Annotated in this window: 222 protein-coding genes and 1 riboswitch (1 of these 223 cut by a window edge); of the genes, 71 read left to right on the forward strand and 151 right to left on the reverse strand. The window is 43.6% G+C overall.

The annotated features are described in order from the left end of the window. Nucleotides 1–119 precede the first annotated feature (119 nt). Nucleotides 120–1139, reverse strand: a complete 1020-nt coding sequence (locus tag AB1K89_RS08235) for a C40 family peptidase (RefSeq protein WP_413054290.1) — start codon at nt 1137–1139, stop codon at nt 120–122. A gap of 142 nt (nt 1140–1281) precedes the next feature. Between AB1K89_RS08235 and AB1K89_RS08240 the strand changes: the two genes are divergently transcribed. Then, nucleotides 1282–2334 (forward strand): YsnF/AvaK domain-containing protein, encoded by a 1053-nt coding sequence (locus AB1K89_RS08240; protein WP_413054291.1) that lies wholly within the window; start codon nt 1282–1284, stop codon nt 2332–2334. 128 nt (nt 2335–2462) lie between these two features. Here the strand turns inward: AB1K89_RS08240 and AB1K89_RS08245 are convergent, their stop codons facing one another. The 3 genes from AB1K89_RS08245 to AB1K89_RS08255 form a co-directional block, all read right to left on the reverse strand. Continuing rightward, nucleotides 2463–2657 (reverse strand): hypothetical protein, encoded by a 195-nt coding sequence (locus AB1K89_RS08245; RefSeq protein ID WP_413054292.1) that lies wholly within the window; start codon nt 2655–2657, stop codon nt 2463–2465. 68 nt (nt 2658–2725) lie between these two features. Then, nucleotides 2726–2977, reverse strand: coding sequence for a hypothetical protein (locus AB1K89_RS08250; protein WP_413054293.1), 252 nt, complete (start codon nt 2975–2977; stop codon nt 2726–2728). A 242-nt stretch (nt 2978–3219) separates the two neighbouring features. Further along, the gene (locus AB1K89_RS08255) at nt 3220–3957 is read right to left on the reverse strand and encodes a hypothetical protein (protein ID WP_413054294.1); all 738 of its coding nucleotides are present in this window, start codon (nt 3955–3957) and stop codon (nt 3220–3222) included. Between the two features lie 153 nt (nt 3958–4110). Here AB1K89_RS08255 and AB1K89_RS08260 point away from each other — a divergent pair, with 153 nt between their 5' ends. Beyond that, nucleotides 4111–4533, forward strand: coding sequence for a general stress protein (locus AB1K89_RS08260; protein ID WP_413054295.1), 423 nt, complete (start codon nt 4111–4113; stop codon nt 4531–4533). Between the two features lie 79 nt (nt 4534–4612). Here the strand turns inward: AB1K89_RS08260 and AB1K89_RS08265 are convergent, their stop codons facing one another. The 10 genes from AB1K89_RS08265 to AB1K89_RS08310 form a co-directional block, all read right to left on the reverse strand. Continuing rightward, nucleotides 4613–5410 carry an ABC transporter ATP-binding protein gene (locus tag AB1K89_RS08265; protein WP_413054296.1) on the reverse strand — a complete coding sequence of 266 codons (798 nt, stop codon included), beginning with the start codon at nt 5408–5410 and terminating at the stop codon, nt 4613–4615. Further along, nucleotides 5385–6437 (reverse strand): ABC transporter permease, encoded by a 1053-nt coding sequence (locus AB1K89_RS08270; protein ID WP_413054297.1) that lies wholly within the window; start codon nt 6435–6437, stop codon nt 5385–5387. Before AB1K89_RS08270 ends, AB1K89_RS08265 begins: the two co-directional genes overlap by 26 nt. 17 nt (nt 6438–6454) lie before the next feature. Then, nucleotides 6455–7438 carry an ABC transporter substrate-binding protein gene (locus tag AB1K89_RS08275; protein ID WP_413054298.1) on the reverse strand — a complete coding sequence of 328 codons (984 nt, stop codon included), beginning with the start codon at nt 7436–7438 and terminating at the stop codon, nt 6455–6457. A 149-nt stretch (nt 7439–7587) separates the two neighbouring features. After that, nucleotides 7588–9027 carry a dihydrolipoyl dehydrogenase gene (gene lpdA, locus AB1K89_RS08280; protein ID WP_413054299.1) on the reverse strand — a complete coding sequence of 480 codons (1440 nt, stop codon included), beginning with the start codon at nt 9025–9027 and terminating at the stop codon, nt 7588–7590. Nucleotide 9028: 1 nt separating this feature from the next. Next, nucleotides 9029–10243: a dihydrolipoamide acetyltransferase family protein gene (locus AB1K89_RS08285; protein ID WP_413054300.1), complete on the reverse strand. Its 1215-nt coding sequence runs from the start codon at nt 10241–10243 to the stop codon at nt 9029–9031. Nucleotides 10244–10254: 11 nt separating this feature from the next. After that, nucleotides 10255–11274, reverse strand: a complete 1020-nt coding sequence (locus tag AB1K89_RS08290; RefSeq protein ID WP_413054301.1) for an alpha-ketoacid dehydrogenase subunit beta — start codon at nt 11272–11274, stop codon at nt 10255–10257. A gap of 1 nt (nt 11275) precedes the next feature. Continuing rightward, the gene (pdhA, locus tag AB1K89_RS08295) at nt 11276–12331 is read right to left on the reverse strand and encodes a pyruvate dehydrogenase (acetyl-transferring) E1 component subunit alpha (protein ID WP_413054302.1); all 1056 of its coding nucleotides are present in this window, start codon (nt 12329–12331) and stop codon (nt 11276–11278) included. A 21-nt stretch (nt 12332–12352) separates the two neighbouring features. After that, nucleotides 12353–13495 carry a Leu/Phe/Val dehydrogenase gene (locus AB1K89_RS08300; RefSeq protein ID WP_413054303.1) on the reverse strand — a complete coding sequence of 381 codons (1143 nt, stop codon included), beginning with the start codon at nt 13493–13495 and terminating at the stop codon, nt 12353–12355. A gap of 44 nt (nt 13496–13539) precedes the next feature. Beyond that, a complete protein-coding gene (locus AB1K89_RS08305; protein WP_413054304.1) occupies nt 13540–13941 on the reverse strand; it encodes a thioesterase family protein in 402 nt (133 codons plus the stop codon). Nucleotides 13942–14285: 344 nt separating this feature from the next. Next, on the reverse strand, nt 14286–15260 hold the full coding sequence (locus tag AB1K89_RS08310) for an NAD(P)H-dependent flavin oxidoreductase (RefSeq protein WP_413054305.1): 975 nt from the start codon (nt 15258–15260) through the stop codon (nt 14286–14288). 83 nt (nt 15261–15343) lie between these two features. Between AB1K89_RS08310 and AB1K89_RS08315 the strand changes: the two genes are divergently transcribed. Further along, complete coding sequence (locus AB1K89_RS08315; protein ID WP_413054306.1) at nt 15344–15871, forward strand: gamma carbonic anhydrase family protein; 528 nt, start codon at nt 15344–15346, stop codon at nt 15869–15871. A 139-nt stretch (nt 15872–16010) separates the two neighbouring features. Here the strand turns inward: AB1K89_RS08315 and paaX are convergent, their stop codons facing one another. From paaX to AB1K89_RS08385, 14 genes are all read right to left on the reverse strand, one after another. Beyond that, nucleotides 16011–16871 (reverse strand): phenylacetic acid degradation operon negative regulatory protein PaaX, encoded by an 861-nt coding sequence (gene paaX / locus AB1K89_RS08320; protein WP_413054514.1) that lies wholly within the window; start codon nt 16869–16871, stop codon nt 16011–16013. Nucleotides 16872–16977: 106 nt separating this feature from the next. Then, nucleotides 16978–17754 carry an enoyl-CoA hydratase-related protein gene (locus AB1K89_RS08325; protein ID WP_413054307.1) on the reverse strand — a complete coding sequence of 259 codons (777 nt, stop codon included), beginning with the start codon at nt 17752–17754 and terminating at the stop codon, nt 16978–16980. Nucleotides 17755–18130: 376 nt separating this feature from the next. Then, nucleotides 18131–19336, reverse strand: a complete 1206-nt coding sequence (locus AB1K89_RS08330; RefSeq protein WP_413054308.1) for an acetyl-CoA C-acyltransferase — start codon at nt 19334–19336, stop codon at nt 18131–18133. Then, a complete protein-coding gene (locus AB1K89_RS08335) occupies nt 19333–20205 on the reverse strand; it encodes a 3-hydroxyacyl-CoA dehydrogenase (protein WP_413054309.1) in 873 nt (290 codons plus the stop codon). The genes AB1K89_RS08330 and AB1K89_RS08335 overlap by 4 nt, the downstream gene beginning before the upstream one ends. Nucleotides 20206–20643: 438 nt before the next feature. Then, nucleotides 20644–22161: an aldehyde dehydrogenase family protein gene (locus AB1K89_RS08340; protein ID WP_413054310.1), complete on the reverse strand. Its 1518-nt coding sequence runs from the start codon at nt 22159–22161 to the stop codon at nt 20644–20646. A 13-nt stretch (nt 22162–22174) separates the two neighbouring features. Next, nucleotides 22175–22948, reverse strand: coding sequence for an enoyl-CoA hydratase-related protein (locus AB1K89_RS08345; protein ID WP_413054311.1), 774 nt, complete (start codon nt 22946–22948; stop codon nt 22175–22177). A 12-nt stretch (nt 22949–22960) separates the two neighbouring features. Beyond that, nucleotides 22961–23740 (reverse strand): enoyl-CoA hydratase/isomerase family protein, encoded by a 780-nt coding sequence (locus AB1K89_RS08350; protein WP_413054312.1) that lies wholly within the window; start codon nt 23738–23740, stop codon nt 22961–22963. After that, entirely contained in the window at nt 23740–24042 is a 303-nt protein-coding gene (locus AB1K89_RS08355) for an EthD family reductase (RefSeq protein WP_413054313.1), read from the reverse strand. The genes AB1K89_RS08350 and AB1K89_RS08355 overlap by 1 nt, the downstream gene beginning before the upstream one ends. A gap of 17 nt (nt 24043–24059) precedes the next feature. Beyond that, the gene (gene paaD, locus AB1K89_RS08360) at nt 24060–24560 is read right to left on the reverse strand and encodes a 1,2-phenylacetyl-CoA epoxidase subunit PaaD (protein ID WP_413054314.1); all 501 of its coding nucleotides are present in this window, start codon (nt 24558–24560) and stop codon (nt 24060–24062) included. Nucleotides 24561–24585: 25 nt separating this feature from the next. Then, nucleotides 24586–25398 (reverse strand): 1,2-phenylacetyl-CoA epoxidase subunit PaaC, encoded by an 813-nt coding sequence (gene paaC / locus AB1K89_RS08365; protein ID WP_413054315.1) that lies wholly within the window; start codon nt 25396–25398, stop codon nt 24586–24588. Continuing rightward, entirely contained in the window at nt 25395–25742 is a 348-nt protein-coding gene (gene paaB, locus AB1K89_RS08370; protein ID WP_252502198.1) for a 1,2-phenylacetyl-CoA epoxidase subunit PaaB, read from the reverse strand. Before paaB ends, paaC begins: the two co-directional genes overlap by 4 nt. 18 nt (nt 25743–25760) lie before the next feature. Continuing rightward, entirely contained in the window at nt 25761–26714 is a 954-nt protein-coding gene (gene paaA / locus AB1K89_RS08375; protein ID WP_413054316.1) for a 1,2-phenylacetyl-CoA epoxidase subunit PaaA, read from the reverse strand. A 186-nt stretch (nt 26715–26900) separates the two neighbouring features. After that, complete coding sequence (locus tag AB1K89_RS08380) at nt 26901–27140, reverse strand: ferredoxin (protein WP_413054317.1); 240 nt, start codon at nt 27138–27140, stop codon at nt 26901–26903. A gap of 41 nt (nt 27141–27181) precedes the next feature. Further along, nucleotides 27182–28207: an NAD(P)/FAD-dependent oxidoreductase gene (locus AB1K89_RS08385; RefSeq protein ID WP_413054318.1), complete on the reverse strand. Its 1026-nt coding sequence runs from the start codon at nt 28205–28207 to the stop codon at nt 27182–27184. Between the two features lie 374 nt (nt 28208–28581). Here AB1K89_RS08385 and AB1K89_RS08390 point away from each other — a divergent pair, with 374 nt between their 5' ends. Then, entirely contained in the window at nt 28582–29031 is a 450-nt protein-coding gene (locus AB1K89_RS08390) for a hotdog fold thioesterase (RefSeq protein ID WP_413054319.1), read from the forward strand. 190 nt (nt 29032–29221) lie between these two features. Here the strand turns inward: AB1K89_RS08390 and AB1K89_RS08395 are convergent, their stop codons facing one another. From AB1K89_RS08395 to AB1K89_RS08430, 8 genes are all read right to left on the reverse strand, one after another. Then, complete coding sequence (locus AB1K89_RS08395; RefSeq protein ID WP_413054320.1) at nt 29222–30406, reverse strand: ABC transporter substrate-binding protein; 1185 nt, start codon at nt 30404–30406, stop codon at nt 29222–29224. Nucleotides 30407–30420: 14 nt separating this feature from the next. Next, complete coding sequence (locus AB1K89_RS08400; RefSeq protein WP_413054321.1) at nt 30421–31161, reverse strand: ABC transporter ATP-binding protein; 741 nt, start codon at nt 31159–31161, stop codon at nt 30421–30423. Next, nucleotides 31158–31943 carry an ABC transporter ATP-binding protein gene (locus AB1K89_RS08405; protein WP_413054322.1) on the reverse strand — a complete coding sequence of 262 codons (786 nt, stop codon included), beginning with the start codon at nt 31941–31943 and terminating at the stop codon, nt 31158–31160. The genes AB1K89_RS08400 and AB1K89_RS08405 overlap by 4 nt, the downstream gene beginning before the upstream one ends. Nucleotides 31944–31959: 16 nt before the next feature. Beyond that, nucleotides 31960–32991 (reverse strand): branched-chain amino acid ABC transporter permease, encoded by a 1032-nt coding sequence (locus tag AB1K89_RS08410; RefSeq protein ID WP_413054323.1) that lies wholly within the window; start codon nt 32989–32991, stop codon nt 31960–31962. After that, a complete protein-coding gene (locus AB1K89_RS08415; protein ID WP_413054324.1) occupies nt 32991–33869 on the reverse strand; it encodes a branched-chain amino acid ABC transporter permease in 879 nt (292 codons plus the stop codon). Before AB1K89_RS08415 ends, AB1K89_RS08410 begins: the two co-directional genes overlap by 1 nt. A gap of 28 nt (nt 33870–33897) precedes the next feature. Further along, complete coding sequence (locus AB1K89_RS08420; RefSeq protein WP_413054325.1) at nt 33898–35223, reverse strand: phenylacetate--CoA ligase family protein; 1326 nt, start codon at nt 35221–35223, stop codon at nt 33898–33900. A 377-nt stretch (nt 35224–35600) separates the two neighbouring features. Continuing rightward, complete coding sequence (locus AB1K89_RS08425; protein ID WP_413054326.1) at nt 35601–36344, reverse strand: hypothetical protein; 744 nt, start codon at nt 36342–36344, stop codon at nt 35601–35603. Beyond that, nucleotides 36345–40181, reverse strand: a complete 3837-nt coding sequence (locus AB1K89_RS08430; RefSeq protein WP_413054327.1) for an AAA domain-containing protein — start codon at nt 40179–40181, stop codon at nt 36345–36347. Nucleotides 40182–40562: 381 nt separating this feature from the next. Here AB1K89_RS08430 and AB1K89_RS08435 point away from each other — a divergent pair, with 381 nt between their 5' ends. Together AB1K89_RS08435 and AB1K89_RS08440 are read left to right on the forward strand one after the other, a co-directional pair. Beyond that, the gene (locus AB1K89_RS08435; protein WP_413054328.1) at nt 40563–41507 is read left to right on the forward strand and encodes a YflT domain-containing protein; all 945 of its coding nucleotides are present in this window, start codon (nt 40563–40565) and stop codon (nt 41505–41507) included. Between the two features lie 310 nt (nt 41508–41817). Continuing rightward, the gene (locus tag AB1K89_RS08440) at nt 41818–42810 is read left to right on the forward strand and encodes a thermonuclease family protein (RefSeq protein ID WP_413054329.1); all 993 of its coding nucleotides are present in this window, start codon (nt 41818–41820) and stop codon (nt 42808–42810) included. A gap of 93 nt (nt 42811–42903) precedes the next feature. On the opposite strand, the gene AB1K89_RS08445 is transcribed toward AB1K89_RS08440, so the two are convergent. Next, nucleotides 42904–43443 (reverse strand): helix-turn-helix domain-containing protein, encoded by a 540-nt coding sequence (locus tag AB1K89_RS08445; RefSeq protein ID WP_413054330.1) that lies wholly within the window; start codon nt 43441–43443, stop codon nt 42904–42906. A 161-nt stretch (nt 43444–43604) separates the two neighbouring features. Between AB1K89_RS08445 and AB1K89_RS08450 the strand changes: the two genes are divergently transcribed. The 3 genes from AB1K89_RS08450 (at nt 43605) to AB1K89_RS08460 (ending at nt 46211) form a co-directional block, all read left to right on the forward strand. Continuing rightward, the gene (locus AB1K89_RS08450; RefSeq protein WP_413054331.1) at nt 43605–44882 is read left to right on the forward strand and encodes an MFS transporter; all 1278 of its coding nucleotides are present in this window, start codon (nt 43605–43607) and stop codon (nt 44880–44882) included. A gap of 15 nt (nt 44883–44897) precedes the next feature. Further along, a complete protein-coding gene (locus tag AB1K89_RS08455) occupies nt 44898–45887 on the forward strand; it encodes an ornithine cyclodeaminase family protein (protein WP_413054332.1) in 990 nt (329 codons plus the stop codon). 81 nt (nt 45888–45968) lie between these two features. Then, nucleotides 45969–46211 (forward strand): hypothetical protein, encoded by a 243-nt coding sequence (locus AB1K89_RS08460; protein WP_413054333.1) that lies wholly within the window; start codon nt 45969–45971, stop codon nt 46209–46211. Nucleotides 46212–46302: 91 nt separating this feature from the next. Here AB1K89_RS08460 and AB1K89_RS08465 read toward each other — a convergent pair whose 3' ends face one another. From AB1K89_RS08465 to AB1K89_RS08485, 5 genes are all read right to left on the reverse strand, one after another. Further along, entirely contained in the window at nt 46303–47829 is a 1527-nt protein-coding gene (locus tag AB1K89_RS08465) for a tripartite tricarboxylate transporter permease (protein WP_413054334.1), read from the reverse strand. A 210-nt stretch (nt 47830–48039) separates the two neighbouring features. Then, nucleotides 48040–48486: a tripartite tricarboxylate transporter TctB family protein gene (locus tag AB1K89_RS08470; RefSeq protein WP_413054335.1), complete on the reverse strand. Its 447-nt coding sequence runs from the start codon at nt 48484–48486 to the stop codon at nt 48040–48042. Nucleotides 48487–48726: 240 nt separating this feature from the next. After that, a complete protein-coding gene (locus AB1K89_RS08475) occupies nt 48727–49740 on the reverse strand; it encodes a Bug family tripartite tricarboxylate transporter substrate binding protein (RefSeq protein WP_413054336.1) in 1014 nt (337 codons plus the stop codon). A gap of 139 nt (nt 49741–49879) precedes the next feature. Next, entirely contained in the window at nt 49880–50569 is a 690-nt protein-coding gene (locus tag AB1K89_RS08480) for a response regulator (protein WP_413054337.1), read from the reverse strand. Further along, complete coding sequence (locus tag AB1K89_RS08485; RefSeq protein WP_413054338.1) at nt 50556–52163, reverse strand: ATP-binding protein; 1608 nt, start codon at nt 52161–52163, stop codon at nt 50556–50558. Before AB1K89_RS08485 ends, AB1K89_RS08480 begins: the two co-directional genes overlap by 14 nt. A gap of 210 nt (nt 52164–52373) precedes the next feature. Here AB1K89_RS08485 and AB1K89_RS08490 point away from each other — a divergent pair, with 210 nt between their 5' ends. The 3 genes from AB1K89_RS08490 to AB1K89_RS08500 all read left to right on the forward strand — a co-directional run bounded on the left by AB1K89_RS08490 (nt 52374) and on the right by AB1K89_RS08500 (nt 53552). Then, complete coding sequence (locus tag AB1K89_RS08490; RefSeq protein ID WP_413054339.1) at nt 52374–52568, forward strand: hypothetical protein; 195 nt, start codon at nt 52374–52376, stop codon at nt 52566–52568. Nucleotides 52569–52593: 25 nt separating this feature from the next. After that, nucleotides 52594–52806: a hypothetical protein gene (locus tag AB1K89_RS08495; RefSeq protein ID WP_413054340.1), complete on the forward strand. Its 213-nt coding sequence runs from the start codon at nt 52594–52596 to the stop codon at nt 52804–52806. 239 nt (nt 52807–53045) lie between these two features. Further along, the gene (locus AB1K89_RS08500) at nt 53046–53552 is read left to right on the forward strand and encodes a hypothetical protein (protein WP_413054341.1); all 507 of its coding nucleotides are present in this window, start codon (nt 53046–53048) and stop codon (nt 53550–53552) included. A 48-nt stretch (nt 53553–53600) separates the two neighbouring features. Here the strand turns inward: AB1K89_RS08500 and AB1K89_RS08505 are convergent, their stop codons facing one another. The 3 genes from AB1K89_RS08505 to AB1K89_RS08515 form a co-directional block, all read right to left on the reverse strand. Continuing rightward, nucleotides 53601–54920 carry an acetamidase/formamidase family protein gene (locus AB1K89_RS08505; RefSeq protein ID WP_413054342.1) on the reverse strand — a complete coding sequence of 440 codons (1320 nt, stop codon included), beginning with the start codon at nt 54918–54920 and terminating at the stop codon, nt 53601–53603. Between the two features lie 100 nt (nt 54921–55020). After that, the gene (locus AB1K89_RS08510) at nt 55021–56430 is read right to left on the reverse strand and encodes a GGDEF domain-containing protein (RefSeq protein ID WP_413054343.1); all 1410 of its coding nucleotides are present in this window, start codon (nt 56428–56430) and stop codon (nt 55021–55023) included. A 159-nt stretch (nt 56431–56589) separates the two neighbouring features. Beyond that, nucleotides 56590–56820 (reverse strand): hypothetical protein, encoded by a 231-nt coding sequence (locus AB1K89_RS08515; protein WP_413054344.1) that lies wholly within the window; start codon nt 56818–56820, stop codon nt 56590–56592. 285 nt (nt 56821–57105) lie between these two features. Here AB1K89_RS08515 and AB1K89_RS08520 point away from each other — a divergent pair, with 285 nt between their 5' ends. Next, nucleotides 57106–57633 (forward strand): DUF4871 domain-containing protein, encoded by a 528-nt coding sequence (locus AB1K89_RS08520; protein ID WP_413054345.1) that lies wholly within the window; start codon nt 57106–57108, stop codon nt 57631–57633. 131 nt (nt 57634–57764) lie between these two features. On the opposite strand, the gene AB1K89_RS08525 is transcribed toward AB1K89_RS08520, so the two are convergent. From AB1K89_RS08525 to AB1K89_RS08535, 3 genes are read right to left on the reverse strand one after another with little or no spacing between them, the layout of a single operon-like run. After that, nucleotides 57765–59435 carry an acyl-CoA dehydrogenase family protein gene (locus AB1K89_RS08525; protein WP_413054346.1) on the reverse strand — a complete coding sequence of 557 codons (1671 nt, stop codon included), beginning with the start codon at nt 59433–59435 and terminating at the stop codon, nt 57765–57767. Further along, entirely contained in the window at nt 59404–60936 is a 1533-nt protein-coding gene (locus tag AB1K89_RS08530; protein WP_413054347.1) for a class I adenylate-forming enzyme family protein, read from the reverse strand. The genes AB1K89_RS08525 and AB1K89_RS08530 overlap by 32 nt, the downstream gene beginning before the upstream one ends. A 4-nt stretch (nt 60937–60940) precedes the next feature. Beyond that, a complete protein-coding gene (locus tag AB1K89_RS08535; RefSeq protein ID WP_413054515.1) occupies nt 60941–61318 on the reverse strand; it encodes a MerR family transcriptional regulator in 378 nt (125 codons plus the stop codon). 212 nt (nt 61319–61530) lie between these two features. On the opposite strand from AB1K89_RS08535, the gene AB1K89_RS08540 reads away from it, so the two are divergent. Beyond that, complete coding sequence (locus tag AB1K89_RS08540) at nt 61531–61956, forward strand: hypothetical protein (RefSeq protein WP_413054348.1); 426 nt, start codon at nt 61531–61533, stop codon at nt 61954–61956. A 373-nt stretch (nt 61957–62329) separates the two neighbouring features. Next, nucleotides 62330–62515, forward strand: a complete 186-nt coding sequence (locus AB1K89_RS08545; protein ID WP_413054349.1) for a hypothetical protein — start codon at nt 62330–62332, stop codon at nt 62513–62515. Nucleotides 62516–62722: 207 nt separating this feature from the next. On the opposite strand, the gene AB1K89_RS08550 is transcribed toward AB1K89_RS08545, so the two are convergent. Beyond that, complete coding sequence (locus AB1K89_RS08550) at nt 62723–62890, reverse strand: hypothetical protein (protein WP_413054350.1); 168 nt, start codon at nt 62888–62890, stop codon at nt 62723–62725. A 226-nt stretch (nt 62891–63116) separates the two neighbouring features. Here AB1K89_RS08550 and AB1K89_RS08555 point away from each other — a divergent pair, with 226 nt between their 5' ends. Together AB1K89_RS08555 and AB1K89_RS08560 are read left to right on the forward strand one after the other, a co-directional pair. Beyond that, nucleotides 63117–64412 (forward strand): tetratricopeptide repeat protein, encoded by a 1296-nt coding sequence (locus AB1K89_RS08555; protein WP_413054351.1) that lies wholly within the window; start codon nt 63117–63119, stop codon nt 64410–64412. After that, nucleotides 64412–64546, forward strand: coding sequence for a hypothetical protein (locus tag AB1K89_RS08560; protein WP_413054352.1), 135 nt, complete (start codon nt 64412–64414; stop codon nt 64544–64546). Before AB1K89_RS08555 ends, AB1K89_RS08560 begins: the two co-directional genes overlap by 1 nt. 241 nt (nt 64547–64787) lie before the next feature. On the opposite strand, the gene AB1K89_RS08565 is transcribed toward AB1K89_RS08560, so the two are convergent. The 3 genes from AB1K89_RS08565 to AB1K89_RS08575 all read right to left on the reverse strand — a co-directional run bounded on the left by AB1K89_RS08565 (nt 64788) and on the right by AB1K89_RS08575 (nt 67389). Continuing rightward, complete coding sequence (locus AB1K89_RS08565) at nt 64788–65567, reverse strand: DUF6574 domain-containing protein (RefSeq protein WP_413054353.1); 780 nt, start codon at nt 65565–65567, stop codon at nt 64788–64790. Between the two features lie 398 nt (nt 65568–65965). Continuing rightward, the gene (locus AB1K89_RS08570) at nt 65966–66106 is read right to left on the reverse strand and encodes a hypothetical protein (RefSeq protein ID WP_413054354.1); all 141 of its coding nucleotides are present in this window, start codon (nt 66104–66106) and stop codon (nt 65966–65968) included. Further along, complete coding sequence (locus AB1K89_RS08575; protein ID WP_413054355.1) at nt 66103–67389, reverse strand: helix-turn-helix domain-containing protein; 1287 nt, start codon at nt 67387–67389, stop codon at nt 66103–66105. Before AB1K89_RS08575 ends, AB1K89_RS08570 begins: the two co-directional genes overlap by 4 nt. 403 nt (nt 67390–67792) lie before the next feature. On the opposite strand from AB1K89_RS08575, the gene AB1K89_RS08580 reads away from it, so the two are divergent. Together AB1K89_RS08580 and AB1K89_RS08585 are read left to right on the forward strand one after the other, a co-directional pair. After that, nucleotides 67793–68521: a hypothetical protein gene (locus tag AB1K89_RS08580; protein WP_413054356.1), complete on the forward strand. Its 729-nt coding sequence runs from the start codon at nt 67793–67795 to the stop codon at nt 68519–68521. 80 nt (nt 68522–68601) lie between these two features. After that, nucleotides 68602–69774, forward strand: a complete 1173-nt coding sequence (locus AB1K89_RS08585) for a hypothetical protein (protein WP_413054357.1) — start codon at nt 68602–68604, stop codon at nt 69772–69774. Nucleotides 69775–70084: 310 nt separating this feature from the next. Here AB1K89_RS08585 and AB1K89_RS08590 read toward each other — a convergent pair whose 3' ends face one another. Further along, entirely contained in the window at nt 70085–71146 is a 1062-nt protein-coding gene (locus tag AB1K89_RS08590) for an alanine racemase (RefSeq protein WP_413054358.1), read from the reverse strand. A gap of 15 nt (nt 71147–71161) precedes the next feature. Continuing rightward, a complete protein-coding gene (locus tag AB1K89_RS08595) occupies nt 71162–72571 on the reverse strand; it encodes an alanine/glycine:cation symporter family protein (protein ID WP_413054359.1) in 1410 nt (469 codons plus the stop codon). A gap of 640 nt (nt 72572–73211) precedes the next feature. Here AB1K89_RS08595 and AB1K89_RS08600 point away from each other — a divergent pair. Then, nucleotides 73212–74267 carry an acyltransferase family protein gene (locus tag AB1K89_RS08600; protein WP_413054360.1) on the forward strand — a complete coding sequence of 352 codons (1056 nt, stop codon included), beginning with the start codon at nt 73212–73214 and terminating at the stop codon, nt 74265–74267. Between the two features lie 52 nt (nt 74268–74319). Here AB1K89_RS08600 and AB1K89_RS08605 read toward each other — a convergent pair whose 3' ends face one another. Next, nucleotides 74320–75027 (reverse strand): GDSL-type esterase/lipase family protein, encoded by a 708-nt coding sequence (locus AB1K89_RS08605; protein ID WP_413054361.1) that lies wholly within the window; start codon nt 75025–75027, stop codon nt 74320–74322. Nucleotides 75028–75374: 347 nt separating this feature from the next. On the opposite strand from AB1K89_RS08605, the gene AB1K89_RS08610 reads away from it, so the two are divergent. Beyond that, nucleotides 75375–77147: a methyl-accepting chemotaxis protein gene (locus tag AB1K89_RS08610; RefSeq protein WP_413054362.1), complete on the forward strand. Its 1773-nt coding sequence runs from the start codon at nt 75375–75377 to the stop codon at nt 77145–77147. A gap of 126 nt (nt 77148–77273) precedes the next feature. On the opposite strand, the gene AB1K89_RS08615 is transcribed toward AB1K89_RS08610, so the two are convergent. Genes AB1K89_RS08615 through nikC form a run of 4 tightly spaced genes read right to left on the reverse strand, consistent with a single transcriptional unit; the run spans nt 77274 to nt 81180 of the window. Then, the gene (locus AB1K89_RS08615) at nt 77274–78305 is read right to left on the reverse strand and encodes an ABC transporter ATP-binding protein (RefSeq protein WP_413054363.1); all 1032 of its coding nucleotides are present in this window, start codon (nt 78303–78305) and stop codon (nt 77274–77276) included. Next, nucleotides 78250–79302 (reverse strand): ABC transporter ATP-binding protein, encoded by a 1053-nt coding sequence (locus AB1K89_RS08620; protein ID WP_413054364.1) that lies wholly within the window; start codon nt 79300–79302, stop codon nt 78250–78252. Before AB1K89_RS08620 ends, AB1K89_RS08615 begins: the two co-directional genes overlap by 56 nt. A 26-nt stretch (nt 79303–79328) precedes the next feature. Next, nucleotides 79329–80270 carry an ABC transporter permease gene (locus tag AB1K89_RS08625; protein ID WP_413054365.1) on the reverse strand — a complete coding sequence of 314 codons (942 nt, stop codon included), beginning with the start codon at nt 80268–80270 and terminating at the stop codon, nt 79329–79331. Between the two features lie 16 nt (nt 80271–80286). Beyond that, the gene (gene nikC / locus AB1K89_RS08630) at nt 80287–81180 is read right to left on the reverse strand and encodes a nickel transporter permease (RefSeq protein WP_413054366.1); all 894 of its coding nucleotides are present in this window, start codon (nt 81178–81180) and stop codon (nt 80287–80289) included. A 349-nt stretch (nt 81181–81529) separates the two neighbouring features. Between nikC and AB1K89_RS08635 the strand changes: the two genes are divergently transcribed. Beyond that, complete coding sequence (locus tag AB1K89_RS08635; protein ID WP_413054367.1) at nt 81530–83152, forward strand: glutathione ABC transporter substrate-binding protein; 1623 nt, start codon at nt 81530–81532, stop codon at nt 83150–83152. Between the two features lie 195 nt (nt 83153–83347). Here AB1K89_RS08635 and AB1K89_RS08640 read toward each other — a convergent pair whose 3' ends face one another. Both AB1K89_RS08640 and AB1K89_RS08645 read right to left on the reverse strand, forming a co-directional pair. Continuing rightward, nucleotides 83348–83755, reverse strand: coding sequence for a DUF3139 domain-containing protein (locus AB1K89_RS08640; RefSeq protein ID WP_413054368.1), 408 nt, complete (start codon nt 83753–83755; stop codon nt 83348–83350). A gap of 521 nt (nt 83756–84276) precedes the next feature. Beyond that, nucleotides 84277–87033 carry a M14 family metallopeptidase gene (locus AB1K89_RS08645; RefSeq protein ID WP_413054369.1) on the reverse strand — a complete coding sequence of 919 codons (2757 nt, stop codon included), beginning with the start codon at nt 87031–87033 and terminating at the stop codon, nt 84277–84279. A 266-nt stretch (nt 87034–87299) separates the two neighbouring features. Here AB1K89_RS08645 and AB1K89_RS08650 point away from each other — a divergent pair, with 266 nt between their 5' ends. The 4 genes from AB1K89_RS08650 (at nt 87300) to AB1K89_RS08665 (ending at nt 91390) form a co-directional block, all read left to right on the forward strand. Next, nucleotides 87300–88685, forward strand: a complete 1386-nt coding sequence (locus tag AB1K89_RS08650) for a DUF6612 family protein (RefSeq protein ID WP_413054370.1) — start codon at nt 87300–87302, stop codon at nt 88683–88685. A 471-nt stretch (nt 88686–89156) separates the two neighbouring features. Further along, nucleotides 89157–89330, forward strand: coding sequence for a hypothetical protein (locus tag AB1K89_RS08655; RefSeq protein ID WP_413054371.1), 174 nt, complete (start codon nt 89157–89159; stop codon nt 89328–89330). 2 nt (nt 89331–89332) lie between these two features. Further along, nucleotides 89333–90007 (forward strand): transposase, encoded by a 675-nt coding sequence (locus tag AB1K89_RS08660; protein WP_413054372.1) that lies wholly within the window; start codon nt 89333–89335, stop codon nt 90005–90007. Nucleotides 90008–90208: 201 nt separating this feature from the next. Then, entirely contained in the window at nt 90209–91390 is a 1182-nt protein-coding gene (locus AB1K89_RS08665) for an amidohydrolase (RefSeq protein ID WP_413054373.1), read from the forward strand. 187 nt (nt 91391–91577) lie between these two features. On the opposite strand, the gene AB1K89_RS08670 is transcribed toward AB1K89_RS08665, so the two are convergent. The 6 genes from AB1K89_RS08670 to AB1K89_RS08695 all read right to left on the reverse strand — a co-directional run bounded on the left by AB1K89_RS08670 (nt 91578) and on the right by AB1K89_RS08695 (nt 97338). Then, entirely contained in the window at nt 91578–92348 is a 771-nt protein-coding gene (locus AB1K89_RS08670) for an ABC transporter ATP-binding protein (protein WP_413054374.1), read from the reverse strand. Continuing rightward, nucleotides 92338–93321, reverse strand: coding sequence for a FecCD family ABC transporter permease (locus AB1K89_RS08675; protein ID WP_413054516.1), 984 nt, complete (start codon nt 93319–93321; stop codon nt 92338–92340). Before AB1K89_RS08675 ends, AB1K89_RS08670 begins: the two co-directional genes overlap by 11 nt. Before the next feature lie 29 nt (nt 93322–93350). Then, the gene (isdE, locus tag AB1K89_RS08680) at nt 93351–94232 is read right to left on the reverse strand and encodes a heme ABC transporter substrate-binding protein IsdE (RefSeq protein WP_413054375.1); all 882 of its coding nucleotides are present in this window, start codon (nt 94230–94232) and stop codon (nt 93351–93353) included. A 15-nt stretch (nt 94233–94247) separates the two neighbouring features. Beyond that, nucleotides 94248–95195: an NEAT domain-containing protein gene (locus AB1K89_RS08685; protein WP_413054376.1), complete on the reverse strand. Its 948-nt coding sequence runs from the start codon at nt 95193–95195 to the stop codon at nt 94248–94250. A 69-nt stretch (nt 95196–95264) separates the two neighbouring features. Beyond that, entirely contained in the window at nt 95265–96746 is a 1482-nt protein-coding gene (locus AB1K89_RS08690; protein ID WP_413054377.1) for an NEAT domain-containing protein, read from the reverse strand. Nucleotides 96747–96762: 16 nt separating this feature from the next. Next, entirely contained in the window at nt 96763–97338 is a 576-nt protein-coding gene (locus tag AB1K89_RS08695; protein WP_413054378.1) for an NEAT domain-containing protein, read from the reverse strand. 559 nt (nt 97339–97897) lie between these two features. Here AB1K89_RS08695 and AB1K89_RS08700 point away from each other — a divergent pair. From AB1K89_RS08700 to AB1K89_RS08715, 4 genes are all read left to right on the forward strand, one after another. After that, nucleotides 97898–98986, forward strand: a complete 1089-nt coding sequence (locus tag AB1K89_RS08700) for an endospore germination permease (RefSeq protein ID WP_413054379.1) — start codon at nt 97898–97900, stop codon at nt 98984–98986. Between the two features lie 25 nt (nt 98987–99011). After that, entirely contained in the window at nt 99012–100472 is a 1461-nt protein-coding gene (locus AB1K89_RS08705; protein ID WP_413054380.1) for a spore germination protein, read from the forward strand. Next, nucleotides 100465–101619 (forward strand): Ger(x)C family spore germination protein, encoded by a 1155-nt coding sequence (locus AB1K89_RS08710; protein WP_413054381.1) that lies wholly within the window; start codon nt 100465–100467, stop codon nt 101617–101619. The genes AB1K89_RS08705 and AB1K89_RS08710 overlap by 8 nt, the downstream gene beginning before the upstream one ends. Nucleotides 101620–101989: 370 nt before the next feature. Further along, nucleotides 101990–102859 (forward strand): YitT family protein, encoded by an 870-nt coding sequence (locus tag AB1K89_RS08715; protein ID WP_413054382.1) that lies wholly within the window; start codon nt 101990–101992, stop codon nt 102857–102859. Between the two features lie 194 nt (nt 102860–103053). On the opposite strand, the gene AB1K89_RS08720 is transcribed toward AB1K89_RS08715, so the two are convergent. Then, nucleotides 103054–103668 carry a PH domain-containing protein gene (locus AB1K89_RS08720; RefSeq protein ID WP_413054383.1) on the reverse strand — a complete coding sequence of 205 codons (615 nt, stop codon included), beginning with the start codon at nt 103666–103668 and terminating at the stop codon, nt 103054–103056. A 329-nt stretch (nt 103669–103997) separates the two neighbouring features. Here AB1K89_RS08720 and AB1K89_RS08725 point away from each other — a divergent pair, with 329 nt between their 5' ends. Both AB1K89_RS08725 and AB1K89_RS08730 read left to right on the forward strand, forming a co-directional pair. Then, the gene (locus tag AB1K89_RS08725) at nt 103998–104789 is read left to right on the forward strand and encodes a hypothetical protein (protein ID WP_413054384.1); all 792 of its coding nucleotides are present in this window, start codon (nt 103998–104000) and stop codon (nt 104787–104789) included. A 94-nt stretch (nt 104790–104883) separates the two neighbouring features. Beyond that, a complete protein-coding gene (locus AB1K89_RS08730; RefSeq protein ID WP_413054385.1) occupies nt 104884–105600 on the forward strand; it encodes a 3-ketoacyl-ACP reductase in 717 nt (238 codons plus the stop codon). A 50-nt stretch (nt 105601–105650) separates the two neighbouring features. On the opposite strand, the gene AB1K89_RS08735 is transcribed toward AB1K89_RS08730, so the two are convergent. Both AB1K89_RS08735 and AB1K89_RS08740 read right to left on the reverse strand, forming a co-directional pair. Next, nucleotides 105651–106313, reverse strand: coding sequence for a peptide-methionine (S)-S-oxide reductase MsrA (locus AB1K89_RS08735; protein ID WP_413054386.1), 663 nt, complete (start codon nt 106311–106313; stop codon nt 105651–105653). A 225-nt stretch (nt 106314–106538) separates the two neighbouring features. Continuing rightward, on the reverse strand, nt 106539–108194 hold the full coding sequence (locus tag AB1K89_RS08740) for an SWIM zinc finger family protein (protein WP_413054387.1): 1656 nt from the start codon (nt 108192–108194) through the stop codon (nt 106539–106541). 326 nt (nt 108195–108520) lie between these two features. Between AB1K89_RS08740 and AB1K89_RS08745 the strand changes: the two genes are divergently transcribed. Continuing rightward, nucleotides 108521–109861: a S8 family peptidase gene (locus tag AB1K89_RS08745; protein ID WP_413054388.1), complete on the forward strand. Its 1341-nt coding sequence runs from the start codon at nt 108521–108523 to the stop codon at nt 109859–109861. A gap of 188 nt (nt 109862–110049) precedes the next feature. On the opposite strand, the gene AB1K89_RS08750 is transcribed toward AB1K89_RS08745, so the two are convergent. Beyond that, on the reverse strand, nt 110050–110256 hold the full coding sequence (locus AB1K89_RS08750) for an excalibur calcium-binding domain-containing protein (protein ID WP_413054517.1): 207 nt from the start codon (nt 110254–110256) through the stop codon (nt 110050–110052). 255 nt (nt 110257–110511) lie between these two features. On the opposite strand from AB1K89_RS08750, the gene AB1K89_RS08755 reads away from it, so the two are divergent. After that, entirely contained in the window at nt 110512–111153 is a 642-nt protein-coding gene (locus AB1K89_RS08755; RefSeq protein WP_413054389.1) for a metal-dependent hydrolase, read from the forward strand. A gap of 168 nt (nt 111154–111321) precedes the next feature. Here AB1K89_RS08755 and AB1K89_RS08760 read toward each other — a convergent pair whose 3' ends face one another. Further along, nucleotides 111322–112854 carry a class I adenylate-forming enzyme family protein gene (locus AB1K89_RS08760; RefSeq protein WP_413054518.1) on the reverse strand — a complete coding sequence of 511 codons (1533 nt, stop codon included), beginning with the start codon at nt 112852–112854 and terminating at the stop codon, nt 111322–111324. Between the two features lie 352 nt (nt 112855–113206). Between AB1K89_RS08760 and AB1K89_RS08765 the strand changes: the two genes are divergently transcribed. After that, nucleotides 113207–113455, forward strand: a complete 249-nt coding sequence (locus AB1K89_RS08765) for a hypothetical protein (RefSeq protein ID WP_413054390.1) — start codon at nt 113207–113209, stop codon at nt 113453–113455. Nucleotides 113456–113510: 55 nt separating this feature from the next. Beyond that, nucleotides 113511–113984, forward strand: a complete 474-nt coding sequence (locus AB1K89_RS08770) for a DUF4352 domain-containing protein (RefSeq protein WP_413054391.1) — start codon at nt 113511–113513, stop codon at nt 113982–113984. Nucleotides 113985–114083: 99 nt separating this feature from the next. On the opposite strand, the gene AB1K89_RS08775 is transcribed toward AB1K89_RS08770, so the two are convergent. The 19 genes from AB1K89_RS08775 to AB1K89_RS08865 form a co-directional block, all read right to left on the reverse strand. Further along, nucleotides 114084–114671: a class D sortase gene (locus AB1K89_RS08775; RefSeq protein WP_413054392.1), complete on the reverse strand. Its 588-nt coding sequence runs from the start codon at nt 114669–114671 to the stop codon at nt 114084–114086. Between the two features lie 16 nt (nt 114672–114687). Next, nucleotides 114688–115848, reverse strand: a complete 1161-nt coding sequence (locus AB1K89_RS08780; protein ID WP_413054393.1) for a hypothetical protein — start codon at nt 115846–115848, stop codon at nt 114688–114690. Nucleotides 115849–115885: 37 nt separating this feature from the next. Continuing rightward, nucleotides 115886–116359 (reverse strand): hypothetical protein, encoded by a 474-nt coding sequence (locus AB1K89_RS08785; protein ID WP_413054394.1) that lies wholly within the window; start codon nt 116357–116359, stop codon nt 115886–115888. 18 nt (nt 116360–116377) lie between these two features. Beyond that, nucleotides 116378–117463 carry a hypothetical protein gene (locus AB1K89_RS08790; protein WP_413054395.1) on the reverse strand — a complete coding sequence of 362 codons (1086 nt, stop codon included), beginning with the start codon at nt 117461–117463 and terminating at the stop codon, nt 116378–116380. 264 nt (nt 117464–117727) lie between these two features. After that, complete coding sequence (locus AB1K89_RS08795) at nt 117728–119095, reverse strand: IS1096 element passenger TnpR family protein (protein WP_413054396.1); 1368 nt, start codon at nt 119093–119095, stop codon at nt 117728–117730. A 380-nt stretch (nt 119096–119475) separates the two neighbouring features. Continuing rightward, nucleotides 119476–121002 (reverse strand): Na+/H+ antiporter NhaC family protein, encoded by a 1527-nt coding sequence (locus AB1K89_RS08800; RefSeq protein ID WP_413054397.1) that lies wholly within the window; start codon nt 121000–121002, stop codon nt 119476–119478. 430 nt (nt 121003–121432) lie between these two features. Next, on the reverse strand, nt 121433–122872 hold the full coding sequence (locus AB1K89_RS08805; RefSeq protein ID WP_413054398.1) for a zinc ribbon domain-containing protein: 1440 nt from the start codon (nt 122870–122872) through the stop codon (nt 121433–121435). 42 nt (nt 122873–122914) lie between these two features. Then, nucleotides 122915–124510: a hypothetical protein gene (locus AB1K89_RS08810; protein ID WP_413054399.1), complete on the reverse strand. Its 1596-nt coding sequence runs from the start codon at nt 124508–124510 to the stop codon at nt 122915–122917. A gap of 14 nt (nt 124511–124524) precedes the next feature. Beyond that, the gene (locus tag AB1K89_RS08815) at nt 124525–125016 is read right to left on the reverse strand and encodes a zinc ribbon domain-containing protein (RefSeq protein ID WP_413054400.1); all 492 of its coding nucleotides are present in this window, start codon (nt 125014–125016) and stop codon (nt 124525–124527) included. A 13-nt stretch (nt 125017–125029) separates the two neighbouring features. Continuing rightward, the gene (locus tag AB1K89_RS08820) at nt 125030–126502 is read right to left on the reverse strand and encodes a TcaA NTF2-like domain-containing protein (protein ID WP_413054401.1); all 1473 of its coding nucleotides are present in this window, start codon (nt 126500–126502) and stop codon (nt 125030–125032) included. A 397-nt stretch (nt 126503–126899) separates the two neighbouring features. Next, on the reverse strand, nt 126900–127826 hold the full coding sequence (locus AB1K89_RS08825; protein WP_413054402.1) for a type II secretion system F family protein: 927 nt from the start codon (nt 127824–127826) through the stop codon (nt 126900–126902). A 3-nt stretch (nt 127827–127829) separates the two neighbouring features. Continuing rightward, the gene (locus tag AB1K89_RS08830; RefSeq protein WP_413054403.1) at nt 127830–128783 is read right to left on the reverse strand and encodes a type II secretion system F family protein; all 954 of its coding nucleotides are present in this window, start codon (nt 128781–128783) and stop codon (nt 127830–127832) included. Beyond that, nucleotides 128780–130108 (reverse strand): TadA family conjugal transfer-associated ATPase, encoded by a 1329-nt coding sequence (locus AB1K89_RS08835; protein ID WP_413054404.1) that lies wholly within the window; start codon nt 130106–130108, stop codon nt 128780–128782. The genes AB1K89_RS08830 and AB1K89_RS08835 overlap by 4 nt, the downstream gene beginning before the upstream one ends. After that, complete coding sequence (locus AB1K89_RS08840) at nt 130108–131274, reverse strand: CpaE/TadZ family protein (protein WP_413054405.1); 1167 nt, start codon at nt 131272–131274, stop codon at nt 130108–130110. Before AB1K89_RS08840 ends, AB1K89_RS08835 begins: the two co-directional genes overlap by 1 nt. Then, nucleotides 131271–131858, reverse strand: a complete 588-nt coding sequence (gene cpaB, locus AB1K89_RS08845) for a Flp pilus assembly protein CpaB (protein ID WP_413054406.1) — start codon at nt 131856–131858, stop codon at nt 131271–131273. The genes AB1K89_RS08840 and cpaB overlap by 4 nt, the downstream gene beginning before the upstream one ends. 26 nt (nt 131859–131884) lie before the next feature. After that, complete coding sequence (locus AB1K89_RS08850; protein WP_413054407.1) at nt 131885–132817, reverse strand: pilus assembly protein TadG-related protein; 933 nt, start codon at nt 132815–132817, stop codon at nt 131885–131887. Beyond that, nucleotides 132818–133198 (reverse strand): TadE family protein, encoded by a 381-nt coding sequence (locus tag AB1K89_RS08855; protein WP_413054408.1) that lies wholly within the window; start codon nt 133196–133198, stop codon nt 132818–132820. Next, entirely contained in the window at nt 133195–133701 is a 507-nt protein-coding gene (locus tag AB1K89_RS08860) for an A24 family peptidase (RefSeq protein WP_413054409.1), read from the reverse strand. Before AB1K89_RS08860 ends, AB1K89_RS08855 begins: the two co-directional genes overlap by 4 nt. An 84-nt stretch (nt 133702–133785) precedes the next feature. After that, a complete protein-coding gene (locus tag AB1K89_RS08865) occupies nt 133786–133953 on the reverse strand; it encodes a Flp family type IVb pilin (RefSeq protein ID WP_413054410.1) in 168 nt (55 codons plus the stop codon). Between the two features lie 150 nt (nt 133954–134103). Between AB1K89_RS08865 and AB1K89_RS08870 the strand changes: the two genes are divergently transcribed. Next, on the forward strand, nt 134104–134448 hold the full coding sequence (locus tag AB1K89_RS08870) for a DUF192 domain-containing protein (RefSeq protein WP_413054411.1): 345 nt from the start codon (nt 134104–134106) through the stop codon (nt 134446–134448). A gap of 180 nt (nt 134449–134628) precedes the next feature. Here the strand turns inward: AB1K89_RS08870 and rihC are convergent, their stop codons facing one another. Continuing rightward, nucleotides 134629–135567 (reverse strand): ribonucleoside hydrolase RihC, encoded by a 939-nt coding sequence (gene rihC / locus AB1K89_RS08875; RefSeq protein ID WP_413054412.1) that lies wholly within the window; start codon nt 135565–135567, stop codon nt 134629–134631. Between the two features lie 359 nt (nt 135568–135926). On the opposite strand from rihC, the gene AB1K89_RS08880 reads away from it, so the two are divergent. From AB1K89_RS08880 to AB1K89_RS08890, 3 genes are read left to right on the forward strand one after another with little or no spacing between them, the layout of a single operon-like run. Next, nucleotides 135927–138389 carry an EAL domain-containing protein gene (locus AB1K89_RS08880; protein ID WP_413054413.1) on the forward strand — a complete coding sequence of 821 codons (2463 nt, stop codon included), beginning with the start codon at nt 135927–135929 and terminating at the stop codon, nt 138387–138389. Nucleotides 138390–138434: 45 nt separating this feature from the next. Continuing rightward, a complete protein-coding gene (locus AB1K89_RS08885; protein ID WP_413054414.1) occupies nt 138435–141689 on the forward strand; it encodes a response regulator in 3255 nt (1084 codons plus the stop codon). Continuing rightward, nucleotides 141686–142519, forward strand: coding sequence for a CheR family methyltransferase (locus AB1K89_RS08890; RefSeq protein WP_413054415.1), 834 nt, complete (start codon nt 141686–141688; stop codon nt 142517–142519). Before AB1K89_RS08885 ends, AB1K89_RS08890 begins: the two co-directional genes overlap by 4 nt. Nucleotides 142520–142619: 100 nt before the next feature. Here the strand turns inward: AB1K89_RS08890 and AB1K89_RS08895 are convergent, their stop codons facing one another. The 3 genes from AB1K89_RS08895 to AB1K89_RS08905 are packed head-to-tail and all read right to left on the reverse strand — an operon-like array spanning nt 142620 to nt 144308. Next, nucleotides 142620–143159: a PilZ domain-containing protein gene (locus tag AB1K89_RS08895; RefSeq protein WP_413054416.1), complete on the reverse strand. Its 540-nt coding sequence runs from the start codon at nt 143157–143159 to the stop codon at nt 142620–142622. Then, nucleotides 143156–143941, reverse strand: coding sequence for a putative bifunctional diguanylate cyclase/phosphodiesterase (locus tag AB1K89_RS08900; RefSeq protein ID WP_413054417.1), 786 nt, complete (start codon nt 143939–143941; stop codon nt 143156–143158). The genes AB1K89_RS08895 and AB1K89_RS08900 overlap by 4 nt, the downstream gene beginning before the upstream one ends. Further along, on the reverse strand, nt 143922–144308 hold the full coding sequence (locus tag AB1K89_RS08905) for a response regulator (RefSeq protein WP_413054418.1): 387 nt from the start codon (nt 144306–144308) through the stop codon (nt 143922–143924). The genes AB1K89_RS08900 and AB1K89_RS08905 overlap by 20 nt, the downstream gene beginning before the upstream one ends. 245 nt (nt 144309–144553) lie before the next feature. Between AB1K89_RS08905 and AB1K89_RS08910 the strand changes: the two genes are divergently transcribed. Both AB1K89_RS08910 and AB1K89_RS08915 read left to right on the forward strand, forming a co-directional pair. Further along, complete coding sequence (locus AB1K89_RS08910) at nt 144554–145261, forward strand: DNA alkylation repair protein (RefSeq protein ID WP_413054419.1); 708 nt, start codon at nt 144554–144556, stop codon at nt 145259–145261. Between the two features lie 296 nt (nt 145262–145557). After that, the gene (locus AB1K89_RS08915; protein WP_413054420.1) at nt 145558–145917 is read left to right on the forward strand and encodes a hypothetical protein; all 360 of its coding nucleotides are present in this window, start codon (nt 145558–145560) and stop codon (nt 145915–145917) included. Nucleotides 145918–145969: 52 nt separating this feature from the next. Here AB1K89_RS08915 and AB1K89_RS08920 read toward each other — a convergent pair whose 3' ends face one another. Genes AB1K89_RS08920 through AB1K89_RS08955 form a run of 8 tightly spaced genes read right to left on the reverse strand, consistent with a single transcriptional unit; the run spans nt 145970 to nt 153169 of the window. After that, nucleotides 145970–146608, reverse strand: coding sequence for a hypothetical protein (locus AB1K89_RS08920; RefSeq protein ID WP_413054421.1), 639 nt, complete (start codon nt 146606–146608; stop codon nt 145970–145972). 54 nt (nt 146609–146662) lie between these two features. Then, on the reverse strand, nt 146663–150304 hold the full coding sequence (locus AB1K89_RS08925) for a multicopper oxidase domain-containing protein (protein WP_413054422.1): 3642 nt from the start codon (nt 150302–150304) through the stop codon (nt 146663–146665). A gap of 17 nt (nt 150305–150321) precedes the next feature. Next, nucleotides 150322–150612 carry a hypothetical protein gene (locus AB1K89_RS08930; protein WP_413054423.1) on the reverse strand — a complete coding sequence of 97 codons (291 nt, stop codon included), beginning with the start codon at nt 150610–150612 and terminating at the stop codon, nt 150322–150324. A gap of 17 nt (nt 150613–150629) precedes the next feature. Continuing rightward, complete coding sequence (locus tag AB1K89_RS08935; protein ID WP_413054424.1) at nt 150630–150920, reverse strand: hypothetical protein; 291 nt, start codon at nt 150918–150920, stop codon at nt 150630–150632. A 3-nt stretch (nt 150921–150923) separates the two neighbouring features. Further along, nucleotides 150924–151679, reverse strand: coding sequence for a hypothetical protein (locus AB1K89_RS08940; protein WP_413054425.1), 756 nt, complete (start codon nt 151677–151679; stop codon nt 150924–150926). A gap of 18 nt (nt 151680–151697) precedes the next feature. Then, nucleotides 151698–152279, reverse strand: coding sequence for an SCO family protein (locus AB1K89_RS08945; protein WP_413054426.1), 582 nt, complete (start codon nt 152277–152279; stop codon nt 151698–151700). Between the two features lie 14 nt (nt 152280–152293). After that, complete coding sequence (locus tag AB1K89_RS08950; protein ID WP_413054427.1) at nt 152294–152749, reverse strand: hypothetical protein; 456 nt, start codon at nt 152747–152749, stop codon at nt 152294–152296. A gap of 9 nt (nt 152750–152758) precedes the next feature. After that, entirely contained in the window at nt 152759–153169 is a 411-nt protein-coding gene (locus AB1K89_RS08955) for a hypothetical protein (RefSeq protein ID WP_413054428.1), read from the reverse strand. A 215-nt stretch (nt 153170–153384) separates the two neighbouring features. Between AB1K89_RS08955 and AB1K89_RS08960 the strand changes: the two genes are divergently transcribed. The 4 genes from AB1K89_RS08960 to AB1K89_RS08975 all read left to right on the forward strand — a co-directional run bounded on the left by AB1K89_RS08960 (nt 153385) and on the right by AB1K89_RS08975 (nt 157685). After that, the gene (locus AB1K89_RS08960) at nt 153385–155181 is read left to right on the forward strand and encodes a PKD domain-containing protein (protein ID WP_413054429.1); all 1797 of its coding nucleotides are present in this window, start codon (nt 153385–153387) and stop codon (nt 155179–155181) included. 39 nt (nt 155182–155220) lie between these two features. Then, nucleotides 155221–155901 (forward strand): collagen-like domain-containing protein, encoded by a 681-nt coding sequence (locus AB1K89_RS08965; protein ID WP_413054430.1) that lies wholly within the window; start codon nt 155221–155223, stop codon nt 155899–155901. A gap of 165 nt (nt 155902–156066) precedes the next feature. Beyond that, entirely contained in the window at nt 156067–156462 is a 396-nt protein-coding gene (locus tag AB1K89_RS08970; RefSeq protein ID WP_413054431.1) for a VOC family protein, read from the forward strand. Between the two features lie 197 nt (nt 156463–156659). Further along, a complete protein-coding gene (locus AB1K89_RS08975) occupies nt 156660–157685 on the forward strand; it encodes an S-layer homology domain-containing protein (protein WP_413054432.1) in 1026 nt (341 codons plus the stop codon). 364 nt (nt 157686–158049) lie between these two features. Here AB1K89_RS08975 and aspA read toward each other — a convergent pair whose 3' ends face one another. The 12 genes from aspA to AB1K89_RS09035 form a co-directional block, all read right to left on the reverse strand. Further along, a complete protein-coding gene (gene aspA, locus AB1K89_RS08980; RefSeq protein WP_413054433.1) occupies nt 158050–159504 on the reverse strand; it encodes an aspartate ammonia-lyase in 1455 nt (484 codons plus the stop codon). Between the two features lie 29 nt (nt 159505–159533). Next, nucleotides 159534–160724 carry an NAD(P)-dependent malic enzyme gene (locus tag AB1K89_RS08985; RefSeq protein ID WP_413054434.1) on the reverse strand — a complete coding sequence of 397 codons (1191 nt, stop codon included), beginning with the start codon at nt 160722–160724 and terminating at the stop codon, nt 159534–159536. Beyond that, nucleotides 160717–162138 carry an allantoinase AllB gene (gene allB, locus AB1K89_RS08990; RefSeq protein ID WP_413054435.1) on the reverse strand — a complete coding sequence of 474 codons (1422 nt, stop codon included), beginning with the start codon at nt 162136–162138 and terminating at the stop codon, nt 160717–160719. The genes AB1K89_RS08985 and allB overlap by 8 nt, the downstream gene beginning before the upstream one ends. Before the next feature lie 11 nt (nt 162139–162149). Then, nucleotides 162150–163094 (reverse strand): dihydroorotate dehydrogenase, encoded by a 945-nt coding sequence (locus AB1K89_RS08995; RefSeq protein ID WP_413054436.1) that lies wholly within the window; start codon nt 163092–163094, stop codon nt 162150–162152. Continuing rightward, nucleotides 163091–163873 (reverse strand): dihydroorotate dehydrogenase electron transfer subunit, encoded by a 783-nt coding sequence (locus tag AB1K89_RS09000; RefSeq protein ID WP_413054437.1) that lies wholly within the window; start codon nt 163871–163873, stop codon nt 163091–163093. The genes AB1K89_RS08995 and AB1K89_RS09000 overlap by 4 nt, the downstream gene beginning before the upstream one ends. A 28-nt stretch (nt 163874–163901) precedes the next feature. Continuing rightward, a complete protein-coding gene (locus AB1K89_RS09005; RefSeq protein ID WP_413054438.1) occupies nt 163902–165173 on the reverse strand; it encodes a Zn-dependent hydrolase in 1272 nt (423 codons plus the stop codon). A 229-nt stretch (nt 165174–165402) separates the two neighbouring features. Further along, nucleotides 165403–166704 carry a CapA family protein gene (locus tag AB1K89_RS09010; RefSeq protein WP_413054439.1) on the reverse strand — a complete coding sequence of 434 codons (1302 nt, stop codon included), beginning with the start codon at nt 166702–166704 and terminating at the stop codon, nt 165403–165405. A gap of 34 nt (nt 166705–166738) precedes the next feature. After that, nucleotides 166739–168013 carry a TRAP transporter large permease gene (locus tag AB1K89_RS09015; protein WP_413054440.1) on the reverse strand — a complete coding sequence of 425 codons (1275 nt, stop codon included), beginning with the start codon at nt 168011–168013 and terminating at the stop codon, nt 166739–166741. Nucleotides 168014–168017: 4 nt separating this feature from the next. Next, nucleotides 168018–168497 (reverse strand): TRAP transporter small permease, encoded by a 480-nt coding sequence (locus AB1K89_RS09020; RefSeq protein WP_413054441.1) that lies wholly within the window; start codon nt 168495–168497, stop codon nt 168018–168020. A 79-nt stretch (nt 168498–168576) separates the two neighbouring features. Continuing rightward, nucleotides 168577–169623 (reverse strand): TRAP transporter substrate-binding protein, encoded by a 1047-nt coding sequence (locus tag AB1K89_RS09025; protein WP_413054442.1) that lies wholly within the window; start codon nt 169621–169623, stop codon nt 168577–168579. Nucleotides 169624–169773: 150 nt separating this feature from the next. Then, entirely contained in the window at nt 169774–171372 is a 1599-nt protein-coding gene (locus AB1K89_RS09030) for a PucR family transcriptional regulator (RefSeq protein ID WP_413054443.1), read from the reverse strand. 21 nt (nt 171373–171393) lie between these two features. After that, nucleotides 171394–171561 carry a hypothetical protein gene (locus AB1K89_RS09035; protein ID WP_413054444.1) on the reverse strand — a complete coding sequence of 56 codons (168 nt, stop codon included), beginning with the start codon at nt 171559–171561 and terminating at the stop codon, nt 171394–171396. A 967-nt stretch (nt 171562–172528) separates the two neighbouring features. On the opposite strand from AB1K89_RS09035, the gene AB1K89_RS09040 reads away from it, so the two are divergent. Further along, nucleotides 172529–172795: a hypothetical protein gene (locus AB1K89_RS09040; RefSeq protein WP_413054445.1), complete on the forward strand. Its 267-nt coding sequence runs from the start codon at nt 172529–172531 to the stop codon at nt 172793–172795. A 96-nt stretch (nt 172796–172891) separates the two neighbouring features. Here AB1K89_RS09040 and AB1K89_RS09045 read toward each other — a convergent pair whose 3' ends face one another. After that, nucleotides 172892–173521: a hypothetical protein gene (locus AB1K89_RS09045; protein WP_413054446.1), complete on the reverse strand. Its 630-nt coding sequence runs from the start codon at nt 173519–173521 to the stop codon at nt 172892–172894. A gap of 20 nt (nt 173522–173541) precedes the next feature. Beyond that, nucleotides 173542–174456, reverse strand: coding sequence for a Kiwa anti-phage protein KwaB-like domain-containing protein (locus tag AB1K89_RS09050; RefSeq protein ID WP_413054447.1), 915 nt, complete (start codon nt 174454–174456; stop codon nt 173542–173544). A 467-nt stretch (nt 174457–174923) separates the two neighbouring features. Between AB1K89_RS09050 and AB1K89_RS09055 the strand changes: the two genes are divergently transcribed. From AB1K89_RS09055 to AB1K89_RS09070, 4 genes are all read left to right on the forward strand, one after another. Then, the gene (locus AB1K89_RS09055) at nt 174924–175694 is read left to right on the forward strand and encodes a DeoR/GlpR family DNA-binding transcription regulator (protein WP_413054448.1); all 771 of its coding nucleotides are present in this window, start codon (nt 174924–174926) and stop codon (nt 175692–175694) included. Then, nucleotides 175691–176992 (forward strand): four-carbon acid sugar kinase family protein, encoded by a 1302-nt coding sequence (locus AB1K89_RS09060; RefSeq protein ID WP_413054449.1) that lies wholly within the window; start codon nt 175691–175693, stop codon nt 176990–176992. The genes AB1K89_RS09055 and AB1K89_RS09060 overlap by 4 nt, the downstream gene beginning before the upstream one ends. 2 nt (nt 176993–176994) lie before the next feature. Continuing rightward, the gene (gene pdxA, locus AB1K89_RS09065) at nt 176995–178008 is read left to right on the forward strand and encodes a 4-hydroxythreonine-4-phosphate dehydrogenase PdxA (RefSeq protein ID WP_413054450.1); all 1014 of its coding nucleotides are present in this window, start codon (nt 176995–176997) and stop codon (nt 178006–178008) included. Nucleotides 178009–178079: 71 nt separating this feature from the next. Further along, nucleotides 178080–179453, forward strand: a complete 1374-nt coding sequence (locus AB1K89_RS09070) for a GntP family permease (RefSeq protein ID WP_413054451.1) — start codon at nt 178080–178082, stop codon at nt 179451–179453. A 310-nt stretch (nt 179454–179763) separates the two neighbouring features. On the opposite strand, the gene AB1K89_RS09075 is transcribed toward AB1K89_RS09070, so the two are convergent. Continuing rightward, a complete protein-coding gene (locus AB1K89_RS09075) occupies nt 179764–180918 on the reverse strand; it encodes an NAD(P)-dependent malic enzyme (protein ID WP_413054519.1) in 1155 nt (384 codons plus the stop codon). A gap of 685 nt (nt 180919–181603) precedes the next feature. Here AB1K89_RS09075 and AB1K89_RS09080 point away from each other — a divergent pair. Both AB1K89_RS09080 and AB1K89_RS09085 read left to right on the forward strand, forming a co-directional pair. Beyond that, nucleotides 181604–182353 carry an FxLYD domain-containing protein gene (locus AB1K89_RS09080; protein WP_413054452.1) on the forward strand — a complete coding sequence of 250 codons (750 nt, stop codon included), beginning with the start codon at nt 181604–181606 and terminating at the stop codon, nt 182351–182353. 74 nt (nt 182354–182427) lie between these two features. Next, the gene (locus AB1K89_RS09085) at nt 182428–183291 is read left to right on the forward strand and encodes a hypothetical protein (protein WP_413054453.1); all 864 of its coding nucleotides are present in this window, start codon (nt 182428–182430) and stop codon (nt 183289–183291) included. A gap of 234 nt (nt 183292–183525) precedes the next feature. On the opposite strand, the gene AB1K89_RS09090 is transcribed toward AB1K89_RS09085, so the two are convergent. From AB1K89_RS09090 to AB1K89_RS09105, 4 genes are read right to left on the reverse strand one after another with little or no spacing between them, the layout of a single operon-like run. Further along, nucleotides 183526–185019, reverse strand: a complete 1494-nt coding sequence (locus AB1K89_RS09090; protein WP_413054454.1) for a tripartite tricarboxylate transporter permease — start codon at nt 185017–185019, stop codon at nt 183526–183528. 14 nt (nt 185020–185033) lie between these two features. Continuing rightward, the gene (locus AB1K89_RS09095; protein ID WP_413054455.1) at nt 185034–185507 is read right to left on the reverse strand and encodes a tripartite tricarboxylate transporter TctB family protein; all 474 of its coding nucleotides are present in this window, start codon (nt 185505–185507) and stop codon (nt 185034–185036) included. A 43-nt stretch (nt 185508–185550) separates the two neighbouring features. Beyond that, the gene (locus AB1K89_RS09100) at nt 185551–186525 is read right to left on the reverse strand and encodes a Bug family tripartite tricarboxylate transporter substrate binding protein (protein ID WP_413054456.1); all 975 of its coding nucleotides are present in this window, start codon (nt 186523–186525) and stop codon (nt 185551–185553) included. Nucleotides 186526–186547: 22 nt separating this feature from the next. After that, a complete protein-coding gene (locus AB1K89_RS09105; RefSeq protein ID WP_413054457.1) occupies nt 186548–187717 on the reverse strand; it encodes a 2-methylaconitate cis-trans isomerase PrpF family protein in 1170 nt (389 codons plus the stop codon). A 139-nt stretch (nt 187718–187856) separates the two neighbouring features. Between AB1K89_RS09105 and AB1K89_RS09110 the strand changes: the two genes are divergently transcribed. From AB1K89_RS09110 to AB1K89_RS09120, 3 genes are all read left to right on the forward strand, one after another. Next, nucleotides 187857–188717, forward strand: coding sequence for a LysR family transcriptional regulator (locus AB1K89_RS09110; protein ID WP_413054458.1), 861 nt, complete (start codon nt 187857–187859; stop codon nt 188715–188717). Nucleotides 188718–188824: 107 nt separating this feature from the next. After that, on the forward strand, nt 188825–189622 hold the full coding sequence (locus AB1K89_RS09115; RefSeq protein WP_413054459.1) for a hypothetical protein: 798 nt from the start codon (nt 188825–188827) through the stop codon (nt 189620–189622). A gap of 267 nt (nt 189623–189889) precedes the next feature. Then, on the forward strand, nt 189890–190321 hold the full coding sequence (locus AB1K89_RS09120; protein WP_413054460.1) for a hypothetical protein: 432 nt from the start codon (nt 189890–189892) through the stop codon (nt 190319–190321). Between the two features lie 48 nt (nt 190322–190369). Here AB1K89_RS09120 and AB1K89_RS09125 read toward each other — a convergent pair whose 3' ends face one another. Both AB1K89_RS09125 and AB1K89_RS09130 read right to left on the reverse strand, forming a co-directional pair. Further along, nucleotides 190370–191245, reverse strand: coding sequence for a S1C family serine protease (locus AB1K89_RS09125; protein WP_413054461.1), 876 nt, complete (start codon nt 191243–191245; stop codon nt 190370–190372). A gap of 32 nt (nt 191246–191277) precedes the next feature. After that, entirely contained in the window at nt 191278–191646 is a 369-nt protein-coding gene (locus AB1K89_RS09130) for a hypothetical protein (RefSeq protein ID WP_413054462.1), read from the reverse strand. 551 nt (nt 191647–192197) lie between these two features. Between AB1K89_RS09130 and AB1K89_RS09135 the strand changes: the two genes are divergently transcribed. Then, nucleotides 192198–193157: a threonine ammonia-lyase gene (locus AB1K89_RS09135; protein WP_413054463.1), complete on the forward strand. Its 960-nt coding sequence runs from the start codon at nt 192198–192200 to the stop codon at nt 193155–193157. 55 nt (nt 193158–193212) lie between these two features. Here AB1K89_RS09135 and AB1K89_RS09140 read toward each other — a convergent pair whose 3' ends face one another. Next, a complete protein-coding gene (locus tag AB1K89_RS09140) occupies nt 193213–193449 on the reverse strand; it encodes a hypothetical protein (RefSeq protein ID WP_413054464.1) in 237 nt (78 codons plus the stop codon). 183 nt (nt 193450–193632) lie between these two features. Between AB1K89_RS09140 and AB1K89_RS09145 the strand changes: the two genes are divergently transcribed. After that, a complete protein-coding gene (locus AB1K89_RS09145; protein ID WP_413054465.1) occupies nt 193633–194220 on the forward strand; it encodes a hypothetical protein in 588 nt (195 codons plus the stop codon). A 264-nt stretch (nt 194221–194484) separates the two neighbouring features. Here AB1K89_RS09145 and AB1K89_RS09150 read toward each other — a convergent pair whose 3' ends face one another. After that, on the reverse strand, nt 194485–194697 hold the full coding sequence (locus AB1K89_RS09150) for an RNA polymerase sigma factor (RefSeq protein ID WP_413054466.1): 213 nt from the start codon (nt 194695–194697) through the stop codon (nt 194485–194487). Continuing rightward, nucleotides 194663–194977, reverse strand: a complete 315-nt coding sequence (locus AB1K89_RS09155; protein ID WP_413054467.1) for a sigma factor — start codon at nt 194975–194977, stop codon at nt 194663–194665. The genes AB1K89_RS09150 and AB1K89_RS09155 overlap by 35 nt, the downstream gene beginning before the upstream one ends. A gap of 238 nt (nt 194978–195215) precedes the next feature. Between AB1K89_RS09155 and AB1K89_RS09160 the strand changes: the two genes are divergently transcribed. From AB1K89_RS09160 to AB1K89_RS09170, 3 genes are all read left to right on the forward strand, one after another. Next, on the forward strand, nt 195216–195725 hold the full coding sequence (locus tag AB1K89_RS09160; protein ID WP_413054468.1) for a competence protein ComK: 510 nt from the start codon (nt 195216–195218) through the stop codon (nt 195723–195725). 176 nt (nt 195726–195901) lie between these two features. Then, on the forward strand, nt 195902–196276 hold the full coding sequence (locus AB1K89_RS09165; RefSeq protein ID WP_413054469.1) for a hypothetical protein: 375 nt from the start codon (nt 195902–195904) through the stop codon (nt 196274–196276). After that, complete coding sequence (locus tag AB1K89_RS09170; protein WP_413054470.1) at nt 196273–196611, forward strand: hypothetical protein; 339 nt, start codon at nt 196273–196275, stop codon at nt 196609–196611. The genes AB1K89_RS09165 and AB1K89_RS09170 overlap by 4 nt, the downstream gene beginning before the upstream one ends. A 51-nt stretch (nt 196612–196662) precedes the next feature. Here the strand turns inward: AB1K89_RS09170 and AB1K89_RS09175 are convergent, their stop codons facing one another. Beyond that, nucleotides 196663–197010 (reverse strand): YhjD family protein, encoded by a 348-nt coding sequence (locus AB1K89_RS09175; protein WP_413054471.1) that lies wholly within the window; start codon nt 197008–197010, stop codon nt 196663–196665. 533 nt (nt 197011–197543) lie between these two features. On the opposite strand from AB1K89_RS09175, the gene AB1K89_RS09180 reads away from it, so the two are divergent. The 3 genes from AB1K89_RS09180 to AB1K89_RS09190 are packed head-to-tail and all read left to right on the forward strand — an operon-like array spanning nt 197544 to nt 198984. Next, entirely contained in the window at nt 197544–197912 is a 369-nt protein-coding gene (locus AB1K89_RS09180; protein WP_413054472.1) for a DUF6864 domain-containing function, read from the forward strand. After that, on the forward strand, nt 197909–198310 hold the full coding sequence (locus AB1K89_RS09185) for a hypothetical protein (protein ID WP_413054473.1): 402 nt from the start codon (nt 197909–197911) through the stop codon (nt 198308–198310). The genes AB1K89_RS09180 and AB1K89_RS09185 overlap by 4 nt, the downstream gene beginning before the upstream one ends. Before the next feature lie 38 nt (nt 198311–198348). Continuing rightward, the gene (locus AB1K89_RS09190) at nt 198349–198984 is read left to right on the forward strand and encodes a GntR family transcriptional regulator (protein WP_413054474.1); all 636 of its coding nucleotides are present in this window, start codon (nt 198349–198351) and stop codon (nt 198982–198984) included. Nucleotides 198985–199036: 52 nt separating this feature from the next. Here the strand turns inward: AB1K89_RS09190 and AB1K89_RS09195 are convergent, their stop codons facing one another. Next, nucleotides 199037–200482, reverse strand: a complete 1446-nt coding sequence (locus tag AB1K89_RS09195; protein WP_413054475.1) for a carbon starvation CstA family protein — start codon at nt 200480–200482, stop codon at nt 199037–199039. Between the two features lie 618 nt (nt 200483–201100). Between AB1K89_RS09195 and AB1K89_RS09200 the strand changes: the two genes are divergently transcribed. Beyond that, a complete protein-coding gene (locus AB1K89_RS09200) occupies nt 201101–201766 on the forward strand; it encodes a stalk domain-containing protein (protein WP_413054476.1) in 666 nt (221 codons plus the stop codon). Between the two features lie 479 nt (nt 201767–202245). On the opposite strand, the gene AB1K89_RS09205 is transcribed toward AB1K89_RS09200, so the two are convergent. Continuing rightward, complete coding sequence (locus AB1K89_RS09205) at nt 202246–203235, reverse strand: hypothetical protein (protein ID WP_413054477.1); 990 nt, start codon at nt 203233–203235, stop codon at nt 202246–202248. A gap of 266 nt (nt 203236–203501) precedes the next feature. Here AB1K89_RS09205 and AB1K89_RS09210 point away from each other — a divergent pair, with 266 nt between their 5' ends. From AB1K89_RS09210 to AB1K89_RS09220, 3 genes are all read left to right on the forward strand, one after another. After that, entirely contained in the window at nt 203502–203636 is a 135-nt protein-coding gene (locus AB1K89_RS09210) for a hypothetical protein (RefSeq protein ID WP_413054478.1), read from the forward strand. Next, nucleotides 203633–204331 carry a hypothetical protein gene (locus tag AB1K89_RS09215; RefSeq protein ID WP_413054479.1) on the forward strand — a complete coding sequence of 233 codons (699 nt, stop codon included), beginning with the start codon at nt 203633–203635 and terminating at the stop codon, nt 204329–204331. Before AB1K89_RS09210 ends, AB1K89_RS09215 begins: the two co-directional genes overlap by 4 nt. 205 nt (nt 204332–204536) lie before the next feature. Continuing rightward, nucleotides 204537–204890, forward strand: a complete 354-nt coding sequence (locus AB1K89_RS09220) for a hypothetical protein (RefSeq protein WP_413054480.1) — start codon at nt 204537–204539, stop codon at nt 204888–204890. Between the two features lie 141 nt (nt 204891–205031). On the opposite strand, the gene AB1K89_RS09225 is transcribed toward AB1K89_RS09220, so the two are convergent. Together AB1K89_RS09225 and AB1K89_RS09230 are read right to left on the reverse strand one after the other, a co-directional pair. Further along, nucleotides 205032–205652 (reverse strand): hypothetical protein, encoded by a 621-nt coding sequence (locus tag AB1K89_RS09225; RefSeq protein ID WP_413054481.1) that lies wholly within the window; start codon nt 205650–205652, stop codon nt 205032–205034. Between the two features lie 67 nt (nt 205653–205719). Then, complete coding sequence (locus AB1K89_RS09230; protein ID WP_413054482.1) at nt 205720–206055, reverse strand: hypothetical protein; 336 nt, start codon at nt 206053–206055, stop codon at nt 205720–205722. Between the two features lie 187 nt (nt 206056–206242). On the opposite strand from AB1K89_RS09230, the gene AB1K89_RS09235 reads away from it, so the two are divergent. Together AB1K89_RS09235 and AB1K89_RS09240 are read left to right on the forward strand one after the other, a co-directional pair. Then, a complete protein-coding gene (locus AB1K89_RS09235) occupies nt 206243–207883 on the forward strand; it encodes an S-layer homology domain-containing protein (RefSeq protein ID WP_413054483.1) in 1641 nt (546 codons plus the stop codon). Continuing rightward, the gene (locus tag AB1K89_RS09240; RefSeq protein WP_413054484.1) at nt 207880–208128 is read left to right on the forward strand and encodes a DUF3006 family protein; all 249 of its coding nucleotides are present in this window, start codon (nt 207880–207882) and stop codon (nt 208126–208128) included. The genes AB1K89_RS09235 and AB1K89_RS09240 overlap by 4 nt, the downstream gene beginning before the upstream one ends. 120 nt (nt 208129–208248) lie before the next feature. Here AB1K89_RS09240 and AB1K89_RS09245 read toward each other — a convergent pair whose 3' ends face one another. The 5 genes from AB1K89_RS09245 to AB1K89_RS09265 all read right to left on the reverse strand — a co-directional run bounded on the left by AB1K89_RS09245 (nt 208249) and on the right by AB1K89_RS09265 (nt 213413). Next, on the reverse strand, nt 208249–208890 hold the full coding sequence (locus tag AB1K89_RS09245) for a response regulator (RefSeq protein WP_413054485.1): 642 nt from the start codon (nt 208888–208890) through the stop codon (nt 208249–208251). Then, entirely contained in the window at nt 208887–210614 is a 1728-nt protein-coding gene (locus AB1K89_RS09250) for a sensor histidine kinase (RefSeq protein WP_413054486.1), read from the reverse strand. The genes AB1K89_RS09245 and AB1K89_RS09250 overlap by 4 nt, the downstream gene beginning before the upstream one ends. Next, nucleotides 210589–211686 (reverse strand): DUF5305 family protein, encoded by a 1098-nt coding sequence (locus AB1K89_RS09255; protein ID WP_413054487.1) that lies wholly within the window; start codon nt 211684–211686, stop codon nt 210589–210591. Before AB1K89_RS09255 ends, AB1K89_RS09250 begins: the two co-directional genes overlap by 26 nt. Before the next feature lie 23 nt (nt 211687–211709). After that, entirely contained in the window at nt 211710–212513 is an 804-nt protein-coding gene (locus AB1K89_RS09260; RefSeq protein WP_413054488.1) for a hypothetical protein, read from the reverse strand. A 56-nt stretch (nt 212514–212569) separates the two neighbouring features. Next, nucleotides 212570–212652: riboswitch (cyclic di-GMP riboswitch) on the reverse strand. A gap of 230 nt (nt 212653–212882) precedes the next feature. Then, nucleotides 212883–213413, reverse strand: a complete 531-nt coding sequence (locus tag AB1K89_RS09265; RefSeq protein ID WP_413054489.1) for a hypothetical protein — start codon at nt 213411–213413, stop codon at nt 212883–212885. Nucleotides 213414–213673: 260 nt separating this feature from the next. Here AB1K89_RS09265 and AB1K89_RS09270 point away from each other — a divergent pair, with 260 nt between their 5' ends. Next, nucleotides 213674–214783: a signal peptidase I gene (locus tag AB1K89_RS09270; protein ID WP_413054490.1), complete on the forward strand. Its 1110-nt coding sequence runs from the start codon at nt 213674–213676 to the stop codon at nt 214781–214783. A 318-nt stretch (nt 214784–215101) separates the two neighbouring features. Here AB1K89_RS09270 and AB1K89_RS09275 read toward each other — a convergent pair whose 3' ends face one another. The 14 genes from AB1K89_RS09275 to AB1K89_RS09340 all read right to left on the reverse strand — a co-directional run. Then, nucleotides 215102–216247 (reverse strand): aminotransferase class I/II-fold pyridoxal phosphate-dependent enzyme, encoded by a 1146-nt coding sequence (locus AB1K89_RS09275; RefSeq protein ID WP_413054491.1) that lies wholly within the window; start codon nt 216245–216247, stop codon nt 215102–215104. Nucleotides 216248–216266: 19 nt separating this feature from the next. Beyond that, nucleotides 216267–217694 carry an APC family permease gene (locus tag AB1K89_RS09280; RefSeq protein ID WP_413054492.1) on the reverse strand — a complete coding sequence of 476 codons (1428 nt, stop codon included), beginning with the start codon at nt 217692–217694 and terminating at the stop codon, nt 216267–216269. A 39-nt stretch (nt 217695–217733) separates the two neighbouring features. Further along, on the reverse strand, nt 217734–219038 hold the full coding sequence (locus tag AB1K89_RS09285; RefSeq protein ID WP_413054493.1) for a phenylacetate--CoA ligase family protein: 1305 nt from the start codon (nt 219036–219038) through the stop codon (nt 217734–217736). Nucleotides 219039–219050: 12 nt separating this feature from the next. After that, the gene (locus AB1K89_RS09290; RefSeq protein WP_413054494.1) at nt 219051–219695 is read right to left on the reverse strand and encodes a PglD-related sugar-binding protein; all 645 of its coding nucleotides are present in this window, start codon (nt 219693–219695) and stop codon (nt 219051–219053) included. 3 nt (nt 219696–219698) lie between these two features. Further along, nucleotides 219699–220295 carry a sugar transferase gene (locus AB1K89_RS09295; RefSeq protein WP_413054495.1) on the reverse strand — a complete coding sequence of 199 codons (597 nt, stop codon included), beginning with the start codon at nt 220293–220295 and terminating at the stop codon, nt 219699–219701. Next, nucleotides 220296–221579: a glycosyltransferase family 4 protein gene (locus tag AB1K89_RS09300; RefSeq protein WP_413054496.1), complete on the reverse strand. Its 1284-nt coding sequence runs from the start codon at nt 221577–221579 to the stop codon at nt 220296–220298. Between the two features lie 9 nt (nt 221580–221588). Next, nucleotides 221589–222299, reverse strand: a complete 711-nt coding sequence (locus AB1K89_RS09305; protein WP_413054497.1) for an acyltransferase — start codon at nt 222297–222299, stop codon at nt 221589–221591. A gap of 59 nt (nt 222300–222358) precedes the next feature. Further along, nucleotides 222359–223468: a DegT/DnrJ/EryC1/StrS family aminotransferase gene (locus AB1K89_RS09310; protein WP_413054498.1), complete on the reverse strand. Its 1110-nt coding sequence runs from the start codon at nt 223466–223468 to the stop codon at nt 222359–222361. Nucleotides 223469–223488: 20 nt separating this feature from the next. Further along, complete coding sequence (locus AB1K89_RS09315; protein ID WP_413054499.1) at nt 223489–224532, reverse strand: glycosyltransferase family 4 protein; 1044 nt, start codon at nt 224530–224532, stop codon at nt 223489–223491. Nucleotides 224533–224593: 61 nt separating this feature from the next. Continuing rightward, nucleotides 224594–225793, reverse strand: coding sequence for an O-antigen ligase family protein (locus tag AB1K89_RS09320; protein WP_413054500.1), 1200 nt, complete (start codon nt 225791–225793; stop codon nt 224594–224596). Continuing rightward, nucleotides 225794–227074 carry a lipopolysaccharide biosynthesis protein gene (locus AB1K89_RS09325; protein WP_413054501.1) on the reverse strand — a complete coding sequence of 427 codons (1281 nt, stop codon included), beginning with the start codon at nt 227072–227074 and terminating at the stop codon, nt 225794–225796. 11 nt (nt 227075–227085) lie between these two features. After that, the gene (locus tag AB1K89_RS09330) at nt 227086–228417 is read right to left on the reverse strand and encodes a nucleotide sugar dehydrogenase (protein WP_413054502.1); all 1332 of its coding nucleotides are present in this window, start codon (nt 228415–228417) and stop codon (nt 227086–227088) included. Then, entirely contained in the window at nt 228365–229444 is a 1080-nt protein-coding gene (locus tag AB1K89_RS09335) for a Gfo/Idh/MocA family protein (RefSeq protein ID WP_413054503.1), read from the reverse strand. Before AB1K89_RS09335 ends, AB1K89_RS09330 begins: the two co-directional genes overlap by 53 nt. Nucleotides 229445–229470: 26 nt before the next feature. After that, on the reverse strand, nt 229471–230686 hold the 3' portion of the coding sequence (locus AB1K89_RS09340) for a polysaccharide biosynthesis protein (RefSeq protein WP_413054504.1). 617 nt of this gene lie beyond the right edge of the window; 1216 of the gene's 1833 nt are visible here — the last part of the coding sequence; its start codon lies beyond the right edge, outside the window; its stop codon occupies nt 229471–229473.

Below are 230686 nucleotides of genomic sequence, written 5' to 3' on the forward strand. Positions count from 1 at the left end.
ATTGCTTTGGACGCGTAACCTATTGCTTTGGACGCGTAACCTATTGCTTTGGACGCGTAACCTATTGCTTTGGACGCAGAACGGCCCTTCCGCTAAAGGAAGGGCCGTTCTCAATCATTTCATTTCAAATATCTACGCGCACCAGCGTAATTTGTTTTATACACGCCATAGTTGATGCTCACGATTTCGACTTTCCGCGATGAGTTCGGGGCGTGGACCATTTTGCCGTCGCCGATATACATCGAGACGTGATACACTTTCCCTTTTCCTTTATTTTGTGCGAAAAACATCAGGTCTCCTGGCTGCAAATCCTTCCGCTTCACCGCCGTTCCGTGGGTCGCTTGGACGGAAGAGTCTCGCGGAATAAGGATGCCGTGGTTTTTATAGACCGAATACATCAGCCCGGAACAGTCAAATCCATACGCCGACACACCTGCCCACAAATACGGCAGGCCTATATATTGTTTGGCGCTGTCGACGAGTTCTTTTTGAGTCGGCTTTGGAATTGATGCAAAATCGGCGTAAACTTTGACGTCTTTCTTGCGGACATATTTCAAGCCATCCGTTTTCGTCTGCACTTGCAGCCAATCCCTTTCACTCTTCACAACGTGGAGGATTGTCGTATAGCTAATATCGATGAATTTATATTTGTCATGGAGTTTAGGTTCATTGTATAAGGAAGCAATTTTTGCCGTGACGACTGCGATTTCCAAATCGGCATCTATTGGAGAATAGGCTTTCACATGCGATTTCGGCACCCACCCCTCATAGCCTTTCGCTTGGCCTTTATTGAACTGGTCTGTGATTGCAATGTAGTGCCAGTCCCCGTTCGATTTCAACACTTCCACATGATCCCCGTATAACGCTTGCGTATCGGTTCGGCCGATCAGCCAATTTTTATCCGCTACCGTCAAGCCTTTCGTCCATTTTGCCATATCCGGCTTTGCTGCAATTGAAACCGCATCAATTTTGCGCGTATTATTCGGCACGCGCCATACGTTTGTGACCGGTACGCTGATCGCATAGTGCACCGCCTCCACTTTTTCAGAAGAACCTTTGGACTCCGATGTTGCAGACGCAGTATGAAAAGTGATGAATAAACAAAATATCATTATAAAAACAGTAACTTTCTTTTGCATGGTCTTTCTCCCCCTATTCTATCAATATTAATATATTCTTAATTGTTTGCATAGCTTATCTTTCATACTCGGAAGTTTTCATCCTGTAAGATTGGGTATCTATAAGACAGTACCATCAATCAAAGAGAAGGAGAGATCTTACATGAATGATAAAAAATTTATCGGTATGTATCACAACGACTCGGAATTGATGACAAAAATAGATGACTTGAAAAGTCAAGGAATCGATGGCGAGAATATTTATGTCATTGCGCAAGATGATTCAGATGTGACGATGTTCCAAGGAATGAAATACGGAGATGTGCAAACGGCTCCGGAGTCTTGGTTTGACCGTTTCATGAATTTCCTCACCGGTGAAAACCATGTGCGCAGCATGTTGCACGAAGCCGGCGTCCCTGATGGCGATATGGACAATTACTATAATGAAATTCAAAATGGCGGAAAGCTGCTATATGTCGATGAAGGTGAATTGAACCGACTTTATACGAAAAGCGATGGCCGTTTCGGCATCGTTGACGGTGGCGTTGATCCGAACTTAGGCGCAAACCGCGTCTCTGAGTTTGAGGAGAATGAATTGCACCGATCCCAATATTCTTCAGGTGCATTCCAAGACTCCCATCTGCATGACGGATCCGATGAGACATTCGGAAGGGTCGGCGGTGAAGCGTTGCGCAGTCACTCGGACTATGAAACACCTCCGAACAACTATTACGGGGTTCAGAACCGCTATAACGAAACCCACGAACTCGACCGGAAGATGCAAGAGGAAAAAATGCGTCTGCGTGAAGAGCGGCTTAGCGTAGACAAGGAAGAGGTCGAGAGAGGCGAAGTATCGCTTCATAAAGACGTTGTTGAAGAAGTACAATCCTTCGACGTCCCTGTCATGCGGGAAGAAGTCTATGTCGAGCGCCGTCCCGTAAATGAATACGAATCGGATGTCGATGAATTTAAAATGATGCAGGACGATGAAACGATTCGGGTGCCGATTACCGAGGAGCGTCTGGAAGTGACGAAGAAACCGTATGTTTCCGAGGAAATCGTCGTCGGCAAACGACAAGTGGAAGATATTGAAACGGTAAATGAAACAGTTAAACGGGAAGAGGCCCATTTCGAGCAATCGGGTGAAGTCGACGTGCAAGATGAATTCGTTGACGAGCCGACAATGCGACAAAAATGGGATGACGAACGATTTTAATAAAGCAGGAGAATAATTGAGCCCGCAAAGTAGAATTCTGCTTTGCGGGCTTTTCTCTGTATGTTCTCACGAAGAGGAGTGTTAGACGATGGATGCTATCTCTGCCCGATGACGATGGACTGCCGTCTTTAGATTTCAATAAGGGCAATCCGGTTGCAATCGACAACTACGGTGGATCCGGCAAAACTGAAAAAAGCGAGGGATCTTTCTCTATCGATCGTTGTCAACGATGTCACCGGTTGCGAAAATCCGTTCACTACAATACTCGACAACGTAGTACTCGGTGGAAATGTCTCCAACAGATCACAAATAGGTTGCGACATAATCGGTTCAACTCCTTTCTACTAGATATGTGCCTTAGGTAGCTTGTCCATACTGATGGCTGGATTCACTAAAAGATAATTTGTGAAATCCGATTGCAATCCACGATGAGGGTAGTCCCGGTGACTGACGTGAAGTATGCAAGATTCGTATCTGTGTTCACGTTTACGAACGAAGAAACTGCAAAAGACACATCGTCAACGAGTATATCCGTCACTGTGGAGCCCGGTGGCAAAGTCGACAAGAAATTGCAAATTTGCCCTGTATGTCTATTCCCGTCATTCAGCCAATCCGCGTTTTCCATCCCGTTCAAGCTGCCCATAGCTTGGTCACCACCTTCCAGTTAGAAATCCCCTGCTATTCAAGGGGTCCTTATACTTTATTACTGTAATTTCGTCCCATATAGGACGTCTGCTTGGCTGTCCATATAATTTTCCTGAATTTCTAGGCGAATGTAGGTGGCATTTTAGAATAAAGGGGCACTCGCACAAAAAAACAGTTCAACCCGGGGAGCTTCCTTGCCGCCCAACTTGAACTGTTATTGAATATAAACGGCAACCCTTCTCACCAATGGATGGCGTCCAGCTTATCGATTGACGTTGTTATGATGCCGGTCGGAGAGGAAAAATAGGCGACTCCCTTCTTGTCATCCACATTTAGCAAATGGTTGACTTCAATCACTACCCCATCAACGACAATCCGCTGCATCGCATATTTAGGGGGTAACGTGGCCAGCAGCGTGCCGATGCTTTTCTTTGCTTGAAGAATCTTGCCGATCGACTTCTCCACTTCCTCTGCTTCCCGTTTTCGCTGTAAATCGTGCAAATCTAACTTATCGATGACCTTCTCCTGCATTTTCCCGATTTTCGCGTGATCTGCACTAATGCGGTCGAGCATGTCCAGCACATCATGCAGATCATCGTATTGATTGATCGTGAATTCACGCATCGACATCCGATGGTTTTGAAAGCTCTTGCGCAGCCGAAAAACGGCTTCCCCCTGTTTCCCGAGCTCTTCCCGTATGGCATCTTGCCTGTCGGATGCGTACCTTAACTTTTCATGCACTTCCCAAATCCGGTCCCGTAAATGAATATAGCGATTCCGGTGGACATGCTGCTGGTTGGATACGACATCCAAAATCTTACCGCATAGCATTTCAAGCTTGGCTACCGCTGCCACAAGCTGCTCATTGATCCCGCTTTGCTCCTGTATGAATGCCACGTACGGATTCCAGACGAACCGATCTTGATTCGCGGGAAAACCGCTCGGCTTATCACTATGATGAAACTTCGAACTATCCAAATCACAAACTCCTCTACCGAGTCTTTCTCCTATACTATGTCGTCCGGACCGCCTATTGTTCATGTTTTGCAATGAATGCGATCGTCGTTTTTGTTTCCTTTTCACGCAACAAGGGTATTTTCCAAAGACAAAGATGATAGAGGAGGAACCATGATGAAAAAAACATTTATCGGAAGCTTCCCAAATCAGGAACGATTAATGTCTAAAATACTCGAGCTGAAGCATGAAGGTGTGGAGGAACAAGATTTGTATATTGGCATGAAGGATGATTTGGCGGTCGATGAATTGCGGAGCCACGCATTGACAGAAGGAGAGGATTCTCCGTACAATCTGTTCAATCATTTCATGGGGTTTCTAGCAGGTGAACAGAATGTCCGCCGCTTGCTGAAGGAGTCAGGTTTCACTGATGACGAAGCGAAACGGTATTTCGATGCTGTCCAGGAAGGCGCTCTGTTGCTTTACATGAACGGGAAGCTTACTAAAGATCCTTATGCCGAGCCGATTGCGGTAGAAAGGCAATATGATGGGTACAAGCCAATCCCTTTGGATGAAGTCGAGGCGAGTGCTGATAGTTAACGCAAAAAAACGGGGCTGTCCAGAAAGTCTGCGAGAACTGACTTTCTGTGACGCTCCTTAGTTCTTTCCAAATATATACTCAAACTGATAGTAACGCTTTGTCGCTCGTTAACTTTTCACCGCGAATGCGTTGGAATTCAGCCATCAGTTTATCAATGGTGAGCCCCTTCTTTTCTTCGGCTCCAACTTCTAATATAATCTGGCCTTTATCCATCATGATCAGTCTGTTGCCCAAGTCCAGTGCTTGTTGCATATTATGCGTAATCATAAGTGTTGTTAATTGATCTTTTTCAACAAGTTCTTTTGTTAAATTTGTAATCAATTCTGCACGGGATGGGTCAAGGGCAGCTGTATGCTCATCTAGCAGTAAAATAGACGGTTGCGTAAATGTCGCCATAAGTAAAGATAGCGCCTGACGCTCTCCACCGGATAACATGCCTACTTTAGCATTCAACCGATTTTCTAAGTTTAAATGCAAGGTTTCAAGCGATGCGCGGAAGAATTCCCGGCGTTTTTTATCTACACCTCTCCGCAACACTCGTTTTTTATCCCTTGAATACGCCATTGCCAAATTTTCTTCAATTGTCATTGAGGGGGCAGTCCCTGCCATCGGGTCTTGGAATACTCTTCCGATCATTCGTGAACGTACGTACTCCGGTAACTTTGTAACATTTTTACCCGCAATTTCAATTGTCCCAAAGTCAGGGGTAAGGGCTCCGGAAATCATATTTAACATCGTCGATTTTCCAGCTCCATTGCTTCCAATTACGGTCACGAAATCACCGGATGATAACTCGAGGTTGATTTCATCTAACGCAACCTTCTCATCAGGTGTTGCTTCATTAAATACTTTATTTATCTGTTCGAGCTTCAACAATTGGATTCCCCTCCTTTTTGAGAGAATAATTGCGTTCGGCCAGACGTTCCTCATGACGCCTCGTTTTTCTTGCTTTTTCACGTCTCTTTTCAAAATACTGCGGTAAAACCAACGCACTGATGACAATAACAGCTGTAATCAGCTTCATATCTCCTGTATCGAGAAAATCAACCCTTAGCGCAAGCGCTAGAACAATTCGATAAATGATTGCACCTGCAATCACAGCCATAGTAGTTCGCACAATTGTTTTGGTTCCAAAGATCGCTTCACCGATAATGACCGAGGCTAAACCGATGATAATCATTCCAATTCCCATGCCGATATCGGCATACTTCGCGTATTGCGCGAATAACGCTCCTGAAAAGGCGACAAGCGCATTCGAGAAACCAAGCCCGATGATGACGAGCGTATCCGTATTCGCTGATAAGCTTCTAATCATTTTTTTATTATCTCCAGTTGCCCGGATCGCGAGTCCCACTTCTGTTTTCAAGAACCAATCCACAATAAATTTAATGAGTAAAACAATGATTGCCATGATGAATACAGTTGCCCAAGTGGAAGGTAAATAGCGGACACCTAGCATACTAAAAGATTGATTCATCACATTATCAATGCCAAGTGGAGCTAGAAACGCTTGAAATTTACTAAATAACGTCTCGGCATTTAATAGAGGAATATTAGGGCGGCCAATTGAATTTTCAGATGTAAGGCCCATAATGCGCAAATTAATGGAATACAAGGCAATCATCATTAATATCCCGGAAAGTAGCGGATTGATCTTTCCTTTTGTATGCAATAGGCCAGTTACACAACCAGCCAAGAAGCCAATGATGAGTGCAACAGCCGTAGCGATGGCCGGATGATAGCCAAATAGTATCATTGTCGCAGCAACAGCAGCCCCCGATACAAAACTTCCATCCACCGTCAGATCCGGGAAATCAAGCACTCGGAATGATAGATACACTCCGAGCGCCATGATTGCAAAGATGATCCCTTGTTCAACAGAGCCAAAAATTGCTGAAAACATAAAGAATCATCTCCTATTTAATCACTAAATTCAGCTTTCCACTCATCTTTAATGGATAGCCCCAATGCTTTTGCCGTATCTTCGTTCATGATCAGTTTCAAGTTTTGTGGAACTTGGACAGGTAAATCAGCAGGTTTGCTTTCACCCTTTAAAATCTTCACAGCCATTTGACCAGCTTCATAGCCGATATCATAATACTCAAATCCATATGCTGCTAAACCGCCCCGTTTTACCGAGTCGAATTCTCCGACCATCATTGGTAGTTTTTGTTCATTGGCAACTGAAACGACTGATTCCAATGCAGACACAACTGTGTTATCCGTAATGATGTACAAAGAATCCACTTTTCCAATCAATGATTCTGTTGCTTGCTTTACATCTGCAGACGTAGCAACAGACGCTTCAACAACTGTCATATCCATATCTTTCAGCATTTCTTTCACGGCATCCACTTGGGCACGGGAGTTTGCCTCTCCAGAGTTGAATACCATGCCAACCTTTTTGGCGCCTAATTCTTCTTTAAGGAACTTCATTGTATTAGGAATTGCATCAGGATGATTATCAATCGTACCCGTTACATTTCCGCCCGGGTTCTCCATTGATTCAACGAGTTCAGCACTGACAGCATCCGTAACAGAAGTGAAAACAATTGGAATATCTTTCGTTGCGCTTGCTACAGCTTGTGCACTCGGTGTCGAGTTTGCAAAGATTAAATCTACTCCAGAACCTACGAGGTTGTTTGCAATTGTCGTATTTTGACTGTTATCCCCCTGAGCAATTTGCACATCATATTCTGCTTCAATTCCCGCATCTTCAAGAGCTTTCTTGAAGCCATCATACGCTGCGTTCAAAGATGGGTGTTCCACAATTTGCGTGACGCCGATTTTATATGTCTTTTTTTCATCCGAGCTCTTACCACTTTCTCCAGATGTTCCGCATGCTGATAGAAGTAGTGTAGCACCGAAAACCGCAATCATCGCTTTTTTCCAACTTTTCTTCATTCTTTATCCCCCTTTTTATCTTTTACATTGCTATACTGCTAGACAAGTTAAAATTCTCTTGAAGGCACTGTTAACTAGGCAGAATATTTACACTTATTTAGCGATATATTACAAAATATCATACATGATTATCCCATCATTTGAAACAGTTAAATTTTTCTTTGCATTCTCGTTCTAACCGGGGTAGCATGAATCGCCTGTCCGCTTAACCCTTCTACCGCTTCGAGCAGCCCTTCATTGTAGCTTGGATGTGCATACGTCGGAAATGTTATATCTTCTTCCTTCGCAGCCATCTCCAGCAACTGGACAAAGGAACCGGACATTTCAATGGCTCCTTCCCCAATCATATGAATTCCCACTACTAGATCTGTCGTTGAATCAGATATCACTTTGACAAATCCTTCTTTTTTGCCGGTGATTGTCGCATAGCCATTTCCTCTAAGTGCAAACTGACTGACGCGAATATCAATTTCATAATCACGAGCACTTTGTTCCGTAAGTCCAACAGAAGCAACTGGCGGGATTGTGTGAGCAACGATTGGCAAGAAAGTAAAATCAGCTTCCGGTTTTCCCCCTGCGATTTTCTCAGCAGCCACTTTACCTTGTTTGATTGCCTTAACGGCAAGAAGCGGCCCTTCCGTCACATCACCGATCGCATAAATGGATGGGATTGACGATTGCATATTCCCATCCACCTTGACAAAACCTTCAGCTGTCAATTCAATTCCGAAGCGGCTGATGCCTAACGGTTCCACGTTCGGTTTCCTTCCTTCGGAAACGAATAGATGTGACCCTTGTATCGTTTCGTGCACGTCATTAGGTTTTTGAAATGTAACTGTAATTTCGTTATCCAGCTCATTTGTTGTAACCACATCAACATCTTTCACGACGTGCATTTTCCGTTTTTTACATATCCGCATGAGTTCTTTATTAATTGATTCATCAAATGGAAGGTCAGTATTTTTCGATAGAAGAATACTGACCTTTGCCCCAAAGGCGGCATAACTCGAAGCCACTTCAAGTGCGATTGTGTCGTGTCCTAGTACGATAAGATGTTCCGGCACTTCTTCAAGTTCGAATATTTCATCGAACAGTAGAATCCGTTTTCCTGTCTCCTTCGAGATGGGCGGTAGTATTTGCGAACTTCCAGTCGAGATAATGGCTTGTTTGAATTCAAAAATGTCGAACTGATGCCCATTTTCCACACCGATTCGATCTACAGAGATGAATGTAGCTTTCCCACGGATTATTTCAATTTTATTTTCCCGACATAGATTTTCAACTCCGGCTCTAAGCCCGTCTATTACCTTTGTTTTGTATGATTGGAGCTTGTTTAAATTGAACGTGTCGTCGCCTTCGCCAATTCCAATCTCTCTCAAATGAGCTGTTTCCGAGCGTTTCCCTGCCGCATGTGTAAAAACTTTAGAAGGGATACACCCTTTGTTTAAACAGACGCCGCCCATTCTATCCTGTTCAATTAACGTGACTGAAAGCCCTAATTGGGCCGCTCGTATTGCCGCAGTGTAGCCGCCCGGACCTCCGCCAATAATTACTAGGTTTCTTTGTTGAGTAATCTCCCCCACAACCATGTCATATCATCTCCAACAATAAATTATGTGGCTGTTCGATTAACTCGGAAAAACGGTTAGTAAATGCAACGGCCGTTGCCCCGTCAGCAACGCGGTGATCGAAAGACATGGACAAAGTCATCACATGGCCGATAACGATTTCATCATGCTCATTGACGATCGGTTGTTTTTTTGTTTTGTGGAATGCAATGATCGCTGTTTCGGGGTGGTTAATAATTGGGGTTGCCCCTGTACTGCCAAGTGGACCGACATTGCTCATCGTAAACGTACTGTTTTGCATTTCAGCAGGTTTTAACTTTCCATTGATTGCTTTCTCGGTCAATTCTTTCATCACTCGTTGAAGGTCTTTGATCGATTTTTTATCCGCATCATGAACGACAGGAACTAGCAATCCGTGATCCGTGTTCGTTGCAATGCCGATATGATAATTTTTCTTCAACACAATACGATCATTTTCTTCATCAAGCTCCGCGTTAAAAATCGGGAATTCTTTCAATGAAATCGTGAGCGCTTTAATGAAAAATGCGGATAAAGACACCGATTGTCCCGCCATTTTCAGTTCTTCACGTATTTTAAATAAATTCGTCATGTTCACTTCATCGAAGTGCGTTACATGCGGAATTGTAAAAAATGATTGCGTCATTTTTTCGGCAATTTGTTTTCGGATTCCTTTGAAGGGGATTTCATGGGGAGGGTTTTCAGTTGATGATACAGGCTGTACTTCTATAGTTGGTTCCTTTATAGCCTGTTTCCCTTCTATAAAACGATAGATATCTTCCTCAGTCACTCGTCCTGATGGATCACTAGATGGGACATCCTCAATGTTAATGTTATTTTCACGTGCGACTTTACGTGTGTAAGGCGCAGCTAATACACGCCTAAATGGAGTCGGCGAAAGTTTCCCCGGTTTTTCAATGACAGCCGCCGCGTCGTTTGCAGCTTCTGCTTTTGGTTGGGGTTCATTCTCGATTTTTGTACTTAATTCCTCCTCGATTGAAAGGAGGCTTGTTCCAACTTGGACGGTTTCGCCCGTTTCAATTATGATTTCTTTTACAATACCGGCGCATGGCGAAGGAAGTTCTGCTACCATTTTGTCCGTTTGCACTTCAACAAGCGGCTGGTCAACTGATACTTTATCCCCCACCTGTACTAGGTATTGGACAATCTCTCCTTCTGTCATCCCTTCACCGATATCATGCAATTTTACATCCAGCACTTCATCCCCCCCTAAAAATGAAAAACTTTTTCAATCCCTTTCAAGACTCGTGCAGGTGTTGGAAGGTAATGATTTTCAAGTGCAAATAATGGAACTGGCACATCAAACCCTGTCACCCGCTCAATAGGAGCACGCAAGTAAAGGAAAGAGGTGTCATTAATAATTGACACGATGTCGTTGCCCAGTCCTCCGGTCGACTGCGCTTCGTGGACGATGACCGCCCTTGTTGTTTTCTGCACGGATTGTGCGATGATATCACGGTCTATCGGATACAACGTTCGAAGATCAATAATTTCACAGCTAATGCCCATTTCCTTTGCCTGTTCGGCTGCCTTTTCTGCCACTGTAACCATTGCGCCCCATGCGATGATCGTCACATCGGTACCTTCACACACAATATTCCCTTTGCCGATTTCAACTGTATATTTCCCTACAGGAACATCTTCTCTTTGTGCACGGTAACTCCTCATCGGTTCAAGCACAAGCACTGGATCAGGATCTTCCATTGCAGCAATCAGTAAACCTTTTGCATCATAAGGTCCAGATGGGCAGACGACTTTGATTCCTGGCATATGAGTGAACAAGGATTCTGTACTGTCCGAATGAATTTCAGGCGCACGAATTCCAGCTCCGTACGGTGCACGAATGACCATCGGTACTGTAAAATTCCCCATCGTCCGCATTCGGATACGAGAGACATGCGTCATAATTTGCTCGTATGCCGGATAGATGAAACCGAGAAACTGAATTTCTGCAACAGGTCTGAAACCATTTATGGCTAGACCGATAGACGTCCCGATAATGCCAGCTTCTGATAGTGGTGTATCCACAACACGATCTTCTCCGAATTTCTCCACAAGCCCCTCAGTCGCTCGGAACACACCACCATTTTTTCCAATGTCTTCGCCCATAATAATTGTTCTTTCATCTTCTTCGAGCATCGTTTCCATCCCACTATTGATTGCTTGGATCATCGTCATCAGTGTAGTCGTCTCGGACTGCCCGGCTGATTTTTTCAAATCTATCGCCATGTCATTGCCCTCCTAACTGTGCGAGATAGGCCTCTTTTTGTGCAGCTAGGTCCGCAGGCAGCTCTGCAAAGACATGATCGAAAAGATCTTCGACGTTTGGAGCTGGGAAGCGTTCCATTTCTTCTACCGCCGCTTCGATTTCAGCAGCTGTTTTGTCTTTTACTTCTGCGACCCAGTCTTCATTCCAGTAGCCGTAATTCCGCATGAAGCTTTCTAATCGGACAAGCGGGTCGACTATATGCTTGCCTTGATCTGCAGGTCGATATTTAGAAGGATCATCCGCAGTCGTATGAGCCCCTGTCCGCCAGGTGACCGCTTCTATTAGAGTTGGACCATTCCCGTTTCGGGCATAGTCAACTGCCTTTTTTGTTTCAAAATAGACTGCAAAGCAATCATTGCCGTCAAGACGGATTCCAGGAATGCCGTATGCGATAGATTTTTGGGCGATTGTCTCGGAATTCATCTGTTTTTCCATCGGCACTGAAATCGCATAGCCATTATTTTGATTAAAAAAGACGACAGGCACTTGGAACACGCTTGCGAAATTTAACGCTTCATGGAAATCGCCTTCTGAAGTGGCACCGTCACCAAAGTAAGCGATGGCCGCATTTCTAGTTCCTTTCCTCTTCTCTGCCCAAGCAGCTCCTACTGCATGTGGCAGCTGTGTCGCAATTGGCACGGCCGGCGGAAAGATTTTCTTCCCTTTCGGAGGGACACAACCTTCCACTCGACCATTCCAGTACAAATAGGTCCTAGTCATATCTGCACCGTACGTCAACGTCGCACCGTGGTCGCGATAGGTCGGGAAAACCCAGTCATCAGAGCCTAAAGCAAGCGCACTGCCAACTTGCGAAGCTTCTTGCCCTTCGAATGGGGCATATGTCCCGAGACGTCCCTGTCGCTGTAGGTTAATCGCTTTTCTGTCGAATGTTCGAATCCGCACCATGTTGTAATAAAAATCTCTGACCAATTGCTCATTAATCTGTTTCTCGTAAGAAGAATCTAGTAAAAATCCATCATCATCCATTATTTTCTTAATAGGAAAGTCAATTTTCATCTACTTTACCCCCGCTCACGATTATTTGCGGATTGCCCACTTCGGTTTAATGGATGGGGTGTAAAAGCTGTTCCGCCCGCCTCTACTTTCCACTTTTTTCTCACACATCGTATTTGCTGCTTCCATAGTACAAGTACCACTCATTTGCGCCAGCTTGTATACTTCTAAAATCGCGTCATAAATATGTTTTGTTTTTGCGAGTACCCGCTCATGATTAAAACCGTACAATTCATCTGCCACGTGGATGAGTCCGCCGGAATTGATAATATAGTCCGGAGCATAAAGAATGCCTTTCTCTTGTAGCTTTTTTCCGTGATCTTCATGTAGCAACTGATTGTTGGCCGATCCTGCAATCGCTTTCACTTTGAACTGATTGATCGTCTGGTCATTGACAATTCCGCCTAATGCACAAGGAACAAAAATATCCGCTTCCTGTGAATAAATTTCCCCGCTTGCAACGACTTTCACGGTTCCGGTTGTTGTGGCCGCTTTTTCTTCGATGGCAAGCAGATTCTTGTCATTAATATCCGTAACATAAACGTGGGCACCTGCTTCAAGTAATCCAACTGCGACTTTGAATCCCACTTTACCTAGACCTTGGACAGCGTATGAACGCCCTCCTAACTCATCATTTCCGAAAAGCTCTAGATTTGTCGCTTTAAGACCGTACAGAACACCTTCTGCTGTCGGAATGGAAGAGTCCCCTCCACCTCCATATGCTTCAGGTGTACCTACTATGCAATTGGTTTCCTTCATTGAGTGGATGAAATCCTCCAAGGTCGTTCCCATATCAGTACCGGTGTAAAATCGACCACCTAGTGTCTCTACGAATTGACCAAATGCACGAAACAATTCGGGTGTCTTATCCGTTTTCGGATCTCCGATGATGACCGCTTTTCCGCCACCAAAATCCACGTCGGCAGCGGCGCATTTGTAGCTCATCCCTTTCGATAGACGAAGCGCGTCTTCCAGTGCTGCATCCACACTTTCATACGGATGCATACGGCAGCCGCCTAGCGCAGGTCCAAGCGTCGTATTATGGATTGCGATAATTGCCCGTAAGCCCGTCGATGGATCATTACAGAAAACGACTTGTTCATGTTCAGCCATTTTTTCAAAAAGGTCGAAACTGCTTGTCATTGACACACTTTCCTCTATTTTCATGGTTTTTGCCCCCTGAGCATTTGCTATCAACTACACTCCTCTTCCTAGGAAGAAAACGAAGCATCCTTCAATTTTTGGGCGATCGTTTCTTTTGGAAGAATGATTTGTTTTACTATCCCTTGACCGATGATTCCTACGTGGTTGCGCGCGGTGACCTCTGTAACTACAGCATTGTCCCGTAATTCGACTAACACTGCTGTCAGTTTCACTTTTGAACCTAATGGGGAAGGCGCTAGATGATTTATCTGAACGGACGCCCCCATCCCTTCTTCATGTGTTTCCAAGAAGGGGAGAATGATTTTGCGTGAAACCCATTCCATATGATAGGTCATCGCTACCGTTGAATAGACGGGGTGTACAACTTTGCCCTCAAAAGTAGCAAACATCTCTTCTGTCACTATGATGTCAATCGATTCTACTCTTCCAACTTCCATCCCCTGCTTCATTCGCTCCCCCCTATATACTATGATTCTTGCCCATAAACTAAGATTGTCGTCGCAAATCTTATAGAACTTGACAGATAAATGAGAGCGCTTACATTACTTTTTCTCGAAAGACCGAATTCATATAACACTATTATTACGTAATAATACCGTCTTGTAATACTAAAGTCAATAACATAATCAGAAAACTCCATACTTTCGCAACAGATTGATATTAATTATAACACAAAGAATAATAGAGCTAGTGATTGAATTGTTGGGAGACCGGAAAAAAGCCACAACCATGAAGGTTGTGGCGTTCAAAAAACTTTTATAGTTTTAGTAAAATTCAGGGAAAAGGGCACTCACTATAAACTTTTTCTCTTGATCCCTCTTCCAAACTCCTCTGTCAATTTCTCTAGCCGATTTCCTCCCTCTTCCATCATACTGTCTAGTAACTCTTTAACACTAGGAATGTCTTCAATTAGCCCTGCAATCTGGCCGCTATTAAGAAATCCATTATCCATATCGCCTTCAATCGCACCTCTGACATGCTGAATTTCCGACGTTAGTTCACCGTATTGTTCCAGTGACATACCTGCTTTATCAAATTCTTTTAGTTTCAAAGCGTAGGGTGTCTTTAAAACTCTTCTTAGCCGTTCAACGCTTCGCCCGATAATTAACGTTTCCGTATCACTTGCTTCCACAAGATTTTGTTTGTACTTGTCATGAAACGGCGCTTCTTTCGTTGCAATTAAACGAGTACCGATTTGCACACCACTCGCTCCTAATAAAAGTGCAGCCGCCAATCCTTTCCCGTCCCCGATTCCTCCAGCAGCAACTACAGGAGTCTTTACATGCTTCACAATTTGCGGAATTAGTGCGAACGTTGTCAGTTCCAAGTTGGAGTTAATGCCTGCAGCTTCAAAACCCTCAGCCACTACTACATCCGCTCCGGCAGCTTCCGCTTTTTGTGCATGTTTCACTGAAGCTACGACTGCAAGTACGATTACGTTTTGGCTATGGAGTCTAGGTATATATGGAGCTGGGTTTCCTGCTGATAATGAAACGATTGGAACCTTATGTTTAATGACGAGATCAATCATTTTGTCCACATATGGGGAAACACCCATTGCAATATTAACCGCAAAATTCTTTTTCGTCCGCTGTTTCGTTTCAAGAATTATATTTTCTACTTCCTCTGGGGTCATAGTACCGCAACCGATGGTCCCAAGTCCTCCTGCTTCGGATACTGCAGCAGCGAGCTGCGCATTACTAATGTTCCCCATACCTCCTTGGATAATCGGATAGTCAATCTGTAACTTCTCACATAGATATATCATATTTATACACCTCCGCAAGATTATGTTATAGTAGAACTACTAGAAAAACAATTTAGATTACTTAAAAATAAGGGGGGCTTTGTATGTTAGTACCTTATAAGGGGGATAAACCAGAGTTACATCCTACTGTTTTTGTCGCTCCGGGGGCTAAAGTAATAGGGAAAGTACGAGTAGGAGAAGAATCGACCATCTGGTTTAATACAGTACTGCGGGGAGATGAAGGGCCGATTACTATAGGGAAAAGATGTAGCATCCAAGATAACTCTACAATTCATCTATATGAAGGTGCGCCAGTTGTAGTAGAAGATGAGGTTACGGTAGGACATAACGTCATCTTACATGGGTGCAAAGTCGGAAAACGTTCGATTATCGGTATGGGATCTACAATTCTTGACCATGCAGAAATTGGCGAAGAATGCATTATTGGTGCAAATACGCTAATACCATCCGGTAAGAAAATCCCTCCCCGTTCACTCGTTGTTGGTTCACCAGGAAAAGTAGTGAGGGAACTGACCGAGAAGGATTTCGAAATTATCCAACTATCGATAGACTCATATGTTGAAAAAGGATACGACTACCGGGAAATTTTTAAACATGGAGAATTTGAGTAAAGAAAGACTCAACAGGTTTTAGATTAACGAAAGGCGAGACGTTCTAAGGAGGGATGAAGTTCAATCTTCAATCCCTCCCTATTTGGTGGATAATTTACGAATACAGTGTAGCTTAGTTCCACCGTTTTCCACTAACTGCTTATTCGATAATGAGTGGATGATTATCTGCATCATACGATTTGTCTTTTCGCCGCATGTCGTTATCCTCTTGAAATACGTCTTCGAAAAATCGGCTGGCCGGTTGTGCAAGTAACTTATAATATTGCTCAAACAGATGAGCAGCATGATTGCCGTTCCATATTTCCGGTAGCAACTCTTTCGGTAACCCAGGGTCTACAAAGAGGAACTTACGATATTCATGAACAAGGTTTGTCCTCTCCACGAAGCACTCTGCATCCGTCATTTGCCCATTATTCATCAAGCTTTGATGAATAATGTACTTATTGCTATACGTCGAAATGAATTCTTGATACTTCCCTTCGATTTCATTAAGAGGCCAGCTTTTTTCAACAAGTGCTCTGTCTGCTTGCGGCCCTTTATATTCGGACAGAAATAGATCTACGTAATCTTGGATCCCATATTTATCAATGAGCAGTCTCACTTCTTTTTCGAGATCATTCGGTGTAATCCAGCACCCGTTTGAAAAGCTGCCAAATCCACTCCATAATAGTTCTTTACGAAGTTCATCACGAATCTGCCTCTTTTCTTCTGGAATCGTATACATAAGGATACGCCATTTCCCGTCCCACTCGTGCGGTATCAATTTAAAAATACGGCTAGCAGCTTCTTCCATACGAATTTCACCACGAGGTGTCAGGAAATAATAACTTTTATTCCCTTTCTTCTCGGAATTAAGCCATCCTTGCTTCATCATTCTGGAAACAGCTACCCGAACGGATTGTTCATTATGCCCAAATTCCTTTAATAATCGAATCAGGCTGCCAATCCATATTTTATTGCCATAATGACGGATATAATCTCCGTATATTGTAAAAATCATTGATTGTGCATTCGCCAATTACTCTCACTCTTTCTTTTTTCGCTCATTAAAGATATATCATAATATTCCCTACTTCCATTATATCGCTATAGAATTAAAAGAAAACTTATTTACCCATAAATTGTGGACTTCTTTTTTCACTGAAAGCTTGAAGAGCCTCCATTCGATCTTCGGTTGGGATGATTAATTCATACGCTTTCGATTCAATTGCAAGCCCCGTCTGCATATCGGTGTTCATCCCTTGGGTAATTGCATATTTAGCTTGCTTAATAGCAACCGGACCATTTTTCATCATATCGTAGGCGAGTTTCTCACAAGCGGATAGGAGATTTTCCTTTTTCACAACTTGTAAAACAATACCGAGCTCAAGCCCTTCTTCAGCTGTGATTTTTCTTGCTGTGAAAATTAGTTCTTTCGCTTTCATTTCCCCCACAAGTCTTGGAAGACGTTGCGTCCCACCTGCGCCTGGAATAATAGCCCAGCTGGTCTCCGTTAGTCCCATTACCGCACCCTCTACTGCAATTGAAAAGTCACAAGCAATCATCAGTTCAAAACCACCGCCTAATGCATAGCCGTTCACTGCTGCAATTGTCGGTTGTGGCAGACTTGCGATACTGTTGAACGCATCTCTAATCGCTTTGACATTTCTCCTAACCTCTGTTTCATTCAGTGTCTTCCGTTCTTTTAGGTCAGCACCTGCACTAAATGCTTTATCTCCTGCACCTGTTATAATGACCGCTCTTACCTCTTGATCAAGCGAAATCGAATCGATCACCTGCTGAAGCTGATGAAGTGCTTCGTAATTAAAGCAATTCAATGCTTCTTCACGGTTAATCGTTACATATGCAATGTTGTTTTCTTTCTTATATAAGATAGACGTCATTTTTACTCTCCTTTATAAATAGGGTTTGGGTAATACTGTTGATTTCCGCTCCAGGCGGACGCTTTCCGCGGGCGGTCCGTGAGCCAATCGAACAGCGAAGGGTTCGATTTGCCGTATTTCTGCGCACTTTGCAGAAATTAAGGCATCCTGCTCCCTTAGGGTCGCACAAAACATTGCTCCTAACGCTACGCTTTTGCTCGCAAAAGTCGTTCTTCGTGACGGCTTTCGTAGGAGTCGCCGCCTTCCTCTCCAATCAACGGAAATTGCCAAAGTCACCATTAGAAGTATAAACAAAAAACTGCCCAACTCGTGCCGTGGCTCATCCTTTTCTTTTCAAGATGCCACCGACCCTTGAAGGACAGCTTTATTCAACAAATTATTCCGTTACATTCTCAATTATTGCTGCAATACCCTGACCTACCCCAATACACATTGTTGCTAGTCCATATTTAACATCCTGTTTTTTCATTTCATAGAGTAGGGTTGTTAGAATTCGTGCACCGCTCGCCCCCAAAGGATGCCCAAAAGCGATTGCTCCACCATTGACGTTTACTTTTTTATCGTCTAATTCTAACTGGCGTATACACTCAAGCGCTTGAGAAGCAAAAGCTTCATTCAATTCAACAAGTCCAATGTCATTTGTAGATAGACCTGCTCGTTCAAGTGCTTTTCTTGAGGCATAAATTGGTCCAAGTCCCATTACAGCGGGTTCGAGTCCTGCTGTTGCCCCAACAACATATTTCGCAAGGGGGGTAAAATTCAGTTCTTTCGCTTTCTCGGCACTCATTAGAAGCAAAGCGGACGCGCCATCATTGACACCTGAGGCGTTGCCTGCAGTAACGGTGCCACCTTCAAATATCGGTTTCAGTTTACCAAGCTTTTCAAGCGTTGTATCTGGTCGTGGATGTTCATCCTGATCCACAGTGATTTCGTTCCCTTTCCTGTCTTTATAGACAACCGGGACGATTTCTTCAGCAAAACGATTTTCTTCTATTGCTTTTTTTGCACGTTGCTGGCTTTCATAAGCAAATAAATCCTGACTTTCTCGTGTTATCGTATACCGTTGCGCGACGTTTTCAGCTGTCTGTGGCATCGTATCTACACCATACATTTCTTTCAGCTTATTATTCGTAAAGCGCCAGCCGATTGTTGTATCTTGTAATTCCATATTGCCACGCGGAAATGCTTTATCAGGCTTTGCCATGACAAGAGGTGCACGCGTCATGCTTTCCGTTCCGCCCGCAATGTAAATATCACCATCACCAACTGCGATTGCTCTTGCAGCGTACATAACAGCGTCAAGCCCCGAACCACAAAGACGGTTAATCGTCGTACCCGCCACTTCGACAGGAAGACCCGCTAATAAGCCGGACATTCGAGCTACATTTCGGTTATCTTCCCCAGCCTGATTAGCATTTCCGAGGACAACTTCTTCGATTTTCTCTAGGGGCAAGTCGGAATTCCTTTCGACAAGTGCTCTTATAACGACCGCTCCTAGATCATCTGGACGTACGTCTTTTAACGCCCCATTATATCTTCCAATTGGTGTACGGACAGCATCTACTATGACTACTTCTCTCATTTGGGAACCAACTCTTTTCCAAGTGTATAATCGTATACGCCTTTACCGCTTTTCCGACCAAGGCGGCCAGCTTTTACATATTGCTCCAAAAGAGGCGCAGGGCGATATTTCTCTCCAAGCTTTTCGTGTAAATATTTTAAGTTATTCAGACGTGCATCAAGTCCGACCAAATCCACGAGTTCAAACGGGCCCATCGGGTAATTCAACCCAAGCTTAATCGCTTTATCAATTTCTTCTGGTGTTCCAAGCCCTTCTTGCAGCATGTAAAATGCCTCGTTGCCAACAAGTGCGCTAATCCGGCTTGTAACGAACCCTGGAAATTCATTAATGACGACCGTTTCTTTCCCCATATTCACGGCCACTTCTCTAATTATTTCTGCCGTCTCATCACTTGTTTCCAACCCCCGAACAATTTCGACAAGCGGCATTTTATGTACCGGATTAAAAAAGTGCATAGCAATTGTTTTTTCTGGACGTTTACCAAATGAGGCAATCTCTGTCGGACTCATCGTAGATGTATTCGTTGCAAAATAACACTCTTTCGAAGCGTGTTCTTCCATTTCTTCAAACACTTGTTTTTTAATGGATGCTAATTCAGGTACGGCTTCAATAATTAAATCAGCGTTTCCTGCTACTTTTGCTAGACTATTATCGTAGTTTAGTTTTTGGCGTGCATGCTCAGCTGTGTCCGCCGAGATTTTTCCATACTTCATTCCTTTTTCAAAAATAACTTCAATTTCATTCTTTGCATTTTGAAGTGCAGTTTCATTAATATCGACTAATGTAACTGAGTACCCACCAAGGGCACCGACATAGGCAATCCCTCTACCCATCACGCCGGAACCGACCACAACTATACGATTAATCATCAGTATCCCCCCTTGTTATGATGAAAGAATACGGACAGGAAATCATACTTCCCTGTCCGTCATTTTTACTAATAGATATAATTCTTTAACCTTGAAGAGTGTCGAGACCTCATGTACTTACGCTTTTCTTTTGTCTAGCTCCAGGCGCCAGCCCCTCGGAGGCTCACAGGATGTGAGTCATACAGCCGTTGCCGCAGGACGCGGCGTACTTAGGCTGTGATCCCTGAAAGTCGTTTTGCTGTGGTGGCTGAGTTACACGTCTCCTCGTGCCTGCAAGGAGGCAGGTATGCAGTCGTTAAGGCTCGCAGGATGCGAGTCATGCGACCGGTGCGACACGATGTCGCGAACTTAGGTCGCCTTCCTCTAGGACGTCGCGATCTTAGACTGCCTTCCTTTACACTTATGCCAGTCTGGGCTAGACGGCGCCTTGCGCTTTTCTTATAGCCCAAATGGATTTACTGGACGGCTGCCAAAGTACGACATGATGCTTTTCGTTTCAGTGTAAAGGTCAAGCGATCCGATTGACAGCTCACGGCCAAATCCGGATTGTTTATAGCCACCAAATGGCGTGCCTGGGAATGCTGAGAACGGCGTATTGATCATAACGATTCCCGCTTGAATTTGGTTTGCAACACGTTTTGTAGTTGCAGTATTTGTTGACCAAACAGAAGAAGCTAGACCGAAATCCGTATCATTCGCTAATGCAATTGCCTCTTTTTCGTCTTTAAACTTCGAAACGACGACAACAGGACCAAAGATTTCTTCACGAACAACTTTCATGTCTTGTGTTACGTTTCCGATTATTGTCGGGGCATACCAAAATCCGTTTTCGAAGCCTTCTGGTTTCAATTCCTTACCACCCGTGAGGACTTCAGCGCCTTCATCGATTGCAGACTGAACATACATTTTCACTGTGTCCAACTGGTTTTGATCGATAACCGCACCTATATGTGTTCCCTTATCAAATGGATTCCCAAGGACAAGTTTTTCTGTTTTTGCAATAAACTTCTCCACGAACTCGTCGTACACATTTTCATGAATATAGATACGTGAACGCGCATCACAAGATTGACCCGTGTTATTAAATGCACCATAGAGTGAACCATCGACCGCCGCATCAATATCTGCATCCTCAAACACAAGGCTTGGTGATTTCCCGCCAAGTTCCAGTGTTACGCGTTTTACTGTTCCTGCTGCTCTTGCCATAATGTCTTTTCCAATTGGTGTAGAACCTGTAAACGCAACTTTATTTACTAGTTCATGTTCCACCAAGTAGTTACCAATCTCGGAACCAGATCCAGGTACAATGTTAACAACGCCCGCTGGTACGCCTGCTTCATGACAAATTTCTCCAAGAACAATAGCTGTAAGTGGCGTTAGTGAAGCCGGCTTAATAACGACCGAGCATCCTGCAGCAATAGCCGGCGCAATCTTCCAAGCAGCCATCATAAGTGGATAGTTCCACGGAATAATTTGCGCGCACACACCAAGTGGTTCTTTTTCTGTGTAGTTATGGAATTGTCCAGGTACGTTGTTTACAGATCCACCGTGTCCAACGATAGCGCCCGCATAAAATTCAAAGTCTTCAATTGCCTGTGCAATCTGCCCTTTAGCAGCTGCAAGTGATTTTCCTGTGTTTAAAATTTCCAATTCCACAAGTTCAGTAAATCGCGAGCCCATAATTTCCGCAATTTTGTTTAATACACGGGCACGACGTCCTGCAGGAGTTATTTTCCACTTCCCGTTATCAAATGAATCTCTTGCAGCCCGAACAGCTTTTTCAGCGTCTTCTTTCGTCGCTTTTGCTACTTCGGCCAGTAGTTCACCAGTCGCAGGATTGTAAATCTTTGTGCGCTCCCCACTGCTGCTATCTACTTGTTCACCGTTAATGAATAGTTTGTAGTAGTCACGCTTCATTGCTTCTCGCTCTGTTGTTCCTTCTTGAATTGTTGTCATTGAATTACTCCTCCTATTGTCCTGAGTAGACAGGTTGTCTTTTTTGCATAAATGCGTTAACGCCTTCACGATGATCCTTTGTTAGACCCGCTATCCGCTGTCCTTGGGCTTCTTGTTCAAGATAGTCTTCAAAAGAGAGTGAAGATGTTGCCTTCAAGGAACGTTTGATCAACCCAATTGCTTTCGTTGGCAAAGCTGCAAGTCGTGCTGCGAATGCGGTAACATCTTCTTCCCATGTATCTACTGGAATCAATCGGTTCGCAAGGCCCATTTCCACTGCCTCAGCAGCTGGTACTTTCTCTCCTAACATGGCTAGTTCCGTTGCTTTGGCATGCCCTACAAGTTTTGTCAGGTAATAGAGATTACCGGAATCCGGAATAAGACCGACATGTACGAAAGCGTTTACAAAACTGGCGCGTTCGGAAATAAGTCTGAAGTCACACGCAAGTGCAAGGCTAAAACCAGCTCCAGCAGCAACGCCATTTACAGCTGCAATAATCGGTTTTTCACAATCTCTTAGTTGCTTTATCATCGGACCGTAATGGTCTCGTAACACTTGACCATGATCCATGTTCTCATCGACCTCTGATAAATCCTGTCCGGAACAAAATGCCCTTCCTTCACCCGTTATGACAATGCAACGAACTTCATCATCATTGGAAGCGGATTTGACTGCATCTTTCACTTCTCGGTTCATCTGTGCGATAAAAGCATTCAATTTGTCGGGGCGATGTAAATAAAGCCATGCAATTCCTTCTTTAACTTCATAGCGGATCGTCTCAAACATTGAACAACCTCCTTACTTCCCCTGATAATCGGGTCTTCTTTTTTCCACAAAAGCGTTCATACCTTCTTTTTGATCCTGCGAAGCGAATAGTAGATAGAAATTCTTCCGTTCATATTGCATTCCTTCATACAATGGATAATCCACTGCTTTATTTACCGAATCCTTGATGAGGCGCAACGATAGTGGAGGTTGTTTTGCGAGCCGATTAGCGAACTTTAGTGTTTCCTCCATTAGTAGTTCAGGTGCAACGATTTTGTTTATGACTCCATGTTTAAGGGCCGTTTCAGCAGAAACCCTCTCCCCGGTCCATAGCCATTCAATCGCTTTCGTTCGGCCTGCAAGTTTCGTCAACCGCTGGGTACCTCCTGCACCTGGCATGACGCCCAGACCTACTTCCGGAAATGAAAACTCTGTTCCGCTAGCTGAGATTAATAGGTCACAACATAGAGCAAGCTCGAACCCTCCGCCAAAAACAAACCCTTTTACTGCACCGATTATTGGTTTTTTAATAAGAGCTAAACGGTCCCAATCCGCAAATTGATTCAATAGTTCAAGGCTGATCGGGTCGTCACTTGCCATTTCATCAATATCAGCTCCCGCTGAAAAAGCACGGCCATGGCCTGTAAGCACGATGACTCGAACAGTTTCATCACGATCATATTCTTCCATTGCTGCAACGATTTCACTGACCATCTTTCGATTCAATGAGTTTAACTGACGAGGGCGATTCAGGTATATGACCGCTACGCCGTTTCCCTCTATGGAAGTTTCGATAAATTCGAAACCGGTCATTATGCATCCTCACCAATCATTAATGTAACAAGATTCCCTGCAAACCCCATCAAGTCCTTTCCGGACGCTTTTCCTTCAGGTGATCGTAATCCCTGCTGCAAGTCTTCCAAACTGTCATAATACATCTCGCACATAAGGTAGTATTTACCGTCTCCTCCCATCGGAGACCCAGTGATTTTCGTCACTTTCATTTCACGAAGCCCTGGAATTTTCGCTGTAATCGGCGCATGAACGTTGAAGTAATGATTATCAAATTCCTCTTTGTTTTCAGGGTGTTTGTACAGTGCGATTAATTTAGCCATTTACAATTCTCCTCACTTTACATTAGTGTTGAAACAGGTTTCATTGCCTCAAATACATTTTTACAGCTCTTACAATACAAAATGCTTCTGCACGCAGTCGGGCCGAAAATGTTTTCCATTGTCACATATGTGGATCCACAATAGGCACAATCCACATGCCACGAGCCGTCTTCTTCAAAATGTCGGGGGGGTGGAGCTATTCCAAACGCCCGCAGATTGACATGCCCTGCTTCTGTAATACGATCTGACGTCCACGGCGGATGAAAGACGAATTCGACTTCGACTTCTTCCACTTCTGGTAGTTTTTTTATGGCATCAATCGTATTCTTTTTAATAATCTCTAATGCCGGGCATCCTAAGAAAGTCGGAAGTAGAACAACTTTTACGTTATTCCCCGAGGTGGTGACTTCTTCAACCATACCAAGGTCAATAATGCTTACCGAATCAATTTCTGGGTCTTTCACACTCATAAGTACTTCAAATACTCGCTCAGTGGAAACTTTTTCAGATGTAGCCATACCATTCACCTCTTTTCTCTTTCAGTCACCAGGAAGCCACCGGATCTAACTTGTAAACTTCTGATAGTGTCTGCAGTGCTTCGTCCAAATCTACTGTATGTTCGCCATTCCGTCCGTTATTCGTAGGATTTGCCGGAATCGTCGGTACATCCATTTGTAGAGCAACAAACACTGGTTTGATGCTAGCTATCCAGTTTTCTTTCAATTTTTCCTCACTGTCTATCAGTTTATATTTTTCAATTGCTTGTTTTTGATTTCCAAGAGAGAATACATCTCCAAAGTCATTCATAACGTGAGCAATTGCTTCATTCATTTTCTGTTTTGCGACATCGGTAGAACTCAATAATTGTTTAAACCAAGTTTCCCAATGCAACCTGTGATAATAAAGCTCCATTTTCACTTTTACTGCAGCTTCAGCAACTGGTCTATACGAGCTTTGGACTAACGAATCGACTTTAACTTTTTTTGCTTGCGTGTAAAAATAACTTCTAACAACTTGATATGCCCAGTCATAGTTTGGTGTTTCCATATAATAGCCTTCACCGTTTACTCGCTCTGTTAAAACGCTGTTTCTTCTCTCATTTGCCGGGCGCTTATGGGCCAGATCATCAGCCTTCCCCACCCCTAAATCTTCAAGAAGTTTGTAGTACATAGCTGCATGCCCCATACTGTCTTGGCTAATTGAAGAAGAAGCGACATCTTCCTCAATGTGAGGAGCGAGTCCGAGCCACTCAGATCCCCGATAAGCATACAAGAAATCATCATCCGCTAATTGGAATAACAAGCTTATGATTGCTTCATTGTGTTCCGCGGTCAGTACATTTTCGATTTCGCTCATTTCCGTTTACCTCCCCATGACAAGATTTCTTTTTCATCCAAGATTTCCTGTTCATAGTGACGCCACTTTTTCTTTAGGTATCCATAGCCTTTCGTTGTACGATAATCTTTATTGTCAAGTCTACCAAGCGTCAATTTCTCTTCTGCATCCATCTTTCTAATGTGCTTTCGATTCACGATCCAAATATCAGCAACCGGTTCGCGGCGCATGAAATTTTCCTGTGCCAAAACGAGAGCCATTTCTTCGTTTGGAGCCAGTAAGCTGAATTGGTGCTGGAATGCCGAGCTCGGCGTCCGTTTGCTAAAAACTTCATATTCTTGATAAAATGTTTTCACTTCGGCCATTTTTTCTGACTCCTTTCTTTAATCTACTGTCGCACTAAGTGCATCACGCACCCATGCATTATTTTCATATGAAGACCGGCGTAAGTTCAGGCGTGCTTGTGAACGTGGTCCTTTATTTTTAATAATTCTCTTAAACTCTTCCCAATCTGGTTGTTTGTACGACCATAATCCACTTTCTTTATCGTAACGGAAAGTCGGATCCGGAATTGTTAATCCAAGCGATAAGATACGTGGAATGTATTTGTCAAAAAACATTTGTCTGAAATCTTCATTTGTTTTCGTACGGATTTTATATTTAATCGTTAAGTCTTGCTTCGATGAACCCGTTGTTTCTTTGCTTGCCGGACCAAAAAACATTAGTAATGCTTCCCACCAGCGATCAAGAGCTTCTTGAATCATTGCCTTTTGTTCATCCGTGCCTTCCGCTAACGCCATGATGATTGACTCTCCATGTTGTGCATGAAATACTTCTTCGGCACAGATGCGCTGCAACGCCCTTGCATAAGGTCCATACGAAGCCCCAAGCATATCTGTCTGTGTAATAATAGCTGCTCCATCAACAAGCCAGCCTATGAGTCCAGCATCCGCCCATGTTTTGGTTTCCATATGGAACACGTTATGAAATTTCAGATCCCCATTAAATAAATCCTGCATTAAATCTCCACGATTTTTTCCATATGGCGCTAGTAAGTCCTCCGCAACTCGAAGCAGCAGCTGACCATGACCCATTTCGTCCTGCACTTTTGCCATAATGCCAAGTTTTCGATGAAGAGACGGGGCTTTCGGTACCCACTCTTTCTCGGGAAGTGCTCCCATTATCTCGCTAATCCCATGCATTGAAATAAGTTTAATCAATGTTAGTCTGTATTCTTCAGGCATCCAATCATCCGCTTCAATCTTATCCCCTGCCTCAATACGTTTCATAAAGTGTGCTAACTGTTCCTCATCAGCAGTATTTTGTAAAATCGACATTTTAAATCCTCCTTTGTTGAAGGTATGTAACCTATCCGCTCTTTATAACAGCATTATTACGGTAACCAGTTATATTGTTATATATAAAGTCAGTATAGTGCATTGGTTCATCAAAAGCAAATGTATTCCGACAAGTCTAACTTCTATTTCCGCAAGTAAAATTTAGAATTTAATAAATTTAGTCTCTTATGCTTCCTCAAGAACAATTGGGTGTTGCGAAACTTTAATTGAATCGGTAGGGCAGCCTTCTACTGCATCTTCTAGGTCATCGTATAGATCTTCATCTACCTCACAACTTCCTTGATTATTATCTAAAAGCACAAATGCAAATCCTTCATCGTTATAATCAAAAATGTCAGGCGCACTCGCCCCACACGCTCCGCAGGCAATACATGTTTCCTGATCAACAATCGTGTATTTTGCCATTCGTTCGTCCCTCCTTTTACTTTTCGCAACCCACTTATCATTTATTGACCGACTTTCACTTTCTTGTTCTCTGCTTGTTCCATAAGCGTTGTACTGTGAATCGCTTGTACTTTCGCTGTTGGATCGATGTAAACCTTCGCATTACTGACTGCTGTCGGAGCCTCCCCAAAACCACTTGCAATTAACTTCACTTTCCCTTCATATGTGCAAATATCACCGGCAGCGTAAATGCCCTCTATATTCGTCTCCATTTTTGAGTTGACGACGATACTATTTTTCACAATATGAAGGCCCCACTCGCTGATTGGGCCAAGCGAAGAAACGAATCCGTAGTTGACGATAACATCATCAACATCAACCACTTCTTGTTGATCGCCCTTCACTTGTTCAAGAACAATTTGTTCTAAGTTATCGCCACCAATAAAATCAATAGGCACGAACGGAGTCTTGATTTCAACGGATGAGTTCATTAAGTTGTCTACACTTGCCTCATGAGCACGGAATTTATCCCGTCTATGTACAAGTGTCACTTTTTCAGCGATTGGTTCAAGCATCAATGACCAATCAACAGCCGAATCACCTCCACCGAATATTTTTACATTTTTACCTGCAAACTGATTTACATCCTTTATGAAGTAATGCAAGTTCTTCCCTTCGTATTTCTCCGCTGATTCAAGGTTAAGTTTTTTCGGCTGAAATGCGCCATTGCCTGCAGTAATAATAATGGTCCTTGAAAAGTGAGTTGTGCGATTTGTTGTCAGTTTAAAAATGCCATCCTCTTGTTTCTCTACTTGCTGAACGTCCTGTTCAAGTGTGATCGTCGGTTCGAATTGAGACATCTGATTGATCAAATTATCGACGAGTTCCTGACCACTGATTTTCGTAAACCCAGCGATATCGTAAATAAACTTTTCAGGATATAAAGCAGAGAGCTGACCGCCAAGTTGTGGCAGACTTTCAATAATGTTCACAGACATTTTTCTCATCCCGGCGTAAAATGCAGTAAATAATCCAACAGGACCTCCGCCGATAATTGTCACATCAAAGACTTTTTGATCATTACTCATTAACTACACTCCTTTTTCCGATTAACTGATTTCACTTGCCAGTGTACCGGCAGATATCCCCGCGCTGTGTGTCAGGACAAGTATAACTAGTTTCAAACGAAACGAAGATTATTTGTTATATAAAATACTTTAATACAAAATCGATTCTATGTCAACGGTAATGACTGAAAACTCTCGTTATTAAGGGTTTTTAGTTTATTTATGTAGTATTATTTACCTTTCCACTTATATATAGTATTATTTTCACACTAGCCATATGTCTCAATTTTGTCTGTCGTTCTATTTATGTTTCATGATATTAAATTAATAGAATAGAAAGGATGCTATGGTTAGTTACTTTTCAAAAAACTAATAATGATGAAAGGTGTGGGAAAATGAAAAAACACATTGACGATTTTACTGTCCATGAAGAACACTATGATGAAATTCGTGCCATTATGGAGACAGAGCCATATGCGCAGTTTATCGGCATGAAGCTACTGAATTTCGGACCTGGTACGGCTACAGCCGAATTAGTTCCTACCGAGAATATGGTGAACGCACACAATACGGTTCACGGCGCAATACTATTTTCATTAGCAGATTACGTTTTCGCTGTTGCAAGTAACTCATACGGAAAAACTGCAGTTGGAGTTACAACGACAATGAATTTTATGTCGGCAGCATTTCCCGGCGAAAAAATAACCGCTGTCGCACGTGAAGATAAACGTAACCATCGCCTTGGCTGGTATAATATCGAAGTAAGCAATGAAAGAGAGCTCATTGCAACAATGCAAGCAATGGTTTATCGAAAAAAAGAGTACTTCATTCCAATTGAAGAGTAAGTAAAAAAGAGGTACGGGTTGTCATTCGTGGGAATCTTTACTAGGTATTTGAATGTTGTTTCTTAAAGCACTTAATTACAAATCACAAGGATAAAAAAAGCCCCCTACATCAGTTTAGTTGACTGATTCAGGGGGTGTTTTTCTATGCGGAAGATATCTTCACAGATTATAGTTGTATCCTATTTCTACATTATTTAAGTAACATCCATTTACCATCTTTGACAACAGCCATTACCAAGCTATCCGCGGTTAAACCGTTATGGTCTTTATCAGTAAAGTTGAAGACACCTGTTGTGCCAACCCAGTCTGTAACGTCATTTTCCAAATACTCACGAATCGATTCGCGATCAGTAGCTCCGTTCTTCAGTGCATCGATTACAAGCATCAAGTTATCATAGCCGTAAGAACCGAAGTTTGTTGGCTCACTGCTGTACTTATCTGTGTAATCTTTATAGAAAGATGAAATAACGTCAAATTGGATATCATCCTCTGCAATCTGGTCCGGGAAGAGTAGCTTACCTGTTGGAATAACAACACCCTCTGCTGCATCTTCAGCCAATGTAATAAAGTTTTGATTTGCAATTCCGTGACTTCCGATAATCGGTAGATCAATACCCAAATCACGCGTATTTTTTGCGACTACTGCTGGACCCGGATTGGTACCCCATACAATAATTGCTTCGGCTTTTGCGCTGTTGATTTTTGTAAGTTGCGCACTCATATCCGGATCTTGTGTGTTGTAACTTTCTTTTGCTACAAGGTCAATGTTGTATTCGCCTGCTAGTGCTTCCATCTGTTCAACTCCACTTGAACCAAACGCGTTAGAGTCACTAATAACCCCAATTTTACTGATTTTTTGCTCGTTCAAGTAAATGAAAACACGTTCAACTGCATGTCTATCTGACTGCGGTGTTTTAAATACCCATTTTGCATCTTCAACAGGCTCTACGACATGTGTACTCGCTGCCGCTGAGATCATTGGCACTTGTTGTTGCATCGCAATCCCTTTAATCGCTAGGCTCTCTCCACTGCCTGATGACCCCAAAATTACAAGAACCTTCTCATCATTGATCAAACGGTTCGCTTCCTGTGTTGCTTTTTCTTGGCTTGATTCATCGTCGGCTAAAATAATTTTAATGGGAACCCCATTAATACCGCCTTCACTATTAATCTTGTCTTCAATTAACTTAGTCGCATTCCATTCTGGCTCGCCAAGCGGGCTATTCGGTCCAGTTTTTGAGTAAATAGCTCCGATTTTATACTCACTTACGTTGCCAGAGCTTTCTTCTTTGTCTTTGCCTGAGTCATCGCTACATGCTGCAAGAACCAATGCAGTCATCATAGCCAATAATAATGTTACTAATAATTTCTTCATTTTAATCCCCCATTTTAGTTTACTGTGTGACCTAGGTATGCTTCTTTTACATCAGGATCATTTAACAATGCATTAGAGTTCCCACTTTTGACAATCTCTCCGTGTGAAATTACATAACCACGGTCGGCAATTTTTAACGAGGCCGTAACATTCTGTTCGATTAACAATACTGTCGTGCCGAATTCTGCTCGTAAATCTCGTACAAGTTCAAGTACATCTTTCGCAATAAGTGGGGCCAATCCTAAAGTAGGCTCATCTAGAAGAAGTAATTCAGGCTCCGACATGACCCCCCTCGCTATAGCAAGCATCTGCTGCTGCCCACCTGACATCGTTCCGCCTAGTTGGTCTTTCCTATCTCTTAGTATTGGGAATAATTCAAAAACCCTCTCGATATTTCTGTCAATATTTTTCAATTTTGTCTTCTTACGATGATGATAGGCACCTAGATATAAATTATCTATAACGGTCATCGTTGAAAATACTTGCCGATGTTCTGGAACATGCACAAGATGTCTTTCGACGATTTTTTCTGCTTCCATTCCAGTAATGTCAGTCCCCTGATACTCTATTCTTCCACCAGTTGGCTTAATGAGCCCTGAAATCGTTTGCAATAATGTCGTTTTACCGGCACCGTTTGCCCCAAGCAATGCAACAATTTCCCCTTTACTAACAGATAAAGAAATCCCATTTAATGCTTGGATAGGCCCATAACTAACCGATAAATCAATTACGTCCATTAAATTACCTTTACTCATATTGCCACCTCCACCTCCTTATCTTCATCTATATCAGCTCCTAAGTAGGCAGAGATAACCGTTTCATTTTCTTGAATTTCTTTAGGCGTTCCCTCGGCTATTTTCGTCCCCTGATCCAAAACAATAATCTTCTCACAAATACTCATAACAAGATTCATATCATGCTCGACAACTAATACTGTTACTCCAGTATCACGCACTTTTTTAATCAACTCGCTCATTTCTTGTGTTTCTTTGTGATTCAGACCAGCTGCGATTTCATCAAGTAGTAATAACTTCGGCTTTGTCGCGAACGCTCTTGCGAATTCAAGCAGACGTAACTTTCCGAGTGATAAGCTAGCCGCCTTTTGGTCATAAAGGTCATCAAGACCAAAAAACTCCAAATAACGCATTGCTATGTCATATACATTCTTCTCCTCACTCCTTGATCCAAGAAGAAGCCGCATAGTCCCAAAAATATTTGTTTTCGTTTGCATATGCTGACCAACCATCACATTTTCGATGACTGTCATATTTTTAAATACCTGTATGTTTTGAAAGGTACGCGAAATTCCTAATGGTGCAACTTGGAATGCAGGAAGCTTGTCGATTCTGTTTCCCAAAAAAGTAATACTTCCAGTAGTGGGTGGAAAAATTGAAGAAATCATATTAAACATTGTACTTTTCCCCGCACCGTTCGGGCCGATCAGACCAACGATTTGTCCTTCTTCAACCGTAAACGACACCTCGTTATTTGCAACGACGCCACCAAACTTTTTTGTAATAGTGTCAACCTTTAACAAACAAATCGCCTCACTTTCATGAAACTTCCCTTTTTGCTCTTAGTTTTATCCCCGGCTTTTCATTCGATTTTTTCGACAATGTAGATTGAATCCAGTCAGCAACAGTAGGGAACAAACCGCGCGGGACAAAGATGACAACAAGCATTAATATCAAACCGTAAATGACATGTTCAAAGTCACTCGTAATGAATGGAAACTGTTCACCAAGCATATGGACAATAATGCCTACAATTCGAATTAATATTGTTCCAATTAACGCTCCCCACACACTGCCACTTCCGCCCAGCACAACCATTGCCAAAAAAAGAATGGAAGCATCGAATGTAAATGCTGATGGAGAAATACTGTAACTCATATGTGCAAACAGCCATCCAGCTAATCCGGCAAACATGGCACTTAAAATAAAGACTTGCATTTTATATTTCCCTGTATTCACACCCATCGAGCTTGAAGCAATTTCACTGTCATGTATTGAACGAAGTGCCCTTCCTACTCGCGAATGAACAATATTTAAAGAGAGAATCAAGACGATGATGACGAAGAACCAAACGAGATAATAATAGGGAATTCCTTGATTAACCGTGTAACCAAATAAATTAAGTTGGGGGATCCCATAAAAACCTGAAGCGCCTTTTGTAACACCACGCCATTCTACCAACAACGTATGCACGATTATTCCCAATGAAAGTGTTGCCATTGCAAGATAGTAGCCACTTAACCGTGACATGGTATAACCCATAATAAAAGCTAGCAATCCAGGGATCAGAAGAGCGAATGGAAGGCTTATCCACGGACTCCATCCCATTGTTGCTGTTAATACAGACGTTGTATAAGCGCCTACGCCGTAAAAGGCAGCCTGTCCAAGTGATATTTGTCCTGCATATCCCATCAATAATCCAAGTCCAATTGCAATAATAGCGTAAATGCCTGCGAATGTTGCTTGCGTTAAGTAGAAGGACTGCGTGACAACAAATGGGAATCCAAGGATTGTTAAAGCAAAAATAAGCACGCCCATCCATTTTGTTTGTTGAACCCCGTGCAACTTCATCACAATCCTCCTTTTCCAACATTTTTTTCACCTAAAATACCACTAGGACGAATTAGTAAAATTAAAAGTATTGCCGAAAACGTTATCGCATCTTTCATCCCTGAACTGATGTAACCAGCGCCTAGTGATTCCAATAAGCCAATTAACAATCCACCAATAACCGCTCCTGGGGCACTTCCAAGACCTCCTAAAATCGCTGCCGAGAAGCCTTTAATTCCTAGCATTGTACCTATATCATAAGATGGGAACATAATCGGAGCGATAGCAAGACCTGCCAATGCGCCGAGTGCTGCACTCAATGTAAATGAAAGAGACGACATTTTTTTCGGACTAATTCCCATCAGTCGCGCTGCTAAAGGATTCACTGAGGAAGCATGAAACGCTTTACCAACCATTGTTTTATCTAGTAGTAGATAAAGGAGCAAGACTATTAAAAGCATGATTAAGATAACCCAAATAGCTTGTGGTGTAATTGTAGCTCCTACAATACTGACCGGTTTATTTTCTGTGAACGGGGCAACTCGTAATTGATCTTTCCCCCATACAACACTTGCAATTCCACGGATAAATATGGCCGTTCCAATTGTTAAGATAATTAGACTGATAGGAGTTGCTCCTTTTGCCCTTCTAATTAGAACAAACTCCATTACCCAACCTACTATTAAAACAAAGATAATAGTGAGAATAAATGCCAGTAAGTAAGGCATTCCGGCAGACGATAAAGAATACATTGTCAAACCGCCCAACATTACAAATTCTCCTTGAGCTAGATTAATAACCTTTGTCACACTATAAATAGTCACGAAACCGAGGGCGACAATGGCATAAATACTGCCAATTGTCAGCCCAGTTAACGTAAACTGTAAAAGGTCCCCCATAACATACACCCCTTTTCCGAATCGCTAGTTATACACCGATTGGGCTGTTCTCCCGTTTATCGACAACTCGGATAGCCTTACCTTCCGAACGAGGAATCGTTTTTGGCGGGTTCACAATAACATCGACAGATATGAGACAAGTAGATTTCATGTGGCGTTTTATCTTACTTTTTAACTGGGTAATTGTTTCGTGGTTCAAATCTTCGCATACTTCATTATAAAGAGCCTTTTCACACTCAACATGCAGCTCTATAGCATCCATTGCGCCTTTTCTAATTAAATGGATTTGATACACTGGCGTGAGCCCTTTGATTTGGAGAAGTTCTCTTTCCATTTCCGAAGGAAAAACATTTACGCCTCGTATGATAATCATGTCGTCCGTTCGGCCTTTTACACGCGACATTCTCGTCGTAGTTCTTCCACATTTACATTTCTCATGAGTGATAGAAGCAAGATCTCCCGTACGATAGCGGATAATTGGAAGCGCTTCCTTTTGAAGGCTAGTAAAAACAAGTTCCCCAATTTCTCCATCTGCAACGGGCTGAAGCGTATCTACATCGATTACTTCTACATAAAAATGATCTTCTGCTATATGAAGACCGTCCTGTTCTGGACACTCAATTGCTACGCCGGGTCCCATAATTTCACTTAATCCATAAATATCAATCGCTTTAATATTCAGTCTCTTTTCGAGCGTAATACGCATTTCTTCCGACCAGGCTTCCGCTCCGAAAATACCATATTCCAGGTTGGTCTCATGTGGATCAATCCCCATTTCCTCCATCTTTTCAATGATGCTTAAAATGTAAGAAGGCGTCCCACAAATCCCCCTAGGCTTCAGATCATTAATCAGTGTAATTTGCCGTTCTGTATTTCCTCCGGAAATTGGAACCGTTGCAACGCCAAGTTCTTCAGCACCTTGGTGAAGCCCTAAACCACCTGTAAATAATCCATAACCATATGCGTTTTGAAATACATCTGTTTTCCTTCCTCCTGCTGTCACAATTGCTCTTGCAACAATGCTTCCCCAATTCTTCAGATCATTTTTAGTGTAACCAACAATTGTCGGTTTCCCACTTGTCCCAGATGAACCGTGAATTCGAGTTATATTTTCAATCGGCTCAGCGAATAATCCATACGGATATGTATCTCGAAAATCTTTCTTGATTGTAAATGGCAGTTTCACAATATCATCCATGGTTTGGATATCCTCAGGCCTAATACCAAGCTCATCAAACTTTTTCTTATAAAAATCAACATTATCATATACCCTTTTTACTGTTCCTTTAAGATAGGTTAACTGCCACTCTTCCATTTGAGTCCGTGATGCTGTTTCAACCTCTGGATTGTACATAACTTTTCCTCCTTTTCGCATAGTCGGTATTATAAAAACGCCTTCATATTACAAATAATAAACGGAGTAACATTTATTTGTAATGCATTTACAGATTAATACAAGAGTCAAACGAAGTCAATAGAAATATCGGAACATTCATAACTAAACACCTTTTCTTTTTTATTGGAGATACAAAAACTCCTATGTCTCGGATCGAAGAGCGTCAATTTTTCCTCATTCACTGTTAGCAAAAAGAGCAACTGTGATTATTCACCGTGTGCTGGTCTCCTTCAACTTGAAAATGAACGTATTTATCTATCGACTGCGACAACTCTAATTTTTTTGACGAAAAAACACCGATGGAAAACAAAATTTATTTGTTCCATCGGTGTCGTTTATTTATCTAAATAATTCTCCCGCCACTCCGCTAACTCTTTTTCCATAATCTCATTTTCAAGCGTTTCATCCCACTCGCCCGTCATCGTGTTCCATACGCGCGCATAAAGACTATTGTCGGCAGTTTGGTGGAGGCGGAATTCAATACAGGGAACAGAATTCTGTTCCAACTCGTTCACTGCCGTGATTGCTTGGACAACGAGCTGAACATTGCCTTCCGTATAAGCAATGTCCAATTGGTCGAGCGCTTCCCGCCATTCGTCGTCAGTGAACTCGTTCAACTTGCGGAAATCTTTTACAAGCCGGTACGTCTCCCCAGCACCATCCGTCAGTTCCCCTGCAAGGAAGCGACCATGCGACGGGCTGTAATGGACGGTCGTTTCGTCCTTCTCCGGCGGCTGGATGTACATGCCCGATTCGAGCTGCTGCCTTCCTGTTTCCGTCAATGAATAGGCGCCGCCGCTCTTTGTAATCATGCCGGCACGGTCCAACCGCTCAATGATGTCTTCAATGAATAACGGTTCGACGACGAGCATGTCGCTTAACTCTTCGCTTGAAGAGAACTGTGATGTGCGAAAAGCGACTAAGAGCATCTTCATTAAAATGTCCATCTTCGTACGCTTCACCGTCTCGTACTCGATATCGATCACTTGGATCGGCAATGACCATTTCGCCGTTTCGAGCAATTTCACATTCAGGTCCCGCAGTAATTCATCGCGGAGCCGCTTTTCCAATGCGTCCATTCATCCATTCCTTTCCGAGCCTGCGAGGGCAAGTTCCTTGAAACCGCCCTGCAGTTTCACCTGTTCGACAAGCCTTGCGTACATCGCCTTCGTCTCCACTTTTTTCGGTCGTTTCGTGAACATATCCGAGCTGCCGACGATGATGAGCAATTCCCTAGCCCGCGACAATGCGACATTCAAACGGCGATAATCTTCTGCGAAGCCGATTGTGCCGCTCGGCTGTTGGTGGTTCCGTACGAAGCTCAAAATGATAATGTCCATTTCCATCCCTTGAAATTTATCGACAGAGCCCGTCCGACAATGCAAATGCTTCGGCATAATTTCCTGTTCGATGAGCCGATCGATGCGCTTCACTTGTTCCCCGTAGAAACTGATGACGCCGACGCTTTTCTTCTCGTCCGGCTGCAGACGGCCTTCATGCTTCGCAAGCGCCGTTGCTTCTTCAATATCCAATAGCAATTCTCGGATTCTTTTCAGCTCAGCCTCATTGTAAAGACTTGTGCCGCCTTTCACTTGCGCTTCGAAAAACGCAGGCTCATTCGGCATATCGAACCAAAGAAGATGATCGTTCCGCTTAATGTACTTCGACGTCAGCAAATGATCGCGCGCCGCATCCGAATCGGGCAGGCCGCACTGCAGACGGTACTGGCCATCGACATAAAATGGCGCAATTGTTTCCATGATCTCCTCGTGCATCCGGTATTGGATGCCGAGCATCGTCTTGTTCTGTTTCGGCAACGTTCTAAACAGCCGCTCGAACAGTGATTCCTTCAGCATGCCGCTCAGTTCATCCTTTTCCGCCTCGTCCTTGATCTCCTCGATGAATTCTTCCATCGTTTCACGTCCAACAAGTGGCGGCAGCTGATGATGATCCCCGACGAGCACGATCTTCTTCCCTTTCAGCATCGGCAGCAACAGTTCAGGCGGCGTCGCTTTCGACACTTCATCGATGATGACGACGTCGAATTCCGGATAATCCTCCATGAAATCGCGTCTAGCAGAAGCGACACAAGTCGTCCCGATGACATTCGCATGCTTCACGTACAGCTTGCGGATCTCATCCAAGTCAAACTCCTCTGCTCCTGCGAGCATTTCGCTCCACTCATCCTGCAACAGACGCGCGACTGGCATCCGGTCCAGCTCCTGCTGCAATTCAGCGGCTTTTGCAGATGCCTTGTCAATTTCCTCAGTCAAATCCTTCTTCCGCTTTTCCGGTTCGGAACGGATGATATCCTGATGGGCGAGAATCCGCGCCTCGAGCTGTTTCATTCGGTCTTCCGACTCCGCTTTCTCCTTCTGCACTACTTCTAAGTCTTCCTGTATAGCCGTAAGCTGTTCGGAAGTTTGGCTCGTTTCCATCGCATTCTCTTCGACAGCCCGTTCCATCCGTTGGAAGTAACCCTTCCGCTCCTCAAAGTCGGCAAGTACCTTTTCAAGTTCCTCGATCTTATTTTCGACGTCCGGTCGATAGACATGCTCATCGACATGTACAGCGAGCTCAGAACTTTCTTCCTTCAAATGAAGTAGCTGTTCCTCATGTTCTTCGATCGCCCTTTCTGCGGCAAGCACCTCTGCTTCAACTTCCTGAATATGAGCAGTCATCTCATCCATTATCTCTTTTTTCAAAGCGGTGAATCGTCCCGCCGCCTCTCGATCGGATGATTCCTTGATCGTTGCGGCGATTTTCCTCACGTCTTCCGCTTTGCCATATAAATAGGAAAGATTTTCGGCAAGCCGATGCAACAGTGCGGCCTTGTCAGCATTTGCCGGTGATGCCAATATCCGTTTTGTCTCGGGTTTCACGAAGAATCGGCCTATTTTATCAAGCATGTCATGCATCTCTTCAGCCGTTTTGTATTTATCGTCTGGCTTGCTGCTGACTTGTTCGATCCTGTAATGATGCTTCCGTAGCAGATTTTCCGCATGATTGATACCATTCGTAAGCCGCTCCGCCACTTCCTTCCATTCGAGTAGCGCATACGGATAGGTCCCGTTTTGAATGTCAACGCGCAATCGGCGAAGCGAATTCATTTCAAGGCTCGTCGGCAGAGACGGCTCGATACCGTGCGAACGAAATAACCCTTCCAGCTCCTGCAGCTTCCGCACGTCCGATAGTTCTTCGATGAATCGCGGCATCGGACCGGTCTTCAATCTGTTCGCTCCAGCTTTTTCCGTCAATCTACGGATTTCCATTTCGGCGTAGTCGATTGCTTCAACCGTTTGGAAGTAACGGAGCTTTTTGCGATTCGCAGCCAATTCGAGTTCCGCTTCAGCCATCTTTTCATGCATTTCCGGACGGATGGAAGCGGCATCCTTTTCCTGTTGCAATTTGTCCTTTTCAATCGTCAGCTTTTCCAGCGTCACGTTCAGTTCTTCCATTTGCATGGTTAGCGCATCCAGTTTCGCATCAAGCTCCGACTGCAACTTTTTCACGGAGTCTAGTTGCACATGTAGGTCTTTGCTTTCCGTCTCAGCGGCTTGTTTCTCGGCAATACGCCGCTCCATTTCTTCCCGTTCCGCATGAAGTCGTTTCTTTTCATCTTCGAGACTTTCGATTTCCTGAGCAATCTGCCGCTCACGTTCCGCACGCTTCTCACGTTGTTCATCGACTGCAGCTAACGTTTCGTCCCGCCAGTAGGAAGCGACATTTTCCTCGATGAACCGTTTCCCTTCCTCTTCGATACTCTCCGTCCGCCCATAGCGCAAAATACGGATGCCAGGGTCGGAAAGAAGCCTACCGAGCGCATTGTCCACTGCCAAATTTGATTGCGAGGCGACGAGCGTACGCTGCCCCGCCTTCATGAGCTGGTGGCAAAGCTCCGAGATAACCGTCGTTTTCCCTGTCCCCGGAGGGCCTTGGATCACATACAGATCGTGCGCTGACATCGCGCCGGTGACCGCTTCACGTTGGAACTCATTCAACGGATGATGGAAATCGAGCTCCATCTTCTTATTCGTAATTTGCACGACGGGCCGTTCCTCGAACAGCACCTTCTCCAAATTGGCATTTGCCGCAAATCCATCTTGAAGATCTTTGAACCCTTTTCGAAGCCGGCGGATCTGGCTCAATTCCGCGAAATTGCTGAAGACGATTTCACGAGCCCCATTCGGCAATAAAGAGCCGCGTCTTGCACTCGCTTGGTATTTCCGGCTCAACTCGATCTTCACGGACCTTTTTCCGCGATTTACGTCGACGACCGTTCCAAGGTCGTCGCTTGCGCCTTTCAGTTTAGCGCTGAAACCGGTAATGGCGCTCCAGTCTTTCGCTTCCAATCCGCTGCATATGATCGTCAATTGACTGAACGATTCATTGACGATAGGTTGTGAAATATGGGCGGTCACATCCGCGACATCCGCATTTTTCTCCTCAATGCGCAAATATCCTTCCCAGCTCCTGATCCGTTTTTCCACGTATTCCGAACGCTCTTGCGCAATCGGGAGCTCCCGAAGGCTCGTATATAGCTGGATCGGCATCGGACTGCCGGTACGCCGGTTGACCGCGAATGCCAGGCGGACGCCAAGTCGGCGATTCGTCCGGACAGGCTCTTTCCGCCCTTTCACTCTGAAGCTCGTCGCGAGGAAGCCTTCGTTTTTGTAGACGCATTCCATGACTGCGACTCGTTCATTCAAGTGATTGGCGAGCTGCGGATTTTCTTCTGGATCGAAGTAGAAGGAGAATGCCATGTTGTCTTGTTTTGCGGGAAGTTTTTCGATGTAGACCGTAAAATTTGCTTGCATGGAAAAGAGCTCGTTTTCATCGATCGCCCAGTTGCCGATTTCCTTGCGCGCCCGTTGTGTCATATCGAGGCGGCAACTCATCACTTCCATATTGTTCATCATGACATCCTCCTTTCCGATCCTAATTCGAAATAAATCAATTACGCATTGGCGTAATTGCGTCGGGATTTTGAATTGCGCTGGCGCAATTAACTCCCTTCAAAATCCCTGACATCCGCCGGAGGCTTTTATCTTGAGTCAGCGGGAGTTTGGACTCTCGCTGGATATGGAACAAAGTCGTACTCATCTCTCCACCTATAAATGTGGGAATTTCCGCTGAATCAAGATAAAACCATACGTTCTATCATACAACAAAATCGGGTGCAGATTCATTAAAAATCCGGAAGAAGAATTTGTTGCAATCGTTTCCCATTTCAAAGTTTCGGGTATTGCATGTAAAGATTGTAATCGCTTTCGAATAGATAGAAGGAGTGAATGAATATGACCCAAAAAACGTTTGTCGGGTTATACGATACAGAGGAAGCATTGCTTGCCGCTGTCGAGGAGTTGGATGAAAAAGGGATTGCCCCGGAGAACATGTATGTCATTGCGCGGAATGAAGAGGATGTCGATTTGTTACGACGCAGGACGGCTGAGGAGATACAGTCGGCACCGTCAAATTGGCTGGACCGTTTTATCGGTTATATTTCAGGAGAGAATCATGTGCGCAGCATGCTTGTGGAAGTCGGTTTTGACGAGGTGGATTTGAGGCGGTATGAATCGGAGATCAAGCAAGGAAAATGGCTGCTTTATGTGGACGGAGAACCGGAGAAGACAGCATATGAGCTGAATGCTGAGCGGCATAAGGTGGAAACGAACCCGTTTAATCGTCCGGTTTCAGAAGCCGAACGATTGAACAGGCAGGATGAGGAGTCGCCCGTCGGCATCGGGGAGGATGGATTGCCGAAAAATGATTACCGGGATAGCATTGCAACGGACGCCTATGAGGGCGGTAGTATAGTCTCGCGCGAAGACTTGCTGTTCGGCAGGGCAGGTGCGGAAGCTTTATTCGACCGATCAGAATATGAGCCGGACCCGCCGAACCTTTCCCCTCCTTCCCAAATACGCGGCACGCCGTCCGGGGAACGCGGTCTTTTGCATCGGGCATCTAGGCGGAATGTAGATTGGGGCGGTGTTGATCAAGAGAGCCAAGACGTCATCCCCGATCCACAAAATTTCACGGAAAGTCAGATGGATCGACAAGATGCGCTGGCGCAGGCGAGAGAATTTGCTGATCTGTTAGAAGGCCGCGATTCGAAGATGGACACTCATTCAGAAGATGTCGTTAAGCCGATAAAGCCGATTGTCATCGATTTGCGGAATGTCGAAGTGGAAGACGAAGCCGAATCTTGGCTGCTGCCGAAGAATCGGAATCGGGATAAGTGATGGATGCGACCATGCACCTTTCCGGTGTGTGGTCTTTTTATGGTTAGCCCTTGTCATGTGATCATAAATTCGGATAAGTGGTCGCAAAACTGAATAAGTGATCATAAATCCGGATAAGTGATCATATATCCGAACCAGTGATTATTAACCAATACTTCCATCCATTTTCTTCATTCTCTCGTCCCATATAAACTTTTCTGCTATAATACTAGAGTATTTTAGTAAAGCATTATTTCATACTGAATTACAAAAAAATAATAGATGACTGCGTTGGAGACAACGCGGTTGCAAGTTTTGGAGGATTGAAGATTTGAAAGGTTTATTAACGGTTATTATCGGGTTATTGCTCGTGCTTGCAGGGTGCTCCGGTTCGTTCGATGAGGAAGAATCTATCGAGAAATCGCCAACTGAGCAAGTTGAGACTGTCGAGAAAGATACACCGGAAGAGACAGCACCGGAGGAAGACACTTCAACTGTTGAAATAGAAGAAGTGGAAAAAGAAAAAGTCGTTAAGGAAGAAAAAAAATCGGAAGAAACGAAAACTAGCCCGGCTATCGTCGCTCCACCAAGCGAAAAGAAGCCTGCTTCCACTGCAAAACCTGCACCGGTGAAAAAGACCGAGACGTCCGGTACGACGGCGCAAGTTCCCGTCAAATTGGTGAAGACGATCGATGGCGATACAATCAAAGTATTGTATAACGGTCAAGAGATCAACGTCCGCTATTTATTGATCGATACGCCTGAAACGAATCACCCTCGCCTCGGCAAGCAGCCGTTTGGCGATAAGGCGAAGGAGCGCAACCGTCAATTGGTCAATAGCGGCGCCCTCACGCTCGAATTCGATATCGGGGAGCGCTACGATAAATACGACCGATTGCTCGCCTACGTCTATGTTGACGGGAAAAGTGTACAAAAGACATTGCTTGCTGAAGGTTTAGCACGCGTTGCATACGTATATCCGCCAAACACACGTCATTTGACACCTTTTGAGGAAGCGCAAGCGTCAGCGAAGAAAAAAGCGCTAGGCATCTGGTCGGTTGAAAATTACGCGACAGATTCCGGATTTAACAGCAATGCAGTACCTGCGCCAAGTGCCGGGAGTTCAGCTGCGAAGCCGAAAGCCCCAAGTGTTGCTGCAACTAAACCGGCAACACCGCCTAGCACAAACGTGTCCAGCGGCCAGGAATGGTTCCAAAACTGCACTGAGCTCCGTAAGAAATATCCGAACGGCGTTCCTCAAGGCCATGCCGCCTATCAGGCTAAAATGGACCGGGACAAAGACGGTTATGCGTGTGAAAGATAATAAGTGATAAAAGAGCCGATTGTTTCCCATAAGGATTCAATCGGCTTTGTTGATTTCAAAATTCGAAAGGGGCTTATTCTCTGCTGAGAATTCCTAATCCTTCACTTCCGACGATACGCAAAGTAGTTTCACATCGCTGTCCGTGTAGTTATACCAATAATGCGGACGGGTGGAATCGAGCATGAACGATTCGGTCGGACCTAATTCATGGAGCTCGTCCTCAAGGCGGACGGTCAAAGTCCCTTCAATGACGTAAAGAAATTCCTGCCCTTTATGTGTGATCAAATTGCCTTCCGTCTGGCCCGGCTTCAAGACGACGAAAAGCGGAGCGAAATCGCGGTTCGCAACCATCGTCCCTAAATCCTTATAATAAATATGATGGGCATCCATCCGTTGATCGATAATAAGGGATTGATCGCTTTCCGTTTCCTCCTCCTCGAAAAAATAACTTGGGTTCACGCCAAACGCTAACGAAATCTTTTTCAACGATTCCAATGTAGCAGACGACTTCCCTCTTTCCAGTTGAGAAAGGAAGCTGATGGAAAAGCCCGTTCGATCGGCAAGAGTTTTCAGCGTCATGCCACGCTCCGACCTGATTTTTCTAATTTTTACCCCTAAATGATTTGTGCTCATTTTCATTCTCCTAAAAGAATCTATTGACAGAAAATTAGTACATAACTATGATAAGCTTAATATACTTGAAGTAACACTTCAAATGTAAAGTTAAGCGCTTACATATTTTTTTGCTGTTAGTTTGAAGTAGTACTTCAATTATACAAAAGGGGGAACAGTTTGTGGAGAAGAAGCAATTAAATAGGGTGCTGGTCGCTAGTCTCGTCGGAAGCTCGATCGAGTGGTTCGACTACTTCCTATACGGCACGGTCGCTGCGCTCGTCTTCAACCAAGTCTTTTTTGTCAATGAAGACCCGACAGTCGGCCTATTATTGGCGTATGCCTCATTTGCACTCGCCTTTTTCATACGGCCATTCGGCGGCATCATTTTCAGTCATATCGGGGACCGGATTGGAAGAAAGAAAACGCTCGTATTGACATTAAGCTTAATGGGGATTGCAACATTTGGAATGGGATTATTGCCGACTTATCAGGCAATCGGCATTTGGGCGCCGATCCTGTTGATTACTTTGAGGCTTGTTCAAGGATTAGGAATTGGAGGAGAATGGGGCGGAGCACTCTTGCTCGCAGTCGAATATGCTCCACCTGAAAAGCGCGGTCTATTCGGTTCCGTCCCACAAATGGGGATTACGATCGGAATGATGCTCGGAACGTTCGCACTGTCAATCATGACGATGCTTCCCGAAGGTTCGTTCATGACATGGGGCTGGCGCGTGCCGTTCATCTTAAGTGCATTGCTCGTCGTATTCGGATTATGGATCCGTAAAGGGATTGACGAAACGCCTTCATTCAAAGAGGTGCAGGAACGTGGAGAGATTCCAAAAATCCCTCTTGTCACAACGTTAAAAACGCATTGGCGTGAAGTCCTCATAGCAATTGGGGCGAAAGTTGTCGAGACGGCGCCATTCTACATTTTCAGCACATTTGTCGTCTCCTACGCGACAAGCTATCTTGACTATTCAAGGACAGCCACGTTAAATGCAGTCATGGCCGCTACATTTGTTACGACAATTTTGATTCCGATTATGGGGAATCTATCAGACAAAGTCGGACGCAAACCGCTTTATGTATGGGGGTCAATTGGGATGATCCTCTTCGCATTCCCATACTTCTGGATGATCAAACAAGGCTCTGTCGCAATGCTTGTCATCGCAACAATTATTGGACTCGGCATTATTTGGGCGCCGATTACCGCGGTGCTCGGAACGATGTTCTCTGAGATCTTCTCGGCGGAAGTCCGCTACACAGGCATTTCGCTCGGCTATCAGATCGGAGCGGCTGTTGCTGGTGGGACAGCACCACTTGTCGCTACTGCCCTGCTCGCTAAATTCAATAATTCATATGTTCCGGTTGCGCTTTATATCATCTTCACCGCGGTCGTTTCCCTCCTCGCCATCTGGGCAGTGAAAGACCGAAAGAACGAAGTACTCGATCAATAATGAAGGAGCGATTTCATGTTAATCATCAACGAAAGAGAAATTCAAACAACTTATGGGATGAAAGAGGCGATGCATGACGTCGAACAAATCTTGCGCGCAAAAGCGGAAGATAAAATCGCCAATCCTCATCGTACCGTCATCGAGTTTCCGCAACATAGCGCGTCCGTGCTCTATATGCCGAGCGCTGATTTGGTGAATGAAATGGCTACCATCAAGACGGTGACAATCTTCCCGGACAATCCAGCTATAGGGAAACCGACGACCCAAGGCGTCATTCTCGTAACGGATGCGAAGAACGGCGAACATCTAGCGATGATGAACGCTTCTTATTTGACAAGGCTTCGGACGGGAGCGTTAAGCGGACTTGCAACCGACCGTCTTGCGCGGAAAGATGCCACTGTTTTAACCGTTATCGGAACCGGAGCGATGGCATTTGAACAAGTTCTCGGCGTTTTGGCAGTCCGCCCGATCTCAAAAATGCTGCTCGTCAACCCGACGACAACCAAGGCGGAACATTTCAAAGAGAGACTGCTCGCTTTCGGCATTGATGAAAACATACAGATTGAAATAATGGATAATGTTTCTGAGGCGGTTAGCCAAGCCCATATTATCTGTTGCAGCACCCGCTCGAATACGCCGGTGTTTGACGGAAATGATGTAAAGCCAGGCACACACGTCAATGGCGTTGGTTCCTATTTGCCCCATATGCGTGAAATGGATTTTACCTTCATTCAACGGTGCAGCAAAATCGTCACGGACGATGTAGCAGGCGTCAAAGAGGAAGCCGGCGAACTGATCCACGCCAACGAGCAGCCAGATTGGTCGTTTGACGATTTGCATGGTGAGCTGATGGACGTAATCGTTGGGACGGCCGATGGCAGAACGGCTGAGAATGAAATTACATTCTTCAAATCCGTCGGTGCTGCCTATTTCGACCTTGCTGTTGCGCAAGGAGTTTACCGGAAAGCGTTGGAGGCGGGTATTGGGATTGAAGTGGAAGTTTAATTGAATATTAATTAAGCAAACAGGCGAAGAATAGTATTGGATTCCTTCGCCTGTTTTTAGTATGGGAAAACGCGGCGTGCTTTGGACGCGGAGCAGCTCGATTTGAACGCGGGACGCATAATTTTGAGCGCGAAGCACGTCACTTTGAGCGCGGAGCACGTCGCTTTGAGCGCAAAGCACGTCACTTTGAGCGCGGGACACGTCGCTTTGAGCGCGGGACTCATCACTTTGAGCGCGGGACTCGTCACTTTGAGCGCGGGACTCGTCACTTTGAGCGCGGGGCTCGTCACTTTGAGCGCGAGACGCATCACTTTGGTCGCGTAGCTACACACTTTGGACGCGATTAAATAAAAGATCTTTTAACTCCAATATAAAAAGCGGATTGCCTTTCCCATTAGGCAATCCGCTTTACTATTCACCCTTCTTCTTCCACAATGACCGCACGGCCTTTCATTTTCAACAATAACGGAATTAACAGCCACGCAGCAGCCGCAATGATGAATACGAGCGAGAGCGGCTTCGTGACGAAAATGCTGAAGTCGCCGTTTGAAATTGTCAGTGCCCGGCGCATATTGTTCTCGATCATCGGTCCTAGCACAAGCGCAAGGACGAGAGGAGCGACCGGGTAGTCGTTTTTCGACAATAAATAGCCGAGCACGCCGCATCCAAGCAATAAATACAAATCGAACGTCGTATATTGCACAGCGTACACACCGAAAAATGAAATCGCCACAATGATCGGCAATAAGTATTTCTTCGGCGTCTGAATGACTTTCGCAAACACACGGACGAGTGGCATATTCAAGATGAGCAACATCAAGTTGCCGATGAACATACTTGCAATAAGTCCCCACGCCACTTCGGGGTGCTCATCGAACAGCAGCGGACCTGGCTGGATATTATACATGATGAGCGCGCCCATCAGGATGGCCGTCGTTCCAGAACCTGGAATCCCAAGCGTCAGCAAAGGGATCATCGCTCCGCCGGAAGCCGCGTTATTTGCAGATTCCGGACCAGCAACCCCTGCGATATTTCCATGGCCAAACGTTTCAGGACGTTTGCTGAATTTCTTCTCCGTCATATACGAGAAGAAGGAAGCGAGCGTCGCGCCTGCGCCTGGAAGCACACCGATGAAAAATCCGAGCAAGGAGCCGCGGACAATTGGTACGGAGCTGTCTTTCATATCCTGTTTTGTCGGAAGGATACGATTGATTTTTGCAATCGTCCCTTCCTCATTGTCCCGTTCCAACACTGTCTTGAACACTTCACCAAGCGCGAAAAGCCCGACTGCAATCGTCAAAAATTCGAGTCCTGAAAATAAGATTGGTTGGTTGTATGTAAAACGGGCAATTCCAGAGACGGCGTCGATGCCGATTGTGCCAAGCATCAGTCCGAAGACCGTCATTATTAAAGCTTTCGTCATCGATTTTCCGGCAAGGCCGCTAACAGCCGCCAAGCCTAGTAACATTAATGAAAAGTACTCCGCCGGCCCAAATTTGATGGCGACATTGGATAACGGTTCCGCCAACAGGACAAGGCCGATGAGGGAAATGATTCCCGCACAAAATGATCCGATCGCCGCGATCGCCAATGCTGCCCCTGCCCTGCCTTGCCTTGCCATTTGATAACCGTCAAGCGTCGTGACGACAGACGATGATTCTCCGGGAGTGTTTAATAAGATCGAAGTTGTCGATCCTCCATACATAGCGCCGTAGTAGACGCCTGCGAGCAAAATGATGGAACTGGCGGCTGCCGCACTCGTCGGCATCCCGGACGTGATTGTTGCCGTGACAGGAATGAGAAGGGCCACCCCACTCATCGGTCCGATGCCGGGCAGCACGCCTACAGCTGTTCCGATAACGACACCAATGAAGGCAAATAAAAGATTATGCCATTGGAAGGCGGTCGCAAAACCGTCGGCCAAAAATTGTAATGTGCTCATGTTGTGACTCCTTTCAAGTTTCAATCAATTACGCCTCGGCGTAATTGCGTCCGGATTTTATCGAGCTTGCTCGATAAACTTCACTTGAAAATCCGTGACATCCGCCGGAGGCAGCTATAACTTAATCCAGCAGAGTTTGGATTTTCACTAAAAAAGATTGTATTAGTATTCATTCTGCCACCCGTAAGTAAGGGGCTATCGCTGGATAAGTTATAGCGGGAATCCGGGCAATGAGCCGCCAAGAAATTCCGCAAAGAAATAATAGACGCCGAATGAAAATACCGCGGCGATAATGACAGTCGGAATAATTCTGCCTCGTTCCATCGTCTGGAATGCGATGAGCAGAAAGAGGAATGTGGAAATGACGTACCCAAGCTTCTCCAGTAAGAATGCATACAACGTTGCACTCACGAGTATGATGAGGAACTTTTTATATTGCAGTTTTTCCGTGGATGCTACTTCGGTTTTGTATTTGAACGTTTCGTAAAGCAACCGCAAACTCAATAAAATCAAAACGATACCGAGTCCTAACGGAAAGATTTTCGGTCCAACCGTCGACCCGTACGCACTGCTTGCAATCTTCGAGCTTTCGATTACAAATAAAAGACCAATCAGTAAAAAAGCGATGCTTGCATAACGATCGAATGTTTTACTCATCGTCTTTGACACCTCCCTATAAAAAAAGCGAATGGCGCCTGCATAGAGGCGACAGGCATAGGACAAAGATGTGGCGTGGCGCTTTTTGCCACAGAACAGCTTTGACTTATGACCCCGAGCCAATCGAACAGCGAAGTGTTCGATTTGCCGTTTTTCTGCGATTTCTGCAGAAAATAAGGCATCCTTTCAGCGCCAGTAGCTGGATTGAAAAGGCGGCCGCTTAGCCGCCAAAACAGATTCTTATTTTTGCATACCAAGTGCAGTCAGAAGTTCAACAATGACTTTGTCCTGGTCTTCCAAGTATTTCGTAAAATCGTCGGAACCGCGGTATTCGCTTTCCCAGCCGTTTCTCTCAAGTTCCGCTTTCCACTCATCCGTCTCAACCATCTCTTTCAGCTTTTCCGTCCAATAATCGATAGCTGTATCGGACATATCCTTCGGTCCGAATAGGCCGCGCCAAATTGTGAACTCCGCGTCAATGCCTTCTTCCTTAAATGTCGGGACTTCCGTCAATTCGCCGCCAAGACGCTCTGATGAACTGACAGCAAGAACACGGACATCTCCTGATTTCACGTATTGCCCGATTGTCGAAGCATCCGTTGCAATGACATCCGCATTGCCTCCAAGCAACGCAGCAACAGCTTCCCCGCCGCCATCATAAGATACGTATTTCACTGTTTTCGGGTCGATGCCATATTCGAAAGCAGGCAAGATTCCGACAAGATGATCCATCGACCCAGGTGCCGATCCGCCGGCAAGCGTTACCGATTTCGCGTCTTTCTTAATCGCTTCCAATACATCTTTCAGCGTTTTGAATTCCGAATCCGCTTTAACGACAATTGCGCCGTAATCACGCGTCAACTGCGCCAGTGGCGTCGTATCCTTATAACCATAAGGGCTGTTCCCTTCCGCCTTGTTGTTGTTAATCAGAAGAGGTGGTGATTTTACGATCAATGCGTAGTCATTCTTCACTTCTTTCGTTGCAAACTCCGCCATGTACACGGCACCGCCGCCACCTGGCTTGTTCTCAACCGTGATCGGTTTTTCAATCAGCTTCGTGTCGTTCATCGTTTTCGCAATCGCGCGAGCCGTTAAATCCCATCCCCCGCCAGCTCCAGATGGCGCGACAATCGTTATATTTTTCTCAGGATATTTTGAGGAGCTCCCCTTTGCTCCGTCATTCTTTGAACATGCTGCCAGGCTGAGTGCCACGACACTAGCCAAGGCAACTATTTGTAACTTTCTCCACTTCATCTTGCTTCCCCCTTTGGAATAAAAAAATTGATGATAGCGTTTTCATACGCTATCATCAATTTATCAGAAAGTTGGTTGTATTCAATGTTTACGGTCATAAGTTGAATATTAGTCGTAAACGTCATTTTGTTCATACTGTTCACCGTCGTTGAATGAAATACCTTCTTTCAGGGCGTCCGACTGAACCGTAAATAAGCTCGGTATAAGCCTGTTTCTCTGACACGAGGTATTCCAAATAGCGTCTTGCAGTCGAACGGCTCACGCCTATTTCTACGCCGAGCGTTTCCGCTGTCATTCCACCAACGACTTGTTTCATATGACTGACGACTTTCTCCTTGGTTATCGGGTCTATTCCTTTCGGGGGAAGGATTTCCGGATTTTCTGCTGCGGCATTTGTTTTATTCCACAAGAACTGGATGGAATCCTCTTTCATTACCCCTTCACCCGCAAGCTTCTCCCTTTTCGCTTTGTACGAATGAAGGCTTTCCTTGAACCGATCAAATGTGAGCGGCTTCAATATATAATCAGCTACGCCACGTCGGTATGCTTTTTTCACGATGTCGACTTCAGCTGCCGCTGTTATGAAAATGATGTCCGTTTCAGGGCTGTTTTCGTGAATGAAGCCCATAACTTCCGTACCGAGCGCGTCGGGTAAATAGACATCGAGCAGCACGAGGTCAGGCGACAGCGCCTGCACCCAATCCTTCGCTTCCTCGCCGGTATGTGCGGCCCCGACGACCGTGAAGCCTTCTATTTTATCGATGAATCGACGATGAATATCGGCAATCCGCTTATCATCTTCAATGATGAGAACTTCAATTGGTCGCATGCAGTACCCCCCTTTTCGGAATGGATATGATGAACAGTGCGCCACCTAGATCCCCTTTTTCCACTGTGATGGAGCCTCCCAAGTCTTCGACGTTCTCCGCCACTTTCAAAAGACCATATCCTCTGTCTTCCACATCTTTTGTCGAAACTTTTTCCTGAAATAAAGCATCCAATACTTCATTCGCGATTCCTTTGCCCGAATCCTCCACTTCAAATAATATCTCTTCCCCATTATCAAAGATGAAAAGGCGGACCATCCGTTTCGCTTCAGAATTGATCTCAACCGCTTCAAATGCATTTGTCACCAAATTCCCGATGATGGACACAAAATGGGTCTTCTCCAAATAGGCCGGCAGCTCTTTCAGAAAGCTGTCTTCATCGAGCAGGAAACGGACTTTCAACTCCCTCGCACGGTTGAAGAAACCGATGACGATTCCGCCGAGGAAAGGATCCTGCAATCGCTTCGTCACAAACTGGATGAGTGATTGGTGCTCTGCCGTCTCATCGTGGATCAGGCTAAGCGCCTCGTCGTATGAATGAAGCTGGATAAGCCCTGAGATCGTGTAAAGGAAATTATTATATTCATGTGTCTGCGCCCGAAGCGCTTCCGTATACCGTTTCACTTGCGATAATTCCATTGCAAGCTGGTCAATTTCCGATTGAAGACGGAATGTGGATACGGCGCCGATGATCCGATCGTTAGCCCGAATCGGGATACGGTTGACGATGACTTTCCTCCCGTGGATCTCCATCGGCCGATCGAGATGCCGCTCCCCCGTTTCCAGTACTTTCGGCAAAAGGGTGTTCGGAAGCACTTCCTGGATTGTCTTGCCGATCAGTTCCGTCTGCCCTGGGATTGAAAGCGCGTCAAACGCGGCAGCATTCACTGTCGTAATGACCCCTTCCGCATCGACCATGATGATCCCTTCGCGAACCGACTCGATGAGCGCATTCCGTTCGGTGAATAAATTAGCGATTTCCGCAGGTTCGAGATCGAATAGCTCTTTCTTGATGTTTCGTGCAAGGACGCTTGAGCCGATGATGCCGAGAACGATGGCGATCAGTACGATGTAAGAGATGTTATCGATGTACTGAAAGAAGATGGAGGAAATGTCTTCATTCAAATAGCCGACAGAAATGACTCCGATGATTTTGCCTTCGTCATTGAAGACAGGCGTTTTCCCGCGCAGTGCAGGACCGAGTGTCCCGGTCGCCTTCGAAACATACGATTCCCCGAGGTGAAGCGCGCGTTCATTGTCATCGCCGACCATCTTTTGCCCGATCCGCTCGACGACGGGATGGGCATACCGGATTCCTTCGCTGTTCCCGATGACGACATATTCGGCTCCGGTTTGCAGGCGGACGGCTTCCGCAATCGGTTGCAACAGCCTCGATGGGTCATCCTCTTCAAAAGCTGCGACCACATCAGGACGGGCCGCCGTTGTTTGCGCGATGCTCAGCGCTCGTATGCCGATCTGTTTTTCAATTCCATGCGACATCGTGAAATAGAACGAAACCCCGATAATGATTGCGATAAGGGATACGAACAATGCGCCATATGAAAAAATGCGAGATTGCAAGGATTTCGGTTTCATGCAAATCAACTCTCTGTCTGAAATTGATAGTTTAGGGACTCGGCGGAACTGCCGTTTCTTTCTATGTTACACTATTGGCAATTGTGGGGGAATAGGTGTGAGGGAAGAAGTAGCGTGACATGGTAGATTGGACCGGAGCCGAGTACTTTGGACGCGTGGAGGACGGTTTTAGACGCGTAACCGGACACTTTGGACGTGCGGAGGACAGTTATGGGCGCGGAACCGGGCACTTTGGACGCGCGGAGGATGGTTTTGGACGTGGAACCGGACACTTTGGACGCGCGGAGGATGACTTTGGACGCGATAGTAAAATTGGCGCAGTTCAATTATTTTGGGTACGTGAAGCAGGCTCATTGCATTACCGGGGGAATCATTCCAATTCAAAGAGGGTACGATAATTATTGACTTGTAAAGATAGGGGGCGTCGTGCATGCAGGAATTCAAAATCACTTATTTTTTTGATGAGGAACATTACATCCGGCGTTTCATACATACCGACTCGTTGGAGAGCGCTGTGCAGCTCGTCAAATCAGAACGGGATCAATACATCTCCTTCCGTGATAGCCGGGGAATTTATCATGAACTCCACACAGGCAAAGTCCGGGTCGTGCAAGTTTCGGAATATCACCGGGAGGATAAATAGAAGGGGGCGTCCCGTTAACAGCGTTGAGTTTTATGAAAGAATGGACCTTGAACGCGAAAGAATGGACCTTGAACGCGAAAGAATGGGCTCTTGTCAAAATAATCAAGACGTCATATATCGGGAAATCTCGACAAAAGAAAAAATCTATGCCGAATTATTTCCCAGGAAGCTTTTTTAGCTCATATTTTGAAACTCTTTCACCTTCCACTCGTAAAGAGGAGTATAAAGGAGTGGGAAATTTGATTAAGTGGATTTGGTTTCAATTAGTATCGATTATTTTAGTTGGAATATTTCTAGCTGGAATGCACCATTTTCGGACAAGCATCACTTCATTTCTATTATCAATTAACATTGGCCTCCAGCCGACAATCATCCTCACTTTTCTAACAATCATCATTGTCATTTGGGGAATTGCTCTCCTTTTGTTTTGGCAAAGCAAAAAAGGGAAACCGCTTTTCAAACATCGAATATGGCGTATTATGCCGGCAGTAGCAGGGATTTGGCTATTCCTCTCTATCATTGTTTTTCTTATTCTCGGTATGACTGTTCTAGCGGGTATGGGCACGGGAATGCACTGGTTACTCGATTTATTCATCATTTATTTCCTGGCAATATTTTACTTACTCATCCTTTCTATTGTAGTGCGCTTTGGAAAAGTGCAACGAGATACAAACACGATTTCCGTTTCTGCAAATATTGCAGTGCTTGTCGCCAATTTCATTCTATTTTTCCTTCCTGGATTGTAATAAAATCAAGAAAACCTCATGGACACAATCCCATGAGGCTTTTCGTTATTAACCGCGATTCCTATATTGCTGATCCACTACTTCATACAAATTCGCCTTTTCCAAATAAGCCTTAGGCGCCTGGAATGTCACTGTGACGACTCCCGGGTGGCGTCCGATTTCAATCGAACCTGTAATCGTCGCGCGGTTCATGATTTCTTCGACAGGGACGCCAAACAGTTTTGCTGCGCGAGCGAGTCCGTTTGCGGTTGCGACGTTCAAGTCGGTGCCTGTGCCGACGACGGAAATCGGGAGGCTTTCTTCAATTGCCTCCACTCCCCATTGCGCGGCAAGCGCCTGAGCGGATTGTTTTTCCGAAGCAGTCAGCGGTTTCGCTGTGTATGGCAAGTCCTCTTCATTCGGCAACAGAATCGGTCCTTCGATGTTCAGCCCTTTTAAGACATGCACTTGCAGATGGACGATTCCAGCTACGTCGGCCGTATGCCCAGCGATTTCGCCGTCTCCTTGCATCGCATGCATATCGCCGATGTACACGCCGCCACCCGGCACTTTCACAGGACAGATCAGCGTCGCACCGGCACGTACGCGACTAATATCCATATGCCCGTCCGTCCTATGCTCGTCGAGCTCTTCCTGTGTGACCGCGTATTCATGCGGCGCGCCGACAAGGAACGATCCGAAATCTCCGGCGTTGTGGGAATCCGGCAACGGCAAGGACGGCGTCGTGCCGAGCTGTCCGAGGAAAGGACGCATTCTTGCCACGGTGCCGACTAGATCGTGCGGAGCGAAGGTGACGATCGGGTTTTGGACGGATGCTTCCGGTGTGCCCATATAATGCCTGCCGTCTTGCCCGATTTTCTCCGCCGCTTCCTGCGTCACGGTCAAGCCGACATCGCCGCGTTCGCTGAAGGTCATCGTATAGCCGTTCGTGAATGTAAATGGCGTGATATCCCCGTCACATGTAGCACAGCGGATCGCTTCCTTCCCGATTCCTTTAATGACGGTTTCCGGATACATCGTTCCGCAGCCCGGACATTTCACGGCTACAAAAGGATCGCCGAGAAATCGGCCATCCACAGCTTGGTCATGCCCGGACGATGTCGCCATGGACGTCACTTCGATCGATTTGATTCGGATGGCGATTGCGTCTCCGACTTCAGCGCCTTCGACAAAAACAGGCGTCGTCACTTCATGTCCGCCTTTGATGCATGGCGTGATCATCGGTCCCCAGCAGCCCGGCGCCGTATTCGCGACAATTTGCCCGCCGTCCTTCACGGGCCCGAGCATATCTTTTGCCGGATCGAGCACTCCATCAACGAATGAGTTCACAAATAGCGTCTCAACTGGTGTTCCTACTGCAGTTTTCATCTATTCTTCCCCCTTGTCCCTAGTTCTATCACTATTATACCATAGATTACCATAATTTTCAGAATGCATGGATAATAAAAAAGAGGCATACGCCTCTTTTTCAACTCATTATGCAAATTTGGTTTTTCCCGCCTTCTTTTGCTTGATAGAGTGCGAGGTCAGCTTGGTGGAACAGATCGGTGAATGTTTGAATTTTGCCGTTTGCGTTATCGGCGACGCCGACGCTTGCGGTTAATGAAATGTAAATGCCGTCTTTTTCAACTTTGATTGAACGGACTGCTTCAAGCAGTTTCTCTGCTTTATGGTGTGCTTCTGCAAGGGATAGATCGCGTAAAATAATGGCGAATTCGTCGCCGCCGAAACGGCCCATCAAGTCATCGCTCCGAATTTGGCGGGCGCACGTTTGACCAATTTTCTTGATGATTTTATCTCCAAATATGTGGCCATATGTATCATTCAAGATTTTTAAATTGTCAAGATCAAACGCGATGCAGACGATACTTTCGCCAGTATGCGATGCTTCTGCAAGCCATTTGTCCGCCGTCGTTTCCATATAGCACCTGTTGTACAAACCTGTAAGGTAATCGGTGTTTGCCCGGCGTTCGATGGACGTAATCCGATGCTTCACTCCCAATTTGACAGCGGTCATTGCAACTTCGTACTGGTGCAAATCGCTCAACAGATCGATCAATGCCTGCTGGGCTTTATAACCACGTTCCACATCGCCCATCAAGTCACAAAGCTTGCATCTCTTTTCCAAGATGCCTTTCAGCAAATTCCTGTCATTATAGCTTTCCGCAAGCTCTTTCGCTACGTCATATGCTTCCAATGCTTCGGGGTACATCTTTTTATGCATTAAAAATCGCCCGTACAAATCGTGCACTTGTGTCTTTTCCCGAATGAAGGACTCAAGAATTGGATCATTCACCAACTCATTTACGAGCTGTTCCGCATCCTCAAGTTTCTCCAAGCCAATAAGCGCGTTTGCGACATTCAGCTTCACCCGGAATTCCAATATTGGAGTCCTCGGTTCATGCAGCTTTGCCATCGCCAATCCTTTTTGTGCCATCGTCAGTGCGCCTTCAAAATTCGATTCGGTTGTGAGAACCATACTATAGTTGCTGTATGCATTGCTGACGATATTGTAACGCTCGAGTTTCTTGCCCAGTTCAATGGCTCGATCCAATGTCCCCTTCGCTTTCTGGTAGTCCTTATTGTACTCATGCAATAGGAACAGGACGTTGCATCCATTCAGTCGGTCATCTTCATCGCCATTGTCGATGCAATATTCCAGATAGGCATCGATGCTATGGAACGCTTCTTCGATTGCTCCGATGCAGTAAAAAGACGCGGCATTGTTTAGATGGGCTGTCAAAATGGATTTCGGGTCATTTGCTGTTAAACCTGCCTCCAATAATTGAAAACACGCTTCGATTGTCTCTTCGTATTTCCCTTCCACCCTCAGCTTTTGGACATTTCGCTGCAATGAAACCAAGTCTTCCTTCTCCATGCCCACAACTCCTATTCCTCGTTCTTAGTTCAATATAACCGCATGCTCCAAATAATAGTTACTACTATAGTAACATGTCCTGGATTATTGTGGAACTTATTTGTCGAATAATTATGTAAGGAGCTGTATGAAACAGCTCCTTACAAGTGGCATTTCCCCCTATTTCCTAGCTTGTCCATCTAGAATTTTTGCGTGCTGGAGGATATCCAATTCGGCTTTATCCAATCCTCCATCCAATCTTTGCATTGATTCGGCATCAATCTTTTGCTTCTCGTATTCCATTTCCAATGAAGCAAGCAGTTCAATAGCGGGACGAACCCCTGCAAATATCGTGATGCTGCTTACTACGACGGCGGCAGCTAAAATTATTGCGGCTATCTTTTTAATCACACTCACTCCCCATAGTTTCATCCTATCTATAACTATACGACGACCTAAAGGAATAGAAAATTCAATTTTATTGATAAAATACGCCATTCAACTTTGAAAATCGCCAGTAAAGAAAACGAACCAATGTGCATCGACAGATTATATTGTCATATGCTGGGGGAACATGGGGAAACATTCATTTTTCGCAACATGCATATGATACAAAGGATGTTGTAAAATTAATAAAGGTCAAAATATTAGGTAGTAAATTTATGTGATATCGTCTAATAACACAAGGAGGTCAATATGAGAAAAATAATTTTAGGTTTATTATTGACAGTATTCTTGGCAGGATGTTCAGAGGAAAGGAAAGTTGTTAAAGAAGAATGGGAGGTTAGCCCAACTTTCGAAATACCAGTCACTTTCGGCGATGGTACTAAAGGAGCGTATGTTTTGATTGGAGTGGAAGAAAAATTGGGTTTCTTAATCGGTTCGGGAAAAGAAGGGGTAGTTGAAGTTGAACCAATCATTAAAGGAAAAGCAAATAAGTACATGTGGCATTTTTGGGGTAAAGATGAAGAATTAAACGGAAATTTCAAGGTGGTAGGTATCAATGAAAAAGGTGAAGAACACAAAGTCTTAATTCAGAATATGGGAATGACAACTAGTGAAAAAGTTTGGGAGTATCCAAATGAGTGGAACAGTCCTCATAATGGAGCTGATGCACATATTCCATCTGGAATGGAGTTTCCAACATCAGGATTATGGAAGTTAAAAGTTTATTTTGGTGAAAATTTTTTTGGAGAAATTGTTGTAAATGTAGTAGAAGGTTAACCCATACTCAACAAAAAGGCTTTAATCAATTATCCAATAAATAAGAGAGAAAAAACGCAGTGGTGGTACTACCTCTGCGTTTTCTTATGCGATTTAATCGTCTAGTAAATTGACAGCCGACTACCTTTTATTCAAATGATCTGGTCAAAATAACCGACAGTCTTCATTTCATCTCCGACATTCCGTAAAGACCATGTATCCTCAATATAAATCTCCGCCAACTTTTCAAACTTGCCGCCGTGTTTCATCGCCCATTCAAGTGCGACGACACTTTCGTATAGATGCGCCATCCGCTTCATGAGTCCTTTCGCTTCGAATGTTTGGAGCGCATGATCGTAACCTGCGAAAGACGAGAGGTTATTGGCTAATCTGTTTACTTCCACCAACAACGCCTCCTTCATCTCACTGTCCTTTACGACGACAAGACGGCTGCGCATTTCGTCAATGAACAGTTTATGAGCTTCGAATTTATAGACGAGCCGGATGAGCTCAAGTCCTAAAATATTGGCGGTGCCCTCCCAGACTGTTAGTACTTGTGCATCCCTCAGAAGGCGCGGCGTGACGAAATCTTCGATATAGCCGTTGCCGCCATGCATTTCAATCGCTTCATGGGCGAAGTGGATCGCTTGCTCGGCTGTCTCCTTTTTAATGAGTGCAATGAAAAGCCTGTTCAAAATTATTTCGCGTTCAGACGCGGAGCCTTCCGTTACACGTTCATACAGTTGGATGAAATCAAAGACAGTTGCCACTTCAACGTGAAGCCTTGCCGCCATTTTCCCGAGTGTGTCCTGCACCATCGGATAGTCGGTTAGCCGCTTACCGAATGCATTTCGGCGGGTTGCGTACGCTTTTGACTCCAACAAGGCGCGCCGCATGATGCCGACGGAAGCGACCGCGTTGCAAATACGCGACAGATTGAGGGCTTCCATCATATAATATAATCCTTTTGCCGGATCCCCTACCACATAGGCGAGCGCACCGTCGAACTCGACTTCCCCGGAAGGGACGGCCCGGACGCCTAGTTTGTCTTTCAACCGGCGGATGCGGAGCCCGTTCAATTTGCCGTCTTCCTGGCGCCACGGAACTGCGAACAATGTCAATCCGCGAGACCCGTCCTGTGCTCCTTCGATTCTCGCGAGCACCATTGCCACTCCCGCCATACCAGCGTTCGAGGCAAAATATTTCTCGCCGTATAGCCGGTACTGATCACCATTCTTCACCGCCTTCACGACGTTCGCCCCGACGTCCGATCCGCCTTGGCGCTCTGTCAGAAACGTCGCGCCTTCGTATAGCGGAACTTCACCCGTCGAACAAACATTGTTTAGGAACAGGTTTTTCACTTGTTCATCCGCATAATGGTCGAGTAAATAAGCAGTCGCCATTGTGAGGGTCACCGGGCAATAAAATCCGGGTTCCGCATGCGACAATAAATAGCCTTGCGCGAAACTGTACGTGTAATTCCCTTTATGGCCAAGCTCCGGAATTTCTTTATGGACATATCCGACAATGCCTGTATCATACGTTTCTTGGACTGTTTTCCGGTACCCTTCATTCACCCATACGTCGGAAACTTCCTCTCCGAATTTGTCGTACCGGATGAGGCGCGGCTCTCCTTCACGGTCAGTATGCTTTGCGCGCTCGTCGATTTCGTTTGCGCACAGCTCTCCGAAAAGGGAAAGCTCGCGTTTCGCGTATTCAAGGAATTCGCCTTCTAAATGCTCTTCGAGAATCAATCGTAGTGTGTCGTCGCCTTCAAAGAAGTTGTCGGTCTTAATCGTTTCCGCTTCCTGTACGACCTTCATTGACGGTCACCCCTTCCCTCAATGGCTGTTTTAGGATTTTCCCGGAGGCGTTCCGTGGCAGTGCGTCGACTTGTTCATATAGGCGCGGCACTTTGTATTTGGCGAGGTGCTCGTGGAGGAACGCTTTTAATTCCTCACTGTCGACCGGATTCGTTGCAGCGAACACCGCTTTCACGGTTTCGCCCCATTCAGGATGCGGCACGCCGACGACCGCAACTTCGCGGATTCCCGGATAGCGGAGGATCGTCTCCTCGATCTCTTTCGGATAAATATTGACGCCGCCCGAAATGATCAAATCCTTTTTGCGGTCGACAATCCATATATAGCCGTCCTCATCGAATTTCGCCAAGTCGCCTGTCTTAAGCCACTCTCCAATGAATGCCTCCTTCGTCGCTTCCTCATTTTTATAGTATCCGAGCATATTCCCTTCCCCGAGAAGGACGATTTCGCCGATTTCCCCCGGTGAAACGTCGTCGCCATATTCATTCACAATCCGAAGCTCCGTATGCAACGGCGCCCGTCGTCCGATGCTGCCGGATTTCGTTGCATGCTCTTCCGCAAGCAGCAATGAGCCGCTCGGACCCGCTTCCGTCAGGCCGTATACACAGACGAGATTGTCCGTCCGGAAAGCGTTTTGCACCATGTTCACTTCATTCGCGGATAGCGGCGCCCCGCCGTAAATCCACCACTTCATCGAGGAAAGGTCCGCCTCCTTCAATCGTGGTTGTCCCGCCGTCAGCAAATAGGCAACAGGTGCGCCAAAGAAATGGGTCGTCCTCTCCTTTTCCACCGTGTCGATCAGGAGATCAGGCGTGAAAGTCGGTGTGAGGACGAGCGTTGCGCCGACATACATGCCTGCCATCATGAATAAGTGAAGCGGAGCCGAATGGCTGAGCGGCATCATGAGGAGGACGCGGCTTTCCGGCTTGAACTCCATTTCGACGGCGATCATCGAAGCAACCGTGAGGATATTGCGATAGCTGAACAGTACCCCTTTCGGATTTCCGGTCGTTCCGGACGTGTACAGGATTGTCGATTCATCGTCCTCTTTCAAGTTGCATAGTATCGGTTTGTCATCTGCATTTTGGATAAGCGATTCAAAGCTCTTCCAAGTTCCTGACGCTTCGCCTGTTTTGATTAATAAAGAGGGTGATTGCAATGGCTTCACGGTTTCAAACAGCATTTTATGCGCAATGAGCGCTTCTGCATCCGAATGGTTGAGCACATATGTCAATTCTTCCGTTGTCAGCTTGACGTTGACCGGAACGACAATCGCGCCAATACGCTGAACGGCGAAATAGGCGACGATGAATTCCTCGACATTCGGCAAGAACAGCGCCACTTTCGATCCTTTCGCGATGCCTTCCTTCAAAAGTGCATGGCCGAACCGGTTGACGCGGTTGTCCAATTCCTCGTACGTCGTCCGCTTCCCCATGCTGACGACAGCTTCTGATTCGGGGTACTTCCTTGCATTCCTCTCCAACAGCTGTGAACTGTTCATCCCTTCATTCCCCTTTCGAACTATCCAATTTTTCAGTAAATTCTACGAGCAACTCTTCCATTTCAGTCTTCATTTCCTGCAACTCACGGATTTTCCGATCAATTTCCCCGATACGTCGTTTGCCGTATTCGATCGTCACTTCAAGTTGTTTGCGCCCTGTCCGATCCTTGTCGAACAACAACACCATCTCCTTGATGTCGTCCAATGAAAACCCGTACCGCTTGCCGCGGAAAATGAGCTTCAGCTTCGCAAGCTCGGAATTCGAATAGAGTCGCTGATTCCCCTCTGACCGTTCTGGCGCGAGCAACCCGATTTCCTCATAATACCGGATTGTACGCGTCGACACCCCGAATGATTCCGCCACTTCCGTAATCGTCTTCAGCTTCACCACCCCTTCAGCCTTTCCTATGAATATAGCATTGACGTTAACGTAAAGGTCAAGAAGTTGTTTCGATAAACGATTATGTGTGTTCTTAAAATATGCACGTGCAACAGTACTACTCCTAATCTAGAAGAAATTGTAACAATTTGACTATATTTTTCAAATTAGTCATGCTATAATGAAAAATAACTAATCTAAAAGGAGGATATATTATGTCTAGTAAACATTTTTTGCATGATCATCGGACTGTTAACGCATTGCGTTGGGCGAAAACATCTGCTGGCTTGTCGGAGATATTCACGACACATGGTACTTATTCTTCTACTCTCACACCTATGGAGTTTCTAGAGAAACTGCCCGGTTCGAAAGTCATCTTACAAACGGAACCGTCAGACCATATCGAATGTGTATGGATTTTGAATGGCTCCTTCAAAACATATAAAGTGGATGAGTATCTTACCAACGTCGTTTTTGATGATGACACAAGCATCTCAATTCCAGTTCCGCAAAAGTTCATTGATCGGCAAACTGACCGTTTACTACATACCTTCACGTATCACGAAGGGCAATTGAACTACATATTCCCTTGTATTAAAGAGTTCAATGAACAATACAATGCAGTTGAATATGAAGCATAGAAAAACAGGTAGCCCATGCTAGTAGGTTGCCTCAGAGTGTAGACAAAGTCTTGTTTTGGCTTTGTCTACACTCTTTTTTTGGGGAAAGCAGTGGTGCATAGAGATTTCCTCAGCCTGATTGAAAACGCTTGTCAGCCTAGGCGCGAAGTGGAGCGAAGACGCGAATAGAACTAAAGTTCATGAGCGGACGAGCGACACGAGCAACAACGGATGCGAGCGTTTGTCAACAGGCTGAGGCAGCCCATGCTAGTAGCGGGCTGCCTTCCTTACTTTATTCACCGACACATAAACGAAAATGCGAATGATCATTGCAATCACTGTGCGGTTATATTACCCTTAAATACGCGCCAGCATTGCAAAAGGAGGCATTTAGATGCAAAAAAAGATACCGATACTAATGCTGTTGCTCGTCATCGGCTCAATATCACTCGTGTTATCCTTAACCCTTTCGCTTCCGAACATCGTTGAATGGAGCTTGCTCATCTTAGGCGTTCTGCTCAACGTGACAAGCGCCGTCGGACTCATGATCAAAGGCGTCAAGAGGACAAGAGGATCTTAAAAAGCTGTTTCGAAGTCGGAATCCACTTCGAAACAGCTTTTTCTACTTTCTCTTCGACGGCTTATGTATAAAGGTCTATTCATGAGTATTTCGACACATGTATACATGTCTGAAGACATTTATGCATATTTCAGTGCTTTTTTACGTAAATAATCGAAAAGGTGACTGTAACATTCCTCGAATGTCAGTCACCTTCATCTCCAAATATTATTCACTTGGACTCAGCGTATTTGTTAACTCATCGTAATCAACGGATTTCAATAAACCATTGGATTGCATCTTCTTAACAAATTGTAAGAGTTCCATCTTCATCTTCATGATCTCGATGTCCAGGAATTCCATTTCGCACTCTACTTCAGTCCTTGCTATCGTCATCCCCTTCACACTCCTTTTGTCCTGTTTTATTTCGATGAATCTCCATGGCGTGGGACTATTAACTTTAATATATCACGCACCGTCCTTCTAAAGAAGTATAACTGGTTGGGACATTTTTTTCAAAAACAACGTTTTTTTTCGCTTTTTCAAGAAAAGTTTCTCACTTTGCATTAATATCCTTTATACTGTAAATTAGGATTAGGCAGATAAAGAGAGGGATCGGCGAATGAAAATAGGTCATTTGATACGTGCGGAACGTGTACGGCAAGATATGAAACAAGTTGTCCTGGCCAAAGGGATTTGTACGCCATCTTATTTATCCAAAATTGAACGGAATCAAATTGAACCGAGCGATGACATTGCCGAACTGCTCATGGAACGGCTTGGGATGGACCCGGGGAAATTGCAGGAGAATGATGAAGAAACGGAAATTGAGTTTGAGAAGATGTTGTTGGAGACTTATCGTGAAGTAATGACAGAGAGAGATTTAAATTTCACGAAAGAAAAATTAGAATATCTTGAGCAAAACGTCCCCCTATTTGAAAACGATTCATTGCATTTTACTTATTCGCTTATTACTTTTCGATTTAATTTGATAGTAAGAATTGATTTAGGAAAACTCAACCAAGAAATTGAATTACTTGAAGAATCTATTAATAAATTTGATGTTTACCAACTTTATTTGTTTCACTTAAATAAAGGGTTATTCTGTTATAATACTGGCAACCGAAAAATGGCCATACATTATTTTGAGTTAATACTCCATAAACTGGAGTCGTTACCTCTTGGAGAATGGGAAAAAGCTGAATTTAATTATATAATTGCTGCGATTTATGCGGCCGATGGGCATACATTCAATTCGATTGATCATGCTAGACGTGCTCTTAATTATTTTCGAGAACATCTAATGATGAGTAGAGTGTTAGATTGCTATATTCTTATCGGAATATCATATAAAAGAAGCGATAAATTCCAAGACGCACTGGAAGCATATTCAAAAGCTATGCAAATAAGCGAAGAATTTAATTTGCACAGCGAAAAAGGGATCATTTATCATAATATAGGTACACTGAATAGTGCTATGGGGAAAACTAATCAGGCTATACAATATTATAAAAAAAGCATCGACCATAAAATAGATCCATCTGAAAAGCTGATTACGATTCTCTCACTAATCGAGGCATATTCAAAAATGAATGAAAAGAACCTCGTTAGAGATTGGGCCGAAAAAGGGATTGCATTATATCATCAATTAGATGATGAAAACCAAATTTCTTATTTTCATCATTTCAGCTTCTATAAATCATTGCATAGCGAACATGGATTGTCTTTAGAAATAGCAGAAGCCGCCATTCAGCATTTTAAGGAAATGCAAGATTTCAGATTAATTCATAAGTATTGCATTGCGCTGGCAGAGTGGTACTATAATAATAGGAAATATAAGCTAGCATCTATTTTCTATCGAGATGGGATTAGATATGGCTATATTTACAGCAAAAAAGAAAAATGGGAGGATTTGTAATGAAAAAAAATGCTTCGATTCTTTTACTAGCTCTTGTTTTAGGTATGGCAGTTCAAAACAGCACTGTTTCAGCAAGTAACTCTGACCAAGTTCCAAAGGTTTTAAAAACTTTCTCTTACACATTAGAAAAATAATTAAATAAAAAGGAATGCTCCGTAATGGATGCATTCCTTTTTATTTTACTCAATATTAGTACGGTACCTTATTACTACGGTGCCTGTGTAGCAAGCAATTCTGACTATGCACTACAATTGTATAATTAAAATCCAATAGTGCCTTTATATCAATGTTTTCCTTAAATTCCACTGTATAAATATCATTATTCTTGAATTGTCATAATTGTACCTCGCACAGGCACCCAAACAATTCTCACAATTAGAGCATTCCTCTTAGTTCTGCTAGGTACGTTCCGACGGTGGAGTCGCCGAGGAGTTTGAGTAGGAGGCCGAATAGGATGATGACGAGGACTGTGTAGGCTGCGTAGCCGTGCAGCGGGTCGATTCCTTTTGGTTTTTTGGATAAGAGGACGCTTATTACATAGCCCGGTGAAAGCATGAGAACATAGATAAAACTGATAATCAGCAGGAAAATTCCGTACCAGTAAGATTTCATTAGCAGTAAAAACAGGGCGACGACGCCAATGACGATGGCAGGCAAGGAGTGTGCGCCGTATAACTCCAACGTCTGCTTAAACGGATAGGCAGGTCCAAAATTCTTTCCGATAATGAAGAGACCGATTGAAACGATCGCGATGCAAACTGCCGTGAATCCTGCTACATTCAAGAAGACTGATAAAAACGAGGGACTACTATCCACACCGACCGCTTCAAGCGCCATGCCTTTGAGCAGCGTGAAAAAGGACAGTCCAAAAATGCTTGCATACAGAAGCAATGAAATGAAGCCGTTCCGAAACTCATCGTCCTGTCTTGTAAGGCTGATCGAGGGATGTTTCAAATGTCTTACAAAATAGGACCAGTATTCCTTCGTCAGATTACTCATTTTCTCCAGATGAACGTTTGATTCCGTATTCACAACAGTTGCCTCAACGACCGTCTGTCCATCTTGAAAGACTTCTGCCGCCTCGGCCATCCTCATGCCGCAACTCCCGCAAAACCGTCCGTTCGCATGCTTATTCCCGCAATTCGTACACGTCAATTTTTCTCCTCCTGTTTATTTCTTCATCCAAGACTACGGTAGCCATTCCAGGGTATTGGCCCAAAGTGTAGACAAAGTCGTTCTATGATTTTGCCCACACTCAATTTTAGGGATAAACACGATTAATAGACATATCCCTCAGCCTGATTGAAAACGCTTGTCATCCTAGGCGCGAAGTGGAGCGAAGACGTGAATAGAACTAAAGTTCATGAGCGCACGAGCGACACGAGCAACAACGGATGCGAGCGTTTGTCAACAGGCTGAGCCAATTCAGGGTATCGGCCTTCTATAGTAACTGTATTACGATAATCCTTTCGTTACGACTGATTTTTAGATTATGCACAAAAAAAGAGCACGTATATTTACGTGCATGTAAAAGTATAAAATTATTCTCTCATTTACCCCTTGGCATGTGGTGGGCCTACATCCGGTCCGCCAAGTGCGTGCGTGCTGTAATCGCTAGCGTATGCTTTATCCATCGATGGTGCAAATACCGCTAAACCAAGGATGAGGCACATCATCAGCACTTTCTTTTTCACGATTCTTCACCTCCCTTCAGCTCCATCGTTAATCGCCTGTAGGCGTCGATGCAAAGTTCCTGGAATTTGAAGGCGTTTTTATATTTCTTGTTCGTTTCATAGTGGAGGGATAGATGGCGGGCGGCGTCCTTCAGTTCATTCCAGTCTTCATTTTCATGTAGATGGTAAATGCAATTCTTCATTTTCTGTTCATAGAGCTCATATTCGCCAAGGGCGTGGTATAATTTCGCCTCAAAATAGTCGAGATTCGCTTGCTCCAGTTCATTCTGGATGGAGACTTGCAGTCGATTAATACTTTCCCGCAATGCCATTAGATCACCGAGACGGATTAAAATTTTCAATTTCAGAAGTTGTGAGTCAAAGAGAGTTGTACATTTCAACTGTTTTTTCAAGTCAATGCATTGATTGACTGTTTTCAGTGCAAGGGCATAGTCGTTCTCTTTCATTAAAACGGTAGCCAGATTATGATACAGCCGGCCATGAGTCTCTGACATAGGACTTCCCAAAACACTGAATCCCTTGTCAATGTATCGTCTCGCTTCTGTCTGCTTATGCTGTGCGAGGTAGAGTGCTGCAATCAGATTATAGCAATCTCCGGACCTCACCCAATTATGCATATGCAAATACTGCTCCTTTGCACGCTTTGCATATACATGGGCGGTGCCATAATCATAAAGCTTGTAGAGGGCTAAGGAAATATTGTAATTAATTTTCGCTGAAAGGGATTCCTCTATCGTCAAGTGGAGGGCGTCTTCAAAATGGGAAATGCTCGCCATATAGTCCTTCTTGAAATAGTAATACACACCTGATATATACGTATATTTCTCAAGGAGCGCTCTGCTGGCATTTTCAAAGAATTTTTGTGGTATGTGGGCGACTTCTGAGGAGTAATGGGCTTGTGCTTCTGGGATGCGTCCTAATTTAACCAGTTCGGTATATTTCAATAGATGAAACATGATTTCCTGATGGATGGAGGAGATATAGGCAAAACGCTTATGGTGCTTGTCAATAAACTGTGGAATTGCCTTCATATTCGAAGATAGTAGTTCCTCATATTCCAACAATAAGTTTTGGAGGAGTGCATCATCTTCATGGATTCTTTGGAAATAGCTAATTGGCACATCGAGCCGATCAGCTAGCAATTCGAGTACATCGCTCGATGGTTCAAAACGACCGCTTTCAATATTGCTATAGTGGGAAGTTGATATGATTCCGGAGCTCGCCTCCTTTTGATTGAGGCCTCTGCTCTCCCGCAGCCTCCGTATCCGACTGCCGATGTGCATGCTGGCACCTCTTTTCTTCCTTTCCACCATTGTACGTAACTTATTTGTTACATACAACACGAAATTTATCTATTCCCAATTTTCATTCTTTTGTACTTGTTTTGTGGACATGCAAATGATTCTTCCATCACTATAGGGAAAATCCACTCCTCAATTTGTTCTATTAAGTTTTTTATCATTTCATCAATATAACAGCCTATTTACCTATCAAGTAGCGTTAATCTTTGCATATACACAATAGGGTCCCGGCTTTTCACTCAATCATATACAAGAATTCAGTACAAATCACTAATTATACCAAAATTTTAACTATTATATCATCCGTGCTATAGTTTAAGTATGTTGGACAACATATAATTTGAAGGCAAACTGGCCAGTTGCCTTCGCAAAAGGAGCGAGTAACGTGAAAAGATTCATTGCATTTGCATTGGCAGGAATTCTCGTTATCGGTGTTCAGTCCCCTATCCGCGCTTCAGCAGTCCAGCAACAAAAAGATGAGATGTTACAGATTCAACCGATTGTTTCCGTCGAGGAGATACAAAAACAGGGCGAGGAGCTCGTCCTGCCAACAAGATTGAGCGAAGAGAAAAATAATGGGCAAATGAATAAACAAAACCAATTGTCCATTGCAATTACGAAGCTGTTGGCCGAGCATTTCGGCAAAACGGATAAGGTTCAAGGCGGGGGGGCTGCAAGCTATATCATCGGTCCGAGCGCTAGCGGTGATTTCTTCTATACTCCGGCCTCGACAGCATTCGTAGACCACGGGCATGTCGGATTATACTATTCCAGCAACACGATTGTGGAGTCGATCTTCCCGACCGGCGTCCGCAGCATTTCCGCCAACGTCAGGTTGGTTGAAAAAGGGGCTGTCGTGAAATCCGTTTCCACAACAAGCGCAGTCAAGCGAAATGCGGCAAACTGGGCGTATTCCCAAATCGGACAGCCATACTCGTTGAACTTTATGAACAACCGCAACACGGGGCATATGGGTGCGAAAAACTGCTCCAAACTCATCTGGTCAGCTTACTTATTGTTTGGCGGACTGGATTTGGATGTAAATAAAGGCTTTGGCGTCTATCCGCGAGATGTCCGCGACGCAAAACAGACAACATTCATCCGCCAAATTTAATAATACCGAGACATTGATTCTTACGAAGGAGGTGTCCGTTAAAGGCCAGCTCCTTCATTCAGCTAAGGAGGTTTCGGAAAATGAAAAAGAAGTTGCTAATTGCCGGCATTACCGCCTTGCTTATCGTCGTCTTGACCACTGCCTATTATACTTTTAGCCGGCAACATTCGATAGAATTCCTTTCGGGGAATGACCTTTCAAATCCTGAATTGCTGAAGGATACTGAGGCAATTCTATATTTCTCGACGACTGCGGATCAGGATATGAATCGGGATGGCCTCAGCTTTGCGGTTTTTATTGATCAGGATGGAAATTCAAAACTGTGGAAAATGGAAGGCCTTGAGCTTGGGACGGTTTTTGCAACAAAGGACACATTCTTTTTGACGGACCGCGGGCATGTCTATTTGGCCGATTCGAATGGGACCAAAAAGTTCACCATGCTGCCAGAAGAACATACCGGTGAGGTGACGGCTTTCAATGATAAGGACAATCTCTTTTACAGCATCTATAACTCTGGCTTCACCGAGGATGGCGGCTATAAGTCGAATATACGGTTCGGAAACGAGAACGGTTTCGAAACTGACCACATCCCACATTATTTGCAGATGTCTGGCAAGGCAGACGGGAATCTGCTGATGGTAATCGGTGACGGGGACCGCATTTCATTGCAAAAGATGCCCCTTCAAAAAGATGTCCAGCTAGAAGAAATCGTTTCGCTCGGCCCGATTGGCGAACGGACTGGATTGGCATCGATTCTCAAAGAAGGCAACTACTATTATCTTTTGATGGCCGACACGGAGAAAATGACAAGCGATGTGTACCGCATCCACGAAAAGACGAAGAACATCGAGAGGTTTCCACTAACTACTTACAAGGACATCCAAGAGTACATCATCCGCCTCCCTTATAACCTCCGGAACGCCGCCACTATTCATGACGGCATCCTGTACTATGTAGATGGAATCGGGGACGTGCATGCGCTCAACCCCGAAACAGGTGAAATCCATATTGCATTTACCCTTCAAGGAGCTAGTCAAGGACAAATGAAAATGTCCGAACAAATATACTTCATAGACGGCAAGCTCCACTTCTTCCGCTATCACGAATCATCCGACACTCATTCAATCGACACATATGACGTTACGACAGGCAGATTGCTAAACGAGCTCCCAATCCATGGCCTCGATGGCATGTACCACTATGCACAAAAAAAGAAAAAGCGCCTCTCCCCATATGACTTTATTGTCCGTTAGCTTTTTTTTGATGGTGCCTGTGCAGCAAACTATTCCGACTATACACTACAATTGTATAATCAACAGTGATATTCGTGGAAATCTACTTATTTATGTATTATTATCCATAACGATGAATTGTCATAATTGCACCATGCACAGGCACCGAAACAATTCTGACTACGCACTACAATTGCATATTAAAAATCGAGAAGCCATCCGTGTCAATCTTCGGATGGCTTCTCGCTGTATATACATACTCTTAATTGAATTGTCATAAATGTGTCTTGCACAGGCACCTGTAAGATTGGCACCTATAAGAGTGCACCTTTTAGATGTACACTTTCCGGACGTAGCGGGAGGTGAAGGCGCGCATTGTTGAGAAGTAGCCGAGCTGCAGTTCGATCGTATCGCCGACTTTGTAGGCGGTTTTGCTGTCGGTGACGTCGAGCATGAGATGATCGGAGCTTGCGCCGAGGATGATGATGTCTTCGTCGACAGGTGTTGACGTTTCGACGTCGAAATCCTGCTTCCCGAGGGCGCAAATCGCCTTCATTCGTACGCCTCGATCCTTGAATGTCGGGCTGTTGCCGTATGAATCGACGCCGACTGTCCCCCATGGAACGGATGGCTTCTCTTTCAGTTCAACGATTTCGCACTCCAACGTGAATACGTCTTTATGTGTTCCCGGCAGAAACGTATAATTGGCGCGCTCCTTGCCGAAAAGAAGCGATTCGCCGAGGCGCAAATTGCTGACGCCTTCGCGGATGCCGCCTTTCAGCATCAAATCCAGCGTCGCGGAATTTCCGCCGCTGACGACTTCCAGCTCCCTGCCAATTTTGCCGCTGACATTCTTCGCAAGCTCCGCAAGTGCCGACATTTTCTCCTCATCGGACTGAATGAAAGAAAAGCACGTAAGATTCACGCCGATTCCATACAAATGGACGCCCTCCATTTTCTCGGCTTCCACTGCAACATCAAAAAGCTCCTCATGGTTGATAAACCCTTCGCGGATATCGCCAAGATCGACCATCAAAATCACTTTATGGATTCTGCCTGCGGCAATCGCGGCATCATTGATTGCCTGGATCGTCGCAAGCTCCGAATTGAGTGAAGCGTCCGCGTACGTGACGAGATCTTCCACTTCGCTCATCATAGGTGGGCGGATGAGCCATTTCTCCGCATCCAACCCTTTCAAGAGCTTCAAATTCCCGACACGTGAATCCCCGAGCCTCGTAATGCTGCCATCGACATATACAGCCGCAATTTCAGGGTCCCCGCCGAACACTTTCGTCACGCCTGTCACAACAATATTCCTTGTGGCGCAAAGCTCCGTGACGGTGCGGACATTTTCAAGTAAATGCTTTTTATTGACACGAACTAATGGATACATATCGATACCTCTTTTTTAATTCCAGAAATCCGTTTTTTCTTTAAGATCAATTGATTTCGCTTTGAAAACAGGATTCTTTCCTTCTTTCTTCTGCCTTGTATAGTCATCGAGACATTTGAAAGCAGTCCCTCCGAGAATCAAAATGATCGGAATGTTGATCAATGCCATAATACCCATCAGGACGTCCGCTGTGTTCCACGCAACCGTGAAGTCGAGTTGCGCGCCGAAAAAGACGATAACGACGGCAGCGAGTCTGAATAGTGTAAGACCCGTTTTGCCCACTTCTTTTTTATTCAAATACTTAAGATTCGATTCCGCATAGAAGAAATTCCCGATAAGCGACGTGAACGCAAAGCAGAACAGCGCAAACGTGATGAACCAAACACCGAATTCTCCGAATGTCGACGAAAGGGCTGCTTGCGCGTAAGGAACTCCCGCCATGCCTTCTGTAGGCACTACGCCCGAGCTTAACAGCATGAACGCCGTTGCCGAACAGATCAATAACGTATCGATGAACACCGACAGCATTTGGACGAGACCTTGCTTCGCAGGATGGGAGACACTAGCCGCTGCAGCGGCGTTCGGTGCAGAACCGACACCCGCCTCGTTGGAATAAAGGCCCCGTTTAATCCCGTACATGATGACAGAACCGGCGAAACCACCAAATGCCGATTTGAAATCGAATGCCGATGTAAAGATATCAACGAACATACCCGGTACAAGGTCCAAATGCAGGACGACCATAATAAGCGCCACACCGATGTAAGCAATCGCCATGACTGGAACGATGATACTAGTAATTTTACTTAGCGTTTTTCCGCCTCTGAAAATACTCAAACCTGTCAGAAGCGCTAAAATCGCACCGATGATGAGCGGAGTCGATGAATTGTAGAATGAATACCCTTCAAATGCTGATGCAATGTTGAAGGAAGCGACCATATTAAATCCGCCCATATACGTCAAAATGAGCGCGACAGCGAAAACGACACCTAAAAATCTGCTTTTAAGCGCCGCTTGGATGTAGTATGCCGGCCCCCCGTACGAGCCGCCGTCTTGATCCCGCTTTTTATAAATTTGTGCGAGCGTACTTTCAACGAACGCGGAAGCGCCTCCAATAATCGCGATGACCCACATCCAAAACACGGAGCCGGCTCCTCCGAGAACAATTGCCGTTGAAACCCCGGCAATATTTCCGACGCCAACCCGTGACGCGGTCGATACCATCAATGCCTCGAAAGCGGAAATCGAATTCTTGTCCTCTTTCGGCTCCGTTACAAGTTTAACGGATTCCTTAAATAGACGAAACTGGACAAACTTCGTACGGATAGTGAAATAAAGACCCGCAACAATCAAAAGAATAATAAGTATGTAGCTATATAACCACGTACTGAAGCTATCAATTAAGTCATTGTACAATTCATACATGTAGCACACTTCCCCTCTAAAAAATTGATGTTTTTTCATGAATCCGCTTTCATTATACAAAGCGGTCATCTACTTTTCGTATTTTATTACAATATAACTTTTTTGTAGATCATGCAATGTAAAATACTGTAATTCAATGCTTGTTATTGAAGAAATATAGGGATAAATACTATTCTCTAAACATTAATTTCTCCCCATTTTCAGTGCGATTTTCGGTGCTTTTTTCGGTGCCTGTGCACGATACAATTATGACAATTCGATTCGATGAATATTTATACCTATTAGCATCAAAGAAACCTTAATTTCACTTACTTTCTATCCTGATTTATGCAATTGTAGTGCATAGTCAGAATTGTTCCGGTGCCTGTGCATGACACAATTATGATAATTCAATTGGATGTATAGTAATACACAGAATTCCAACTAATCCCCCAGCCTCACTGACTTTCTATTTTTCAATATGCAATTGTAGTGCATAGTCAGAATTGTGTGCTGCACAGGCACCGGTTCTTCCAGCGTCTATTTTTCCTCCTGGATTTTTCCATCCTTTTTACAATTGCATATCAAAGCTGTTACAATGCGCTAAAAACGTAGAAAGGGGGTATATAATAGCAGCATATTTAGTTAGAGGTGTATAGTTATGAAGAAGAAACGGTTAACGTGGGTGGATGTCACGAAAGGATTTTTAATGATCCTCGTCGTCATCGGTCATTATCCTGGCGAACTCGATTTTCCACTCGCGAAGTATATTTATTGGTTTCACATGCCTGCATTTTTCATCCTGAGCGGTTTGTTTTTCAAGCCGGTATTGGATAAAAAGGACATGAAACCGACAGTCCATAAGCGTTTTATGCAATTGATCGTCCCCTATCTGTTTTTCCTCGTCAGCATAACGCTGATCCGTTACGGAATGGAAATCGGTTCAGGCAATCGGGACCTGTCATGGTATCTGAATGACCTATGGGCGCTTGCAGTAGGCGGTCGTTTTATTCGCGGAGCATACGGGGTCTTTTGGTTTGTAACGACATTATTTTTCACGTATTTATTTTTCTTATGGCTGACGAAATATTTCAATCGGACGAAACAGATTGTGATTCTCGCCATCTTCTATATCATCGCGCATTTTGAAAGTATCTTCGCCATGCATGTCATCGGCGGAAAACCATCTGAAGCGGCGCAATCGATTCCGATGCTTTGGAACATCGATGTCGCGCTCATGGCAATCGTCTATTTCGCGATCGGGTATTATTTGAAGGATTTTTGGATGAATGTTTCGAAACGATGGATGGTTACGGCTTTGGCTATCAGCGTGACGGCTGTCCTGCTTGATAGCTTCCAAGTCATTGATTACCGACTTAGCATGAAGTTTTTACGGTATGATCATTTCGTATTGGACTTAGTTATCCCGCTTTCATTCACCGTCGTATTGGTCGGCGTGTTCCAGTTCATTACGGCAAAACTGTCGCTCAACTGGTTGCAGAAAATCGAGCAGCACTCGCTGTCCATCATGTATTTGCATATCTTTGCAGACATCATTTTGAACGATTATTTCACTTACGGAATCGTCGGCTTCACGGCGATTGGGGTATTCATCCCGATTATCGTTTCAATTTTAATTCACAAACTGCTTCCGAACGGGAAGATTCTGCTTGGCGGATTTTCACCGAAGAAAAAATCGACACCTATACCGACGTAAAAAAAGCTGGACCTCCAAGAGGTTCAGCTTTTTCACTTATTGTACCATTACTTCATCTAGAGCTTAGTTTGTCGACCCAAACTTCATATCCTCTCCCGTTTAAATGCAGCCCATCCACCGTAAACTTCTTGTCCAACTGCCCGCTCTTATCGGCAAAACTCGAATGCAGATCAATATACTCGATACCGTTTTCATCTGCAATCCGCTGCAATATGTCGTTGAGTTGCTTCACTTTCTTATTCGTTACTTCGTTCCCGAAAAGCCCGTTATTCACCGGCAGGATAGATTGAATAAATAGCTTGGTTTCCTTCCCGTCAAAGGAATCGACTATGGCTTTGACGCGGCTTTCGAAATCTTTCGCATCCGTTTTATAACGAATATCGTTGACCCCGATCATCAAATACGCCTCTTTCGGATTCCGGTCAACCACTTCCTGAATGCGATTCAATACTCCTTTTGCGGAATCATTCCGGATTCCCCGATTCAACACCACTTCGTCAGGGAAATACTCCTGAAACTCCCCGTAATCGGTAATGCTGTCCCCGATGAACACTTTATCCGCATCACTCGCAGCAGAATGTTCGAATACGCTCTTTTTCGTAAAATAATATGCAGAATCCTTCTTAGTGGAAGGCTTCGTTTGCATTTTCGTTTTCACGAATTCAACTCCGCCGATCTGATGCACGACATAACTTCCCGCCCCAATCAACAGGACATTTAAAAGTAATGATATTACCAATAAAATATTTCCTTTTTCCAATCCAGACACTCCTGTTCTTCCACCAATAAAGCATGCTATACCCAAATTTACAGGAAATATAACAATACATTGTTCAGAATCTTTTCGGTGCCTGTGCAAGACACATTTATGACAATTCACTCTGTTGAATAAATAAACAAAAATGCACTTACCGATTATTGACTCAACAACCTCTCGATATTTCTTTATACAATTGTAGTGCATAATCTGAATAGTGTCTTGCACAGGCACCGCTTATAAATTTAAAATTCTTTTTTGTGATAGTATTTTCATATTTTTGTAGGTATAATGAGGTGGTAATATTCTTTTTGTTTTCAATACTTTGGATTCAGTCAGGGGGAGCTTCTTTGTTTAGGCAAAAAGGTAGCGTTCGGAAAAAAATTATTCTAGGGACTTTGATTCCTATTTATCTCCTTACGATGCTGTTCGGCTTTGTGTTTTATTACACGTCGATGCGCATCGTTGAAGTGAATGTCATGCCGGAGTTTGAGAAATCTCTGAGCTCGACGATGGATGATGTGAAGGAGAAAGTGACAGGTCGGCTCGTCAATCGCGCATTGCAGGATAAGAATGCACATAACCAGCTTTTGCACATCATCAATGGAGTAAAGAAAAAAGACGGTGTGGAAAACATTTCGATACATACGAAGGTAGACGGAAAGGACATGTTGCTCGCCTTTTCGGAGTCGACCGATTATCTAGTGCCGCGTTCGTTCAATGAGGATCATAATCAGGCTCTCGATAAAGGAGATGCACTGTTCAGCGGTGTCTATAAAGATGAATACGGCGTACATAAGTCGCTATATTATCCAATTCCTGAGTCGGATACGGTTATTGTTGTGAGCCAAGATGCATCGTCGATCAGTGATTTGCAACGTACGATCATCATCGTAAGCATTGCTCTCATTGTGCTCGGAAGCATCCTTGGCGTCGTAATTCCTTCCATTATTTCGAAGCGAATTACAAATCCACTGCACGAATTAGTGCGTTTCACCGAGGTCATTGCGCGGGGCGACCTCACGCAGACGGTTCAATTGAAGAGCAGGGATGAAATAGGCCGTCTTGCCCATAGTTTTGATCATATGAAAAACGAGCTTAGCAGCATGATTAAGCATGTGAATGCGGCGGCGGACAATGTCGTGAGTTCCTCCAGTGAATTGGCATTTAGCGCCGAGCAGATGAGTGAAGTCGTGAACCAGTCAACCGTTGCGACGCAAGAAGTTTCAACGGCCAGCGAATCGCTTTCTGTTGCAGCGAATCAAAATCTGACGGCACTTGAACAGATTACAACGGGCATTCAGGAAATTGCGGATTCCACGTCGAAAGTTGCGGAAGAGACGTCGGAAGTGACGGAAGCTGCTGAACAAGGAAGCCGGTTGATTACCGATTCAATCGAAGGCATCCATACGATCAACCAATCCGTACAAGCATCGATGAAAATTACGGAAAATATGTATATCCGGTCTGCTGAAATCGAGAAAATCATCGGCATGATCACCGATATTTCCGACCAAATTAACCTTCTCGCATTGAATGCAGCCATCGAAGCTGCTCGGGCGGGGGACGCTGGTAAAGGATTCAGCGTTGTTGCGAGCGAAGTGAGAAAGTTGGCGGAGCAATCTGCATCTTCTGCAAATCAGATCCGCGGGCTCATTACGGAAATGCAAAACGGTTCCCGACAATCCGTCGAGGCAATGGCGCAAGTGTATGCAGACGTCGAGCGGGAAACGGTCATCGTCAACGATGCCGGGCAGACATTCGGTAACATTTTGGCGAAAATCTCGAACATCTCGGAAAATGTCCAATCTGTTTCCGCAACCGTCCAGGAAATTTCTGCGGGCTCCGAACAGATTTTGGCGTCAACACACGATACTGTGCAGTCGCTTGAAACTTCCTCCGGGCATACCCAAAACATCGCCGCTTCCATGGAAGAGCAGCTTGCTTCAATGGAAGAAATGGTTGCGACGACAGAAACGTTGCACGGCTTGGCGAATGAACTGAAAGTGGAAATCAGTAAGTTCAAGGTGGATGAAGAAGTAGTGTTAGTTGATGAAGATCAGATTGAATCGCTAAGTGAACAGAATGAAGAAGTAACGCTTCAAGATGAAAAATCCGTATAAAGCAACACCGCCTGTCAGTTGATGGGCGGTGTTTTTTATTTCTACGATGCGCTTCGTAATTCCTTACGATAATAAAAACCACCGGCCAAAAGGGAAATCCCCCTGCCCGGTGGCACCATCACCCTACTAAAACACCGCTTCCTCAAACCCTTTCACTTGGAGCTCGCCGTTCTCAATCTCCTCGACGAAATGGCAGGCGGCTTTGTGGCCTTTGATCATTGATTCGTGCGTACGTAATCCTGGGATGTCGACTTTGCATTTTTCCTGCGCGAACGGACAGCGCGTATGGAAACGGCAACCTTCTGGCGGATCGATCGGCGAAGGGACATCCCCCGTCAGGACGATGTGCTTTTTCTCGCGTGTCGGATCCGGGACAGGAATGGCGGAAAGCAATGCTTTCGTGTATGGATGCTTCGGATTTTCGAAAATCGAATATTTGTCACCGATTTCGACGATCTTCCCTAAATACATGACGATGACCCGGTCCGAAATATGGCGGACGACACCCAAGTCATGTGATATGAATAAATACGTCAATTTGAAATCCCTTTGTAGATCCTTCAGCAAGTTCAGAACTTGGGCTTGAATGGATACGTCCAATGCAGAAACGGCTTCATCGCATATGATCAGTTTCGGATTGACCGATAATGCCCGGGCAATACCGATACGCTGTCGTTGCCCGCCGGAGAATTCGTGCGGATACCGGTCTGCCTGGTATTCATTCAACCCGACCGTTTCCAGCAGTTCGATGATGCGCGCTCTCCGATCCTTTGCTGGCAATACATTTTGAATTGTCATTGCTTCATTCAAAACACCTGACACGGTTTGCCGCGGGTTAATGGAAGCGTAAGGATCCTGGAAAATAATCTGCAAATCCTTCCGTTGCTTCCTCATCTCCCGTTTTGATAACGATGTCAGTTCCATGCCGTTGAACGTGACGACGCCTTCTGTCGGCTCTTCCAATCGGAGAATGGCACGCCCCGTCGTCGATTTTCCGCAGCCGGACTCCCCGACGATGCTGACTGTCTCCCCTTCGTAAATCGTAAAGCTGATATCATCGACCGCTTTCACATGGTTGACCGTGCGGCCCATCATTCCGCCCTTAATCGGAAAGTATTGTTTCAGCCCCTCGACTTTGAGCAATTCTTTTTTCGCCATAGACAATCACCTCCGATTCGCCTTCCCATTTTTCCGAATAAATCCAGCAACGCACATCGTTCCCTTCATCATCCTTCAACAAATCCGGCATGACGTTTCTGCACAAATCAGTCGCCGCAGGGCATCTCGGCGCAAATCTGCAACCGATCGGCATTTCTTTCGGATTCGGCACATTCCCGCTGATCGACTCCAGCTTTTCAAGTTCGACGTCGTGCCTCGGCAATGAATTCATCAAACCGATCGTATACGGATGCTTCGGCTTTTGGAATAGCGTCACGACGTCCGAATATTCCACGACCTGCCCCGCATACATGACCGCGACATATTCGCATGTTTCCGCCACAACACCGAGGTCATGCGTAATCATAATGACCGACATACCAAGCCGCTTCTGCAAATCCCGGATGAGTCTAAGGATCTGCGCCTGGATCGTCACGTCGAGCGCTGTTGTCGGTTCGTCAGCGATGAGGATTTCCGGATTGCATGCCAACGCCATCGCAATCATGACACGTTGCCGCATTCCCCCTGATAATTCATACGGATATTGCTTCACACGTTTATCCGGGGAAGGAATTCCGACGAGTTTCAGCAACTCGACGGACTTAAGGTGCGCCGCTTTCTTCGATAGATCCTGGTGTTTCATGAGCGACTCGCCAATCTGCTGGCCGACCGTGAAGACCGGATTCAGTGACGTCATCGGCTCTTGGAAGATCATTGAAATCGCGTTCCCGCGGAGATCCCGCATTTGCTTATCCGTATAGGACAGAAGATTCTTCCCTTTAAAATTGACCTCGCCCCCGATGATCTTTCCATTGTTCGCGAGGAGCTTCAAGATTGAAAGCGCCGTAATGCTCTTGCCTGAACCCGACTCTCCGACGATTCCGAGCGTCTTCCCCTGCGGAAGCGTGAAACTTACGCCATCGACCGCCTTCACTTCCCCGTCATCTGTATAAAAGGACGTGCGAAGGTCCCGCACTTCCAATAAAACCTTTTCCATTCCGGACACCCCCTATCAAACATGTATCAATTCAAATCGATCCGCTTGTTCAATACGCGGTACGATATATCGACGAGCAAGTTCACAAATACGAACAGGAATGAAATGACGAGGACAGCCCCTTGAACGATCGGGAAGTCCCGCGTACGGATAGCGTCGATTGTCAGACGGCCCATGCCATTGATGGCGAATATTGATTCTGTCAATACGGCCCCGCCAAGAAAGCCTCCAAATTCAAGGCCGACAACCGTAATGACAGGAATCAATGCATTTTTAAGTGCATGGCGATAAATAACGACGCGCTCTCCCATCCCTTTCGCCCTCGCCGTCCGAATATAATCCTGTCCAATCACATCAAGCATTGACGAACGTGTCATACGCGCAATGATTGCAGCTCCCCCAGTCCCAAGCGTGATGACGGGGAGCAGCATCTGCCTCCAATCATCGCCCCAGCCGGATGCACGCATCTTCATGAATTCCGGCATCCAATCCGGACCGATTGCGAACCATTGGATCAGCATGAGTCCGAACCAGAAATTCGGCATGGACAATCCGAAAAGCGCAACAATCATAATGGAAATGTCCGACCATGTATAATGGCGGACGGCTGAAATGATGCCCGCAATCAGCCCGAGGAACACGGCAAGAATCGTTGCGTAAAAGGACAGCTCAACAGTCGTCCAAAACCGTGCCTTTATTTCATCCGTAACAGCACGTCCGCTACGAACCGAGTTCCCAAGATCGCCTTGGAGAACATTCTTCATATAACTGAAATATTGCACGGGTGCAGGTTCATTCAAACCGAGCTTCTCCCGGATCTGCTCAACCGTCTTCGGGGATGCCCCCTCCCCCGCCATGATCTGCGCAGGGTCCCCCGGAATTAAATACATCATTGAAAACACGAGAATGGAAACGCCCAGCAAGACCGGAATCGTCTGGAGCAGGCGCCTTATAATGAATTTCGACATTTATGTGCCCCCTCCATCACTTATTCATCTTCGGATCAAGCGCATCCCGCAGCCCATCCCCAAAAACATTGAATGCCAAAACGACGATGACGATCGCGACCCCAGGGAATAAAACAAGATGAGGCGCTTGCTGCATATAAGCCCTGCCCTCGCTGAGCATCGCCCCCCATTCCGGCGTCGGCGGCTTTGCACCAAGCCCTAGGAATGCAAGTCCACTTGCTGTCAAAACAGCCGTCGCAATCCGCAACGTCAATTGGACAATGATCGGTGACATAACGTTTGGCAAGATATGTTTGAAAATGATTCTTCCATCTTTCGCCCCTAGCGCTTTAATCGCGTCAATATATTCTAGCTTCCTAACAGATAATGTCGACCCGCGCACAATCCTTGCAAATGCAGGAATGGAAAATATCCCCACCGCAATGATGACGTTCTGCAAACTGCCGCCGAGGACCGATACGATCGCAAGTGCAAGAAGGATACCCGGAAATGCGAGAAGGATGTCCATAATCCGCATGATGAATGTATCCAACTTCCCGCCATAATAGCCCGAAATGATGCCGAAGAAGACGCCGACCACCCCGCCGAGCGCAACCGAAAAGAAGCCGACCTTCATCGTGATCCCCATACCATGGACTATTCTCGTGAAAATATCCCGCCCGTAATTGTCTGTCCCGAACCAATGCTCCGCGGAAGGCGGCTTCAATTTATTCGCAATCTGTGTCGTGTTTGGATCCATCGATGTCATGAATGGACCGAATATCCCGGTGAAAATGAAAAATAAGACAAGGACACCCCCGACTACTGCCGCTTTATTTTTGCGGAGCCTGCGCCAAAATGTCTTGTATGCTTCAACTCTAGGACTGGACCGTTTCTGTCCGATTTGTGCAACAGGTGTATGCTGAACCATGTTTGAACACCTTCCCCCTATTTGTTTTCTGTGAAAAATCAGTATATTGACAGTAGCATATCACGAATAGTCGTTTTGAGGAATGTTTTTTATCATAGTTTTCGATTAATTATAAATAATATAACTTTAAAATAATACACACACTTTTAAGCTGTCTAGCTTCAATGTTTCAATGAGAATGCGGATTCATTGATTAAATTGCAAATACTACTATTAAAATTAGATTATCTTGATTATTCTGAAAGGTATTGTCTGTTTCCATATAGTGTGCTATATTGCATCTAACTATTACAACTTCTAGTAATCTTCAGAAATTGTAGTATGTTAAAAACAAACGGGGGGAACACACATGAAGAGAAATGGCAATGTAAAGTGGCTATTTGTTCTTGCTTTGGCTTTGTCAATGATTCTTGCTGCATGTTCTGGGGGTGGTTCATCTTCTTCGGAAAATGGATCGGGGAATGATATTGACGAAGGCAAAGGGAAAGGGATTGAAGGCGGGGACTTAGTGCTCGCAGTTCTATCGGACGCATCTTCATTGGACCCGGCAGGTTCCAATGACGTTCCGTCTTCCGTTGTACAAGCGAACATTTACGAAACGCTTGTGAAACGGGATGACAACAATAAAATCATCCCTGGTCTTGCGGAAAAATGGGATGCTATCGATGACAAGACTTATGAATTCACACTTCGTAAAGGCGTCACTTTCCATGATGGAGAGCCATTCAACGCGGAAGTCGTGAAAATGAACTTGGAGCGGATCCTCGATGCGGACGTCGCGTCACCGCGTTATTTCCTATTTGAAATGATCACTGACGTAATCGTTAAAGACGAACATACCGTACAAATCAAAACTGAATATCCTTTCGCTCCTTTGCTCGCCCACCTTTCACATAATGGCGGCAGCATGGTGAGCCCGAAATCGATCGAAGCTGATTATGAAGCGATGAAAGGCGGCGAAAAGGCGGGATCCGTCATTGCGACAAACCCTGTCGGCACAGGCTTTTTCAAATTCGATCACTGGACGCCAGGCGATGAAATCAAACTCGTCAAAAACGAAGATTACTGGGGCGACAAAGTCCATGTGGACTCTGTAACTTTCAAAGTCATTCCTGAAAGTGCGGTCCGGAACGCAGACCTTGAAACAGGTCACGTCCATATCGCAGACCCTGTACAGCCGACTGAAGTTGCTGATATCAATAGCAAAGACTTTGCGAAAATCAACCAAAAAGCATCGTCCAGCCTTGCATATTTAGGTTTCAACACGGAAAAAGAACCGTTCAACGATCCAAAAGTACGTAGAGCGATCTCCATGCTTGTGAATAAAGATGACATTAGCGAAGGGGTTTACGACGGATTCGGAATCCCTGCAAAAGGACCTCTTGCACCTGGAATCTTCGGCTATAACGAAGACGCGAAACCAATCGATTACAATTTGGAAGAAGCGAAAAAACTTCTGAAGGAAGCCGGGCACGAGAACGGATTCAAATCTTCCATCTGGACGAATGACAATCCGCAGCGTCAACAAATTGCTGTCCTTATGCAGGAAGAATTGAAGAAGGTCAATATTGAAGTAGAAATTGAAGTGATGGAATTCGGCGCCTACCTTGAAAAGACGGCAAACGGCGAACATGACATGTTCATCCTCGGTTGGTCGAACCCGACAGGCGACGCCGACTACGGATTATACGCGCTGTTCCACTCATCACAACACGGCTCCCCAGGAAACCGTTCCTTCTACGGAAATCCGGAAGTCGACAAGCTGCTTGAAGAAGGCCGACGCGAATCAAATCCAGATGAGCGTATTAAAATCTACAACAAAGTTCAAGAACATCTAATCGAAGACGCTCCGATGGCCTACTTGATCCATACGGAATACCTAACGGGCGTCAGCAACAAAATCAGAGGCTTCTCCATCGGTACAGACGGCATCTATCACTTGCAAGATGTTCAGTTCGTGGAAGAGAAATAACGGGAGGGACGCTACCTTTAGGGTAGCGGGTTCGGTTGATGAGGAGAAAACACAAAAACACATCCCAATTAACAACAAAAATAGCGTTTGATTCGCAACCGAATTGACAGTAGAAAAAGCAAAAAAAAAATGCCCAGGCGTTTATGCCTGAGCATTTTTTCTTGTTCCACAAACGCGCTCGATTGACGAAGAATCCTATCGTGAATTTGTGCAATCTTTTTCGCTATGTTTTGTTTCATCCTCAATGGTATCAGTAATTCCAATAGACGATATTTTGTCTTTCTCACAAAACTGCTTAACCTTATGTCTGATTTTTGTAATCCCATAATAATACGTTATGTCTGGTTCATCATTAAACACCACTAGATAATGTCCGTGATAAAACTTTCTGTTTATGGTGTGCTTCGGTTCTACAAAATGAGATTCGTTTAAATCATCCATCGTATATCCTTTTTCCACCAAGTGTGCTGGAACCTTTTTATCCGCTATATACTTGGTAAGTGGGTTTCCATTGTTTAGTACGTAAAAGAACCCAAAAGGAAATGCCACGACAATGATTATAACTAAACTTGATATAATCACTAATCTTTTTTTGTTTTTCATCATTCTCCGCCCCATATTCAGTTTAAAGTCACTTTAACCTTTACTAAAAATGGCTCCGTTTGTTGAATAAGCGACTTCTTATTAACCTATTTTAACACAAAATCTTTTGTTCCCTTTAGAGTTTTCAATTAATTCAAAAATATTTTTTCGTGAAGAAGCTATTTCAACCTCCAATTAACAAACTTATTAGCAGGTCAATTAGCAAGGGCACAAAAATTTATGTGCTGTTGTAATTTCGTCTACCAATTGTATTGTTTTTTACTATCGATAATTGTCTTAAGCCTTGATATAACAACAAAAATAGGGACGCCAATTCGAGTGTGAATTGTGTACCTATTTGCTATGCTTTTTAACGTTTTCTCCCCGTGTACCGAACCCGTTACCTTTAGGGTAGCATCCTTTTTTTGTGTTGCGGTGCTTTATGAGTGCAGTATGGTTTGCTTTGGACGCGGAATGGCTTGCTTTGGACGCGATTAAAAGCAAATAAGCCCTGTAGCATCATCTACAGGGCTGTTCGTGTTTCAGTTTTTACCCGCTCCTGGCTTGGGTGCCGGGGCTTCTTCCGCTGCTGCGAAAATACTGTTCGCAAGCATGCGGTAGTAGTATTTCGTATGTGCTCGGAATGCGAGATCGTTCGCGAATAGTGTAATCCTCGAATCATCCAGTTGCTTCGTGAAGGCAAGGGTTTGTCCCTTTGCATCTTCATGGCCAGGCCACCATCCGGCGACATAGAAGTCATCCGTCCCTTTCACTCTCGCCAACACTTCCGCCCCTTCAGGAACAGCCGTAATCCACGAGCCTCTCGTCGTATAGAACAGTTCATCTTGACGATAACCGGCCATTAACGGATTATCCGCGTTGACCATCGCCTTGATCAGTCCCTCATGTCCGCCTCTTGTCGACTTGTACTCAAACCCTTCGAGCAATCCTGCATCAAAGACCGCCTTCAACACGCTATTGCCGATACCGACGAACGTTTTGCCCGTAAGCTCTTTAGGCAAATTCGAGTCAGACACGACGACGTCAGCCTGTTCCTCATCCGTCAAGTTGAATCCTAATTCCTTCAATGAAAAGATCAATTGACCGGATCCGTTGCTCGCCACTTTCGGCTCGGCGATCCATTTCAAATCGATCGCTTGGTAAGCAGGCAATACATCGGCTTCGAACACAAACTCGTCCTTGAACGGTGCGACATCTTCAGACCTGACGACGAAATCGCCCACTTTGAAGCCGAATTTATCTTCTTGCACAATCCCGACATGCTTGCCGTCCTTCAGCAGTTCATTCACCAATCTGATCGTATCGTTATTGACATTCTTCAATACTTGCATCGCTTTTCTTTCATCCACAACGCTTGCAGGGACCGCCACTTCCGTCACTTGCTCAGTCAGTCCTTCAAGAACGTCTTCCTCTCCCATCCGCACATCGACGATTGTAAATCCTCTAAGTGCCGGGAAGTTGACGACGACTGGATCGTACATCGCCGCCCAGTCGGAAACGTCATCGCCTGCGTACAGCATTGCGTTCGCCAATCCGCGTTTTGCCTGCTTCATCGGAACGACGTATGCACCTTTCGGATACGTCGTCGGCCCAATTTTAACATCCTCTGTCGTCCGCTCGACCTTCACGCCATTGCGGATCAAATATTCGACCATATTGTATACTTCCGAAACGTTTTTCTGATTCCATGAGTCGATCGGGAGCACATAATAATCCGGGAAGAAGTTTTCATGCTCGCCGCGTACACGTCCAATCGATTCCCCCGCAGCATTCGTCAATAGCGGATCCACTGCACGATTATCTTCCCCTTTGACGCCTCGGTTGAAGATTTCGAGCTGCCTTCCGTACAGATCATCTTTATTCTCAAACACATAATTGATCATCCCGAGCCCTGCACCAACCATCGCATAATAGGAATCCTGGCTGAGCGTCGGCACTTCGACGGTATGGCCAAGCGTGCCGTGCAACATGGAGAAAATCGGCGTATAAGACGGCCCCATATCATCCCAGCCATCCTCATACTCTTCGGATGCAAGGAAATATGACGTCAGCTTGGAACTGCCGATTCCTGCTTGTCCCATTGCATGCGCTTGCGGAATCATTCCTTCCATTAATAAATCATATTCGAAGTTCGGATTATGCGGCGGTGTCGCAGGCTCGATCAGGAACCCTTTCACATAACCATGCCCTTCCATCATCGCAAGCGGTGTCCACTTCGCGATCACTTGATTCAACTGAATCGTTTCGACTTGCGTTTGATATGCATTGTCCCGATTCAAGTCGAACCCGTTCACGTTCGCCCGTGTATTATGGACACGGCCGTCCGGGTTATGAGAGAAATTGAAAATGAATATCAAATTGTCGAGCACTTCGTCGACATTCAACACGACTTCTTCATCTTCCCCGTTTTCATTCGTTGTCGTAAAAGAAACTTCCGATTCCAATGCAAATCGCTTCAACAATTCCGTCTGGAAATCAATCCCTTCCACTTCGTCAGGATGGATATTGTTGAACCAGATCGGAATTTGATAATCGCCCATCGTTCCATCTTTCAGCTTCGCTAATAAATCTTCCGGTGTTTCCAGCGCAGCCGGCAATGTGTTCTCCAAATAGTTAGTTACCGCGTCTTCATCTTTCGCGAGGACGACGAGGTGCATATCTTTGCCTTCTACACTCTTCCCTGGACTTTCATAATACAAATAACGATCGTTCAATTCGTTAGCTTCTTCAAAGATTCGATCGATGGAAGGCTTGATTTCATCCCATTCAAGGAATTCGTCATACACATTCAACTCGACCGTCGTAGCCGCTTTCACTTCATTCTCCGAATCGACTAACGCGAGCTCATAGTCCCCGAGCAATTCCTTGTAAAGGACTCGGATTGACCTCGGCGATAAATCATCCGTACCGAACGGCAATCCGAATTCAAGCTCTGCAGCTATCTTCGTCGTGCCATCTACATAATGAGGTTCCTTTTTCACGAGGATGAATGGCTCTCCAGAATACGATTTCGCATCCGCATTCCATTGCTTCCATTCATCAAGTGTTTTCCCGCCGAATTGCAGTTCCAACTTCTCCAAATCGACTTCCCTGCCAAAATCCGCTTCAATCGTCACATCCCGGATTTCCGTCAGCGACAATACCGACCGACTGACATCCAGTTCGACGGTATCGGCAACTTTGATAGTTTCAACCGATTGGACTGCCTGCGCAGATAGCGGCACCGCCGTCGCAAACACCATGAATAACGCTAAAAACCCAACCAAAAACCGTTTCAACATCTCATCCCCTCTACTCTTTTTATATTGTAGGACAATAGGCTACAATAATCTGACCATATCAAATTGATAGACAGATAGATAGCGATTTATTTCGAAAATAGAAGTATTTATTAAAATGCGCAGAAGGATTCAGGTCTTGGATACTAGTTAAAGTAGCATTCCAGAAAAATTATCCAAAAAACCTGAAACTTTTACCAATTGTTTGCGTATAAGTAATATGTCCGTCATTTTTTGGGCAAAAATTTTTGTGGGGGGTTATGTTGTTGAGAAAATTTGCAACATGGGCCTTGGCGTTTGTATTTGCACTTTCATTCGCTTGGCCAAGCATGCCGGCAGCAGCTCAAGAGGGGTCTTTGAAGCTAGTTGTCGATGGGGTTGAAGTGGAGGGCTATGAACAGCCTTTCTTGTCACAAGGCAAAGTATTGATTCCGGTCGATAATTTGTTCCAAGAAGCGGGTTTCAACGTTACGAAAGAAGCACCAGGTAAATTGAACGTGACAAATACGTATTTGACACTTGATTTCAGCATTGCCGATCAGAAAATCAGCGTAAACGGCAAGGCGACTGATGAAGTGTTCCCACTCACGTTGAGAAACTACGGAAATTATATTTCAAGCGATTTCCTAGATTCATTGGAAGGCTTTGACGTGACGGTGTCCGAAGAAGACAATACTGTCAATGTCACGACGAATCGTGTACAAGACATCGATGCATTCCTTGAGAAGATGATGGGAGCAGACTTGAAAAGCTATGAAGCCAAAATGACATTGGACCAATCGATGGAAGCCGATACGGAAGAGCTTTCGATGAACATGCTCATGGATATGGATATGAGCGTCACGACAGATCCAGTCGCACTCTATATGACGCAAAAGATGTCCATGAACATGGGTGAAGAGACGGAAGAACTTACGACTGAAGCGTATTTCACAGAAGACGGATTCCTCCAATCTGACGGCGATCAATGGCTGAAATTCCCTGCAGAGCTGACGGATGGCCTGTTGGAAGCTTCCATGACACAAGCCGATCCGGTTGCACAATTGCAGCTCGTGAAAGCGTTCATGAAAGGTATCCACGTGTTTGAATACGATGACGTCTATATCATCACGCAAACGATGACGAATGAAGAGTTCAAATCGATGATGAATGAAGCATTGTCTTTATTCTCAGGATTGCTTCCGGAAGGCGTCGTTGAGCAAACCGACGTTGTTGAAGAAACAGTTGCGGAAGAGGCGACTGACGAGGAAGCAGTAACTGAGGAAGAGGCGGCTGAGGAGGCAACTTCCGAAGAAGAAGCTGTCGCTGGGGATGAGGCTGCTACTGAGGAAGAAGCAGTCGTCGACGCGGATCTAGAAGGTGAAGCGGAATTCGACATGGGGTCAATCCTTGACATGCTTGACATCAACATCGAAAAATACTTTGTTGTGACAGTAGTCGATAAGGCGACATTATTCCCGAAATCGACTTCAGGCACAACTGTCATCAAAATGTCCATGGACGGCGAAACAGTTACAATCAAGCAACTGATCAACGGCGTGTTCAGCAAATTCAATGAAGTGAAGGCAATCAAAGTACCAGCCGAAGTCATTGAAAAAGCAGTCACGTGGGATCTCGGTGCAGAACTCGAAGCAGAAAAAGCAGCTGAGTAAGCAACCGGCAATTAAATACTAAAACAGATGGGGAGTCAACCAACAACTGGTCGACTCCCTGTTTTTGATTTGACGAATTGTCTGAATTGTGTCGGTGCCTGTGTCGGTGCCTGTGCATGGTGCATTTATGACAATTCACCTAAATCTATATTTATACGTATTTGGGTTATCCAAGGGTTGATGTAGATGGATTTTCACTTTCCAATATACAATTGTAGCGCATAGTCTGAATTGTTTGCTGCACAGGCACCGATAAAAGATAGTGTATGGCCAAAACTTCAAAATAAAGTTTTCCCCACGTTTGGCCGGTTAAAAATCACTTTCATCCCCTTTTTCTCATTTGAAATCTATTTTTCCGTTATCCGATCAATTCAGTCAGTTGTCAGTCTATTTTAGAAACGATAAAGTTGAAGAAAAAGAAAGTGGTGATGTGCAATCGCATCGGTCATTATGAGTGTTGGGTTGCAAGGAATGAAGGGGTATAAGGTCGCTGTTGAGGCAACTAAAAAAATTATCTGTATCACCCGGACAATTGCAGATTTGGAAGGTTCGAAATTAATTTCAGAGAGTGCATTGCAGGAATCGATCAAGTGGAAATCGATTGCGCCCGAATTGTATATCCCTTTGAGATCGGAGGGAGTGTGACATTGGCGAGAAGACGACGATATTGGAATCCATACGGTTATTTCCATGTGACGATGCGGGGCAACAACCGGCAACACATCTTTCAAACGGATGAAGACAAAAGGAACTTGATGCGCTCCTTCGAATATGCGTACGATAAATACCCATTTTCGATTGTCTCCTATTGCATTATGTCCAATCACTATCATTTGCTGATCCAATCCGAAGTGAATTTAAGTCGAGTCATGGCCCGCATTAACCGAAGATATAGCGACTATTATGCTAAACGTTATGACCATGTCGGTCGCATTTATGAGAAGAGATATTTTTCGAAACTCGCAAATGGACCGAGAGCCATATTGGACATCAGCAGCTACATTCACCGGAACCCGATTGACACTAAGATTCCGATGGTGAAATCGTTGGAAGACTACCTGTACAGTTCATTTCCCTACTATGCAGACGCTAATAAAACACCGCCGCGCTTTTTAAACACGGAGCTTGTACCAACATTTTTACCAAAGCCGTTCGATACGACAAATTATGCATACTGCCTCTATTGCCTAGCCTACAAACAGGACATTGAAAAGGTGTACGAGGAGATGCCTCGCGAAGATGTGTCGGTGCCTGTGCAAGAAACATTTATGACAATTCAACAAAAGGTATATAAATACAAACAGAAGCCGACCAACGTTTGATATGGCCGGCTTCCTGTTTTTCATTATGCAATTGTAGTGTATTGTCTGAATTGTTTGTTACACAGGCACCAAAAAAATAGGAACTAAAAAGCACTCAAAAGAACGGACACCCAAAAGCAGGTTCGTTTAAAGAACGTAGATTAGGGAACACTTTAAGATTGATGGTACACCAATAATCTTTTCACAGAAAGGGTGGCAATGATGAAAGAACAACTGATGAAAATGTTGGAGCAACGCAAGGATGAAATAATTCAGATCAGGCGTCATTTGCACGAGAATCCAGAGCTGTCATTCCAAGAGGAAAAGACAGCCCAATACATTGTCGATTTTTATAACGGAAAAGATGTTGAAATCCAAACGAATGTCGGAAATGGATATGGCATTATCGTGACGATCAAAGGCGGAAAGCCTGGTAAGACGATCGGCCTGCGTGCGGATTTTGATGCACTGCCGATTCATGAAGAAACGGACGTGCCTTTCAAATCGAAAAACGAAGGTGTTATGCATGCTTGCGGGCATGATGGGCATACCGCATATCTGCTTGTGTTGGCGGATTGCTTGATTGACCTGAAAGATGAGTTGGCTGGGACGATTAAAATCATTCACCAGCATGCAGAGGAAGTGCCTCCGGGCGGAGCGAAAAGCATGGTGGAATCAGGTTTGCTGGATGGTGTGGATGCTGTCTATGGCATTCATTTATTCCCAACGGATCCTGCAGGAGTTGTCGGGTATCATAGCGGCTATTCAATGGCAGGCCGGACGTATTTCAACTTAAAAATCCAAGGCGTCGGGGGACACGGTTCATCTCCACACCTCGCAAATGACGCTATTGTCGCTGGAGCGCATTTTGTTACGGCTATCCAAACGGTCGTCAGCCGCCGGTTGGATCCTTTTTCCATGGGGGTTATCACCATTGGTTCTTTTGACGGGAAAGGGCAATTCAACGTCATTAAGGACAGCGTCGAACTGGAGGGCGATGTGCGGTATATGACAACGGAAGTCCAAGAGTTGATCGACAAGGAAGTCCACCGAATCACCAAAGGGATTGAAGAGGAATTTGGGGTGAAGTGCGAACTCGATTACGTGGCGGACTACCCACCTCTCTTCAACGACCCGGAAATTACGACAGGGGTTGTCGCCGCTCTTCAAAGCTCCACGGAGCCTGAAATTACATCAGTAAAGGAATTCCCTATGTTCTCCGGGTCTGAAGACTTTGCCTACTACGCAGCGAAGTACCCAGCCTGCTTCTTCTACATCGGCTGTAAACCGAAAGGCGTTGAAAAAGCGTATTTCAACCACCATCCGAAATGGGACATCGACGAAGACGCCTTGCTTGTCGCCGCCAAAGCAGTCGCCGAGGTTGTTTGCAACGTTAATGGGTGAGATGCCTGTTAGGTGCCTGTGCACGGCACATTTATGACAATTCGAAATTTAGAATATTAATACAAAGGGAAGCTGACCAAACATTGATATGGTCAGCTTCCCGTTTTTTATTTATACAATTGTAGTGAATAAACAGAATTGTATGCTGCACAGGCACCGCTTAGATAGGCACCATCTATAAATTTACTTAAATCCCCACCGGAACGATATACATCCCAGCATCTCGATCGTGTTTCACGACGACGTTTACGCCGTAGATGTAATGGATCAAGTCGGATGTGATGATGTCTTCAGGTTTGCCCTTGGCGGCGATTCGGCCGTCTTTCATGACGATGATGACGTCGCTGTATTTAATTGCTTGGTTGATGTCGTGCAACACCATGACGATTGACATGCCATGCTGTTTATTCAAATCACGAACGAGCTCCAGCAGCTCGTACTGATAGAAAATATCCAAGTACGTCGTAGGTTCATCCAAAAACAGATAAGGCGTCTTCTGAGTCAACGCCATGGCGATCCAGACGCGTTGCATTTGGCCGCCGGACAGACTGTCAATCGGCATATCGCGCTTATCAAGCAAATTCGTGCTTGCGAGCGCCCATTCGATCGCCTCTTCGTCCTCATCCGTCGAGGAAGAGAAGAAATTTTTATACGGTATCCGCCCGTAAGCTGTGAGCTTCTCTACCGTCATATCGGAAGGCGCGTTGTTTTGCTGGTGGACTACCGCAAGCTTCTGAGCGAGTACTTTCGGTTTGAACTCCGCCAACGACTTGTTGTCCAACAACACGTCCCCGATTTGCGGCTGGTAATGATTAGACAGGACGCCCAACAACGTTGATTTCCCGCATCCATTCGGCCCGATGATCGTCGTCACTTTGCCGATGTCGATCGAGCTGTCGATCCAGTGCAACGTGTTCCTCTTCTTGTCGTATGAAAATGTGACTTCCTTAATGTCCATAAATGCGATCACTCTTTCTCAGCAAGAATATGAGGAACGGCCCGCCGATCACAGCCATGATGATCGATGCCGGAATTTCATTCGGTGCAATTAACGTCCTTCCTAACGTATCCGCCAATAAAATCAACAGCGCACCCGCCAACGCGGAAAACGGGATCAGCACTTTATGATCATTGCCGACAAGCGTCCTTCCGATATGCGGCACCAATAACCCAACGAAAGCAAACATGCCCGCTATTGTCGTCGCAATGGAAGCTAATAAAACCGCGATAATCGAAATGACGAATCTCGCCAAATTCACATTGACGCCAAGACTTTTCGCCGTCCGGTCTTCGAGCGATAAATAATTGCACCATCTATATACGAAAAACGACAGCAAAAGTCCGATCGAGCCATAAAGCGCGATCACTTCCACTTCGGTCCATTTTTTCATCGTCAACGTCGAAGTCGTCACTTGGCTCATCGACTGCGTCAGACCACCCCCGCTGAACCCAATCGCCTGCCCAAGTCCTGTAAACAACGCGTTCACCGCGATACCGATCAAAATCATCCGCAGCGGATCCAAGCCCGACTTCCACGATAATGAATACACTAAGAAAAACGCCAGTGCACCGCCTATAAACGCAAACAGCGGTACGAAAAAGAACAACGTCGGGAACATCGAAATCACCAACACGGACATGAAACTCGCACCAGCGGAAACGCCAATGATACCGGGATCCGCAAGCGGGTTGCGCATGACCGCCTGCAGCAACACACCCGCCACAGACAACGCCGCCCCCGCGAACACCGCAATCAAAATCCGCGGCAGCCGCAAGTCTTTAATAATCGCGACATCGTCATTCGTTCCGGTCAACAGCCCGTGTATCAATTCAAAAGGCGTCACCGAGATGCTACCCGTCAAAGCGGATTGGACGAAAACAATCCCCAAAAGAAGGACAACGACTATGAAACTGATGCTTTTCCGATTGATTCCCATTCCCGACATGATTTTACCTGCCTTCATTTCTCTTCATGCAACATCTTCATCAACTCATCCAATGCTTCCGCCGCAGCCAAATTGCCCGTCGTCCCGAACAGCGTCTCTTCCAAATCGTAGACGCGCCCATTTTTCACCGCATCAAAATGCTTCCACACATCATTCGAACGAAACTCCTCGTCAAACATCTGGATCACTTGTTCAGGCATGCCGTGCGCCGCCCGTAAAATAACGTCCGGATTCGTCTGCTGCAAATATTCCGTATTGGAGGATATGAACTCGACATCCTCACCCGTAATGACATTGACGCCGCCAGCCCGCTTCACGAGATCACCGATGTACGAATGCTCCGTCGCCACCAAATAACTCCCCGGAATCCCCATAAGAATGAGCACGGTAGGCTTCTCTTTCCCTTCGATCGCCTTCTCGATCGCCGCAGCCTTCTCCTCGAACTGCGCCACAATCGCTTCCGCCTGCTCCACAGAATCGTACTTCTTACCGATTTTCAATATTCCTTCGTGCATCGCGTCGATGCTTTCGAGGTTCACATACGTCATATCGATCTCGCGTTCCTCAAACATTTCTTGCAAGTCATATTTCAACGTTGTCACCGAATAAATTTCTGTCGGCTTCAACGACAGTAGCATTTCCATGTCCGGGCTCATCGGGTTGCCGACTTCCTTCGCATCGGCGTAGCGTTCAGGCAAATCTTTGTAACTCGATGGAACGCCGACCAAATCGATGTCAAGCGCGTCCATGATTTCCGTCAGCGCGACAGTCGTAGCTACGATTCGATCGCCGTCCTGCTCTCCGATTTGTTCATTCGCATTATCTCCGGCACTCGCTGAACAGCCGGCAAGCATAATGCTGACTAACAAGCCGAAAAGGCCGATCGCTTTTTTCATTCCAGTACAACTCCCTTATTTTTGAGCTCGTTTCCTCGCAATGGCAAATACGACTGCGGCGCCAATGATTGCACCAATTACAATGATTGCAATGAGGAATGTATTCGAGGACTTTTCCTTTTCATCTTCGACTTCTCCCATTGCAACTTCTTCTACACCTTCATCTTCTTCAGCAGCTTCGTCGTTTTCATCCAATGCGACGTCCGTGTCAGCTTCTTCCGACTGCTCGTCCTCTATTGTCGTTTCATCTTCTTCGGCCTGCGCTTCTTCAGATTTCGTTCCGGATTGCTCCGATTCATCTTTTTCGTTTTCATTCACAGTCGATTTCTCTTCTTTTTTCGTTACGCTTTCCGTCGTTTTAGCTATATCGGTTTTATTCCCAGTTGGCTTTTGGACCGGTTTTTGAACTGCTTGCTGAACCGGCTTCACTTCAGTCTTCGTCGGCGTTACCGGTTTCGTTTCCTTCGCAGGGGGTGGTGTCACTACAGGCTTCGCCACCGGAGGGGCAGGGATGGATGATGTATTGAAGTTGAAGCGGATATCGTATTTGTTGTCATACTCAAAGCCAGGGATGCCCGTCACGATGATGTGGATTTTGGCATTGACGAGCTGTTTCAGATCCGACACCGTAAATTGAACGACACGCTGATCCCCCGATTCGCTTACCACTTGTACATCCGTGAAACTGCCACCGTTTTGCACTTTGAAATACTGCCACCACGAGCTGTTTTTCAAAGTGACCGTCACCGTCGCCCGATCGTTCACCATCTGCACTTTCGCCGGGCTCACCATATAATCCGCAGTAGTCGATCGCTCGTTGCTAGTATCCTTCAACACGGTGAACGGAACGGTATATTCCCCGTCAGCAAACGTTGCAGCCGCCACTTTCAGCGGCATTATTGCAGGTATGAAAAGCGCCGTGACCAATGCAACCGTCATCGCTACAAGTAAATGTCTTTTCATGTCAAACTCCTTCGCTCCACACACAACGCCGGCTGTCACTAGTAGCGTGACGCCGGCATCTGTGCGAAATTATTTAATTACTTCAAGCATGTTGTAAACCATTTTCGATGCATGCGCACGAGTCGCAGTAGCTTTCGGGTAGAATACTTTTTTACCTTTCACAACGTCGCCGTCGATGATGCCAAGACCGACTGCATATTGAACAGCGTCTTTCGCATAGCCGCTAATGTGAGCTGCATCTGTGAACTCAACAGTCGTTTCAACGTCTTTCAATAGTGAAGCATCTTTATATTCGATTGCACGGATGATCATCGCCGCCATTTGCTGACGAGTGATTGCCGCATTCGGGTTGAACTTCCCAGCATCGCCTTGGATGATTCCAGCGCGGTTCGCCGCTTCCACTTCGTACACGAAGCCTTCCATGTTTTTCGTCAAGTCAGAAAATGTCCCTTGGAATTCTTGCTTCTCAAGGTCCAATGCGCGAGCGATAATCAATGCGAATTGCGCTCTCGTAATTTTGTCGTTCGGTGCAAATGTTTCAGGGGATTTACCTTTGACGATTTGATTCGCAGCAAGTGCTTCGATGTAAGGTTTTGCCCATGTTTTCTCGATATCTTTGAATGAAACCGTTACTTCCTCTTCAGGTTGTTCAGGAGTTTCTGGTGTTTCAGTTGCTACCGGCTCAATGCTATCTTGGTCAAACGCAAGGCGCACTGTGTAATAGCCCGTGTGGTTCATTGCCGCAACGAAAACCGTCACTTTAGCGTTCATGATTTTCGAGAAGTCCGCAACTTCAAATGAAACTATGCGTTTATTTGCTTCTTCATCTACATTTACAACTGTCGCATCAACGAATTCGCCGTCTTGCTCAACTTGGAACTCAGTAATTTGCTCATTGTTCGTCAATGTAAGTGAAACGACTTGCTTGCCGTCTTTCACAGACAAAGCTGCAGGTGCTTCGATGTAACGGCCCATTGTTGAATCTTTATCCTCTTCCTCATGCAATGCTTTGAAGCCGATTGTGTACTCGCCGTCTTCAATTGCCACTGGTGCTTCAGGTGTTTCTGGAGTTTCTTCTTCGTTTTCAGTAGGAACTTCGCTTGCATCGAATTGGAAACGGATGCTGTGCGTTTGATCATATTCACCAATTCCAGGAATGCCTGTCACGATAATATGCGCTTTTGCATTCAATGTTTTTTCAACATCTTTTAATTCGAATTTCACAAGACGTGTTTTCTCTTCTTCGTTTTCGCTCACAACTTCAACGTCAACGAACTTGTCGCCTTCTTGGATGCTCAATGACTGCCAATATTGGCTGTTCAATAGCGTCATGTAAATGAATTCCTTGCCGTCTTCCACTTTCACTTCCGCAGGGCTTTTCACGTGACTGCCCGCTACAGAAACTTCATCAGCCTTTTCTTGCAACACTTTAAACGGAAGCTCATAAGACGCCTCCTGTGCAGCAGTCACTTCAGCAGCAGCTGGAAGTGCAGGCATTGCCGTAAAAATCAGCAACATTGCTGTGAATAAAACCATTAAACTCTTCTTCATTCTTGTAATCTCCTTTTTACTTTTTCGACCGCATTAATCTGACAGCAACAATAAGTGCCGCCACAACGAATAACGCCATCGCAATATAAAACCAAATGGTACTGCCTTCACTTACAGAGTCGATCCATTGCTGGTCCGTCTCCTTCATTGAACTCGCGTCGACTGCAACACGCACCGTATACGCATGATCATACGGGATCTCTAGCTCATCGATCACGACATGCATCTTCACTGGAAATGGCTCGGCCAACTCCCCGTCAACATTCAACACAATGACGCGCGTATCAGCCTCTTCATCCTCCGCAACGATCTTCGCATCCGCAAAACCATCGCCGCTAGGAACCTGCAACTCTTGAACCCATTTACTATGATTTAACGTCAACTGCAAAACCTGCTTGTCGCCATCCACCTTCAGCAACGCCGGCTTCTCGAAATAATCATTTGCAATCGACACCGAATCCGAATCGCCTTGCAGCAACTCATAGTCCACTGCATATGTACCGTCAGACAACGACTCCGCCCCTACAGGCATCAACGTCATCGCCCACAACAGCAAAACAGCACCAAGCAAAGGCGCTACCCGTCTCCTCATGCAAACTCCTCTCCCACCATTCTCCACCTACAAAACTACTAGTGAGAACTGTTATCAACTATTCCTCATCCATCATAGGACAAGGGTTACTAGTTTTAAAGCTCCCCCGCCATTATTCACACATTGTTCACAGAAAAAGGAATGAAATGTGACGGAATGAGTGAATTGCGCCGGTGCCTGTGCATGGCACATTTATGACAATTCAATGTGAGTAATAAATATACAATGAAAACTCCAACAAAATCATATTTAGCGGAGTACCCATTTCGTCATTATTCAATTGTAGTGAATAAACTGAATTGCATCGGTGCCTGTGCACGACACATTTATGACAATTCAATAGGATTTATATACATGCAATGGAATACCAGTCAAACGTTGATATAAAAGCATTTCCTTTTTGACTTTATGCAATTGTAATGAATAAACTGAGTTGTCTGCCGCACAGGCACCGCAATGGGCCACCGCATTTGAGTTGCCGTTCCATCGGCCCGTCCGCTTATAATCCTTCTCATTCGTGTCAAGACTATGCTATATCATTCGGGCGGGAGTTTTCGGTATGAACAAGGCTGGTTCGATCAGTATTTTGCACGTAATCTTTTTATCAATGACGGTCATCGGACTGAAAAATCACGTGACCATTATTCCATCGCTGTTGGTGCATGCAGGGCGTGATGCCTGGATGTCTGTTTTTATTGCTGCCGTAACAATGATTCCATGGCTTTTCCTTCTCGTCTACATTCATCGCAGCTCAAAGCAGGTCTCACTCACTGATTGGTTGCATACAAAGATCGGCAACGTCCCGACTGCCATTTTCCGATATGTCACTGCTCTTTTCTTCCTATTGATGGCCGTATTTACAATGGGCGAGACTTTGCAGTGGATCAAGTCGACATTCTTGCCTGAATCCCCTTTAGTTCTCATGATTTTAATTTACTCGATTCTATGTATCTTTCTAGCATCCACAAACTTGCAAACGATTGTAATGGTAAATGTCGTTGTTCTGTTTTGGGTAGTCGTCCTCGGCTTTTTTGTCGCCATCACGAATATACAAGTGAAAGATTATTCATTGCTAAGACCTTTCTTTGAGCATGGGTTTAAACCTATTATTTCTTCAACGGTGTATCCCGCATCAGGTTTCATTGAACTTCTATTATTCCTATTCATCCAGCAAAATGTGAAGGGCCGGTTCCGCTGGTACCATTATGCAGCCATGCTCTTCATCCTGCACAGTTTGACGATGGGGCCACTAGTCGGAGCCATTACAGAATTCGGACCTCACGAAGCAGCAAAGCAAAGGTTTCCGGCTTATGAGGAATGGGGGCTTGTTTCAATCGGAAGGTTCATCCAGCATCTCGACTTCTTATCCATTTACCAATGGTTGTCAGGCGCCTTCATAAGAGTGTCATTCATCCTGTATATCGTTACGGATTTATTGCAAATGAAAGGGGATCGTATTCGCACTTGGAGAATACTTGGCCCTGCATTCCTCTTTTTAAGTTTGTCGTTATTTCTAATAAATGAACATATTTTCCTCAAAATAAAAGGTGACTATTTATTGATTGCTACGTTCTTCTTCATGCTATTGCTGACGGTCTTCTTAACATTCATGGCGTTAATTAAAAAAGGAGCGGCAAAAGAAGTATAAATCTTACTAGAAGATGGTGAGTGCAATGCAATCGTCCCAGAACGAAATCGACAGCACATCCTTACGACATTTATTTCAGAAGTCGGCAGATATTCATTTTCAAAATTACACGTTCAATGGCCATACAGTCATCTTCATTACATGTGAAGCGATGATCGATCAACAACTACTCCATGAAGTCATTGTGCCGCGAGTCAACCATTTCGTCAGTACGTTGGAAGAAAAGCCAACCGTGGCAATGGTTGAGTCGAAATTGCACATTCCTGATTTGAAGGCAGGACATGACTTGGAAACAATCATCCCGCTCGTTTATACGGGGCATGTCCTGTTTTTCTTTGAGGATTCCGGACTTCTCTTCACAAGCAATATCGCAAAAAAACCGAATCGTAATCCGGAAGAAACACGATTAGAAGTGCCTGTCAAAGGGCCTCGGGACAACTTCATTGAAGACGTCTCAGTCAACATCGCCTTAATGCGAAAAAGGTTGCCGACAAACTCATTATGCGTGGAAAAATTTGAATTGGGAGTACGCTCCAAAACAACTGTGGCACTTTTATATTTCGATGATATCGCGAGCAAAGAGATACTGTCCGACTTAAGGAAACAGCTACAGAATGTGGATATCGACATTGTTATTAGCCCTACACTTCTAATGGAACTTGTGAATAAAAGCTCCACACTTTTTCCACGGATCGATTATACGGGGCGCCCGGATAATGCCGTTCAGTCACTTGTAAGGGGCCGTTTCCTGATCTTCGTTGACGGAGCTGCATACGGCGTCGTTCTGCCTGTTAATCTGTTTTTGCTTGTAAAGACGGGGGAGGATAATGAAACTCCGGTCATCTACGGGTCCTTGCAGCGTCTAATGCGCATCTTCGGATTATCTATCGGCTTAACATTGCCGGCATTTTGGCTTGCCTTGACAACGTATCACCAGAACCAGCTGCCGCTGCAATTATTAGCGACAGTCGTACAAGCGAATACTGGGCTTCCGCTTCCTTCATCCATTGAAATGCTCCTCATGCTGCTCATGTTCGAACTGTTTCGGGAAGCCGGTTTGCGTCTGCCGACTGCGTTAGGAGGAACGATCGGCGTCGTCGGCGGTTTAATCATTGGCGACGCCGCCATCCGGGCAGGCATTACAAGTCCCGCGATGATCGTCGTTATTGCCATCTCAACAATTGCAACATTTACGTTAGTGAACCAATCGCTAGTGAACGCAGTGAGCGTTTTGCGCATCGGCTTCATCCTACTCACTGCATTTTTAGGTTTATTTGGCCTTCTTATATCAGTTTTCCTTACGATTGTTTATTTATCTAACATAAGGACTTTCGGCGTTCCTTACATGAACATTTCGACCGACTTAAGCTTTAAGACAATAATGAAATCATTTTTACGACTTCCGCAGAAGTCGTATACAACGCGTCCTAAAATGATGAACCCGACTGACCAAACACGTATGAAGAAGGTGGATAAGGATGAATAATAAAATGCTCGGTTTCATTCTACTCCTACTGGCGACGTTGCCCTTATCCGGCTGTTGGGATAACAATGAGCCTGAAAGGATGTTGTACATCAACGGGGTCGGCGTCGACTATAAAGACGGACAATACGAGCTGTATGCCCAAATCATTAATTTTGCCAATACGGCCAAATCCGAGCAGCCGACAAATACGGAAACAACACAAGTTGAAGTCGGTCATGCTTCCGGTAAATCATTGGATGAAGCAGTTTCCAAGTTGTATCATACCGTAGATCAAAAGGTCTTTTGGGGACATTTATCCTATTTGGTCTTTTCAGAAGAAGCAATGAAAGAAGTGAAATTAAGTCCGGTTATCGACCTTTTTATCCGATACAGAGAAACACGCTATCAAATTTGGGTATACGCAACAAAAGATCCTGTAGAAGAAGTTCTATTATTGAGACCCGTCATTAACAAAGCCATTACGTTGTCAAAATTAGGCGACCCAAGAAACTCCTACGAACAGGAATCATTTATTAAATCGACCAATATCCGAGAATTGCTAATCCAATTGAACGAACCGAGTCATGAAGCTAAGATTCCACTCATCACGATTAAAGACAATTGGGAATCTATTAACGAGACGATAAAAGCCCCCTATCTAGCCGGAGCAGGAATCGTTACACCGAATGGCTTCAAAGGATTCATACAAGATGTTGAAGCAAGAGGAATTAGGTGGATGACGAATGATACAGTGAGATCGCAAATGACCGTTCAAACGGAAAGTGGAAATGATATCTCACTTGTCATAGAGAATGTAAAGGTGAAAATCAAACCTGTCATTATAAACGGATCGGCTAAGTTCGACATTGACGTATATGGCGATGCCATTGTCGATATCATTACCGACTCGGCAACACCTAAAGAGATTGAGAAATTGGTGAAGAAAGAAATGAAAAAACAAATACTGACGACTTACGAGGAAGCATTAAAAATAGATGCCGATATCTATCGATTATCGGAGCAGTTGTACCGAAAGAACGTAAAAGAATGGAAACGGCTTCATAAGGATGGAAAAGTTGAACTAACCAAAGACTCAATCCGAAACCTCAACATCACAATCGAAAAACTTTCCTCCCCACGAAAAACATTCGAACAAACAATAGACTGAATTGTGTCGGTGCCTGTGCATGGTGCATTTATGACAATTCAATAATAATCATAAATATACAGAAGAAGCGTAGTTAAACGTGATCATGACTGACTCCATTTTTTCTTTTATTCAATTGTAGTGAATAAACTGAATTGTTTCGGTGCCTGTGCACGGCACATTTATGACAATTCAATAGGATTTATTTAAATGCAAAAGGTAGCTAGTCAAACGTTGATATGAATGGATTTCCATTTTAGTTTGATGCAATTATAGTGAATAAACTGAATTGATTGCTGCACAGGCACCGCATTTAATCGAGGGCAATGAACTGACAACGTAAAGGAGATAAGTGTAGAATAGAAAAAACTGCTTAAAAGAGGAACAATACATGCCTAAAACTCAACAAAAAACACCAGTATGGAAATTGTTTGCTCGCGGCGCCATGGTTATGCTCGGTGCCCTCATTGCCGCCTACGGATTAGAATCTGTGCTCATTCCAAACAAAGTATCTGATGGAGGCGTGACAGGTCTAAGTATCGTCGGATCGGAATTATTCGGCTTTCCATTAGGACTTCTCATTGCGATTTTGAATATTCCTTTTGTCTTTTTAGGCTATAAACAAATCGGGAAAAGCTTTGCCATCTACTCGGTACTCGGAATCGCTACGTTGGCAATCAGCACGAGCTTGATGCATCATGTCCCTATAATCATTCACGGCGATACGCTATTGATCACGGTTGTCGGGGGAATCATCCTCGGGTTCGGAATGGGGTTAGCCCTGCGTAATGGCGGCGCTCTTGACGGAATTGATATGTTAGCTGTTTTGCTTTCCCGAAGAATGCCCTTTGGTACGAGTGACTTGATTTTGTTCCTGAACGTCTTCGTTTTCGCCATCGTCTCGACGGTCTTCGGACTTCAAGGAGCTTTCTTATCAGCCATCGCTTACTACATTGCCACTAAAGTGATTAGCATAGTTGAGGAAGGGCTTAGCGGTTCTAAAATGTATAAAATTATTACGAGCGAACCTGAAGATATGGTCGAAACAATTCGTGACCGTCTTGGCCGCAGTTCGACTTACAGTGTCGTTCAAGGTGCTTATTCCAATGAAGAATTCAGGGAAATTACGTGCATTATCAACCGGCTGGAAGATAGCAAAATGAAAGAAATCATTCTTGAGATCGATCCGTCAGCGTTTGTCACGGTTTATGAAGTCGCCGAAGTACGTGGCGGAAGTTTCACTAAGCGGAACATTCATTAACGAATTGTGTGGAAATTGCGCGAATTGTGTGGGTGCCTGTGCAAGGCACATTTATGACAATTCATTGTGATTCATATAAATACAAAGGGAAGCCAATCAGATGTTGATTTGATCGGCTTCCCTAATTTTGTTTATTCAATTGTAGTGAATAAACTGAATTGTATCGTGCACAGGCACCGTTTTAAGGCACCGTTTTAATTGTTTATATACTTCTCAAACACATCGCCGAAGTCTTTGACGTGGTACTTGTCACGGGCAGATGTTAGCCAGGAGAAGCCAAACTCGGTCAATTGTTTGTATTGATCAGCCATTTGGATGTCGGACGGTCTTGAGTTTTCCAATATGGATGTTGCCTTGTCGAGACTTTGCGTCGCCATTTCGAATAGGATGTTGTTTTCGTGGGCTTTTTCTGAAATATACACCAATGCTTTGTACAGATCATTTAATTGCGCGAGTTGCTTTTTATCGACGTCGATGCTGTATGATTGATTTCCTAGCGTGAACTTGATTTCAACATCCAAATCGATTTTGCCCGCGGTTTCCAGAAGGACATCAGTGATTTGATATTGCGAATATGGGTAGCGTTTCAACACGCGCTTCGAAGAGACAGCCTTATCGCCATCAACGTGAATAAAAGCTATGTTCGTAAAGCAATACTCATCCGCCTTCGTCTTAATTAAGAAATAAATCTTTTCATTATCCTCATGTCGAATATAACCATCCGCATCCGTCTTATCATAATCCTCAGGTCCAATGATTTTACCGATATCCGATAAACCAAGCGCATCTGAAGCCAGTTTTTTTAGCATCTGAACGACCTCTTCCTATCTAGAATTCTTACACCTGAATTATAACATTTATATAGATGAATGAACTCCATTTATTTGAATTGTGTGGGTGCCTGTGCATGGTGCAATTATGACAATTCACCTTCAAGAATAAAAATACAGTAACGTCTATCTCAAATGTTGATTTACCGCGATACCCGTCCCCACTTTATGCAATTGTAGTGCATAGTCTGAATTGTTTGCTGCACAGGCACCAATAATCTAGGCACCGTTGATCTCATATGAAACCTTCCCTGAACTGTGTCGTATATGAATAGTATTAATAAAGGACATAGGTGGAGGTGGGCAGCGTGTTGTTTGTTTATCTTGCGATTATCATTTTTTCGATCCCAGGCGTGATGGTACTGTGGTCCGCGATTGATGTGAAGTCGGGAAAAAGGGAAAGGGTCCAGTGGAAAGTTCCGGTCATCCTTTTCCTATTATTTACTGTGACCGGCGTTAGCATCCAATTTTATTTAGATCAAAAATACAACTTTCCATTTTTGCAAACGAGCGTTGAGACTATCATCGCCATGAGTATTATCGTGCTCATTTCCGGTATCATCATATTCATTAATTTTATTATCACAAAAACGGCAGGGAAAAGACTGCCTAAATCTGTGCATGATCCGAAAACCGTAAATTTTCTCGCGGCAGCTTTTGCTATTTATTTCTTCATAACTTTTTTTATTACAGTGCCGACTGGCAAAAAAATCGCCTTCGCAACATCCATCAATCAAGCGACTGAAGCGACGAATGTAACTACGGAAGCCTTCCCTATTGTGTTAGTGACTTCCGAAAAAGAATGTCTGCGTAAGAATAGGGCGCGCTGTCACGATACACCGTTTAACAATCAATATTTCATTAAGAACAACATGGATAAGACGCAGGAAGTGCAAGTGAAGATTCGGGCACTCAACAGCAATAATGAGGAAATGAAAGTGATTGATTCCAACATAATGACGTTGAAACCGGGGGAAATGCGCCTAGTGGAAACCGAAGAAACAAACGAAGACGCTAGCATTTGGAATCAATATTCATTCCAAACAGACGGCAGAGTAACGAACTACCAGCATATGCTCCGCCATCGAGATCCGGAATGACTTGGCATACCCTACCCCAAAATCGTTTCCATAGGAGTCAGCGCGTCGGTTTGCTATACTACACGTGTCAACGTATCGGAAGGGAGATCTTACTATGCAAAACATAGCTGGAAAAAACGCGATTATTACAGGAGCTGGGCGTGGGATTGGCCGTGCGACGGCAATCGCTTTCGCGAAGGAAGGCATCCATGTAGGGCTTATCGGGAAAACTGAAGCGAATCTTGAAAAGGTCGCCGACGAGCTCCGTGAATATGGCGTTAAAGTTTCGATCGCCGCTGCGGACGTGGCCGATAATGAATCTGTGACTGCCGCTGTCGAGCATGTCAAATCGGAGCTCGGTCCGATCAACATCCTTATTAACAACGCTGGCATCGGCAAATTCGGCAAGTTCCTTGAGCTCACTCCGGAGGAATTCAAACAAATTATTGACGTCAACCTGATGGGCATGTATTACGTCACACGCGCCGTGTTGCCTGAAATGATTGAACGCCAAACCGGCGACATCATCAATATTTCTTCAACTGCCGGACAAAAAGGTGCTCCTGTCACAAGTGCATACAGTGCGTCTAAATTCGGCGTGCTAGGACTGACAGAATCACTCATGTTGGAAGTGAGAAAGCATAACATCCGTGTAACTGCCTTAACGCCGAGCACTGTTGCAACCGACTTGGCGTTTGAAGAGAACTTGACTGATGGCAATCCAGATAAAGTGTTGCAGCCGGAAGACCTTGCGGAATTAATGGTCGCGCAGCTGAAACTGCACCCGCGCGTCCTGTTAAAATCGGCTGGCCTATGGTCGACAAATCCTTAATAATGAAATTGGGGACCCTATTTTCAGGGTCTCTTTTTCATGTCATTGTTTTACCACTTCATTTTGCTGAATAAATCCATCAACAACGCCTTTCCCTCCCCATCGATTTCCCAACCCGCTATTTCCTCTAACAGGCTATCTTTCGATCGGAACCCTTTGACGAAGCCGTTCAGGCGGGCGGCAAATGTGGAGTTGAGGAGCATCCCCGGTTCCGGATACAGCATTTGCAGTTGTTCCAGCGCTTTCGGATACCGCTTGACATAGTATTTCTGGTGGCGTTCTTCTGCCAATGTAAAGTCCGTAAACGCGGCAATGTCGGTTTCAATTACTTCACCAAGTTTCACTTCCATTTCCTTCTTCACACGCTCAGCCGCCTCAAATTGCTCTTCACTTCTACAGCGCAGCAGTGACAAATACTGGCGCCCCTTATACTCATCACGGTTCGGATAGTGGTTCCGCCAAAAATGGCGCAGGACGTCCTCATAACTTAAGATGGCCGGATTGAAGTCGATTTCCACAGTCTCCGTATGATTGCCCATTTGTCGATACGTCGGTGAAGGCGTTGTTCCACCCGCATAGCCGACACGCGTCCGGATCACGCCAGGCAAACTTCCGAACCTTGCATCCGACCCCCAAAAACACCCCATCCCGAAAGTCGCCGTCTCCAAAAGTCTATCCTCGTACAACCCTTTTTCAATTGAATGAATATCCACCAAGATCCTCCTTTCCCGTTTAAATTGTGTCGGTGCCTGTGCAAGGCACATTTATGACAATTCAACAATGTGTATATAAATACATATCAAAACTCATTAAATATTGAATTGATAGGATTCATTCAGCTTCAGTATACAATTTTAATGTATTGTCTGAATAATGTCCTACACAGGCACCGGTACAATTCCGGCGCAATTTGAAAAAGGCGCCTCTATTGGCACCCTTTATAGCTTACCCAATTCATCCAGAAATGCTGGACGGTTTTTGTATGTCTGTTTCAGCTCTTCGACCAAATTCAGTTGGGCTTCTCGGCCGGCCACTTTCCGGAAGCGCTTTAGCACTTGGCACACTTCCTTATATTGCTTTCGATTAAATGCATTTTCGGCAATCGTTTTCACATGGTATCCAAATAACCAGATCGCCTCATCTTTGTGGGAGTCCATCAAGTATTTCAAATACCGTTCAACTGACGACGGATTTTCACGTACATATGCAAGGATGGCATCAATATCCTCTTCAGCCTCGATAAGCTGGACATACACCCGTTCATTCTCTTTCGCCACGTCCTGCTTCAACTCATTATAAAAAGCAGGCTGATTGTCCGCGGCAAGTTCCTTCAATTCCCAGTAGTACTCAAATTCCCCTACCATCATCAGCTCGCGTCCAATTTTCATTTGCTCTTCAAGAGAATTTAATTGTTTATACGCTTTATACCGCCATTTTTTCCACCGGGTTACCAAGCCGCGATAGTCTTTATCCATGCGCTCCCCTTCAGCAGCCAACGCCAACACGCTTTCATAATTGCCTTCCTTCATTTCATACTGCATCAATTGTTTCCGGAAAGAAGGGTAGTTTATGTTCTCCTCTAAGAACTGCCTCGCTTCCTCCGTCGTGCCGTGGGTTTCAATAATGTCATACAGCAAGTTGAAAATTCGTTCATTTGCATACCGGCCATAATGATTTGCAGACGAATCTTTTATCATTGATTCTAATTCATTCGTCAACGTCTTTCGCAACTTTTCGTTCCCTGCAAATTTCATGCAGACACCGAGCACGTCAATCCGAAAATCGTCCCATCCTTCAAATACGTCGGATTTCGACAAATGAATGAGCTTTTCCAACATCTCACTTTGTTCGGCAATTCCCAAAGATCCATCCGCAATCATGTGCATCGTCTTCATCGTACCGTCAATTAAACTGCCGATATCGCCGCCCGAGTCATCTGCGTATTGAAAGGATTTCACCCCTTCTATTAACAGCAACTCCGCAATATCAATGGCAATCAACGGATCTTTCAACGTCTCCACTTTATTAAGCACGCCGGACAATTCATCCGCAAAGCCGCTAACATGTTTATATGTAATAAACCCTTCTCGGCCAACATATTTCTCGATGATGGAATCAACCATCCTCTTGCAACGAGCAAACTCATGCTGCTCATCGACGATTGCATAATTAAAGAGCAACTCATTATGTAAAATCGGGTCATTCTCAGCCAAATCAATCAGTATATCGATCAACTTCGCTTTGGATAGGTTTTCAAGCGTCGTAATCAAATCCGGCTGATCAGCCATTGCAGCGCCGCCCGTCGTTTCAAGAAAATTATTGTCCCTCAGTCTTGTAATTAATTCAAAATAAAAAGCAACCTCATGTTTACATACCGTCCCCAAATCGTATGGACAATCACAGCTAGACGAAAGGATGTTGTTTTCCTCATCAAGCTGCACGGCAACTTCATACAAATCCGCCCCTTCAACGAGTGCGGTGTACCGGCCGTCCCCTAACCGGACAAGCTTTGAAACGAACCCAGCTTCATAATACTCAGAACCCCGGTCGACAATAGTAGCGTCCACCATCTCTTCAAACTGGTAAAGATTCATCGCCTTTCCCCCTCTTCCTCCAGCGTACTTTCTAATACTATACCTAATACGACACGCACTCGAAAAACCCTTCATTAAACCATATTGCGTCGAATTATTCCGGTGCCTGTGCAAGGCACATTTATGACAATTCACCGATAGACATAAAAATACAATGAAAGGTTACCTAAAACGCTATTTGTCAACCTTCCCACTTCTTTCGTATTCAATTGTAGTGAATAAACTGAATTGTTTACCGCACAGGCACCACCTAAGAGGCATTTGTTTGAAAACTACTAATTTGTGCTATAGTCTAATAGACAAATGACATGGTGGTGAGTAGACAGATGAAGAAGGTTGTATGGACAAGTATTTTATCCGTGTTGCTTGTGCTTTGCTTGGCAAGTCCAGCTGCACTGGCGAGTGAGAGTGACCGATTCCTCGTGGAAGTTCTCAATGAAGAAAATGAATTGATTGTTGAAAGTGTACATAAAGATGAAATTGAAAACCTGTCTGATGCGAAGGTGTTACAGCCGGATTATTTCCGCACGATAGCACTACAAGCGGGTACGTGGCAAGCGAAATCGTGGGGACCGGCTCGGATTGGGGCTGACAGGTTAATTGAACGAACGCAGGATTTGGAAGGAATCTCTATTGTGGCCGTTATCGACACTGGCGTCGACTTGAACCACCCTTTCCTACGTGACCGTCTAGTTGCGGGATATGACGTATTGGACAAGGATCCAGACCCGATGGACGAGCATTTCCACGGCACGCATATGGCGGGCATTATTGCCGATACGACGCCGGCCAACGTGAAAATCATGCCGATTCGTGCGGTGGATAAGGAAGGGCGAGGCTACGACAATCATATCGCTGAGGGCATTCGATATGCAGTCGATCACGGCGCCGATGTCATCAACATGAGCTTCGTCGGCGAGGAGTATTCGACCTATTTAGCTGAGGCGATTGGCTATGCACTGGAACATGACGTCGTTGTCGTCGTTGCATCAGGGAATGAAAGCATGGATACGACCAACCTCTATCCGGCGGGTGAACAGAATGTGATTGTTGTAGGAGCTGCCGATCGGAATAACCGTATTGCAGACTTCAGCAATACCGGAGCTTCCATCGACATAGCGGCACCCGGCGTCGACATCCTATCAAGCGTCCCCGGAGGCTCTTTCAAGAGTTATAGCGGCACTTCAACCGCCACGCCTTTTGTGAGCGCAGTCGTCGCCATGCTTAAGCTAGAAGACCCGTCAAGAACAGCACAAGACATTGAACGCTTGCTGAAGAAATACACTACCGATCAAGGAGCGGTGGGCTGGGATCCGCAATTCGGCGAGGGGATTCTTAACCTTTCAAACTATAATGAAATGGTGATGCAAGAGAAATCAGCACCTCCACGGGAAGTCGCGTCAGATGTCAAATCATTTCCCTCACACGAAAACGTACCGTTGAATAAAAACTGGAAAATCACATTTGATCGAGCGTTGACAGAAGGGGATAAAGTCGATATCCGCATCAACCGTTCAGGAAAAGATGTTCCAATTCTTACGGAAACGAAAGCAAACGATATCATCGTAACCCCGATTCGCAAGTTCTTTCCTCATACAAATTATCAAATGTTCATATTCGTCGAGAACGGCGGGCAGTATGAAATGAAGTATCGGACAGGGAACTGACGATAATTGTGCGAATTGTTTCGGTGCCTGTGCAAGGTACATTTATGACAATTCATCAATGAGTATAAAAATACAACGGGAAGCTTATCAAATATTAATTTGATTGGCTTCCCGTTTTTCATTATGCAATTGTAGTGAATAAACTGAATAGTTCGCTGCACAGGCACCTATCCTTCGGCACCTATCTTTCACTTTTCACACGCAATCCCATCCTTATCGCGGTCCATCTTTGTATGTGCATTATAAATTTCGGCTGAAACGAATGGCTTGAACTTTGTTTTGCCACCTACATTTTTGACTTTGGCATTTTTAGCGACGCCACCTGGATATGTTTTATTCAACTCCGTGCAATTTTTGAACTTTGCCGAGGCTGCCTCAGCTGTGTGGATGGGCATGGCAATTATAAGAAATGCAATAACCATTGCGGTAAATCCTGTAAAACTTTTTCTCATCTTTCATCACTCCGATAATCGGTTATTTGTAAATAATTGTAACACAACCTCACAATTACGCTATTGAAATTTTCAACTTATCAAATTTAAATAGTCCTTCATTCGCCTGCCCCTGTAAAAGTACTAACTTCTGCCCATTGCTTCCCCTCTCCAACATGATGGATAATAAGAAGATTACACAACAAGAGAGGTTTACAGATGAAAGGAAGTTCACACGCAGTTATCGGCGTCGCCGTCGGAGCATTTGCAGGGTATCAGGTGCAGCCCGATCTATATACAGTCGCAGTCGCCTCATTGGCAGGCGGCGTATCAGCGCTTGTCCCCGACTTGGATACGAACGGATTGGCGAGCAACCGGATCACTCTTTCCAAGCAGCTCACTCAATGGCTCATGCAGCTCGTCGGTGCGGGCATTTTAGTAGCAATCGTCTACCAATACTTCAACTCAGGCTTTAGCCCATCCATTTTACTTTACGCAGGAATCGGTTTGCTCCTGTTCATCGTATCGCGACTCATTACACAACGAAGAATGTTGACCCTTACCGGTGTCATGGTGATGTGGCTCGGAATTGTCATGCATCAGTCGATCGGTGTCCTGCTTATGGGAAGCTATATCGTCATCGCGTCATTCCTGGCCCACCGCTCCTACACGCACTCCCTTCTTGGGCTCGCTTTTTATGCATTCATTTTGAATCAATTACAGCAAGAGTGGGCGCTTGACGGTCTACTAGCAGCGGGAATTGCAGGATACGGCAGCCATCTAATCGCCGACATGAAACTCCTCCCCATGAACCGCAGAGGCGTAAAATGGTTTACACCGTTTTGGAATAAAGAATGGTGAATTGTGTCGGTGCCTGTGCACGGCACATTTATGACAATTCAACAATATGAATAGAAATACGAAGAAAAGCCGATCAAATGACTAATTGATCGGCTTTTCATTTGTAGATTATACAATTGTAATGAATAAACTGAATTGTATGCCGCACAGGCACCCACACAATTCAAATTATTTCTCTAAAGCCACCATCTCCCGCAACTTATACTTCAATAGCTTCCCTTGCAAGCTCCGCGGAAGTTCATCCATGAAGTCGACAGATCGAGGCTTTTTATAGTCGGCGAGCTTACCATCACAAAAATCGATAATTTCATTTGCGTCAGCTTCCTCCCCTTCACGAAGGACAACGATCGCTTTCACCGTTTCTCCCCACTTTTCATCCGGTACACCAATCACCGCGACGTCCGCTATTTTCGGATGGCGATGGAGGACGCCTTCAATTTCCGCAGGGTAAACGTTCAACGCACCCGACAAAATCATATCCTGTTTACGATCGACGATGGAATAAAATCCGTCTTCATCCTGAACACCCATATCACCGAGGCCAAGCCATTCGCCATGGAACGCTTCGGCTGTCGCTTCCGGATTTTTATAATATTCATCGCAAAGGGTCAAGCCCTTCACCAAAAACTCGCCCGGCTGACCCCGCGGCACTTCATTCCCATTGGCATCGACAAGCTTCACTTCCATTCCCAGCATCGGCACACCGACGGAGCGATCCTTCAGTTCCTGGTACTCAGGGAATAAATTCGTCGAGCCTCCATGCTCCGTTGCACCGTAAAACTCATTCAGCTCGGCATCTTTAAAGAATGCCATCACTTTTTCCTTCGTGCTGGAGTGTAAAGGCGCGCCGACCGAGAACAGCCCTTTCATCGAACTGACATCATACTTGTTTCGAATTTCCTCGGGTAAAGCAAAAATCGCATCAAACATCGGCGGAGCCATAAATGAAGTCGTCGTTTTCTCTCGATCAATCGCTTCCAACACTTCGACAGGGTGGAACTTCGGCAAAATATGCAATGAGTTGCCGACCAAAAGATTCGGTACGGAAGTCGACAGAGCCGCCGCACCATACAAAGGACCGGAAACCAATCCTTTGCCGTTCCTTACAATCCCAAATTCAATGCTGAACAGTAACGCAACGAGATACATGCTCCGATGCGACCTGACCGCGCCTTTGGGATGCCCCGTCGTCCCTCCCGTATACATAATACAAACCGTATCGAGCTCCCTCAATTCATAATGAATAACCGGTTCCTTTTCGGAATGAAGAGCGATCCAGCTTTCAAATTCGAAAGGTGCCACATCACCAGAACCTCCAACTGATACGTAAAGCTGCACGTTCTTCACTCGCTCTTTAATAGAAGAAATTTCTTTGTCAAACTCCACCCCATAAAACAACCCAACTGCCTCAGAGTTCTTCAACACATGCTCAATTTCAGGGCCAACGAAGCGAGAGTTGATCGGTACGAAAACCGCCCCGATCTTTGCGCAAGCAAACATGATTTCAAAGAGTTCATTGCAATTTAATAGCATGAACGCTACCTTATCGCCCTTTTCAACACCCGCACCAAGCAGTGCATGTGCCAACCGATTAATGCGCTCGTTGAATTCACGATAACTAAACCTCTTGCCCATGTAAGATAGCGCTTCCTTTTCCCCGTAACGAATAGCATTCAATTTAATCGGATCTGCGAACAACATATGCTGCACCCTTAATCCCCCATTTCCAAATAATGTACTATAATGACTGATTCGCTGAATATTACGCAAACCCTCTTTTAAATTACGCCGGTGCCTGTGTAAGACAAATTTATGAGAATTCACATTCATGAATGAAAATGCAAAAGGAAGTCAATGACATGTTGATATCATTGACTTCCCTATTTCTCTTATGCAATCGTAGCGCATAAAACAATCAGAATTGTTTACTGCACAGGCACCTAATAATGAGAACCTAATAATGGCACTAATAATGCATCTCCCTCTTCTTCCTCAGGAATAGAATGGAAGTAATTTGGAAATAATGTAACTAAAACCTGAGAGGAAGAATCAATTGACTCACCATATTAGAATCGAGAAAAATACATGCGCGACAATTTCACTCATCTTGGCATTGGTCGGATTTCTATTTGGCATAATCCCGATTATTGGTTTTCTGCTAATGCCCGTCTGGTTATTGGCGTTTGTTTTTGGAGTTGTAGGTTTGTTCAAGCCTTACTTGCGAATTCAGGCAATTTTAGGAATCGTAATCGCATTTCTCACTTTTTTTTATCATATTTCTTTCATTCAAGGAATTCTTTGAATGCCAACACTCAATGTAATTTAAATGTTTAATATTTATAATCGGAGGGTTTTCATTGGCAAAGAAATTGTGGCACAAGAAAGCATTGTTACTTGCTCTTATCGGTTCAATAGCTTTAACCGTATTCCTACTAGTCAAACCTGGCTCCTCATCAGTTGAACAAGTGCAGGCAGAGAAAAATATTGGCTTCACCTCTGACATAATGCAATTTGAGGATTTGGCGTTCCAGCTTACCGGTTCCTCGCACGATGATACTGAGCAAATTTTTCATTTCACAATTGAAAACATCAGTAACATCGCCATATCGACTCATAACATGTCCATTAAAATTAAAAATAAGGGAAACGTTTACTCAAGTAAGAGTATAAATATTGAAGAAAATCGTTTGAATCCAGGAATGAGCACAACCGGAACGGTAACTTTTTCAATGAAAAATACCGATTTGCTAGAAGGGGATCCATTGATGGAGGTTCAAAACGGGTTATTTTTTGCGCCTATAATGCAGTTTACGTTAGAGAAAGATCGTTAAATCTAATACTCAGATGGTAATCCTTTAGGATTAAGCCTCACTCCCATAAAAACAACAAACAGCACACAAATCTGCAAAACGATTTGCGTGCTGTTTTGTTCACTCAACCCTCTCCCCCTGCACAACGAGCCTGTATTCGTTGGAGAATGCGGGGTAGCATGTGATGAGGGACATGAGCGCCATTCCTTCCTTCGGCTTCAGCACTTCAACTTCGTGGGGCTTGACGATTTTGATATCAATTACTTTGAATGCCATCTCCTCGTCAGCCGTTTGGAATGTGAACTCGGTACCGACTTCCATTTCATGAAGCCGGTTGAAATACTTGCCGAACACATGGGCCTGGTGCCCGGCGATGGCGTAGCTGCCATCCATCTCGCCGGGCAGGTCCATGTTTTCGATGGCGCCGAGGGATTCGTTGAGCGTTTTCGCATCCGCTCCGTACAGCACTGGCGCTTCTAAGTCGATTGCCGGGATTGACAAAACCCCTTCGATTCCGTCAAGTTTCGCAAAAGCGGCACTCTTTTCAGACGGCCCATCTGTGCCCTCCGTAACTTGGACGGAACGGAATGCCTCCATCATTTCTTGCTGATGCGCGTCACTTTTCGCAGTTCCGCTCATGAGCCAAACGAATAGCCCAACGCCCGAAATTACAAGCATTGTCCCAAGCCAGTTCAATGTACTCTTCATCTACATTCCACCGCTTTCACGCCACCGACATCGTCGGCTTTCCCAAACGCCTCATTGCAAACCCCAACACCATAAGGGCCAGCGCAAGGAATGCCAGCCGCTTTCCGTCCCAGAAGCCGCCCGTTTTTGGCAATGAAGATTGTGGAGCCGCGTTGTTCATGGCAAGGCTGTTCATTACACTCGATTGACCTACCCCCGAAAGACCGGATACACTTGTAGTACCGCTACGTTCTCCTGTTCTGGAGCCAGAATCGGCGTCAACATCGCCTGACATTCCATTCCCAGCGGCAGATTCTTGTTCAGATTCTCCCACTGTTTCATCCGCGCTCGTTTTGTTCTCCATCGTTCCATCTTCCTCATTGCTGAAACCATCTCCGGAATCATCACCATTTGCAGGGGGCGTGGTTTGTTCCTCTTCATTCCTATCTGAAGTGGCATCATCCAGACTCTCCGGAGCAACCGGCAGATCACTTTCTACTTCAGGAACAGGTGCAATTTCTTCCGCTCCACCATCATCTCCAACATCCGTCGATGGCGGTACTGCGACATTTGGTCTTTCATCTATCACAATCGTGAACTGTCTTTGCCTTTTTAACACACCTGCGGAGATGTCATCCATTCCTGGCAATCCAAGATTCAAACTCGCGCCGCTGCTCGTCACCAAACCTCCGTCCGCTGTCGTTTCCATCTTCCGAACGAGCACTTCGATAGACGCATCTTCAACCAAACCGTCATTCAGTTCTGTTTGAATCAAACCTGTGGAAAACGATTTTCCCTCCCCATCGGCTTTCACATGTTTATCCAACACACCGACATGGGTTTCGCCTAGCAACGGTACGTCTTCCCCGTTCACTTCGACAAGGCTGCCGTCGAACGAGTTGGCCGTTCTGTCGATTGATGCCACATCCACATTCAAATCATCTGTCACCGGGGTTTCCAATCCGACAGAAGCAAGTGAAGCTTTCGAATCCTCCAAATCAGCCGTTTCTGATTCCGCATACTTCAACACAGAAACGTTCACATCATCTAATAGCCCTTTGTGATTATCGACAGAAACATCAGCTACAACGGACGTTTCATGTTTAGTCGACATGTTTTTTGCTTTTTCTGCCGCCAATACGTTCACAGACGCATCGTCAAGCAGACCATCGTTGACATCCGTTTGAATCAATCCCACGGAGTAGGATTTCCCAGCTTCATCAGCAGTCACATGTTTATCCAACACGCCTTACATGCGTCTCGCCGAGCAATGGCAAATCTTTCGCGTTCACTTCGACCACACCGCCATAAAGCGAGCCCGGCATCTTTTCGCCAGAAACAACGTTAACGGTTACATCATCCGTCAGTGACGACTCCAATTCAACCGTTGCTACAGACGCTTTTGTCTCGGTTTTCTCCAGTACAGAAATATCCAAATCATCCACAACGCCGTCACTTACCTCTACAGTAGCCAATGCGTACGAGTCACCTGTTTCCGCCTCGGAAGGAATATTTACGTTTACATCGCCAACTATCGGCACATCCAAAATTTCAACATACAGTACTGAGGACTTGCCATCCTCTTTACTTAATACATTCACATCGACAATCGAGCTATCCTCGGATGCAGCGGCATTCGAAGTCGACAAAACTAGCGCGACACAGAGACCAAACGTTAAAACTCCGACATTTTTCAGCTTATTTTTCATTTTGATTCCTCTCCTTTTTTACTTTTTCGCATGTAAAAAAGGAGTGGATTGGGGCGGTTGGCCAGGTGGTGCGTGAACCCATAGGATCCTCATAAGTTCGTCGGAATGAATCCATTGCCTTCCAATCAAATAGTCCAGCACCGCTAATCCATCAACGACACCCGGCACGACATCAGAATTCCCTCCGTGAGTTACTAAAGGAGAAAAAACAGATGTAGTACCCGAAGTTAACCCAATCGGAATCCCGTCCTCCTGCGTACTTGATTGAATGGGAATCGTAGGGGTTTCTTGTTTAGCTGGTGTTTTCCTCTCGACCTTTGCAACGCTCGCAACTTGATTCACAAAACTGACGGCAGTTTCTCGAGGAGTTTCGTTCGAAATAAAATCCATATCTTCATCTATTTCAGGTTCAGTAGATTCAAGAACTTCCAGGGAATCAATCGTAGAAATCGGGTCATCTGCCTGCACATCTAGGTTCGTATCAAAAACAGGTTGTTCAATCACTTCGTCAGAATGCGCATTGATAGGTGGCGCATCATCCTGTTGCGGAAGTACTGGTGTTTTATACTCAGTAACCTCCTCAATAGAGCCCGCCGCCTCTTTATCTCGCACATTTTCAACTGTGACACTCACAGTCTCCGTTTTCTCAATGACGACTTTTCCTACTTCATCAAGGACTGGGGTGACAATAGGAATGTCGGGTAGTTCTTCCACAATCCCCGTCAACGCCAAGGTTGTTGCCTGTATAGTCTCCGTCGTATTTTCAACAACCGGGCCAACATTGCCGACTGTTCCATCGACAAAATCAATTGTGTGATCCACAATCTCAGAAACGGGTTGTTCAGTAGAAGTATCGGCGAGCGTTTCAACCGTATCTTTTGTGAACGAAACAGCATCCTGCACCGTTTGATCCGCCCCCTCCACCGCCGATTCGACAACTTCTCCAACCGATTCAGTCGTTTCCTTCACCGTCGACTCGACCTTATTCAACACTCCAGTCAAAATGCCCTTTCCATTCGCGCCCTCCGCTTCAGCATGCGCGACAGCAATCGGTGCAATGAACGTACAGAGAAAAAGGCTGCTATAGAGGAGAACCCTTTTCATATAAGTCACCTCCTTCGTACATCCACTAATTTCAAAATACTCTATCTCCTTGTCACGTACCCGGATGGCAAGGACATAAACCTAGCTTGGGTGAATTGTGTCGGTGCCTGTGCAAGACACATTTATGACAATTCAACAATATGAATAGAAATACGAAGAAAAGCCGATCAAATGACTAATTGATCGGCTTTTCATTTCCAAATTATACAATTGTAGTGAATAAACTGAATCGTTTGCTGCACAGGCACCCTGCAATCACGTTTTTCACTTCAAGCAGCATTTCTTATATTTCTTCCCACTACCACAAGGGCATGAGTCGTTACGGCCTACTTTTCTCGCCGGCTCTGCAGGCAGAGGACGCAAGTGAGGCTTCTCAAATTGAGAAAGCTCTATCGGCGTGTGACCGCGATTTTTCCAATATCGCGTTGTGTTCGCAATGTCTGTCACCCGTTGTGCATAACTGTATATTTGTGCCTTATCGTTTAATCCTAATCGGCTTGCGAACGGTTGGAATATAGAGATGATACTAGCACTAGGAACGGACAGCTCTTCGACAAGCATTCGAATTTCTCTTTCGATCCTCTCCTCTGGAAACCCCTCTTTCATCATTAGCTGTTTAAGCTCTTCATGCTGGGGCGTTGGTTCAAAATAGGCATCCTCTGCATATCGAAGAAGCTCGTCCTTTTCTGGAACATAATACGGCTTCACTTGTCCTTCATTCAAAATTTTCAACTTGTCAATCTTATCTAACGACCCGTGGTGAAAATTCTGACCTTCTACGTATACGTGACGCATTTTCAAAAGCTCGACAGTTTGCGAGTCAGTTACCAACGTCTTCATCATTTCACTTGTAATCGGCGAGTTATTTTGGCCATTGTAAATTTCAAGTACTTTTTCATAAGAAACAATACCGTATAAGTTCGTACAAGCAACAATATAATCCACGACCAGCTCTTTGAACGGGATTTCAACCTGCTCGATCTGCTTCGGACCACGATATTTATCCGATATGACACGATAGTTTTTATGGTCAATACGGTCCCACTCGGTTTTCTGGTACCTCATTGATTTCAAAGTTTCGTTTATGTCATCCATATCAAATGGTTTATAGCCCTGTGCTTCTGCCCACTCACGCTTCGACAAATAATCGGGATGGGAAGGATCATGATAAATGGTCAAAAATTGAGCAAACCCCAGTGAACCTCCGACATCTTCCGGAGGCGCTGTACCCTCTCCCGCTAGAACTGTCGGGAAACCGAAATAGTAATCTTCGACAATCTCCTCGAGATCGACAATGATACGCCAATCATCCCCCGAATCATAACGATACAAGAACTGGCCATTCGCCTCCAAATAGTCATCTATTTTCAGATGGGAAGGACGTTTAAGCACCAATCCATTAAAATCTTTCTTATATTCATCATGAATCGAAGGATTATTTGTAATGAACAGCCCATCTACCTCTATATTGAAATAATGATAAGGCTCATCAATAAACTTACTTTGAAAGTTTGTGACGTTTTGAATCATTTCATGCAATCGATTAAACGTTGCATCCGCAGGCATGACAACCCTTCTCCATATCCGCGGTTCGATATCCTCAAATGTCAGTTTTACAATAAATGCTTTCATGGAAACACCTCAACTCTACACAATTCAATTTTACTGTTACTTACTATACTAATTCTCTTTCCCGAAGATAGCCAGTAGTCTTACACGAACACCCGAAACGGTGCCTGTGCACGGTACAATTATGACAATTCACATTTATGAATTAAAATACAATCAGAAGCTAATGATATGTTGCTATCATTGACTTCCTCTTTTCCTACATGCAATTGTAGTGAATAAACTGAATTGTACTGGTGCCTGTGCAAGACACATTAATGACAATTCACTTTTTCGAATGAAAATACAAAAGGAAGTCAATAATATGTTGCTATCATTGACTTCCCTTTTTCTCTTATGCAATTGTAGTGCATAATCTGAATTGTTTGCTGCACAGGCACCGTTTAAGAAGCGTTTATTTCCGCTCCCACTTTTTCTGCTTTCCTTCTCGATAAAACAAAAGTCGCAACGAGGAGAAGTGCAATTGCTAGGATTAGCGTGTACGCGCTACCTGTCATTCCTGCAACGATAAATCCGATGAGAGCAACTGATGCGTTCAGCGCTGCATATGGAAATTGCGTTTTGACGTGATCGAGATGATCCGCCCCAGCCCCTGTCGATGAAAGAATCGTCGTATCCGAAATCGGCGAGCAATGGTCTCCAAAAATTCCTCCAGATAAAACCGCACCGATGCATACGAGCATATGCGCATCAAGTGAAATCGCCATCGGGATTGCAATCGGAAGCATAATGGCGAACGTTCCCCATGATGTCCCGGAAGCGAGCGACATGACGGCACCAACAACAAATAATATCGCAGGAATAATGAATGCCGGCACGTTCCCTTTCGTCACTTCTACGATGAATGCCGCCGTTCCCATCTCCCCAATCACCTTTCCAAGCGACCACGCAAGGACAAGCGTCACCGCCACGTACACCATCTTCTGCATACCGGCTGTATATATATCAAAAATCTCATTAAACTTCTTCACTTTATAAACAATCATGAGAATGACAATCGTAATGGCCGCAAACAGATAGGCCGTACTAAGCGCTACACGGAAATCGCCGCCTGGAACTGGTGTGAACGGAAAACCCTTCGAAACGAGCAAACCGAACAACGTAACGAATAAAACAAGAAGCGGAAGCCAAATAAGAATCGTGCGGCTGCCCGTCGTATATTCCTTCATTTCCTCAGCCTTCCGAAGCGGCTTCGACTCAGGCCAATAAAGTTGACCCGTTTGGCGTACACGGTTTTCAGCTTTTGCCATCGGCCCGAAATCGAGCTTCGTCAATGCAATCAAAGGCACAAGCAATACCGTCAGAATCGCGTAAAATTGGAATGGAATCACTTGGATAAGCGTGCTGAATTCAGAATCTGCAATGCCCACCTTATCGAACTCCGCACGAATCAACCCCATAATATACACGCCCCACCCGATGAACGGGACAAGGACAGCTACCGGTGAAGCAGTGGAGTCTATAATCCACGCAAGCTTCTCTCGGGAAATCTTCACCTTATCAAAAATCTTTTCAAAAACGGGACCGACAATAAGCGGCGTGCCAAGGTCAGAGAAGAAAATGACAATCCCCCCGAACCACGCTGACAGTTGCGCATTCGCCCGCGTTTTAATATATTTTACCGAAGCTGCAGCAAGCGCCGCCCCACCGCCCGATTTTTCCATAAGAGCAACAAACCCGCCAATGAAAAATAATAGGACAAGAACAGCCGCATTATAACCATCCGTCAACTGCGGAAACAAATAATCCCCAATCACACCTGTCGTCGCCGTAAGCGGATTGCCTCCGACAAGCATAAGAACACCAACGAAAACACCGGAAAATAGTGAAATAATAACATTCTTCGTAACGATCGCTAAAATAACCGCAATAAGCGGGGGAATTAATGATAACAAACCCATATGTTCCATAGTGTTCATTCCTTTCAATCTTTATTAATAGTATTGCATAATAATACACAAATACTTTTTATTATGCAATGAAAGATTTTGGAAACAAGAAAACTAAATTGTGTCGGTGCCTGTGCACCACACATTTATGACAATTCACCGTTCTGGATGAAAATACCGATAGAAGTCAACGACATGTTGCCATCATTGACTTCCCCTTAACTCTATTTGCAATTGTAGTGAATAGACTGAATTGTGTTGCTGCCTGTGTAAGATACATTTATGACTATTTACCTTTTTGAATGAAAATACAAAAAAAGCCGATAACATGTACTGTCATCGACTTTCTTATTTTCTTTATACAATTGTAGTGAATAAACTGAATTGTTCACTGCACAGGCACCGTTGCTGCCGGTACCGATGTAAAGCCACCTCTGTAAACCCCTTCCCCTTACTCCCCAAACATCGCTTCATAAACCCTTCCCGTCTGAGGGTCAACCCCGTACCAGCCTAACGTGGCGAGACGCTCATACTGTGTGCCGGCGTCCATAATCTCATACACGAGTAAGACATAGTGGCCCCTTTCATTGTCATGGTCATAAGCCACCTTTGTAACATCATACTCCCCAATACGAAGGTGTTCCTTTACTGCGTTTTCTGCTTGGTCCCGGGTTAAAGGGAGTGTCGGCAGGCTCGGATTAACGGGACCCTTTGGGTAAAGGTGATCCGGTATATCGTAACCGATGTTAGCGGTATCCGCGTATAACCCATAGTTCATTTCACCTTCTCCAAAGCTTATTATATAAACTTTTGAACCGTTATAATCTACTTCTTTCACAATCTCGACACCCGGATTATACGTTCTCAAGTGAGCAAGTACTTCATCTGCGGTGACGTTAAGATGTTCTTCCGTTGAAGGAACCCATTTCATGTCGTCCATTTTCCAATAGCCGTCTTCCTTCACGACTGTGTAAAAGAGGGTAGCGCTGTAGGAAACAACGCCATCGCCAAATTCAATACTGGATGCGATAAATCGATCCGCAGCTACTTCATGTAAAGTGAAACGAACATCTAGACTCGTGTTAGGAAAGACCTTCACATCATAGTCAAAATAAAATAGAGATGCGTTCCCCTTCAAGTATCCATCGGTGAACTCAATAGATGCGTAATCTAATAGTGATGGCCGAATCATTCCGAAGTAGTCGTCAGTCTCCATATCTGAAGTCACCTCGAACTGCTCCCCATGCTTCCAAAATACTTCGGATATTGAATCTAGCAAACCTTCAACGATCTTCTGCGCCTCTTCGGTAGATAAAGGCTGAACCTTATCCGCATCCGTTGACATAGCACTAACTGTTTCGTTTGCATCAAAGTTTGTTTCCACTTCCCCAAAACCAGGAGCAATACTGAAATTGACAACCGGATACAACCCAAACCTATTTTTTAAATACAGTCGAAGCAATGGCTGCTCGCTGTTTCCCCGGATGATTTGGTGCAGGCCGCTTTGGTGGACCTCTTTTACGGCGTCGGCAAGATCCGATAGAAAAAAAGTGTCAGCTCGAATGTGCAATGATTTAAAAAGGGCCGCCGCTTGTTCATCATTCCGGTCTGCACCAATCAAATCCAGGAATAATGCTTCATTCCCAGACTGTAGGGCTGCATGCAACGGCTCCATCGACCGCTCTGGCGAAGTGATGTTTGTCAATAAAAGATGGCAACCAATAAGCATCCCTGCCAAAACGGCAAATGTTGAAATGATTTTAATAGACAACCTGCTCCGTCTTTTAGGTTTTTTATCAACCTCCGCAGGACGTCTCCAACCGCAGTTTCGGCAAAATAGTTCAGCAAGCTCCATGTCCATATTGCAGGATGGGCAACTATCTTGGTCCAAATTATTTCCTCCTAGCATATCTATCCGTTGGAGAATGCGACATTACACAACTGATCGCTTTTTGCCCCCAACAAACCCACCAACAAACAAGCACACAAACGCCAACACAAATGTAATAGCAGCCGTTCCGATAATCGGCGCCTGGACTTTGATTGAGAAGGGTTCGACTACGGTTATGGAAATTCCCATCCGCGTCGCGACTGTAAACAAAACAAGGAGAACAGTATACGTAGCTGCAAATAAAACGATTGATGCCAATTGCTCCACCGGCGAATGAAAAACTTTGAATCCAACAACCCCCAAAAGGATGATCGGAATGAAGATACTCAGCTTCATCCAGATTGGCAGACCGTCATCACCCCGGAATAAAAAGATCTTCATGAACTCCATAGCATCCGGATTATCCGGGAACGCCTTCGCAATCCCATCTGTCGAACTGAATAGATATGCGTTGACGGAGAGCATCATATCTTCCATTTGCAACTTGAAATTCAGCGGCACCAAATGCGACAAAGTGATGAGCCAAAACGGACCAAGCGCGATGAACAACGACTCGCCCGCCGCCTCAACGCCATTCAGTTGCAGATCCCCTGCTTTATACGTTACCAGTGTCCAGAATGATAGAAGGGAACCTATCCCTGCGATCGTGCCGACAACAAGTAGCGAATAAAACCCGTATTGATAAATCGGATTCATCGTTTTCATTACCGTAAATGCCATTTTTCCATGTTTCGTGAAAAACGCTGTGACGCTCACGATCACAAGCGCAAGGAGCAGTGCAGTGATGAATGAAGTGACAATAGAAAATTTCAATGATGCCTCACCTGCGACGAGTGCCGCCCATCCTTTGCCGCTGCCACTAATTTTCCAACCGGCAAACAACGTGGTGATTGCTACGAAAAAGGCATAAATAACGCTCATCCATATGGCTGACGGAAGAATAGGCAAACCAGATTTCCATGCGCGCTTTCCAAGCAAAACCCCGCCAAGTGCGAGAATTAAAGAAGGTATGAACAGCAAATAAGGAGCTAGGTTTTTCAAATCGGCCTTTATTCCAAAGGTCGTCAAGAATAAATCCAAATTCGCCTTCAATGCGATATCTGCATTATGGAGCAATGCGACAAATGTCGTGATACCGTAGACTTTCGGGCCTGAAACATTGACCTTCTCTTCGAGCAGATTTTGTGCCATCATGTTCATTCTCTGCAAGTCCTTGGCGGAATAGGAAATTCCCGTACTCGATTCAACCGCGTCCAATACGACTTTTTCCGTAAACATTTGGACGACGAAAGCGGACAGTAGTGCCAATATAATCGCAATAGCGGCCGGCACCAGAGCAGCTTTGATGAATGCCGGGGAAAGAAGGGAGTCCACTCTCAAAGCAGGTTGCTTCACTATAGGCACAGAGGATTTTACAGAACTGACATCGACCTTTTGAGCGCTTTGTTCAAACACAATCAAATGGTGCCCGCATTGTTTGCAGTATGCATCCGCAGCATCACTTTTCCCGCCACACTTTCCGCAATAGACTAAAGGAGACGCGAAAAACCCTTTTGGAATCGGAAGTAAGGCTGCGCCATCCGCCGCGCAATACAGATCGAACTCGTTATTATTTGCTCCACAATCTTTACAGAACAATGCGCATGGCCTCCTTATTCCTTCACGGATATTCCGCAGCACGGGCAGAAAACAGCGGATTCCGTTATATTCGTCTCACAGTTCATGCAAGCCTTTTCAAGTGTTTCTTCACTCGTTTGCTGCTGGGCAACCGCTTCCCCGCAATGGCCGCAGAACTTGTCTGTCGGCTGGACAGGATTCTTGCAGCCGGAACAGCTGGCGGTGTCGCTTGCTTGCTGGGCTTTCAAAAGTTCCAATTGCTTTGCTTTTGAATAAATTTCTTTGTCCAGTCGCTCGATAAGTGCGGATAGTTTCAGGAGGTTCTCATCCTTTTCAAGGCCTTTTCGTATTTTCAAATGAATATCATTGCCAAGCTGAATGATCAGCTTTATACGTTCCTGGCGTATCTGTTCCATTTCCGTCTTCACTTGACTCGTTTCCTGGACGAGTTGCATCTTCTGCTTGCCCGTCTGGATAGTGTCCTGCAATTTATTTAACCCGCCACCGATTTTCGTTTGAATGGTCACACTCAATTCCCCCTCATGATTTATTCTTCTTTGTATCTTCAATATGAATTTTAAGTATGCGCAAACCGCTGCCAGAGCCGTTCTTCTCGAACTCATATCGTTTTTTGCGGTCATACTCCAGCGTCTCACGCTTATCTGTATAATAAAATTTCTCACGGACATACAGATGGATGACGTCGCCGATAATTTCAGCATCCACTACTTCATTGGATGAGAATACATAGAAACTATCCGGATCCATATCCGCAATGAACTTCTTCATTTCCTTATACACATTACTTCCGCCAGTCAAATACGGCTCGACGTACGCAAAATTCCGGAAGTTCAGCGCATCCTCATACGCACTCCTAAATGCCTGGTACGTTTCCGTGGCTTCCTGAAGAAGTGCAAGATCCGACTCCGCCTTTTCCCGTTCTATTTTCGCTGTTTCTTCCCGTTCCAATCTTGCCGCTTCTTCCAGCTCCAACCTTGCAGCCTCTTCCCGCTCCTTCGCCTCCCGTTCCTCCTTCACGAGCAATGGAAAGGTGAATGAAATCGAGTTACCCGGAATGCCGATTACCTTTTCCGACTCCTCGGTTTCGCCGCCTTCCAAAGTCCGGATTGCATGGAACGTTGCCCCTCCACCAAAAACCGGCGCTATCGACGGAAGCTCCGCAAGTGTTTTCTCCGTAGATTTGCCATTCACGACGACAATGCTGTCCGAAGGCATCCCTTCCAACTGAACTGCATAGGCAGATCGGGACAATTTGATTTCTGCATCTTTATTAAAAGAAGATCGATCAAAAAAAATGCTTTCCTCCGTGTCAACGTATGTATTGTTCCCTTTCAACGTCAATGTGTAGGAGTCCGGCAAAACATTAATGATCGTCAACGGCTTCCCCGTCAACTCGAATTCACGATCCGCAATTACTAAAGACGTATCCGTAAGATCCGTGTCGATGAACAACGGATGGGGAATCGGTTCAATTAAAGCAGTCGGGTACACGTAAAAACGTCTGCCATATTTCACCCGGAACAAGTCAACTCCGCTCTCATCCACCACAACTTCAGTCAAACGTGAATCCTTCACTCGGTCGACTGTATGTGTCAGCTCGTCAAACAACACGGAAAGGTCCTCTGTTTGCAAACTCTTTGTAAAACTGTCTTTCACGTAAATCAGATCGTCCCGCTCATAGAACTCCGCAAAAAGTGCCTCGCCATCTTCATCAATAATCGCATTATAGATGCGCTTCAACTGCTTCGTACTATCGTTCAAATGAGAAAGAATAAAATGAGTTCCAACAGCAAGCAAACAGAATGCAACGACTACCGACAGCCACACCTTCGTCTTCCGTTTCACCGGCTCACGCGGCGTCTTCGTCCTTTTCGGTATTTCTGACGACCTTGCCGGAACAGACGAAACCGGGACAGCGGTTCCACAAGACGGACAAAAAGCCAGCCCTTCCCCAATCCCGCTGCCACACTCTTTACAGAACTTACCGACCACGACAATATCCCCCTTTCTTTAAAATGATGCTATCAACCTATGAACACCACCACACGTTTATGCTCAAAGCCCCCACACACCAGGCCCCTTCTAAGGTGCCTGTGCATGGTGCATTTATGACAATTCATCATTCCGGATAAAAATACAAAAGGAAGCCAACGACATGTTGCCACCATCGACTTTCTCTTTTTTCATATACAATTGTAGTGAATAGACTGAATAGTGACGGTGCCTGTGCACCACACATTTATGACAATTCACCCTCCAGTATAAATACACACCAAAAAAGCCAGCCATTCCCCATATGACTGACTTTCCCTTTCCGCAATATACAATTGTAGTGAATAAACTGAATAGTGTCCTGCACAGGCACCAAAAGGAGCGGCACCCATAAGATTCAAAATACCATCTCCAACAAATAAATCACCAACGGTCCCAGCATGACGATGAACATCGCTGGGAAGATGAATAGCAGCATCGGAAATACCATTTTCACCGGGGCTTTCATTGCTTGTTCCCGCGCCATTTGTGTGCGCTGTTCGCGGATCCGTTGGGTCAATGAGCGCAGCGCCTTTGCCATGCCGACGCCCAATATGTCCGCTTGAATCAAAGAAGTGATGACGCTTTGAAATTGATGGACCGGCACGCGGCTCCGCAAGTCAGCGAACGCTTCCCTTCTTGACTTCCCAAGTTCCATATCTCGCATCGTTTGCAAAAACTCGTCGGACAACGGTCCCTTCATCTGCCGGCTTATTTTCATAATTGACGCATCGAGCCCCATTCCGGCCTCGATCGACAAGTTGACCATGTCGAAGAAATCCGGCATCATCTTCTGGATCGCAAGCCGCCGCCGCTTGATGAGCGCACTTACATAAAAAGACATGTAATACATGGAGAGAATCGCCATGACAGAAGACAAAAGCACTATGGAAATAACCGGAATCCCCATCTTCAACAACAGCAGGACAAAGCAGAGAAAGACGGTCGCTCCGACGAGAAATTGAAGGAGCCGGAAATCGGTCGGCGTCAAGCCCATCGGATAACCCGCCTCGCGCAGCCTCTCCTCCAAAGCCCTCTTTTTCGCAGGCTTCGTGCGATGATCGATCCACATTTTCAGACCGCGATTGGTTCTCTCTAAAATGCCCCAGTTAAAAGCCTTCCTACCTTGAACTGTTTCTAGCCGATCAATACCATCGTCCGAACCGAAATAGTCAACCAATCTACCATAGATAACAATCTCCCGCCTGAACAGTTGACTGAGGGCCGCTCCAATGATTAACGTAAAAAACAGTGCACCGAACACGATGAACAATACGGAAGCCACTTCCTACACCTCGATATGGACAATTTTTTTAATAAACAACCAGCCGACAATGATGCTGAAAGCTCCATAAATGACCATCGCCCAACCGACCGGGTGGGAAAACAGCGTCGCAAAATACTCGGGGTTCACCAACCGGATATAGACAGCGAGAGCAATCGGCAGAATCGTGATGATGACAGACGAGAATCGCCCTTGTGCGGTCAGCGTCCGGATTTCGCCTATGATCCGGGCCCGGTCGAAGATGACGTTTTGCATCGTTTCCAATAAATACGCCATATTCCCGCCCGTTTTCCGTTGGACGATCAACGTATTCAAGACGATTTCCAACTCTTTTTCCGGAAGCCTCTCCTGCAAATTGTGAAAAGCCTCTTCGTACGATAATCCATAGTTGATTTCCTGTATCGCTTTCAAGAATTCAGGGCCGAGTGGGTCATCCATCTCTTCCGCCACCATTTTGAGCGCCTGCATGAAGCTGAAACCCGCACGCATGGCATTCGCGATAATACCGAGCGCCTCCCCTAGTTGGTTGGATGCCAATTGCAGGCGAATTCTTCTTCTTCTCTTAACGTAAGCAATCGGCAAATAAAATACAATGACACTTATTATGGCAACAAAGAGAAAATGCATTTCATAATAATTCCCCATCAACAGAATGAGAACGACAATAATCACGCGGCTAATAAACAACTCCCCTAACGAGAGCTTCACCCCCGATTGGACGAGGAGATGTTCATTCTTCGACAAGTTCAAGGCGGATTCAATCGCCTTCGCCAGCGACTTGATCAGGGAATTACGCTTCTCCTCTTCCCGCCTTTCACGTTTCTTCACGACTTCCCATTCAATATAATGTTTCAGCCTTTTCTCGTACTTTCCTTTTTCCACGACAAGAACAATGAAAAGCCGAAAAAGCAAAGTGCCAAAGATAAATGCCAGGGAAGTGAACAGGAGCATTTTCATTCCCACTCCCCCTTCCACAAGAACTGATTGCTGGACATCAATAATCTCTCATAACAGTAAGGTCGAATGCCGGTCGATGTAAATTTACCGATAACTCTCCCCAACGTGTCCTTACTCGTTTGATAAACAAAAATATCCTGCAGGATGATATTGTCGCCTTCCATTCCAAGAACTTCTGTGATCTTCGTTATTTTCCGAGACCCATCCCTCATCCGATCCTGTTGCACAATCAAGTCCAATGCCCCTGCTATCTGTTCACGGATCGCACGTACCGGCAAGTCGAAACCGGCCATGAGCACCATCGTCTCAAGCCTTGCCACTAAATCTCTCGGTGAGTTGGCGTGCCCCGTCCCCAAACTTCCTTCATGCCCCGTATTCATCGCCTGAAGCATATCCAACGTCTCAGCGCCACGCACCTCACCGACAATGATGCGGTCCGGGCGCATCCGTAAGGAGTTTCGGACTAAATCGCGAATCGTGACCTCGCCTTGACCTTCAATGTTCCGCGGACGGGATTCAAGCGACACGACGTGCTCCTGGGAAAGCTGCAGCTCTGCCGCATCCTCGATCGTGACAATCCGCTCCTTCGTGGAAATGAAGGAAGATAAGACGTTCAATGTACTCGTCTTCCCCGTTCCCGTCCCGCCGCTAATGAAAATGTTAAGCTTAGATTCCACAGCCGCTTTCAAAAAGGCTGCCATGTCTTCATTTAATGTATGCTTGCGCAATAAATCATGAATCGTAAAAGGCACTTCGGAAAATTTCCGGATTGTGAGTGTCGGTCCTTTCAAGGCAAGAGGCGGAATGATTGCATTCACACGCGAGCCGTCGGGCAACCTCGCATCGACCATCGGGACGCTTTCATCGATCCGCCGTCCGAGCGGTGCAACGATCTTCTCGATGACACGCAGTATGTGAAGGTCATCCCGGAATGAAATGTTCACCTTTTCAATAACGCCGCCGATTTCCACATAGACGGCATCCGGCCCATTCACCATCACCTCTGTGACGGAAGGGTCTGCAAGCAACGGTGAAATCGGGCCATACCCAGTCAGTTCATGCGTTACATCCTGCTTCAACTGCTTCTTTTCCTCAAACGATAGATGGTTCGCTTCACTCAGAAAAAACGCATCCGCAAGCTGATGGATGAGCGGCTCCAGCTCCTTATCCTGATGGGCAGGTTTTTTCAGCTCATCGACGAGATGATTATGGAGCCGAACCCATAGATCGCTGGACGACTTGTTCAATTCGATCGGCTGCAGTCCCTTTGCCGAATTACGATTCGGTTCCTGCTGATTCCCACCGAGCCGCGAAAGCAATGACATTACGCATGCCCCCCTGCATGGCCGAGCACTTCCGCCAGTTTATTGTTGGACTGGTTCGGACGGACTATCACATCAGCCATCTTCGTTATATTCCGCGCAAATCCCGACCGCGGATGGGACATTTGTACAGGAACCCCTTCATTCGCAGCTGTCGTCATCAACTTCTCCTTCGCAGGCAACGTTGCGAACAGCCTCTCGCCGACAACTTGTTCCACCATGTCCATCGAAATCCCTTTCACTTTGAATTGACGATTCAGCACAACTTTCACACGGTCTTCGAGTCCCAATAAAGCCAACGTCTCAATTAGCAACTTGCTATTTTTCAACGTCGGCAAATCCATATACGTCATGACGAGAATTTCATCCGAACTTTCAAGCGCCACGATAGTATTTTCATTCATATGGCTTGACACATCGATCAGAACGACATCGAACCGCTGCTTCAACGAATGGATCGCTTTCCGCACATCATTTCCCGTAATGACTTCGGCAAATTCCGGACGTTGAGGTGCCGCCAAAATGGAAATGCCATGTTTGGAAAGTGTCAAGTAGTCCTCGATCCGTTTCGCATCCAAGTCCTCTTTCACCCAATCGTAAATCGTCCGCTTCGGCCTCGCGTCCAAATACATCGACACATCGCCGAACTGTAAATCCAAATCGAGGATGGCTACCCGTTTCGAATGCTTTGAAAGCGCCGCAGCCAAATTGACAGCGATCGTTGTTTTGCCGACCCCGCCTTTCGTACTCGCAACCGTTATCACTTTCGCATTATTCCGAAGCTCAGGCTGTTTGCGCTCTAACGAAACCCTCTTCTCCATCGCATGGCGAAGAGCTTCTTGGATTTTCTCGAGAGGCTCATCAAGGAATATGACGTCATCCGCACCAGCCCGCATTGCCCGCTTCATATCGAATTCATCTTCCGACTCGAACACGAACAAGATTGGCGTCGTCATGTAGGACTGGGAAATCTTCGAACAGAGACTATAAATATCGATAAAATTGAGATTCGGCAACAGGACGACACAATACCCCGCCAAAGCCTTCAATTGCTCGAATAGCATTGATTCATTTGCTGCCCAATACAACTCCATATCGCTGCTCGCTGCAATTTCTTCCATCCGGGACACCCATTCCCCGTTTCCAGTCAAGGTGATCAATTTACTCATATCGGCCTGAACACCCCTCTATGCAAATCATCTTCATGGACGTGCGTGCGCTCCGGCTCAATCTCATGATCCCCCTCTTCCCGCAACAGCAAGTGAAGATCATACTTTGTCGCAAAGCTCAACGTCAGCCCCTCAACCGGCGTCACTTCAATCGTCACCATCTGATAACGGTTCATCGTTTCCTCGTCATCCGCTGCGTGGCCAATCGCCAACACCTTCACATCCTGCAACAATAGCGTCGCCGCATCATGCTGCGTCTCCTTCTGCTCCTCCGGTACAACTAAAATCGCCACGACATCGACATGCGATCCCGGCTCAATAAACCCCGCCACTCCTTGCACATCGGTCACCGCAATCGTCATCGCACGTTTGCCTTCCGGAATCGGCAGCATTTCATTCTTCTGCACTTCTGTAGGTTGCTGCTCGGTAGGTTCCTGCTTGGCAGGTTGTTCAGCTTCTGTCTCCTCGACAACGACAGGAGCTGCCTGTTTACTAGTTTCATAATTCTTAACGACGACATACAACATGCCGGCAGCCAGGAATCCAAACACGATTGCCACTAACCAGATTCTTTTCGGATTCACCTTTTCACCTGCTCAATTGTTTTTTGTTATTTCACGAGTTTCACTCTATAAAGATTGGTCTCAGTTCCGTTGTCATCAAAGATGCCTCCGGTGACGAAATCCATGAAGCGGCCGGTAATTACATGATTGTTTTGGGTACCGACTTTTTCTATCCAAACTGCAGCAAATCCGCTGATTTTCACGATGTCTCTGCCTTTTGCGTCTTTGTAAGTTTCGATTAACGGAATAATAATGACTCGATTACAGTCAAAATCAGCTGTTTCATAGACTTGGCAGTGCTGCTTATTCGCATCCTGATCAATTCGATGTTGAAAAGCAGGTCTAGCAATTCCCCAGCTTAATCCCGGCTCGGTGAGTACTTCATCTCCAATTTTATAAGTGGATTTACTTCCATTTTTTATCGTTTCACCCATCGCCGATCCATTTCCTTCAAGCGCTAAAAAACCATAATTCCCCTTATTGCCGTTGCCAGAATCAAAGTTCAAGTTATACTGATTGCCTGCTTGATAATCGCCTAATAAAGGGCCAACAGGTACAATCCCATCCTTCTTCACCAATGCCGAATGAACCAACTCAGCGCGTGCAACGGCATAGATATCAGCATCCTCTATCCCCAGAATTCGTGCAAACGTCATTTTCTTATTGACCGTTTTCTCAATTTCGATCGCTTTAGCCTCTGTCTCCAATTCAATATCCGTTATTGTAAATCCGTTTTTAGATGCAATATGTTTTGCGGTTTGTTTTGCTTCATCTTGGGACACTAACAAACGCTGTGCCCCTCCAAGTACAGCTGCATCCAATGCTTTTTGAAGCCGGCTTTTTTCGAAATAGATGGCGCCTGCATCGACGACGAAGGCAGTGAAACCAAGCAATGCAACGATGCTGAAGGCGACAAGTATTTTGGCGATGCCGCGCTCTTCCTTCACTGGAAACAGCAACGCATGAATTATTTTTTTCATTTATTCCACCCTCATTACTGTTTTGTTTTCCAGTTCTATAGGTCCGGTCATATAACTAATAAACGGCGTTAGTAGGTCAATAGAGTACTTTAACGTAATCGTGACGTCTTTCCCGCTCGTTCGATTCGCTTTAGGTTTCGGATCAATGTCTTTTTTCAATTTGTCTTGATTCAAGCTGCTCGTCGCCAGTTCGATCTTTTCATTGATTTTGCCATCATCCGCCCCGACTGCCGCAACTCTGGCGGCTTCCCTGCCGGCATGGTCGAGCGTCAAATACGCATGAAATACACGCCCCAGATCGGTTAAGCCAAATAATAAGATTAACAATATCGGCAGGATGAGTGCGGTTTCGACTAGCGCCTGCCCCCGTTGTGATTTCACATATACGCCTCCATTACGAACGCCAATATCGCACCTATTGCGATCGGGATTGCATAAGGAACGTATAGCGACTTGTGCGATTGACCGAGTTTCTGGATGTCTTTGTTTTGATTGAATACGAGAAAGGAAGAAAGCGTATGTTGAATTGTGGAGCGGAGCCTTCTATTTTTCAGTAAAATAAAGAGAGAGATGATTCCTCCGATGGCTGCCCCGAAAAGGGTCGTGTACAGTACGAAAACCGCACCCTTCCATACACCGACTGCTGCCAGCAATTTGACATCCCCCGCTCCGATTCCCCCCTTGATGAACGGGATGATCAACAGCCCAAGCCCGACCAAAAATCCAAGACCACTCATGAGTAACCCGTCGAAACCAGACGTCACACCATGAAAAAGGAAACCTAATAAAATAGCAGGCAAAGTAATAACGTTCAATATCTTTCGTTGACGTACATCGGTGACAACTGAAATAAGGAGGACAATTGCAATCATAATATTGGCCAAACGGAATTCTCCTTTCATATGGAAATAGCCCAACTAAAGTCGGGCTATTTGCTAAACTGTCTTCAATTCCTCTTACGGTAAAGTTTAGATATCTTCTATAGCATCTAAAATATCTTGGAATAGCCCCGCCAATGCCGGACCTAAAAATACTAGCACCGCAATTACTGCAATCGCAATTAACCCCACCAATAACCCATACTCCGTCATCGCCTGACCGTCTTCCTCTTTCCAGAGCCTTTTAAACCACTTCACGAAATCCCTCCTCCAATTTCCCTATATCTTTTTCCGTTCAAAGTATCATATTATGTAGAATCCGACCATGAAGGGCAAATGGCCTAGTAGCATTTTATTTATTCCTGAATCTTTACAGTCCTCAACGAATAAGCTAGTTAAAAAGGAGGCTTGATTGCTATCTCCAAAACGATTTTGCTGCCATTCCAAATCATACGCGCGGATACTTTCTGGAAGAGACTCACAGGACTTTCAGGTCATAAAGGGCCACTCATCAACAAAGGTCTTCATCTCATACCTTGCAACTCCATCCATATGTTCTTTATACGCCATCCAATTGACGTCATATTCCTCAACAAATCAAACCGTGTCATCAAAACAATATCCTACTTAAGACCGTGGCGAGTCGTACCTCCTGTGAAAAACGCCCACTCCACACTCGAACTACCCCTCGGCACAGTCAAAGCAGAAAAGATCCGCGTCGATGATACAATTCAAATGAACTACCTAAACTAATTGTGCGAATTGTGTCGGTGCCTGTGCAGCACACATTTATGACAATTCAACAAAAAGCATATGTATGCAAAAAAAGTCGAACAAAGGTTGATTTGTTCGACTTCTTCTCTTTCAAATATGCAATTGTAGTGAATTAACTGATTAGTTTACTGCACAGGCACCTCAATTTGGCACCTCAATTTACGCCTCCAATTTCTCATTCACTTTCTTGAAGGTCGCAATGAATTCATGTCTGAATTCCTCTACGTCAATGTCCAAGCATACATGCACATGTCCGTCTTCGTTATAATGCGTAATTGTACACCCCGATGCCTCGCCTTCCGTGACGACATTGACGGTCGCCCGTTTACCTGTAAATAGTTCCGGTCTCGTCAAATAAAAGATGGTGCACAGATCGTGAATTGCAATATAGTTCTCGGTCGATGAAGGGCTGTCGTAGTGACTTAGCAATTGGCTCACCATCTCCCCCACTTTACCGTAGCCCGCAATTTCCTTTATATCGTCGGTTGAAATGCGTGTCTGCAGTGTCGCATCCAATCCACACATGACGATTTTAATTTGCTCGTCAAAAACAATCTTTGCCGCATGCGGATCTACGAACATATTAAATTCAGCTACCGGTGTCATGTTGCCCCCTTTCGCTGCGCCACCCATGAGGACAATCTCTTTAATATTGTTTTTCACTTCAGGATACATTTTCAATAACAATGCGATATTCGTCAAAGGCCCAATCGGCACAAGCGTGATCGGCTCGTTTGAATTAAGAATAGCATCCCTTAATTCCTCAACTGCATGCTTACTTGAAAGAAGCGTACAATTCTCTTTTGCTTCGAAATGGTAGCCGCCAACTCCACTTTCACCATGAACTTGTGCAGCAGATACTAATTTATTCAGTAGCGGTTGATCCGCACCTTTTGCAACCGGTATATCTTTCCCTAAGAAATTCACCAAGTTTACAGCATTATTCGTCGTATTTTCAATTCCAACATTGCCCCCGACAGTCGTAATTAATTTCACATCGAGTTCTTCTGCAAACAATGCAGCTGTGATTGCAATTACGTCATCAATTCCCGGGTCAGTATCGATAATAATCGGTGTTTTCATAAGATCAGTCCTCATTTCTTTAATTTCCTTCTCCAATTATAAGGGTAGGTTGGAAAAACATCATGGTACTTTTCTTTTCAATGGTATCCCAAAGCATCCCTTTTAGTCTCTCACAAGCCAGTTCGTTGTACTGCAAAGGAATTAGGTTGTATTGATGACCTCAAATTCATCTTCTTTTGCACCTGTACCAAGTGTAATAAAAACAGCGATCCATTCCTCATTGAAAGGAAATGAATCGCTTTTAGAATGGATATCTAAATTAATTTTCTCTCCTTCAATTCATAGTAAATCACAAGTAGTAATTCTTTTTTCTTTAAATTATGTTAATCTTTATACAGGACTAACAACTCACTACATGGGAGGAGGGCTTAAGTATGGAAAAAGAAGAGAGTATTAATATACTTTTGGTAGATGATCGACCAGAAAATTTATTAGCGATCGAAGCAATTATTGAAAGAGATGAATACAATTTAGTTAAAGCTTCTTCAGGGGAGGAAGCGCTTAAATGTTTATTAAAAGATAAATTTGCCCTCATTCTGTTAGATGTTCAGATGCCTGGCATGGATGGCTTTACGACTGCGAAAATTATTAAAGCCCGTGAAAAGACTAAAAACGTTCCAATCTTATTTATTACAGCAAATAATATGGAGTCGGAACATATTTTCATGGGTTATTCTGTAGGGGCTATCGACTACATACTCAAACCTGTTGATCCACTTATTTTAAAAGCAAAAGTGGAAGGGTTTGTCGACATATATAAAATGGAACGCAAGCTTGTGCAACAAGCAGCTATGTTAACCTCTAAAACAATAGAATTGGAGAATGTCAATAAAGATCTTTCTGAGACCACTTCTAAATTACTTTTATCAGAAGCATTAGCAAATGTGATTAGTGATACATCACAAGATTCTATGATTATTCTAGATAAAGAAGGAAAAATATTAAAGGTGAATCCTTCAGGTGAAAAGAAGCTTCACTATCACAATAAAGAGCTCCTAGGCAAGAATGTCAGAGTACTATTTACCGAAAACGAATCAATAGATTATTTAGAAAACCTATTCATGAAAATTCAGCACTACGAAAGTCTACGTGGCTATGAGAGTCATAAGGAGATTTCTTTAACGAGAAAAGATGGGACAACTTTTTTGGCGGAAGTTCAAATTGGGTGGAAGTTAGTTCAAAATCAACTCATCATCGCTTGTACGGCACGGGATATTACTGAGCATAAAAAAAGTGAAGCATTAATTAAACATATGGCCTACCATGATTTCTTAACGGACTTACCGAATCGACGGGCTTTTAATGAAACACTAATTAATCATTTAAAGAACGCAAGAGAGGTCAATCAACCATTAGGAATTATGTGCTTGGATATGGACCGATTTAAATATATTAATGATTCCCTCGGTCATTCTATCGGGGACCGTGTTCTCCAAGAAGTCTCAGGTAGGCTTTGTAGGAGTGTAAGAGATCAAGATTTTTTGGCAAGAGTTGGTGGGGATGAATTCAACATTATATTGCCAAACACGGATAGGGATAGCGCATTAGAAGTTGCGGCTCATATTTTAGAAGCACTTCAAGAGCCGTTGGTCGTTAATGACTATGAATTGTACATTACAACGTGCATAGGACTAAGCATCTTCCCATATGACGGAGTAGAATTTTATGAACTGATTAAAAATGCAGACATTGCTTTATATCAGGCAAAGGAGCAAGGCAAGAATAAATATCGTGTATTCCATTCAGGTATGAATATGCAATCCTATCGATCTTTTATAATGCAAAATGATTTGCGAAAAGCAATTGAGCGAGATGAGTTTGAACTTGTGTACCAACCTCGAGTGAATATTGCCACTGGAAAAGTCGAAAGTGCCGAAGCGTTACTCCGTTGGAATCATCCAAGCTGGGGTACTGTATCACCAAGCGAGTTCATTCCTCTTGCAGAGCAAACCGGACAAATCGTAGAAATTGGCGATTGGGTGTTACGTACTGCCTGCCAACAAATGAAGTGTTGGGAGGAAAATGATTACAACTCCGTACGTCTTGCAATAAACTTCTCTGCACAGCAATTTATGCAAAAGGATCTGTTATCTAAATTCGAGAAGATTTTAGAGGAAACCAAAGTAGCTGCGAATCTAGTAGAGATTGAGTTAACCGAATCAGCTTTATTAAAAAATGAGGATTACATCATAAACACATTGCATGGTTTAAGAGAAATGGGTATTACAATTAGCATTGATGACTTTGGGACAGGTTACTCTTCCCTGCACTATTTAAGCCGTTTACCTATTCAAATAATTAAAATCGATAAATCCTTTATTCAAGGAATATTGGATACGACGAATGAAAACAGGTTGATTACTTCTACGATTATTTCGTTGGCAAAATCGTTAGATCTATCGATTGTTGCTGAAGGAGTAGAGACAAAGGAACAGCTCGATTTCTTGAGTGCGAATCAATGTGACGAAGTCCAGGGATATATATTTAGCCCACCTGTTCCCCAACGAACTTTTGAAAAAATGATGTTACAAGAAAACGTCATGGTTTTCGATGTTAAGGTTCCGCATGAGGAACAATTGGAAAATCCTATCCCGGTAGCATTAGACCAAATTAAGGAGAAATATTCGATCACTACTAGAGAAGTAGAAGTGTTTGATTTACTACTAGAAGGATTAAGTAATAAAGAAATATCACAAGATCTTTATATAAGTGAACATACAGTGAAAAATCATATTTCTCGCATCTTCCAAAAACTAAATGTAACGGATCGAGCGCAAGCTATGGCGAAGGTGTATCAGTACTGTGTCAATAAATCAGATGGTGTTATCGGCATTTAGTCGCCTCCAAACGTGGAAGCTGAATGCTAGAAGGGATGATAGGAATTGAAGATTAGAACAAAGTTATTGCTTGCATTAAGTCCTCTATTAATACTCCTAACTATGCTTATAGTTTTTGGAAGAGTCCAATTGAACAGTTATAATGACACTAGCACTACTTTGGAAACCAATTATAACCTTTCCGTTTTAGCTACATCGATTCAACGAGATATAAAGGATGAAGCAATAAGTTTGCGAAGTCTTTTAATTTACGAAGATGAGGATATGATACAAAGAGAAATTAAAACAATCGAAGAAAAAAGTAAACGAGCTGCCGAAAATATTGCTCGTCTTGGAACTCAGGCATATACAGAAGAACATAAACAGATAATGAGTGAGATCAACAATAACTATATAGAATTCGATCACTATAAGGATCAATTAATTGAATATGTATTGACTGGAAACAGGAATGCTGCGATTGCATTGATGAACGATAAATCAGCAGATATTCAACAAAAATTCCAAGACCTGATTTCAAATCTTACAAAAGCACTCGAAACAAATATGTATGCTTCTCTGGAAGATGAAAAAGACGGATTTACTAAGAATGTCTTCGTGGAATCGATTGCTTCAACTTTCATAACCATCTTCATTATCATTCTGTTGTTTAGAAGTATATGGTCCTTCTCATCTAGATTAAACAGAACAGCAAACGTTATGAGCGGGATCGCGAACGGAGAGTTGGACTTGACTACAGAAGTAGAGGTCAAGGGCAGCGATGAGTTTGACGCAGTAGCTAAGTCTTTTAATCATATGACAGCCTCGCTTGCAGAACAAATGAAAAAACAACAAGAACTAACATGGACAAAATCAAATATAGCTGAGATTACAACAAGTATTACTGGAGCAGGGACCGTAGAATCATTAGCAGAAATGTTCTTATCTAAGGTTGTTCCCCTTGTCGGCGGGAATCATGCTGTTTTTTATGTAGTTGATGAAGATGAGAATGAGTCAGAGGCGATCTTTAGATTACGTGCTTCCTATGCTTTTAGAGAGCGCAAACATATGACAACATCGTTCCGTGCTGGTGAAGGGTTAATTGGACAATGCGCATTAGAAAAAACACCAATTACTTTGTCAAAAGTTCCGTCAGACTATATAACTGTGAAATCAGGACTTGGAGAAGCGCCTCCGTTAAAACTGTATCTTTTGCCAATCCTTTTCGAAGGTGAAGTTAAAGGAATTGTAGAGATCGCTTCGTTCGAGTCTTTAGGTGACAAAGAGCAGACATTGCTTGAGGAACTCATAAATGACTTAGGTATCATTTTGGAAAGTATAATAGGCAGAATCAGGCAGGCAAAACTATTGGAAGAAACGCAAATGCTTATGGAAGAAATACAGACACAATCGGAAGAACTGCAATCTCAACAAGACGAGCTAAAAGCAACGAATGAAGAATTGGAACAACAAACGATGACTCTTCGCGAGTCCGAACAAAGACTCCAGCAACAACAAGAAGAACTTGAAGAAACGAATACGGAGTTAGAAGAGAAAACAAATCGTTTAGAAAAACAAAACAGATTGTATGGCGAAAAAAATAATCAACTTGAAATTGCAAGAAGCGAATTAGAAGAGCAGGCGAGACAGCTTGCACTAAGTTCAAAATACAAGTCAGAGTTTCTAGCAAATATGTCTCATGAACTCAGGACACCCCTAAATAGCATGTTAATTTTATCTAATTTATTGGCAGAAAATAAGGATGAAACATTGACAGGAAAACAAGTTGAATTTGCTAAGACGATTCATTCTTCGGGTAAAGATCTACTTAGTTTAATTAATGACATCTTAGATTTGTCAAAAATAGAATCCGGTAAATCGAATGTGAAGGCAAGTCTCGTATCCTTAAACGAGTTAGCGGAAACAATTGAAAGAAGCTTCAGACCTGTGGCTAATGAAAAGCATCTAGAATTCTATGTTGTACTGAACGATGACTTACCAGAATCCATTTATACCGATGATGCAAAACTTCAGCAAGTATTAAAAAATTTATTAGCAAATGCTTTTAAGTTTACGGAACAAGGCGAAGTAAGACTAGACATTTCTACTGCATCAACGAATGGCAATCAATCAGTCATACAGTTTTCTGTGAAGGATACAGGAATCGGTATAGCAAAAGATAAGCTGGACCTCATTTTCGAAGCCTTCCAGCAAGTTGACGGGACAATAAGCCGTAGATATGGTGGAACAGGTCTTGGCCTATCCATTAGTAAAGAAATTGCTTTCCTCCTTGGTGGTAAAATTACTGTCCAAAGCGAAGAAGGAAATGGAAGCATATTCTCCTTACTAGTAAGTGATTATCAAGAAGAAATGAATGAGGAAATTGAGAAAGCATATCAAGAGGCCGTAGTTACAGTTGAAAATGTCCAGCCTACATTGAAAGGCACACCAATTATTAGTGAGCCTGCCGTAGTGAAACAGTCTACAAATGAAAATAGTCACATTTTAAAGCTACTTATTGTGGAGGATGATCTGACACAGCGAAATAGCATGATGGAATTACTAGGTGACATGGACGTCATTATGAAAGCTGTCTCAACTGGCACAGAGGCACTTGATGAATTAAGGAGAAATAAGTTTGACTGTTTGATTCTTGATTTGGGGCTAACCGACATAACAGGATTTGATTTGCTTGAAAAGATAAAAGATGAATATGATCACTTAAAAGTATTTATCTATACAGGCAGGGATATTACACATGAAGAAGAACAATATTTAAATAAATATGCAGACATCATCATCATCAAAAATCAACACTCGCCACAAAGATTAAAAGAAGAACTAGCGTTATATGTAACTAAGAGAAGAGCGGCCAAAGATAATGTCATATCAGAAGGTATTGATAAACAACTGGACAATAATATACTTGAGGGGAAAAAGGTTCTCCTGGTTGATGATGATATACGTAACGTTTATGCATTATCCAGCACATTAGAGCAATATGGGATGGAAATTAGTTTTGCTGAAAACGGTATAGAAGCGCTCCAGATACTAAGAGAGGATCCGAGCTTTCAACTTATTATAACGGATATCATGATGCCTGAAATGGATGGATATGAAGCGATGAAACAGATTAGACAAATGCCAACTTATGAGCATCACCCTATTATCGCTTTAACGGCAAAAGCAATGACAGGAGATAGGGAGAAGAGCTTACAAGCTGGTGCATCCGATTATATTATGAAGCCCGTCAATACCGATCAATTAATTTCGTTAATTAAGGTTTGGTTGTTTAGACATGAAGGGGCCGAGGTTGAATGAATGAGAGGAAGCCTGAGGACCTTGAGAAAATAGAAATAGATTTATTACTACGGGGAATATATGAATGGTATGGCCATGATTATCGGGAGTATGCCTACCATTCCATTAGAAGAAGAATATGGCATCGTGTTCACGCGGAGAAGTTAAACTCAATTTTGGAATTATTGGACAAAGTTATGCACAACCCAGACTGCATGCAAAGATTAATGGAGGATTTCTCAATCAATGTAACCGAAATGTTTCGGGACCCTTCGTTTTTCTTACACTTTCGCGAAGAGGTAATTCCAATCTTACGTACATACCCTTCTATTCGTATTTGGCATGCAGGATGTTCAACTGGAGAGGAAGTGTACTCCATGGCAATCTTGCTTCAAGAGGAAGGGCTGTACGATAAGACCAAACTATATGCTACAGATATCAATACAACTGTACTTCAAACCGCCAAGAATGGGCTGTTTCCGATATTCAATATGAAAAAGTATACGAATAATTACGTAGAGGCAGGCGGGAAGCGGGCCTTTTCGGAGTATTACAAGGTGACTAATGATAAAGTTAAGTTTGATGCATCATTATCCAAGAATATCGTTTTTGCACAGCATAATCTTGTAACAGATCGTTCCTTTAATGAATTTCACGTCATCTTATGCCGGAATGTGTTAATCTATTTCAATAAAGAGTTACAACAAAAGGTTCATCAGCTGTTTTATGAAAGTTTAGGTATGTTCGGCATTCTTGGTCTTGGGGACAAAGAAACAATATCATTCACGTCAAAAGCTGATTGTTATAAAGAATTAAACGGAAAACAGAAGATATATCAAAAGATTAATTAAAAAAACGGGCGTAGAAGTGCTTCCCAAAAGTTAGAGTAAGATGATAACTCTTAGGGAGCACTTCTAATTTTTAGTGACAAGCTTCCCTGAACTACCAAGTTTAGCTAATAAGCAAAGAATCGTCATCAACAAATTCGGTGCCGGGAATTTCTTGGTTCCTATTTCGCAGCGCACTCATCTTATTGATGATGGATGCCAAACGCTTCTCGTCCACTTGGCATAAATCAGAAGCAATGCCATAGTGATACGTATCTCCTTTGGCCTTGTCTTTCCATCGTAGTGTACCTTTTAAATTAAATTGTTCGTCCATCACGATAAACTTGAATTTAAACTTGAAATCGGCATTAACCGGTAGTTTCAAAGAGGATTGCACCTTCACTCCTCCTAGACTAATATCTTTCACTAATATTTCGGTTGCCCCCACGTCCACTCTTCTATTATTCACTTCTGTAATCGTCATCTGTCCCAGTACTGGGAACGGAAAGTCAAATCGATAGAACTTTCTCTTTTCATGCGCCGGTTTAACATCTTGTTTGACTGGTTTAATATAGCCAACACGAAGCAGTTTTTCATACATATCAGCTGGCACAGGTTTAGAAAAAAGATATCCTTGAATATAATCACATTCTTTTTGTTTCAAAAAATGAAACTGATCGTATCCTCTACCCCCTCAGCAACAATTCTCATGTCTAATCCCTTTGCTAAATGAAGGATAGAAGAGACGATAACCTTGTCCTTTTCATTTGTAGTACTCATGTTTTGTATAAATACCTGGTCAATTTTCAACGTATCAGCGTGGAATTCACGTAAATATTCGATGGATGAGTAGCCAGTCCCAAAATCATCAATCGCAATTCTAACACCGAGCTCTTTTAACTGTTTAATAGTGGATAGAACACTTTTATCAAACTTTAATAATGAGTGCTCCGTTATTTCAAATTCTAAATAGGTAGCTGGTATATTGTAAATCTCTAATTGCCTCGTAACAAATTCGACTAACCCCTTTTCCATTAACCGCACCGGCGAAATATTAACAGAAACTGATTGGACAGTTAACCCCTTTTCTTCCCAGTTGCTTACTTGACGGCAAACTTTATTAATTACCCAGTCACTGATCCGGTTAATAAGATGAGTTTCCTCTGCTATAGGAATGAATTCTCCTGGAGAAACAAATCCCCATTCATGATGATTCCAACGCAATAATGCTTCAGCTCCAAATATCATTCCTTCTGTATTAACTTGAGGTTGATAATAGATGTCAAAATCCTCATTCTCAATCGCTAGTGCCAATTCTTTTTCGATGTGAAGCTTCTTATTAGAATTGTCGTTTGAATCTATCCGGGGTTTGGACGTTTTATTATTTGGCTGTGCACTCGTGGAAATGCTACTGAATCTAAGTAGTTTAGAAATTACACGCTTCACAATGAAGATCCCCTTTCGTTTCATGGAGTCTTTCTATTATTTTATGAATATCATTAAAAAATGGCTTGACCACAAAATCCTTTGCCCCTAATCGCAATGCTGCTTTCATATTTGCATTAGTTGAAAGGGAAGAGCACATAATGACCTTTGCTTTCGAGTTCATCTCCATGATTTCTTGTAATGCCGCTAACCCATCGATTTTAGGCATTATTATATCAAGGAAAACAATTTCTGGTCTTACCAATCGATACATAAGAACAGCTTGTTCCCCGTTAGAAGCCTCAGCAAAATTGGTGTATCCATATTTTTGTAAAATCTGTTTTAACCAGTTCCGCATAAACTTCGAATCATCAGCAAGTAATATCATCTATGTCTCCCTCTTTCTTTTGTAATCTCTTGTAATTAACCTTATATTCATTCTCATATATATGGCTAAAAAGAACCATCACCTGTCCTTCTCATTCTTTACAATTCAATAGGAATAGAGGATAGGAAGTCCTTCCTAGTTCTAGTTGGTGGATGAGATGTATCTGAAAGAAGTTATGATACAAAAAGTTGTATATAATGGAGATATATAATGGGAAAACTCCATAACGAAGGAAGTGCAGAACAATGGATCTAGAAGCAGTAATGCAAGAACTCGAAGCCCTCGGCAAGGAACGGACGAAGAAAATATACATATCCAATGGCGCGCACGAGCCGCTTTTCGGTGTGGCGACGGGCGCAATGAAACCGATTGCTAAGAAAATCGGGATCAATCAAGCTTTAGCTGATGAGCTTTACGACACAGGAAACTATGACGCCATGTACTTTGCGGGCATCATCGCAGATCCAAAAGCAATGACTGCGGCGGATTTTGACCGTTGGATGGATTCGGCCTATTTTTACATGCTGTCCGATTACGTCGTGGCCGTCACGTTGGCGGAAGCGGATATCGCGCAAGAAGTGGCGGATACGTGGATCGCGAGCGGTGAAGAGCTGAAGATGTCGGCCGGCTGGAGCTGCTATTGTTGGCTATTAGGAAATCGCCCGGACGTGGAATTTTCCGCGGACAAGCTTGCCAGCATGCTTGAAACCGTGAAAAATACGATTCACGATGCGCCGGAACGAACGAAGTCCGCCATGAATAATTTCATGTACACGGTCGGCGTTTCATTCGTGCCGCTCCATGAAATGGCGGTCGAAACCGCGATGGCAGTTGGCCCGGTGGAAATGAAAAGAGAAAAGAAAAAAAGCAGCATCCTCAATGCTTACGAGAACATTCAAAAGGAAGTAGATAGAGGAAGGATCGGTTTCAAACGGAAATATGTAAGATGTTAAATTCGCAAATATCAAGGGCATTGATTCAAGGATCAATGCCCTCAGCCTGTTGACAAACGCTCGCATCCGTTGTTGCTCGTGTCGCTCGTCCGCTCATGAACTTTAGTTCTATTCGCGTCTTCGCTCCACTTCGCGCCTAGGCTGACAAGCGTTTTCAATCAGGCTGAAGAAATGTCTGTTTATCATGTTTTTCCCTAAAATCCATACATCGAATTCAGATAACCTATAGGTTGACCAACCAAGGACTTCCCCTATTCCGACATATAGTAAGAGTGAAGCAGTAAGGAGGTTATCGTATGAGTTCACGGTATTGTGGATGTTGTCGGAAGAGTGGCAGCTATCACTTTAGAATCCGATTGGCCGGATTGCAAGACGGGCTTCTTTACAAGCTCCACCGATTGTTGTGGGATGCAGCACTGTTCAAGCTGGAGGATGGCACTGAAGTGAAAGGGACAATCGTCTCCGTCGGGTCGAATTTTGTTGAAGTTCTCCTGGAAGACACCAATTCCACTGAAGACGAGACAACCCTCAACGTAGATCAGGACATTGAAGAAGAGTCGGCAACCGAACAGCGTGAGCATCCAATCGGGCGGACTTGGATTTTTTCCATTGATAAAATCTCGCATGTGGAGGTTTCTGGTGAGAAGCCGCACTGACCAAATAGTAAGAAGTCAGCTAAACAACAAGCTGACTTCTTTCGCATATTACTTAAACACGAATATGGCAAATTCGACTGATCGGAATCTCAATTTCCTTTTCATCCACGGATAGACAGATCGTTTCCCTGTTCACCTGCTTTAAATTCCCCATAAAAGTCGCATCTTCCGTCACGACTTGTAGTGAACGTGATTCCAGTGTCAATAAATAGACGCCCAACCGCATTCTGAAAAACAGATGGATCAATTCAGGTGAGGAAGCTACCATCTCACCGAAGCGATAGGTCAGTGCCTGCTGACAACCCGGGGAGGCGTCCTTTAGAGTGGGATCGGGAAAAGGTTCGGCAAATCGACCGGCGGGCTTGATCTTTTTGATTTGTACATACGGTAAAATGAATGTACCTTCCTCTGCTTGGAGTACGACAAAATCGAAACCCGCGAGCGTCATCCTTCCCGCGACAGGCTTTCCAGCTCGAATGGGAACTTCAACGGATAGGCCAATTAATCCATCGAACACTTTTTGATACGTTTCATTCGCCGATCGATCATCCGATAGAGCTAGATCGAGCAATAAGTTATTGGCGTCATAGATTTTTTCAAGGAGCTCAGGAGGCAGGTTATCCGTTGGAGAAGGCAGTTGAGGGTTGGAGGGAGTTTCCGGACATCGCTTCCGATCATCTTCATTTTTCATGTTGCATACCTCCTTTCTATGTGAAAAAGAGAAGAGAAAATCCTTCTCCTCTCCCTATTGCTCCAAAGGCGGCAGTTCCGTAACCAATTTATCGTGGACGCGCATAATGCCCCACATGCCTTGTTCGATGTCCCATCGGATATTCCCAGATCGGTACAAATAGTCCCCCGGGAACTTGCCATAGGCCCCTGCTCCTCCAAGCAACTCCAAGTTCTTCACCGCTCCTGCAACATGAAATCCGACAAAGGCTTCCGTCCGCGATTCGATGTCTTTCGTATCAAATCGCCAACGATGTCCATGCAAATGGAAAGAATGCGCTCTTCTTCTTTCAGCCGGCGTCACGAGCCGGATCGTCACGGGATCTCCTGCATAACATTCAAAAACGGGAGTCGCCGGATCCCCAAACACATTGGAACTGAACAATTCATGCAGCTTCGGATGTTTTCGATAACGATTGATTAACCGTTCGCTTCTATAATTAATCCCACGGGAACCTTGGTCGTACGTATCCAGTAAATCTTCATCCAACTCTGGTGGCGGGACTAGAATTCCGTCAACCGGATCAAAGATGACATGCCCTTGCTTATCGTACAACCGCAGCCCATCATGCAGTATGACGACAAACTCGCGAATATCGGGCAAGAACGGATTTCGCAGCACGACATTCGCCCCCGTTTTCACGGATTGCAACGTATACGGATCGACATACTCCGTTCCTCTCGGTTCTGCGATGAAGGCCCCAAACGCCCCTTGGGATCTATGGTTTCGAATATCCGCCATATCCCATAGCCCACAAACGCCTACTTGCGAATCTACGACCCAACGATAAGTCCGTTTCTCCCCTGGTCCTACCGTTTGGTCACCATTAAATCCGACCGTTTCCCCGGCAGACGTTTTGACGTCGTATTGAATTAATTGAGGATGCAAGGAAATACGTAAAGAAGGTGGATAATATGCCTGCTCTTTTACGATAGGATATGGATAGATCCCATCCGGAAACGGAAACTTCTCCAACTCCAACTCGCTCGTCAACGTCACTTCCACGGTATCCCCTACATTCGCCCGGATAATGAGAGGCTCCGGCTTCTTCGTACCATTTACAATGGCCTTTTGATCTTCTCTCAAAGCGAAAATGATGCCATGTGGATCATGGTCGCCAAAATTGTTATATGTCAGCTTCGTATGGAAAGCGACAACGTCAAAATAGCGGACCGGCCCCTCCACCGGGAGGACAGATGGATCTTCTGCTTGCGGTGGCTTGGCACCCGTGTATTCCGGCAACGGTTTGGAACGCTTTAACGGCTCAGGTCGGTCAGATAATGAAATTAAATCCGGCACTTTCTCATCATACGCCCGGATCAACCCCCAAAGCCCGTTCCATAAATCCTCCTCCGTTTCAAACGCCCATAAGTAGTCGCCCGCTCTTTCGATATACGTTTCCATTGTAAACGATTCCGAAATTCCGATATGCTGCTGTTCTTTCAACGACGAGTTCAAACTGCCCCGCTCTTTATGCCATCTCAGCCCGTGCACGTTGAAACTATGGGACTCTTCTTGCGATCCTTGCAGCAGCCGAATCCGGATTGAATCCCCTTCATATGCCCTCAAAATCGGTGTAACGGGATCTCCATTTTGATAAGAGCTGAACGTATACGCGGGGTCGCAATCTTTCCCTAACCGGAATTGCAACGGTTCGTTCTTATAATTCACGCCGAATAAACCCGGATCATCATCGGAACTAGGGAACTTCGGCGGTTGCAATGGTTTTCCGTTTTTATCAAACAATAGAGTAAAATCCTGTACAAATAATGCAAAGTCCCGGTAATCCGGAATCAATGGATTTTTAGAAGTAACTTGCGTCCCATGCACGACAGACTCTCCTGTCCGCGAGTCGAGGAATTCCGTAAAGCGGGGATGCACGACGCCGGAGCCGAAAACACCATGCTGTTGATGTGCGTTCGGATAGAGGTGATCATGGAAAAACCACGCTTTTAACTCAGCCTCAGCATAATAGCAGTACTGGATCGTTTCGCCCGACAATACGGAGGAATCGTAGTTCCAGCCGACATTCGCCCCATCGTTCACTAACACATCGAATTTGACAAAATGGATATGAAAACCGGTTTCATATGCCCGGGTGACAAGTTGAAACGCATCCCCGTCCAATATATGCGGCAACCGATTCGTATAATTGATTACAAAAGACGTATGCGCAGGCGTATGAATAACGAGTGGCTCCGGCTCTTTTCTCCCTGCACAAATATCTTCCAAATCTTCATCCAACACATATATTCTTCCTTTAGGATCATGCCATCCGTGCTTATTGTACGTAATCGGCAGCTCGATCAACGAGATGTTAAATTCCCGAACAGGTGCGCCTTCGGGGCATGGATCCGTAAATACTGCTCCCGGTCTCGGATTTTGAATAGCAGCATGCCGCTCCAACTCGGTTAACCCCCGTCCCCCTACGATGCCAAGCGGTGGCCGCGGTGCTTTATAGCCCACCTTTCCTGGAATGAAATTTGGAAAACCCGGCCTTTCGGCTGTCGGCATAGGCGGCGCTTTCCGGTCGGGCAACGGGTGCAGCGGCTTGATCGGAACGCCATTTGGATAGCACTGGCTTCCATCTTGACGCGTATCAAATACCCGGTTCAGTCCCCACATGCCCGCCGCAAAGTGCGGGTATAAGTGGCAATGAATGACCGAATCGCCAAAAGAACCTTGCAAGCTGCCTAATCCGTAAAGCGGTTCCACAGTATAATGAGTTTGAGGACTGATCGATTGGGCGTCAATGATCTCGGATTCAAGGTCATCCGGATCGCTCAGCCATTGATGGACATGGTAATGAAAAACATGCGTCTCCTTCACACCCCCGTGAACCACCCGGATTTTTGCGGGATCTCCGACATAGCCGCGTAAAATAGGGGTCGAAGGATCTCCATACACCCATGAATCATGGTGGACTTCCTCCCCTTCACAATTCGGACAGACGACCCCTTCGGCAATCAACTGCTGCCGCCGATTAATCGGTTCGAACCGATAATTCGCGCCGTGGAACGAACTTTCCTCCTGGTCCGTCAAATGATGGATCGGCCGATTCCCGGTCAGATCATCCACTTCCATTTCATCATGGAACACCCATGCATACTCGCGGAACGATGGCAAAATAGGATGGTGGATATCCGCATACACCCCACTATTCATCGGCTTCCCTGTCTCCGGATCCGTCCACCACGAAAAACGCCGTTGAACAAACAGAGCTCCGAATAATCCATTTCCATTTGAGCCGTTCTCGCTGCTGGAAGGGTGCCCCAGATCTGAAAAGAAATAGATCCCTTCTTTCACAACATGGATCCGATATAGATAGGATTCGCTAGGCGGCACCGTACTATCTTCATTCAACCCGACGTTGGCGCCATCCGCGGTCCGGACATCATACTCCGCTTGCTGGAAATGCAGCCCTATGTGAAATGGCAATTTATTCTCCAGCAAGATTTCCACCGTATCCCCTTCATTCGCCCGAATGATGAGGGGCTGTACGAGATCGACCGGCATGAAGGGATTTTCCTTAACCAACTGCTTCACTTTCTCTTCGTTCTCTTTCAACACATACATCATTCCGTTCGGATTATGGTCGCCGAACGTATTCAAGACAATCCGAATCGGAATAGCGACTACATGATACTTTCTGAGCATTTACAACCCCCTCTTTTCTAGCTGTCTTTCAGATGAGGGATTTTGGCACCAATCCCTGTTTCAATATAAAATACTTCAATGGAATGGATATGAACCGACCAATCCTTTCCCTCCAATGCAGGGACGGATGTCGTCTCCACATCCAAGACGACCATGTCCTCAACAATCGATTTGACTTTCCCAATGAACATAAAAGGGAAGGCTTCGGTTAAAATAAATACTCTGCGCCCCATATTCTTCCGAAAAGAAAGGATGATCCCTTCCTCTTTTTTGTCATTGAATGATTTACGTCCATCTATGCCAGCCAATTACGGCCCCTCCTCACTTATGTTAGTGGAAATGCCATATCACTCGGCACATCAGTCGAATACGAAACGATCTGCTCAAGGGGAATGCTTAACGGAAAGGGAAACCGATAAAACGGGGCATTCACCATTTTGATAATGACGGGTGATAACGTTAAATGACCTTCTTGGACATCCGACACCGTCCCTGCAAAAATTGGCCGGAATACTTGACCTAATAAATTCAATTGTGTCGCTTTCGTAATGACGAGGAGCTCTTCCCCTTTCAACATTTCTAATTTCCCATGCAAGTTTTCTTCTTTCAGTCCCATTCACTACGCCCTCCATCCCTTTATTCTTTGACTAAAGGCAGTGACGACATGTTTCCCAAACCGTTTCCATAGAGAACCTAGCCCAATCGTTGCGATCGATCGTATTTCGCATAACTGAATTCGGTGCTCCATACTGCTTCGTTGTAAAACGCATTCCGTTTTGGAAGCGACTTTCAGTTTACCGAAGAATGAAGATTCCACCGTGTTGACCTCCACCCAGACACCTTTCCAAGTGGACAGATTCGTATGGAGGGTCTCCTCAAAAAATTGGCGAACCAATGCATCTTTAGAAGCCACGGTCTCCCCAAAACGCAACACAAGCTTTTGCTGAAGTTGGTTATCGTAAATATGGTGTTGATGCGGGGTTGAATAGGTAGGAAATCCAAAGGGGATGGTAGCAGAGTCGATCGCTTCGTAAGGAATCCAAATCCGCTTTTTTAAATCGGTTACCATGACAAAATCTCTTCCGATTGCGGCAACCTTTCCCACGGTTGTGATCGTTTCATTCTGTTTGTTTGCTGACATAATGACGACTTGCTGCTGCCGTTTCATTTTAAAAAACTGTTTTAGCAGAAGGGTTTTCCGACGGGATCCATCTCGACGAATGACATGGAATAGATTTTTCTGCTGGATATATTCCGTAAGAATCCGGGTTTCCTCCGCTGAAACTGCGCTCGTCGGCGATGAATACGGTGGATAGCTCGGCTTGTTGGACTCCGAATGCTCCCCTGTCGCCAACTCACTGAACTCTTTCGACATGCTTTGGACCCCCTTCCCTTATTTGATGAACTGCTCCAGCTGATCGGCAATCTCCTCGATATTCACTCGTCTCGTCCCAACCGCCATAGTATGCTGCGATCGAATACGGTCTTGCGGATCGACGATATACATAGTAGTCGAATGGGTGACAAACCCCTCTGCATTTTTCGTATAGGTGAAATGAAAGCTTTGCGTAAACTGCTTCGTATCTTCTTCCGTGCCTCGTAAAAACAACCAATTCGGGTTCAATATCCCCATATTTTCCGCGTATTGACGTATTCTCTCTTCCGTATCAAAGACAGGATCCAGCGTAACAGCCACAATGATGTACTCATCGTCCGCGATTCCTTTTTCCTGCATCACCCCCTGGAGTTCTTTTAACTCAATAAAGGTCATCGGACAAACATCCGGGCAATTCGTAAAGAAAAAGGTAACGAGCTTCGGCTTATCTTGATGTGACGCCTCTTTTCTATTCACTTCAGTAAATGGCCATTCGTTCACCGTTCCAATTTTCGGGAGTTCAACCGCCCGAGGCCAAAACAAGTAGAATACAACCAATCCAAGCGTGAGGACAACGATGCTCCAAACGATTCTCAGCAACTTCATCCCTTCTTTTATTTCGTTAGCGTATTGCGTATGAAAAGATGTACTAGCGTATGGAGCGCGGCACAAAAAATGACAAGAATCATGAGATTATAGGCAAGTGACGCTTCCGTTTCAATTGGGATGTTGCAAATCGCCGGATTTTGAAGGACAGCACCAAACATCATGCCCATGATGCCGCCAAGAGCCCCGTTATACATGCCGTTCAGTGAGGCAGGAGCTTTCATGAACGAACCGAATTTCCAACCGATCCAAAGTCCAGCGAAGGAAGGGAGAAAATACGTAACGGGATGAAGCGGGAGAAGCAATCTCAAATAGAGGGCGATGACGAATGAAGAAATCGAAGCCAGTGCCATGCACATCATTTTGATATACCGATCGTCAAAAAGGGCATGCTTCTTCCGGAATACATTGTAAATATAAACCATCTCACCGGCATTCCAAAGAAGTAAAACGAGGATAAGCAACAACGCGCCTCACGACCTTTTAATGGAACTCAAAATGACAATCATACTGATGGCGAATAAAATATGGAGCCCCCAAACGAATAGGCCGGGCATCTCGACAACCGTCCCGATCATCGGTGCCATTAATCCGACAACCGCCCCATTCGTCAGGCCTGTCACAAACGTCTGATAATCAAAAAGTTTGCCGAATACGGCCCCCGCTCCCATTCCAATCAGCGCGGATAGCATTGTAATATACGTAAAGTGGAAAGGAAATTGAAGAATGAACAGAACACCGGTCAGCATTGCCATCATTCCACCCATAACGATGCTGACATTCATCCCCAACTGAAAACCGATTCGCTTTTTGATTCTCCGCACATACAAATAAAAGATGAGAAACAAACAACTATCCACATAGATGAAAAGCCAAATGGGCATATCCAATTCTTCCCTTCTACCTACGCTATGGCGGGATGATTTCAAATGTAACTAGTCCTAGTGAATTCAACAGTCGCCCGTATAAAAAGGGACAATCCGGTTCAATTGTCCTCCCTCTACAAACGCCTTGGTCATATATTATATTCAGGGGGTTTTCCAAAGGAATGTAAAAAGCAATTGATGTTCCTTAGGTATCATTTATTAGGAGGGATGTTATGAAAGTCGGCCCCATCAATCAATTCGATGGTTTCCCAATTTGGTATAAGGATGAAAATGGCTTACGCCTTCAATTGAACGTCGACCCGACGGATCCATTCTCCGGCATTACATTTGCCGATTTACCCGACCCTACACAACCTGTATCATTTCCCGACAACTATCCGGATGAAGCTTTTTATCTGCTGGCAGAAGCGGAAATGACAACAGGCACGGGTGAAAGGGCGAGGCTCGTGTTGGCGCTGGAGGCCGCATTTGTGAATGAAGTGCCAAAAAGCAATGAACAAATTGTGTTCGCAAGAGTCCGTGTACGTGTTGACGGTTTACAAGCGAATGCACAATACACCGTCACGCACCCGTATGGAGTTGACACGTTTATAGCGGAAGCAGATCCCCGTAATCCGACTGTCGGAGAGATCAATTTCACAGAAGACTTTGGAGGAATGAACGGCGGAGATTTTGACGTTGTATTGAATAGCCGTGTCCAACCTTTTATACAATGGGATCCGGACGTCGCACCAGCCGCTCCCGCAGGATACATCGGTAATCCGGATGTGCTTCATCCCGTTATCGGAAGCCCATTTACAGATCAGTCTGGGCAAGCACAAAACTATTTCCGCATTGAAGGTCCCGGCATCGGAATCGGCTCGCCAGATCGTTCCACCACGCCGGGGTTTGATCCGGACCACTGCATTGAGACGAGAAACTTCAGTCTGTTAGGTAAAATCTCGACAATTTCCGGAGTCGATGTCCCAAGGGCAACGTACACCCAAAACGCTGATGATGTTGGGGTCATCGATGTGCTTGCTACTTCAGACGATACAGATCAATTGATACAAGTGACGGGGACAGGGATTGATCCTACCGTATTATCTGGAAGCAATGGACTGTATTTTGCGAGAGTCCAATTTACTGGAAACCGTCCACCTCGTTCGATTACCGTCACAAATGTGAGCGATGAGCCCGACAGTCGTAAAGATGTGGTACCCGTCGACTTCATTACAGCTTCCGCAAACTTCGATATTGATTCGCAAACCTTTACGATCGAAGCAGTTTCCACTGACGCGGTCGGAACGCCAACATTATCCGCAGAAGACTTTGGACTTGGGGAGCTCGTAATTCCGCCGACCGGGTTTTCGATGACTCTTCCATCTGCCCCCGCCACTGTGACAATTCGCTCTACTGCTGGTGGAAGTCGAACAATCCCGGTAACCGTGAATGGTACTCCATCTCCACCGGCGCCAGTAGCAGCAAACGCCGGCGATGATGCGACTGTACTTTTTGGTGCAACGGTGACACTAAACGGTTCCGGATCGACCGGAACAATCATTTCATTCAATTGGACCCAACTGGCAGGTACACCCGTTGCATTACTAGACGAAGATACGTTAACCCCCTCTTTCATAGCCCCTAACACAACAGAAACGCTAATCTTTCAATTATCCGTCATTGGTGAAGAAGTTACGTCTACCGATGAAGTGCACATCCATGTGGTCGATTCCACCCCGACACCTACAGGTACGATAACAATCACCCGGGCAGAATTCCGGACACGGGATGCCGAATGGCGAATTACCGGGACTTCGGATGTGCTAGGAAGTGGCGCTGCCATTTCAATTTTCCTCGGAAATGAAGCAGCGGGAGTTCTTCTCGCCCAAGTGCCGGTCGACGCACTTGGCGAATGGGAATACCGCGTCGAGGGATCTGCCATCCAACCTGATGAAACAAGGGCAATCTCCATTCAATCCAGCTCTGGCGAAACACTTCTATCTGCACCTATAACAATTCGCAGATGAATGCCCAATCAGATACATCTAGTGAAAGGAGGAATAGTAATGGAGCGGTGTCCAAAATGCAATGAAGATTTCTTCTGTAAATGTGGCAGTGAAAACAGAGGACGAAGAGGTCCACGGGGCTATCAAGGACCACAAGGAGAACCGGGGCGCCCAGGAGCTAAAGGAGAACAAGGTCCACCTGGTCCAAAAGGAGATCGGGGACCCCGAGGCTACCAAGGACTGGATGGAAAGCCGGGCCAAAAAGGCGAACGGGGTGAAAAAGGGGAACGAGGTGAAAGGGGCCCCCAAGGGGAACGGGGTGAAACAGGACCTCAAGGGGAACGCGGGCCTGCCGGGACGTTTGACACGACATACGGATATGCCTACACAACAACAAAAAGCACGGCATCAGGGACTGTCCATTTCCAAATTGCCGGACCGTTACAAGACATCAAAGTCGTTCGCGATGGATTACAAGCTTTAAAGGATGGGATCTTCCAAATTAGCTATACCGTCGTTCTCGAATCGAAAGTCATAAGCTGCACCCCTTCAACATTCCGGGTGCAAATCAATGACAACGTTCAAGTCCATTCATCCGTGACGGAAACCTTGATTTCCACGACATTGTCAACGACTCAACTCGTCTCCTTGCAGGAAGGCGATGTCGTCAAACTGATCGCTGATTTACAAGAACATTGCAGTTATAAACTGGCTAGCTTGCAACTTATGCGAATTGGATAGCACATTAAGGAAGACAACCTGACAGTATCCATTCTCTGCCAGGTTGTCTTCTTGCCAATGGCCGGTCCGAAATTCATTTACCAAACTACCACAAGATGGTATACTTATCCTGATGTTAAACAAGTTGCAATATTCTAACCTCAAACAAAAAAATAGGAGGAAGTTATGGGTAGACTAGTTCATTTCGAAATTCATGTGGATGACATGGAGCGGGCACAGACGTTTTATGGAGAGGTATTCGGATGGTTGTTCCAAGATTGGAGCGATTTCGCTGGGATGCCTTACTTTGGAGCAGTGACCGGCGACGACAGCGAGCCAGGCATCAATGGTGCCTTGATGCAAAGACAAGGTCCACCGCCTCAAGCGGGACAGGCCGTCAACGGATTTACTTGCACAATGGGTGTCGAAAATTACGATGCAACCGAAGAGAAAATCTTGGTGAACGGCGGCACGGTCGCATTGCCTAAATACGCCCTGCCTGGCATGGCGTGGCAAGGATATTATTTGGACACGGAAGGAAATGTATTTGGAATCCATCAACCTGATGAGAATGCGAAGTAATAGTTAACGTAAATTAGGGCTGTCAATGAAAGTGCTAACTTCCACTTTCTAGACAACCCTTTTTTATATTCAGTCACAAGGGCCGCCTCGCATCAAAAATCACCCGCCCTATCATCTTCTCTACCTATTACCTATACTATAGTTAATTAGAATATTCACTTCTCACATATAAATTCTCGGTATACGGGGGAAAGAAAATGATAAAATCAGCTATAAAAGCTTTCCTATATGTTTGGGTGACAGGTGTATTCCTCATAGCCACCCCTACTCATGCGGCAGTCACTTCTTTCAAAGATGTACCGAAAAGCTCAGATCACCACGATGCGATTTTGAACTTGGCCGAAAGAGGCATCATCAAAGGTTATGAGGACGGCACCTTCCAGCCGGATGCAACGTTGACACGCGCGCACGCTTCGAAAATTCTTGCCCTCTCACTAAAATTGAATACGACAAATGTAAAAGATCCTGGGTTCAAAGATCTGAATAAAAAACAGTGGTACTACGGCTATGTAGCGGCTCTCGCAAATGCCGGCTATATCTCCGGCTTCGAAGACGGTACGTTCAGGTCAAACGCACCGATGACTCGCGCCCAAGCAGCGAAAATTATCGACTTGAGCTATAAACTTCCAATCAAAGCGAAAACGGATTATCCATTCACTGACGTTGGAAATTCCGCTTGGTACGCCGGTCACGTCCAAACGCTCGTTGAAAACAAAGTGACGAAAGGCAAAACGGCGACAACGTTCGAACCGAATGCAAACGTCACCCGCGCACAAATGGCTTCCTTCGTCGTCCGCGCGGAAAACTTGCAAAAAGTTGCCGAAATTACGGAAGAGACAAGAGCACAAATTCGCGCAATCGCTCTTGAAAACAGTGTGATCGAAAAGGACGGTCAAAAAGTATCGCAAGCCTCATATGATCCAAAAACCGACACATTGACATTGACTGCTTATAATCTTGACGAGGGTATGACAGCTGTCCAAGGTCTCAGCTTCTTCTCTGACAAACTCCTTGCCCTCGGCGTTTCCCACAACGTCGATAACCGCGCCGCCGCCAAACGGCAGCTTCAAGACTCCATGGTTGAGCTGCTTAGAGCGCCGAGCGACACAACCGATGGAGACCTAATCGCGAACGATATCAAAATAACGCTATACGGCGAAAGTGAAGGCATTCAGATTTGGGAATACTTTAATGTGAATTTGCGGGTGTTTACGGGACAGTGATAGATTTTTGTAAGCTACATGGCAGTGGAAGCTGCCGCCGGTGTCCGTCTCCAGCAAAAAACTCTTTTCAGGATTAGAATGTATCCTCATGTTTCGGAACCTGGTACATGGAGCAATTCCTAATTAACGAAGGTAAACCCAACAATTTCGTATATTTGACGAATCTGATTTTCCTTAGGTGCTACGGTTAGAAATCAACGAAAATACCGACTTCGAGTAATATAACCACTATAAAACAGGTCACCCTACTTCTATGGAAGTAGAGTGATCTGTTTTCATACTAAATGTGCTTTTTCAGTGACCTCACTTTAGACCAAGGGACTTCTTTTGTCCTTTTCCCTATACTAGCTAGTGCGTCTATAATTTAGACGCTATTCAAAACTCCGCAATGGAGACTGTCACCATTTTTTAATTCTGGCTCGGTTTCTTGTGGGCTGGTCATGTGGAATGGGTTTAAAATTATATCTAGTTTCTCCTCAGACAGAAAGCCTTTTTCCAAGCATATTTCACGTACGGACCGATTACTTCTCAATGCTTCCCTCGCTACTTCTGTGGCTTTTTCATAACCTATATATGGATTAATGGCCGTTATAATACCTATGCTGCTATCTACATATTCCTTCATTCTTTCTATGTTTGGTGTCACTCCTACCACACAATAATCACGGAATACCGAAAAACAATTGTTCATAATGCTTAACGACTGAAATAGATTGAAAACAAGCACTGGCTCCATTACATTCAGTTCCAATTGTCCAGCTTCTGAAGCCATTGAAATGGTGTGATCATTCCCGATCACTTGAAAAGCAACTTGGTTAATCACTTCGGGCATGACTGGATTCACTTTTCCAGGCATAATGGATGAGCCCGCCTGGCGCGCTGGCAAATGCAATTCATTTAGACCCACTTTCGGACCAGATGCTAGTAAGCGGAAGTCGTTTGCAATTTTCGACATATTAATCATACAAATTTTCAAGGCAGCAGACACTTCTGTATAGCAATCTGTATTTTGCGTTGCATCCACTAGACTTTTTGCTTTTATGAATGGATATCCGCTCATTTGACTGAGAAGATATACTGCATGATTAATATACTTTGTATTCGCATTTAAACCGGTCCCCACTGCTGTGGCGCCCAAATTAATAGAATATAAATTGTCTTTAGTATTTTCTATCCTTTTCATATCCCGTTCCAGTACAAGTGCATAAGCATCCCACTCTTGGTCTAGACGGATGGGCACTGCATCTTGCAAATGGGTTCTTCCCATTTTTAATATTCCATTAAACTCTGCTGCCTTTCGATGAAATTCCTTGCATAGAGATGCGAGCGTTTCATGCAATTGGTCAATTAAGCGGAGTGTTGCAATATGAATGGCACATGGGAAAGCATCATTTGTCGATTGTGACATATTCACATGCGAGGTCGGACTAATAAATGCATAGTCACCTTTATTCCGTCCGAGCAATTCGAGTGCGCGGTTGGCCAGGACTTCATTTGCATTCATATTAATCGATGTGCCTGCCCCGCCTTGGATGGGATCAACTAGGAACTGATCATGCCATTTCCCTTCTATTACTTCCTCTGCTGCTTGCACAATCGCATTCGCCTTTTCAGTTGGCAGCAGTCCTGTTTCGTGGTTTGCAAGAGCCGCGGCTTTCTTTACCATTGCAATTGAACGAATCAATTCAGGATGTAGTCGATACCCTGTAATGGGGAAGTTTTCAATAGCGCGCAACGTTTGAATGCCATAATACGAGTTCTCTTCGATCTGCTTCTTGCCGATAAGATCTTCCTCAATGCGGAAGTTTGAATGATTCATTTTACAATCCTCTCCACCTACCAATTTTTTCACAATGCCACTTCACACAAAAGGGCTTTTCCAGACTGGCATGCCGACAAAGCAACTGCTTGAGCTACATTAGCCACCACCCTGCTGTCAAATGGATTGGGGACGACATATTCCTCAGATAGTTCATCTATCGAAACCAGTGAAGCGATGGCTTTGGCGGCTTCTATCTTCATATCTTCATTAATTTGACTTGCGCGAACTTTTAGGGCACCCTTAAAGATTCCCGGAAAGGCAAGCAAATTGTTAATCTGATTTGGATAATCCGAACGACCAGTGCCTATGACGCGTGCGCCTGCTAATTTTGCAACTTCTGGCATGATTTCTGGTATAGGGTTTGCTAACGCAAATACGATGGGATCTTTGTCCATTGATTCGATCATCTGAGTCGTTAATGCCCCCGCAGCTGACACTCCAATAAAGACGTTTGCACCTTGGATGACATCTGACAAATCCCCCTGTTTGCGTTGGAGATTTGTAAATTCAGCAAGCACGTCTTTCAATGCGTTCATACCAAGCGGCCGATCTTTATAAATAGCCCCCTTTGTGTCACAAACGATGATTTCTTTAACTTGGAATGAATGCAACAGCTTTGCAACCGCAATACCTGCTGCACCCGCCCCATTAATTACAATTTTCATCTCACTTATTTCTTTGTCTACAAGTTTTCCAGCATTCAACAAGGCAGCAGCTACAACGATCGCTGTTCCATGCTGATCATCATGAAAAACAGGGATGTCCAATTCTTCTTTCAAACGTTCTTCTATATAAAAACAATCAGGGGTCGCAATATCTTCTAAATTAATGCCACCAAATACAGGAGCAAGGTTTTTAACTGTACGGATGAAATCTTCAGCATCGCGTGTATCTAGGCACAGGGGAACAGAGTCAATCCCTGCAAACCGTTTAAAAAGTGCAGATTTCCCTTCCATTACCGGGATTGCGGCCTCCGGTCCAATATCGCCCAGGCCTAGGACAGCTGTTCCATTACTGATAACGGCCACCGTATTGCCTTTCATCGTATATTTATAGATCAATTCTCTGTCCTTGGCAATTTCAACACAGGGACCTGCCACTCCTGGAGAGTATGCCTGACTGAGATCCTCCGAATTATTAATAGGAGCTTTAAGCGCAATTTCTAATTTCCCTTGCCACTTTTCATGAAGATCTAAAGATTTTTGATAATTATTCATTGTAATTCACATCTCCTTTACGTTCGGGGGTTACAAGCTGCCCAGTCGGTTCGGATGAGAGGATTTTGCCATTCGCCATTACTGTAACGCCATTTACAATGGTCCGGACTGGCATTCCTTTTACTCTTGTTCCATCAAAAGCTGTCACTTTACTTTTGCTGTGTAGCTCTTCCATGCGAATAATATGTTCTTTTTCCATATCAACAAGAGTAAGATCCGCATCTGCCCCTGCCATAATAGAACCTTTTAGCGGATAGATTCCATATAGTTTTGCAGGATTGGTAGATAAAAGGGAAACAATATCCTGCAGGCCCAATCTCCCTTCAGAAACCTCATTCAGCATTAAAGGAGCTAGCGCTTCTACACCGCACATGCCGGCAGGCGCATTCCAAATGTCCATTTGCTTTTCCGCCAAAGTGTGAGGGGCATGATCTGAGCAAACTAAACTGATTGTTCCATCCTCAATCGCATCCCATAGACGATTCTGGTCGTCTTGGTATTTTACTAGAGGATACACTTTCATCATGGATCCTTTAGTTTCAAAATCTTCGTTTGTCAAGAATAGATAATGTGGACAAGTTTCGGCTGTTATCGGATATCCCTCTTCTTGAGCCAGTGCAATTTGATCAAGGCTTCCTCCGGAGCTGACATGCAGAATATGAAGATGCGCACCAGTCTCTTTAGCCAAAGCAATTCCTGTGCCGATTGTAAGCTCTTCCGCTAATGCTGGGCGTGCCCGAAGCGCATCTTCATAGGAATTCCCGCCTTCAGCTTTTACCCGTTTCGTTAAATGATTGATCAATTCACTGTTTTCTGCGTGAATCGCAATTATTTTTCCAGTTTTCGCAACTTCCTCAAACATGCGGTAAACTTCACCGTCATCACAAGGAGGTATAACATTTTCCATACCTTCTTCATAATTGTAAACCAGTTGATAGTTTTCTTTATTGACCGCATAACCCCAGAAATACTTAAAGCCAATGACGCCCAGTTTATCTAAATCTTTTAAATCATCGATGTTTAAATCTCCCAAGCAAATGCCCCAAATTCCAAAATTCACAAATGCCTTGGACAGGAAGTTGGCGGATTGTCTTTCAAAGTTTTCTTTATTGCTAATCGGCGGATAGGTATTCGGCATTTCAAAGATGGTCGTAATTCCTCCCGCAGCGGCAGCCTGCGTTGAATGACGGAAATCTTCTTTATGTGTAGCGCCTCCATCCCGTGAATGGACATGAGTGTCTATCAAGCCTGGCAAGATATACAAACCTGTTGCATCTGTAGTTTCATTTGCCTCACCTTCTAATTGCTCGTTCGTAATTGCTGTGATTTTACCGTCCTTTATATATATATTGCCTGGGTATGTTTCGTCTTCCGTTACAATTTGGCCATTTAGAATGACATGATCCCATTTCATCGTAATTCCTCCTATCCTAATTTAATGAACGAACCCTTTTGTTGATGATGAATTGCACCAATTAACTCATGGATATCATTCATGCCTTTTTCTCGCATAAACAGTTCGATCTCCTCAATGATATCAACCATTATGGTTGGGTGAATGAAGCTGGCTGTGCCGACTTGAACCGCTGTCGCACCCGCAATAATCATTTCTATAGCATCTTCCGCGTTCATGACACCTCCGCAACCAATAATTGGTATTTCCGTTACTTGATAGACTTGATAGATCATCCGAACTACAATCGGCTTGATGGCTGGACCCGAAATTCCTCCCATAACATTTCCGATTTTCGGTTTCATTGTATGAATGTCAATTGCCATGGCAAGTAGTGTATTTGCAACTGTCAACGCATCAGCTCCACCCTTTTCACAGGCAATTGCAATCTCTTGAATGCTCGTCACATTTGGCGACAGTTTGGCAATGATCGGAACATTCGTTACACTCTTGACCTGTTTCACCAATTGATAAGAAATGTCCGCATCCATTCCGAACGCTTTTCCATCCTGTTCCAAGTTAGGACATGAAATATTTAGTTCAATACCCGATACATCTGGATGGTTGCCTATAATATCTGACATCTCCGCAAACTCATCTAAAGAATCAGCAGAAATACTTGCTATAAGAGGAGAATCATATTTGCTATAAGCCGGTATTATTTCTTTCAAGTAGTATTCCAAACCCTTGCTTTGAATGCCAATTGAATTAATCATGCCTGCCGTTACCTCACAGACACGCGGCGTCGGGTTTCCTCCTCGAGGATGCATGGTAATACTCTTCGGCACAAGAGCGCCAAGCTTGTTGAAATCTAACACTTTCTCCATTTCATGTCCAAAAGCGCCTGAAGCAGGCATGATTGGATTTTTCAGATTCAAACCGCCAATGTCGACATTTAACTTTACTTGGCTATTCATGCCATCACCACCTTGTCGAGATCAAATACTGGACCTTCTGTACAAACCCTGACCGATTGGGTCGCATTTTCACTGCGAATGTCACAGACACATGCAAAGCAAGCTCCCATTCCGCAAGCCATATGTTCTTCCAATGCGATCTGGGAAGGTATTATATATTTTCGAGTGACAGCTTGCAGCAATTTCGACAGCCTTTTCGATCCACAAGTAAAACCCGCATCCACTCGCTGCTCTGCCAAGATGTTTTCTATTAACTGTTCTACGTATTCAACGCCGCTATTCCCGTCTTCTTCCGTCACCTTGTACACTTCAGCACCTAGCCCTTGAAGCGTTTCGGTCGCGAGAAGATCGTTGTGGCTTCGCGCACTAAGAATGGCAATACATTTTTTGTTTTGATTGGATGCTTCCTGAGCCAAAGCAGCCAGAGTGGCAATTCCTACGCCACGGGCTAACAGAAGCACCGTTTCCCAATCCTTCTCTAGAGTAAAGCCAACTCCCAGCGGACCAAACACATCTACTTTCTCCCCCGCTTTAAATTCAGTCATTTTTTTCGTTCCATCGCCTTGTACTAAATATAAAAACTCAATCGTTTCTTCTTCTTTATTAATTCGATAAATACTAAACGGACGTCGCAAAAACGGAAATGTCGTTTCGCATAATATATTGAAAAACTGTCCCGGTTGAATCCGATTTACCAACCCTGGAGCCGATACGACCATATGCCAATATCTTGCGCTCACTTGAACATTAGACAAAATTGGTAGTTGATTAACTTCCATTTGTTTCACTTCCTTTATTCTTTTAGACTCATGAGCTATAAATTCGGTTCGGTTGGTTTCGTTCGACAGAGGCCGCGATCGCGCTTTTCAAAATATACTCTTGAAGAATCACTGTTCCTTTTCCAATTTGCTCAGCTGAAGTAAATTCATTTGGGTTATGGCTTAACCCGTCTTGTGAAGGAACAAAAATCATCCCAGAAGGACAGAGTACGGCCATATTCATCGCATCATGCCCTGCGCCGCTCGGCATTACTTTATAGCGGATGTTCTGCTCCTTGCAGATGACTTCCAAGTCTGAAATGGTGGCACTATCCATATGGACTGGCTGTTCACTCGTTAATAATTGGCTAGATATTTGTAATCCCCTTGTCTGAGTGACTCGATTTATTACAGCTTTTAAAGCATCTATAACGACCTTTTTAGAGGTAACGTCAATACCCCGAATATCTATATCCATGTAGGCCTCGCCAGGAACAATATTCATACCCCCTGGCTTAATGTTCAATACACCTACAGTGCCAACCGTTCCTTTTGAACTCTCACTACTTGCCGCCCGTTCTATTTCTAACGCGATTTCTGCCGCACCGAGCAAAGCATCCTTTCTATAATTCATCGGTGTTGTACCAGAATGTGAAGCCTGACCTTTGACTATAATACGATAGCGCGTCGGACCCGCAATCGCGGCGACTATACCAACATCAAGTTGTTCTTTCTCTAAAATGGGCCCTTGCTCTACATGCAATTCTATAAAAGATTTATAGTGATCAGGGTGGAGAACAGCTTCCTTTACTCGATGAACATCCAAACCATTCTCCTCGAAGGCTTGGGCTATTGAAACACCATTGCAATCTTCTAAAGAACTGACCTCTTCTATCTTCAATAAACCGGCCACTGCTTTGCTTCCCAATGTAGACACGCCGAATCTGGATGATTCCTCACATGCAAACACTAAAATTTCAATTGGATGCAGTGTTTGTATATTTTGCTCATTTAATGAACGAATGACTTCCAAAGCGGCTATCACACCTGCAACACCATCGTATTTACCTGCGTCATAAACAGAATCTATATGGGACCCCATCGCAACAGCGGGAAGCCCCCTCACAAATCCATCTCGTCGGGCTATTACATTTCCGACTGCATCCACGCGAACCGTCATTCCCTCTTCTTTCAATTGCTTTATTATATAGTTTCTTGCGTTTTGTTCGACTTTCGTGTACGCGAGTCGATTGATTCCCTGTCCTCCTTTCGTAAATTGAGCCATTACATCAATCGATTTTTGTAAGCGCTTCAAATTCAAAGAGAACCCCCCCCTTTTGGTTACATCTCTTAATCCTATTTTATTACACGAAGAATCTGAAAGTTCACATCGATTTGGACAGCAGTTGAAGGAATTCATAGTGGATATAGACAATAACCAATAGACTATTCAAATTCTCCGAACGATTAGTTGACGGTTACCCGGGAAGTTCTTTCATATCGAAGAGAATTTAAGCTTAGAATACGCAAAATAGAAAAGGCACTACTTCTCAATTAAGAGAAACAATGCCCATTCCATTTTCCCATCTAATGCTTGTGCCGAATGGTGCGGACAAGCTTTGCAGGTTAGAAATGATTTCTGACCTGTTTGAGAGTTCCGGCCACCCTCTCTGATATCGAAGAGTTCCGAAACCCATCTCAATTGGATGAAGTGTCAATTGAGTCAGCTTACCGTCAGTCATTTCCCACTTCGCGATAACTGACTCCCATACATCAGGGTTGATTCCTAATCCAATTTTCCCATTTTGACTTCTTTTATCCAAGGCATCTGCAACGGTGTGTTCATCATTTAGACTATATTTTTCATAGAAATCAGCGGGTAGCTTCTCCACTGTGTCATTTTGAAAAATAAAATTGCCTAGACTATAAAAAATAGGTCTATTTTTGTAGATTTCCAAACCGCGTAAAATATGCGGACCGTGGCCTAGAACTGCATGGGCGCCTGCATCAATGAACCGTCTGCTCGCCTCCACCATGAAGTCGGCTGGTTTGTTTTTATGTACTCCTTCCATTTCATGTGAATGAAAGCTGACAAGTACATAGTCGGCTTGACGTTTCGCGTCATGAATAGTTTGGATGACTCGGTCCATATCCAATTCATTCACTACACGATAGCTCCCTGTTTGGCTTGATGTTTCAAATACATAAGAGCCGAACTCTATATGTCTATCAGTATCGTCCGTTGCAAATCCCTCTAGTTTGTCAAGATTCCGTTGATCGTTGACACCCGTCTGATCCGCAATTTCCGTGAGGATTTTAAGTTTATCTGATGTCGTTTGATAAACTGTTTGGTACCGCAGCCCATTCACGCCGGGACGACCTTGGCAATCTCTCCGTTGGTTTCCCGCCATCCAGCTCTCATGAAATGTGGATGTCGTGCCGATTAAGGCGACACGGCCATTATGTGTTTCCAAGTAGACGGGAGACGCAGCTTCCGCTAAATTGCGTCCTGCCCCCGCATACCGCAATCCACGTTTTTCCAATCCCTTTTGCGTATTAGCTAATCCTTCATATAGGTAATCCAATGTATGATTGGTTGCTAGATTGACACAATTAAATCCAAACCACAGAAGATCTTCGATAACATATTCTTCCGCAGACGCCCAGGTCCCCCCGCTAAATGCAGATGGCGGTGCATCTCTTCCCGGGGTAGTAACTTCAAAATTGGTAAACCGGACATCGGCGGAACGGATTAGCTCTGCAATCCCTTTCTGATCCGTTTTTTTATTTTCTGGCAGTCTTCTGGTTATAAAACTATCTCCAGTAGCTACAAACGATACGGAAACGCTCAATCCATTAATACCTCCTCTAGGTCTATCTAAGATTTTAATTCAGTAAGTTCACAAGGAATAATGACAATTCCGGTATATACGTGACGAGAAGCAATCCAACCAAGTTGACTGCTAAAAATCTGAATATACCGGGCATCATTTCACTAAGCCCGATTTTTGTAATGGTTTGGGTGACAAAAATATTCATTCCAAACGGTGGTGTATACATACCAATTGCTAAATTCGCTATGACAACGACACCTAAATGAACCGGATCGATGCCCAATGCCATAGCTGCCGGGTAGACTAGAGGCGCCGTCACAATGATAGCGGCTACACCTTCCATAAACATGCCCATGAGTAATAGAATAATATTTAAAACCAACAAGAACATCCAAGCAGAATGGATATTTTCAGTAATTACTTCAACTACTAGTTGAGGCAATCTTTCTCTCGTCAATACCCAACCCAACACTTGAGCCGCTGCCACTAAAACTAGGACTTGGGCAGATGTAATGGCTGATTCTTTACAAATTGAAAAAATACTTTTGAAGTTTAATTCTCTATAAATGAACAGTCCTACAAATAATGCGTAGATGGCAGAAACTCCAGCCGCTTCTGTGGGGCTGAATATCCCTGTATAAATACCACCCAAAATGATAACCGGGATCATCAATGCCCAAAATGCCTGTAAAAAAGTTCTGCCTACTTCTTTTCCAGATGCACGTTTATCCCTTGGTAGTTTTTCTCGCTTTGCATACAAATAAATGTAGATGATGGAGACAAACCCCATGACTAACCCTGCACCAATACCAGCAATGAATAGTTTCCCTACGGAAACTCCCGTAACCGAACCAAAAATGATTAATGTAATACTAGGTGGAATAATGAGAGATATCGCCCCCGCCGATGCAAGCAATCCTCCGGAAAAGCTTTTTCCATAACCGCCGCGTATTAGCTCGGGATACATTACTTTCCCAATCGCAATAACGGTTGCCGGACTAGACCCGGACAAGGCACCAAAAAACATGCTAGCTACTTGCGCGGTTAATGCAATTCCTCCCGCCAAGTGGCCAACCAGTGCCCTGGAGAAACGAAGGATCCGATCGGATAATCCTCCCCCATCCATTAAATTGGCGGCCAAGATGAAAAACGGCAAAGCCATGAGTGAAAATTGATCAATTCCGCCAAATAACCGTTGAATTAGTACCATAGGTTGAGTGTCACTTAATAGAAGCACAGAAAGGAATGCACCTAATCCGAGTGAGATGAAAATAGGTACACTAGTAAACAAGAATAATAAAATTAACATTGCTAATAAGATTAGCATATTTTCAACTCCTCTCACTCTTGATGTTTTGATTTCGAATTATTTGGATAGTATTGATTGCTATGTGGAGAATGGAAAGAGCCGCTCCTAATGGTATCGCCAAATAAATCCAATATAATTTAATTTTTAAAGATGGTGTTATCTGTCCTGTACTCATACTAAACATTACTAAATCCACACCGAACTTGACTAGGAAGCCCATGAAGATAATTGCCAAAATATTTATGTAAACATTCAGCAAACGCTTACCTTTTGCTTTTAAAGAATTCAACAGCAAGTCAACCCCAACATGGATACCTCTTCTAAAACAAATACTTGAGCCGATAAAAGCTATCCAGATCATCGCATACCGTATAAATTCCTCAGCCCAAGTTGTATTAGCTGCAAAAAAGTACCGTAATATTATATTGACAAACAGCAATCCGGTGGCAACTAAAAGAGTAATACCAACAAAAGCATCCTCAGCCTTTTTTAGGATCTGCATCTCTTATACAACTCTCCTTTAGAAAAAACAAGCCAAGAGAAGCTATATAATCACAACACTCTCTCGGCCTTTTTTTAGGTTATTTTGACACTTGCGAAATCTTTTCTTTGACTTTTTTTAGCAATTCTTTTTGCTCTGCTGTATTGTATATTTCATCCCAAAATGGTTCTGAAAGCTCATGGAAGGCGGCAATTTCATCATCAGTAAGCTTATAGTACTCCACACCTGAATCAATGATTTGCTGGCGGTAATCGTCTTCTTTTTCCTTTAATACTTGACGCGCTTCTTTTTTGCCTTCTTCATCTGCTTTTTGAATAAGCTCTTGAACATTCGGTGCTAATCCATCAAACCAGCCTTTGTTAGCCATCAACAAGTAAGTCATAGAACCGTGGAATGTTTCGATAACATTTTTTTGCACCTCATGGTAATTATTTAAGAAAACAGTCTGAAGCGGGTTTTCTTGTCCATCAACAATTCCTTGCTGAAGTGAATTATATACTTCAGCATAAGGTACTGGTATTGCAGTAGCTCCCCATACTTTGTATTGTTCAATTAAAAGAGGAGATTCCATAACACGCATTGTCAAACCTTTCATATCGGCAGGGCTTTTGATGGCTGTGTTTTTAGTTGTCATCAACTTGTAGCCGCCCGGCCAGAAGCCTAGACCTTTGAAGCCGCCTTGATCTAAAGTGGTAAGGATTTCATCCCCTACTTCACTATCAAGTACCTCATACATTTTGTCAGCTTCGGCAGGCCATAGATATGGCAAGTCGCCAATCTTCACATCATCAACAAAAGGTGTCACGACTGCAGTTGGCTGCATAGTGATGTCGATTTCTCCCATTTGTGTCGATTCCACTTGCTCACGCAAGCTTCCTAATTGTGACGCTGGATAGACATCAACCGTAATCTTGCCACCAGAACCTTCCTCAACGATTTCTTTGAACTTAGCAGCACCTGCGTGTTCCGGACTTTCTAGCGGCTGATTATGTGAAAATGTAATCTTCATTGTAGGAAAGTCAGCGCTTCCACTACTATCTGATTCACTTCCGCTAGACTTACTGCAAGCTCCCAAGATTAAAAGCGCTGCGAGTGCCAGAAGCATAAGCCAATTTCTCATTTTCATAATGCCCACCCTCTCTTCCTGTTTTTCAAATGTTTTTTCTTTTGAAAGCCTTTACAATAGTGAATAATCTAATAATACACTAATTTTAAAACCCTCGTAATGTATATAACCGACAAATAAACCATATTCTCTTTGTCTTAATACACAATTCTAAAATTGAACTGTTTCTTGTTGCAACAGATCATATATCTTTAGTCCCACAAACAAATTTAGCTTATCTTCCGATTTTTTCAGGGAGAAGCCTGTCAGTTCTTCAATTTTATTTAGTCGATATTTTAAAGTGTTGACGTGAATAAAAAGCGCATCGGCCGAATCTTTTAGCACTTCATTGCATTCAAAGTAAGTCACCATGGTTTGCAATAGTTCATTGCTTTTGTCTGTTTTCAATAAATTACCAATAGTTTCATTATAAAAACTTTCAAGCTCTTTCTCACTATCAACAGAGTAAATTAACCGGTAGATTCCAAGGGCATCATAATAAGAAATATGGTTCCCACTTGTTCTTTCACTAAAATACAAAGCTTTCTCCGCCTGCAAGAAGCTTTGCTGTATACCTTTTAACCCCATTGCAACTCTTCCGACACCTAAAAAAAGTCGATACTTTCTTCCTATCTGCCCAGCAATTTTCTGATAATATTCTTTTGCTAAAGGGGCAACCGCTTCTTCCTCGCCAACTTCTATGATCAAACAAATACCATTTCGAATTGTACCGACCAGGACATTCTTCCTGACTCTCTTCAGTAGATTAGTAAGCTTGTAATTTTTCAAAATCTGATAATGCTTGTTTTGCGTCCTGCAATCTTGTACGCTAAACAGAAAACTGACATAATGGCAATGTCTTGTAATTCGATAATTCCCGCCCCATTCAACCACGCTTTTTTCCCGAATATTATGGCTGAACAGCAATTCTCTAATAAAATCGCTCTCGTATTGCTGTTCTATATCCAACTTAACTTTTTTCTTTAAGAATTCAAAAGATAGTAACTTGGCAGCCTTTTCAAGAATAGCTAAGTCAGTTGCCAAGTGTTGATTGTATTTGCCCCAACTTGTAATATTGCCCAAGTACTCTCCTTCTACAATGATCGGAACTATAACGCAGGGCGTTTCTTGTCCCTCCTGCTCACGGTTCATCTGTAAAGGTCGCTGAACTATTGACAATTCCATTTTCTTATCAGCTTTCAATTCCTCCAAAGTTTTCTGGTGAGTATAGGAGGCAACTGAAGATAACTCACTTTCAATGGTAATCTCACTCTTCACAAGTAATTCTAGGTTTTTCGCAAACACATGAATGCCCTGTTCTTCAAGAGTTAGTTCGTCCAAGATTTTCGTCGCACGCTCCAGGTCCTCTTGCAGCACTACTTTTTTGTCAAACAAGGCATGCATGACAGGAGACATGATATCCAAATACTTGATATGTTCTGGAATCTCGATAATTGGAAAATCAATACGGTTTCCGTAATCTATAATATCTTGAGATATCTCTTTAATAAAATTGGAAGGTTTAATTGCCAAGGCCGTAGCACCAGCAGTATGCAAACGTTCAATTAGGGTAATTTGAGCTTCCACATCATCATTTACCGCATATAGGGACGTGAGTATCAATTCATTTCCTTTCACCCATTTAGCAACTTCGGGGACTTCCAAAACTGTTATAGTCTCAATTTCACGGTCTAGACTGCAATGTCCCGTCATAACACGGCAATCCGCAAAACCTCCTAATTTCAACACATCCTGTAGCTTAATCCCCATATTGCTCCCCCCAACCTTCTTTTATAGATTAAATTCCTTACTAATAGTTTCGAAATCCAATTCTAGAATTGCACATTTCTTCTTAATCTCATCAAAAAAATTAAAATCTTCGGGAACTGGTAAATCCCGGTTTTCTGAATAGAAAATCAGTAATTGGTACAAATCGATAAAGGCCTTTTCTTTATTCATCACATATCTCTCCTTTTGGTTAATTTCCAATTGATATTCTGTCTTTTTCCATTAAGCTACTAATTCATTATCATCCCCAAATACAGAAAAATCAATGTATACTTACAACTCTATTATCATTTTTTTGACTCTTCTATTAGATATATGAATTACCTGCTAGTTTTAAAGAGCTAGTATTCAGTTTCGAAAACTTATAATCCCTATGTTTTGCAAGCTACTATACAGTGGTTTAAAGAGACAATGGATAACAACAAAATTTCCTTCCCTACAAACTCGGGAAATGGCTGTAAATTTTTGCAGATTAACGTTTTGAGAACTGAGGTGCGACGCGCGTTTTATGACCGTACTTCAAGTTCATTCCTACACTACACTCATATTACTATTTAGCTTTTGTAGCAAATAATCCAGCCCGTTTGCAAATACCTGATATTAGGTGCAAATTATTCAATAACCGCATCCAGTCGGGAATTGGTATGAACCGAAATTGTTATCCAATTTCCTGGGCTTCTTTAGTTAAAGCCCAATCAACAAATACTTTTTGCTGCCTCCAATTCGGGTGCACCTCCGATAATGCCAATAGTAGCAGTTAAATACCATGTTCCATCTTCAAGAGCAACAACACTGATATTAGTAAAGCCTTCTTCAACATGTCATAATCCGTTGTGCATAAAAGTGATCCCAATAGCAGATTCTCCTAGTCCTGCAGACATGGCTAGAGCTGATCCCGATTTCGTATCAATTTTATCTGCATTTTTTGATTGTTAAGCCTGCAGGTTTTCCTTTTTAGCTGCTACGAATGAATCTGCCGGTCCCCCGTACCAAATACTTGCCTTCGGGTTATCTATCACTACACGTAGTACGGGTGCCTGTGTACGGTGCATTTATAACAATTCAATAAAACACATTTATATACAACCAAAAGCCAATCAAATATCGATTTGATTGGCTTCCCCACTCTTAAAAATGTATGAGCGCCCTTTCCCTCACCATCGAACAAGACCACTATTTGTCCGACCCGAACCGGAACTTGTACAGGATCATCCACTTCCTTGTAAAGGAAGGAATCCAAGCCGGAGAATTCAGGAATGACTTGACCGATGAAGCCATTTCCATGCTCATCACCCGCTGCATGAGAGGAACGATTTACGACTGGATCATCTTTGGCCACCGGCTCGATCCCGTCGTCGAGATCCGGAAATTCACGTCTACTGTTTTGGACGGGTTAAAAGTGTAAGTGGGAGTAAGAAAAAGGCCTGGTTCTAAGACATTCAGAACCAGGCTTCGATTTGCCGACCTCTCAAAATTGTAGCTGCTTTCCGTCATCCTTTGTTTACTTATATAAATCATCATGATTTTCGGATTTTGATTGATGTTCAGATACCAGATAAATATCTCCAACTAAATTTACTTTCCTTACAGATATATTTCTCTTGGCAATGATTTTTAGTTTTGATTTACTTATCTTTGTAATATAAATATTCTCTTCTGATGAAAACACATTATATCCACAAACATTGTATAAAGGGTTCATAAATAACTGGTCATTTCTTACGTAAAATGTTCCTATGATAGCAAAGAGTAGAAAATTAATAATTAGACTTCTGCCACTATGGATATCCATGGAAATTAATGGGACAATATAGGTAACTATATAACCCATTGTATCTTCTCTAACTAAGCCCGTATCTGTTATTTGACCTACTCTTCCTTCTGTTTTAGTATAAACTAAAAAAAATAAACCTACTCCAAATAAAGATAGCAAAAACAAAACCAACAAACCAACCCAAAAAACAGACACGGAAGGGCTAGTTTTCAAAAATTGATTTGAAATTTCCTTGAAAGCAAGTAGATTACCTGAAGAATCAAGAATTTGTATGTTTTGGATAAAAAGCAGTATATACAATGGAATGAAAGAAGAAAGGTAAAAGAGTACTTTTTGAATTACTCGGGAAATCCTCAAACTTATTCTCCTTTCTAAAACTATGAAATATCCTCACCTACTCGACCTAACATGAGAGATAAATAATATCCATCAGCAATACAGAAAAGTATTTGACTTCGTACCTGTCTGTTTCGTGTGTATACTATTTGTCCATTTTCATTTAACTCAATATCCAAATCGGCTTCTGCAATTACATAGGGTAATAAATGCGCCATTTCTAAAAAACCTTCGATTCGACCAGGAGTATTTATTATCTTTGTAATTCTTTTAGAAGCTTGCCTATCATTTAAGCAATCTTCTCTAAATTCGTCGAAGTTCTCAATCACATTCCCTCTTTGAATTTGTTGCAATGCCTCGGTAGCTCTATCGGTAAAATAGTCTTGCAAATTGAATATTGTTTGTAACGCAAATCTATTAATGATTAACATTTCATTTTCAAACACTAAAATATCTATATCTCTATCCAGTCCTATAAATAGTTCGTTGTTTACTTTTCTTAATGAGTTATCTTCTAGAATTCCCAATATACCCTGTCTGATTTTCTTCATTTTCGTAAACCTTCTAAATATATAAGCACATTTATTATCATGCTCAAGTCTTATGCAATAAAAGTTTATTGTTTCAAGGTCAAGTTCAGCCATATCGCCGTGGATGTTTTCCTCTGACTCTAACTCGATTATAGTACGGTTTACATGAGCAACATCCAAATTAGCAATAGAGAGATAACCGTCTTGACCTAAATTTGGGTTGTAATCCTCTTGGGGAAGTTCAAATAATCTTGTTTGAAAAACTTCAGAGTACAAGTTCTTCAAATCTTCTCTAACTGGACGACGCACGGTAGGTTCATACACTTCATAATCGGCATTAATCTTTTGTACTAATTTTACCGAAACTGAGTCTACTTCATTTACATCAAGATTATTAATAAATTGTCTAAGTCTACTAATATCCAAGATAATAACCCCCTTTTAGTCTTATTTGTCTATTTCGACAAATAGCGACTAATCTCCTTCTTTTTTACAACATTTCTTCGGTATAACATTCTTTTTTAATTCGGATCCTCTAGCGATTGCCGGTATTCAAATGTGGGTCAGAAACGCCTGCCGGTTGGCAAGTCATCGGAAATACCCCGACAAAGCGTATGCAGGTACCACATTGATTTGACAATTCGTCTGAAGAAGAGTTCACCCTCATTAGGGTGTGAACATATATGCATTGTCAAAAACATAATGTTATGAATTAAAGAGTGCTCACTTGATTAACTCCTCGAAGCGTCCTTCACCGCACAATACCCAATTATAACAACTGGTCAGAATGGTCAAATAATTGTTGACTTACACAATAAATAGAACCATAATAATGTTCATAACTAACATTTCGAAGTGTTAGATATGAACATTGTGGAGTAGGTGGCTTTGAGATGTCTCCAAAAGAACGAAGAATAAAAATAATAGCTATTCTGGAATCGTATGGGAAGGCTGAAATCGCTCAGTTAGCCGATATGCTTGAAGTGACCCCGATGACGATTCGACGTGATTTTGATGTATTGGAGAAGCAGAATAAGCTAATACGTACACATGGCGGAGCTATCCTAACCCAGGCTCTTATTCGAGAAAGGACATTCGCCTCAAAATCGGTTTTGGCCGTCGAAGAAAAGAAAGCGATTGCAGTAAAAGCGATTTCGTTTGTGAGCGAGGGTATGACTGTATTGCTGGACTCCGGAACAACAACGCTTGAAATTGCAAAGCTGTTAAAGTCCCGTGAGCATATCACAGTTATTACAAACGATATTAAAATTGCCGCTGAACTAATGGAGAGTCGCCTAGAAGTCATTGTAATCGGTGGACGGCTTCAGACGGAGACCGGAACTCTCTACGGCTCGTTAACAAAAGATATATTGAGTTCCCTCCATGTCGATTTATTCTTCTTGGGAGCCAATGCGATTCATTCGACGTTTGGCGTTACAACGCCTTCGATAGAAAAGTCATCTTTAAAACGGGCAATGATCAGAACGGCTGGACAAATCATCCTTGTGGCTGATTCTACGAAATTCAATCAAAAATCTTTTTCGAAAATCTGTAATCTTGAGGTTGTTTCAACAATCATTACAGACTATAACATCACGGATGATATCTTGGAAAAATACAATGAATCGGTTGATATTATCATTTCAGAGCAGGTGGAAATATGAAAATTGGAATTATAGCAGATGACTTAACAGGGGCGAATGCAACAGGAGTGAGGCTGGCGGAGGCCGGGTTTCAAAGCGCCACCATTGTGTTCGGGGGAAAAGTGCCTACTTCCAATAAATTCACTTCAATCTGCGTTGATACAGATAGTCGCTATGTCTCCCCCTCTACCGCCGATGAGCGGGTTCGCCATACATATAATCAGCTTTCGTCATGGGGAGCAGATGTGATCACCAAACGAATAGATAGTACAATTCGCGGGAATATCGGTTCGGAAATCGATGCGATGTTGGAAAAGACCGGAGAGGACAGCGTTGCGATCGTCGTGGCATCATATCCGGATTCTGGCAGGGTGACGTCTGGCGGGTATTTATTAGTCGAAGGAGTGCCTGTCCAAGAAACGGATGTAGCAAAAGACCCTTTGAATCCCATTAGGAAATCGTATGTACCGGCAGTCATTGAAGAGCAAAGTGAATATGAAGTCGGACATATCGGATTAGGGGATGTTTTGCAAGGGACAACTCGCATTACTTCCTCCTTACAGGCCTTAATTAAAAATGGAAAGAGAATCATTGTAGTGGACGCTGTCACGAATGAAGAAATCAGCGATATCGCTGAGTCTATGGCATCTATGGAAGGACAAATCCTTTTCCCTGTAGACCCCGGCCCACTTTCGGCCTCATTTGCGCGCGTATTGGCAAGAAGAAGCCTGCATGAAAGCAAATATATTGCAACAATCGGAAGTGTTACCGGGATGACTGGACGACAATTGCGCTATCTGATAGACAAGACGAATTCTTCTCCTGTCTATGTCGACGCGGAACAATTAGCGACGATGACCGATAAATGGGATCGGGAAATCTCGCGGGCCATTGAAGAAGGTTTGACAAAATTAAAAGAAGAAAAAGTATTGATCATTACAACCCTTTCTCCGACTTCAAGACGTTTACCATTAGCCGAGATTGCCAAGAAAGAAAACACCACTGAGGAATTAATAGCAAAGCGAATTACGACCGGGCTAGCTAAAGTAACACATACAATCATCCAAAACAGTACTATCAAAATCGATGGGACATTTTCAAGTGGCGGTGATGTCACTGCAGCATTATTTGCCGTCAGCGATGCCGAAGCCATTCAGCTGCACGAGGAAGTCATCCCGTTAGCCGCATATGGAAAATTCATCGGCGGCAGCTTCGACGGCATCCCAGTAGTGACAAAAGGTGGCATGGTCGGAGAAAAGCATTCAATTTACAAATGTATTTCATTTTTACAAACAAAAAATCATGAAGGAAGTGTGTAATAATGACAGACAAACTGAACATCATCGCTATCCCAATGGGCGACGCTGCAGGAATCGGGCCAGAGATCACAGTGAAATCACTGGCTAAAAAGGAAATTTACAATATGTGTAATCCACTCGTCGTGGGCGATGTAGAGGTAATTAAAAAAGCAATTGACATCACTGAAGTAAACTTGGGTGTAAACATTATCAGCGAACCTGGAGAAGGAAAGTACGAATTCGGTACGATTGATGTATTGGACATGGAGAATATTAATATGGACGAATTACAACCTGGTCAAGTTCAAGCCCAATGTGGACGTGCCGCTTTCGAATTCATTAAAAAATCGGTTGAACTCGCAATGAATGGCGAAGTGTCTGCACTTGCTACGACGCCAATCAATAAAGAATCATTGAAAGCCGCTGAAGTTCCTTACATTGGACACACTGAAATGCTGGAAGACCTTGGTGGAGCAGCAGATCCACTCACAATGTTCCAAGTGAACGGCATGAGAATTTTCTTCCTGACTCGCCATGTTTCATTGAAAGAAGCAATTTCGCAAATGACGAAAGAACGGGTACAAGACTATCTGAACCGTTGTGACGTCGCATTGCAACGTCTTGGTGTCGAAAACAGAAAAATCGCAGTTGCTGGGTTGAATCCACATAGTGGTGAAGGCGGTCTGTTCGGCATGGAGGAGGTGAATGAAATCGCACCGGGAATTGAAGCTGCAAAGAAAGACGGAATTGATGCTTATGGTCCGGTCCCGGCTGACTCAGTATTTTTCCAAGCGTTGAACGGCAAATACGACGCGGTCCTTGCCCTCTACCACGATCAAGGCCATATCGCGGCGAAGATGACCGACTTCCATCGCACGATCTCAATTACGAACAACCTTCCATTTTTACGCACCTCCGTTGATCACGGGACTGCATTTGACATCGCATGGAAGAATATCGCATCCAGCGTCAGCATGGAAGAGTGCATTAAGCTAGCTGCAGAATACGCACCAAAATTTACAGAAGAATCATTGTGAAATACCTTTCGATAAAGGGAGAGCCATTCTCCCCTTTACCGACCCATTACAACTAAATTGGAGGAATCCGTATGTCGCCAGAAATGCAAATGATCTTAGGTCTCGTTATTGGTGTAGCTGCTTTAATCTTTCTCGTTTTGAAAACAAAGATTCATGCTTTTCTAGCTTTAATTATCGCCGCATCATTGACCGGATTAATCGGTGGCATGAATCCGATAGAAGTTTCTGCCTCAATTTCTTCAGGATTCGGAAGCACACTTGGCTCTATCGGAATTGTTATCGGATTCGGAGTCATGATCGGTCGTATTTTAGAAGTTTCTGGAGCAGCTGAGCGTCTCGCGTACAGCTTAATCCGTTTCGTCGGAAAACGAAAAGAAGAATGGGCTATGGCCATTGCCGGCTATATCGTATCGATTCCTATTTTTGTAGACTCTGCATTTGTCATTCTTAACCCGTTAGTGAAAGCGCTGTCACGAAAAACAGGTAAATCCGTTATCACACTTGGCGTTGCTCTTGCTATCGGGTTGGTCGCTACGCATCATGCCGTACCACCGACTCCTGGACCTTTAGGCGTCGCTGGCATCTTCGGTGTCGATATCGGCAAAATGATCGCTTGGGGATTGCTGTTCGCGATTCCGATTGTCATTTCAGGTGTCTTCTATGCTAAATGGATCGGCAAACGAATCTATCAAATTCCTACCGAAGACGGACTAGATTTCGAACGGCCGGAAGAACAAATGTCCTACCAAGAACTCGTCCGGATCACAGACGATAGAAACAAAGAACTCCCTTCATTATTCCGTTCCATGTTCCCTATCTTGCTTCCAATTGTGCTCATCTTTGTGAACACAACATTGCAAGCGTCGGGCATTAAAGGAGGATGGATCGACTACGTTCTATTCATAGGGCAACCAATTATTGCAGTCGGCCTCTCATTAGTTGCAGCTATCTACTTGTTAGCGGGGCCATTAAAACGCGATCAAGCGCTTGAGAGAATGGAAGAAGGTATGGTAACAGCAGGAATTATCTTACTCGTAACCGGCGCGGGCGGTGCGTTAGGGCAAGTACTACGCAGCAGCGGAGCGGGAGACTATATCGCCCAACAAGTTGCGACACTTCCTATACCAGCAGTATTGATTCCATTTATCATCGCAACATTAGTCCGTTTAATCCAAGGAAGTGGCACAGTCGCCATGATTACAGCAGCATCCATATCAGCACCAATCCTCATCAACCTCGACGTTAACATGGCATTGGCAGCACAAGCAGCCGCACTCGGTGCAATGATTTTCTCATACTTTAATGATAGCTTGTTCTGGGTCGTAAACCGCATGCTCGGCGTCAAAAAAGTAAAAGAACAAATACTAGTTTGGTCCGTCCCTACCACAATCGCTTGGCTCGTGTCACTGGTTAGTATTCTAGTAGCTAATCTGTTTGTGGGATAAAGTGTAACGGTCTTCACAGAGAATTTGTATCGATACATTGGCAAAGCCCATCTATGATATAGGCACCACCAATTTGAAAAGCCCCCCTGGGATTACATGACCCCCGGGATGCTTTTCAAAGCGTTGCCCTAAGTTGATGAGCGCCTTTACACCCTTTCAATCGTTGGATGCGGTTTACTTCTTTTGTTAGCTTACATATAGGTTCAATTGTCCAGCTTCTGAAGCCATTGAGATAGTGTAATCATTCCCGATTACTTGAAAAGCGACTTGGTTAATCACTTCGGGCATGACTTGATTCACTTTTCCGGGCTTACACTACCACTTCACACAGAAGGCCTTTTCCTGACCGGCATGCCGACAAAGCGACTGCTTGAGCTACACTATCCACAACCCTGCTGTCAAATGGATTGGGGATGACATATTCCTCAGATAGCTCCTCTAGCGAAACCAGTGAAGCAATGGCTTTGGCGGCTTCAATCTTCATATCTTCATTGATTTGACTTGCGCGAACTTGCAGGGCGCCCTTGAATATTCCGGGGAAGGCAAGCAAATTGTTAATCTGATTTGGATAATCCGAACGGCCAGTGCCTATGACGCGTACGCCTGCCAATTTTGCTTCTTCCGGCATGATTTCTGGTGTGGGATTAGCTAACGCAAATACGATGGGATCTTTGTCCATCGATTCGATCATTTGAGTCGTTAATGCCCCCGCAGCTGACACTCCGATAAATACGTCTGCGCCTTGGATGACATCTGACAAATCCCCCTGTTTGCGTTGGAGATTTGTAAATTCAGCAAGCACGTCTTTCAATGCGTTCATACCAAGCGGCCGCTCTCTATAAATAGCGCCCTTTGTGTCGCATACGATAATTTCTTTTGCTTGGAATGAATGCAACAGTTTTGCAACCGCAATACCTGCCGCACCTGCTCCATTAATTACAATTTTCATCTCACTAATTTCTTTGCCTACAAGCTTTCCAGCATTCAACAGGGCAGCAGCTACAACAATCGCTGTTCCATGCTGGTCATCATGAAAAACAGGGATGTCCAATTCCTCTTTCAGCCGCTCTTCTATATAAAAACAATCAGGAGCCGCAATATCTTCTAAATTAATACCACCGAATACAGGGGCAAGGTTTTTAACGGTACGGATGAAATCTTCAGCATCGCGTGTATCAAGACATAGGGGAACAGAGTTAATACCCGCAAACCGTTTAAAAAGCGCGGATTTCCCTTCCATTACCGGGATTGCCGCCTCCGCTCCAATATCGCCCAGGCCAAGGACAGCTGTCCCATTGCTGATAACTGCCACCGTATTACCTTTCATCGTATATTTATAGATTGATTCCTTTTCGTTGGCAATTTCAATACAGGGACCTGCAACTCCTGGAGAGTAGGCCTGACTTAGATCCTCCGCATTATTAATAGGGGCTTTGACCGTAATCTCTAATTTCCCTTGCCACATTTCATGAAGATCCAAAGACCTTTGATAATTCTTCAATATAATCCTCTCCTCTTTTATTCTACTCACTCGGGGGTTACAAGCTGTCCAGTTGGTTCGGAAGGAACTAGAGTAAAAATCCGCAAGCTGATTGTAATTGATATTCTTCCGTTTATACCAGCTACTAATTCATTATTACTTCTAAATACAGAAAAAACAATATATATACTTGCAAATTCGATACTAATTTTTACTTGTACTATACAGATAAATTTAATAGATTACATATAAAATATCTGCATGAACAGTAACCTTTAACCTTTTTGGCAACCTGCTATGGAGTTTAAAGCTATCATGGACAACATAAAACCCCTCCCCGATTCTCCAAGGGAAGAGGCTGTAAATATTCGAATATTAAAGTTTTGTGAAATGAGGTACACGACACGCACCTTTAAAACCGTATTTTTTCGTTCATTCCGACACTCCTATTACTAATTTCCCTCTAAATAATAGCCCGGTTCTTCCTTATCTTTATCAACAATTTCCTCAATCGCCTATTCACCAATTCCCAATCAAACTCGGGACACGGACGGCACCAAATTTGCGAATCCGACATTCTCTGAGAGGAAGTTAGTTGGATAGTATTTGTAATTAATGTAAGGTATGGTTGTATTAATGAAGAGGACTAGTAGATTAGGAGGTCATTCATTTGAAAAACAAATTCCTATCCATCGTTGGAAGCGGATTACTTCTATTGTTAGCTGCTTGTGGAACGAAGCCAACGACGGATGCAGGAAACACGCCAAGCAGCAGTCATGATGAAGTGAGTAAAGAAAATGAAGAGCTAACGGTAACCGTTGTCGATGAAGTTTTTAGATCGTGGAAAAGAAAAGAAGCTGTCTGGGTTAGTTATTCAGCGGAATTAAAAAACGAAAACAATGTACCGATCGACGTGCAGAGAATGTATGTAGAATTCCTTGATGAGGAAGACGAAGTTCTTGAAGGGGTGTTACTGACTCCTATCCCCACGATCATTATGCCAAACGAGACAGCTTACGTTGTGGATTCACTAGAAATACGGGACGAAGGCTTCACGGATCCTGACAAAGTGAAAGGCATTACAGTCGAAATGGAAGTTGCCGGGACAGACGATGAATTATTGAAGTTGGAAACCAGTAATGTACAGTTTGAAAAGAAATATGAAAATGACAGCCTCCCCTATGAAGTGACAGGAACCATTACGAATCCCCACACAAAAAAAATAGATCACGTTGAAGTCGCCGCCGGATTGTATAACGACAAGGGAGAATTACTAGCTGTACTTAGGATAATGAATGATGTGAATTTAGGAGAGAATGATTCCGTGGAATTCGAAACATTTTATCCCTATTTATCAGACGAGATTTATGGAAAAGTAACAAAAGTGAAAGCCATAGCTTATGAGGATCCGCAAAATTAGTTAGATAAGTAAATCTATAAGCTCTTTACGATTAATGGGAAATGCGTAATAATAATAGATAGGGAGATTCCAAATTGAAAACCATAACAGTAAAACTCATCGTAGGTGCTCTTTTAACAAGCATGACTCTTTCTATTGGAACAGGAATGGTTCATGCAGATAGTATTCATTCTCCTCATGAACAACATCAAACAACAAAATATCCTAAGAAAGTGATGGAATTCCTTCGTATGAGTTTAAGCGTTGATAAACACTCTACTGAAAAGGATAACCAAATTGAGACAATGAGAAAAGTTAATCTAATGGATAAATACCTTGAATCCTTTGGTAAAAAAGTTAAAGGCAATGAGGTTCGAAAAGCTGTTCAGGCTATATTTGACATTGATTTAGATAATGTTTCTAAACATAATTATGGAAACAAGCTACATAGTTATGACAGTGCTATTATGGAAACCCTTCGTGAAGCCGAAAATCTGACTGATTCAGAAATCATGAAATTACCAAAAGCGAAAGTGATGGATGCCTATATTACAGCTCATGATTATGCCTTAACCGGTGCTGAACACCGAATCGTCATCAATCAAATTTTCGGAGTAAATCTAGACGGGATTTCTGGAATAGAAGGACTGCAACTTGGAATCAATTCTAAAGGTACATGGATCAGTAAGACACCAACGGATATGTTAGTCATTTCATCCAGTCTTGATGACGTTGAGTTGTATGTCCAGACAACCGATTATTGGAAACAAGTAACAGGTACAAATAAAGTGCCTGATTCATTACATCAATACTTGCTGGATAACGACTATACGTATGATGAAGCAACCAACAAATACACTTGGGTGAATCCTACTGGTGAATCCGCTCCTGATTCGGTTAAATCAGAAACGATTGCTAATTTAATTGAAACGATTATGCAGGTGAATGACAGTCTATAAGAATTTGAAGTAGCCAAGAGAGCGATTCTCTTGGCTTTTTTCTATAAAACCGTTTTTCATACTTCTCGATTCCTCCCAAACGATGACCTGCCCAACTGTCATGAAAACTATCTTACAATCAACAAATACAAAAAAAGCCAACCAATTCCAGCTGGTTGACTCCTTTTATGTCCAACGTTTCAACACTTCCTCAACATAACTGATTGTTTGTCAGTCTAGGTTACATTAAAGCGATTATACCTCTAACTTCTTACTCACCTTCAAGAACGGGAAGACTAAAGAAATAACCGCAAAAATCAAAATTACTAAAGAGATAGGCTGTGTAACGAATGACATATAGTCTCCGCCCGTCACTAATAATTGGCGTCTGAATGACTCTTCCATCATTGGTCCTAAGACGAGCCCCAACACAAGCGCCGCCGGTGAGAAATCATATTTCTTCATTAAATATCCGATTACACCGAAGATAAGCATAATCCATACATTGAATAGATTGTTGTCGACTGCGTAGGCACCTAATATGGATAGCATAATGATAAAGGTCGCCAATATTGGATAAGGCAATTTCAACAACACGGTAAAAGCACGAACTCCTAAACGTCCACCGATGAATGTCAGTAGACTCGCAATAAGCATTGCAAAGAAGATACAGTAAAGCAACAACGGTTGATCTACCATCAGTTGAGGACCCGGTTGGAGACCTTGTAAAGCCAATGCAGCCAAAATGATTGCTGTTGTTGGACTACCAGGTATCCCTAGTACAAGTGTTGGAATCATAGCACCGCCTGCTGCAGCGTTATTTGAGGTTTCAGGAGCAACGACTCCCTCCTCGCATCCTAAACCGAATTGGTCCTTGTTTTTACTTGTTCTCATGGCTACACCATAACTTACAAAGGAGGAGATTGAGCCCCCAGTACCTGGTAGAATACCAATCACCGTACCAATAACTGCTGATTTTAAGGCAACCCACTTATGTTGTAAGAAATCTTTTATCTTAACACCTGTTAGAATTAATTTTCCTTGCTCTGGTCCAGAAAGATTCTTTGTCGAATGTCTGGAAGCCACTTGGGAAAGCACTTCCCCTAAAGCAAATGCACCAATCATGATCGGAATGAAATTAAGACCATTCATCAATTCAATTGAATTGAAAGTGAATCTTTCAATTCCGCCAATAGGATCAATACCAATCAAAGCAATTAAAATCCCTATTAAACCAGATGCCAACGCTTTGAAAATGTCCTTTGACCCAATAGACGAAATGACTGCAATCCCTAAAAAGGTTAATGCAAAATATTCCGCGGACTGAATTTTAAGCGCTATTGAAGATAGCGGAGGCGACAGGAATAACATGACAAAAATCGAGAAGATTCCCCCGAATGCCGAAGCAGTTATCGCAAGTCCTAATGCCCTGCCCGCTTGTCCTTTCTGCGCCATTGGATAGCCGTCAAATGTAGTTGCCACCGCTTCCGGAGTACCTGGCGTATTGAATAAAATAGCCGTGATCGATCCTCCATAAGCAGATCCCGTATAGATGGCAACTAAGAGCATTATTGAAGGAATAATTCCCATGTAGTATGTAAACGGTAACATTAGTACGATCGCCATTGAAGAACTTATTCCTGGAAGTGCACCAAAAGCTACTCCAATCAGCATTCCTACAATAATGAGCATTAAGTTGAATGGCAATAGTGATGTGGATAAGCCTTCTAATAATAAACTAAAATCCATGTTATTCTCACCCCTTAGTAAATAAACCGACTAATTTCATTAAAGAATCCAATTCCACGTGGTAGTGGAACCCCTAATAAACCACCAAATAGCAACGAAAACCCTATTGGAAGAAGTATGACTAATGCAATTATCCGGATATGCTTTCTCTCTCCCAAAATCAGCAACAGAGCCAATGTGATAAAAACTGCAGAAAACAAAAAGCCTATAAAATCTGATAGAATTGTGAATATCGCAATTGCCAATACGATTCCACCAAATTGAATTAACACTGGAATTGGAAGCTTTTCTTCTTGTCGTTCTCTCCTACTTTTAATAGCTTTGAATAAAGATATCACCAGTAAGATGAGGAGAAGGATTAATATCGTTCTCGGAAAACCATCTGCACCGACAGGGTCGATAACTCTAACGTTTTCAATGGCGAACGACTCCTTTAACATAAATGAGGCCACACCAATTAATATAATTAATACGATTATTTCTCCCATCAAGAATCCTCCCTTCAATCAGGGGGTAATCCCCCCTGCATTATTACTTCAATCCGATCGTTTTACTAACTTCATCAAATGCTTCGTACTCCGATAGCATTTTTTGTTTGAAATCTTCAGGACCCAAATACTCTTCTCCTATATTCACGAGGTTGTCTGCCGCAAATGCTTTATATTCTTCAGTTTCACTAGCCTCTTTCATCGCAGTGATTAAATAATCTTTTACTTCTTGAGGAGCGTCTTTCTTGATGACAAACCCTCTCCACGAGCCAATTGTAACGTCCACCCCTTTTTCAACCGCTGTAGGAGTATCTTTAAGTTCCGGTAATTGCGTTATTCTATCACTGCTGAAAACTACGATTGGCTTTACTTTACCAGCCTTAATATAATTGACAACGTTTACTAACTTATCCAAGTAGATATCAACCTCGCCACCTAATGCTGCAGCTTTAACTTCTGCACCAGATTTATAAGGAATGAAGGTTGTTTGGATGTCTGCTTTTTGTGCAAACGAGCTAATGACAAGATCATCCAGCCCGCCTGGACTCACTCCTGCAAACGTGATAGGGCCCTTCTTTCCACTATCAATCAAATCCTCAAAGCTTTCGATTGGACTATTCACATTCACTGATAGAACATAAATATCGGATTGAATATGAGCAAGTGGTTCGAAGTCCTCTAATAGTTTTACGTTCTTCCCTTTCCCCAATACATCTGCAATGACATGAGATGGAGTGATTTCAAGAATCGTATATCCATCATTCGGTTGCTTATGAGCATGCATCATACCGATTAATCCGCCACTACCATCCTTGTTGACAGTTTGGTATGGCTGATCACCATTTTTCGACAAGATTTCTGTAAATTTTCTAGCAAACGTATCACTTGCACTGCCTTCACCAAATGGAACAATGACCTCGATAGGTCTTGTCGGAAAATTCTCCTGTGCGCTTTTTGCAGAACAACCAGCTGAAATAATAAGCATTGCCATACTAATTAACAACAAGATTTTCTTCATCTTTAATCCCCCATTATCGTTATTAATGATGATGCTCTAAAAGTTTTGTGGAGATATACGAGTTACCGTCCATAATTCTTCTAGCCGTTCGTCCAATCCCAGCTTTTTCTACTAACCAATCATGTTGCACTTGATTCAGTTTCACATCGACTAAGATACTTCCTGTTGGATGTCCAATCTGCAATGTAGATTTCTCCACGTTTTTTGCCAAACGATTGGGAATCGTTCCAGGTATCTTAGCCGCTACTCCCAGACCTATCGCTCCACTCACTGCAAAAGCCCTATGCAATGTACCCATGGCAATGTATCTTCCAACAATGTCGATTCCTTCCGCGTGAATCCATTCATTATTTTCTGTGGAATAATCTTGAGCCTTTGAGACGATTACTACTTTAGGAAGAGCGTGAGTTTCTGGGGTCACCACCTCCCCTTCTGAAAACAATCCTAGTTTTCTACCACAAGTTACTCGTAATTCCTCAATTTGTTCTTTCAAGCTAGTGGTAGAATTGAAAACATCAGACAGCTCTGTCCCATTAATACCAAAAAGAGCCGCTTCCACAAATATTAGCACATTTCCTACATCTAAAATTGTCACTTCCGCTTCTTTCTCGTTGCTCAGCTTCACTACATCTATTGCATTTCCAGTTGGTAGAGTCCTTCCCGTTGTAGACCCACCGAAGTTTAAAAAGTTGACCATGATCGGAGAGGCAGTCCCTGACACACCGGAAATTTCAAAATCTCCTTCCCTTACAACTTTTCCATCCTCTACTGGAACCTCTACTTCCATGACTCGCTCTGTATTCGTATTGAAGATTCGTACCGTCGTAATCGGCTCAATCATTTCAACCATGCCCTCTTCAACTGCAAACAGACCTACTGCAGAAGCCATATTGCCGCATGTCACTTTATAGTCAACCGTCTTCTGATAGACGCTCACTTGTCCAAACTTATAAAAAATATCACAACCCATTTTGGTAGTAGGCCCGACGATGGCGAGCTTGCTAGTTAAGGGTGTACCGCCTCCAATTCCATCAATTTGACCATTCGTTGAACTGCCATAGATAGTGGTAATCACTCTTTCCCTTTCATTCTCATCCATTGGAAGGTCCTGATCTTTGATAATAAGTCCTTTACTAGTTCCCCCTCTCATTAAAACGGTCGGTATTTTGTATAACTGTCCATGAATATACACGTACGTCACCTCTAAGTATTTTCATTAATTACTACAATTCCGATTATAGCAACAGTCTGACCATAAATAAAATATTGATTTTTTATCTAATACTATATAATCTATTTATATCTAATAGATAGAGATGGAGGTTTTTTGGGTGGATATTACAGATTGGATGCTTTTGGACAAGTTGTTTGAGGAGAAAAACATTACAAGGACAGCTGAAATTATAAATATTTCACAACCTGCAATTACATATAGAGTGAAGCAAATTGAACTGGAATTGGGAGTGAAAATCGTACACCGAAGTCGGAGAGGGGTTGTCTTTACTCCAGAGGGAGAGCATGTTGCGGAGTATGCTAAACGAATGAAAAATGAATATTTAAATCTAAAAGAAGAGGTTTTACAATTTGAAGAGAAGGTACAAGGTGTTCTCAGACTTAGCGCCTCAAGCATTTTCAGCCGCTATAAGCTGCCACCTATCCTCCGTGAATTCAATTTGAGATATCCTCAAGTCGAGTTCCATGTAAATACAGGTTGGAGTGAGGATGTCAGCAATGCGGTCTATAGAGATGAATCACAAGTGGGGATTCTGAGAGGAAATTATAACTTTCCGTATGAAAAGAAAGTCATCATGAAGGAGGGTATTTATATCGTCTCAAAAAATGAAATCTCTCTTGAAAAGCTTCCTGATCTTCCGAGAATTTATTACAGCACGGATACATCACTAAAGAAGCTGATAGATGATTGGTGGACAGAAAAATTCTCTATACCGCCTAAGAGCACAATGAAAGTGGACAATATGGAAACCTGTAAAGAATTGGTATTAAACGGATTGGGTTATGCGGTCCTCCCAAGCATTCTCCTCGATGATGATGAGCGACTTTTTAAAATAGAATGCAGAGATATAAATGACAATCCCATTGAAAGAGTAACGTGGTTAATTTATAAAGAGGAGTATTTGAACAATACTGTTATAAAATCTTTTTGCGACTTCATTGAGGATTGGACATTTTAATACATTATAAAATTATGGCTAATTGCCGATATCCTTAAATAGTTTCCTTTAAAAAGTATCCCTTCTGACCCCTCCCCTCTATATAGAGGATAAAGGGGGAATTAACAATGACACACTATCTAAAGGAATACGCACGCTTCGCCACAATCGTGGAAATGGACGCAGCTACGGAACAGCATCTATCACGACACTGGGACAATCTGACGAAATCCGATCGCCAAGTGCTCGACGTCATCCGACGCTATTCGGTGAAATACGGGGCTGCTCATTTGAAACACGGAACGATTGAGGAAGCCACGGGGAAATCAAACGTAACTGTTAGACGCGCAATTCGTAAACTCGTCAAGCTCCAGATCATCGAAAAAGTCCACTACATCCGTCCGGTAATGAGCGGACTCGGCGCCAACATCTACATCATTTTACCGTTCGATGACCAGGGGAAAATGAACGACCGGGATGATGACGATAAACCGCATGACAACAAGGAAAACGAGCGGAATTCCGGAACCGAAGCTCTACTTTCTAAATCTCTATTAAAATCTAAAGATCTTAACTACACGTCTCCTGCGGAATCGTCAAAGTTATCCACAAGTCTGTTCAGCCGGATGAAAGATCTGCTAGCCACAACAATCGGAGACACGAAATTAGCCCGTGAGTTCTACGGAATCCACAGGGCCATATCTGGACGTATGTTGAAATACGAAATCTATCAAGACGACAAGCATGTCTTCGAAGACCTTGCCTATCGTGCATTGATGATCACTGTGATGGCGACGAAGAAGAAGGTGATCCGCAATTTGCCGGGGTATTTTAAAGGTGTGTTGGACAAGTTGGTGGAGGAGACGTATTTCAAAGATATGTTCATGCTGTTTGATGTGCCTGTTGAAGCGAAACTGATGTCATGAGGGTTAAACTCCATTGTGTTGCGAGGCTTGTTGATTGCGTTGCGGTGCGCATTCGTTTTGTTGCGAGGAGCGTTCATTGTGTTGCGACGGAATTTCATTGCATTGCGAACCAGTTTCGTTGTATTGCCTGTGGGATTTCATTGTGTTGCGAGACGAATTTGTTCGTTGCAAACCTTTTCTTTGCTTTACGAACGAATTTCATTGCTCAGCAAGCCACCAGCCTCCTATGGTAAAATAACTAAAAACCAATCCTAGGAGACTGTACAAATGAAAATTGATTTCACGAAAAAGCAATTCAAAACGTTGTTGGATCTCGCCTTTTTAGGAGAATGGACGGCGAATTCAGCCCGATCCCACGAAGATCGATTTGCCGACTATGAGGAGCTGTTCCAATATCTTTGCTCGCATGCGAAAGACATGGGTTACGATGACCTCGTCCCCTATGACCGGGAGTTAAACGCCTTTTATCCATCGCAAGAGTACGAAAATCAGCTGCATCCAATCATTGATCACAATGATGACTACGTATTCTGGGAAAAACTATCCGCTCACCTAGCCAAAAGGGATCTTGATCAAGAAGGGATAGCGTATGACACACTAGACGACCGGTTCCGCAGATTGTGTGAAATCGAAGAGCGATACGAAAGGGAATTCGAAGATAACGGATTGGCAAACGTAATCATTAAAGAGGACAAATGAAAAAGTATCAGGCACCCGCGCAATTACGGGTACCTGATACCTATCATTTCACCTATTACTCACATCGCGAATTCTGTAAGTGCCGTCCGTGTGAATAACCACTTCATAGTTTTTCTCTTTCACATAATACTTCTCGTTCCCCGCTCGATTGCGGAAGTTGAATGTTTCGTATGTGGAAACAAGTGCATAGTCATCATAGATGGTAACTTCTGTGACGATATTCTCAATAAATTCGAAGTGCATGCCTTCACCGGAAATCTCATCGAAGTAATCCGCAAATTCTCTATATGCACTGCTGCCTGGCAATAAAAATTGCTCGATCTGGGAAAAGTTTTCGTTATACAAGGCTTCCTCATAGACCGTCCGGAATTCCAGAATAAATTCCTGCAACCATCCTTCGTAAAAGTAGACGTCTCCCTCGTATTCATCAACATCGTCTTGACTAGAGTCGGAATGATAGGAGTCATTATTGTAGGAATTTGAAGTCCCATAATCATCGTACACACCAAAAACGGATGCGACCTGCCTGTCATTCATCGGATTTTTTATCCATTCATCAAGTAAATACGTCATTGTGTACAAAGGAATAGAGAATCCAATGCGCCGGTTTTTTTCCAGCAGGAGCGAATTGATGCCAATCACTTTCCCTGTCTTTGCGTCAATCAAAGGCCCCCCGCTGCTGCCGTTTTCGATTTGCACATCGACTTGATACGCTTTTTCATAGATGAACTTGCTCCTAATGTCTCTGCCTACGCCTGTCAAATAACCGACAGAAGCGGTGTTTTCCAATCCATTTGGGCTGCCTAAAGCGATCACTTCAGAGCCGACTTTCGTTTCATTAACTTCTGTCTTAAGCGGATTGATATCTTTATACGCATCAGACTTGATGAGTGCAATGTCATATATATCAGAGATTTCGATCACTTTCCCGGGGGCTTCCCTGCCGACCGAATTCTTCAATTTACATCTGTATAGCCCGATACGACATGAGCATTCGTGACAATAAAACCGCCCTTGGCATACAGAAAACCTGAGCCGAGGCTATCCGCCGTCAAAATGGTAAATACCCGCGGCAATGTTTCCTCAATAAGAGCAGTTTTCTCTTTTTCAATCGGCTCATTTTTAGGACGTTCCGCAACTTCCCGTTCAATAATACGGACCGGTTGAGCGACAGGCTCTTCTTTTACATTCGCATCCGCAACTATAGGTGTTTGCAGCGCTTCCTGTTTATTGATATGAATGAATGCATATCCTACTCCGCCAAGCACACAGAGACAGACAAAAATGACTAGCAGCATCCATCCCGTATGGCTCTTCTTCTTCATCGGCTTCCCACAACTCCCGCAAAAATTTGCATCCTGAGCGTTTTTGAACCCGCATCCCGAACAAAACATGGATACACCTTCTCCCTTATATCATCTTTATTCCTTATATCGGTCTAATTAATCAGTTCTAAAGTCTCTTAAATGAACCCCCGCTTGAAAACTTCTTTCTTTGAATAAATCACGTTCACTTGCATTTCCAAGCAATACTAATGTCGTTTTAGGTCGAAATATGCAGTCGAATACTATCAATTAAAAGTTTCTGAATTATATAGGTAAATCTATATAGAAGGTGTATAATGGAAGTGTCATTATTCACACAATATACATCTTTTCACACACTGGACATTCAAGGAAAGGGGTTTCATATGGCCAAGTTATGGGGGAAATGGATGTGCAAGCTGTGGGGGTACCATCGGATTAGCTACTATTCCAACAAATGCATACGTTGCGGTCATGTTAGAATTAAGAGATAGAAAAAGGGAATAGTAGATTGGGGGAAAGCATGCCGAAGGGCGTGCTTTTACTAATTGCCATAGAAGGGATGGGCCAACATGATTTCTTTACAAGATGTAACAGAGGCAAGAGAACGAATTAGCCAAATAGCGCACGTCACGCCGATTCTACAATCGGAGCAACTCTCCAAACTATGTGGAAATCAGCTATTTTTGAAATCAAAGCATCTACAAAAGACAGGGTCATTTAAAATACGAGGAGCAAGCAATAAAGTCATCCATGCGATTGATAACGGCGCAAAATATGTGACCGCAGCATCGTCAGGCAACCACGGCCAAGCCGTCGCCTACGTTGCGAATAAATACGGAGTATCAGCAACGATTGTCGTTCCTGAAGATGTTAGCAAGTGCAAAGTGAACGCAATCCAAGCTTACAACGGCAAGGTGGAATTGTGCGGAACAACCTCCCGTGAGCGAATACCTAGAGCGCAGGCGATTGCCGATCAACAAAACGGCATTTTCATTCCGCCTTATGACGACCCATTCATTATGGCAGGTCAAGGAACGGTTGGATTAGAAATTTTGGACCAAGTCGAAAACGTCAACGCAATCATCGTCCCTATCGGAGGCGGTGGCCTTATCTCTGGAATCCTCACTGCCATTAAAGAAACGAATCCGAAAATAAAAGTGATCGGTGTTGAACCCGAGCTTGCCGATGATACATACCTATCATTGCAAAACAAGAAAATCACCGCAATCGATAGCACGACTACCATTGCGGATGGCTTACGAACGAACCAGCCAGGCGACCTTACCTTCCCTGTCCTTATGAAATATCTAGACGATCTTGTTCTAGTGAGCGAAGACGAAATCCGTCAGGCGTTCAGCTTCGTTATGGAACGGACGAAACAGCTGATTGAACCATCGAGTGCCGCGACGGTAGCAGCTGCTCTTTTCAATAAAGTGAACATCCAAGGTAAAAATATTGTAACTGTTATTTCTGGTGGAAACGTAGATCTAGATAAAGTTCATCAATTGATAGTAAATGAAGTGACTTGAAATACCAAAAATCAAAAAGAGCCGCTCAACGTACGTAGAGAGCGGCTCTTTCCTACTATTTCAATTCAATTAACTTTCCATCTACCTCTTCAAGCACCGGCATCTTGAATGCATTCTGGATGTATTCGTATGTTTCCTTCAATTCTTCTAATCCATCATCCACCAGTACATTATGGCTTTCCGTCCAATATTTCGGTTTCCCATCCTCATCATAATGAACTTCATTGATTTCATAATAAATAGAACCGCTCTGCGGCCGTTTCAGCTTTAAAATCCGATAGTTCCAATACATGTTCGCTCATCCCCTCTTATTTCCTTCACTATAGCATGATAGTTTAATAAGAGAAATACATGCATATGGTAAAATTTATGGAATTTATGAAACGATATATAAAATTCCTTTTAAAATGCAAATAAAGGTGTTAATTCCGCTGAAATTAAGGTAAAATTTACTCTGGAATTGGAGGTGAAAAAAATGAAGTTTGAAAAAATCGGCAACACAATTGTTTGCTATCTAGAACTGGACAAATTCTTTTTCATAAGTCCTAGTGCCTTAAGTATTGTGGCTTCCCTTGATGTCTCAAGGATACGAATTCATAGTCGTAAAAATGTGAAACATGTGATTTATATTGATGAGGATAATCGTCAATTAAAGCTCAACCGAATCATAGCCGGTTATACTGATGATAGAACCATTGCAGTTATTCCTGCTAACGACAATCCTATTGATCTACGTTCTGAAAATTTAATGATCGAAAAGTTGGGCTTTAATAAGACATCTGACTTTGATCTGAGAAAAGAAACGCAGGCAAACTCTCTTTCACCATTGCCTGAAGTAATAGAACGAGAACAATTGAGTATTGTAGAAAAAGAATTGAGCCCGGAAGGCCCTCCAAGCTCAATTACACCTAAACGCGGGAAAATATCTCTCAATCCCATCAATGATGAGATTGAAGTAATTGTAGAAAATTTCCGTTGCAAACTAAAGAGTAATGATGCATATCAAAATGCGAAAAGTCTTATTACTCTATTAGAAGATAATCTAGGTGTAACTTTAGAATAAAGTCTACAACAAACAGAAACAAGACGTACATAAGTATACAAACAATATTTTTTAAAAGTTCTTTGTGTTGCTCCATATACTCTAGAGTATGTCTTGTGCTTCTTATACTGTTGCGGCTTTTAAGTTTTTTTTGGTTTGAACGGATTGTTACTTACTTCGAATCTGAAAAAAGGCGATCATTCCGAGAGGATGATCGCCTTTCCCTTTACCACTTGTTTTATAGGTACTAAATGTAAGATACAATATTACCAAGCAAAAATAGTCCTACTGTTTCCCTAAATCGGCCCCCTCCTCCATCACCTCCCGCATTTTCTTCAGCAACCGCTCCCTCCTCTTCTTCACACCCGACACGCTAATGCCTAATTTCCTCGCACATTCCGCCTGCGTGAGCCTTTCAATAAACAACCATTGCAGCAGCTTCTTTTCATCGCCTGTCAACTGGTCAACGGCTTGTCCAGCCCTCTTCCTCGGATACATCCCCACCGATCAAGTTCGTCAGCTTTTCATCTTCCGCCGGCATGAAATGCTCCTCAAACCGGCTCTCCTTTTTCATTTCGTCCAACATCGCCCCACGAATGGAACGGTATGCGAACGGCGTGAAATCACCCTTCTCCCTGTCAAACCGTTGCCATGCTTGCCAAAGGGCGACCCGCCCCGTTTGTCTGTAATGTTCATGTTCACGATAAATGTTCAATTTACGAATGTTTGCAGTGATCATTGGTTCATATTGCGCTAACACGTCTTCAAAATTCAACACTTGGTTGACCTTTCCGATCGTGCACGATTCTGTTTATTCCCGGGTACCTACATCATAGGAGGAATAAAAACAGACATCCAATGAGCGTTTATGACGTTTGACTCACCATTCTTTATGTTTGCATACGCCATACGATTGGTTAGTTGAACCAATTTTAAAAAGAATAAGTATTTTTGTTATCTTTCTACTAGTTATATGGTAAAATAGGTGCAATGCTAAATATTAAAGGAGGATTAGTATGAAAGATGATAGTTTACTTCTCGATTATCGGGCATTGGCGTTAAGATCAGCCTTTTCCACTGATTACTTGTCCGAGATTATTACGACGCATGGAACCTACTATTCTGAAATGAGTCCGATTAAGCTTCTTGAGGAAGCATGCCTGCGTCATCACTCTTCCAAGAGAGGGCGCAAGGAGGCGGCTAAGAAACTGCTGAAATTCCATAAGAAACCGCCATTCCTCATCTCGGATGATGTGGCCGTGTTTCCGACGATGGGCTCAAAACATCCGGAATGCACTTGGATCTTCAGCCACTTTTTCGAAGAGGAATCGATAGCAAAAGAGGAAACCAAAATAAAATTCCACGATGGAACAGAAATCATAGTCCCGGTATCACTGTACACCGTTCAGCAACAGAAATTGAAAGTACTTGCGCTGCTCAGCCATGTACAACAATCTAAACGAAAATACATACCGGAATATCCCTTATTCGGAATGAACCCAAATCTCCCAATGCAACAGATGTAGTGACTTAGCAAATTGCAATCGTAAATAAAATTAAAACAACCACCCCTCCACAAATACATCCGTGGGTCGGGTGGTTGTCGTTTGTTCACTGAAATCATTTCCTCAAAAAAATTTTCACCAAAAAGTATCCTTTCTGACCCCTCCCATCTATATAGAGGGTAAAGGAGGAAGTTCACATGACAAATTATCTAACAAAATACGCTCGCTTCACGACAATCGAAGAAATGGACGCAGCTGTAGAACTGCATCTATCACTACACATGGATGAATTGACGAAGTCCGATCGCCAAGTGCTCGACGTCATCCGCCGCTTTTCGATGGAACACGGCGCTGCACAGTTGAATCACGGAACGATTCAAGCAGCAATCGGGAAAGCAAACGTTACCGTTCGCCGCGCCATCCGTAAATTCGTCAACTTGCACATCATCGAAAAAGTCCACTACATCATCCCGGAAACGGGCGGCCTTGGCGCTAATATTTACGTCATTTTGCCATTCAATGACAAGTGGAAGATGAACAATCAGGAGAGTAAGGAGGAGGAATTACAATGAACAAAGATTTTATAGAAATACATCAGTCATTTTGGAACGAACCGATTTGGACAGAGGCAACGCCTGAGCAGACAGTGATCTTGGTAACATTGCTGTTGATAGCTAATTCCGAAGAACAGCAGTCCCATTGGAAGGGAGAACCGATGACACTGCAACCCGGACAACTCATAACCTCTCTCCGCTCGCTCGTTTCATTATGTGGGAAAGGGATTACTGAGCAAGATATCCGGACAGCATTGAAACGTTTTGCCGACTATGGATTTTTGACTGCCGAATCAAACCGTGAGCAGCTTCTCATCACCATTTTGAATTGGGGAGAGATGATCAAGGGGTGAACGGGTTAAAAATAGAAATACAATTAACGACTGCCTACGCAGTCGTTTTTTTCACTTCATCAAATACAACTCCATCAATTCCTCAGTCCGGTTTTTCAGGCGGACGTTCAAATACCTTCTTTGCTCCTCCCTGCCACAGTATAGAAACGTATAGGACGTAAACGTATCATCTACAGTCCCGCGCAGAAGTTTGTACTTGCGTTCCCGCAAATAGTCAGCTGACTCTTTCATGTCTTTCTGAACCGCCTCAATGGCGCGATCGATTACCTTCATATAGGGAGAAGCCAGCTTGAAACTCCCCTTCTCAACAAGCTGCCGATCCTTGGCTAAGATAGTGAGCACCATAGGCAAGTAAATCGCGTTTTCAAAATGCGGCAAAGCATCGGATGGTATGAGCATGGGAATCCCCCTTTTTGATTAGTATATGCGAATGTATGTTCTTTAATCAACCAAATAAAAAAGTTCTTTCGTTTTCTTTTAATCGCGATTGGAGACACCTATGCAAGAAATCAGTCCACATAAAAAAAAAATCCTCAAAAGGATCCACACCAGCTTCTATATAACTGAGACGCATTAACGAAATCGGATTGTCAAGTACTCGACATCATCAGCTGCTACTCCATCAAAAACCGAGTAGCACATTTAAAGCATTGTACAATCGGAGACACGCTACAGGGGAATCAACCGTTACGGGTACAACACGCCATCCGAACTTTTTTATTGTCTACTCATTTTCCCGTCAATAGATACAACCCAATTTTACTGCATATCACACGGGAAAATTGAAAAAATTAGGATGATGCATAGATAATTTTTAGGTATTAACCTATAATTATTATTAGCAAAAGTTTGTCATTACCATTTTCCTAATTAATAATGCAAATATAGTAATCAATAACTATATTGGTAAAAATATAATTGGAGGGGTTACCTTGTACCCGTTATCTATTTCTGTTGGAGAAAAACAACAACTAATCGAATCAGGCGTAGTAATTCAATTTAACAATCAGCCTGTTGAATTTAATCTTGAACTAACTAATTTTCCTTTAAAGATAATTATGGTGTTCAAGAACGATTCTAAAACAGAACCTCACATGGAACCAGCAACTATTGATAATACCACTCTTTCATTAATACTATATAACTACAATAATCCACTCGGCACGGGATCTACGCGACCGTTAAAAATAGCTGATTATCAAGGTAAACATATCTACCTAAATTATAGAATTTACTCATTAAGTGATACCTCGGATAAAACGGTTCAATATTCTTTCTATCTTAGTGAGGTACTGATATGAAACAGTTGTCGCCGGAATATACTAAGGATGGAATTAATATACATGAACTGGTACAAGAATCCTCAGTTATACACACAAATGTTGGTCAGCAAATAGTTGTTGTTACTGAAGATAAATTAGAGCTTTGTTTAATTAAACATCAAAATACACTCAAAGCAAGAAATGATTGGAAAACCCCGGTCGGTATCTTTTTAGCACTTTCATCAAGTTTAGTCGCAACAGAATTCACTGAATTTCTTACATTACCCGCTGAAACTTGGCAAGCATTTTTTATTCTAGGTAGCGCTATCACTGGAATATGGTCTGTTATTGCAATTATTAAAGCCGTTAATTCTAAGGATTCTGGCAACATTAGTAAAATAATTTCTGAACTTAAGAAGAACCAATCTAGTCTGTAGCATAGTTAAATTTCCATTATTATTCGTCTGAAGAAAATTTGACCGCCCCCCTTAATGTCATGGTCTATGAAAACATAAAACGAGCAATTGTCGAAGGCGACCTCACGCCTGGAACACGTCTCACCGAAGCAAAAGTGAGTGAACAGATGGGCGTCAGCACAACCCCTGTCAGGGAAGCATTCAGGCGTTTATCATCAGAGGGATTGGTCAAAATAATTCCATGGAAAGGTGCCATCGTCCAGGAGTTCTCAGAACAAGAACTTGCCGAAGCGTATATTTGCCGAGAAGCGCTGGAAGTGTTGGCAATTGGACTCGCCATCGACCATATTGATGAAGTCGGTATTAAGAAGCTTCATTCATTAGTGGCAGATTCGAACAAAGCAACGACCAGTTCCTCCGAATTTGTCGAAATCAACTCAGAAATCCATAACACGATCGTAGAGTATCCAAAAAACAACACTCTCGCAAATATGCTCGGTCAATTAAGTGATGTCATCTACAACAACCGAAACATATCCGCCTATAGCGACAAACGTAGGCAAGAAATCTACCAAGAACATCTTGCAATCGTCCAAGCGATAAAAGAACAGGATAAAGAGAAGGCCAAAGAAGCAATGCGCAACCATGTCACGAATGGATATGCGTATATTCAGGAAAGACTGAAGAAGAATTGACAAAAAACCAGATTCCTTAGATTTTGGAATCTGGTTTTGTTGTTGATTAATTCTATCCCACTTTAAGATCTAAATCTCTATAGTTGCCGGCTGTTCTATGTTTAATAAGCTGCCTAACAAACCAAGCGAGTACAGCTAACCAAATAACCGCTCCTAACGCCAGAGAAATACCATAGTCCAAGTTAAAGCCTTCTGGTGCATAGAAGAAATACGTACTTACCACCGCTGTCATGAATAATGCCGGAATACTACAGATCCAATGGAACTTGTTGTTTTCCACGAGGTACATAGCTGCCGTCCATAACATTACCGCAGCAACGATTTGATTCGATCCGCCAACATAGCGCCAGAGGAAGCTATAATCAATGGTTGTTAGATATAGCGTTATGCCTGCTACTGGTATGATAAGGAAAGCTAATTTCCCTTTCCCATTAAAGTCTTTCTTCGTCACTTCAGTCAATAATTCAGCAAGCATCATTCTGGAGGAACGTAATGCTGTATCACCGGTCGTAATTGGTAGAATAACAATACCTAAAATGGCAATGAACCCGCCAAATGCACCTAGCGTTGATAGACTGATTTCATTCACGATTCCAGCTGGACCTCCCGCTGCCAGTGCTGTTTGCAATGCGCCCGTACTGCCAAAAAAGGTCATCCCTGCGGCCGCCCAGATCATAGCAATAATCCCTTCACCAATCATCGCTCCATAGAAAACTTTCCTACCTTCACTTTCCTTTTTTAATGTCCGAGCTAAAATTGGACTTTGTGTACTGTGAAATCCAGAAATCGCCCCGCAAGATATCGTTACCATTAACAATGGCCATATCGGCATTTCTCCAGGGTGTAAATTACTGAATGTTAAATTGGGGATTGAATGATCAAAAAAGAACAATCCAATACCGATCGATACAGCCATGAAAATTAAGATAGCTCCAAAAATAGGATACACTCTTCCGATGATCTTATTAATCGGTAGAACCGCCGCAAGTATAAAATATATAAAAATAACAACTAACCAAGTCGTAAAGTTAATAGGTGTTATTTCCGTAAGCAGCTGGGCAGGTGCTGACGTAAATGCAGCTGCCACCAAAACCATTAAAACAATCGAAACGATCGTTATAAGGAATTTCATTTTACCGCCTAAGTATTTTCCGACAAGTGTTGGAAATTGAGCTCCATTATGTCTAAGCGACAACATACCCGAAAAGTAATCATGTACCGCCCCAGCAAAAATACTACCGATCACAATCCATATAAATGCTACCGGACCATAAAGCGCCCCCATGATTGCACCAAATATCGGGCCGGTCCCAGCGATATTCAGAAGCTGAATCAAACTCGCTTTCCACCAACTCATCGGCATATAATCAAGACCATCGTTGCTTGTATAGGCAGGTGTTGGATTCTGGTCATCGATGCCAAAAATTCGTTCAACCACCTTCCCGTAAACGATATAACCAGCAATCAACAACAAAATGGATACTATAAAGGTAATCATCGCTGACCCCTCCCTTTTTCTGAATTTTAAATACAATGATATAACGAATAGAAACAACAATCAATAACTTTTTTCAATGTTTTTCGACAAATTTATGCAAACTTCTATTTATTAAATAAAATGTACTATACTCATAAATAATGCTATTTCGGTTTCTTATAATCGCGATGGGGAGACACCTTTTTTTTGCGTTCGGATAATGTTGCGTTGCAAACTGTTTTCGTTGCGTTGTGACCGGCATATATTGTGTTGCAATCAAGTTTTAGTGTGTTGCGACTGACTTTTGTTGTGTTGCAATACAATTTCATTGCGTTGCGACCACTTTTCTTAGAAATTAAACATTTACATACGAAATGCATTCGAGATGCCGGTGCTTGAAGTTGTGGATGGAAAGTTAATTAAATTGAAATAGAAGGAAAGAGCCAACGTCGAGAGGCTCTTTTAGTTATTTGAGTTAACGGTGGTAAATACGCTATTGTGAGGTTGTTTTTCATTAATATTTCCACCATTTTTCACTGCTATCACTATAATTCCCTCGAATTTAAATTGAATAAAGATACTATTCATTTGAAGAGTATCATAATCATAGTAGTACAAAGGAAAGGGGTTATTTTAACTATGGGAATTTCTAGAAAGATACTAGTAGGTACAGTGGGGGCTTGCCTTTTATCAGGGAGTATCGGCGTATACGCCGGAAGCGTTATTGAAAGCTATAAGACACCTCGGGGAAATATAGCTACTGTCGAAAATGAAACTGTTCATAAAAACCGTATCGGCATGACAGTAAACGGCAAGGAGATTAAACTAGAGACGTGGTATGCCAATAATACAACCTATGCACCTTTACAAGCAGTTGCTGAATCTTTAGGAGCAACTGTTAACTATAATGAAAAAAAGATGTCTGCTGACATAGTTCTTCCTCATAAGATTAGCACAGATTTGAATACACATGAAACGTATTATGGCACTGCGTATGCCGGGAAGCAATCGAATCCTAGTCGTACGTGGCCGTTTGAATTTAAAATAACGTCCATCAATCCAAGAACTGGTGAGCTTGAGGGAGAACTAACATGGACTAGTCTAAAAGCAGTGCATAAAATAGTTGGGAAGGTTTCCGATAATAAGCTAATCTTTAGAGAAGCCGATTACATTAAAAAAGGAAATGCACTCCTTGGTCCCTCGTATACATTAACTTACAATGGCATCGAAAATAAATACAAGGGTACTTGGACTGATGGAAAAAATGAGGTTGTTCAAGGGGATATTTTTATTTCGTTGGATTGATAGCTAAAAGTAGACCTATCAATGACACCACTATAGAAACATCTACCACGCTGGAAAGCTTACCTTATGTGGCTGAAGGTTAGATAATTAATTCAGGGTGCTTTGTACTACAAGCGCAATGTGTCGTGAGGAATCATATACAGTTACTCATGCACTCATCGCTTCATGTTTCATTGGGAAATATTATAGGATCATTGAACAAAAGGTATCTCGATTGGTACAACGTTAGCCGTAATTCCCTCTCCTCCTTAACGAGGTGATAAATACTATACGTTTCTGGATTTCCTCATCGTTCAATTCTGTCACAATTGTTTGGAAGGAATCCTCAAGCATTAGAAACTGCCTTATTTTCGTTTCTTACTGACAAAACAACCATCCATTCTCACGACTGTTTTTTATTTATTTCATCTGGCCATAATAATGCACCCTGAAAGTCTTCCAGGGTGCTCTCCATATGCAGCTCGCTCGCGCCTTGGCGTTCAATAAGGTTTAGAGGTCAAATCTACAGATTCAAGCCTATCGCTGTTCATCCCATATTGGAAACCAAGCTCTAAATCATTTCCGATTGAAAACCCCATAACAATCCCATACCCCTCAGATGCATGTTCACCTTGATATAAGGGCTTACCGAAATAGGAGATCAACTCTTCAGGTGTATAATTTTGTGCGAATCTGTATACCCGTATTGCGATTACATCCGCTTCATCTTCTTCCACAAATGTATCTGTTGCATAGGCAATCTGATTACCGAAAAAGTGAAATTCGGCGCCTTGTAGATTCACAGCATCACTATATCCACCTGTTTCATCAATAATTTTCTTAAGTTTTGTTCCTATAGGATAAGTTCCTTTCACCAAATAACCTTGCTTCACGATATCCAAAAACTCTTCATTAACCGCGAATTGGATTAAAGCATCCGTAAATATAAATTTATGTTCGAAATTGATTCCCGCTCCGTGCCATGCTAAGCAATCGGGGCTTTCTTCAGCAATAATTGCCCCTTCACTTTTCGTTAGAGTAATTTCACACCCATACTCATCTTTGGTTGATTTCGCCACATTCCCGTTTATCAAAGCGTACACATTTTGCAGTTCTCCGACATGCTCCGAGGATACAAAGATGTCAAAATAAAAACCTTCAGCAGTTTCATTGTAGATTGCCAGGTTTCCATAAATATGCTCATTTTCTATTTGCCAAAACCCGCTCCACTCAGAAGGTTCTTCTTGCTGGTGGTTACTTTGGTTGTCTGGATTTACAGTCGTACCGACAGTTTTCGGTTGAAAACCATCTATGGAATTGTCGGTGACAGCTTGTTCACTATCATCGTCCTGTTGGCTTAGCCCCTTATCTTCATTTATCGTTTCCACTTTCGTATTACCTGCGTTTTCTTTAATTTCAACAAAGGTATTTTGCCCGCAGCCCGTTAGTAATATCAAAAAAAACATTATGATAACAAATCGTCTTTTCATTTTGATTCTCCTAAGGTTTAATGTCGCGGTACCTGTGATAAGTGTCTTCACATTTCAACAACGCTCCAGATACCCCCACTAACTTATTCAGCAACAACAAACGATATGCATTTATACCTGTGCACGGGAATGATAGTACAAGTCCCCATCTATTAGGTTCATTTCGTAGAGATATAGATGCATATGAGGATTGTGTGTCTAATAACATAGTAATATCGAAAATTGATTCGTAGGTGTGTCAACTTATTTTACAGGAGGGAAAATTCGTGAAGAAATTAAGTGGTTCTTATCAAGACATGTTTAACACTGTACTTGCAACTACGAAGGTTCTTGGTACTTCTACAACAACAGGACTGACGCTTCCTTTGTTGCAAAGCCATGATTGGAGGGAATGCATATGAAAGACGTATTGAACCTATCGCGTGAAGAATTATTAGAAAATGTAAATCAAACATTAGGGTTGTTAAATAAGTTTATGGCTGTTGACTCAAGTATTAGATCGTACTATAAAAGCATCCCAGACATTTACGAGAAAATTTCTGCAGTTGTTGCCATTATTTCATTTTTTCCATTAATAATTCTCGGAGCCAAGATTGTAGGTATTATTGATGGGTTTCTAGCCCTTCTCTTAGGGATACCTCTCGGAGTAGCAATGACTTGGTTTGTATTTGTATTTGTGAATAAAAAGTTAGAGAGCAATTTTAAAATAAAACGAGAGAAGTATTTAGAAGAGAATTACGAAAAACTACGGTCGTTGGATGTTGAACTTGGCAGCATTGCTGAAAAAGTTTTCCAAACGACTGTTGTACCAGAAGATTATGTAACAAGACCAGCTTTAGAGAAATTCAGTTCTTATTTATCAAATTATCGTGCATCTAACCTACCGGAATGTATCAATCTATATGAAAATGAATTACAGGCACAACAAATGAGGGATGAAATTAATCAATTTAGACAGGAGCAGCAGAGAACTACCGACATGCTATCCAAAGCAAGATCAGAGCTATCTACTACAAATCGCCATTTAAGCGAAGCAAATGTAAAGTTAAGTGGGATTGAACACGAAACTTATAAAAGTAACTTTCATAAGAAATAAAAGTGCCAGGTTCCTACACGACTCAAAGTCGGTTTGGAACCTGGTTACACGTAATGCCATAATAGACAACTGAACCCCGATACCTAACTTCCCACTAAATCATTAATAGGCGATTCCCCACATGGCCCTCCTCCTGTGGCCTCAGAAATAGTAAAATGAAAATGAGGTGGTTTGGCAAGAGGCAACAATTGAGGAGCGAGTGATCTTGGTGACATTGCTACTCATGGCAAGTAAAGAAGAAAAGCAGTGGGAGTACTATGGGAGATTGTTGACGATACAGCCTGGCCAACTGTTCATTTCTTACAACTCACTTGTCCAATTGTTAGGGAAAGGTATGCACGTTGCGAAACTTCGGTTAGTGTTAAGGAAGTTTGCCCTGTTCGGATTCCTGTCAGAGGAAACAATCAATGACATGAAGATCATTACGATTACGAATTGGGAGAGTTATGTAGGTATCAATGAGGATTGGACAACCAGACATCTTACAACGGGATTGCCTCGTCCTGTACCCACCTTAACTTCTCCGTCTCTTATTAAAAGGAACAACATACATATGTGAATAGTAAGAACAAAGTCAGCCATTCACTTATATGGCTCCTTTCTGTTTCAAGAATATAGAATTGTAGTTAATAAACTGTATAGCATTGTCGAACAGGCTCCTCACACAAGTTATAAGAGCGAACGGGTATATGCTGAAGACCTACACTTTCCGCACTCCATACTCCTCCTCAAAACACATATACCAATACCCCAAATTATCCATCTTCCGTATAGCACGTCTTACTTCGCTTTTACCTGAAACAGCATTCGTATATGCATAAATCCGATAGCCTTGAAGTTCTGTATCATACCAGTGATACACCATTAACACATTTGACCTTTGAATTAAGTTCTTTCGCAAAACCAACTCATTTAGAGTATTGATCCGTTCCTTTGATTCGATTGATTGAATCCCGATCACATTGTGAGGGAGATAGGCTTCCTCTGTTTCGGAAAAGAGCTTTTCGATGGTCTCAACGTCCTTATTACAAACGTTTTCCCTTTCTAAATGGAGGGCAAGGTATAAGTAGTATTCAGTATCTACTCTGCTATCCCACTTCCACCATGACAAGTCCATTGGCCGTGAGCGCCCTAGTGATTTATCCAATTTGGAATCCTCAATGAAAGCATCAAATCCTAGCATTTCACCAAGGTTTGCGAAATAATCGATCTCCCGCTTGGTCATCATTGAACGATTATGTAGTTGCGTTAAGTTCATTCTTCTATAATTTCGTACATACCCATCGAAAAACTGCATTAAGTTTAAATATTGTTTTTCCAAATTAAAACCCCGCCCTCTCCCCATTCACAAACTCGAAGTACCATAGCACACAACAAATCCACTATCTTCAATGCACCCGTAACTCATCCCAAATCTCACTCGGCGCATTCATTCTCAACAGTAAGTCCAAAGCAGACATATGCGGAAGAGCTTTCAGAAAGTCGACAGCAGGTGCCAGGCCTTCGAAGGAGAATGCTTCAATTTCATTCGAGAAATGGTATTCCCCTCCTTCCTTGATAAACAAGTAAATCCGAATAACCGAAAGGCCCTCCCGATAATTGGCAGGATCCATATTTTCACCTAAAAGCACAATAGCAATTTTATCGTAGGTCGGGTTAATGATTTCCGATAGCAACACCCTGCCAGCAAGCAATTCTTCTGGAATATGAATATTCGGCTTCACACTCTCACCTCCTCCATTAGAACCTATTCGACACCAGGTCAAAAAGCCCTTCTATTATCTATTTTTTTGACGAAATGAAACAGGAATTAAAGGAGGCAAACATTATCCTCACATTCTCGGGTTTGAGTTTACCTTCTGTTAATAAAGGTAAACAACCCATAATAATAGTTTAGGAGGGAACTAAAAGGTGAAGAGAATTTTACTATCGTTGATGACTCTCGTTCTTGCCCTGGCCCTTCTTCCACAACAACAAGTCTTAGCTAAGGGTTTCTCCGACGTAACCCAATACGAGGATGAAATCAATTTTCTTACCGGACGAGAAATCATTAATGGCTTTCCCGATGGTACTTTCAAGCCAAAAAATGATTTGACAAGGCTTCAAGCAATTACAATGATTTTACGTGAAAAAGGGATTACTGATTTCACTGCCCCAGATCCAGGTTTCACGGACATAAAACCTGGTAACCATGGTTATGAAAGGGTTGCCAAAGCAGTCCAATTGGGGTTCATTTCCGGCAAGACAGATAAACACGGAAAAAAATACTTTGATGCGGGAGCACCTCTCACCCGTGGCCAGATGGCCAAAATCCTTGTTGAAGGATACCAATTACCGAAAACCAAGGATGTTACTTTTGAGGATGTGCCAGTTGGCAACGGATTCAAAGATTACATTAGTGTTCTCGCGTCAGAGAATATTACTACTGGATACTTAGATGGATCATTCGGTCCGAATAATAAGCTGTCCCGCCAGCATTTCGCAGCCTTCATGGCAAGAATGTTGGATGACAAGTTTAAACCAGCTCCGAACATGCAGGTCCATTTTATTGATGTTGGCCAGGGAGACTCAATATTAATCCAATCACCAAACGGTAAGAACATGCTGATCGACGGTGGAGATAAGTCTCATGGAAATAAAGTCGTTGCATTTTTGAAATCCAAAGGTGTTCCTACACTAGATGTAGTCGTAGCGACACATCCTGACGCGGATCATATCGGAGGGTTGCCTGCGGTCCTGAATAACTTTAAAGTCAACCAGTTTATTGATAGCGGCAAAGCGCATACAACGCAAACATATCTCGATCTGCTTACACTAATTGACAAAGAGAACATTCCATTTAAAGTGGCGAAAACAGGTGATGTAATCAACCTAGATTCCCACATAAAAACGACTGTACTTTATGCAGATGAAAATGCTTCTGACAGTAATGATGCTTCCATCGTTACACGTGTCGCGTACGGATCGGTCAGCTTCTTGCTAACGGGTGACGCAGAAGCTGCCATTGAACAAAAGATGATGTCTCAAGGTAATGTGAAGAGCACATATTTAAAAGCTGGTCATCATGGATCTAACACAAGTAGTTCAGCAGCGTTCATCAATGCAGTCCGTCCAGTCGGCACCATTTTGTCCTATGGAAAAGATAATTCATACGGTCACCCGCATGCTGAAGTCATGCAGCGTTTGAATGCAGTCGGCTCTAAAATTTACTCCACAGCTCAGTCAGGCGACATTACCGTTACGACAAATGGGACAACCCATTCTGTATCGGCGAAACCTTGGACCGGAACGGTGGCACCAAAACCAATTGAACCAAAACCACAACCGAAGCCAGAACCAAAACCGGCACCAAAGCCTGTACCAAAACCCGAGCCTAAACCAACTCCAAAACCGGACTTAGGTTCAGGTTTGTATGTAATACCTGGAGCTCCAACTTCTTTCAAAAACTGTACAGAAATGCGAAAATATTATCCTGCTGGGGTTAAAAAAGGTCACCCGGCGTACGCTTCTAAATCTGACCGAGATAACGATGGGTGGGCTTGTGAAAAATGATTGAGAAAAAGCGATATACACTTGATCGAATAGACGATGGATTCTACGTGTTCTTGCAGTATCGAAAGGAAGAGAAAGAGTTGTTAATTCCAGCTTCTAAGATATCTGTAAATCTTTCCGAAGGGGATATCGTCTGTATCGGTGAAACCGAATCTGATTATGTTATTGAAGTTATGGCAAATGAAACTCAGAACATGAAAGATAAAGTTAGTAGCTTGCTCGTAAAATTGAAAAATAAGAAGTGAAAAAAAGCGATCATTCTCATTTAAAATGAGAATGGTCGCTTTATCTACACTTTCCCCCTAGGTTGTGCATCCTATTTATACTATTAAGTAACTTGCTCCCCTTACCTCAATCGCTTGACTTCAACTAACCACATACCTTACCAAACCTTTTACATTCGCATATAATGCTGCTTGGGTGCGATCTGCGAGTCCTAGTTTTGCTAAGACTTGGCTGACGTGTTTTTTGACGGTGTATTCGGTGATGTAGAGTCTCTTCGCGATTTCTTTATTTGATAGTCCTTTGCCCAATTCGAGCAGCACTTCTTTTTCTTTTGGGGTGAGTTGTTCAATTTGGCCGTCGTCTTGGTGGGATTCTCTAGAGTTCATAACGAAGTCGTAGACGCCAGGGTCGTAGTATTTGCGGCCTCTGCGAATGATTTGCAAGGCATGGATGAGTTCCTCCGGTAATGCTTCTTTTAAGATGTAGCCGTCGACGCCTATTTCTTTTGCATGTTTGAAATCCAGCTCGTCAGTGGATGAAGTGAGTACTACGAATTTGCAAGTTATTCCTTGGCGTTTCGCTTCTGTGATAAGGTCTAGCCCGGATCCATTGCCGAGTCGAAGATCGACGAGTGCCAGATCAGGCTTCTTCGAAATCAAAAGCGCTACCGCTTCGTTGCTCTTTGATGCTTCCCCTAGAATCTCCATGGATTCGTCCAGGGAAAGAATTGATTTAAGACCTTTTCGAACAAGGGGATGATCGTCAATTATGACTACTTTCATTCTCCAACCACCTTTTCCAATATCAGCATGTTTACATTTGGAATTTCCACTTCCATCAGTGTGCCAGCCTCTCGGGTGCCGTTGATTGAAAATGTTCCTGCAAATGAATGCACTAAACTTTTAATATTAAAGAGTCCCAATCCTATTTCTGCTTTTCCTTCATCAGAATGCACACTATATCCGATGCCGTCGTCTCGTATAAGCAACGATGTTTTTTCGGAATCTAGTATCAACGATAATTCAATATTATGACATGCCCCGTGTCGTACCGCATTTCCGCATGCTTCGCAAATGATCCGGTAGAGGGCTTGCTTCACTTTATCCGGAATCAGCGCCTCTTCACCTGTAATTTGATAATTAATCCTAATGTCATTTAGCCTTGCATATTCATCCAAATACTTTTTCAGGCGGACAAGGAAAGGGCTGTCTCTCCGCTTCGTGGAACTGAGTCGAAAAATGGCAGACCGGAGCTCTTTCAACGTTAAATTGGCTGACTGCGAAAGAAATTGATACTCCTGGATCAACTCAGCATTTGTCATATGCCGCCCCTTCACTTGCAAACTATGCAAGGAGCAAACAATGCCAAACAACCTTTGGGATACGCTGTCATGAATTTCATTGGCAATACGGTTCTGTTCTTCGATGACAATCATTTGATCCATCATCTGGTCCATATGCAGGCGTTCGAGCATGATTTCACTTAATTCACTTAGAAATTCAAAAGGTTGATTTTGCAGAAAAGCCTTTTCTTCTTCCTGGGAGTATCCAATCTGAACACCTAAAATCCCGACGTTATTGGAAGTACGGATGATTTTCATTCCATACGGAGTATCGTTCAGTCTGTCGATAAACGACTCCTTTTTACCTCTAACCGTTTTCCATTTCCGCTTCAACTCTGCCTCGATGAGTTCGGGTGATGACGTCGCGGCGATATGGCTATCTTGGTGGCTTAGGTCCGTCAGCCAAAAGAACGCCACCTCACTTCGCGTGCACGTCTTCAACGAATGAGTAATTTCTTCGATGATCAGCTTGGGGCTTTTACCGGCTGAAAAGCTGTCCATCAGATGGTAGTGCGACATGATATGCTCCACCGTCTCCTGGTATTTCTCATTCGTTTCAGCCAGCCGTTGATTCATTTGCAATAAATTCTCGTGCTGTGTTTTTAACACTTTAGCATTACTAGCCAACTCTTTCGTAAGGCCAGAAAATAATCTTACAAGAAATGTCGTCAATAGACAGACAAGATAAAAGTATGAATTCTCCTCCAACAGCTGCGACCACTCAGCAGCACCACCTAACTGATAAGCAATCAAGGTCGCACTGCCGAGGTAGAAAGTGAGAATCCCCCAACAAAATATCGGCGTCAGGAAGCTTGCCGCAACAAGAACCGGATTCAATGCATACCAGATAAATGGACTTGAAATGCCTCCCGTGGGAAGTAATAATAGCGTCAGACCAATCGTTTCAGCGCACACGCTTAGAGTCAACATCGTATGATTTTCCACGTATCTTTTTTGGATGTCCGTGATGATCCAAGCCGCAATAAGGAGTGACACGATCACGCTTACTGTAAAATACAACGGAGATTCCATGCCCGCTATGAAGAAGAAAGAAGTTAATCCGAGCGAAACATAACGATACAACAGCAATAATCCCATATGATTCGACGGACGCTTCTTCATCCTCAAAAAGAATACATTAACCAACGACATACGCTTTTCCATTTCCAGTCTCTTTATTCGGTACCGTTGGTGCATCGGTTCTCGGTTCAAACGTATAGACATACGCTCCGTCCACTATGAGATACAACTGGCTTCGATCATTTCCATTCTCATAGAAGAAGATCGGTTGCTCTTTCTCATCCGCAATTTTCAGCAGTGATTTAAACGTATCGAACGGAATAACCGTCTTACCAGTGAAGTCAATTAGTTGGGAAATTCTGATCATCCGGCTGCCATACTTTTTATTGAGCTTTTCCGACTCTGATTTTACAGGTCTCACTCGCCCAGTATCCAAATACTTGAACGAAAATATGATGGATAATAAAAGAATGACGGACAACACTGTAGTAGTAATCCTCACGGTAATCAAAGGAAGCGTCAATTCCAGCAAACTGAATGGATTGGCAGTCGTTTCACTTTCATTAAACTGAACAGCCGTCGTAAAGCTCTTCTCGCTAGCAAGCTTAATTTCATCATATAAATAATGAAATATCAGCTTATCCTGAACTTGCAGTTCCCTTTCCATGTCTGCATACTGAATGACTCCATGAATTGTCGGAACGACTTCAAGGTCATACTGGGATTGTCGGACGCCCGTTTCTTCCTCCACTTGCGTAATGAATGCGTTTAATTGGGTCAAGTCTATTTTATACACATTGTCGATAACGGAAATATCCTTCCCTTTTTGTTCAAAGGTTTGTTTGCTTTGCAGTGGGTACGTGCGTTGCCAAATATCTCCCGCCTTAACAATCAACTGAATATCGTAAGTTCCCTTAGCGAGCACTTCTTCCTCCGATTTGATGATCGTCTTCAAATCTAAAGGAATCGCAGCTGTGATTTTCTTAAAGAGAGTATCTCCGACGTCGACCGTTCCTCCTTCCGGATAAAGGATGTTAGGCGACATCGTTGCTTTGTACGCAAAGGCCGTTTCGATATTCGATGTACTGTCGACAAGCTGAACGGTTGTCGTTTGTGGTGTCATCCATGAATAAATGGATAGTGCGCCTATGATGAGTAATAAAGGCAGCAGCGATAAGAATAGCTTCTTATTATTCTTTTTTAGTACAGTAGCCAAGATTCCTTTCAGCTCAATCACCCCTATTGTGAGTCATCTACACTTTCTGTCTGTTCTGCTTTTGGCAGATTGTTTTCTTCTATAATTATAGTTTCTTCATTTGCATCTTCTTCCGTCGAATCCTGATTTACTGATTCTTCATCTACTTCCACTTCTACCTCTCCACCTTCTTCCGAGTTTCCATTCATTTCTCCTTCCCCAACGACTTCTACATCTTTTTCTTCATCTTTCGCTTCCCCAACACCTTCATCAATTTTTTCTTCGCCTTCTTCTACTTCTCCATCTGCTTCTTCTGATGCTTCATCTTCTTCAGACTGTTCTGTGCACCCATCCACTTCCTCTACATTCGGTTCCTGGAAACTCGTATCCTCAACTACTTCTTCATCTACTATTACTTCGTTCACTTTCGACTGATCTGTACATTCATTTACTTCCTCTACGAATGGTGGAATCATTGAAGTGATATCTGCTCGTCCCGATTCCCAACTGGCAGTTATCCAAATCTCCTTACCCGATAACTCTGGTGCTTCTCCGATGAGTGTAAATACTCTCGCTTCACCAGCTGCCATTGTTGAAAAGTACCCATCCACACCTAGTGAGTCACCACCCATTACCATAATGTTTTCGATATCCACATAATCATCAGTATTGTTTTTCAATATGAATATCCTACCTTCCCAACCCGTAATCGCAATAAGCGCATCATCCTCTGCGACTACGGATATCACGACATCGTTCTTGATTTCCGCCGTCGAAAAACTAGTACTTTGTAACAAAAGTGCAGAAACTGATAAAAAAAATGCGGCTAAACTTAACTTGAGCTTCAATCGGTCCCCTCCCAGGTCATAATAATAGCCCAATTAAACGGAACAAGATGTCCACATTTAATCAGGCCGGTTGCACCAGTTACTCCATACATCCAAGGTGCCCATATAAAGGATGTACTTCATAGTTTCCGTGATACTATTTGTTTATATGGTTAAGTATAACCAAAGTAATAAGAATAATTCGTCGATTATTGCTGTACCTTCCATTCTATTTTTGTCGAAGAGATGAATGGATTGTCACTAACTTCAAATTTAATCAATCCTGTTATGCCTAGTAAATAAATTCATATAAAAAACTGTAGACTTCACGTAATGTACGCTACATCTACAGTTTCTAAGGTTTCGTATATTAAAACCCTTTTACTATTATTATCGTGCGTCTGCACCACTAACAACAATGTTTGGAGTAAATTTCTTGATTTGTGCTTTATCGGATACTTCTACTTTTACAGAAACGTTTCTTCTAGTATTGTTAGTTGTATTAAATCCTTCAAATTTCGCTACTGTTTCTTTGTTGATCTCAGTCCAATTCTCCGTAGCACCTGTTCTGACGAAAAGTTTTACACCCTCAGGTAGTTTCTCTTCAGTATTAATTGTTACAGTGACATTGTTTTCCGAGTTGTTTTTAACCAAAAACAAATTATTCCAAGTGTATTCACTGTTCTTTTGCATACCAAATTTAGTTCCGTGAGAAAAATCAATTTTCAATACCCCATCCTCAAGCTTCGATGCAGCGTGCCCTGGCTCAGGAAGACTAAGAGCTAAGAGTGATTCGTGCGTATTTGTTACTGACCCTGTCATCGCACTTGTCACTTTCGCCGAGGAATATGACATTGCTGCCATGATGCTCGACATTGCTAGTAGGAACACTACCATTAACAACCCTTTTTTCATCTTCATCTGTAAATCTCCTCCAATAGTTTTATTCGGCTCTTCGCCGTTGTTGGAACTATTTTTAGTATAGGAGCTTTCCAAATGGTTATCCTCACTCTATAGTGTTGGATTTTACGAACGTTAGTCTACTTTCGATAATCTACTTTATAGACCCCAAATTACTACATACGTAGGAGCGTCGTATACTTTCGTACACTATCAATTCCACTTTAGAGGGCATTATCTACAATGCATTTACAATAAAATTAGAGGCAAGGAGGGGTTGCATGAAGCTATTTTCAAAATTACTTAACGCCGTCTTAGCAATTGGTATCTTATGTACATTAATAGCCGCAGTCGGATCAGCCATAACAGGCAAGCCCGTTTTGCTAACCGTCATTCGTTCAAACAGCATGTACCCTGTTTGGGAACGGGGCGACATGGTCATCATTAACAATCTACAAGAGAAGGACCAGGTTGAAAATGGAGATATCATCTTTTTCAAAACGGAAAAAGGGAGTCTTGCTAATAAAGGATGGATTGCTCACCGGGTCATTGACGGTAACGCGGAGCAGGGTTTCGTTACAAAAGGGGATGCAAATAAAACTTCCGATCAGCAAGACGGGGCAGGAATGATTGAACGGCAAATGATTGCAGGCAAGGCATTCACGATTGGAACAAAGCCAATCGTCATCCCGAAACTAGGGTACTTATCGCTTTGGGCGGAAAAGTATCAAAGCAGCCCCTACACCCTTCCTGCCATTGCAGTAGTGATAGCCATTATTATTGGAATCGGAGAATTACTGTCCGGCAAGAAGAAACACCGGAAGAAAAATAAAGGGATGGATTTACAACTCATCTATATAGTAGGTGGATTAACGATTGCCGTCATCATGGGAGCAACGATGCTCGCTTCCAGTCAAACATTAAAACTTGTCTACCAAGTATCCGAAGACAGCCAAGGAGTCCTTATGGGCAGCGCGGTCGGCATTTTAAAAGTTGGCGAGACGGTAACAAATCCATTATCCGATCTTTCCAATGGAGGATTCTTCAAATTAATCGGAGCAATTACAACGAATGATAAACAGGTAACGCTAAGCCATAACAGCTTATCACTGTCTCCGGGTCAAAAACTCGAAACAGAATTCACCGTAAACGCCGAAACTCCCGGTTCATACGACACTACAATAAAAGTAGGATTGTTTTATCCGTTTTTACCGTCTTCCTTAATTTACTTCCTCGCACAAAAAAGTTACTGGATAGCACTTGCAACTGTTTCATTGGTGCCGGGCTTGCCCCTAATTGTCTATCCATTCATTGATGGAAGGATGAGAAGGAAAATGATTAATGTGGTTAGGAAGAAAAAAAGGAGGATGCGGGCAGTGTTACCGTTTTAAAGAATTGTGTCTATGCCTGTAAAAGATGTATTTATGACCATTCAACAGTATGAATGAATAGTCAATATTGGCTGCATACACAATTTTTATTAATATCTTTGCCTATATTCAAAAACACAAAGAGCCATCTAAATCATCGCAAAAGTCGATGGTAGATGGCTCTCTCAGAAAAGAGGCTTCTAACTCTTTGGGGATGTTCCTACCGCTGAATATGAGTTTGACTAATCTCAGGTAAGTGAATTATAGGACACCAACGGACTTTTCTTCAGCTTATTCTTAAACCATTCTAATTGACCTGTCACTTTAAAGAGTAGAACCCTATGTCAAATGCTTCCTCAAAACCTCTATAACCCTCTCCTGCTCCTCCACCGTCATATTCGACCCTGACGGCAAACATAGCCCTTCAGCAAACAACCGCTCACTCACTACCTCATCAACACTATGAGGATAAAACTTACACCCTTCAAATAACGGCTGCATATGAAGCGGCTTCCACACAGGACGTGCTTCAATATTCTCTTCTTCCAGCAGATCAATCAGCTCGTAAGGAGTTACCTTTATAACTTCAGAATCCAACGTCAACGCCGTCAGCCAACGATTCGAATACGTCCCCTGCAACTCCGGCATGAAATGGACCCCTTCAATGTCCCCTAACGCCTGCATATATCGTTCAAACACATCTCGTCTGGCTTGTACACGATCATCCAACACTTCAAGCTGCGCACGACCAACACCCGCGAGAATATTGCTCATCCGGTAATTATAACCTACCGTACTATGCTGATAATGCTTTGCCGTATCTCGTGCCTGTGTCGCCAAGAAGCGTGAGCGGGCCAATGCGTCAAGGTCATTGGATACGAGCATGCCACCACCTGAAGTCGTAATGATCTTATTGCCGTTGAATGAATAGATGCCAAACTGTCCAAAGGACCCGCTCTTTTTCCCTTTGTAGAGAGATCCAAGCGACTCTGCCGCATCCTCAATCATCGGAACTTCATACTGATTACAAATCTCAATCAGTTCATCCATCTTCGCACTTTGCCCGTACAAGTTAACGACACTTACCGCTTTGGGCAACTTCCGTCTTGCTTGCGCTTCTTCAAAAGCACGAGCCAATGCGAGAGGGGACATATTCCATGTCTCTTCCTCTGAATCAATGAAAACCGGCTCCGCTCCTGCATACAAAATCGGGTTCGCACTCGCCACAAACGTCAAACTCGAGCAGAAAACTGTATCCCCTTGTCCAACACCGAGAAGCTCGAGTGCCAAATGGATCGCAGCTGTGCCAGATGAAGTAGCGGCAGCGCCTGCTGTCCCAGCATAAGCCGCAATTTCCTTTTCAAACTCATCCACGTTTGGGCCAAGTGGTGCAATCCAGTTCGTTTCGAACGCTTCGTTAATGTATTTCTGCTCATTCCCGCTCATATGAGGGGAGGATAAAAAAATCCTCTTGTTTTCGATCATGTTCATCTCCCCATCAACTTTACTTTTTTTGTCCTAAGATATAGTAAGACATTTCATCTCTACCGAGCACTCTAAAGCTCTTATAGATGCTCGTGAAAAATGTGACGCCAAGTACAATCCAAATAAGTAGAGCAACAATGGATGGCGTGCCAAGTTGTGCCGGCGAACCTGGCACTATCAATAATAGGACAAACATTATACTAAATACGGCTCCTAAAAAAGCAATTGTCTTTTTAATAGGAGAAACCTCTAATCCCTTGTCATTCCTCGCCCAACTAAGGACTTTATATGCTGTAAAACATGTGAAGAAATAAGCTATCGATACACCAATTGACGACATATCAACGATCCATATTAACGCTTCACGCCCAAACCATGCAGATGGAAGCGTGAAAAGTGCAATGAACATAATCGACTTATAAGGTGTATTGTATTTCGGATGCAAATCCGCGAAAAATGCGGGAAGCGTCTTTCCTCGTGACATCGCAAATAGGAGTCTGCTCGATGAATGAAAAAACCCATTAAGACCTGTAAAAATTCCCATGCTTATCGCAATCGCCAGGACTATGACTCCAACCGCCCCAAAGGAGGAGCTGATAATATCACCCGTCAGCCAAAGATTTGAATTGTTCACATTCTCCCCCGGTGCGAAAGTCCATGATGTTACCCCGATCATTGTTGCGTACACTAATCCGGAGGCCAATAAGGACATGATGATGAGTCCAAATGCTTTTCTAGGCGAAAAATTGAACTCCTCAGCCGCCTGAGGGACATTATCGAAACCGACGTATGCCCACGGAGCAATTGCAAGTATAAGCAATATGGAAATTAGCGGCGACTTCCCTTCAGGAAAAGCAGGTTTCATATTTTCGATTGGAAAATCGGCGAAAGCGAACGTATACACACCCATTGTTGCAACACCCAAAATCAATACAATAGAAAACAGAAATTGAAGCTTGCCCGAAAACCCATTTCCTCTTATGTTCAAATAAGCAAAGAACAAAATAGCTAACGAAGAAATGATGATTTCAGGAAGATAGACTTCCCAGCCCGCTATCTCATAAAGGAATAGTTGCTTCATAAAAGAAGGGAATAGATACTTTAACAGTAAGGATAAGGCTGACGCATTTAACGCGACAATACATGCATACCCTAAAGCCAGGAACCAGCCTGTTATAAACGCCCATGTCTTCCCCGCACTCAGGAAGGCATACGCAAATTCCCCTCCGGAAACAGGATGCTTTTTAATCAGTACACCGTAACTAACAGCAATGAACATCATGACGATCGCGCCTAAAAACACTCCGATCATGGCTCCGGCGGGACCCGCCTCTGCAATCCAGTCCCCGGGTAATATGAATGCCCCCCACCCGATGGAAGATCCGAATGCTATTGCCCATACCCATGAAGGTTTTAAATTTTTTTCCAATACCTCTCTCTCGCCCATAAATACATCTCCTTTTAGTAAGTCTTTGCTTGTCCGGGCTTAATCTTTTCGGATGTATTCGTTAACGATATAAGCTGTTTTACCAGAAGCTAAGGGCTTGATCATATCAACCATTTCTATTGAAATCATTGCGTTCTCTCCTAAAATGCCATGCAAGATCCGTAGAAGCTCCGTTTCGTTGTAGTGCTCTTCATCAGCCACGACTTTCATCGTATAGTTGTTCTTGTCCTTCTGAATGAATTGAAACTTGATAACGCCTTTAACATCTTTCATTTTCACGTTTATAGAGAATGGAGAAATTTTCTCCCCAGACGGAGAATACAACATTTCTATTTTTCTACCGGAAATCGATGATAGCGTGACAATCCTTTCGCCACTGATTTCCTCAGTTTTTATCACACCCAAGTCTCCCGTGTCGTACCTTATGAGAGGCATCGCTTTAGCTTCCAAATCAGTAATTACAATTCGTCCTTCCTCGCCTTCTTCACAAGGAAAATCAGAATCCAACTTTAAAATTTCCACATAAAATGATGCTTGATTGATGCGATAAAACGGTTCGCCGGGATTTTGAACGGCGATCAATCCTAATTCTTCAGCAGCATATCTTACCTGTATCGGACAGCCAAATACTCGCTGTATTGCAGCTCTCTGCTTATCAAGCAAAGGTTCGGCCGTACATATGATACCGATCATATTAAATTGTTCCGGGGTGTCTCCTTTTCTCTCACAATATAAGGCAATTTCATATAAGGTCGATGGAAAACCAATTATGCATTTCATTTCTTTTATTTCCGCTCTAATTTTCTCGAGGTTTTCATCAGATAACTTTGTCGGATCAATATGTATCTCATTTTGCAGCATCAGATTTAATCGACTTTTTGGATGTGTCGCTCTAATGAACCCGTGCTTCATACCGAAATAATACTTTACTGGGATTCCGAGATAAATGACTTCTGCTATTTGCCGAATCCTTTTGTTACTATCTCTGTAAAATTCCATCGGAGTACCGGACGAGCCGGAAGTTGTCACTTTAATGAGTTCATTTTTATCATATAAAGAAGAGATAAAGGATTGGCTATCTTTTCTAATAATGCTTTTATTGACAACCGGCATTTGCGATATGTCATTACTATTTTTATAAGCATTATAGTAGGGGACAGTATCTCTTGCATGGTTGATAATATTGTTCAGCTTTTCCTCGATGCGAGGATTTCGAATGTCTTCTTCTACAGATGTGACTTGTTTGTATATTCCCTTTCCCAGTACACGATCCAGTGAAAAGAAAAGTTTATTTCGGATCATTTCATTGATATTCATCACCGTAGAATCATAAAGACGAACCATAATGTAAACACCTCAATTTTTCAATTCCTTTGCTGGAATGCCTACTACGGTGGTATAACCAATTGGATTATTATTCACCATTGAGCCAGCTCCAATGACTGCACCTTCTCCGACAATGATTTCCGGTAATACGGAAGAGTTCGTTCCCGCCTGACTCTTGGACTTCATTCTCGAGTATCCGGATAGATTCACTCCGGGGTAAACCGTTACATAATCCTCGATTTGCACATCATGTCCAATTGTGCTGTTAAAATGAATTAGTGAAAAGTCGCCTACAAAGACATTAGCGGAAAAAGCGACGTTGTCCGAAATGATATTCCCGATACCCATCTTAATCGAAGAATTTAGATGGACGGAAGGATGGATGACATTCGGATATAGTAGGTTCTTATTTATTGACAACTTATCATAAATCTTTGCCTTAACTTCCGGATTAGCAATCGCAATTACCACGTTTGACACCGTATTCAGCTCTAGTAAAAAATCTGTATCCCCAACGACTTTCATGCCATTTATATATGCTCCGATTACACTGGATTCATCATCTATAAAGCCTGAGATCGTCCAATTGCGATCTCTTTCTGAAATGACCTTCACTGTTTCGGCGACACCTCTCCCAAGACCGCCCGTTCCAACAATATACGTAGGTATGCTCATCTCTCAATCGACCTCTTTTCCCGTAAAACGCTTAACCATCTTGTCGGAATTTGTATTGATGCCTTCCGATTTGAATACCTTCTTAACCGTCATTAGAAGTATTTTCATATCAAGAAGGAATGATTGGTTATCCACGTACCATACGTCGTGTTCAAATTTCTCTTTCCAACTTATCGCGTTACGCCCATTCACTTGAGCCCATCCCGTAATTCCTGGTCGCACTTCATGCCTTCTTGCTTGTTCAGGCGTGTAGAGCTCCAAATAGTCAACTAATAAAGGTCTTGGACCCACTAGACTGATATCACCTTTCACTACATTGAACAACTGTGGAAGTTCATCTAAACTGGTCTTCCTCACCAATTTACCAAATTCAGTGAGGCGCTTTTCGTTAGGTAATAAATGACCGTTTTCGTCTACCTCATTTGTCATTGTCCTGAACTTATATATCTCGAAAATCTTGCCATTGAGTCCTGGTCTTTTTTGTTTAAATAAAACGGGTGAACCTAATTTATATTTTATTAATATGGACATTATCAAGAGTAAAGGTGAAAGAACCAATAACAATAAACTGCTTACTAATACATCAAAAATTCTTTTCACTTATCTCACGTCACTTCTAATTTTTGATTGCTTCACTTCGATTTCATTCAGCTTCATATCGCTGATCATTTCTTTATAAACTTTTTCACCTAAAATGTCCCAAGAGTATCTACTTTCAACATAGTTTTTTAGTGTAGCAGAATACTTCTGTATCTCATCCTGATGATTATTTAACCAGAGTATTTTATTTCGCAGTGTCTCAATATTTTCAGAAACGAAAACGCCGTCAATTTCATTATATTCACCTACGAGCTCAGAATTCGTATGCATAATCATCGGCAATCCAGCAGCCATATAGTCATATAGCTTATTCATACTGAACCCCCACTTATATAAGGGGCTGTCCAAAATAGAAATGTAACTCATATCTGCTTTACTCAATAAATAAGGAATATCCACTTTTCTAACAGGCTCTAAAAAAGTAATATTATCAAGTTTTTTCTCGGCAGCTTTATTGATTAATTTATTTTTTAAGGGGCCTGCACCTACTGACAAGAAATGAATGTTTTTGTCAGGATCGGACAATTGGACTTGCTCGGCCAAATCGATTAGTTTGTCCAAGTCATTGGCTATCCCATGGGAGCCCGTATAAATAATCGTGAATTTGCCTTCAAACTCCCTAAATATCTTATCAACACTTTCGGATTCATTTTTCTGTTTGAAAGCATCGATATTCACACCGTTTGGAATATGGATCACTTTTCCCACATCGCTACCTTTGGATCCCACATAATCTACAGCTCTATCAAATAGAACGATAATCTTATCGGATTTATCGTATAAAAAATTTTCCAGTCTAAATAAAAGCTTACTTACAACATGATTTTCACTGATTTTCCCGAAGTCGATAAACGTTTGTGGCCATAGATCGCGTTCTTCAAAATAGAACTTTGTTTTCTTCTGCTTCGAAATTTTATATGCCGCCAAAGCTGCCAGCGGATGGACGGAAGACCCTATGATTACATCAACTTTTTCATTTGCAAATGCTTTTTTTACAGCTTTTATCGACTGGTTATAGTAACTGAAAAAACTAAGTATCCTCGTGCTGTTTTTATGATAGGCTGTCGTTTTTAACCATACAAAACGAATGCCATCTATATTTTCTACTTGATGTTCCCCGTTTTCATGTTCAATCAGATACTTTTTCTGAATGTTACTATATGAAGAAGCAAAAATTGTGACTTTACATCCTTTGCTAATCAAGTATTTAGCCAATTCATAATGTCTGGTTCCCGCACTTTGGAGCGGCGTTCTGGCGTAATGATTAAAGATCCATATATTCAATGTAATACCTCATTCTTGGTTCCTTAATAATTGTTCTTCAGGAACTTTCCGTAATTTTTTCGCCGGCGATCCTACAACTAAAAATTCTTTCTCCACGTCCCGTGACACGATACTTCCTGCGGCGACCGTTCCATCTTCATAGATCACTTTCCCGGGTAGTATCGTGGAGTTCGCCCCAATTCGGCCTCCGTCTTTTACAGTGACCCCTTTGAATTTGTCAAAACGTTCTTTTCCTCTAGCCATATAGTTATCATTTGTCGTAACGACACATGGCGCAACGAATACATAGTCGCCAAGTTCCGAATAAGCGGTTATGTAACAATTCGTTTCGAGTTTACAATTCTTACCTACTACACAATCATTCTCGATTGCGACGCCGCGACCGACGATTGTCTTTTCCCCGACAGTCACCCGTTCCCTCACGGTAGCTAAATCTGCTATGAATACGTCATCGCCGATTACGGCATTTGCATAGACGATTGCGGATGTTCCAACAGTTACACCCGAACCAATTTTAGCGGCCGGTAACGTTTTCACTTCAGGAAGAATGGAAGCTTTTGCGCGTGTCGGCTGCTTCCCGATCACCGCATTATCTTGAATGATTACGTTATTGCCAATCTCTGTGCCATCATAAATGACAACATTGTTACCAATCACTACATTACTTCCAAACATAACATCTTCACCAATGACAACATATTGTCCCACAGTAAGAGACATCAGATTTCCACCTTTCTTAAAAGCCAGTCCACAGTTGACCGGCTTCTGTTCAGTTTTCATCAAGAATAAAACTCTACAATCTTCTCAATGACATAATCTTGCTGTTCCTGTTTGAGTTCTGGGAACATCGGCAGAGACAATGCTTCCTTCGCCGCTTTTTCCGTTTCAGGCAAGTCGCCTTCCTTATATTCGAGCTCTTTGAACACTGGTTGTAAATGTAATGGAATTGGATAATAAATCATCGTAGCAATTCCTTGTTCTTTCAAGAAAGCTTGTAGCTCATCCCGTTTTTGAACACGGAGCGTATATTGATGGAATACATGATGATTACCTTCTGCTTCAACTGGCGTTACAACATATTCACTGACAGCCTCATTTAACTTTTCCGTATAATACGTAGCATGGTTCCTACGATTTTCAGTCCATGTAGATAGATGCGGCAATTTAACATTAAGGATGGCCGCCTGCAGTTCATCCAATCGGCTATTATAACCTAAGACATGATGGTGATATTTCGGCTTGCTGCCATGGACACGAATGACACGCGCTTGTTCAGCCAGGTGATCATCATTCGTCACGATCATTCCGGCATCACCGTAAGCACCCAGATTCTTCGTAGGGAAAAAACTATACGTAGCCCCACTACTCATTTCCCCGACTTGTTTCCCTTTATACGTTGACCCGATCGCTTGTGCAGCATCCTCAATAACATGCAAGTTATGCTTCTTCGCAATCTCCATGATTGCATCCATATCCGCCATCTGGCCGTATAAGTGAACAGGGATAATCGCCTTCGTTTTCTCAGTGATTGCTGCTTCAATCTTTGAAGGATCAATGTTATATGTAACCGGATCGATATCTACAAATACCGGTGTCGCGTTCGCCCGTGCGATCGAGCCGGCCGTTGCAAAGAAGGTAAACGATGTCGTGATCACTTCATCCCCTTCTTCAACACCTGCCGCTTGTAGTGCGATATGTATTGCATCTGAGCCATTCCCTACGCCAATACCATGTTCCGTCTTACTCATTTTCGCAATATCCTTCTCGAGTTGCTTCACATGGCTTCCTAATATAAATTGTGATGAAGACATGACCTCATCAAGCTTAAATAGGACCTCATCTTTTATTCTGTAATATTGTTCTGATAGATCTAGCATTTGAACTTTCACATTCTCATCTCCTAGTGATTTTATAATATCTTGTAGGCTTCTATTAATTTTCGACTCTCTTGCTCCCAATTATATTCTGATTCAACCGCTTTTCTTCCATTGCGACCCATCCGTTCAGCAACATCCGGATTGTCATATAGATAGTTGATAGCTTCTGCTATGGCTTCCGGTTGTTCTGGATTGACGCAAATGCCGCAATCATTCGTTTCAATTATGCTTTTCCACAAAGGAAAATTGGATGCGATAACTGGGATTCCTGCTGCCATATACTCGAACATCTTCACTGGTAATGCATCTATATAGTTGATTCTCGGGTGAAGAACCACTAGACCCGCAATAGATTGCCGATAAACTTCTCGAACGCCGGTCCGATCTAAAAAACCCAACTCATGAACAGTATCCCATCCGTTCATTTTGCTTACCGTCTCTCTTTCGGCGTTGCTTGTAAATGTACCAGCCAAAAGTAAAGTCAAGTCCTTCGTCATCCCCATTGCCTGGACCATTTCTTCAATGCCCCGAAATTTGGTTATCCCCCCAACATAACAAACGGCGTTCTGCTTGCTCTTCCAATCAACTGCTTCCATTTTTAATTCATCGAGAATCGGAAAGTTATTCACATCAATGGTGTTTGCACCTAGTCTTAAAAAACGGTCTCTTATAAAGGGGGTAGCTGTAACAACAAGATCGAATTTTTTAGAAGCTCTATTCTCGTAGGCCTCAAACAGTTTTGAAATGAGCTTCTGCGATTTGAAAGGCAACCAGGATTTATTTAGAATTTGCCTTGGCACATCTTCATGAACATCATAAATAACCCTTTTACCTTTATTCTTCAATTTCAATCCTACCGGAATCAGTTCAGGATCATGAAAATGATAAACTTGCGCATCAATTTCCAAGGCCTTTCGGTAGACCGCTTTCACAGTCTTCGTCATCCGATCAAAACGACTTCCTTCAATTTTATTGATGCCATGGATTTTTACATTTTGAACTGTTGTGCTAGTTGCGCCTGGAACGACATAATTCACATCGAAACCGGCTTGAACGAGTGCCACACATTCTTTCAAGAAAATTCTCGTATCCGTTTGTGCGTGCACCGATGTTAAATGACAGATTTTCATAATAACCTCATATTCTTTTTATTGTTTTTGGATGTGCTCTATAAAGTAATAGAGCTAAAAAGGTGAATAATAATCTATTGTCTGAGATATCTCCACTGATCATCGAGTTGAATAACATGCTGATAAATAAAGTAAGAAGAATGATGTAGATCGAATCGCTTTTCATATTTTTAAGTCCGTTACTAACGGCTTTAAAAAATAACGCCATTACGAACACGAGTCCTATTACACCTAATTCAAATTGAATTTCTATAAATAAATTATGTGGATAGCCTCTTTCATCACCTAGTCCCATTTCAACTGGCCAACTTCCAATCCCATATCCAAAAAAGAATTTCTCTTTAATTAACGCAATCGAATTTTCTATAAAGTAAATTCTTGTTTCGGCAGATGCCCCTTTGTAGTCGTCATCAAACAGCACCATCAATCTCTTAATTGTTTGTTGGTCTTTCGCAGAAATAAAGTAATAAATAGAAGCTATAATACTAACGAAAAGTGTAATGATGAATAAAAGCATCTTCTTTTTAATCAGGATTTCCCTATTCTTTATTTCAATATAGTAAAGTGTAAGAAGTGGCAAACTACATAATGTAGCAATAAAAGGCCCCCTGCCCCCAGTATTCAACAATAAATACAAGTAGAGTATCGCCACAATTGTTACACCGATTTTCATAGTTCCACTTTTATGTTTAAAAATCAGAAAAGACAGCAATAAAATAAAACCTATTCCAAGAACGCGGCCAATTCCAAGGTAATTTCCTCCCAAAACATTTATAAATCCGGAATGGCTTTCTTGAAGATAAATTAAACTTTCCACCGCAATCCAAGAAGAAAAGGCAAACATCATGAATAGGAATCTGATGATCCTTTCCCTCTCATGGCTAATGATCAGCCCCCCCGCTACACTCCATAAGACAGTAATGAATAGGTGAAATAGCTTTTCATAGGCATATACGTTACTAGATGTCCAATAAAGGGAATATAAAGAGAAAGAAACGAATACCAGATATAGAATGAAATAATGAAATGTAAGCTTTGTAATCTTCACTTTTCTAAAAGCAAACAGATAAAGTCCAATCAAGATACTATTAATTAAAAATAACAATGTAATATCTATCGGAACCCATGAAAACCTCTCGTCTGACTTAAACCTGCCCGCAAAGAGGAATAGCACAAAAAATAATTCGAAAGAGAATATTCTTTTCAACTATTTGGCCCCCCTTACGTCAAGAGAGGTTTTATTCATCTTAAAAAATAGCGAAAAGATGATAATTAATAGACACAAATAAGAGAAAATCAATATGTAACTGTATAACTCCACTGAATTTATAAATGTCAATTCAAAATACTGGCTACAAAAAAGCATTGCGATGACTAAGGTGAATCGAAAAGCATCCCAATATAGCTGGATTTCTTGCTTCTTAAGGACATTCAATATTTGTGAGAGTGGGCTGACAGCAAATTGTATGACCACCATTAGCGATATTGCTTTTATTACATCATTTACTTCTATCCAATTATTACCCAAAAAGAAATTAATGATAATTTCGCTGAAAATCAGAATGATTGATACGATGGACCCGCTAAACAATAACAAGAAAATCAAATAACGCATAAAAATTGCTTTTAATTGCTTTATATTGTTTGACCTGACCAATTTTGTGGCATTGCCTAAAAAAAACTGTCCAATCGCTTGTGATATGAACCCAAGGGGCGCAACTAATATCCGCTGCCCCATTGCATAAATACCAAGATAATAATTGTTGAAAAACAGTCCGATGAATATCGGAAACAATTGGAGAGATGAGCTATTCAAAAAAGCCGATGGTGCACTGAGTAAAGGAAATTTCTTATATTCTCTAATAGCACTAGCGATATTTCTTAATGAAATTTCATTTTTATGTTCTTTTATAAACGTAACAACTTTTACCAATAATCTATTAGCACCAAGAATCCTTCCCAAAATGTCTCCTAAAATTAGAGATAGGGAATTACTTTTCACCAAACCAAAAGAGATTTGCGATCCACTAGTAATTAAGCTTTTACTGATTTTACTTATCGCTATTCCTTTATAATTTTCAAATCGAATGGAAAAGTATACAACAAGGTTGTAAATTCCATCCCCTAATAACATGAGGGGTAAAAGATAAAAAACAAGGTTATAGCTTAATAAATCATTGATTAACAAACCATGAACTGCAATAAAAGTAATTATCACTACAAACAATAGGATGATAAAACTTGCTGAAATTAGGTTAACCAATTTTTTGTTTTCGGCTTCAAGAGGCAAGGCCAATTCTAGTTTCAAAGTAGAAAACACGTTAATGATCGCCAATATTGAAATAAGTAGAGATAACTGTCCAATATCTTCTGGCGAGAAAATACGGGCGATGATTGGAATCATGAGTATACCGATTAACTGAGCCCCAATGTTTCCAGTAATCAAACTAATTAATCCCTTAAATTTGAGGAATAATCTTTTTAACATATGATTCGGACCTACAGTTTCATAATATTTCGATTGGAAAGATGTGAACTATGTCGAAATGAACTTCTTGTATCCAATATAGTTCCGCTTATTTCCTGTATTAACTCATAATCAAACGCACTATGATTCGTAGCAATTACAACTAGGTCCGCTTCTTTTAACCTGTTCTCCGTTAGCTCAACAGTTTGAATCAATTCCCCATTAAATCTGAAGTTTGGAATATGAGGATCAACAACTTTCCAATCAGCCCCGGCATTCGTCAGTCGTTCCAAGATCGGCAATACTGGAGATTCACGGTAATCATCTATATCCTTTTTGTACGCCACTCCAAGCACAATAATCCTCGATCCTCTTAATGGTTTCTTTTGCTCATTTAAAATTTCTGAGCAACGCTGAATAACAAAATCTGGCATACTGTCATTTATCTCGCCAGCGGTTTCAATCAATTTCGTATGGTAGTTATACTCGCGGGCTTTCCATGTCAAATACCACGGGTCTATTGGGATACAGTGTCCGCCAAGACCCGGTCCCGGATAAAATGGCATGAAGCCGTATGGTTTTGTTGCAGCGGCATCAATGACTTCCCAAACATCGATGTCCATTTTGTGACATAGGATCGCCATTTCATTTGCAAGAGCGATATTGATATTCCTGAATGTGTTTTCCAACAATTTCTCCATTTCAGCGACCGACGGACTTGATACCTCATGTATGTCACCATCAAGAACAGCACGATACATGGCAGCCGCCACTTTTGTGCATTCTTCCGTCACACCTCCGACTACTTTCGGCGTGTTTTTCGTATTGAATTGCTTGTTGCCTGGATCTACACGTTCGGGAGAGTAGGCAAGGAATACATCTTTCCCGATGATCAGTCCCGCTTCTTCGAGAATCGGCTTGATGAGTTCTTCCGTCGTGCCGGGATATGTTGTACTTTCTAGAACAACTAGCGTTCCTGGCGTTACATGCGAAGCAATTGCCTTGGCGGAGCTCTCTACATATTGCATGTTTGGCTGTTTATAGATATCGAGTGGTGTAGGGACACAGATAGCAACCGCATCAACATCTCTTATGAAGGCATAGTCCGCTGTCGCCGTCAGTTTTTCTGTTGCAACGAGCGCTTCCAGATCCTCTTGAACAACGTCACCTATATAGTTTTCCCCATCATTGACCATACGCACTTTTTCTTCTTGAATGTCAAATCCAATAACAGTGAAGCCTGCTTTTGCTTTTTCAACAGCTAGCGGAAGTCCAACATAGCCTAGTCCAACTACACCGATTGTAGCTGTTTTAGATGTAAATTTTTCGATCAGTTCTTGTGATGTTGTTTGGGTTGTCGTCATGTAATGTATCCCCCTTACATAGAGTAATCGGTTTATTCTTTTCAGCTGATTCATAGAAGGCCAATACTAGTTCGAGAGCTTGTTTACCTTCTTTTCCTGAGACCACTGGTTGTCTATCTTCTTTTATTGCATCAATCATATCTCTGATGATTTGTTCGTGACCTGGCATTCCCAAAGGATCGGCCTTCACTTCATTGATATAACTTTCAGTTTCAGTATCATCCAATCCTTCAACAACCAATGTTTCCATATATAAAGCATTCGGACCGCCAATCTTTACAGTGCCTTTTTCACCGAAAATTGTTATGGATTCCTCATAGTTTTTCGGATAGACATTTGTCGAAGCTTGAACTGTTGCCAAAGCGCCCGATTCAAACCGTATAATTCCCGTCGAAATATCTTCGGCCTCAATATCATGAAATCGAGTTTCTTCCATACTAAACACCTCGGTAGGGGATCCCATGAATGATAAAAGTAAATCCAGATTATGAATTGCCTGGTTCATCAATACTCCCCCGTCATGTTCCTTCGTACCTCGCCAAGGGGACTGATCATAGTATTCCTGACCCCGGTTCCAATTGACGAGACAAAGCGCATGACTAATTGAACCTAATAATTTTTTTTCCATTATTTCATTCAGCTTGAGTACAACTGGACGAAATCGGTTTGGATGAACGACAGCCAACTTAATATCATTGTCTTCAGAGGCTGAAATGATTCTGTCTGCTTCTTCTAAAGTCATCGCGATGGGTTTTTCTACTATTAGATGCTTCCCATACTGTGCAGCTAATTCAGCAATTGCAGCATGAGTTCCGCTTGGTGTGCAAATGCATACCACTTCAATTTTATGGTTCATAAGCATTTCTTCGAGTTCCGTATAAGGAGTTGCACCATATTCATCAACATATGGTTCCATCAACTCGGGCACTCTATCACATACAGCAATCAGATTTGCGCCTTCTATATTTCGAATTGCGTTCGCATGTTTTTTTGCTATAAAGCCACAACCAACTATTGCAAAGTTCATTTTTCAAACCTTCTTCTCACATATTTTTAACCTACTGAAACTTCTTCCGGAGTGCTTTCAACTACCTTCCGGTTCACAAGACCAATCAATGTCTCCTTCAACTTACACTCATCCATATCGAGCAAATTGTTCAACACATTCTCCATCTCCAATTGACAAATAGGAGTTGCTTTCCCGATGTATATCTTCGGGAACACATATTCACTCTGACGCTCGCTCTCATTCAGCAGCTCTTCATACAACTTCTCTCCCGGACGGATGCCGGAAAACTTTATTTCGATGTCATCTTCCTCATACCCTGAAAGTCGAATTAAGTTTTTCGCCAAATCCACAATTTTTACTGGTTCGCCCATATCAAGGACGAACACTTCGCCTCCCCTAGCAAGTGTCCCTGCTTGGATGACAAGTCTGGATGCTTCAGGAATCGTCATAAAATAACGGGTCATTCTAGGGTCAGTCACCGTTACCGGTCCCCCTGCCGCGATTTGCTTTTTGAAGAGTGGGACGACGCTGCCACGCGAGCCGAGGACATTGCCGAACCGGACGGCAGCAAATTTTGTCCTACTGTTCCTCGCAAGATTTTGAACGATCATTTCGGCAAAACGCTTTGTCGCACCCATGACGTTGGGTGGGTTGACGGCTTTATCTGTCGAGATGAGGACGAAGTGCGGCACGCCGAATGTGTCGGCAGCTTCTGCTACGTTTTTTGTTCCGAATATGTTATTTTTCACGGCTTCCATCGGGTTTGCTTCCATGAGCGGAACATGTTTATGTGCCGCAGCATGGTAGATGACGTCCGGTTGAAATTCCGCTATGATTTCAAAAATGCGGTCCCGGTCTTGGACATCGGCAATGATTGGAAGCAGTTCGGTTTCGGGTGACACTTTTTGGCGCAGCTCCATGTCGATATTGTAGATGGAACTTTCGCCATGGCCGAGCAGAATCAGTCTTTTCGGTTTAAATACCGCCACTTGCCGACAGATTTCGGAACCGATCGAGCCACCCGCCCCGGTGACTAAGATTGTTTTGTTCGTGAGCTTGTTTTTAATCGCCTTCATATCGAGCCGCACTTCGTCGCGGCCCAGCAGGTCTTCGATTTTGACGTCACGCAGTTCGTTGACCGACAATTTTCCCGTCATCAAGTCCTCGATGCGTGGAATCGTTTGTGTGCGTGCGCCTGTTGCAACGCACCGCTTCATAAGCTCAGTCATGTCCTGCCTTGCCATTGATGGGATGGCGATG

The organism is Sporosarcina pasadenensis (assembly GCF_047228845.1).
In the GTDB taxonomy this organism is placed as follows: Bacteria; Bacillota; Bacilli; order Bacillales_A; family Planococcaceae; genus Sporosarcina.

Excerpts from the sequence above, each read along its gene's own strand:
- AB1K89_RS09200 (WP_413054476.1), top strand. The coding sequence starts at position 201,101 with ATGGGAATTTCTAGAAAGATACTAGTAGGTACAGTGGGGGCTTGCCTT.
- AB1K89_RS08425 (WP_413054326.1), bottom strand. The coding sequence starts at position 36,344 with ATGGACGCATTGGAAAAGCGGCTCCGCGATGAATTACTGCGGGACCTG.
- AB1K89_RS08600 (WP_413054360.1), top strand. The coding sequence starts at position 73,212 with ATGAAGAAGAAACGGTTAACGTGGGTGGATGTCACGAAAGGATTTTTA.
- AB1K89_RS08880 (WP_413054413.1), top strand. The coding sequence starts at position 135,927 with ATGGAAAAAGAAGAGAGTATTAATATACTTTTGGTAGATGATCGACCA.
- AB1K89_RS09150 (WP_413054466.1), bottom strand. The coding sequence starts at position 194,697 with ATGTATCCGAGGAAGAGGGCTGGACAAGCCGTTGACCAGTTGACAGGC.
- AB1K89_RS09250 (WP_413054486.1), bottom strand. The coding sequence starts at position 210,614 with ATGGAAAAGCGTATGTCGTTGGTTAATGTATTCTTTTTGAGGATGAAG.
- AB1K89_RS08400 (WP_413054321.1), bottom strand. The coding sequence starts at position 31,161 with ATGAGTAAAGGTAATTTAATGGACGTAATTGATTTATCGGTTAGTTAT.
- AB1K89_RS09120 (WP_413054460.1), top strand. The coding sequence starts at position 189,890 with ATGAAAATTGATTTCACGAAAAAGCAATTCAAAACGTTGTTGGATCTC.
- AB1K89_RS09090 (WP_413054454.1), bottom strand. The coding sequence starts at position 185,019 with ATGGATTTTAGTTTATTATTAGAAGGCTTATCCACATCACTATTGCCA.
- AB1K89_RS08310 (WP_413054305.1), bottom strand. The coding sequence starts at position 15,260 with ATGATATATCTATGTGAGAAGTTACAGATTGACTATCCGATTATCCAA.
- AB1K89_RS09165 (WP_413054469.1), top strand. The coding sequence starts at position 195,902 with ATGACAAATTATCTAACAAAATACGCTCGCTTCACGACAATCGAAGAA.
- AB1K89_RS08915 (WP_413054420.1), top strand. The coding sequence starts at position 145,558 with ATGAGTTCACGGTATTGTGGATGTTGTCGGAAGAGTGGCAGCTATCAC.
- allB (WP_413054435.1), bottom strand. The coding sequence starts at position 162,138 with ATGAAATGGGATCATGTCATTCTAAATGGCCAAATTGTAACGGAAGAC.
- AB1K89_RS09270 (WP_413054490.1), top strand. The coding sequence starts at position 213,674 with ATGAAGCTATTTTCAAAATTACTTAACGCCGTCTTAGCAATTGGTATC.
- AB1K89_RS08745 (WP_413054388.1), top strand. The coding sequence starts at position 108,521 with ATGAAGAAGGTTGTATGGACAAGTATTTTATCCGTGTTGCTTGTGCTT.
- AB1K89_RS08655 (WP_413054371.1), top strand. The coding sequence starts at position 89,157 with ATGAAGGGGTATAAGGTCGCTGTTGAGGCAACTAAAAAAATTATCTGT.
- AB1K89_RS09115 (WP_413054459.1), top strand. The coding sequence starts at position 188,825 with ATGACACACTATCTAAAGGAATACGCACGCTTCGCCACAATCGTGGAA.
- AB1K89_RS09100 (WP_413054456.1), bottom strand. The coding sequence starts at position 186,525 with ATGAAGAAAATCTTGTTGTTAATTAGTATGGCAATGCTTATTATTTCA.
- AB1K89_RS08960 (WP_413054429.1), top strand. The coding sequence starts at position 153,385 with ATGAAAGTCGGCCCCATCAATCAATTCGATGGTTTCCCAATTTGGTAT.
- AB1K89_RS08555 (WP_413054351.1), top strand. The coding sequence starts at position 63,117 with ATGAAAATAGGTCATTTGATACGTGCGGAACGTGTACGGCAAGATATG.
- AB1K89_RS08245 (WP_413054292.1), bottom strand. The coding sequence starts at position 2,657 with ATGTCGCAACCTATTTGTGATCTGTTGGAGACATTTCCACCGAGTACT.
- AB1K89_RS08925 (WP_413054422.1), bottom strand. The coding sequence starts at position 150,304 with ATGCTCAGAAAGTATCATGTAGTCGCTATTCCGATTCGGATTGTCTTG.
- AB1K89_RS08530 (WP_413054347.1), bottom strand. The coding sequence starts at position 60,936 with ATGAACAGTTCACAGCTGTTGGAGAGGAATGCAAGGAAGTACCCCGAA.
- AB1K89_RS08695 (WP_413054378.1), bottom strand. The coding sequence starts at position 97,338 with ATGAGGAGACGGGTAGCGCCTTTGCTTGGTGCTGTTTTGCTGTTGTGG.
- AB1K89_RS08495 (WP_413054340.1), top strand. The coding sequence starts at position 52,594 with ATGCAGGAATTCAAAATCACTTATTTTTTTGATGAGGAACATTACATC.
- AB1K89_RS09205 (WP_413054477.1), bottom strand. The coding sequence starts at position 203,235 with ATGAAAAGACGATTTGTTATCATAATGTTTTTTTTGATATTACTAACG.
- AB1K89_RS09145 (WP_413054465.1), top strand. The coding sequence starts at position 193,633 with ATGAAGTTTGAAAAAATCGGCAACACAATTGTTTGCTATCTAGAACTG.
- AB1K89_RS09075 (WP_413054519.1), bottom strand. The coding sequence starts at position 180,918 with ATGTGGCAAGGGAAATTAGAGATTACGGTCAAAGCCCCTATTAATAAT.
- AB1K89_RS08910 (WP_413054419.1), top strand. The coding sequence starts at position 144,554 with ATGGATCTAGAAGCAGTAATGCAAGAACTCGAAGCCCTCGGCAAGGAA.
- AB1K89_RS08890 (WP_413054415.1), top strand. The coding sequence starts at position 141,686 with ATGAATGAGAGGAAGCCTGAGGACCTTGAGAAAATAGAAATAGATTTA.
- AB1K89_RS08260 (WP_413054295.1), top strand. The coding sequence starts at position 4,111 with ATGAAAAAAACATTTATCGGAAGCTTCCCAAATCAGGAACGATTAATG.
- AB1K89_RS08550 (WP_413054350.1), bottom strand. The coding sequence starts at position 62,890 with ATGACGATAGCAAGGACTGAAGTAGAGTGCGAAATGGAATTCCTGGAC.
- AB1K89_RS08750 (WP_413054517.1), bottom strand. The coding sequence starts at position 110,256 with ATGCCCATCCACACAGCTGAGGCAGCCTCGGCAAAGTTCAAAAATTGC.
- AB1K89_RS08520 (WP_413054345.1), top strand. The coding sequence starts at position 57,106 with ATGAGAAAAATAATTTTAGGTTTATTATTGACAGTATTCTTGGCAGGA.
- AB1K89_RS08485 (WP_413054338.1), bottom strand. The coding sequence starts at position 52,163 with ATGAAACCGAAATCCTTGCAATCTCGCATTTTTTCATATGGCGCATTG.
- AB1K89_RS08850 (WP_413054407.1), bottom strand. The coding sequence starts at position 132,817 with ATGAAAAAAATAATTCATGCGTTGCTGTTTCCAGTGAAGGAAGAGCGC.
- AB1K89_RS08395 (WP_413054320.1), bottom strand. The coding sequence starts at position 30,406 with ATGAAGAAATTATTAGTAACATTATTATTGGCTATGATGACTGCATTG.
- AB1K89_RS09130 (WP_413054462.1), bottom strand. The coding sequence starts at position 191,646 with ATGAAGAAGAAGAGCCATACGGGATGGATGCTGCTAGTCATTTTTGTC.
- AB1K89_RS08715 (WP_413054382.1), top strand. The coding sequence starts at position 101,990 with ATGCCTAAAACTCAACAAAAAACACCAGTATGGAAATTGTTTGCTCGC.
- AB1K89_RS09265 (WP_413054489.1), bottom strand. The coding sequence starts at position 213,413 with ATGAAGATGAAAAAAGGGTTGTTAATGGTAGTGTTCCTACTAGCAATG.
- AB1K89_RS08790 (WP_413054395.1), bottom strand. The coding sequence starts at position 117,463 with ATGAAAAGGGTTCTCCTCTATAGCAGCCTTTTTCTCTGTACGTTCATT.
- lpdA (WP_413054299.1), bottom strand. The coding sequence starts at position 9,027 with ATGGTTGTGGGGGAGATTACTCAACAAAGAAACCTAGTAATTATTGGC.
- AB1K89_RS08830 (WP_413054403.1), bottom strand. The coding sequence starts at position 128,783 with ATGAAAATGCTCCTGTTCACTTCCCTGGCATTTATCTTTGGCACTTTG.
- paaC (WP_413054315.1), bottom strand. The coding sequence starts at position 25,398 with ATGAGCGAAATCGAAAATGTACTGACCGCGGAACACAATGAAGCAATC.
- AB1K89_RS08470 (WP_413054335.1), bottom strand. The coding sequence starts at position 48,486 with ATGAGTAAAACATTCGATCGTTATGCAAGCATCGCTTTTTTACTGATT.
- AB1K89_RS08330 (WP_413054308.1), bottom strand. The coding sequence starts at position 19,336 with ATGAGAGAAGTAGTCATAGTAGATGCTGTCCGTACACCAATTGGAAGA.
- AB1K89_RS08490 (WP_413054339.1), top strand. The coding sequence starts at position 52,374 with ATGGGCGCGGAACCGGGCACTTTGGACGCGCGGAGGATGGTTTTGGAC.
- AB1K89_RS08525 (WP_413054346.1), bottom strand. The coding sequence starts at position 59,435 with ATGAAGGTCGTACAGGAAGCGGAAACGATTAAGACCGACAACTTCTTT.
- AB1K89_RS08420 (WP_413054325.1), bottom strand. The coding sequence starts at position 35,223 with ATGTACAATCCAGAGGTTGAAACAGCATCACGGACTCAAATGGAAGAG.
- AB1K89_RS08340 (WP_413054310.1), bottom strand. The coding sequence starts at position 22,161 with ATGACAACAATTCAAGAAGGAACAACAGAGCGAGAAGCAATGAAGCGT.
- AB1K89_RS09305 (WP_413054497.1), bottom strand. The coding sequence starts at position 222,299 with ATGTCTCTTACTGTGGGACAATATGTTGTCATTGGTGAAGATGTTATG.
- AB1K89_RS09060 (WP_413054449.1), top strand. The coding sequence starts at position 175,691 with ATGAAAATTGGAATTATAGCAGATGACTTAACAGGGGCGAATGCAACA.
- AB1K89_RS09185 (WP_413054473.1), top strand. The coding sequence starts at position 197,909 with ATGAAACAGTTGTCGCCGGAATATACTAAGGATGGAATTAATATACAT.
- AB1K89_RS08505 (WP_413054342.1), bottom strand. The coding sequence starts at position 54,920 with ATGAAAACTGCAGTAGGAACACCAGTTGAGACGCTATTTGTGAACTCA.
- AB1K89_RS08625 (WP_413054365.1), bottom strand. The coding sequence starts at position 80,270 with ATGTCGAAATTCATTATAAGGCGCCTGCTCCAGACGATTCCGGTCTTG.
- AB1K89_RS08270 (WP_413054297.1), bottom strand. The coding sequence starts at position 6,437 with ATGTTTTCAGCAATTTTTGGCTCTGTTGAACAAGGGATCATCTTTGCA.
- AB1K89_RS08775 (WP_413054392.1), bottom strand. The coding sequence starts at position 114,671 with ATGAAGAGTACATTGAACTGGCTTGGGACAATGCTTGTAATTTCGGGC.
- pdxA (WP_413054450.1), top strand. The coding sequence starts at position 176,995 with ATGACAGACAAACTGAACATCATCGCTATCCCAATGGGCGACGCTGCA.
- AB1K89_RS09170 (WP_413054470.1), top strand. The coding sequence starts at position 196,273 with ATGAACAAAGATTTTATAGAAATACATCAGTCATTTTGGAACGAACCG.
- AB1K89_RS09290 (WP_413054494.1), bottom strand. The coding sequence starts at position 219,695 with ATGAGCATACCTACGTATATTGTTGGAACGGGCGGTCTTGGGAGAGGT.
- AB1K89_RS08690 (WP_413054377.1), bottom strand. The coding sequence starts at position 96,746 with ATGAAGAAGAGTTTAATGGTTTTATTCACAGCAATGTTGCTGATTTTT.
- AB1K89_RS08560 (WP_413054352.1), top strand. The coding sequence starts at position 64,412 with ATGAAAAAAAATGCTTCGATTCTTTTACTAGCTCTTGTTTTAGGTATG.
- AB1K89_RS09040 (WP_413054445.1), top strand. The coding sequence starts at position 172,529 with ATGAGCGCCCTTTCCCTCACCATCGAACAAGACCACTATTTGTCCGAC.
- AB1K89_RS08415 (WP_413054324.1), bottom strand. The coding sequence starts at position 33,869 with ATGGGGGACCTTTTACAGTTTACGTTAACTGGGCTGACAATTGGCAGT.
- AB1K89_RS08795 (WP_413054396.1), bottom strand. The coding sequence starts at position 119,095 with ATGAAAGCATTTATTGTAAAACTGACATTTGAGGATATCGAACCGCGG.
- AB1K89_RS08305 (WP_413054304.1), bottom strand. The coding sequence starts at position 13,941 with ATGAAGCAGGGGATGGAAGTTGGAAGAGTAGAATCGATTGACATCATA.
- AB1K89_RS08840 (WP_413054405.1), bottom strand. The coding sequence starts at position 131,274 with ATGAGTAAATTGATCACCTTGACTGGAAACGGGGAATGGGTGTCCCGG.
- AB1K89_RS08355 (WP_413054313.1), bottom strand. The coding sequence starts at position 24,042 with ATGGCTAAATTAATCGCACTGTACAAACACCCTGAAAACAAAGAGGAA.
- AB1K89_RS08465 (WP_413054334.1), bottom strand. The coding sequence starts at position 47,829 with ATGAGCACATTACAATTTTTGGCCGACGGTTTTGCGACCGCCTTCCAA.
- AB1K89_RS08435 (WP_413054328.1), top strand. The coding sequence starts at position 40,563 with ATGACCCAAAAAACGTTTGTCGGGTTATACGATACAGAGGAAGCATTG.
- AB1K89_RS08325 (WP_413054307.1), bottom strand. The coding sequence starts at position 17,754 with ATGACGTCTATCTTATATAAGAAAGAAAACAACATTGCATATGTAACG.
- AB1K89_RS08475 (WP_413054336.1), bottom strand. The coding sequence starts at position 49,740 with ATGAAGTGGAGAAAGTTACAAATAGTTGCCTTGGCTAGTGTCGTGGCA.
- AB1K89_RS08615 (WP_413054363.1), bottom strand. The coding sequence starts at position 78,305 with ATGGCGAAAAAAGAATTGCTCAAAGTCGAGGGGCTGAAACAATACTTT.
- AB1K89_RS08390 (WP_413054319.1), top strand. The coding sequence starts at position 28,582 with ATGAAAAAACACATTGACGATTTTACTGTCCATGAAGAACACTATGAT.
- AB1K89_RS08755 (WP_413054389.1), top strand. The coding sequence starts at position 110,512 with ATGAAAGGAAGTTCACACGCAGTTATCGGCGTCGCCGTCGGAGCATTT.
- AB1K89_RS08635 (WP_413054367.1), top strand. The coding sequence starts at position 81,530 with ATGAAGAGAAATGGCAATGTAAAGTGGCTATTTGTTCTTGCTTTGGCT.
- AB1K89_RS08595 (WP_413054359.1), bottom strand. The coding sequence starts at position 72,571 with ATGTATGAATTGTACAATGACTTAATTGATAGCTTCAGTACGTGGTTA.
- isdE (WP_413054375.1), bottom strand. The coding sequence starts at position 94,232 with ATGAAAAAAGCGATCGGCCTTTTCGGCTTGTTAGTCAGCATTATGCTT.
- AB1K89_RS08540 (WP_413054348.1), top strand. The coding sequence starts at position 61,531 with ATGTCTAGTAAACATTTTTTGCATGATCATCGGACTGTTAACGCATTG.
- AB1K89_RS08835 (WP_413054404.1), bottom strand. The coding sequence starts at position 130,108 with ATGTCATTGCTTTCGCGGCTCGGTGGGAATCAGCAGGAACCGAATCGT.
- AB1K89_RS08665 (WP_413054373.1), top strand. The coding sequence starts at position 90,209 with ATGAAAGAACAACTGATGAAAATGTTGGAGCAACGCAAGGATGAAATA.
- AB1K89_RS08785 (WP_413054394.1), bottom strand. The coding sequence starts at position 116,359 with ATGAAAAATAAGCTGAAAAATGTCGGAGTTTTAACGTTTGGTCTCTGT.
- AB1K89_RS09135 (WP_413054463.1), top strand. The coding sequence starts at position 192,198 with ATGATTTCTTTACAAGATGTAACAGAGGCAAGAGAACGAATTAGCCAA.
- AB1K89_RS09020 (WP_413054441.1), bottom strand. The coding sequence starts at position 168,497 with ATGCAGATCCTAAAAAAGGCTGAGGATGCTTTTGTTGGTATTACTCTT.
- AB1K89_RS09240 (WP_413054484.1), top strand. The coding sequence starts at position 207,880 with ATGATTGAGAAAAAGCGATATACACTTGATCGAATAGACGATGGATTC.
- AB1K89_RS08975 (WP_413054432.1), top strand. The coding sequence starts at position 156,660 with ATGATAAAATCAGCTATAAAAGCTTTCCTATATGTTTGGGTGACAGGT.
- aspA (WP_413054433.1), bottom strand. The coding sequence starts at position 159,504 with ATGAATCATTCAAACTTCCGCATTGAGGAAGATCTTATCGGCAAGAAG.
- AB1K89_RS08455 (WP_413054332.1), top strand. The coding sequence starts at position 44,898 with ATGTTAATCATCAACGAAAGAGAAATTCAAACAACTTATGGGATGAAA.
- AB1K89_RS08730 (WP_413054385.1), top strand. The coding sequence starts at position 104,884 with ATGCAAAACATAGCTGGAAAAAACGCGATTATTACAGGAGCTGGGCGT.
- AB1K89_RS08620 (WP_413054364.1), bottom strand. The coding sequence starts at position 79,302 with ATGGAAAAGGTTTTATTGGAAGTGCGGGACCTTCGCACGTCCTTTTAT.
- AB1K89_RS08955 (WP_413054428.1), bottom strand. The coding sequence starts at position 153,169 with ATGCCCATTTGGCTTTTCATCTATGTGGATAGTTGTTTGTTTCTCATC.
- AB1K89_RS08335 (WP_413054309.1), bottom strand. The coding sequence starts at position 20,205 with ATGATTAATCGTATAGTTGTGGTCGGTTCCGGCGTGATGGGTAGAGGG.
- AB1K89_RS08800 (WP_413054397.1), bottom strand. The coding sequence starts at position 121,002 with ATGGAACATATGGGTTTGTTATCATTAATTCCCCCGCTTATTGCGGTT.
- AB1K89_RS09275 (WP_413054491.1), bottom strand. The coding sequence starts at position 216,247 with ATGATCGAAAACAAGAGGATTTTTTTATCCTCCCCTCATATGAGCGGG.
- AB1K89_RS08740 (WP_413054387.1), bottom strand. The coding sequence starts at position 108,194 with ATGAATCTTTACCAGTTTGAAGAGATGGTGGACGCTACTATTGTCGAC.
- AB1K89_RS08445 (WP_413054330.1), bottom strand. The coding sequence starts at position 43,443 with ATGAGCACAAATCATTTAGGGGTAAAAATTAGAAAAATCAGGTCGGAG.
- AB1K89_RS09000 (WP_413054437.1), bottom strand. The coding sequence starts at position 163,873 with ATGGAAGTTAATCAACTACCAATTTTGTCTAATGTTCAAGTGAGCGCA.
- rihC (WP_413054412.1), bottom strand. The coding sequence starts at position 135,567 with ATGAGGACTGATCTTATGAAAACACCGATTATTATCGATACTGACCCG.
- AB1K89_RS08985 (WP_413054434.1), bottom strand. The coding sequence starts at position 160,724 with ATGAATAATTATCAAAAATCTTTAGATCTTCATGAAAAGTGGCAAGGG.
- AB1K89_RS08965 (WP_413054430.1), top strand. The coding sequence starts at position 155,221 with ATGGAGCGGTGTCCAAAATGCAATGAAGATTTCTTCTGTAAATGTGGC.
- AB1K89_RS08235 (WP_413054290.1), bottom strand. The coding sequence starts at position 1,139 with ATGCAAAAGAAAGTTACTGTTTTTATAATGATATTTTGTTTATTCATC.
- AB1K89_RS09325 (WP_413054501.1), bottom strand. The coding sequence starts at position 227,074 with ATGTTAAAAAGATTATTCCTCAAATTTAAGGGATTAATTAGTTTGATT.
- AB1K89_RS09215 (WP_413054479.1), top strand. The coding sequence starts at position 203,633 with ATGAAAGACGTATTGAACCTATCGCGTGAAGAATTATTAGAAAATGTA.
- AB1K89_RS09070 (WP_413054451.1), top strand. The coding sequence starts at position 178,080 with ATGTCGCCAGAAATGCAAATGATCTTAGGTCTCGTTATTGGTGTAGCT.
- AB1K89_RS08640 (WP_413054368.1), bottom strand. The coding sequence starts at position 83,755 with ATGAAAAACAAAAAAAGATTAGTGATTATATCAAGTTTAGTTATAATC.
- AB1K89_RS08935 (WP_413054424.1), bottom strand. The coding sequence starts at position 150,920 with ATGGGACTGAAAGAAGAAAACTTGCATGGGAAATTAGAAATGTTGAAA.
- AB1K89_RS08670 (WP_413054374.1), bottom strand. The coding sequence starts at position 92,348 with ATGGACATTAAGGAAGTCACATTTTCATACGACAAGAAGAGGAACACG.
- AB1K89_RS08920 (WP_413054421.1), bottom strand. The coding sequence starts at position 146,608 with ATGAAAAATGAAGATGATCGGAAGCGATGTCCGGAAACTCCCTCCAAC.
- AB1K89_RS09140 (WP_413054464.1), bottom strand. The coding sequence starts at position 193,449 with ATGTATTGGAACTATCGGATTTTAAAGCTGAAACGGCCGCAGAGCGGT.
- AB1K89_RS09285 (WP_413054493.1), bottom strand. The coding sequence starts at position 219,038 with ATGGTTCGTCTTTATGATTCTACGGTGATGAATATCAATGAAATGATC.
- AB1K89_RS09035 (WP_413054444.1), bottom strand. The coding sequence starts at position 171,561 with ATGAATAAAGAAAAGGCCTTTATCGATTTGTACCAATTACTGATTTTC.
- AB1K89_RS08430 (WP_413054327.1), bottom strand. The coding sequence starts at position 40,181 with ATGAACAATATGGAAGTGATGAGTTGCCGCCTCGATATGACACAACGG.
- AB1K89_RS08315 (WP_413054306.1), top strand. The coding sequence starts at position 15,344 with ATGTTAGTACCTTATAAGGGGGATAAACCAGAGTTACATCCTACTGTT.
- AB1K89_RS08385 (WP_413054318.1), bottom strand. The coding sequence starts at position 28,207 with ATGAGTAATGATCAAAAAGTCTTTGATGTGACAATTATCGGCGGAGGT.
- AB1K89_RS08720 (WP_413054383.1), bottom strand. The coding sequence starts at position 103,668 with ATGCTAAAAAAACTGGCTTCAGATGCGCTTGGTTTATCGGATATCGGT.
- AB1K89_RS09015 (WP_413054440.1), bottom strand. The coding sequence starts at position 168,013 with ATGCTAATCTTATTAGCAATGTTAATTTTATTATTCTTGTTTACTAGT.
- AB1K89_RS08300 (WP_413054303.1), bottom strand. The coding sequence starts at position 13,495 with ATGAAAATAGAGGAAAGTGTGTCAATGACAAGCAGTTTCGACCTTTTT.
- AB1K89_RS08905 (WP_413054418.1), bottom strand. The coding sequence starts at position 144,308 with ATGATATTACTTGCTGATGATTCGAAGTTTATGCGGAACTGGTTAAAA.
- AB1K89_RS08345 (WP_413054311.1), bottom strand. The coding sequence starts at position 22,948 with ATGTTTGAGACGATCCGCTATGAAGTTAAAGAAGGAATTGCATGGCTT.
- AB1K89_RS09280 (WP_413054492.1), bottom strand. The coding sequence starts at position 217,694 with ATGGGCGAGAGAGAGGTATTGGAAAAAAATTTAAAACCTTCATGGGTA.
- AB1K89_RS09030 (WP_413054443.1), bottom strand. The coding sequence starts at position 171,372 with ATGGGGATTAAGCTACAGGATGTGTTGAAATTAGGAGGTTTTGCGGAT.
- AB1K89_RS08710 (WP_413054381.1), top strand. The coding sequence starts at position 100,465 with ATGAATAATAAAATGCTCGGTTTCATTCTACTCCTACTGGCGACGTTG.
- AB1K89_RS08350 (WP_413054312.1), bottom strand. The coding sequence starts at position 23,740 with ATGACCGGTTTCGAATTTATCGAAACTTCCATAGAGGGAAACGGCGTA.
- AB1K89_RS08480 (WP_413054337.1), bottom strand. The coding sequence starts at position 50,569 with ATGCGACCAATTGAAGTTCTCATCATTGAAGATGATAAGCGGATTGCC.
- AB1K89_RS09055 (WP_413054448.1), top strand. The coding sequence starts at position 174,924 with ATGTCTCCAAAAGAACGAAGAATAAAAATAATAGCTATTCTGGAATCG.
- pdhA (WP_413054302.1), bottom strand. The coding sequence starts at position 12,331 with ATGAAAATTGACTTTCCTATTAAGAAAATAATGGATGATGATGGATTT.
- AB1K89_RS08250 (WP_413054293.1), bottom strand. The coding sequence starts at position 2,977 with ATGGGCAGCTTGAACGGGATGGAAAACGCGGATTGGCTGAATGACGGG.
- AB1K89_RS08510 (WP_413054343.1), bottom strand. The coding sequence starts at position 56,430 with ATGGAGAAGGAAGACTTGGTTTCATTGCAGCGAAATGTCCAAAAGCTG.
- AB1K89_RS08705 (WP_413054380.1), top strand. The coding sequence starts at position 99,012 with ATGCAATCGTCCCAGAACGAAATCGACAGCACATCCTTACGACATTTA.
- AB1K89_RS08685 (WP_413054376.1), bottom strand. The coding sequence starts at position 95,195 with ATGAAAAGACATTTACTTGTAGCGATGACGGTTGCATTGGTCACGGCG.
- paaB (WP_252502198.1), bottom strand. The coding sequence starts at position 25,742 with ATGGCCGAAGTGAAAACATTTTATCAAGAATATGAAGTTTTTAGCAAA.
- AB1K89_RS08760 (WP_413054518.1), bottom strand. The coding sequence starts at position 112,854 with ATGTTGTTCGCAGATCCGATTAAATTGAATGCTATTCGTTACGGGGAA.
- AB1K89_RS09245 (WP_413054485.1), bottom strand. The coding sequence starts at position 208,890 with ATGAAAGTAGTCATAATTGACGATCATCCCCTTGTTCGAAAAGGTCTT.
- AB1K89_RS08290 (WP_413054301.1), bottom strand. The coding sequence starts at position 11,274 with ATGGCGATAGATTTGAAAAAATCAGCCGGGCAGTCCGAGACGACTACA.
- paaA (WP_413054316.1), bottom strand. The coding sequence starts at position 26,714 with ATGTCGATTTTACAAAATACTGCTGATGAGGAACAGTTAGCACACTTT.
- AB1K89_RS09175 (WP_413054471.1), bottom strand. The coding sequence starts at position 197,010 with ATGCTCATACCATCCGATGCTTTGCCGCATTTTGAAAACGCGATTTAC.
- AB1K89_RS09195 (WP_413054475.1), bottom strand. The coding sequence starts at position 200,482 with ATGATTACCTTTATAGTATCCATTTTGTTGTTGATTGCTGGTTATATC.
- AB1K89_RS08585 (WP_413054357.1), top strand. The coding sequence starts at position 68,602 with ATGAAAAAGAAGTTGCTAATTGCCGGCATTACCGCCTTGCTTATCGTC.
- AB1K89_RS09330 (WP_413054502.1), bottom strand. The coding sequence starts at position 228,417 with ATGACGACAACCCAAACAACATCACAAGAACTGATCGAAAAATTTACA.
- AB1K89_RS08575 (WP_413054355.1), bottom strand. The coding sequence starts at position 67,389 with ATGCACATCGGCAGTCGGATACGGAGGCTGCGGGAGAGCAGAGGCCTC.
- AB1K89_RS08590 (WP_413054358.1), bottom strand. The coding sequence starts at position 71,146 with ATGTATCCATTAGTTCGTGTCAATAAAAAGCATTTACTTGAAAATGTC.
- AB1K89_RS08380 (WP_413054317.1), bottom strand. The coding sequence starts at position 27,140 with ATGGCAAAATACACGATTGTTGATCAGGAAACATGTATTGCCTGCGGA.
- AB1K89_RS08940 (WP_413054425.1), bottom strand. The coding sequence starts at position 151,679 with ATGTCGAAAGAGTTCAGTGAGTTGGCGACAGGGGAGCATTCGGAGTCC.
- AB1K89_RS08240 (WP_413054291.1), top strand. The coding sequence starts at position 1,282 with ATGAATGATAAAAAATTTATCGGTATGTATCACAACGACTCGGAATTG.
- AB1K89_RS09095 (WP_413054455.1), bottom strand. The coding sequence starts at position 185,507 with ATGGGAGAAATAATCGTATTAATTATATTAATTGGTGTGGCCTCATTT.
- AB1K89_RS08275 (WP_413054298.1), bottom strand. The coding sequence starts at position 7,438 with ATGAAGAAAAGTTGGAAAAAAGCGATGATTGCGGTTTTCGGTGCTACA.
- AB1K89_RS08410 (WP_413054323.1), bottom strand. The coding sequence starts at position 32,991 with ATGAAGTTGCACGGGGTTCAACAAACAAAATGGATGGGCGTGCTTATT.
- AB1K89_RS08700 (WP_413054379.1), top strand. The coding sequence starts at position 97,898 with ATGAACAAGGCTGGTTCGATCAGTATTTTGCACGTAATCTTTTTATCA.
- AB1K89_RS09335 (WP_413054503.1), bottom strand. The coding sequence starts at position 229,444 with ATGAACTTTGCAATAGTTGGTTGTGGCTTTATAGCAAAAAAACATGCG.
- AB1K89_RS09025 (WP_413054442.1), bottom strand. The coding sequence starts at position 169,623 with ATGAAAATGAGAAATTGGCTTATGCTTCTGGCACTCGCAGCGCTTTTA.
- paaX (WP_413054514.1), bottom strand. The coding sequence starts at position 16,871 with ATGATTTTTACAATATACGGAGATTATATCCGTCATTATGGCAATAAA.
- AB1K89_RS08545 (WP_413054349.1), top strand. The coding sequence starts at position 62,330 with ATGCAAAAAAAGATACCGATACTAATGCTGTTGCTCGTCATCGGCTCA.
- nikC (WP_413054366.1), bottom strand. The coding sequence starts at position 81,180 with ATGGTTCAGCATACACCTGTTGCACAAATCGGACAGAAACGGTCCAGT.
- paaD (WP_413054314.1), bottom strand. The coding sequence starts at position 24,560 with ATGGCTACATCTGAAAAAGTTTCCACTGAGCGAGTATTTGAAGTACTT.
- AB1K89_RS08970 (WP_413054431.1), top strand. The coding sequence starts at position 156,067 with ATGGGTAGACTAGTTCATTTCGAAATTCATGTGGATGACATGGAGCGG.
- AB1K89_RS08995 (WP_413054436.1), bottom strand. The coding sequence starts at position 163,094 with ATGAATAGCCAAGTAAAGTTAAATGTCGACATTGGCGGTTTGAATCTG.
- AB1K89_RS09160 (WP_413054468.1), top strand. The coding sequence starts at position 195,216 with ATGAAAGATGATAGTTTACTTCTCGATTATCGGGCATTGGCGTTAAGA.